General features: G+C 47.2%; 192 protein-coding genes and 4 pseudogenes (1 of these 196 cut by a window edge). 26 read left to right on the top strand and 170 right to left on the bottom strand.

Annotated features, from left to right (window positions below; genetic code table 11):
- Positions 1–2,499 (bottom strand): CotS family spore coat protein (locus ACIFQN_RS11735; RefSeq protein ID WP_429833200.1); only part of this gene is annotated, 2,499 nt, incomplete at its 3' end.
- Between the two features lie 600 nt (positions 2,500–3,099).
- On the opposite strand from ACIFQN_RS11735, the gene ACIFQN_RS11730 reads away from it, so the two are divergent.
- Both ACIFQN_RS11730 and rpmJ read left to right on the top strand, forming a co-directional pair.
- On the top strand, positions 3,100–4,353 hold the full coding sequence (locus tag ACIFQN_RS11730) for an MDR family MFS transporter (RefSeq protein ID WP_429833199.1): 1,254 nt from the start codon (positions 3,100–3,102) through the stop codon (positions 4,351–4,353).
- A gap of 160 nt (positions 4,354–4,513) precedes the next feature.
- The gene (gene rpmJ, locus ACIFQN_RS11725) at positions 4,514–4,627 is read left to right on the top strand and encodes a 50S ribosomal protein L36 (protein WP_429833198.1); all 114 of its coding nucleotides are present in this window, start codon (positions 4,514–4,516) and stop codon (positions 4,625–4,627) included.
- Positions 4,628–4,745: 118 nt separating this feature from the next.
- Here rpmJ and ACIFQN_RS11720 read toward each other — a convergent pair whose 3' ends face one another.
- The 4 genes from ACIFQN_RS11720 to ACIFQN_RS11705 form a co-directional block, all read right to left on the bottom strand.
- Positions 4,746–4,901 (bottom strand): hypothetical protein, encoded by a 156-nt coding sequence (locus ACIFQN_RS11720; RefSeq protein ID WP_429833197.1) that lies wholly within the window; start codon positions 4,899–4,901, stop codon positions 4,746–4,748.
- 135 nt (positions 4,902–5,036) lie between these two features.
- Positions 5,037–6,515 (bottom strand): Lsa family ABC-F type ribosomal protection protein, encoded by a 1,479-nt coding sequence (locus tag ACIFQN_RS11715; protein WP_429833196.1) that lies wholly within the window; start codon positions 6,513–6,515, stop codon positions 5,037–5,039.
- A gap of 382 nt (positions 6,516–6,897) precedes the next feature.
- Positions 6,898–7,551: a pentapeptide repeat-containing protein gene (locus ACIFQN_RS11710; protein WP_429833195.1), complete on the bottom strand. Its 654-nt coding sequence runs from the start codon at positions 7,549–7,551 to the stop codon at positions 6,898–6,900.
- Between the two features lie 122 nt (positions 7,552–7,673).
- Complete coding sequence (locus ACIFQN_RS11705; protein ID WP_429833194.1) at positions 7,674–8,561, bottom strand: LysR family transcriptional regulator; 888 nt, start codon at positions 8,559–8,561, stop codon at positions 7,674–7,676.
- A gap of 112 nt (positions 8,562–8,673) precedes the next feature.
- On the opposite strand from ACIFQN_RS11705, the gene ACIFQN_RS11700 reads away from it, so the two are divergent.
- The gene (locus ACIFQN_RS11700; RefSeq protein WP_429833193.1) at positions 8,674–10,059 is read left to right on the top strand and encodes an MFS transporter; all 1,386 of its coding nucleotides are present in this window, start codon (positions 8,674–8,676) and stop codon (positions 10,057–10,059) included.
- A 181-nt stretch (positions 10,060–10,240) separates the two neighbouring features.
- On the opposite strand, the gene ACIFQN_RS11695 is transcribed toward ACIFQN_RS11700, so the two are convergent.
- The gene (locus ACIFQN_RS11695) at positions 10,241–10,852 is read right to left on the bottom strand and encodes a HutD/Ves family protein (RefSeq protein ID WP_429833192.1); all 612 of its coding nucleotides are present in this window, start codon (positions 10,850–10,852) and stop codon (positions 10,241–10,243) included.
- Between the two features lie 80 nt (positions 10,853–10,932).
- Positions 10,933–11,442, bottom strand: coding sequence for a GNAT family N-acetyltransferase (locus tag ACIFQN_RS11690; RefSeq protein WP_429833191.1), 510 nt, complete (start codon positions 11,440–11,442; stop codon positions 10,933–10,935).
- A gap of 362 nt (positions 11,443–11,804) precedes the next feature.
- On the opposite strand from ACIFQN_RS11690, the gene ACIFQN_RS11685 reads away from it, so the two are divergent.
- Both ACIFQN_RS11685 and ACIFQN_RS11680 read left to right on the top strand, forming a co-directional pair.
- Positions 11,805–12,077 (top strand): HU family DNA-binding protein, encoded by a 273-nt coding sequence (locus ACIFQN_RS11685; protein WP_429833190.1) that lies wholly within the window; start codon positions 11,805–11,807, stop codon positions 12,075–12,077.
- 276 nt (positions 12,078–12,353) lie between these two features.
- Positions 12,354–13,790 carry a PLP-dependent aminotransferase family protein gene (locus ACIFQN_RS11680; protein ID WP_429833189.1) on the top strand — a complete coding sequence of 479 codons (1,437 nt, stop codon included), beginning with the start codon at positions 12,354–12,356 and terminating at the stop codon, positions 13,788–13,790.
- A 91-nt stretch (positions 13,791–13,881) separates the two neighbouring features.
- Here the strand turns inward: ACIFQN_RS11680 and ACIFQN_RS11675 are convergent.
- From ACIFQN_RS11675 to ACIFQN_RS11605, 15 genes and pseudogenes are all read right to left on the bottom strand, one after another.
- Positions 13,882–15,306, bottom strand: a pseudogene (locus ACIFQN_RS11675) (NAD-dependent malic enzyme).
- 68 nt (positions 15,307–15,374) lie between these two features.
- Positions 15,375–15,949: pseudogene (locus tag ACIFQN_RS11670) on the bottom strand (SCO family protein).
- On the bottom strand, positions 15,946–16,179 hold the full coding sequence (locus ACIFQN_RS11665; RefSeq protein WP_429833188.1) for a c-type cytochrome: 234 nt from the start codon (positions 16,177–16,179) through the stop codon (positions 15,946–15,948). Before ACIFQN_RS11665 ends, ACIFQN_RS11670 begins: the two are co-directional and overlap by 4 nt.
- Positions 16,180–16,333: 154 nt before the next feature.
- Complete coding sequence (gene cyoD, locus ACIFQN_RS11660; RefSeq protein WP_429833187.1) at positions 16,334–16,669, bottom strand: cytochrome o ubiquinol oxidase subunit IV; 336 nt, start codon at positions 16,667–16,669, stop codon at positions 16,334–16,336.
- The gene (gene cyoC, locus ACIFQN_RS11655) at positions 16,670–17,296 is read right to left on the bottom strand and encodes a cytochrome o ubiquinol oxidase subunit III (protein WP_429833186.1); all 627 of its coding nucleotides are present in this window, start codon (positions 17,294–17,296) and stop codon (positions 16,670–16,672) included. It abuts the gene before it with no gap.
- A complete protein-coding gene (locus ACIFQN_RS11650; RefSeq protein ID WP_429833185.1) occupies positions 17,296–19,269 on the bottom strand; it encodes a cbb3-type cytochrome c oxidase subunit I in 1,974 nt (657 codons plus the stop codon). The genes cyoC and ACIFQN_RS11650 overlap by 1 nt, the downstream gene beginning before the upstream one ends.
- Before the next feature lie 36 nt (positions 19,270–19,305).
- A complete protein-coding gene (gene cyoA / locus ACIFQN_RS11645; RefSeq protein WP_429833184.1) occupies positions 19,306–20,211 on the bottom strand; it encodes a ubiquinol oxidase subunit II in 906 nt (301 codons plus the stop codon).
- Positions 20,212–20,420: 209 nt separating this feature from the next.
- Entirely contained in the window at positions 20,421–20,672 is a 252-nt protein-coding gene (locus ACIFQN_RS11640) for a hypothetical protein (protein WP_429833183.1), read from the bottom strand.
- Between the two features lie 116 nt (positions 20,673–20,788).
- On the bottom strand, positions 20,789–22,276 hold the full coding sequence (locus ACIFQN_RS11635; RefSeq protein WP_429833182.1) for an aminotransferase class I/II-fold pyridoxal phosphate-dependent enzyme: 1,488 nt from the start codon (positions 22,274–22,276) through the stop codon (positions 20,789–20,791).
- A gap of 247 nt (positions 22,277–22,523) precedes the next feature.
- The gene (fdhD, locus tag ACIFQN_RS11630; RefSeq protein ID WP_429833181.1) at positions 22,524–23,327 is read right to left on the bottom strand and encodes a formate dehydrogenase accessory sulfurtransferase FdhD; all 804 of its coding nucleotides are present in this window, start codon (positions 23,325–23,327) and stop codon (positions 22,524–22,526) included.
- Between the two features lie 15 nt (positions 23,328–23,342).
- A complete protein-coding gene (locus ACIFQN_RS11625) occupies positions 23,343–23,699 on the bottom strand; it encodes a DUF2294 domain-containing protein (RefSeq protein ID WP_429833180.1) in 357 nt (118 codons plus the stop codon).
- A 42-nt stretch (positions 23,700–23,741) separates the two neighbouring features.
- Positions 23,742–24,230, bottom strand: coding sequence for a DUF1641 domain-containing protein (locus tag ACIFQN_RS11620; RefSeq protein ID WP_429833179.1), 489 nt, complete (start codon positions 24,228–24,230; stop codon positions 23,742–23,744).
- Positions 24,230–27,190, bottom strand: coding sequence for a formate dehydrogenase subunit alpha (gene fdhF / locus ACIFQN_RS11615; RefSeq protein WP_429833178.1), 2,961 nt, complete (start codon positions 27,188–27,190; stop codon positions 24,230–24,232). Before fdhF ends, ACIFQN_RS11620 begins: the two co-directional genes overlap by 1 nt.
- Before the next feature lie 261 nt (positions 27,191–27,451).
- On the bottom strand, positions 27,452–28,111 hold the full coding sequence (locus tag ACIFQN_RS11610; RefSeq protein ID WP_429833218.1) for a tetratricopeptide repeat protein: 660 nt from the start codon (positions 28,109–28,111) through the stop codon (positions 27,452–27,454).
- A 135-nt stretch (positions 28,112–28,246) separates the two neighbouring features.
- Entirely contained in the window at positions 28,247–28,663 is a 417-nt protein-coding gene (locus ACIFQN_RS11605; protein WP_429833217.1) for an enoyl-CoA hydratase-related protein, read from the bottom strand.
- 252 nt (positions 28,664–28,915) lie between these two features.
- Between ACIFQN_RS11605 and ACIFQN_RS11600 the strand changes: the two genes are divergently transcribed.
- Together ACIFQN_RS11600 and ACIFQN_RS11595 are read left to right on the top strand one after the other, a co-directional pair.
- Positions 28,916–30,028, top strand: a complete 1,113-nt coding sequence (locus ACIFQN_RS11600; protein WP_429833177.1) for a hypothetical protein — start codon at positions 28,916–28,918, stop codon at positions 30,026–30,028.
- A gap of 94 nt (positions 30,029–30,122) precedes the next feature.
- Positions 30,123–30,647, top strand: a pseudogene (locus tag ACIFQN_RS11595) (DinB family protein).
- Between the two features lie 118 nt (positions 30,648–30,765).
- On the opposite strand, the gene ACIFQN_RS11590 reads toward ACIFQN_RS11595, so the two are convergent.
- Entirely contained in the window at positions 30,766–31,818 is a 1,053-nt protein-coding gene (locus tag ACIFQN_RS11590) for a zinc-dependent alcohol dehydrogenase family protein (protein WP_429833176.1), read from the bottom strand.
- A gap of 41 nt (positions 31,819–31,859) precedes the next feature.
- Positions 31,860–33,362: an aldehyde dehydrogenase family protein gene (locus ACIFQN_RS11585; protein ID WP_429833175.1), complete on the bottom strand. Its 1,503-nt coding sequence runs from the start codon at positions 33,360–33,362 to the stop codon at positions 31,860–31,862.
- A gap of 210 nt (positions 33,363–33,572) precedes the next feature.
- Between ACIFQN_RS11585 and ACIFQN_RS11580 the strand changes: the two genes are divergently transcribed.
- The gene (locus tag ACIFQN_RS11580; RefSeq protein ID WP_429833174.1) at positions 33,573–35,432 is read left to right on the top strand and encodes a sigma-54-dependent Fis family transcriptional regulator; all 1,860 of its coding nucleotides are present in this window, start codon (positions 33,573–33,575) and stop codon (positions 35,430–35,432) included.
- A gap of 68 nt (positions 35,433–35,500) precedes the next feature.
- On the opposite strand, the gene ACIFQN_RS11575 is transcribed toward ACIFQN_RS11580, so the two are convergent.
- From ACIFQN_RS11575 to ACIFQN_RS11500, 16 genes are all read right to left on the bottom strand, one after another.
- Positions 35,501–35,887, bottom strand: a complete 387-nt coding sequence (locus ACIFQN_RS11575; protein WP_429833173.1) for an acyl-CoA thioesterase — start codon at positions 35,885–35,887, stop codon at positions 35,501–35,503.
- 202 nt (positions 35,888–36,089) lie between these two features.
- Complete coding sequence (locus tag ACIFQN_RS11570) at positions 36,090–37,919, bottom strand: UbiD family decarboxylase (RefSeq protein WP_429833172.1); 1,830 nt, start codon at positions 37,917–37,919, stop codon at positions 36,090–36,092.
- Between the two features lie 178 nt (positions 37,920–38,097).
- Positions 38,098–38,343: a hypothetical protein gene (locus ACIFQN_RS11565; RefSeq protein ID WP_429833171.1), complete on the bottom strand. Its 246-nt coding sequence runs from the start codon at positions 38,341–38,343 to the stop codon at positions 38,098–38,100.
- Between the two features lie 132 nt (positions 38,344–38,475).
- Positions 38,476–39,603 (bottom strand): tyrosine-protein phosphatase, encoded by a 1,128-nt coding sequence (locus ACIFQN_RS11560; RefSeq protein ID WP_429833170.1) that lies wholly within the window; start codon positions 39,601–39,603, stop codon positions 38,476–38,478.
- 151 nt (positions 39,604–39,754) lie between these two features.
- A complete protein-coding gene (locus ACIFQN_RS11555; protein ID WP_429833169.1) occupies positions 39,755–40,009 on the bottom strand; it encodes a hypothetical protein in 255 nt (84 codons plus the stop codon).
- Between the two features lie 14 nt (positions 40,010–40,023).
- Positions 40,024–40,167 carry a hypothetical protein gene (locus ACIFQN_RS11550; protein WP_429833168.1) on the bottom strand — a complete coding sequence of 48 codons (144 nt, stop codon included), beginning with the start codon at positions 40,165–40,167 and terminating at the stop codon, positions 40,024–40,026.
- Positions 40,168–40,180: 13 nt separating this feature from the next.
- Positions 40,181–40,897 carry an aspartate/glutamate racemase family protein gene (locus tag ACIFQN_RS11545; RefSeq protein WP_429833167.1) on the bottom strand — a complete coding sequence of 239 codons (717 nt, stop codon included), beginning with the start codon at positions 40,895–40,897 and terminating at the stop codon, positions 40,181–40,183.
- Positions 40,898–40,969: 72 nt separating this feature from the next.
- The gene (locus ACIFQN_RS11540) at positions 40,970–41,698 is read right to left on the bottom strand and encodes an aspartate/glutamate racemase family protein (RefSeq protein ID WP_429833166.1); all 729 of its coding nucleotides are present in this window, start codon (positions 41,696–41,698) and stop codon (positions 40,970–40,972) included.
- A 113-nt stretch (positions 41,699–41,811) separates the two neighbouring features.
- A complete protein-coding gene (locus tag ACIFQN_RS11535) occupies positions 41,812–43,404 on the bottom strand; it encodes a hydantoinase/oxoprolinase N-terminal domain-containing protein (protein WP_429833165.1) in 1,593 nt (530 codons plus the stop codon).
- The gene (locus ACIFQN_RS11530) at positions 43,401–44,498 is read right to left on the bottom strand and encodes a DUF917 domain-containing protein (protein WP_429833164.1); all 1,098 of its coding nucleotides are present in this window, start codon (positions 44,496–44,498) and stop codon (positions 43,401–43,403) included. The genes ACIFQN_RS11535 and ACIFQN_RS11530 overlap by 4 nt, the downstream gene beginning before the upstream one ends.
- Before the next feature lie 26 nt (positions 44,499–44,524).
- The gene (locus ACIFQN_RS11525; protein WP_429833163.1) at positions 44,525–45,850 is read right to left on the bottom strand and encodes a purine-cytosine permease family protein; all 1,326 of its coding nucleotides are present in this window, start codon (positions 45,848–45,850) and stop codon (positions 44,525–44,527) included.
- A gap of 420 nt (positions 45,851–46,270) precedes the next feature.
- On the bottom strand, positions 46,271–47,680 hold the full coding sequence (locus ACIFQN_RS11520; RefSeq protein ID WP_429833162.1) for a hydantoinase/oxoprolinase N-terminal domain-containing protein: 1,410 nt from the start codon (positions 47,678–47,680) through the stop codon (positions 46,271–46,273).
- On the bottom strand, positions 47,649–48,788 hold the full coding sequence (locus ACIFQN_RS11515; RefSeq protein ID WP_429833161.1) for a DUF917 domain-containing protein: 1,140 nt from the start codon (positions 48,786–48,788) through the stop codon (positions 47,649–47,651). The genes ACIFQN_RS11520 and ACIFQN_RS11515 overlap by 32 nt, the downstream gene beginning before the upstream one ends.
- Before the next feature lie 14 nt (positions 48,789–48,802).
- Complete coding sequence (locus ACIFQN_RS11510; protein ID WP_429833160.1) at positions 48,803–50,206, bottom strand: sigma-54 interaction domain-containing protein; 1,404 nt, start codon at positions 50,204–50,206, stop codon at positions 48,803–48,805.
- 197 nt (positions 50,207–50,403) lie between these two features.
- A complete protein-coding gene (locus tag ACIFQN_RS11505) occupies positions 50,404–53,262 on the bottom strand; it encodes a PAS domain S-box protein (RefSeq protein ID WP_429833159.1) in 2,859 nt (952 codons plus the stop codon).
- A 162-nt stretch (positions 53,263–53,424) separates the two neighbouring features.
- Positions 53,425–54,123, bottom strand: coding sequence for a YjjG family noncanonical pyrimidine nucleotidase (locus tag ACIFQN_RS11500; RefSeq protein WP_429833158.1), 699 nt, complete (start codon positions 54,121–54,123; stop codon positions 53,425–53,427).
- Between the two features lie 135 nt (positions 54,124–54,258).
- On the opposite strand from ACIFQN_RS11500, the gene hfq reads away from it, so the two are divergent.
- Entirely contained in the window at positions 54,259–54,576 is a 318-nt protein-coding gene (gene hfq / locus ACIFQN_RS11495; RefSeq protein WP_429833157.1) for an RNA chaperone Hfq, read from the top strand.
- A gap of 67 nt (positions 54,577–54,643) precedes the next feature.
- On the opposite strand, the gene ACIFQN_RS11490 is transcribed toward hfq, so the two are convergent.
- Together ACIFQN_RS11490 and ACIFQN_RS11485 are read right to left on the bottom strand one after the other, a co-directional pair.
- A complete protein-coding gene (locus ACIFQN_RS11490) occupies positions 54,644–55,867 on the bottom strand; it encodes an RtcB family protein (protein WP_429833156.1) in 1,224 nt (407 codons plus the stop codon).
- Positions 55,868–55,895: 28 nt separating this feature from the next.
- On the bottom strand, positions 55,896–56,681 hold the full coding sequence (locus ACIFQN_RS11485; protein ID WP_429833155.1) for a nucleotidyltransferase domain-containing protein: 786 nt from the start codon (positions 56,679–56,681) through the stop codon (positions 55,896–55,898).
- 213 nt (positions 56,682–56,894) lie between these two features.
- Here ACIFQN_RS11485 and ACIFQN_RS11480 point away from each other — a divergent pair, with 213 nt between their 5' ends.
- Positions 56,895–58,211, top strand: a complete 1,317-nt coding sequence (locus ACIFQN_RS11480) for a helix-turn-helix transcriptional regulator (RefSeq protein ID WP_429833154.1) — start codon at positions 56,895–56,897, stop codon at positions 58,209–58,211.
- The gene (locus tag ACIFQN_RS11475; RefSeq protein WP_429833153.1) at positions 58,186–58,992 is read left to right on the top strand and encodes a WYL domain-containing protein; all 807 of its coding nucleotides are present in this window, start codon (positions 58,186–58,188) and stop codon (positions 58,990–58,992) included. Before ACIFQN_RS11480 ends, ACIFQN_RS11475 begins: the two co-directional genes overlap by 26 nt.
- Positions 58,993–59,054: 62 nt before the next feature.
- Here the strand turns inward: ACIFQN_RS11475 and ACIFQN_RS11470 are convergent, their stop codons facing one another.
- From ACIFQN_RS11470 to ACIFQN_RS11395, 16 genes are all read right to left on the bottom strand, one after another.
- A complete protein-coding gene (locus tag ACIFQN_RS11470; RefSeq protein WP_429833152.1) occupies positions 59,055–60,545 on the bottom strand; it encodes an amidase in 1,491 nt (496 codons plus the stop codon).
- A gap of 219 nt (positions 60,546–60,764) precedes the next feature.
- Positions 60,765–61,637: a LysR family transcriptional regulator gene (locus ACIFQN_RS11465; protein ID WP_429833151.1), complete on the bottom strand. Its 873-nt coding sequence runs from the start codon at positions 61,635–61,637 to the stop codon at positions 60,765–60,767.
- A gap of 69 nt (positions 61,638–61,706) precedes the next feature.
- Positions 61,707–61,937: a hypothetical protein gene (locus ACIFQN_RS11460; RefSeq protein ID WP_429833150.1), complete on the bottom strand. Its 231-nt coding sequence runs from the start codon at positions 61,935–61,937 to the stop codon at positions 61,707–61,709.
- A 249-nt stretch (positions 61,938–62,186) separates the two neighbouring features.
- Positions 62,187–62,393 (bottom strand): response regulator, encoded by a 207-nt coding sequence (locus tag ACIFQN_RS11455; protein ID WP_429833149.1) that lies wholly within the window; start codon positions 62,391–62,393, stop codon positions 62,187–62,189.
- Positions 62,394–62,419: 26 nt separating this feature from the next.
- On the bottom strand, positions 62,420–63,706 hold the full coding sequence (kynU, locus tag ACIFQN_RS11450; RefSeq protein ID WP_429833148.1) for a kynureninase: 1,287 nt from the start codon (positions 63,704–63,706) through the stop codon (positions 62,420–62,422).
- 398 nt (positions 63,707–64,104) lie between these two features.
- The gene (locus ACIFQN_RS11445; RefSeq protein WP_429833147.1) at positions 64,105–65,676 is read right to left on the bottom strand and encodes a glutathione ABC transporter substrate-binding protein; all 1,572 of its coding nucleotides are present in this window, start codon (positions 65,674–65,676) and stop codon (positions 64,105–64,107) included.
- Positions 65,677–65,682: 6 nt separating this feature from the next.
- Positions 65,683–66,921, bottom strand: a complete 1,239-nt coding sequence (locus tag ACIFQN_RS11440) for an amidohydrolase (RefSeq protein WP_429833146.1) — start codon at positions 66,919–66,921, stop codon at positions 65,683–65,685.
- Positions 66,922–67,126: 205 nt separating this feature from the next.
- On the bottom strand, positions 67,127–68,068 hold the full coding sequence (locus ACIFQN_RS11435; protein WP_429833145.1) for a carbon-nitrogen hydrolase family protein: 942 nt from the start codon (positions 68,066–68,068) through the stop codon (positions 67,127–67,129).
- 49 nt (positions 68,069–68,117) lie between these two features.
- The gene (locus ACIFQN_RS11430; protein WP_429833144.1) at positions 68,118–68,864 is read right to left on the bottom strand and encodes a creatininase family protein; all 747 of its coding nucleotides are present in this window, start codon (positions 68,862–68,864) and stop codon (positions 68,118–68,120) included.
- A 31-nt stretch (positions 68,865–68,895) separates the two neighbouring features.
- Positions 68,896–69,861, bottom strand: a complete 966-nt coding sequence (locus tag ACIFQN_RS11425; RefSeq protein WP_429833143.1) for an ABC transporter ATP-binding protein — start codon at positions 69,859–69,861, stop codon at positions 68,896–68,898.
- Positions 69,842–70,840, bottom strand: coding sequence for an ABC transporter ATP-binding protein (locus ACIFQN_RS11420; protein WP_429833142.1), 999 nt, complete (start codon positions 70,838–70,840; stop codon positions 69,842–69,844). The genes ACIFQN_RS11425 and ACIFQN_RS11420 overlap by 20 nt, the downstream gene beginning before the upstream one ends.
- Before the next feature lie 16 nt (positions 70,841–70,856).
- Positions 70,857–71,759 (bottom strand): nickel transporter permease, encoded by a 903-nt coding sequence (gene nikC / locus ACIFQN_RS11415; protein WP_429833141.1) that lies wholly within the window; start codon positions 71,757–71,759, stop codon positions 70,857–70,859.
- Positions 71,760–71,778: 19 nt separating this feature from the next.
- Positions 71,779–72,699, bottom strand: a complete 921-nt coding sequence (gene nikB / locus ACIFQN_RS11410; RefSeq protein WP_429833140.1) for a nickel ABC transporter permease — start codon at positions 72,697–72,699, stop codon at positions 71,779–71,781.
- An 18-nt stretch (positions 72,700–72,717) separates the two neighbouring features.
- Positions 72,718–73,536, bottom strand: a complete 819-nt coding sequence (locus ACIFQN_RS11405) for a carbon-nitrogen hydrolase family protein (protein ID WP_429833139.1) — start codon at positions 73,534–73,536, stop codon at positions 72,718–72,720.
- 15 nt (positions 73,537–73,551) lie between these two features.
- Positions 73,552–75,096: a glutathione ABC transporter substrate-binding protein gene (locus tag ACIFQN_RS11400; protein WP_429833138.1), complete on the bottom strand. Its 1,545-nt coding sequence runs from the start codon at positions 75,094–75,096 to the stop codon at positions 73,552–73,554.
- A 41-nt stretch (positions 75,097–75,137) separates the two neighbouring features.
- Positions 75,138–75,773: an RraA family protein gene (locus tag ACIFQN_RS11395; protein WP_429833137.1), complete on the bottom strand. Its 636-nt coding sequence runs from the start codon at positions 75,771–75,773 to the stop codon at positions 75,138–75,140.
- Positions 75,774–75,996: 223 nt separating this feature from the next.
- On the opposite strand from ACIFQN_RS11395, the gene ACIFQN_RS11390 reads away from it, so the two are divergent.
- Positions 75,997–77,940, top strand: a complete 1,944-nt coding sequence (locus ACIFQN_RS11390; RefSeq protein ID WP_429833216.1) for a sigma 54-interacting transcriptional regulator — start codon at positions 75,997–75,999, stop codon at positions 77,938–77,940.
- Between the two features lie 160 nt (positions 77,941–78,100).
- Here ACIFQN_RS11390 and ACIFQN_RS11385 read toward each other — a convergent pair whose 3' ends face one another.
- The 6 genes from ACIFQN_RS11385 to ACIFQN_RS11360 all read right to left on the bottom strand — a co-directional run bounded on the left by ACIFQN_RS11385 (position 78,101) and on the right by ACIFQN_RS11360 (position 85,040).
- Positions 78,101–79,375 carry an MFS transporter gene (locus ACIFQN_RS11385; RefSeq protein ID WP_429833136.1) on the bottom strand — a complete coding sequence of 425 codons (1,275 nt, stop codon included), beginning with the start codon at positions 79,373–79,375 and terminating at the stop codon, positions 78,101–78,103.
- 61 nt (positions 79,376–79,436) lie between these two features.
- Positions 79,437–79,865, bottom strand: a complete 429-nt coding sequence (locus tag ACIFQN_RS11380; protein ID WP_429833135.1) for a MarR family winged helix-turn-helix transcriptional regulator — start codon at positions 79,863–79,865, stop codon at positions 79,437–79,439.
- Positions 79,866–79,971: 106 nt separating this feature from the next.
- Entirely contained in the window at positions 79,972–80,838 is an 867-nt protein-coding gene (locus ACIFQN_RS11375; RefSeq protein WP_429833134.1) for a MurR/RpiR family transcriptional regulator, read from the bottom strand.
- A 33-nt stretch (positions 80,839–80,871) separates the two neighbouring features.
- Positions 80,872–82,092: an amidohydrolase family protein gene (locus tag ACIFQN_RS11370; protein WP_429833133.1), complete on the bottom strand. Its 1,221-nt coding sequence runs from the start codon at positions 82,090–82,092 to the stop codon at positions 80,872–80,874.
- 320 nt (positions 82,093–82,412) lie between these two features.
- The gene (locus ACIFQN_RS11365; protein ID WP_429833132.1) at positions 82,413–83,999 is read right to left on the bottom strand and encodes a glutathione ABC transporter substrate-binding protein; all 1,587 of its coding nucleotides are present in this window, start codon (positions 83,997–83,999) and stop codon (positions 82,413–82,415) included.
- A 141-nt stretch (positions 84,000–84,140) separates the two neighbouring features.
- A complete protein-coding gene (locus ACIFQN_RS11360) occupies positions 84,141–85,040 on the bottom strand; it encodes a DMT family transporter (RefSeq protein ID WP_429833131.1) in 900 nt (299 codons plus the stop codon).
- Positions 85,041–85,199: 159 nt separating this feature from the next.
- Here ACIFQN_RS11360 and ACIFQN_RS11355 point away from each other — a divergent pair, with 159 nt between their 5' ends.
- Positions 85,200–86,072, top strand: a complete 873-nt coding sequence (locus ACIFQN_RS11355; protein ID WP_429833130.1) for a LysR family transcriptional regulator — start codon at positions 85,200–85,202, stop codon at positions 86,070–86,072.
- 113 nt (positions 86,073–86,185) lie between these two features.
- Here the strand turns inward: ACIFQN_RS11355 and ACIFQN_RS11350 are convergent, their stop codons facing one another.
- The 9 genes from ACIFQN_RS11350 to ACIFQN_RS11310 all read right to left on the bottom strand — a co-directional run bounded on the left by ACIFQN_RS11350 (position 86,186) and on the right by ACIFQN_RS11310 (position 94,901).
- The gene (locus ACIFQN_RS11350; RefSeq protein WP_429833129.1) at positions 86,186–87,133 is read right to left on the bottom strand and encodes a DMT family transporter; all 948 of its coding nucleotides are present in this window, start codon (positions 87,131–87,133) and stop codon (positions 86,186–86,188) included.
- 244 nt (positions 87,134–87,377) lie between these two features.
- Positions 87,378–87,566, bottom strand: a complete 189-nt coding sequence (locus tag ACIFQN_RS11345) for a hypothetical protein (RefSeq protein ID WP_429833128.1) — start codon at positions 87,564–87,566, stop codon at positions 87,378–87,380.
- A gap of 178 nt (positions 87,567–87,744) precedes the next feature.
- A complete protein-coding gene (locus ACIFQN_RS11340) occupies positions 87,745–88,089 on the bottom strand; it encodes an SDR family oxidoreductase (protein ID WP_429833127.1) in 345 nt (114 codons plus the stop codon).
- Between the two features lie 47 nt (positions 88,090–88,136).
- Positions 88,137–88,619 carry a MarR family winged helix-turn-helix transcriptional regulator gene (locus tag ACIFQN_RS11335; protein WP_429833126.1) on the bottom strand — a complete coding sequence of 161 codons (483 nt, stop codon included), beginning with the start codon at positions 88,617–88,619 and terminating at the stop codon, positions 88,137–88,139.
- A gap of 262 nt (positions 88,620–88,881) precedes the next feature.
- Positions 88,882–90,198 carry an MFS transporter family glucose-6-phosphate receptor UhpC gene (uhpC, locus tag ACIFQN_RS11330; protein WP_429833125.1) on the bottom strand — a complete coding sequence of 439 codons (1,317 nt, stop codon included), beginning with the start codon at positions 90,196–90,198 and terminating at the stop codon, positions 88,882–88,884.
- A 111-nt stretch (positions 90,199–90,309) separates the two neighbouring features.
- A complete protein-coding gene (locus ACIFQN_RS11325; RefSeq protein WP_429833124.1) occupies positions 90,310–91,122 on the bottom strand; it encodes an inositol monophosphatase family protein in 813 nt (270 codons plus the stop codon).
- Positions 91,123–91,238: 116 nt separating this feature from the next.
- A complete protein-coding gene (locus tag ACIFQN_RS11320; protein ID WP_429833123.1) occupies positions 91,239–92,723 on the bottom strand; it encodes an aldehyde dehydrogenase family protein in 1,485 nt (494 codons plus the stop codon).
- A 75-nt stretch (positions 92,724–92,798) separates the two neighbouring features.
- On the bottom strand, positions 92,799–93,695 hold the full coding sequence (dapA, locus tag ACIFQN_RS11315; protein ID WP_429833122.1) for a 4-hydroxy-tetrahydrodipicolinate synthase: 897 nt from the start codon (positions 93,693–93,695) through the stop codon (positions 92,799–92,801).
- Between the two features lie 30 nt (positions 93,696–93,725).
- Positions 93,726–94,901, bottom strand: coding sequence for an NAD(P)/FAD-dependent oxidoreductase (locus tag ACIFQN_RS11310; protein ID WP_429833121.1), 1,176 nt, complete (start codon positions 94,899–94,901; stop codon positions 93,726–93,728).
- A 297-nt stretch (positions 94,902–95,198) separates the two neighbouring features.
- Here ACIFQN_RS11310 and ACIFQN_RS11305 point away from each other — a divergent pair, with 297 nt between their 5' ends.
- From ACIFQN_RS11305 to ACIFQN_RS11290, 4 genes are all read left to right on the top strand, one after another.
- Entirely contained in the window at positions 95,199–96,872 is a 1,674-nt protein-coding gene (locus ACIFQN_RS11305; protein WP_429833120.1) for a sigma-54 interaction domain-containing protein, read from the top strand.
- A gap of 68 nt (positions 96,873–96,940) precedes the next feature.
- The gene (locus ACIFQN_RS11300) at positions 96,941–97,213 is read left to right on the top strand and encodes a (2Fe-2S)-binding protein (RefSeq protein ID WP_429833119.1); all 273 of its coding nucleotides are present in this window, start codon (positions 96,941–96,943) and stop codon (positions 97,211–97,213) included.
- Positions 97,210–97,542 (top strand): (2Fe-2S)-binding protein, encoded by a 333-nt coding sequence (locus tag ACIFQN_RS11295; protein ID WP_429833118.1) that lies wholly within the window; start codon positions 97,210–97,212, stop codon positions 97,540–97,542. The genes ACIFQN_RS11300 and ACIFQN_RS11295 overlap by 4 nt, the downstream gene beginning before the upstream one ends.
- Positions 97,539–98,783 (top strand): NAD(P)/FAD-dependent oxidoreductase, encoded by a 1,245-nt coding sequence (locus ACIFQN_RS11290; protein WP_429833117.1) that lies wholly within the window; start codon positions 97,539–97,541, stop codon positions 98,781–98,783. Before ACIFQN_RS11295 ends, ACIFQN_RS11290 begins: the two co-directional genes overlap by 4 nt.
- A 151-nt stretch (positions 98,784–98,934) precedes the next feature.
- On the opposite strand, the gene ACIFQN_RS11285 is transcribed toward ACIFQN_RS11290, so the two are convergent.
- The 30 genes from ACIFQN_RS11285 to ACIFQN_RS11140 form a co-directional block, all read right to left on the bottom strand.
- Positions 98,935–100,134, bottom strand: coding sequence for a CaiB/BaiF CoA transferase family protein (locus ACIFQN_RS11285; protein ID WP_429833116.1), 1,200 nt, complete (start codon positions 100,132–100,134; stop codon positions 98,935–98,937).
- A 74-nt stretch (positions 100,135–100,208) separates the two neighbouring features.
- Positions 100,209–101,024: an enoyl-CoA hydratase/isomerase family protein gene (locus ACIFQN_RS11280; RefSeq protein ID WP_429833115.1), complete on the bottom strand. Its 816-nt coding sequence runs from the start codon at positions 101,022–101,024 to the stop codon at positions 100,209–100,211.
- Positions 101,025–101,059: 35 nt separating this feature from the next.
- Positions 101,060–102,133 carry an acyl-CoA dehydrogenase family protein gene (locus ACIFQN_RS11275; protein WP_429833114.1) on the bottom strand — a complete coding sequence of 358 codons (1,074 nt, stop codon included), beginning with the start codon at positions 102,131–102,133 and terminating at the stop codon, positions 101,060–101,062.
- Positions 102,130–103,284, bottom strand: coding sequence for an acyl-CoA dehydrogenase family protein (locus ACIFQN_RS11270; RefSeq protein WP_429833113.1), 1,155 nt, complete (start codon positions 103,282–103,284; stop codon positions 102,130–102,132). Before ACIFQN_RS11270 ends, ACIFQN_RS11275 begins: the two co-directional genes overlap by 4 nt.
- Positions 103,285–103,492: 208 nt before the next feature.
- The gene (locus ACIFQN_RS11265) at positions 103,493–104,263 is read right to left on the bottom strand and encodes an IclR family transcriptional regulator (protein WP_429833112.1); all 771 of its coding nucleotides are present in this window, start codon (positions 104,261–104,263) and stop codon (positions 103,493–103,495) included.
- Between the two features lie 74 nt (positions 104,264–104,337).
- Positions 104,338–105,519: an MFS transporter gene (locus ACIFQN_RS11260; protein WP_429833111.1), complete on the bottom strand. Its 1,182-nt coding sequence runs from the start codon at positions 105,517–105,519 to the stop codon at positions 104,338–104,340.
- A 141-nt stretch (positions 105,520–105,660) separates the two neighbouring features.
- Positions 105,661–105,999, bottom strand: a complete 339-nt coding sequence (locus ACIFQN_RS11255) for a helix-turn-helix domain-containing protein (RefSeq protein ID WP_429833110.1) — start codon at positions 105,997–105,999, stop codon at positions 105,661–105,663.
- A 34-nt stretch (positions 106,000–106,033) separates the two neighbouring features.
- Entirely contained in the window at positions 106,034–106,558 is a 525-nt protein-coding gene (locus tag ACIFQN_RS11250) for a hypothetical protein (protein WP_429833109.1), read from the bottom strand.
- Positions 106,559–106,648: 90 nt separating this feature from the next.
- Positions 106,649–107,623 carry a biotin-dependent carboxyltransferase family protein gene (locus ACIFQN_RS11245; protein WP_429833108.1) on the bottom strand — a complete coding sequence of 325 codons (975 nt, stop codon included), beginning with the start codon at positions 107,621–107,623 and terminating at the stop codon, positions 106,649–106,651.
- 1 nt (position 107,624) lies between these two features.
- Positions 107,625–108,512, bottom strand: coding sequence for a 5-oxoprolinase subunit B family protein (locus tag ACIFQN_RS11240; RefSeq protein WP_429833107.1), 888 nt, complete (start codon positions 108,510–108,512; stop codon positions 107,625–107,627).
- Positions 108,513–108,526: 14 nt separating this feature from the next.
- Positions 108,527–110,599, bottom strand: coding sequence for a sigma 54-interacting transcriptional regulator (locus ACIFQN_RS11235; protein WP_429833106.1), 2,073 nt, complete (start codon positions 110,597–110,599; stop codon positions 108,527–108,529).
- Positions 110,600–110,712: 113 nt separating this feature from the next.
- Entirely contained in the window at positions 110,713–111,471 is a 759-nt protein-coding gene (locus ACIFQN_RS11230) for a LamB/YcsF family protein (RefSeq protein ID WP_429833105.1), read from the bottom strand.
- Positions 111,472–111,488: 17 nt separating this feature from the next.
- The gene (locus ACIFQN_RS11225) at positions 111,489–112,829 is read right to left on the bottom strand and encodes an acetyl-CoA carboxylase biotin carboxylase subunit (RefSeq protein WP_429833104.1); all 1,341 of its coding nucleotides are present in this window, start codon (positions 112,827–112,829) and stop codon (positions 111,489–111,491) included.
- Positions 112,830–112,877: 48 nt separating this feature from the next.
- Positions 112,878–113,120: an acetyl-CoA carboxylase gene (locus ACIFQN_RS11220; RefSeq protein WP_429833103.1), complete on the bottom strand. Its 243-nt coding sequence runs from the start codon at positions 113,118–113,120 to the stop codon at positions 112,878–112,880.
- A gap of 28 nt (positions 113,121–113,148) precedes the next feature.
- Positions 113,149–114,117 carry a biotin-dependent carboxyltransferase family protein gene (locus tag ACIFQN_RS11215; RefSeq protein ID WP_429833102.1) on the bottom strand — a complete coding sequence of 323 codons (969 nt, stop codon included), beginning with the start codon at positions 114,115–114,117 and terminating at the stop codon, positions 113,149–113,151.
- On the bottom strand, positions 114,110–114,994 hold the full coding sequence (locus ACIFQN_RS11210; protein ID WP_429833101.1) for a 5-oxoprolinase subunit B family protein: 885 nt from the start codon (positions 114,992–114,994) through the stop codon (positions 114,110–114,112). The genes ACIFQN_RS11215 and ACIFQN_RS11210 overlap by 8 nt, the downstream gene beginning before the upstream one ends.
- 53 nt (positions 114,995–115,047) lie before the next feature.
- A complete protein-coding gene (locus tag ACIFQN_RS11205; RefSeq protein WP_429833100.1) occupies positions 115,048–115,656 on the bottom strand; it encodes a nucleotidyltransferase family protein in 609 nt (202 codons plus the stop codon).
- Positions 115,657–115,685: 29 nt separating this feature from the next.
- Positions 115,686–116,825 (bottom strand): XdhC family protein, encoded by a 1,140-nt coding sequence (locus ACIFQN_RS11200; protein ID WP_429833099.1) that lies wholly within the window; start codon positions 116,823–116,825, stop codon positions 115,686–115,688.
- A 4-nt stretch (positions 116,826–116,829) separates the two neighbouring features.
- Complete coding sequence (locus ACIFQN_RS11195; protein ID WP_429833098.1) at positions 116,830–118,014, bottom strand: vWA domain-containing protein; 1,185 nt, start codon at positions 118,012–118,014, stop codon at positions 116,830–116,832.
- Complete coding sequence (locus ACIFQN_RS11190; RefSeq protein ID WP_429833097.1) at positions 118,004–118,930, bottom strand: AAA family ATPase; 927 nt, start codon at positions 118,928–118,930, stop codon at positions 118,004–118,006. Before ACIFQN_RS11190 ends, ACIFQN_RS11195 begins: the two co-directional genes overlap by 11 nt.
- Complete coding sequence (locus ACIFQN_RS11185; protein WP_429833096.1) at positions 118,927–119,787, bottom strand: FAD binding domain-containing protein; 861 nt, start codon at positions 119,785–119,787, stop codon at positions 118,927–118,929. Before ACIFQN_RS11185 ends, ACIFQN_RS11190 begins: the two co-directional genes overlap by 4 nt.
- Positions 119,784–122,132: a xanthine dehydrogenase family protein molybdopterin-binding subunit gene (locus ACIFQN_RS11180; RefSeq protein ID WP_429833095.1), complete on the bottom strand. Its 2,349-nt coding sequence runs from the start codon at positions 122,130–122,132 to the stop codon at positions 119,784–119,786. Before ACIFQN_RS11180 ends, ACIFQN_RS11185 begins: the two co-directional genes overlap by 4 nt.
- Before the next feature lie 2 nt (positions 122,133–122,134).
- On the bottom strand, positions 122,135–122,656 hold the full coding sequence (locus ACIFQN_RS11175; protein WP_429833094.1) for a (2Fe-2S)-binding protein: 522 nt from the start codon (positions 122,654–122,656) through the stop codon (positions 122,135–122,137).
- A gap of 1 nt (position 122,657) precedes the next feature.
- Positions 122,658–123,137, bottom strand: a complete 480-nt coding sequence (locus ACIFQN_RS11170; RefSeq protein WP_429833093.1) for a CoxG family protein — start codon at positions 123,135–123,137, stop codon at positions 122,658–122,660.
- A gap of 233 nt (positions 123,138–123,370) precedes the next feature.
- Positions 123,371–123,649, bottom strand: a complete 279-nt coding sequence (locus tag ACIFQN_RS11165; RefSeq protein ID WP_429833092.1) for a hypothetical protein — start codon at positions 123,647–123,649, stop codon at positions 123,371–123,373.
- Positions 123,650–123,670: 21 nt separating this feature from the next.
- Positions 123,671–125,329 carry a hypothetical protein gene (locus tag ACIFQN_RS11160; RefSeq protein ID WP_429833091.1) on the bottom strand — a complete coding sequence of 553 codons (1,659 nt, stop codon included), beginning with the start codon at positions 125,327–125,329 and terminating at the stop codon, positions 123,671–123,673.
- Positions 125,329–128,847, bottom strand: coding sequence for a DUF4132 domain-containing protein (locus ACIFQN_RS11155; RefSeq protein ID WP_429833090.1), 3,519 nt, complete (start codon positions 128,845–128,847; stop codon positions 125,329–125,331). The genes ACIFQN_RS11160 and ACIFQN_RS11155 overlap by 1 nt, the downstream gene beginning before the upstream one ends.
- On the bottom strand, positions 128,823–129,962 hold the full coding sequence (locus ACIFQN_RS11150; RefSeq protein WP_429833089.1) for a VWA domain-containing protein: 1,140 nt from the start codon (positions 129,960–129,962) through the stop codon (positions 128,823–128,825). The genes ACIFQN_RS11155 and ACIFQN_RS11150 overlap by 25 nt, the downstream gene beginning before the upstream one ends.
- The gene (locus ACIFQN_RS11145) at positions 129,947–132,328 is read right to left on the bottom strand and encodes a DUF5682 family protein (RefSeq protein ID WP_429833088.1); all 2,382 of its coding nucleotides are present in this window, start codon (positions 132,326–132,328) and stop codon (positions 129,947–129,949) included. The genes ACIFQN_RS11150 and ACIFQN_RS11145 overlap by 16 nt, the downstream gene beginning before the upstream one ends.
- Positions 132,289–133,389: an ATP-binding protein gene (locus ACIFQN_RS11140; protein ID WP_429833215.1), complete on the bottom strand. Its 1,101-nt coding sequence runs from the start codon at positions 133,387–133,389 to the stop codon at positions 132,289–132,291. The genes ACIFQN_RS11145 and ACIFQN_RS11140 overlap by 40 nt, the downstream gene beginning before the upstream one ends.
- Positions 133,390–133,610: 221 nt before the next feature.
- On the opposite strand from ACIFQN_RS11140, the gene ACIFQN_RS11135 reads away from it, so the two are divergent.
- Positions 133,611–134,471, top strand: coding sequence for a VOC family protein (locus ACIFQN_RS11135; RefSeq protein WP_429833087.1), 861 nt, complete (start codon positions 133,611–133,613; stop codon positions 134,469–134,471).
- Positions 134,472–134,555: 84 nt separating this feature from the next.
- On the opposite strand, the gene kynA is transcribed toward ACIFQN_RS11135, so the two are convergent.
- The 4 genes and pseudogenes from kynA to ACIFQN_RS11115 all read right to left on the bottom strand — a co-directional run bounded on the left by kynA (position 134,556) and on the right by ACIFQN_RS11115 (position 138,745).
- Positions 134,556–135,410, bottom strand: a complete 855-nt coding sequence (gene kynA, locus ACIFQN_RS11130) for a tryptophan 2,3-dioxygenase (protein ID WP_429833086.1) — start codon at positions 135,408–135,410, stop codon at positions 134,556–134,558.
- A 586-nt stretch (positions 135,411–135,996) separates the two neighbouring features.
- A pseudogene (locus ACIFQN_RS11125) lies at positions 135,997–136,348 on the bottom strand (ABC transporter substrate-binding protein); the annotation flags it as partial.
- Between the two features lie 94 nt (positions 136,349–136,442).
- A complete protein-coding gene (locus ACIFQN_RS11120; RefSeq protein ID WP_429833085.1) occupies positions 136,443–137,927 on the bottom strand; it encodes an amidohydrolase family protein in 1,485 nt (494 codons plus the stop codon).
- Positions 137,928–138,133: 206 nt separating this feature from the next.
- Entirely contained in the window at positions 138,134–138,745 is a 612-nt protein-coding gene (locus ACIFQN_RS11115; RefSeq protein WP_429833084.1) for a DedA family protein, read from the bottom strand.
- Positions 138,746–139,021: 276 nt separating this feature from the next.
- Between ACIFQN_RS11115 and ACIFQN_RS11110 the strand changes: the two genes are divergently transcribed.
- From ACIFQN_RS11110 to ACIFQN_RS11100, 3 genes are all read left to right on the top strand, one after another.
- Entirely contained in the window at positions 139,022–139,519 is a 498-nt protein-coding gene (locus ACIFQN_RS11110; RefSeq protein ID WP_213022855.1) for a cation:proton antiporter regulatory subunit, read from the top strand.
- A gap of 1 nt (position 139,520) precedes the next feature.
- Complete coding sequence (locus ACIFQN_RS11105; protein ID WP_429833083.1) at positions 139,521–140,771, top strand: cation:proton antiporter; 1,251 nt, start codon at positions 139,521–139,523, stop codon at positions 140,769–140,771.
- A gap of 315 nt (positions 140,772–141,086) precedes the next feature.
- Positions 141,087–142,328: a cysteine desulfurase-like protein gene (locus ACIFQN_RS11100; protein ID WP_429833082.1), complete on the top strand. Its 1,242-nt coding sequence runs from the start codon at positions 141,087–141,089 to the stop codon at positions 142,326–142,328.
- A gap of 188 nt (positions 142,329–142,516) precedes the next feature.
- Here ACIFQN_RS11100 and ACIFQN_RS11095 read toward each other — a convergent pair whose 3' ends face one another.
- The 8 genes from ACIFQN_RS11095 to ACIFQN_RS11060 all read right to left on the bottom strand — a co-directional run bounded on the left by ACIFQN_RS11095 (position 142,517) and on the right by ACIFQN_RS11060 (position 152,959).
- Positions 142,517–144,127, bottom strand: a complete 1,611-nt coding sequence (locus tag ACIFQN_RS11095) for a SagB family peptide dehydrogenase (RefSeq protein ID WP_429833081.1) — start codon at positions 144,125–144,127, stop codon at positions 142,517–142,519.
- A 22-nt stretch (positions 144,128–144,149) separates the two neighbouring features.
- Positions 144,150–146,090 (bottom strand): TOMM precursor leader peptide-binding protein, encoded by a 1,941-nt coding sequence (locus ACIFQN_RS11090; RefSeq protein WP_429833080.1) that lies wholly within the window; start codon positions 146,088–146,090, stop codon positions 144,150–144,152.
- Entirely contained in the window at positions 146,087–148,051 is a 1,965-nt protein-coding gene (locus ACIFQN_RS11085; protein WP_429833079.1) for a putative thiazole-containing bacteriocin maturation protein, read from the bottom strand. The genes ACIFQN_RS11090 and ACIFQN_RS11085 overlap by 4 nt, the downstream gene beginning before the upstream one ends.
- Before the next feature lie 159 nt (positions 148,052–148,210).
- Entirely contained in the window at positions 148,211–148,477 is a 267-nt protein-coding gene (locus tag ACIFQN_RS11080; RefSeq protein WP_429833078.1) for a heterocycloanthracin/sonorensin family bacteriocin, read from the bottom strand.
- Positions 148,478–148,793: 316 nt separating this feature from the next.
- Complete coding sequence (locus tag ACIFQN_RS11075) at positions 148,794–149,681, bottom strand: cupredoxin domain-containing protein (RefSeq protein ID WP_429833077.1); 888 nt, start codon at positions 149,679–149,681, stop codon at positions 148,794–148,796.
- A gap of 107 nt (positions 149,682–149,788) precedes the next feature.
- On the bottom strand, positions 149,789–150,814 hold the full coding sequence (locus ACIFQN_RS11070; protein WP_429833076.1) for an isocitrate lyase/PEP mutase family protein: 1,026 nt from the start codon (positions 150,812–150,814) through the stop codon (positions 149,789–149,791).
- A gap of 186 nt (positions 150,815–151,000) precedes the next feature.
- Positions 151,001–151,465 carry a flavin reductase family protein gene (locus ACIFQN_RS11065; protein WP_429833075.1) on the bottom strand — a complete coding sequence of 155 codons (465 nt, stop codon included), beginning with the start codon at positions 151,463–151,465 and terminating at the stop codon, positions 151,001–151,003.
- 18 nt (positions 151,466–151,483) lie between these two features.
- Complete coding sequence (locus tag ACIFQN_RS11060; protein WP_429833074.1) at positions 151,484–152,959, bottom strand: 4-hydroxyphenylacetate 3-hydroxylase family protein; 1,476 nt, start codon at positions 152,957–152,959, stop codon at positions 151,484–151,486.
- 236 nt (positions 152,960–153,195) lie between these two features.
- Here ACIFQN_RS11060 and ACIFQN_RS11055 point away from each other — a divergent pair, with 236 nt between their 5' ends.
- Positions 153,196–154,281 (top strand): MarR family winged helix-turn-helix transcriptional regulator, encoded by a 1,086-nt coding sequence (locus tag ACIFQN_RS11055; protein WP_429833073.1) that lies wholly within the window; start codon positions 153,196–153,198, stop codon positions 154,279–154,281.
- An 82-nt stretch (positions 154,282–154,363) separates the two neighbouring features.
- On the opposite strand, the gene ACIFQN_RS11050 is transcribed toward ACIFQN_RS11055, so the two are convergent.
- The 48 genes from ACIFQN_RS11050 to ACIFQN_RS10815 all read right to left on the bottom strand — a co-directional run bounded on the left by ACIFQN_RS11050 (position 154,364) and on the right by ACIFQN_RS10815 (position 210,466).
- Positions 154,364–155,569: an amidohydrolase family protein gene (locus ACIFQN_RS11050; protein WP_429833072.1), complete on the bottom strand. Its 1,206-nt coding sequence runs from the start codon at positions 155,567–155,569 to the stop codon at positions 154,364–154,366.
- A 55-nt stretch (positions 155,570–155,624) separates the two neighbouring features.
- The gene (locus tag ACIFQN_RS11045; RefSeq protein WP_429833071.1) at positions 155,625–155,987 is read right to left on the bottom strand and encodes a Rieske (2Fe-2S) protein; all 363 of its coding nucleotides are present in this window, start codon (positions 155,985–155,987) and stop codon (positions 155,625–155,627) included.
- A gap of 16 nt (positions 155,988–156,003) precedes the next feature.
- A complete protein-coding gene (locus ACIFQN_RS11040) occupies positions 156,004–156,324 on the bottom strand; it encodes a hypothetical protein (RefSeq protein ID WP_429833070.1) in 321 nt (106 codons plus the stop codon).
- A 293-nt stretch (positions 156,325–156,617) separates the two neighbouring features.
- Entirely contained in the window at positions 156,618–157,259 is a 642-nt protein-coding gene (locus ACIFQN_RS11035) for a GntR family transcriptional regulator (protein WP_429833069.1), read from the bottom strand.
- A 200-nt stretch (positions 157,260–157,459) separates the two neighbouring features.
- Positions 157,460–158,113 (bottom strand): 4-carboxy-4-hydroxy-2-oxoadipate aldolase/oxaloacetate decarboxylase, encoded by a 654-nt coding sequence (locus ACIFQN_RS11030; RefSeq protein WP_429833068.1) that lies wholly within the window; start codon positions 158,111–158,113, stop codon positions 157,460–157,462.
- A 28-nt stretch (positions 158,114–158,141) separates the two neighbouring features.
- The gene (locus tag ACIFQN_RS11025; RefSeq protein ID WP_429833067.1) at positions 158,142–158,792 is read right to left on the bottom strand and encodes an RraA family protein; all 651 of its coding nucleotides are present in this window, start codon (positions 158,790–158,792) and stop codon (positions 158,142–158,144) included.
- The gene (locus ACIFQN_RS11020) at positions 158,776–159,465 is read right to left on the bottom strand and encodes an RraA family protein (RefSeq protein ID WP_429833066.1); all 690 of its coding nucleotides are present in this window, start codon (positions 159,463–159,465) and stop codon (positions 158,776–158,778) included. The genes ACIFQN_RS11025 and ACIFQN_RS11020 overlap by 17 nt, the downstream gene beginning before the upstream one ends.
- A 17-nt stretch (positions 159,466–159,482) precedes the next feature.
- Positions 159,483–161,234 (bottom strand): ABC transporter permease, encoded by a 1,752-nt coding sequence (locus ACIFQN_RS11015; RefSeq protein ID WP_429833065.1) that lies wholly within the window; start codon positions 161,232–161,234, stop codon positions 159,483–159,485.
- Complete coding sequence (locus ACIFQN_RS11010; protein WP_429833064.1) at positions 161,222–162,346, bottom strand: ABC transporter ATP-binding protein; 1,125 nt, start codon at positions 162,344–162,346, stop codon at positions 161,222–161,224. Before ACIFQN_RS11010 ends, ACIFQN_RS11015 begins: the two co-directional genes overlap by 13 nt.
- Positions 162,347–162,612: 266 nt before the next feature.
- Positions 162,613–163,593 carry a hypothetical protein gene (locus ACIFQN_RS11005; RefSeq protein WP_429833063.1) on the bottom strand — a complete coding sequence of 327 codons (981 nt, stop codon included), beginning with the start codon at positions 163,591–163,593 and terminating at the stop codon, positions 162,613–162,615.
- A 13-nt stretch (positions 163,594–163,606) separates the two neighbouring features.
- Positions 163,607–164,617: an amidohydrolase family protein gene (locus ACIFQN_RS11000; protein ID WP_429833062.1), complete on the bottom strand. Its 1,011-nt coding sequence runs from the start codon at positions 164,615–164,617 to the stop codon at positions 163,607–163,609.
- Positions 164,618–164,718: 101 nt separating this feature from the next.
- Positions 164,719–165,669: a LysR family transcriptional regulator gene (locus ACIFQN_RS10995; protein WP_429833061.1), complete on the bottom strand. Its 951-nt coding sequence runs from the start codon at positions 165,667–165,669 to the stop codon at positions 164,719–164,721.
- Between the two features lie 158 nt (positions 165,670–165,827).
- Positions 165,828–167,270 carry an aldehyde dehydrogenase family protein gene (locus tag ACIFQN_RS10990; RefSeq protein ID WP_429833060.1) on the bottom strand — a complete coding sequence of 481 codons (1,443 nt, stop codon included), beginning with the start codon at positions 167,268–167,270 and terminating at the stop codon, positions 165,828–165,830.
- 35 nt (positions 167,271–167,305) lie between these two features.
- A complete protein-coding gene (locus ACIFQN_RS10985; RefSeq protein WP_429833059.1) occupies positions 167,306–168,418 on the bottom strand; it encodes a cupin domain-containing protein in 1,113 nt (370 codons plus the stop codon).
- 26 nt (positions 168,419–168,444) lie between these two features.
- Positions 168,445–168,930, bottom strand: a complete 486-nt coding sequence (locus ACIFQN_RS10980; RefSeq protein WP_429833058.1) for a DinB family protein — start codon at positions 168,928–168,930, stop codon at positions 168,445–168,447.
- Positions 168,927–169,877: a fumarylacetoacetate hydrolase family protein gene (locus ACIFQN_RS10975; RefSeq protein ID WP_429833057.1), complete on the bottom strand. Its 951-nt coding sequence runs from the start codon at positions 169,875–169,877 to the stop codon at positions 168,927–168,929. Before ACIFQN_RS10975 ends, ACIFQN_RS10980 begins: the two co-directional genes overlap by 4 nt.
- On the bottom strand, positions 169,852–170,775 hold the full coding sequence (locus ACIFQN_RS10970; protein WP_429833056.1) for a riboflavin kinase: 924 nt from the start codon (positions 170,773–170,775) through the stop codon (positions 169,852–169,854). Before ACIFQN_RS10970 ends, ACIFQN_RS10975 begins: the two co-directional genes overlap by 26 nt.
- A gap of 52 nt (positions 170,776–170,827) precedes the next feature.
- Positions 170,828–172,060 carry an FAD-dependent oxidoreductase gene (locus tag ACIFQN_RS10965; RefSeq protein WP_429833055.1) on the bottom strand — a complete coding sequence of 411 codons (1,233 nt, stop codon included), beginning with the start codon at positions 172,058–172,060 and terminating at the stop codon, positions 170,828–170,830.
- 173 nt (positions 172,061–172,233) lie between these two features.
- Positions 172,234–173,358, bottom strand: coding sequence for an N-acetyldiaminopimelate deacetylase (locus tag ACIFQN_RS10960; protein WP_429833054.1), 1,125 nt, complete (start codon positions 173,356–173,358; stop codon positions 172,234–172,236).
- A 31-nt stretch (positions 173,359–173,389) separates the two neighbouring features.
- On the bottom strand, positions 173,390–174,562 hold the full coding sequence (locus ACIFQN_RS10955) for an ABC transporter substrate-binding protein (protein WP_429833053.1): 1,173 nt from the start codon (positions 174,560–174,562) through the stop codon (positions 173,390–173,392).
- Between the two features lie 42 nt (positions 174,563–174,604).
- On the bottom strand, positions 174,605–175,585 hold the full coding sequence (locus tag ACIFQN_RS10950) for a D-2-hydroxyacid dehydrogenase (protein WP_429833052.1): 981 nt from the start codon (positions 175,583–175,585) through the stop codon (positions 174,605–174,607).
- 4 nt (positions 175,586–175,589) lie between these two features.
- The gene (hisC, locus tag ACIFQN_RS10945) at positions 175,590–176,702 is read right to left on the bottom strand and encodes a histidinol-phosphate transaminase (RefSeq protein ID WP_429833051.1); all 1,113 of its coding nucleotides are present in this window, start codon (positions 176,700–176,702) and stop codon (positions 175,590–175,592) included.
- A gap of 56 nt (positions 176,703–176,758) precedes the next feature.
- Positions 176,759–177,523, bottom strand: a complete 765-nt coding sequence (locus ACIFQN_RS10940) for a class II aldolase/adducin family protein (RefSeq protein WP_429833050.1) — start codon at positions 177,521–177,523, stop codon at positions 176,759–176,761.
- Between the two features lie 308 nt (positions 177,524–177,831).
- Entirely contained in the window at positions 177,832–178,617 is a 786-nt protein-coding gene (locus tag ACIFQN_RS10935) for a GntR family transcriptional regulator (RefSeq protein WP_429833049.1), read from the bottom strand.
- A 3-nt stretch (positions 178,618–178,620) separates the two neighbouring features.
- The gene (locus ACIFQN_RS10930; protein WP_429833048.1) at positions 178,621–180,348 is read right to left on the bottom strand and encodes a thiamine pyrophosphate-requiring protein; all 1,728 of its coding nucleotides are present in this window, start codon (positions 180,346–180,348) and stop codon (positions 178,621–178,623) included.
- Between the two features lie 70 nt (positions 180,349–180,418).
- Positions 180,419–181,543: a mandelate racemase/muconate lactonizing enzyme family protein gene (locus ACIFQN_RS10925; protein ID WP_429833047.1), complete on the bottom strand. Its 1,125-nt coding sequence runs from the start codon at positions 181,541–181,543 to the stop codon at positions 180,419–180,421.
- A gap of 44 nt (positions 181,544–181,587) precedes the next feature.
- Entirely contained in the window at positions 181,588–182,736 is a 1,149-nt protein-coding gene (locus ACIFQN_RS10920) for an ABC transporter substrate-binding protein (protein WP_429833046.1), read from the bottom strand.
- Between the two features lie 316 nt (positions 182,737–183,052).
- On the bottom strand, positions 183,053–184,396 hold the full coding sequence (gene accC, locus ACIFQN_RS10915; protein ID WP_429833045.1) for an acetyl-CoA carboxylase biotin carboxylase subunit: 1,344 nt from the start codon (positions 184,394–184,396) through the stop codon (positions 183,053–183,055).
- Positions 184,397–184,410: 14 nt separating this feature from the next.
- Positions 184,411–184,869, bottom strand: a complete 459-nt coding sequence (locus tag ACIFQN_RS10910; RefSeq protein WP_429833044.1) for an acetyl-CoA carboxylase biotin carboxyl carrier protein — start codon at positions 184,867–184,869, stop codon at positions 184,411–184,413.
- 17 nt (positions 184,870–184,886) lie between these two features.
- Entirely contained in the window at positions 184,887–186,428 is a 1,542-nt protein-coding gene (locus ACIFQN_RS10905) for an acyl-CoA carboxylase subunit beta (RefSeq protein ID WP_429833214.1), read from the bottom strand.
- Between the two features lie 25 nt (positions 186,429–186,453).
- Entirely contained in the window at positions 186,454–187,506 is a 1,053-nt protein-coding gene (meaB, locus tag ACIFQN_RS10900; RefSeq protein WP_429833043.1) for a methylmalonyl Co-A mutase-associated GTPase MeaB, read from the bottom strand.
- Complete coding sequence (gene scpA / locus ACIFQN_RS10895; RefSeq protein ID WP_429833042.1) at positions 187,503–189,692, bottom strand: methylmalonyl-CoA mutase; 2,190 nt, start codon at positions 189,690–189,692, stop codon at positions 187,503–187,505. The genes meaB and scpA overlap by 4 nt, the downstream gene beginning before the upstream one ends.
- Positions 189,689–191,812: a methylmalonyl-CoA mutase family protein gene (locus ACIFQN_RS10890; RefSeq protein ID WP_429833041.1), complete on the bottom strand. Its 2,124-nt coding sequence runs from the start codon at positions 191,810–191,812 to the stop codon at positions 189,689–189,691. Before ACIFQN_RS10890 ends, scpA begins: the two co-directional genes overlap by 4 nt.
- A 66-nt stretch (positions 191,813–191,878) precedes the next feature.
- Positions 191,879–192,403, bottom strand: coding sequence for an acetyl-CoA carboxylase biotin carboxyl carrier protein (gene accB, locus ACIFQN_RS10885; RefSeq protein ID WP_429833040.1), 525 nt, complete (start codon positions 192,401–192,403; stop codon positions 191,879–191,881).
- Positions 192,404–192,643: 240 nt separating this feature from the next.
- Complete coding sequence (locus tag ACIFQN_RS10880; RefSeq protein ID WP_429833039.1) at positions 192,644–193,291, bottom strand: TetR/AcrR family transcriptional regulator; 648 nt, start codon at positions 193,289–193,291, stop codon at positions 192,644–192,646.
- A 143-nt stretch (positions 193,292–193,434) separates the two neighbouring features.
- The gene (locus tag ACIFQN_RS10875) at positions 193,435–194,337 is read right to left on the bottom strand and encodes a D-alanyl-D-alanine carboxypeptidase family protein (RefSeq protein WP_429833038.1); all 903 of its coding nucleotides are present in this window, start codon (positions 194,335–194,337) and stop codon (positions 193,435–193,437) included.
- Positions 194,338–194,502: 165 nt separating this feature from the next.
- Positions 194,503–195,240: a hypothetical protein gene (locus ACIFQN_RS10870; protein WP_429833037.1), complete on the bottom strand. Its 738-nt coding sequence runs from the start codon at positions 195,238–195,240 to the stop codon at positions 194,503–194,505.
- A 129-nt stretch (positions 195,241–195,369) separates the two neighbouring features.
- On the bottom strand, positions 195,370–196,299 hold the full coding sequence (locus ACIFQN_RS10865; RefSeq protein ID WP_429833036.1) for a bile acid:sodium symporter family protein: 930 nt from the start codon (positions 196,297–196,299) through the stop codon (positions 195,370–195,372).
- A gap of 238 nt (positions 196,300–196,537) precedes the next feature.
- On the bottom strand, positions 196,538–198,115 hold the full coding sequence (locus ACIFQN_RS10860) for a glutathione ABC transporter substrate-binding protein (RefSeq protein WP_429833035.1): 1,578 nt from the start codon (positions 198,113–198,115) through the stop codon (positions 196,538–196,540).
- A 124-nt stretch (positions 198,116–198,239) separates the two neighbouring features.
- Positions 198,240–199,220 carry a peptide-methionine (S)-S-oxide reductase MsrA gene (gene msrA / locus ACIFQN_RS10855; RefSeq protein ID WP_429833034.1) on the bottom strand — a complete coding sequence of 327 codons (981 nt, stop codon included), beginning with the start codon at positions 199,218–199,220 and terminating at the stop codon, positions 198,240–198,242.
- Positions 199,221–199,543: 323 nt separating this feature from the next.
- Positions 199,544–200,944, bottom strand: a complete 1,401-nt coding sequence (locus tag ACIFQN_RS10850) for a M20/M25/M40 family metallo-hydrolase (RefSeq protein WP_429833033.1) — start codon at positions 200,942–200,944, stop codon at positions 199,544–199,546.
- A 49-nt stretch (positions 200,945–200,993) separates the two neighbouring features.
- A complete protein-coding gene (locus ACIFQN_RS10845) occupies positions 200,994–203,009 on the bottom strand; it encodes a S9 family peptidase (protein ID WP_429833032.1) in 2,016 nt (671 codons plus the stop codon).
- A 5-nt stretch (positions 203,010–203,014) separates the two neighbouring features.
- Positions 203,015–204,808 (bottom strand): S9 family peptidase, encoded by a 1,794-nt coding sequence (locus ACIFQN_RS10840; RefSeq protein ID WP_429833031.1) that lies wholly within the window; start codon positions 204,806–204,808, stop codon positions 203,015–203,017.
- A 108-nt stretch (positions 204,809–204,916) separates the two neighbouring features.
- Entirely contained in the window at positions 204,917–206,554 is a 1,638-nt protein-coding gene (locus ACIFQN_RS10835) for a peptide ABC transporter substrate-binding protein (protein WP_429833030.1), read from the bottom strand.
- Between the two features lie 34 nt (positions 206,555–206,588).
- Entirely contained in the window at positions 206,589–207,536 is a 948-nt protein-coding gene (locus ACIFQN_RS10830) for an ABC transporter ATP-binding protein (protein ID WP_429833029.1), read from the bottom strand.
- Complete coding sequence (locus ACIFQN_RS10825; RefSeq protein WP_429833028.1) at positions 207,533–208,555, bottom strand: ABC transporter ATP-binding protein; 1,023 nt, start codon at positions 208,553–208,555, stop codon at positions 207,533–207,535. The genes ACIFQN_RS10830 and ACIFQN_RS10825 overlap by 4 nt, the downstream gene beginning before the upstream one ends.
- 30 nt (positions 208,556–208,585) lie before the next feature.
- Entirely contained in the window at positions 208,586–209,530 is a 945-nt protein-coding gene (locus ACIFQN_RS10820) for an ABC transporter permease (protein WP_429833027.1), read from the bottom strand.
- A 3-nt stretch (positions 209,531–209,533) separates the two neighbouring features.
- The gene (locus ACIFQN_RS10815; protein ID WP_429833026.1) at positions 209,534–210,466 is read right to left on the bottom strand and encodes an ABC transporter permease; all 933 of its coding nucleotides are present in this window, start codon (positions 210,464–210,466) and stop codon (positions 209,534–209,536) included.
- Between the two features lie 446 nt (positions 210,467–210,912).
- On the opposite strand from ACIFQN_RS10815, the gene ACIFQN_RS10810 reads away from it, so the two are divergent.
- Complete coding sequence (locus tag ACIFQN_RS10810) at positions 210,913–212,232, top strand: hypothetical protein (protein WP_429833213.1); 1,320 nt, start codon at positions 210,913–210,915, stop codon at positions 212,230–212,232.
- A 107-nt stretch (positions 212,233–212,339) separates the two neighbouring features.
- On the opposite strand, the gene ACIFQN_RS10805 is transcribed toward ACIFQN_RS10810, so the two are convergent.
- Positions 212,340–213,254 carry a DMT family transporter gene (locus ACIFQN_RS10805; protein ID WP_429833025.1) on the bottom strand — a complete coding sequence of 305 codons (915 nt, stop codon included), beginning with the start codon at positions 213,252–213,254 and terminating at the stop codon, positions 212,340–212,342.
- A 381-nt stretch (positions 213,255–213,635) separates the two neighbouring features.
- Entirely contained in the window at positions 213,636–214,262 is a 627-nt protein-coding gene (locus ACIFQN_RS10800) for a TetR/AcrR family transcriptional regulator (protein WP_429833024.1), read from the bottom strand.
- Between the two features lie 130 nt (positions 214,263–214,392).
- Here ACIFQN_RS10800 and cyoE point away from each other — a divergent pair, with 130 nt between their 5' ends.
- The gene (cyoE, locus tag ACIFQN_RS10795) at positions 214,393–215,310 is read left to right on the top strand and encodes a heme o synthase (protein ID WP_429833023.1); all 918 of its coding nucleotides are present in this window, start codon (positions 214,393–214,395) and stop codon (positions 215,308–215,310) included.
- Between the two features lie 106 nt (positions 215,311–215,416).
- Here the strand turns inward: cyoE and ACIFQN_RS10790 are convergent, their stop codons facing one another.
- The 3 genes from ACIFQN_RS10790 to ACIFQN_RS10780 form a co-directional block, all read right to left on the bottom strand.
- Positions 215,417–216,394, bottom strand: coding sequence for a 2-hydroxyacid dehydrogenase (locus ACIFQN_RS10790; protein ID WP_429833022.1), 978 nt, complete (start codon positions 216,392–216,394; stop codon positions 215,417–215,419).
- Positions 216,395–216,450: 56 nt separating this feature from the next.
- On the bottom strand, positions 216,451–218,598 hold the full coding sequence (locus ACIFQN_RS10785) for an acyltransferase family protein (RefSeq protein ID WP_429833021.1): 2,148 nt from the start codon (positions 218,596–218,598) through the stop codon (positions 216,451–216,453).
- Positions 218,599–219,584: 986 nt separating this feature from the next.
- A complete protein-coding gene (locus ACIFQN_RS10780) occupies positions 219,585–221,549 on the bottom strand; it encodes an ATP-dependent DNA helicase (RefSeq protein WP_429833020.1) in 1,965 nt (654 codons plus the stop codon).
- A gap of 212 nt (positions 221,550–221,761) precedes the next feature.
- On the opposite strand from ACIFQN_RS10780, the gene ACIFQN_RS10775 reads away from it, so the two are divergent.
- Positions 221,762–222,121: a Lin0512 family protein gene (locus tag ACIFQN_RS10775; protein WP_429833019.1), complete on the top strand. Its 360-nt coding sequence runs from the start codon at positions 221,762–221,764 to the stop codon at positions 222,119–222,121.
- Positions 222,122–222,167: 46 nt separating this feature from the next.
- Here the strand turns inward: ACIFQN_RS10775 and ACIFQN_RS10770 are convergent, their stop codons facing one another.
- Together ACIFQN_RS10770 and pepF are read right to left on the bottom strand one after the other, a co-directional pair.
- Positions 222,168–222,485 (bottom strand): MGMT family protein, encoded by a 318-nt coding sequence (locus ACIFQN_RS10770; protein WP_429833018.1) that lies wholly within the window; start codon positions 222,483–222,485, stop codon positions 222,168–222,170.
- A gap of 112 nt (positions 222,486–222,597) precedes the next feature.
- Entirely contained in the window at positions 222,598–224,397 is a 1,800-nt protein-coding gene (pepF, locus tag ACIFQN_RS10765) for an oligoendopeptidase F (protein ID WP_429833017.1), read from the bottom strand.
- Between the two features lie 228 nt (positions 224,398–224,625).
- Between pepF and ACIFQN_RS10760 the strand changes: the two genes are divergently transcribed.
- On the top strand, positions 224,626–225,554 hold the 5' portion of the coding sequence (locus ACIFQN_RS10760; RefSeq protein WP_429833016.1) for an aminopeptidase. Its footprint extends 298 nt past the window's final position; the window shows 929 of its 1,227 coding nt (coding positions 1–929); the start codon lies at positions 224,626–224,628; its stop codon lies beyond the right edge, outside the window.

Genomic DNA, 225,554 nt, shown 5'->3' with positions numbered 1-225,554 from the left:
GGATTTTTCTTCAGCAGGAGCAGGGTTTGATTTTGCTGTAACGGGCTTCTCTTCTACGGCAGCTGTCTTAGATTTTACTTTGATGGATTTTTCTTCAGCAGGAGCAGGGTTTTGTGTAGCTATTACGGGCTTCTCTTCTAGGGGTACAGACTTGGATCGAGCTTTAATCTGTTTCTCTTCTACAGATTCTGGCTTTGAACTAGTTTGGGAAGATGCTTTTTTTGGTGCGTTCGTTTTTATTTGAACGGTAAAGGACTTTTCTTTTCCCTTTGCTTGTGTTTTTTGAACCATAGTAAATTTTTCTACTACATCTGATGGTACTTGCTCCACGATACCAGGTTCAAACAAAACCGAAGTTGCCTCCTCAATTACTTCGACAGGCATTTCTTCCAAGGCAAATGAGTGCAACAGAACCACGGGGTCCTCCTCCACCACATCAGCAGGTATTTCTTCCAATACAACCGGATCAAACACAACATTCGCTGTGTCCTCCAACAGCTCTGCAGGCACTTCTTCTAAGATAACGGGTTCAAACGGAACTGCGGCTGTCTCTTCAACCACATCAGCAGGTATTTCTTCCAATACAACCGGATCAAACACAACATTCGTTGTGTCCTCCAACAGCTCTCCAGGTATTTCTTCCAATACAACCGGATCAAACACAACATTCGCTGTGTCCTCCAACAGCTCTGCAGGCACTTCTTCTAAGATAACGGGTTCAAACGGAACTGCGGCTGTCTCTTCAACCACATCAGCAGGTACTTCTTCCAATACAACCGGATCAAACACAACATTCGCTGTGTCCTCCAACAGCTCTGTAGGCACTTCTTCAAAGATAACGGGGTCAAACGGAACTGCGGCTGTCTCCTCAACCACATCTGCAGGCACTTCTTCCAGGACAACGGGGTCAAACAGGACAGCTCCTGTCTCCTCTACCACATCTGCAGGCACTTCTTCCAGGACAACGGGGTCAAACAGGACAGCTCCTGTCTCCGCAACCACATCTGCAGGCACTTCTTCCAATACAACGGGGTCAAAGAGAACTGCGGCTGTCTCCGCAACCACATCTGCAGGCACTTCTTCCAAGACAACGGGGTCAGACAGGACAGCTCCTGTCTCCTCTACTACATCTGCAGGCACTTCTTCCAAAACAACGGGGTCAAAGAGAACTGCGGCTGTCCCTTCAACCACATCTGCAGGCACTTCTTCCAGGACAACGGGGTCAAACAGGACAGCTCCTGTCTCCTCTACCACATCTGCAGGTACTTCTTCCAAGATTGCAGATGTTTTTTGTTCCTGTGCTTGAAGAAGCCAGCTTGTTTGTTCCTCCTTGCTTTCTGAAGCAACACGCTGTATCTGGCGTGCCGCGAGTACCTGCTCATAATTTCCTGACATATATTTCGATTTGTCCTGATTCATCTCAGCGAGTGCTTGCCACTTGGTTTGATCAGTTGCAACAACACGCTGCAAAATGGATCCTGCTTCCGTATTTAAAAAGATGATGGGATCGAAAAACATCTCTTTCAAGTGCTTGTAAAACTCGTTAGGCATGGACATATCGATGAGAAGAATTTCAAATGATTCCAGATCAAGCGGGTTGGCCTGATGGTAAGCATCAATCATTCCTCTCATCCAGCTCACATCCCAAACACCCATATCATCCATGGTGCTTGTTATCAATTTGCGTAAATCTCGAAATGGTAAGTCGTATGCCACCCCGTCAAGGTCAATCACCCACAGACCTCCTGGTCCATTCTGACCATTTGACCAGCCGTAGTCCTGGTGCACAAGTCCCCAGTGCGGCTCCCCCAGCGCAACCATTTTGGAATAAGCCGATTCTTGGAGTCTTTTCAGTGCATTTAAAGCTTGCTGTTCGTATTGATCAACAACAGCCAGAATAGCTTCGCTTGCGATCGTGTCTCTGTAAGAAGACGCCATATCTCGCATCCAGCCAATTTTCTTCGCAATTTTTTGATAGTAATTGGGCCACCGAAATAAGCGAGATGAATTTTTTGCACCAAAGGGCGGAATATAACCTTTTGAATGACGGTGAAACTCACCCAGCCCATAGCACAATTCCTGGGCACCAGCCAAATCAACTTTCGTGGCTGGTTGCAAACTGATCCAGTCCGTGACAATCCACAGCTTTCCACCCATTTCAACGAATAACTTTCCATCTCTCGCCGGGATCAGCTTTGGGACTCTAGCGCCTTGTTTAACGACATACTCTTGAAATCCCACGCTATAAAGGCTTCGTTCGGGACTTCTGTGCAACAATTTCAAGCTGCGGGGACCTTTGTCAGTGTCAATACGCCATATAGCTCCACCCTTGTCAGGTTTGGAGGTAATCAATGTGCGATTGCTCACAGACATGTCGTATTGCCTCATTACTTGTTCCGCAATTTCATCTACTTCCGGAGGCACGTGCATATCCCAGTCGACAGGAGCCGTTTCAGAACTTCTCGAGACGTCCCACGGCTGAATCAGGTACTGTTCCATTCCTTTCCCCCTGTACTCGATTTGCTAATGAATTACTAATCTTATACAAGTATTCACGGTGGGAAGAACATGATACGGACAAACATCTTTAGGGGTTGCACGTCCATTACCGGATGGCTTAGAAAGATGCTGAAAACTAGAGAACAAGCTTGAAAATTGTGATACGTACCATACTCTGTGTTATATGAGTTTATCTTCGTCAAACCGAAGCTTTTTGGTCCTGCTCCTTCCCGACATGGATTTCGAATCATACCCTACCTCATAATCAGATTGCAGTCCAAACTCTTTGAATAACCGAGATCACTGTGGCTCGAGTTATACTGACTTGGAATTAGATTATACGATCGTTTCACACCAAAAAAGACGCTTCCCGTAGGAGCATCTTTACCATTTTAGAACAAATGTTCGATTGTTGGAGCAGTTAAACTAAAGGGGTGTATTTTTGACCTTCATATTATTAGTATAATCCACGCATCATTATAAGTCTATATTTTGTCAGGAGAATGTTCTATTGTTTATTTACCTGGCCGGAAAGCATTTCACCATGTAACTGTTTTTAAACGTTACATGTGTTGTTGTGTCAAAAAGAGGAGGATCTGGATGCAAATACGGTTATGGAATAACAATTTGAAAGTCCGGTTAATCGGGGAAGCACTGTTTAACATGCTTTTTTGGATGTACTTTCCGTTTATAACCGTATACTTTGGTGCTGCATTAGGCAATCATATGGCAGGCATTTTGATGACAGTACCCCCAATATTCAGCCTGATAGGCAGCCTACTCGGAGGTGCTTTAGCGGACCGGTTAGGACGGCGTCCCGTAATGCTACTGGGTGCTTCGCTACAGACCATGATGTTTGCCTTGTTTGCGGTGTCACCTTCCCATTGGGTTGATTATATTGCATTTATGGGTCTTGGGCTGGGTGGTGCCATTTATAGACCAGCAAGCACCGCCATGGTTGCTGACCTTGTTTCCCCACAAAGCCGTCGGCAGATATTCGCAACATTTACGACCGCTAATAACATTGGTGCTGTGCTTGGGCCAGCACTCGGAGCCATTTTCTTCTTCCATTACCGGCAAGAGCTATTGTGGACCTGTGCATTAGTCTTGTTGCTCTATTTTATCGCTATTTATTTTAAGGTGCATGAAACATTGCCACATTCGGCAAAAAGCCCGAAAGGCTCGACTTCGATAACCCAAGTTTTCAAGGAACAATGGAAGGGATATGGCATTATTTTTCGCGATAAGGTGTTCCTTGTTTATACGTTGGCAGGCATCTTTGCCCTGGTACCCATTATGCAACTGGACCTTTACTTGCCGGTTTACGTGATCAATAATGTCCCTGCCCAAGCTCTATTTACATGGAATGGTGAATCCCTCATGCTGTCCAGTACAGAGATATATGGATGGATACTGGGGTTTAACGGTCTATTGTTTGTCCTGTTTATCCTTCCTGTTACAAAATGGTTCTACGATTGGAAAGAGCGAAATGTATTCATTCTTTCATCACTGTTATCCGGTATAGGCACATTCTCTCTGGGACTGAACAGTAATATTTGGTTCTTGTTTGTGATTACCATCATCTTCACTTTTGGTGAGATTGTACGTTCTCCAGTGACACAGAGCTTTATTAGCCGCTATGCCCCGGAGCATGCAAGAGGACAGTACATGGGAGCTGACAGCTTACAGGCAACGATAGGTAAATTTTTGGCGCCGGTAACGGTTTTCTTGTCGAGTTGGGTACCCCCAATGGGAATATTCAGTATCATTTTGTTGTTTGCCTTCATCAGTATCGCGTTCTACATTAAGTTATTTCGCATGTACGTGGAGAAGCCAGAGAAGTCGGGGCTGTAAATCGGCAGGATTGCTAGTAAACTCATTTCCAGTGATTATCAATTGATTATCATTATCATTTTATATATCATGATATATATTGTTTGATATATTTTTTCTATACGCTGTTGTTTCTTGCTTAGCCTATAAGAGAGAAGCTACTGGTAAGGAGGTATTTGTAATGAAAGTTAGCCCATCTGTAAAACATATATGTGAAAAATGCAAAACAATTAGAAGAAAAAGAACGGTCATGGTGATCTGTGAGAATTTGAAACACAAGCAAAGACAAGGTTAATTGAGCCTGTATGGAACACTGTAGCCAAACCTATAGTGTTCTTTTTTTACTGGTCAAGCAATGTTATTATTTTTTTGCCGTAAGCATTTGCATGACCGAAGCGTACACGTTAAAATTCCTATCCAGCATATATATCATTATCTTCAGCCCCATACACTTCTTCTATATCGTCTTGGTCTACGATATCCTCTTGTTCTTCTATCCTTTTTGCTGCTCCTTCGTTATCTTCTGTTTGTTCAAGATATTCTTTGCCTATTCTGGACTGTTTGTTCATATGGTCTCCCTTCGATCACGTTATCTTTATTATTTCCTCTGACCGAATCTTATTACACATAATGAGAATGCCAACGAAAAAAGAGCCGCGCATTTGCTGCTTTGGCTCTTTTTTTCTTCGTGCTGTAGATCGAGATTATAGCTCAATGACTTTTGTAGCGATATTTTTGCAAAACTCACTGTCGTGCTCCACAAAAAGAATGGTTGGGGAGAATTCAAGTAGCAACTCTTCCAGTTGCATACGAGAAATCACATCAATAAAATTAAGCGGTTCATCCCAAATATGCAAATGGACTTTCTCACAAAGACTTTTGGCAATCAGCACTTTCTTCTTTTGACCGCCGCTATAGGCCGAGATATCCTTTTCAAATTGAACCCTTGAAAAATCAAGTTTTCTTAAAATAGATTTAAAAAGGCTCTCATCAATCCCATTATTTCTAGCGTAATTTGTTAAATTACCCTTTAAATGGGAAGTATCCTGTGAAACATAAGATATTTTAAGCTGACTTCCCTTACTGAAAGTCCCCGTATAGTTTAGTTTCTCCCCGCAAATCAGTTTGATAATACTTGATTTTCCGGAGCCGTTTTTACCTGAAAGGGCAATTCGCTCCCCTTGCTCAATCGTAAAACTTATTTCCGTACAAACCATCTTCTCACCGTATAAAATCGAAACCTTTTCAAGTTCAGCAAGTTGGTTTTTATGATACGCAAGCTGGGAAATCTTCAAGCTATCCTGGCTTTCTATATTTTTAAGGAGCTTGCCTCTTTCATCAATTGCAGCTTGCTGTCTTTGCTCAATGGATTTGGAGCGTTTCATCATTTTAGCGGCCTTGTGACCAATATACCCTTTATCAACCTTGGAACCTGAATTTCTTGTACCATTTTTTGTTTTCTCCACCTCGTGAGACCAGTTGCTCGTTCGTTTAGCGGACTCCGACAAGCGCTTCATGTCTTTTTTCAGTTTTTCGTTTTCTGCAAGCTCAAAGTGATCTTGTCTCTTTTTATTCTCCCACCAATCGGAGAAATTCCCTTTTTGAATTTCGATGTTAGTCTTATTGATTGCAAGGATGTGGTCTACGCAGTTATCCAGAAATGATCTGTCATGCGACACCAGAATAAAACCGCTTTTGGTATTAAGGTAATCACTGACGAGTTTTCTGGCATGCATGTCGAGATGATTGGTCGGTTCATCAATTAACAGAAAGCTATTTTCCTTGAGAAACAATCCAGCCAATAGCACTTTCGTTTGTTCCCCGTTGGACAAGGAAGCAAAGGGCCGATAGAGAACATCCTCAGAAACCTCTAGCAATGAAAGTTCACGCATTAATTCCCAGTGAAGATAGTCTGGAATCATGTCGTTGATTATATCCAGGGTATTCTTTTCCTTGTCTTCAACAGCGTAAGGAAAATATTCAAAACCGACATGAGCAGAGATATTTCCGCTGTATTCATATTTACCCAATAGCAAGCCCAGAAATGTTGTCTTGCCTCTACCGTTTCTTCCCGTAAAGCCCAATTTCCAATCCGTATCGATTTGGAAGCTTACATTTTCAAATATGTTATCGAAGCTGCCTTCATAAGCAAACGTCAGGTTTGTAACATTTATTAATGACATGGACATATCCTCCTGTAAAAAAATAGAAAAGCTGCAAGAAAGTTACATTCTTGCAGCTCAAATAAATACAGCAAATCCACCCCATAACAGAGTCAGATTTGGATATATCGTCTGAGTGAAAAGAATTAGTAACTTTCTTGCGTAGTAATAATAAAACAGTCGAAGCCTATCGCTTTTGTTGTTTTATTTTCGCAGCAAGAAAAATTACATTATCCTTTTCAACTCCAGTCATTAAGTTACGTGTATATTACCATACCCTTACTTTTATTTCAACAAATAAACTGTGGATTCATCGGTTTCCCCTCTCATACTAGCCAGCCCATTCGTTATGCAAAAGCTGTCGTAAAGCTGCCAGGAGGCTAATTATGGATTATTTTGTAGATCATTCGTTAACAATAAGTCCAAACAGTTTTGCAAATAGGAAGGCTTGTTCACGAGAAATAATACAACCTTTCAAATCCTCCACTGTCACGCCTAATCCATCAAACTCACAATCACTTAAATCAATTCCGTCTAGCTTCGTACCAGACAATTGAGCTTGATCTATATTGGATTGGTATATTTCAACTTTTTGCAATTTAGAGCTGCTAAAATCTGTTTTGCATAATGAACTATTTTGAATGATAACTTGTTTTGAGTTCGAAAATCTGAATGTTGCATAATCACCTAAACAACTATCAAATAGGACATTTCTTAGGGTTACACCAGTAAAATTTACACCAATCATTTTGCATTCCTCGAACTTTGTTCTATGGATAATAGCATCACGAAAATCCACGTTAGAAAGATCGCATTTTTCAAATATGACATCTGTAATTTCTACTCCGGTTAATGTTGTTTCTGTAAATGTTACATTTTTAAAGATGATTTTTTCAAAAGTAACTTTATTTGCCTCTAGATTTTCAATCACACAGTCTTGCATCATTCCCATTTCTAATAAATCATTGGACTGTATTTCAATTTGTTGGAAGACAGAGAGGTCACTTGGGAATATTTTAGGTTGTTCGATTTTCATAGCTTTTTTCTCTTTATTCATGTGTGCATCCCCTTTGTGTTGCTGCTACAATTTTTCAGCTCTAACATATAGGCCAGTGATTTCTCGTCAGTTACGCCAGTTTTGTTCCGGCCAAAAGCGTCATCATTAATGGTTCAGCATTATTAAATGGTCTGTTTGGAAATCTCCCCAAAATATTCTACAACCACCTCACGAAATTCCAGAGCAGCCCGCGAAATGTACCGACTCCTGTGCCATAATAAAGCTATCTCCCGTACCAATTCGTGATTCTCTACTTGGAGATATTTGATATGTTCCCGCGAATCCCTTGCTGTGCTTGGTATAAAGGCTATACCAATTTCGGCTTCCACAAGAGTGATTAGCCTTGCGGGTTCATCCCCCTCATACACATATTTAGGTACAAATCCAACCGCTTTGCATACAGAGTCCACTAAATCACGTGTACCGTAGCCCCTCTTTACACCAACAAACCATTCGTCCCTTAGTTCTGTCAAGGATACGCTACTTCGGTCTGCCAGTCGATGCCCGTTTGGAACAGCTACAAGGATTGGGTCGATGAACACGATTTGACATTCAATGTCATCCCCTACTATCGGAGGTGAGGACAAGCAGAAATCGACCTCTCCTCTGTGAAGTAGCGTAACCATTTCTTGCGTAGTCAGCATTTTCACATGAAATTGGATATAGGGCCGCTTTTTCCGAAACTCTCGAAGGATATTTGGTAACGTGCTTGCGGTGGTCACCGCCAATTCGAGTGTGCCATATTCCGGGCTGGATAAATCGCTGAGCTCCTGCTTGCCCTGTTCTAATTCAAACAAAGCCCTTTCTGCACGGTGAAGGAATCTGCTTCCGAACTCATTCAATCGCAGCTTCCTCCCTATTCGATCAAATAGGGGGACCCCCAGATCCTGCTCCAATCGTTGAATCGTTTTGCTTAGTGACGATTGTGTCACGTGCAGACTTCTTGCAGCTTCGGTCACATGTTCCAATCGAGCTACCGCGAGAAAATATTGCAGTTGAAGAAGTTCCATTTCGTACCTCCACTCATTCCCTCAAGTCAATGAAATCATAGCATAAAATGCGTTGGAGTAAATATCTGATTTCAAGTACGATGACATCAACAGACTTTTAGGGGGAACAAAAATGAATAGTCGCAGCAGGTGGTTGATGATTTCCGTTGGACTGGGGGTGCTGTTGAACCCATTAAATTCTTCGATGATTTCTATTGCTATTCCAAGGCTTCAACATGTGTACGGCCTTGACTTTACAGTTGTTTCCTGGATTATTTTCTCTTTTTACATTGCAAGTGCTATCGCTCAACCTGTCATGGGCAAGGCTAGTGATTTATTCGGCCGTAGGAAGATATTTCTTGCCGGACTTATTGTATCCTTTGTTTCTTCTTTACTAGCTCCATTATCACCAAATTTTGGATGGCTTATCGTGTCCCGCATTGTGCAATCGATCGGAACAAGTATGATGGTTGCGGTTGGAATGGCTATTGTACGAATTCATATTAAGGAGAGACAAGCGACTGCACTGTCCGTTTTGTCCATATTTTTGTCCGGAGCGGCAGCCATTGGCCCCTTTATTGGCGGGGTTTTAATTCACTGGTGGGATTGGCCTGCTATCTTTGCCGTCAATATCCCATTCGTGGTGGCGAGCTTTCTATTCGCTTGGAGGATGATACCTAAGGACGAAGCGGCAGCATCCGTGCTACATAGCATGTCCTTTCGTAAATGGTTGGATTTGATTGATGCGACAGGGATCGTACTATTTACAGTCGGTCTTGTTGCCCTGCTTGTTGGCCTGCTGTCGGCAAAATCATCTGGCCATGTCTCATTAGGGAATATCATGGTCGGGTTGATCGGCCTCGTGGCGCTGGGGGCTTTCGTACGACATGAGTTAAAAACGACGTCGCCCTTTATTCCTTTGCGCACATTCGCCAAATATCCTGCGATGACATGGGTCAATGTCCAATTCATGATCGTTAACGTACTTTTTTATGCTCTCTTTTTTGGACTTCCGTCTTACTTGCAAATGGTACGTCATGTCAGCGAGTTCCATACAGGGATTCTCATGCTAACCTTGGGCTTGTGCTCGCTTGTTGCTTCTCCAATAGCAGGCCGGTGGATCGATAAATCAGGACCCGGGCCCGCATTGCTGGTATCTGCAATACTGATGACATTTGGGTCCGTGTGGATCGTAACATTGGATCAATCTTCACCGGTTATCAGTGTTTGTTTGGCATTGGCTGCATTCGGCATTAGCAACGGGTTGAACAGTGTCGGGCTGCAAGCGGCCTTGTTCCAAAGTTCGCCAAAAGAAATAATCGGTGTCGCATCCGGAATATTTAATACTTCGAGATACCTGGGAACCATTCTCTCTTCACTGTTGATAGGCATCATAATGGGAGGTACGTTCAGCTTCGGTGGATTTCGACTGCTCGGGGTTTTTCTCACGGTCATTGCATTGCTATTGGTATTCATGAGTTGGGGGCACCGGGAGGCAAGACAATTGGAAGAGTCGTAGTTATAGCAGTTTCGAAATTGGAGGAGCTTTTACCTAGTTTGTATAAGTTTGCAGTACTTCAAGAAAGGGGAATTTGGAAAGTGGAGAGGATTGTTATTGACGATATATGGATCTAATGGCATAAACAAGGCTGCCGAATTTCAACCGGCAGCCGTGATCTTGTATTTTCCGTGTAGCCCTATTAATAAAACAGGGAAGCCCTTATAATCGTCGCTGCCTCGTCACTTTGGTTGGAGATCGCAATGGTCTTGGCCGCGCTGATCTTGCTCATGAGCAGCACATCCCCTGCGGATAACGCTATTGCTTGCTTGTCATCTATGCTGATGGCAATCGAACCGTCAATACAATAAAAAGCTTCATCTACATGAGGATGTGGCTGCTCTCGCTCACCTACTCTTTCATGCTGGATGCCTGGCTGCGCATGAATCGCTTTTAGCCTTCCGCTGCATCCTTTTGCGACCATTAAATTAAAGTCTCTTACCTTGCCCTTGCTTCTGGTTGTCCATCCACCACTAAAAGCATCCTGTTCAAACGGCTGCAAAGAAGCGCTGTGATGCCCCTCATGTTCAATGAACAGCTCTCCTTCCAGGATCATAAGCAATCTCCAAAAGCCGGGAAGAGGGGTAAAAGCGGATTCTTCCACTTCAACTAACGCTGAACTTAGCCGCCACGTAAAGTTACGCTGATTATAGTCTGCATCATCTGGGTAAATAGCCAGTTGGGTCGTCGAACCGCCGGACCAGCGATTTGTGACCTGCTCATCTTTTCTGCTGATTGTGATTAAATCCGTCATCTGCTCGTATCCCTTCACCTGTCATTCTACTGAGCCAGCTGGCCCTGCTCTTTTTTTACTGAATCAGAGAGGTGCCTCAATTAAGGCTTTCTTAACTTCAATTCCATAAATTTTGCGCCTTCAATTGGATTAAAGACATAGGGCTCAATTTCATAAAAACCGAATGAACGATATAAATCCTGTGCCTTTATCATCGCTGGGAGTGTATCTAGTCTCATATAATCGTAAGGTAGTTGTGAAGCTTTTTCAATAATCATCTCAATCAGACGTTTTCCAACCCGAAATCCTCTGTACGCATCACGAACATACAACCTTTTCATTTCACATATCCCTTCCGCAATTTTGCGAAGAGCAATACATCCCGCTGCTTGACCATCAATGAATGCTACGAGTAAAACACCATCCGGAGCTGCATATTTTCCTGGTAATGTATTGAATTCTGTTTCAAAGTCTTGAAAAGCAAGATCTAATTCGAGCGATTGCGTATATTCCAAAAAGAGTTGTTTTACTGTTTCTATCTCATGTATGTCTTGTCCCGTGATAGCCTTGAACTCCATTCTATTTCCCTTGTTATTCCCTATCGTTTTCATATTATTTTGAGCCTCCGAATCTATCTGAATGCTACCTTGCGAAAGTTCCATTTCCCCATTCAAATACTTGCAATTGTTCCTCTAACTGCTCAACTGCATAATAACATTTAATCACTTAGAAAAGACAGTGCTTATGCTTACTGTTCGGTATCTTACCTGCGTGTTATGCTCGTAAACCCGGTCCCGAATCCCGTTTATTTATTTTATTGACAGTTACAATATCCATTCTTTTCCCCCTGTAATTTTCTACGAAAAATTTATTATCCTTTTTAGAGGAAAACAGGCGTTCTCGTAGTACTCTTCCATTATCTTCTGAAAACCAGTATGATGTACCTTATCTTGATTGAAAGGATGTTAAGCCCATGAACAAAACGGAATTGATTACGAAAGTAGCGGAAGTAACCGAACTCACTAAAAAAGATTCGACCAAAGCAGTAGATGCTATTTTGGATACGATTGCTAGTGCTCTTCAAAATGGGGACAAGGTGTCGCTGATCGGATTCGGTAACTTTGAAGTACGGGAACGGGCAGCTCGCAAAGGTCGAAACCCTCAAACCGGTGAAGAAATTGAAATTGCTTCGGCTAAACTCCCTGCCTTTAAGCCAGGAAAAGAATTGAAAGATCGCGTGAAATAAACTGGTTCGCTTGCGTACAAGAATTACGCCCGCTTTGAGGGCGTTTTTTTTATTGGAGTAGAAAATGACAAAAGCTTCGTTTATGAATCGAGGACGTCAAGTGCCCTTTGGTATTACTGTAATTCGTTCGTGTAACCATCCAATTTTCTATTTTTTTGACCATCCATGTTCAACAGATTGGAATTGTTTTTTCCTAAGATCAGCTCACGTGAATGTTATGATGAAATTATTCCTTACCTTATAATCCTTTACTTCATTTTCAAGGTTGTGATTATCATGTGGAAGCTTGATCGCTCAAGCCATCAAACTCTGTATCATCAAATTGCCGACGAAATGGAACGCAGAATTTCTTATGGCGAGTTTCCTTCGGGAAGTTTGTTGCCATCCGAAAGAAAATTAGCAGAGTTACTGGGTGTAAATCGTAGCACTGTCATCCTTGCTTATGAGGAGCTCCGATCACTGGGTATCATCGAAAGCAGGACGGGAAGCGGTACACGCGTAAGCAAATACAAGTGGGGTGCTATACCAAAACACACCCCGAATTGGCACCATTATGTTGAGGGTGGACATTTCCTTCCTAACCTGCCTTTCTTGCGTCGCATCAGAGAAGCGCTTCAACAAGATCGCACTTTAATTGATTTCGCCAGTGGTGAATTGGCTCCAGAGCTTTCTCCGAATGAGGAAATAAGCTCTCTGATAAAGGAAAAAACCTTTTCCGAATACCTGGGATATGACAATCCTCAAGGTTTTAGCCCATTACGCGAACAACTCGTCTCTTATTTATCCCAATATCGAAACATCCAAACAACAGAATCATCGATTCTCATCACATCCGGATCCCAGCAATCGCTGTATTTAATCACACAATGTTTGCTTGCTCCCGGTGATGCAGTTGCCATTGAAGATCCGTCTTATATCTACTCTTTGCCTATGTTTCAATCGGCAGGACTCCGTTTATTCCGTTTGCCCGTCGATGAGAAAGGAATTCGACCGGAGGATATTCGCACGTTGTATCAGAAAAATCGGATCAAGATGATCTTTGTGAACCCGAATTTTCAGAACCCAACCGGTACCTTCCTCGATTCTGAACGCCGTATTCAGTTGCTGCAGGTTGCAAGCGAGTTGGGCCTTCCGATTGTAGAGGACGATCCTTTCAGCCTGACTTCCTACGATGGAATACCTCCTAATCCGCTCAAATCCTCTGATCAACTCGGCTCGGTCCTCTACATCGGTTCCTTTTCCAAAATAGCGGCTTCTGGATTACGTGTTGGCTGGATGGTTGCCCCTCATTCTGTGGTGGAAAGGCTGGCTGATGCGAGGCAACAGATGGATTTTGGGCTAAGTGTTGTTCCCCAGCAAATTGCAGCCCAGTTCTTGAAATCCTCCTATTTCGAGCCTCATTTAGAGCGTTTGCGAATGCAGTTGCTTTATAAAAGAGACCTTCTGATTGAAGCATTGCAAAAGGAACTGCCGGAAGAAGTCACTTTCATGATTCCGCAAGGGGGGTTGCACTTGTGGTGCAGGATTATTCCGAAGGTGAATGACCACAAGCTATTTGAAGAAGGAATACGAAGGGGAATCATTTATGCTCCTGGGAGTGTTTACGGATCAGACTCTGGATACGTTCGCTTTACTTTTGCAAGGACAAAAGCCGAGGACATAGCTCCAGGAATCTCCAAATTTGCAGAGGCTCTTCGCTCAATTCTGTCGTAAAAAGAAAACGTGCATCAGAAACGGACTGACACTAGTCTTCTCATGCACGTTCAAATTTAAAAGTTTGCCATCTTCACCTCCACCTCCACGCTTAGGCTTCAGAAGGGCTCAGGACTCGCCTAGCAACTCCACACTCCATGGCAGAAGTGATCACCGCTTGACTGACTCTATCTACCACGAGCTGATTAAAGACACTCGGAATAATGTATTGCTCATGCAGTTCTTCTTCTGTGATGACCGATGCAATCGCATAGGCAGCACTGACCTTCATCTCTTCTGTAATAGCGGGCGCCCTGCAATCCAGTACACCCCGAAACATACCAGGAAAGCATAGCACGTTATTTATCTGATTCGGATAATCGGAACGACCTGTAGCCATTACGCGTACATATGGCTCGGCCTCTTCTGGAGTAAATTCTGGATTTGGATTTGCCATGGCAAAAACGATCGGGTCAGTTCCCATTTGTTTCAAATCGGCCACCTTCAAGACCCCCGGCCGAGATAGACCGATAAAAACGTCTGCACCTTTGATCACTTCTGAGAGGCTGCCTTCAAGCTTATGTGGATTCGTATGTTCCGCATACCGGTTCCATTCCTCGTGCTCATAAACGGTTCCTCGAACGAGCGCGCCATTCTTGTCCACTCCGATCAGATCAGTCACCCCGGATGCCAACAGGATTTTGGAGCAGGCAATTCCTGCTGCCCTTATTCCACACACGACAATTCTGCATTCGCTCAATGTTTTACCGACTACTTTTAACGCATTGATCAAAGCAGCCAAAATCACAACTGCGGTACCATGCTGATCATCGTGGAAGACGGGGATGTCCAATTCTTTGCTTAATCGCTCTTCTATCTCGAAGCATCGCGGAGATGAAATATCCTCCAGATTAATCCCTCCGAATGACGGGGCAATGGCTTTCACGATTTGTACAATTTCATCGGTGTCTTGTGTATTCAAGCAAATCGGAAAAGCATCTACATCAGCCATCTGTTTGAATAACACCGCCTTTCCTTCCATCACAGGCATTGCTGCTTCCGGTCCAATATTTCCAAGCCCAAGAACTGCCGAACCATCAGAGACTACCGCAACTGTATTACGCTTGATCGTAAGTGTGTGCGCCCGAGCCGGATCATCATGAATGGCCATACAAATACGTGCTTCTCCAGGGTATACACACGGGATAGGTCATCTCTGTTTTTAATAGGTACTTTCGGTTGAGTTTCGATCTTACCACCCAGATGGAGAAGAAATGTCTGGTCCGAAACGTTTATGACTTTAACCCCAGGCAATGTTTCTACATGGGAAATGATGCCGTCCATGTCGCGTTGATCACGTAGATTGATCGTAATGTCATTTACTGTCTTTGTTTTACTCACTCGATTGACATCAATTGCTGCTATGTCTGCACCAAAAATCACTCAATGAAGAAGTGATTGAACTGATGGTAACGAACTCGTGATTGTACTCCAATCTCAAAATGATGGTTGTGCTTATTCCAGATGTCTTAGTCATACGTTCTTTCCTCCTGCTTCCTTAAGTTGCTTGATTCAATCAGTCTCCCTCTCCAACACCCCAGATGCCTATTTTTGCAGCAATTTGATATCGTTGATCATTTCATCATAGGGAGTATCCGTCATCCCATCGTATTTTGCGATGACGGTGCCGGTTTGGTCGACCAAATAAAACGAAGTGCCATGTATCACCTGGTCGGTAGCGGAATCCTTGACGATCGTTGATTTGAACGATTTGAGGATAAATGTTTTGATTTCCTCAAACTCGTAGCCTGTCAGCGCATTCCAATTCGTAAAATCGGCATTGAACTTACTCAAATAGTTTTTTAATGCCTCGGGATCGTCTTTTTCCGGATCAACTGAAAAAGAAACCAGCTCTGCTTCCACGCCCGCACTTTTTAGTTTCTTTTGCAATTGCGCCATATTTGCTGTCATCGTAGGACAAACCGTTGTACAGTACGTAAAAACAAAGTCTGCAATCCATACCTTATCTTCAGGTCGGTTAATGAAACTGTCTTACCGTCTTGGTTGACGTATTCAAATGGTTGCACCTGTATATTGTAGGGGTTTGATTTGCCATTTCCGCATGCTGCTACCAAGATGGTCACAAGGCACAGTATGGAAAAAAATATCACTCTTTTCATGTAAACGACTCCGTCCCCTCTTTCTTTGTTGAGAGCCATTGCGCTAAAGCTTCCAAATCCTCTGGACTCAGTAACTTCTCAAATGACGGCATTCCCTTGGCCCCATCACGAATTTTTTCCATGATCTGCTCCTCTGTCAGCCTCGTGCCAACCTGCTGTAGGCTGGGACCCACCAAGCCACCTAGATCGGCGGCATGGCAGGATAAACACTGTTTCTTGTACAATGTCACAGCTTTCTGCTCTTCTGTTGATGGAGCCGTACGATTCTTCGATGAGTCCACCGAATCTGGGTTGCTACACGCGGATATGACAGTGATGCAAAAAAGGATCAATACTCCCCATCGCGAATCCACATACATGTAAGAACACAGCCTTTCTTACTGCTCATAGAGCAACCATGTTGTACATCATGATCCAGATCGAGCCAATCACAATCAGCAGCACAATAAAAATCCCGAGGATCAACGACATCAAGTTGTAACGAGGCTTATCCTCTTCACGAAGGTGCATGAAATAAACGAGCTGAATGATAAACTGCAGAACCGCTGTCACCAGAAAGACGATTGTACTTCCATTTCCCTCCAGCCAATTGTTAGTGAGTACGACGATTGGAATGATCGTGAGCACAAGAGAGAGTAAAAAGCCGATAACATACGATTTTAGTGAACCATGTGAGTTACCATGGTGCTTTGTCATACCATGTACGGATTGCTTTCCCATTTATTTCACCCCCATCAAATACACGATGGTAAAGACGAAAATCCACACGATATCGAGAAAATGCCAGAACAGGCTGACAATGTTAACTTTTCGCTTCGTCACAGGTGTAATCCCATGCTTCGCAAGTTGAAAGATCAGGACAACCATCCAGACCAGTCCAAATGAAACATGCAATCCATGAGTCCCTACCAACGTGTAAAAGGAAGATAGGAATGCACTCGTGCCAATCGCTGCGCCCTCATGCACCATGTGGAAGAATTCATTGACTTCCAACGTGATAAAAGCCGTTCCGAGTAAGACCGTGATCCCAAGCCAGCCAATCAGTGCGAGACGTCTCCCCTTTTGCATGGCAAGGAGGGCCAGTCCACTCGTAAAGCTGCTCGTAAGCAATATAAACGTACTCGCGTAAATGCCATTCATCTGGAATAATTCTTTTGCCGTCGGGCCACCGTTTGTGTTGTTCTGCAGAACGACATATGTCGCAAACAAGGTGGCAAATAAGATCACATCGGTCATCAGGTAAATCCAAAACGCAAATGTACGCATTTCCTCCTGATCCGGATGACCATGGTGCTCGGCATGGGCTCCATCCGTGTAGTCATGTCCGGGAACATTTATTTTAGCCATTAGTGGTTCACCTTCCTTATTGCTGCTTCTGTGCGTTCTATCTCTTCCACGGAAATATAGTAGTCAGTGTCGTAGTTACACGAATGAACAATCATACTAACCGCTACTCCAAGCAGACCTGGAATCACTAACCACAGCCAGTCAAACACAAATCCGAATCCTGCCAAAAACCAGAAAATGGACATAATGAACGGAATCCCGGAATTCTTCGGCATGTGAATCGGCTCTAGAATCGCCGCCGTCTCAACTATTTGTCCCGCATCCTTGCGCAGCTTTCTCTCCCACCAATCATCTTGGGCGGACACCTGCGGCAGTGTTGCAAAGTTATACAGTGGAGCAGGAGAAGGAATCGACCACTCCAACGTACGAGCGTTCCACGGATCACCTGTTGTATCTTTTTTCATGTGCTTGATGCTGTGTGCGATATCCCAAATTTGGATGATGAAGGCAATTCCCATGATCATCGCACCAATGGTAGAAACCAGATTCATTTCGAACCAGCCTTTGTCCCATCCGTACGTATACACCCGTCTGGTCATACCCATGAGGCCAAGTGCATATTGCGGCATGAAGCATAAGTAAAAACCGATGTTCCACAACCAAAACGCCCATCTGCCGATTCGCTCATTCAGCTTGAAGCCGAAAACTTTCGGCCACCAGTAATACAAGCCAGCAAAGAAACCGAAAACAACACCAGCGATGATGACTTGATGAAAATGGGCGATGAGAAAATAACTGTTGTGATACTGAAAGTCAGCCGGGGCGACTGATAGCAGCACGCCAGTCATTCCCCCAATGACAAAGTTCGGGATAATTCCAATCATCCACAGCATCGGTGTTTCGAACGTAATCTTTCCTCTAAACATCGTAAACAGCCAGTTAAACACTTTGACACCTGTCGGAATGGCGATTAGCATCGTCGTCAGGGCAAAGAAAGCATTGACGTCAGCACCTGATCCCATCGTAAAGAAGTGATGCGCCCACACGAGGAAAGAAAGCACGCTGATGATGATCATGGCAAACACCATTGATTTATAGCCGAACAGCTTTTTCTTGGAAAAGGTAGCGACGATTTCCGAAAAAATACCGAATGCCGGCAGCACGATAATATAAACCTCCGGGTGACCCCACATCCAGATCAGGTTGATGTACATCATCGGATTGCCGCCGCCATCCAGCGTAAAGAAATGCGTACCTACATATCGGTCCATAAACAGCAGCGCAAGTGTCACAGTCAAAATCGGAAACGCAAAGATAATCGCGATGCAGCTGGATAATACCGACCACGAGAACATCGGCATTTTCATCAGGGACATTCCTGGTGCCCGCATTTTCAAAATCGTCACAATGAAATTAATACCGGTCATTAAGCTACCAATTCCGGAAATCTGAATACCCCAGATGTAGAAATCCAATCCTGCTCCGGGATTAAAAGCTTTTCCCGAGTAGGGAGGATATGCTAGCCAGCCTGCATCCGGAGAACCTCCGATGACGAACGAAAGATTGAACAGCATGGCTCCAGCGAAAAAGAGCCAGAAGCTCAGTGCATTTAGAAATGGAAATGCCACATCTCGTGCACCGAGTTGCAACGGTACGATGACATTAAACAAACCGAACATCAGAGGCATCGCCATGAACAAAATCATAATGACGCCATGTGTCGTAAAAATTTGGTTGTAGTGTTCGGCTGGTAAGAACTGCATATCAGGCATGGCGAGCTGAGCCCGCATCAAAAGAGCGTCTACTCCTCCCCGAAATAGCATGAGGATCGAAGCGATAATGTACATGATCCCAATTTTTTTATGGTCGACACTTGTTATCCATTCGCTCCAAAGCCATCCCCATTTTTTGTAGTACGTCAACACGAATACAATCGCCATCATGGTGAGAACAATGCTGACATCCGCACCGTAAATTAATGGATCGCCTGTGACGAAAAATTCCGAGGCGAATTCTTTTATCTGATCCCACATCGCTTTCTCTCTCCTTCCATTTCCAAGCGAAATCCGTTATTTCTCGACCCGGACTTCCTTCATCTCTGTCGTAGATAAGCCGTGATTGTGCGAGGAAGCATACTTGGTAACCGTCATCTCAAACAAGCCTTCTGGAAAAGCTGAGAAAGATTGAACATCGGATGTCCCTTGTTCAGCCAGCTTTTTATAGCCATCCAGTGTTAACACCGGCGCTGAATCTTTTACTTCCTTCACCCACTGATCGAAAGAATCCTGAGATGTCGCTTTAGCCGTAAAATACATCCGGGCAAAATCTTTTCCCGTAAAGTTGGCTCCCGATCCCATGTATTCACCTTGTTCATCTGCCTGTAAATGCAGGACCATCGCCATTCCCGACATCGCATACATTTGACCGCCAAGTTGGGGAATCCAGAATGAATTCATCGGCGCGTCGGACGTAATCTCGAAGCGGACGGGCACATCCTCCGGGAATTGGACATAATTCACTGTGGCAATGCCTTGCTCTGGATATTGGAACAGCCATTTCCAATCTAGATTGGTCACCTGGATCGTAATCGGCTTCACATCTGATTCCAGGGGCTTTGACGGCTCAAGCGAATACGTGGACCGTACAGTAATGACCCCGATGGTAATAATGATAATGATGGGAATCCCCCACCAGATTGCTTCCAAAGTGGTGCTGTGCTCCCAATTTGGCGTGTATGCTGCCTTTCTTCCATTCCTGTCACGATACCGCCATACAATCACGGCAGTAAGAATCAATACAGGGACAATCACGATTAAGCATAAAAGCGTTGAGACAATCATTAAGTCCTTTTGTTGCGCACCAATGGGTCCTTTCGGATCGAGCACAATATATTTTTCTGTGCACCCGGTCGTTATGAACATCAGCAATATCATGTACAAAGATGCCATACAGCGTACTGCTTTGGACGTTCTCATGCTCTCATCTCCTATCACCTAACAGGGGTTCTGTTGTAAACAAGTCTTACTGTAAGGGTGATCTATACGTGTGTCACCAGCCATTGACAAACTGCGCGAGCCAGCCAAGTTCAAGAAATGGAAGCAAATATGACAAGGTTTTGCCACATAAAAAGCCCTTCAACTGAATGAAGAGCATGTTCCGACAGTTCATGTTCAACAGCTATCTTTCAAGCGCTTTTCCCTTCTCCTCTGCTCATTTCATTTTTTCTCGTCGGCTTCCGTTCTATCTTTTTAATGGCTAACACCGCAACAAACATAAATATACACAGAATCAAAGAATCGATCGCCATGGCGGCAAATTCAGGCAATAATATTTCATGGTCATTCATCATAACAGAAGTCATAACCATCCCGATGATAAAAGAAATAGCAATGATGTAGGCAATTATTGTTGTTTTCTTTGACACATTCGTATTCATATTTGTATACTCCCTTCTACTTTTGTTCCTACGAATAAAAAAGGCCACCAAAATGGAGTTGGCAACCTTTCGTTCAACGGCAATTTGTGTGGTTAGCTTTGGGTTATTTGGATTTCCTACTCCTCTTCTTTAATGACGCGAATGGTTTTCAGATCTGAATCTTCTGGGCCTTGAACAGGCAAGCCCGCCTCTATATTTCTCCTGGTATATGCCAAATTTTTTTCAGAGATCACCTCACCGGGAATGAATATGGGAATACCCGGAGGATAGATCATCACAAACTCTGCAATGATTCTGCCAACAGACTCCTCGAATGGAATCACTTCTGTTGGTGCGTAAAAAGCGTCACGTGGAGTTACAGCCAATATCGGAATTTCAGGCAACTGCATCACAGCATGATCTTGCAAGTCTTTTTGGTCTTTGAAAAGATCGGATAGTTCTTCCAAGGCGTACACGAGAATCTGCAAATCTTCTTTTCGATCACTAGGGGTAACGATGCAAAGGATGTTGTAGAGGTCTGACAGCTCCACCTCAATGTTGTATCGTTCTCGGAGCCATTTTTCTACATCGTACCCTGTGATTCCAAGTTCTTTTACTGATATAACGAGCTTTGTCGGATCCAAGGTATACGCGCCATTTGTTCCAATGATTTCGCGTCCTACACAGTACAGATGATCAATTCTATTGATTTGCGCTCGCGCTTCTTCTGCCAGGTTTATCGCATTATCCAAGAGTGCTTTTCCTGCGGTTGCCAAACGTTTTCTTGCTGCATCGATCGAAGCTAGCAACAGGTACGAGGTCGAAGTTGTCGTAAGCATCGTGGAAATAGCTTGAACCCGCTTCCAGGAAACAAGGTTTCCCCGTACATTCAAGATGGAGCTTTGTGTCATCGAGCCGCCTAGCTTGTGCATACTGCTCGCAGCCATATCTGCACCGGCTTGCATGGCAGATAGAGGCAGTCTGGGATGAAAATGAACATGGGAACCATGGGCTTCATCTACTAGGACCGGAATGCCCCGAGAATGGGCAATGGCAACGATTTTTTTCAGATCGCCGGCAATGCCAAAATACGTTGGGTTAATCACCAATACAGCTTTCACTTCTGGATGCTGTTCTAATGCTTGTTCTACAGCTTTCGGGGTTATCCCGTGGGAAATACCAAGAACAGGATCTATCTCCGGATGTAGAAAGATAGGGGTCGCCCCAGATAAAACAATCCCGCTCATGATGGACTTGTGCACATTGCGGGGGACAATGATTTTATCCCCTGGATTACACACGGACATAATCATCGTCATAATAGAGCCACTGGTGCCTTGAACTGAAAAAATGGTGTGATCGGCACCAAAAGCTTCCGCTGCCAAATCTTGTGCCTGCTTGATGATCCCTTTTGGCTGATGCAAATCATCGAGGGGTCCGATGTTTATCAAATCTATCGAAAGTGCATTTTTGCCAATGAACCAACGAAATTCGGGATCCATTCCTTTTCCCTTTTTATGACCTGGAATATGGAATTGAATTGGATTTTTTTTGGCGTGTTTCCTTAGTCCATTAAACAATGGAGTGTCTCCTTGAAAAGACAATGTCCCCACCTCACTATCCATCGAGTTTTGAAGCTTAGGAAATAAGGTGTCCTATCCTTTTTCCTCTAGCAAGCTGATTATAAAGGAAGAGATGACAAACATAATGATCCAATCATTTTGTAAATGACCCATCCAATTGGCTCAGGGCGAGGCCTTCTCGCGGTCACTAAAAAATGAACAAAAAAAAGGAGATCTTCTTTTTTGAGAAGTCTCCTTTTTCTTGCGTATTTGATCTGAAGGAAACAGAACGCGCGCTCCCAACCCTACATTATTTACACGACACTCCAATTCGTTCAGGCCGTGTATATACATTGAACGACTCATTTCGAATAAAACCAACCGTGGTAATTCCCAGTTCGTTCGCGAGACGAAGCGCTAATTCCGTAGGCGCTGATTTGGACAATACGATGTGGCATCCGATCTTCGCTACTTTCAGCAATACCTCTGAAGAAATCCGGCCACTAAAGACCATTATTTTATCGTCAACCGGGATCGAATGCATCAAGCAATAGCCGTATAATTTATCAAGCGCATTGTGCCTCCCGATATCCATTCTCGAAATAACGATCCCGTCCTTATCGCATAGGGCCGCATTATGGACTCCACCTGTATCTTTAAAGAGACTTGCAGATTGCTGCATCAGTTGCATGAATCGAAAACAATCCGAGGACGAGATCATAGGGCCTTCGTTATTCAACTTTTTCACGGTTCTGGCATCATTGTAAAAGTAAAAGCTTTGCCGACTTTTTCCACAGCAGGAAGTTATATATCTTTTGGAGTGAAACTTTTGGTTGTAAACGTTCACTTTCTTCGCTGTTACATGGGCATACCCAGTCGTTTCATCAATGAATAGATCTGTAATATCAGCAAAGGTCTCAATTACCCCTTCCGAAGCCAAAAAGCCTATAACCAGCTCTTCGATGTATTCAGGGCTGCAAACCATGGTCGCGAACTCTTCCTGGTTCAACATGATCGTAATTGGCGCTTCGGTAACGATTGAATCTTCCACTTGGTTCAAGCCGTCATTCTCGTAACGCAAGATATTCAATGGTACACTCACAGGCTGAAGCAAGAGACACACCTCCCTTCACTTGGGATCAAGGGGTTTATCGAAAACAAACACGGTCATGGCAATGTCTTCTTCGATATTAATGTCTGAAAAAATCCGTACAATTTTTGCTTTCGTCAAATCTTCCAATTTCATCAATACTTCTGGATTTGTATAAATTTTTTTCACCAATTTCGTCCGCGCATCATGGACCATTCGTCTGCCGTCATTCGAAGTGATCATAAATTTTTCTACATTCGTCAGATTCCCCTTCATCTCACTGATCGCCCAGGAGTCAACAAAACGAGTAATAATTTCTTTCGGTCCGTTTCCCACATATTCTTTTCGAATTTCCCGGACGAGCATACTAAATTGGTGTTCCAATTGTTTGCTCACAAATTAACCTCCCTCCATTTGTAAATAGATTCAAAGACAACCTCATGATTCCTTTTCTTTTAAGCCTTCCCCTACTCCTTTTAGCAAATTGATGCCAAAACCGATTGCCCGATTAATGTCTGGGTCAGAGAGAGCTTTCATCAAATCGAAAATACTGACCTTCTGCCCTGCACGAAGTCCCTCATCTGCCTTTTGAAGACCCTTCGTAACACCGCTCATCAGCTTTTGCGTCACCTCTGGATTCAGCTCTGAAAGTCCTCCTGCAGCAGCCAGTCCATGGTTAATGATATTCGTAACGGGGGGGCGCACCATCTGCCCCACCACAATTTTCGCAATTTCTTCTTTTGCTCCGACAGCAGCGTTTAGCGCCCCAAGAATCCCGCTATCATGAAGCTCTTGAAGCAATTTGATCGTTTCCTGGATCCCATCTGCATTTTGAGCAAGGGATTGGAGCACACTTTCAACGGCTTGATTTTGTTTTTCATTTTCCGTGACTTGCGATTGGACGATACGAGTAATTGGTCTAGCCATTACTTTTTACCTCCTACGAAATCTCTTGGAACGTTCACGTCTGCAATTGGCTGGTAATCTTCCCTGGCCCATTTGCGCTCCACTTGCACACCGAGCTGAGGGTTGCGCTTGGCGTAGCGAGGGTTGTACATCGGGAGTGGAGATTTTCCTTTTTCTTCGAGAATTTCCATACGCACCTTGACTTGCTTGTAGGCCGGCGTATGCGTCTGAACATCGACAGCCCCACCAGTTAACAAATTCACGGCACTTTCATGGCTTGCCGAGTGCATGGGAACATAAATATCTTTTCCGCTCATCCGATTCGTTACGACCGCACGCAGTTTAATTTTGCCATAAGGAGATATCAGACGTACCAGCGTACCGTCATAAATTCCGCGCTCCTCTGCCAATTCAGGTGACACTTCCACAAAAACTTCAGGAAGCTTGTACTGGATGCCCTCGGATTTATTTGTGAGATTTCCTTCATGGAATTGCTCCAGCAAACGCCCGTTATCCAGTGTCAGATCAAACTCTTCGGGGAATTTCGCTGGTGGTATATAATCAAACAGCGCCAAACGTGCTTTTTTATCAGGGAAATTGAATCCCTTTGTATGCAGAACCGGTGTGTTGGAGCCATCTGGCGAGCCCCAATGGAAGCTGTTCCAACCTTCTAATACTTCATAATTGCATTGCGAGAAAAACGGTGTGAGCGAAGACATCTCTGAGAAGATTTCACTTGGATGACTGTAATTCCAATCAAATCCCAACTTTTTAGCGAGTTGGCTGAAAATCCACCAGTCGGGCTTACTATCGCCTACGGGGTCAAGCGCTTGATAAAGTCGTTGCACACGGCGTTCTGTATTTGTAAATGTACCGTCTTTTTCGAGAGATGGGACCGCTGGCAAAATGACATCGGCGAATTGAGCCGTTTTGCTGAAAAAGACATCTTGTACGACGAGGAAATCAAGCTTCGCAAGCATGTCTTGTGTATGATTGGAGTCCGCATCTACCCATGCCATGTCTTCACCTGCTATATACATCGCCACAAGCTCGCCTCGCTCCACTGCATGCAGCATTTCAATATTGTCCAAACCAGGTTTACCAGGGATTTTCACACCATAAGCTGCTTCAAATTTAGCCCGAATCTCATCGTTTGCAACCGGCTGGTAACCCGGGAAAATATTCGGCATGGTTCCCATGTCAGCGGCACCCTGAACGTTGTTATGCCCACGCAGTGGGAACGCACCTGCACCTGGGCGCATAAAGTTCCCAGTGACGAGGAGCAAATTCGCAATGGCTGTAGAGGTATAAGAGCCGGCCACGTTTTGTGTGACACCCATCCCCCAGCAAACCGCAGTACCATCTGCATCGTGAATCATTTTTGCCACTTCGATCAACGTTTCTTTTGAGATGCCGGTCTCTTGTTCAGCAAATTCCAACGTATATTTTTGAAGCAACTGCAGATATTCCGGATAATAATTCACATGTTCCTCTATGAATGCCGGATTGTGCCAGTTTTGATCAATCATATACTTCGTGACCGCGGATAGCCACACAAAATCGGTTCCTTGCTTTGGACGAATGAACAAATCCGCACGTTCAGCCATTTCATGTTGACGAAGGTCAACCGTAATGAGCTTCTGCCCATTTAATTTCTTCGCTCGCTTGATTCTTGTTGCGAGTACCGGATGTGCTTCGGCAGGTGCACATCCCATCAAGATGACAAGTCCGGCTTTTGCAATATCTTGAATCGTACCAGAATCGCCGCCAATACCTCCCGTGTGCTGTAGGCCCCAAGATGCCGGGGACTGACAATATCGCGAGCAGTTATCAACATTATTGGTCCCAAAAATTTGACGAGCCATTTTTTGCATCAGGTAGTTTTCTTCATTCGTAAACTTGGAAGAAGAAATGAACCCCAACGCATCTGCCCCATGAGTTTCTTTGATGGAGCTAAGTCTATTCGCAACGATGCTCAATGCCTCTTCCCATGAGGCTTCTACGAATTCGTCTCCACGGCGAATGAGCGGTTTCGTTAACCGTTCCTCGCTATTGACGAAATCCCACCCGAATTTCCCCTTCACACACGTCGAAATTCCATTCACAGGCGCATCTGGCGAAGGTTCCACTTTCAAAATTTTCCTATCCTTTGTCCAAACTTCAAATGAGCAGCCTACCCCGCAAAATGTGCATACTGTTTTCGTCTTCTTGGTTCGCGATTCACGCATGGCTGCTTCCACTTCTGAAATCGCCAAAATGCTGCTGTAGCTGGGTTCTACCTTTTTGATCAGATCAATCATCGGATTCAGCAGGTCATTTTCCATACCGCTCATAAAACCGGCTTCACCCAGCATGGATTTTTCCATCAGCGCATTGCACGGACAGACGGTTACACATTGACCGCAAGACACACAGGATGATTCATTAATGGATTTATTATCGTCCCAGATCACGCGCGGAATTTCCCGTTCCCAATCAATGGTGAGCGTTTCATTGACCTGCCAATCCTGGCAAACCTCTGTACATCGCCCACATAGAATACATTGATTCGGATCATAGCGATAAAAGGGATGAGACATATCTACCTCATAGCCTTTTTCACGGTACGGGCGTGTTTGATGCTCTACCTCCAGCAACTCTACCGCATTATGCACGCGGCAGTTTCCGTTGTTATTGTCACAGACTGTACAATAGAGCATGTGGTTTTCGAGAATGCGATCCATCGCTTCCCTCTGTGCCTTTTTTGCCAATTCCGAAGAAGTAAGGATCTGCATTCCGTCTTCGATTTGCGTCGAACAGGCTCGCATGATCTTTCCATCAATTTCACACATACACGTGTCACATGTCTGTATCGGGCCTAATTCAGAAGAGTAGCAAATATGCGGATGTTCGATCTCCTGCTGAAGAAGATATTCAAGGATGTGCGTACCTTCATTTGTCTCGTGCTTCGTTCCATTTAATACAAAATTCACTTGCTTCATCTGCAAGTACCTCCCGTAGTAAAAATAAAACCCCACCATAAAACAACTTGTGCATAAAAAAATAAGCACAAACCGTTTTATGGTGGGGTAATGACTAAGCATCCTATGATACCCGTTATCTATCCCGCCATAAAAAAACGAGGAGATCAGGATGTAACTGGCAAATATCATTACCCTACATCAATGATCCGCTGCAGCTTCATTATATCATCGAATCAGCTGTAAAACCAAGAATATCTATAAACTAACACATCACAGGTCTTATTTTTTCAACCACGCCATCAAGGCCCACCGTCGTTCCGTGCGTCGTTTGTACGAAGGCAATCCACGATAGACTTCAACTGCTTCCAGATAGGACTGCTTGGCTTTCTCTTTTTGGTGTAGCTTGCTATACAGTTCACCGAGTTTGTAGTAAACCTCGCATGACGACATGTGTGTCTTGGCCAGCTCTTCCAGACTTGCCATGGCCTTTTCCATTTGATGATGTTTGGCATATGCCTCTCCCAGTCTGAGGTAAGGCTCTCCATATTTGACCCTTGGATTTTCTCTCAAAGCCTGTTCGATCAAATGCACGCCATCTTCCATTCGATTCAGCTTTAAGAGACAGATGCCTTTGTCGCACAAATATTCCGGCGAGTCCTGCATCAATGAGGAAATTCCCTCCAAAAAGGACAAAGCCTCCGCATATTGCCTTTTCTCCATTAGTAAACGGGCCATCTCCAGTTTAGCGGAGGTATCATGCGGATTTAGGTGAAGCTGGTTCTTCAGAGTGGATATACGCCTCCATCTCCGCAAGGGTCTGGTAATGTCAGGGAGCAATCGGACAAAGCGAAGATCCAGAACGTATAACAGAAGTAGAATGATAATCAGAGCGGCAAAAGGACTGCCTGTCAGCCACCACAAAATAGAGAATATGAGCATTTTTCCCAAAACAATTTTCCCTCGATCCTATGTGTTTTTCCTCCTAACTATAAGAGTAACCTTTATAAATTGTCAAATAATGTTATCTGCACAAACAGGCAAACCCTACAGAAAACGGAAGATAAACCTGGTAGACTACCTTCCTGTAAATGATGGCTTCGTCTTTTCTACAAATGATTTCGTTCCTTCTCTGAAGTCATCTGTGGAGGCAACAAGTCCGAAGTAGTCTGCACCTAGGAGAGCTGACTCTTCTAACGTGAGATTGCTCCCTCGATGAATGGCCTCCCAGGTCAATTTAACAGATATCGGAGCCTGACAAAGAATTTCCTGGACAATAGCTTCTGCCTCAACAAGCAATTTATCAGGGGCAACAATCCTGTTAACTAGTCCGATTCTATAAGCTTCTTCTGCACCGATCACATTTCCGGTAAGCAACAGTTCGGCAGCACGCCCTTTACCTATTAATCTCGGAAGTCTCGTCGTTCCTCCGAACCCAGCAATTGCTCCAATTCTGACTTCAGGATGTCCTAGTATAGCCTGATTGGACGAAATACGGAGTGCGTTCCCATATTGGTTTTAGAGTAGAGAACATTGCTTGACGGCGTTTATTTATGTGTGGCTTTTTTCTAATCTTACCACCGAGTTTTTGTAAAATAAAGGAATTTGGAGACAAGCCTCTTTCATAGAAAGCTTGGCTCTGACCAATTCTTTCCCTTGATTTATTTTTTAATCGATAGCGAATGGAACTTTTTCCCTATCTAGGCGTCTAATACATATGAATCAGCGAACACGATGGAGGTCTCTATGTATAAACGTCTCGTTCTCGTAAACTTCCTTGCATTTGTGATAGCCAGTATATTTCAGACGACCATGTATGCTGAGAGTAAAAATGAACCCACCCTCATTTATCGGTATCATACTGACCGATTGAAACAAGAGCTCGTTGCCAAGCTGCCTCCGTTTCATTTTGCTGCCATGTCCCCAGGCACCTCATTTATTTACCTCGAGCGAATTGGTGCAACCAAAAACGATGCAACCACTTCTTTTCTTTATAACCTGAAAACAAAAAAACTGCTTCCACTGAACGGAGGCAAGGGAAAGTGGTATCCGAAAAGCGACAAACTGTTGTTACAAGAAGCAGGCAATCTCATCAGCTTTGATCCCGTCACGTATCAGAGTAGAATGCTTGTAGCGGCCAGTAAGAATGATCCCATCATCGATTACGCCGTATCGCCAGATGAAACATATATGGTTTTTTTCAAGAAAGATTTGAGTGTTTCCAAACAAGAAACTCTGCTGTACTTACAGCATCTGCCTACTGGTAAAATGAAGGTGAATGACCGTTTTTCTTCTACGGATGAAAAAAATCGCTTCTCGCGCTATTTTCAGTGGTTCCCTAACTCGAAAAAAGTGTTTTATATAGCCGGGACATCCATCAAAGAGCTAGATTTGCCTACAGGACTGAAATTTGTGCATAAGCGAACAGATCTTCCATCCTACTCCGCTGACTTGCAGTATGCGTATGAATCAAATCAAACAGGCGATTATCTAAAAAAATTAGATAATGGGAAAACAACATTGGTAGGAAAATATACGGATAGTATCTATCAAGGTTCTCTGGATAACGTGAAGTGGTCACCAACTGGCCATTCATTTGTTGCAGATGAATTCCTATATGGGTCAAATGCTCAAGATACGTATTCCCGACTTCATTATCAGAACGGAGAAAAAGGCCGTTACTTCCCTGATGTCAGCTATGGCGAGCCAAAATTGTTTTTGCATGAAAATGTCAGATTTATAGGCTGGTCAAAAGATTCAAAATGGATATATACAGCTGATTTACATTCGATCCACTGTAACTCTTACGAGGGCAGATGCGTCCCCTACTCCAACTCGCTTTTAGTTTCTGAGCCATGAGTTGGAAAAATTCTGGACATAGGCTGTCTATGATTTAATATGAATAATTAAAGAAGGTTTCAGGATTTTAATCGTAGAAAGGAGCATCAGTACTATGAATTTTCAGTTGGAAGAAGCCATTGAGGTTTTGGAACGTACACCGCAAACAATGGAGTATTTTTTATCCGGCCTATCTGATAAATGGCTGCAATGTAAGGAAGGGGAAGGCACCTGGAATGTTACAGAAGTGATTGAACACCTCATCGAGTGAGAGCATACGAATTGGATACCACGTTTAGAGATGATTCTGCGGGACGGTGAAACTAAACCATTCCCCCCTTTTGATCGTTATGCTCACTTGCAGGAAAAGTCAGAAAAAACGTTGGAACAAAAGCTGCTTGAATTTAAAACCATCAGAGCGACAAATATAACCAAGCTAAAAAGTCTGATTGATCCCAAGCTGCATCTTGAATGGACGGGTATACACCCTGCCTTTGGTGTTGTAAAAGCAAGAGAATTAATTTCTACGTGGGTTGTTCATGATTTGACACACATGGCACAAATCGTCCGGGTAATGGCTAAAAGATACAGTACCGACGTGGGGCCGTGGACTGAATATTTAGGTATACTGAAAAAGTAATGGATTGAATAAAGGCAGCGGCAGACTCGGACTCTTTTCTAGCGTCCAAGACTACTGCTGCCTTCTTTTCTATGTGATCTGTCTTCAGCTTTATACTTTTCTCAGCTGTTCCCTTTTCCTATCGAAACTTCGTAATGACATTAAACCCGAACGTTTTAAAGTTGGTCATGTCATCGAGAATTCCGGATACGTCGTCGAGAGCAACCTCTTTTGATACAAGTGATTTCGGGTTCAGTTTACCCTGCGCGATCAGCGCGAGCAGCCCACCATACTCTGAGTGCGGATTGCCGATGCTACCCACAATTTCTAGCTCCATCGCAGTTATCGCGTCTATGGGCAGCCCAACCATACCTCCTTCTTCTTTTGTTGTCAGACCGATTTGTACATGCCGCCCTCCTTTTCGCAGGCACAGAACCGAATTAAGAATCGTATCACGAATTCCCAGTGCATCAATGGAGGCATGAGCACCGCCCTTTGTAATTTCCTTAATGGCTTCGACGACGTTTTCTTTCCGAGCATTGATGACAGCGACTGCCCCTTCTTCCTTTGCTTTTGCCAGTTTGGCGTCATCCACGTCAACCGCGATCACCATGGCACCGACAGCATTGCCGACCTGCACAGCTGACAACCCTACGCCCCCTGCACCGTGAATGGCGAGCCAATTTCCCGGCTGTACGTTTCCACGCACAACTCCGTGATAGCCGGTCATATAGCGGCAACCGATCGCTGCTGCTGTCAGTGTATCTACCTCATCCGGCAGACGGATCAGATTAAAATCTCCGTTTGGTACACGGACATACTCCGCATAAGCGCCATCGTAGCTAAAGCCAAAGATCTGCAAATTATCGCAGCGGTTGGAGTGACCGCTCATACAATTCGGGCAATGTGTGCAGCCCTCATGAAACGGTGTCGTCACGCGGTCTCCCGGTCTGAAGTTCTTCACTTCCTTGCCGACTACCTCAATCACACCTCCAAGTTCATGTCCCGGAATGATAGGAAGCTGCGGGCTGAGTCCGATCCAAGCCCAATCTCCCATCCACGCATGCCAGTCACTTCGACACACTCCGCACGCCTCTACCCGGACAATCACATCTTTAGGTCCTGGCGTCGGGTCTGGTACCTCACCGATTCGAAGCGGCATCCTTTGTTCTACGATTTGCGCTGCTCTCATATGAAAATCCCCCTCTTAATAATGGAATTTGACATGTGCATTTACTCAAGGTTGATCCAAACCGATTTCACCTGCGTGTATAAATCCAATGCATAGGAACCCATCTCACGGCCGTATCCGGACTGCTTGTATCCACCGAATGGCACGGCAGCATCCAACGCATTGTAGCAGTTCACCCAAACGGTCCCGGCTTCCAGCGCATGAGCAACCTTATGCGCCTTTCGTATATCCGTCGTCCATACTCCAGCAGCAAGTCCGTATTCTGTATCGTTTGCCCGGCGGATGACATCCGCGATTTGCGCTTCATCGTCAAATGGCATCGCCGCAACAACAGGACCAAAAATTTCTTCTCTAGCAATTGTCATCTGGTCATTCACATCGGCAAAGATAGTTGGCGGGATAAAATAGCCTGTACTGTCTAGTGGCGCCCCGCCTGTCAGTGGAGTCGCCCCCTCTTCAAGTCCTTTCGTCAAATAACCAGAGACGCGCGCAAATTGCTCATTTGATACGAGCGGCCCGATTTCAGTTGACTCATCCAGGCCAGGCCCCTGTTTCATTTTGGATGCGTAGCTGGTCATGTCTGCCAGCACGTTGTCGTACACTTTTTTATGTACAAACAATCGTGAACCGGCGCAGCACACTTGACCTTGGTTAAAGAAAATGCCCATCAGAGCGCCGGGGATCGCCTTGGAAAAATCCGCGTCAGGGAAAATGATATTCGGAGATTTGCCGCCCAACTCTAGTGAAACGCGCTTTAGGTTGCCAGCCGCTTGCTGCATGATCAACTTCCCAACTTCTGTCGAGCCGGTAAACGCCACTTTGCGAATCCGCGGATGATTGGTAATAGCAGCACCAGCAGTAGGACCGTATCCTGTGATAATATTGACCACGCCTTCTGGGAAACCAGCCTGCTGAATTAACTCAGCCAGATAGATGGCCGAAAGCGGAGTTTGCTCCGCGCTTTTTAAAATGACCGCGTTGCCTGTAGCCAGTGCAGCACCTAGTTTCCATGCCGCAAGCAAGAGAGGGAAATTCCATGGGATGATCTGTCCGACTACGCCAATAGGCTCGCGCCGTGTGTACGTCAGCATATTTGTGCCAGCCGAATTGTTGATGACTTCACCGGACAATTTCGTCGACCATCCTGCATAATAGCGGAAATGATCGATGGCAAGAGGTACATCAGCGACACGCGCATGACTGACTGGTTTACCGTTATCAATCGTTTCTAGTTGTGCAAGTGCCTCAGCATGTTCTTCCATGAGATCAGCTAGCTTCCAAAGCATGCGGCCACGCTCGCTGGGCGTTACTTTTGCCCAGGCGCCAGTAAAGGCCCGTTCCGCTGCCTCAACCGCGCGGTCTACATCGGCCGCATCTGCCTCATACACGGATGTAATAGTCTCTCCAGTAGCTGGGTCGATCGTATCAAACATTTTACCGGAAAGGGATTCTACAAAATCCCCACCAATGAACAATTTCTTGGGACCGCTCGCCAAAAATGCTTCCACACGAGGATCCAATGCGACTCTTACCGTCTCTGCCATCTGCTTTCCTCCTGTTCCATTTTGATGTGTTTTCAACGAATGATATTTGCATGAATGATGCCAACGAGAAAACGCTTACAAATACACGGATTTGCTTTTTGATACTGCTTCAAAATGACACATGTGCTCCAACTCACCAGGTACACTTACTCATTTAAAGTAAAAATGTGGTACTATACTATTAGAATATTCCGATTTTTATACCGAGGGGTGAAACGCTTGCTGGAGCCCGCTAGTGCACTATTGAAAAAATCATGGGAACGCAGCCGAATGAATGGAGTAAGCGCCTTAATAGCCAAAGATGCCATCCTGGAAGAAGCTCAGTTCAGGCAGTACCGAGAACAAAAAGAAGAGTTACTAAGAGAAATCAATCCGACAATGGAACATTTGGCCCACTGGCTCAAAACTTCGTACTCGATTGTAGTCATCTGCGATACATCCGGTTATATCCTGGAAAGTAAGGGTGATCCCTCCTTCTTGAAAGATACGGAAAAGATTCAAGTGCACCGTGGAGCTTGTTGGTCTGAGCAAGTGCGGGGTACCAATTCTGCTGGTACCGTTATCGTTGAAAAAAAGCCTCTTGCCGTGGTAGGGAAGGAACATTACCTAGAGGCGAACCACATGCTGTACTGTGCCGCATCCCCCATTTTCGATCCGTACGGCGAATTACTTGCTGTCCTAGATTTAAGCGGACACTCCGAACGGTACCATCCATCCCTCTTAGGCATGGTTGATGCGATGGCTCGTAAAATCGAAGACTGGCTGCTCGTCCATCGGCCCGATCGTCAATTGGTCGTTTCTCTTTCTCCGGAACAAAATGGAAAGCACCGCGCGCTATTAGCAGTAAATCATGACGGTGTTGTCATGGGAGGCAACCGCGAGGCACAGATGCTTATGAAATTGGACAAGCAGCTTCTGGGGAACATTCACCTAAGCGATCTGCTTACGGATATAGAGCCCCTGCTTCACAGACCGGTTGGAGCTGCAGGGGCTGATACCATTCGCCTCCACAGTCGACAGGGCGAATATGGCAGTTGGCTAGCATCCGTATTGTTTGATACACGTCCCTCGTTCACTTCAACACCCCCACGTACAAAGCCAAAAACAAGACAATCAAGAGTGGATGGGGCTATCCTCTATTCATTTGATGACATCTATGGAAAGGACGAACAATTCCAGAATGCAATCCGTCTAGCCAAGCGGGCGGCTGCGACTGATTACACCATCATGCTCACAGGTGAAAGCGGAACAGGCAAAGATATCGTCAGCCAAGCCATTCACCTGGCTAGCACGCGAGCAAGCAAGCCTTTTGTTGCGATCAACTGCGGAGCCATCCCCAAAAGCTTATTGGAAAGTGAACTTTTCGGATATGAGGCGGGAGCTTTTACCGGGGCAAAACAGACGGGACAGCCAGGAAAACTCGAACAAGCTCACGAAGGAACGCTATTTCTTGACGAAATTGCGGAAATGCCCGCTGAAATGCAAGTAGCTTTGTTGCGTGTCTTGCAGGATTTGAGCGTTACCCGAATTGGAGGAACGAAGTCTACTCGCGTAGATGTACGAATCATCACAGCGACTCATACTGATTTGTGGAAAAAAGTGCAAGAAGGCAGCTTTCGAGCTGATTTGTTTTACCGCTTGCAAGGCGTACATATCACACTTCCTCCCCTACGCGAGCGCTCAGACAGGTTAGTGTTGGCACGGCTGTTACTTAAGGGCATCGAAACAGAATTAAACCAGGGTCCACTCTCACTTACAGCGTCCGCTGAGCATTTAATCGAGAGCTATCCCTGGCCAGGTAACGTTAGACAAGCAGTCGCGGCATTACGCGAAGCAGCCTTTTTATCTGAGGGAGGAGTCGTGGATTTCAACTGCTTTCCTCCGTACATTCTCGCAGGCTTTCAACAGGGGAAAGAAGCTGAGTCCGCACTGCAAGAGATCGAAAATAATGCCATTATTGAGATGCTGAAAAAAACAGGCGGAAACGTCTCGCAAACGGCCCGTAATCTAGGGATCGGGCGCAGTACCGTGTACCGCAAAATAAAAAAGCTAGCCGAGCCTGGTCTCTAGAAACACAGCATTCCAATGACCTTCGAATATCGTACGGATATGATGAGCATCGTGCGAAATGGACTCGACTAGCAATTGTCCTGCGCAGTCTGATGTGCGCGTAATTCATCTGGCACGCGAATTTTCATTCCTGTCTCCACATCTATCGACACAAATGTAGCTTCTGCCTCCAACACTACTTCGCTGCGTTGGTTGTTAATCGTCTGTTTTAGGATGAAGCTTGTATTTCCGACATGATGCAGCACGGTATATATACGGAGGCGATCATGTAGAAACCCCTCTTTTTTATAATTCACACGCAAGTGAGCCATGAACGAAACGAATCCCAGGCTCGTAAAGTATTCATACCAAGATTTACGTGCTGCCTCTAAAAACTCCAAATATTTCACATTATTGACGTGGCCGCCTACGACCGCTTCTGGCTGAACTACCATTTCAAAATCCGAAAAAGTCACAAATCTCCCTCCCTTTCATAAGTCAAATATCCGGGTGCCCAATCGCCAAATTCCCAGATTCCCCGTTATGTATTTTAAAGATTCTGTATCATTTGGAAGTGCCCCGATTAACCTGTCATTTATTGAATCATTACGTATGATTTGAGGTTAACAAAACAACGGTCTGTGAAAGAACCGTTGTTTTGTGTATCCTCGCTCGCTATTACAGGATTCCACCTAAGCTGGCACCTTTGGCAAAGAGGCGCTCGATATTTTTCTCCACCATCGGGTCTGCTATTAATGGCGGTGCTTGATGTGGCTTAACTCGGGCATCAATGATCAGGTTGTCACATGCCCAGTGCTTATGTTCGTAATAGCTATTCACGCCATAAATGTCATGGGAAGGATTGCTCCGTGTGAAGGTAGCCCATAGGAAATTATTGAGGCGTTCACTCAAAAATGTGCTGTCGTCACATAAGACGATCATTGGACAAGACGGGATCGGACCCTTTGCTTTTAGGGCGTCACTAAAATCCTGTAGTTCCTGCTGTGCTTTCGCGTAGTCGCTAAATGCAGGACCCTGGATCGCGACTACACCTGGCATGATCAGCCTGGCATTTTCGAACTCTCGGAGTTCTTTCAATGCATCAGGTACCTCTTTGCACAGCTCCCTCTTCGGATCTCCATAGGCGGCAAACACAACTTTACTGCCGCTGTTTAATCCGGTACCGGAATAGTCCAGTGTATCAATGGTCGTATTGGTATAAAAATGGACGTCTCGATTCAGATCCATTCGCTCGAGAATATACGTCATGAAATCAACTTCATCATGCGTTGTTAATGGACGGTCCTCTTCGGCCGTAATGAATAAATATTTGGCCAAGCTTAGTTGTCCAGTGCCTAACATTCGATTGGCAATCGTAAGTATTTCTGTCGGTTGTTTTACTTGTTGATATGGTGTATAGCGCTCGCTTCCAATCGCAAAAAGAAGCGGATGCACACCAGCTGCATCTATAGCATGAACTTCTTTCACGCCAGGGATTTCTTGCTTGATCGCATCCCCTGTCAGTTCGTGAATGAGCTGGCCAAACGAGGTATCTTCTTGCGGCGGACGGCCCACCACGGTAAACGGCCAAATCGCATTCGGCTTGGCGTATACTTTGTGTACCTTCATCACTGGGAACGGATGGATGAGGCTGTAATACCCCAAATGATCACCAAAAGGTCCCTCCGGCTTCGTATCCCCAGGATGAATTTCACCGGTAATCACGAAATCCGCATCATTGCTAATGCAGAAGCCATCGAGGTAGCTGTAGTGAAAACGACGTCCTGCAAGCAAGCCTGCAAAGGTAATTTCACTCAACCCTTCAGGCAATGGCATCACCGCTGACAACGTATGTGCCGGTGGACCTCCCACAAAACAGCTTACTTTTAAAGGGGCTCCGAGCTTGTTCGCTTTGTCTTGATGAACACCGATACCGCGATGAATCTGATAATGCAAGCCGATCTCTTTATTCAGATCATACTCATTGCCATTCAGTTGAACACGGTACATGCCTAAATTGGAATTCATGATTCCAGGTTTGTCCGGATCTTCTGAATAAATTTGCGGCAAGGTGACAAATGCTCCGCCATCCATTGGCCAGCTTTGAATCAGGGGAAGGTCCGAAATTTGAATTTCTTGCGCCGTAACCGGCAGACTTCCGGACGTTTTCAATGGCAGCGCTTTTAAGGCTGCCAGGCCTTTTTCGAAATTTTTAAAGGGATTCTTTAACGCTTTGATCGGATCATTGCGCAGAGCGATTACGTTTTGGGCGGCTTGCCACGTGCTTCGGAAAATGAATTTACTGCGTTCTATTGTGCCAAAAAGGTTGGATACCGCACGAAACTTCGAACCTTTTACATTTTCAAATAACAAGGCGGGACCGCCAGCTTCATATACTTTCAAATGAATCGCGGCCATTTCCAGATAAGGATCTACTTCTTCATGAATCCGGACTAAGTGCCCGTGCTTTTCAAGGTCGATTATGCATTCTTCTAGCGAACTATACATATCACAATGGCTCCAATCTTTTTCATACTCTATTGTTATTCTACCAGTAGTTTGTTTTCTTTCCTACTAAACAGCTGTACCGTACATACAACATTCTTATTTTCATCTTTGCGAATAGGAAAGGGCACAAATAAAAGCCCCGAATTTTTTTATTCGAGGCTGAACACATCGCTACCGCTTATTTGGTAAAATCAATCTCACCGCCTGCTGATACGATTTCCGAGAAGGCAGACATGAAAACAGCAGTAGTTACTACGGGAATGAACGCAGTTCCTTTTTGCAGTTCCTGACGAACTCCACTAGCACTACTTGCTATCGTACCAAGTGGAACATTTTTTTGGCGGGCTACTTCATAAAATTGATTGATTGCTTTCTGCACCTCTGGATGCTCCACCCCTTCTTGTTTATACCCTGTGTTTACCATAGGAACTTGAATCCCTTTGGCACCACGGTCCAATGCTTTTTGAATGCTTGACGGGTCATAGGATACCCGTACGATCGGAACGAGATTGCATTCATAACCAGTCCGTTCTTTCGTCTTATTCTCTAGTTGTTACTACTCAAGAAGCAGGTCTTGCAATTTTTTCTGCTTTTCCTTCGTCAAACCGAGTTCTTGTTCTAAATATTGGGGTATGGACCCATATTTTAGCTTGATCTCATCAAGGGCTGCTTGTAAATACTCCTCTCTGACGTCAAAAATAGCGGCGGCAATATCTAAGCTGTTTTGGTCTTTCATTTTTGGTTTGATACTTGCGATTAATTTTTCGTTCACTTCTTTTGCATACGTTTTGGAAAGCATGTAGTCTGCCAGAACCGTTTTCTCAGGCACGCCGAGGGCAAGCAGGATCATGGCGGAGCCAAAGCCAGTCCGATCTTTCCCAGCGGTGCAGTGTTGTACGAGTGGGAGGTTTTCCGGCATTTGGGCTAGCTCCAAAAGTTTGGAAAAGGCATCGTTGTTTGTGACGTATGCAATGTTTACGATCTTCATGTATTCACCAGGTTTCCCCAATGGTCCCAAATTTCCAGATTCGAATATCGGAGCAGTGTCCAGTTCTTTCGGAACTTCCTTGAAGACGGGGATGTTATCATTGCGAACCCCTTCAATCGCTCGGTCTGGTTTCGGCTGTACTTCATAATCAGTCCGATAGTCACAAACCAGTTTCAGACCGGAATTTTGCAGGTATGAGATATCCTCATCCGTAATCGTATTCAGTGCTTCGGATCGGAACAGCTGCCCCCATTTTACAGCTCTCCCATCCTCTGTTCGATAGCCGCCGAGATCCCGAAAATTATAGGCACCTCTCAATGGGACCCGACGTTCTGCTATGGTTGTGGCAAGACCATCGTTCGCAATAATTCGAAAATAAGGTCTGGCATTTGGACTTGGATCATCAACGGTAATAGTAGAGCCCGAGGAAATCGTCGTGAGAAGCTTTCCTTCTTGTTCGATGTTTTCAGGGGAATTGCTCCAGTAAATTTTGATTTCCCCTAGTTTGTCATCTGCTTTCCATGAAATCTCCAATTGATTGATCTCCAGTCTCTCGACGGCAGCATCGATAGATAAGCCTTCACCCTCAACCTGTGTTGTAGAACTGCTCGCCTGCTGACCAGCACAACCGCTAAACAGCATGGTCAAACTAGTAAGCAGCATTATACTGACACTTTTCCACTGTCTCTTTCTCATGAAAATGACCCCCATTTAGTCTGTTTTATTGATTGGCTGTTAGCGTCTCTATCGGCTCTTACCCAAAAGCACGCGTGACAAAGAGGGCGGAGACACTTTACGTTCCCCGCCATGAAAAAAGTATAGGCAAATATTCGTCGGCTAGATTCCATTATTTCTGGTAAACAGGAGTGACCCAATCCATATAGCCTGCATCCATTCCACGAACAGCACGGTAATAGCGCTCTTGCAACTGTTTGGTAATCGGACCAAGTGATCCGTTCCCGACCTTCCGTCGATCTACAGAGGTAATAGCAGCAATTTGCGCTCCTGTTCCTGCCAGAAACATTTCGTCACAAATATACAACTCAGTTCGATCAATCTGGCGAATTTCGTGCAAGATTCCTAAATCGTCTGCTACCTGCATAATGGCTCGACGCGTTATCCCTTCCAAAATATCTGGGCATGCGTTGAAATATTGATGTTTGCATCCTCAAGCTGCATGATCTGACCTTTGAAGAAACAAAATCCCGTCGTGATTTCCTGTTTCGGAGATGGCCCTTTTGAAGATTCAATCATGTCCACGCTGTCTTCCCCCTTATTTGTACAACTTTTTGGTAGGGGTCATGTAGGTCAAGCCGCTTTGCTTTACGTTCATAGCAATCAAGCCTTCTGTCATTTTCAATGCAGCAAAAGACGGATCAATCACCGGAACATCGTATCCGCGCTCTTTTAGACTTTCCTGGAGACTGGTTGCTACCCCTAACATACCGGTGCAACCTAAAATCAAGGCATGCGCTTGATCTTGCTCGATCGCCAGTATCATTTCTTCGAACAAGGCTTCTTCCATCTTCTTTTTGTCGACCAGTTCCAAAACAGGGATATTCACATACCTGACAGAGGCTAATTTGGAACGGAGCCCGAGCGTTGTACTAATATTTTCAATCATCGGTACGACATTCGGCAGAACAGTGATTACAGAAAATGACTTTGCTAACAGGCTTGCATAGAGCATGGACGCTTCCCCAGCACCTACAACCGGAATATTCAACACCTCACGAGCTGGCTTTACTCCTGGATCTCCAAAGCACAGGCTGATAACCCCATCGCAGCCGTTTTTTTCCCCTTCGATTGCCTTTTCCAACAGGTTCGGTACAGCGAGTGCCTCATCGTATTCGCCTTCCACAGATGCAGGACCGTAGTCCAGATTGCACACCTCGACCTCAACCGAATCCGTAATGTAGTGCTTGAATTCCTGTATGGTTTCTTCCACAAAAACGTCAACAACGGTAGGTAACAAGACTCTGATTTTCATCCAAATACCCTCTTTCAAAAGTTATTTTGGTTCAGAACTCTACGCGCACACTTTAAGATTACAAGCATTTCCTTACCGCTCTCGTTGTTTGTACAATTTTTTCGTGGGAGTCATGTAGGTCAAGCGGCTTTGTTTGATGTTCATGGAAATCAGGCTGTCTAAAAGTTTCGCTGCAGCAAAGGATGGGTCGATCACGGGAACGTCATAGCCACGCTCTTTCAGCTTTTCCTGAAGCGCTGAGGCCACTCCCATCATTCCTGTGCACCCAAGGATCAGCGCGTGAGCTTTATCTTTTTCGATGGCCAGCACCATTTCTTCCAACAAGGAGCTTTCCATTTTTTCTTTATCGACCAATTCTAAAACAGGTATATTCACATAGCGGATGGAGTTCAATTTTGAGCTGACGCCTAGCGTTTTACTCACATTCTCAACCATTGGTACAACATTCGGAAGAACCGTAACGATTGAAAAGGATTTCGCTAACAGGCTGGCGTAAAGCATGGACGCTTCGCCCGCACCAACAATTGGGATATTCAAGACTTCACGTGCGGGCTTTACTGCTGGATCTGCCCCACATAAGCTAATAACCCCGTCGCAACCGTCTTTCTCAGCTTGAATTGCCTTTTCAAGCATGTTGGGAACGCATAACGCTTCGTCGTACTCGCCTTCTACGGAAGCAGGACCGTAGTCCAGATGACATACTTCAATCTCGGTCGAATCAGGAAAATAGTTCTTGAATTCCTGTTTCACTTCTTCATTAAAAATGTCTACAACGATCGGTAATAAGACTCTGATTTTCATCCAAATTCCCTCTTTCACAAGTAATTTAGGTTCAGAAGCCTCTCCCAAGGTGACCGATACATTTTGTCTGCGCTTCTGGCATGATGACGATAAGGTCATTCCTTTTCGCCGGATTACGGATTGCTTACTTGCTCTCGTGCGACTGAAGCATCGGCGGATGCCAGCGTCCCTGCGGCTTTCACCCGGATACGTGTTGCATTGCCAAGATAAGAAAGCGGGATATCTTCGAATTCAACGATTTCAACGGTAGAGGGCTCTGCTCCCGCTGCAATCGCTTCTTCCACTGCAATGCTTTTTGCCAATTCCAGCGTTTTCTCACGTCCCATCTCATCAAGCGAAAATACACGATCGATCTGTCCGCTGATTTGAGAAATGGCTGCTCCAATTGCATTGGCTACACCAAAATTTTCAGGGCGAATGATTTGGGATGCGCCTTTTAATTCGTAAGGTAACAAAATGCTTCCACCGCCGACCAAGATGACAGGTACTGGCTCTGCACTTGTTTTCATCTTGTCAATGGCTTCCTCAGCCATCTCGACAATTCTGTTGTACACTTTCTGTAAAATCCCTTGATCCAAATGAGCAACCTTTTCTGCATCGCCAAGGTCACTCTTTCGTAGCGCAATAAGAACGTCTGTCGTAGTTAGTGTATCGCCGCCAAACGCCAGCCCTTTTTGTGGAAGCTGGTAGCCGACACTGTCAGGACCAATCGTAAAACTGCCATCGTCTTTGAGACGAACAATGGTTCCTCCGCCTAATCCGATTGAAATCAGGTCCGGCATGCGGAAATTCGTGCGTGCTCCCCCAATCTCAACGGCAAGGGACGATTCACGTGGAAACGAATTCACGAGAACACCGATATCGGTCGTGGTTCCTCCTACGTCCACTACGAGGGCGTTTGCTAGCCCTGATAAGTAGGACGCTCCGCGAATACTGTTGGTAGGTCCACAGCCGATAGTGAGAATCGGATACTTCATCGCGTACTCGATACTCATCAACGTCCCGTCATTTTGACCAAAGAAGACTCTAGCCTCCACCTTTTCAGCTTTTAGGGCGTTAATGAAACCAGTCGCTGTCGTCTTTGCGACGTTGACAATCGCTGCATTCAGAATCGTTGCATTTTCCCGCTCCAAGAGACCGACGCTGCCGATTTCATAGGAGAGAGAAATAGGGATGTCCTCTCCCAACACTTCATGCAATATTTCCGCAGCCCGCAGCTCGTGCTCTTTCGATACAGGTGAAAACACGGAGGCAACTGCAACCGAATCTACTTTCCCTTTGATTTCTCCTGCAATCCGATAGAGCTCTGCTTCATCCAGCTTCGTGATTTCCCTGCCATCAAATTCATGTCCACCGGAGATGATGTACACATGCTTGCCGAGATGAGCTCGGAGGTCATCTGGAACCCCGATCAACGGTTTGATCGCGAGAGTAGCGGGCGCTCCGATGCGGATGACCGCAATTTGATTCAAGTGCTTTCGCTCTACGATCGCATTGGTGCAATGAGTCGTGCCCAGCATCGCATACGTAATTTGTTCGCGGGGAACACCCGATTGTGCAATAACCTCACGCATCGCTTCGTAAATACCTGAACTGACATCTTGGGTAGTCGAAGTCTTCGTTTTTGCGAGCACGCGATAGTCTTTGTCCAATAAAACCGCATCTGTGTGTGTGCCGCCTACATCAATCCCGATTCGATAGCTCATTTTACAACGCTCCCTTTCTTTACCAGTTCTTCTACAGGGATGTAGTCCACATCATAACGGAAATAGCGTGGTCCTACTGTTTCAATTCCCTTTGGCGTCCGCCATTTTGGATGACATGGCATTCCGATGACAACGACGCGAGCTCCATAGCGCAGACCTTCTGTCGTGATCGGCAAGCCTGTTTCCGAGTCCACTACCGCGATCAAATCAGGAGTTACACAAAGGAGGCGATCATCTGTTTTAGCAAGCAAATGCTCGTTTTGGAAACTCAGTTCAAGATTCTCGCCTTTGTATTCCAATAGTCCTTCTATTTTTGCGGTACCTCGAGCCCAGCCACCTTCTGTCTTGCGATTGACGTCTACCACTTTACCGATAAACAATTCAAAACCATTTGTCAGCTTCAGAATTTCTTTGACAGGGTCCACATTCGTTTCTTTGGCGAGGCGAATCGTACGACCGATCTCCTCTTCCAGCTTCAAGATGTTGTGAATGCCACTTTCCTTCAAATTTTTACCAGTCATCGGGTAGATCGCGCATGTTGCTGATCCCCCTTTTTGAACAGTTACACTTCGGGCAATCCGTTCTGTCCATGAATTGTCGATGGTATCCATGATGGTCACGTTATTTTTCTCATCAGCCAGAACCATAGGCGTCGCGTTGATACCGTCGAGATAGAAAGTAGTCATCTGCAGCTCAGGAAAAGCTCGCCCCATTCCATCCACGTCCACAACGGGCAATCCGAGTTGTGCTGCCAGAGCCAATGGAAGCATGGAGTTAATTCCACCTGCTTCAATTGGGTACGTCGCAAAAACTTCTTTCCCCATATATTTTTCAAGGCCTTTGAATGCCTTGGATACTTCATGGCCGCTAGGAATTTTCTCGACGAGTACGGTTGGAGCTCCCATTCCGCCAGAGGCTACTACCAGTGCATCATCTGGAATTTCATCCACAGACAGAAGAGTGATTGGTCCAAATTCTTCAAATGCTTGCAGAGCCATCAACTTTCCGATATATGGGTCCCCTCCTCCTCCGGTTCCCAATAACGCGGCACCAACTGCGATATCTTCAATTTCTTGTTTTCCTAGTTGTCTCAATGTGTCCCTCTCCTTTTATCCAAGATTTAGCCTGCCTGGTCCATTTCTACACGTTTCCACTTTTGGTCTAGAGCCTCACCAAACAACCGCATCCCTACGTAGTAGGCTACTCCTGCAACGATGAGAGAATTTAGGGATGGAATGCCCCATTCGAACAGATAGCCGATGCCAAAACCTAGAGCCCAAGCGACGAGTGAAACAGGATTCCAGGTTTCGCAAGATTCTGGCAACGTCCCCTTTTCTCGGCTCTCATCCAGCATTTGTCTGCTTCGTTTCAAGATGAAATAATCCACAACCATGATCCCACCAATAGGAGGTACCCATATTCCAAGAAAAATCAGAAAGTTGACAAACTGATCTAAAATCCCCAGCACAGAAAGTACGGTCCCCACGATTCCAACGATCAGTGTGAGGAGACCACGATTCACATGTTTGCCAAATACACTGTCTAAGATATTGGTAAATCCTAATGATGCCGAGTATAAATTGATATCGTTGATTTTCACGGTAGCAAAAACAACAGTAGCTGCTCCGAGCCAGCCCGACGTCTGGAGCGCAATCGTAACCACGTCACTGCTATTTACTGCATGAGCCATTAATACCGCAATCAGATTAATGCCAATTTCGCCGATTACAACGGAGATTAAGGTAGACCACAGAACGTCCTTGCCATTTCGGCAATAGCGGGTCATATCCGGGGCGAGAATGGCCCCTACCATGAAACTCCCAGCAACGATTGTCGCCGCCGTCCCGATCGAAAGAGCTGGCCCTGGTGCAGCAGACGCAATCAACTCCTTCAAGGAATGACTTTCAAATACATGGTAAATCCCGTAAGCCATAGTGAGAAGAAAGGCAGGAACAGCAATTTTCGCTGTCAGTCCTAGCCATTTGAAACCGAAGATCACAATGATGGTTACAAACATTCCTGTCAACGTGGCAGCCAAAGGAAACCCTAATACACCGCCTACTGCGTCATTCAACCCGTTAGCAAACACGGAGTTCTGAACGCCAAACCATCCAATCGTTCCGACAGCAATGACGAAAGCGATCATGCTGGAGCCGTATTTTCCAAATCCCGTCCATCTGGAGAGCATACTCGTGGACAGACCTTCACGCATGCCGGCAATCCCGATGAAAAAGGTAACGACTTCCAACAAAATAACTCCCAAAAAGCTCGCTAACGCTGCATCCCAAAAGGTCATACCAAATCCGAGAGATGCTCCTAAGATGAATTGACTGAGTGATGTAAAAGCCCCGATTCGAATGACAAGGATTTCCCACATAGGTACACGAGCCTCTTTAGGTACTCTGCTAAGTGAGAAATCATCCGCCATTTTAGAATTACCAGCCATGTTCTCCGCCCTCCTTCATGTCATAATGGTGAGATCAAACCGTTTTTGCGTTGTGTATCCCCCCTTTATTGCGAACATCAAAAAGGTGTCAGCAAATCGGAAAATTTATTACTATCTGAAAATTTAAAGTAGCAAGGATTGTGCCATACTATTTAATGGGATTTTTGTATAAAAGAGGTCGTGATTTGCCTGTTTTACTGCCATTTCTCGAGAATTACGTTTCTCTTATCGTTTAAAATCGAATCGAGCAAGCACGTTGAAAACCCATTAACCGTATATTCTCTCGATATTTCTCATCGTTTCTCCATTTTTATCATTTTGATAATAATGTGATAATTTCGGTGAGAAAAAATAAAACTGGATCCTTTAAGGACATATCGCCCTCTCGGAATCCAGTCATTTCCATCATACATCATTTTACTAGTCCCCATTATCAGAGGACTGTGGCCTGCCAAGTGTGCCAATTGCCTTAACCTTCATGCGCAGTGCTTTTGTTGGCATATAGGAAAGTGGGATCGTCTCTACTGTTTGAACAAATACGGTATCAGGTATGGCCCCGGCATCTACGGCGGAATGGATCGCCTCCAGCTTTGCCAGGTGGATCGTCTCTTCCCGATTCCGATCTTCGAGCCAGTAAATCCGATCCACGCTTCCGCTAACGGGAGCAACACAGGTACCAATCGCACTGACGTTTTGGAAATCGCTTGGATGGAGCACATCTGCCCACGGATACTTAAAAGCTGCTACAAGGGGCGAGCTTTCTTCCCCAACAAATACGATCGGTAGAGGCTCGAAACGTGGTTGATATCGTTGAATCGCGTGATAGATAGCATTGAGCAGTTCATCATCTACATGAGAGCACCCGTTATGCGAGATCTGTGTAATATCCGGCATTTGGAGATTCACGCGAATACCCGCAATTCTTTGGTTCTGGCGTTTCTCTTTTGGAAATCCACCTTCCAATGCCCCTATACAAACGCATGATTGGCTCACGTCTACCACAACGCAGTCGTTTAGCCCGGTCAGGAGCGAGGCCCCTCGAAAGCTATTGGAGATTCGTGATCCAAAAGTACGGATCGGATGACGCAAAACTGACTTGTACGACAGAAGCGAACCATCGTTTTGCGTAAAGTAAATGCTTGCATCTATGCTGTATTTGTTCATTACGTCTCCTAATCCTTTGAGAGACTGGATAATTACCTTTGACAGCGCAGCATTGAGAATAGCAGAGTTTTCTCTTTCCAGAAAACCGATACTTCCAAGCTCATGAGAGGTGGTGATGGGGTAATCCTCGCCGAGAATCTCGCGAATCCACAGAGCGATGCGATTTTCATGTGTATGGTTCACCGGGGAGAACGATCCGGTAATCGCAAAAGCCTCAAACCCCTGGTCGCGAATGGATAATAGATAATTTTCTATTTCTTGTTTGGAAGGTTCCACGAAAGCGGGACTCCCATCTACCTCATGCCCGCCATGTACATGATACGTGGCAAGACTAAGCGCATTTTGGATCAGACTTGATCCGCCAAAAAGAGGTGGGATCGTGCTCTTAGCCTGCCCGATCCGAATCGAACACACCTTGGAAAGGTTTTTCCCTTCTAGCAACGCATTCGCAAAATAATCCGTGCCAATAATCACTTCGCCTATATCTGTGTGTGCGTTACCAGTTTGCTGTAATATCTTTTGCAATATGACGGCGATTCCTTTGAGCAGACCGGGCGAGGTAGGTTCCTTGGCGATGGCTATAATCCTTCCCTGCATGTCCATTGCTACGCCGGTGGTATTTACCCTGTCTACATCAATCCCTAAACGGTACATGATTGTCTCCATTCCCCTCTTCCGCAGCAAGGTGTTCGACAGGAATGTAAGAGTCCGCAATCTCAAAATTCCATGGTCCAACCACATCCATCATTTTCGGATGTCGTACGATGATCGGGCAAGGAATGGCAATGACCCAAACATTCATATGCGTTTCCAGTTCTTCTATCAAAATGGGGAGTCCGCTATCAGAATCAAGCACACAGATGATATCCGGTACAGTAGCTAAGAGTCGTTCTCCTTTTTTAACGGCGAGATATTCACTTTGAAATAGGACTTCGATTTGTTCGCTGTGATGAAATCCCGTTCCTTCTACGAGAAGTTCCCCTCGTAATAAACCGTCTTTCAGATAGCGCTGCAAATCTACTACTTTTCCTTCCATCAGTTTATAGGGACGTCCGTAGATCGAATTTTGCAATTCACGAGATAAATTGGCAAAAACGCGATTGACATCATGCCCAGCCTCCAGGACTCCATCCCCGATTCGTTGGCATAATAAAAAGGTATGGGGAATGCCGACTTCTTGTAAGACTATCGCTTTCATAGGAAATCCGGCTGTCGCTACTGAACCTCCCATTTTCGTCATGGATACGCGCCCTATTTTTTCAACCTCGAAGTTGGATTGACTGATGATTTTCTCAGAATGTCCATTGTTGGCGCAAATGACTAACGGACTCGCCTGTGCTCCGAAAGCATGATAGGTAGTCATTTGTAGCTCGGGAAAGGCTCGTCCCATCCCGTCACAATCCACAAGAGGCAAGCCAGTCATCGCAGCGGTAAGAACAGGAGTAAGAGCATTGAGACCTCCAATTTCTAGGGCAGTGAGCGCTTTGGCCCTGCGTCCCTCTTCTCTCTCAATCTCCCGCAATGCTGTAATCATTTCGTGTCCCGACATCATTTTTTCGTAGTGGATCGCGGGCGAACCCATGAGCGCGACCGTCACGATCCAGTCTTCGTCCAAAAGCTCAAAGGGCGATACGAGACGAACGGGACCGTATTCACGGATTGCTTGTTTCGCCATGATTTGCAATAACGTAGTATCGCCGCCTCCACCTGATCCCAAATACATGGCACCACAAGCCAAGGCATCCACAACCCTATCATCAATCCTTCGTGTCATCAACGTATCTCCTTTTATCCTTTGCGATTCATCTTTTGAAGGCGCCTGTAAAGAGTAGCGACACTTATCCCCAGATATTCGGCTGCTTTTCTTTTTCCTTCGGTACTCTTTCCGAAGCGTTGAATGGCTTCTACGATAAGGTGTTCTGCTGTTTGTTCGAGTGCCCCCTCAGGGACAGATTCCTGATTCTTGGAAGTCTGCACGGACGGTGGGAGGTGCTGTTGCGGAGTGGAGAGGATTTCCTCGTTGCCTTGATTCTCTCGTATCGATGCCGGCAAACTGCTAATGGTAACTAGATCTCCAATTTCCAGATTCACAATATATTCCAATGTATTTTCCAATTCTCGAATATTTCCAGGCCAATGATAATCCATGAAGCATTTCATGGCTTGGGTAGAGAAGCGTTTCGGTTCTTTGCCTAATCGATCCCCAAACCATTTTAAATAAAATTGAATTAAATCGTACAAATCCTCTTTTCTCTTTCGCAAAGGGGGTACAAATAATGGGATTACATGTAAACGGTAAAATAAATCTTCACGAAATTGTCCAGAAGCGATCATGGATTCCAGGTCTTTGTGTGTGGCTGCGATCAACCGAACATCCACCGGGATGCTTTCAGAACCACCAACTCTTTCAATACGACGCTCCTGCAGGACACGCAAAAGCTTTGCTTGCAGGTAATGGGGCATATCACCAATTTCATCCAAAAATAAGGTTCCGTTTAGTGCTAACTCAAACCTTCCTGGCTTCCCGCCTTTTTTGGCTCCGGTAAATGCCCCTTCCTCATACCCAAACAACTCACTCTCCAAAAGTGATTCCGGGATTGCCGCACAGTTGATGGCTACAAACGGTCCGTTTCTTCTATCGCTACTGACATGGATAGCCTGAGCGAGGACTTCCTTTCCCGTACCGCTTTCTCCTCGGATCAGTACTGTCGAATCGCTTTTGGCAATCTTCTTCGCTTGTTCTTTTAATGCAATGATAGCGGGACTATGACCCCGAATGTCTTCAAACGTATATCGCGTCACAAATCTGCGTTTTTTTTCTCGATCGCTTTCCAGTACCTGAATCGTAAATTGCAATATTGCGCCTGCTACGCTGCGGTCTACAAACAGCGGATGCAAGCGGCATAAGTACGGGTGGCGCTTTCCACTGCCATCAGTGAGCTCGACAGAAAAATCGCGCAAAGGCTTCCCTTTCTTCACGAATGCAAGAAGCTTGGGTGTATCAACGAGTGTTTGCAATGTCTGGTTAAGCAGAACTACTTGCGATCGTTGCCATACGTGTTCAGCTGCTGGATTCGCGTGTATGACCTGTCCAGTAGTATCGACAACCAGAATGGGTAAGGTGATTAACGACAGAAGCCCTTCAACCTCTTGCAAAAGCATTTTTCTTTCTTTGATTGTCTGTTCCGTCATGCGCAACCCTCTCATCACAAACTTTATCATCTACGGTACATTATAGCCGAATTTCCCTATAACCAGATAGGCTACCCGGTAAATAAAAGAATTCTATCGACATGTGGACACCATGCGAAAAGCCATGACAGAGGATTCTATACTCCATCATGGCTGCTACTCGGCATGTTTCCTTTTTCAGCATTTTCAAAGGCAAATCAATTAGATGATGGAAAAATGGGTAACATGATTTCGACAGTCGTTCCCTTATTCTTTTGACTGCTGATTTTCATACTTCCGTGATGAGCCTGCACAATTTTATAACTAATCATCAGACCTAATCCGGTGCCTTTTTCTTTTGTTGTATAAAAAGGCTCACCTAACTTTTGGATTCTATCTTCGGCAATACCATCGCCTTGATCAATGATACGAATCAAAACGGATTCTTGCTGCTGCATAAGCTCGATCTTGATTTGACCTCCGTTTGGCATGGCTTCAAACGCATTTTTTAAGATGTTGATGAAAACTTGTTTTACCTGATTCTCTTCGCAGTTTACAAGCGGAATTTTACTGCCGCAATCAATTGCAATTTGGACATTATTCATGATGGCTTCTGTTTGCAGCAAGTCAATCACCTGGTATAACAGTGCTGGTAGATTTCTAGGTGTAAAGTTAATCGCTTGCGGTTTTGCGAGTACTAAAAATTCGTTCACAACGGACTGGATTCGGTCCAACTCGGATAAGATCGTTTGAAAATAAGCATCCTTGTAATTGCCTTCCTTGATAAACTGAATAAAGCCTCTAATCGAAGTTAACGGATTTCTGATTTCATGGGCAACACCTGCTGCTAATTGCCCTACCACAGATAACTTCTCTGATTTTCGCAGTAATTCCTCCGTTCGTTTCAGCTCAGTGATATCCCTGCTAATGACCACGAGACCTTGCCGCCTTCCATCGGGATGGAACAAAGGGACCTTAATGACTTCAAACACCTTGGACTCACCGTCTGGCTGTGGAATGACTTCCTCCAATCGGATGGTAATTCCCTTTTCCCACGCTTGTTTATCCGACTCTTCGCAAAGTAGCAATGCCTTACCGTAATAAGGGTTCATAGCAGCTAATTCAGCGTCTCGTTTCCCGTGGTAAGGAACGTCTTCCAGTTGAAAGATACGCAAGCAACATTCGTTCGCTTCCATCCATCTCCCCTCGCCATCTTTGAAGCAAACAGAGTCAGGCATGGCATTAATCAAGGTACGTAATTGCCTTTCATTTTTTTCGAGTGCTTCTTCCATCCGCTTGCGCTCCGTAATGTCTCGTAAAATAAATACAAAAGCGACTACATTCCCTCTTGTGTCTGAGAGCGGTGAAACAAACTTACTGACATCAAGCAGGCTTCCATCTTTGCGTTGTCTCACCGTCTCATATGACGTAACATGCCTGCTATGGACAATTTCTTGGTGCAATTTGTTGAAATCATCAATCAGATGAACGGGAATCGTAGGCAAGCTCCCTCCGATAACTTCCTGTTCATTCCAACCAAACATCTTTTCAAAGGCCTGGTTTACTTTAATCACTTTGAACTGCATATCCAAGACTACAATGGCATCCACCGTGTTTTTGAGATACAGCTCCAATTGTTCTTTCGTTGATTTTAGATCTTCTTCGATTTGCTTGTGTCTGGTAATGTCTTTAATAATTCCGTAAACCCCAATGATTTCATTCTGAGCAAACATTGGAAAATTATTTATCCGTACATCAACGGAATGCCCATTTTTATGTCTGACAGCGATTTCAAATTCTTGCGGCTTCCCTTTTGTGACATTTGAAAAATGGTGTAACCGTTTTTCTCTATACTCTGGCAGAATAAAAGTCTGTGTGCAACTATTTCGCAGCTCCTCAACCGTATAGCCGAATAATCTCTCTGCAGCCGGATTTGCTTCCATGATATTGCCCGAACAGTCAAAGCAAATAATTGCGGACGGATTGTCTTCAAAAAGCGATTTGAAAAATTCATCACTCTTGATAAATGGTTTCTGATCTTGCAAGGGAATTTTTGGCTCGGAGCCCTTTTCAAAAGTGGTCGCTGGATGATTTCTGTCGATCAAAACAGGCTTTAGGTCGTTTGCAGGAAAAACGTGAACGACAGCACCTATCGGTTTCCCACCATAAATATACGGGATTAGTTCAAAACGCCAAATTCCCCTTCGATGCTCCACTTCCCACTGCATTCGTGATGTTAAAGAGAAAATGATCGACGGCGCACCTACTAAATCGTGATTGGAATGAATCCAGCCTTGCTCATATAACGCGGGTGATGCACTTACTACCTTGCCCCCGCGATCTAAAACTAACAAAGGCGTATTGCTGCCTGTATTTGTTAATTGAGAGTAGTATTCTTTCAATTTGAACCGCTCTTGCTCCAATTGATTGAGTAAATATTTTTCTACAGTCTGAGTTGTTGCCATGACCGCCGACAACGAATGAGGATGATTCACTCTCCATAACCCCGTCAAATCAATAACGCCGAGAATGCTCTTCGTTGCAGGATCCCGGATGGGAGCTGCAGAGCACGTCCACTTTTGAACCTCTTGGCAAAAATGCTCGCCAGCAAAAACCTGGACGGGCGTACCGGTAATGAGCGAAGTGCCGATCGCATTGGTCCCTGCCATATTTTCTGCCCAAGAAGAGCCGACGACAAAGTTCATATCTTCAGCTTTCAGCATTAACGACAAATTGCCATCCAAATAAACGATCTCTCCGGATGCATTACAAAATGTGACCAAATGCCCTGAATCTATGGACGAATCTTTTAATTGCATAAGAAGCGGTTTCAGAATGTGAAACACTGGAACCGATTCTCTATATTCTTCGATCTGTTCTTTGGAAAGGCTTATAGCCGCTCTGCTGTTCACCGGATTGATGTTCTGTTCCAGGCAGCGCTGCCATGATTCATACATCAGTGGACGGATTGCGGGATTTGAATTGACCCCCGTTATAAATTGTTCCCACTCCTGTTCAAGCTTTACTCTTTCTAAAGAAAGACTAGTATACCTATCCAGAGCTATCAGTTGATTCATGATCCCATTCCTCCAGATAAAATAAGTGGGTAATGAATAAATGTGATAACAATATTTCGACAATTGCTTCTCTTTTCCTCTTGGACAAGTGCAGTCACTTTTAGAGGCGATATTTGGAATGAAAAGAACACTGCCAAAAAAAAAAAAAACGGACAGTTGCCTTTATGGCCTGTCCGTCCTGCCTACAATGGTAAGAAGCTCTGAAAGCTCATGTATTTCATATGTAGGAAAAATACCTGTATGGTTATCTTTACGGTCTGGATTGAACCAGCAAGTATCAATCCCAAATTGATTTCCACCTTGTATATCCGAGGTCAATGAATCCCCCACAATCAATACGTTTGCTTTATCGGTAATCTGCAGCTTGGAAAAAGTGTGTTCAAAAATTTCCCGATCAGGTTTTTTGTAGCCAACCTCTTCCGAAATAATGAGTTCCTCAAAAGAATGGCAAAGAGGAGAACCTGCAATTCTCGACGTTTGCACAGAAGAAAATCCATTCGTAATAATGACAAGGCGGCAATCGGTAAGACTATTGCACAACTCTACTGCTCCCGGCATCAAGTGGATTTCTTTCCCTAAATTTTCAAGATAGGTCCTACTGAACGCCTCTGCATTGATGTCTAAATGGACAGTAGCAAATAATCTTCTAAATCTTTCTACTCCAAGTTCTGGTAGAGTGATTCGCCCCTCTTCTAAATCCCTCCATAATACTTTGCTGATCTCTTTATAGGTGGAACCGTACTCTTCCAACCCAGTGAGCATTTCGTGTGCTCGAAAAGTCTTCTGAAGCGCTTTTTCTTCCGTCCGTTTAAAATCAAACAAAGTATCATCCACATCGAACAATATGATTTCGTATTTCATAGCTGCCTCCAAACATGAGAACCAGAATGTTGACGCGTAAATGATAACGGTAGGTCGTCATCTATTTTTTATAGTACCCTTATTTTCTTGAGAAGGAAACAAGCAGTTGGAACAATAGTAGGAGTGTTGACTGACATGCGTCTTTGTATCTCCTATGGTAAAATAAGTATTAAATCCGACGATAGAGAGAAAGGGATGTTTGCAATGGTAAAGGCGATTGTACAGGAAGGGTATTTAAATTATTTGGTTTCAAATGAAATTCCGGTTACATTGATTACCAAAAATGGAGTTCCGATGAATGGGATAATTACGCATAGTGATTCCTTCACCATTCTAATCGAAACACAGAGGAAGCAAAGTCTGCTTTATAAAGCTGCCATTTCAACGATTGTTCCTTCTAAACCTGTCCCTTTATCTACGATGTTTGACCAAGTAACTACAAACAACAAATGACCTGTGAGCCCTGTCAGTTCGCCTGACAGGGCCCAATCTTTCCTGGAACAATCATGGGTTTACCGATTCAGTCTTTATAGGGATCAAACTCATCTGCGCCAGCCATGCATACGCCAACTGGCTTTAAGACATGCAAAACATCTATCGTTTCTTTATGAGCATCAAGTACATCGTGGAGATTCTTATACACGAAAGGACTTTCATCTGTACCCGCTCCGCGTAATTCAACACCGAATTCTTGTATCGCCCCTCTCATTTGTTCCACGGTAATTTTGCCACCTTTTCGGCTCCGTGTCTTCCAATTCATTTTCCCGGCTGCTTCTGTCCGGCTCATGATCCGACCTGCCCCATGAACGGTACTGTAATAAGCGTCTTGATTTTCCCCAGAATCCTTTCCTTGCACGATCACGGAGAATTCACCCATGCTTCCGCCAATGAACCCTAATTGATTGGGAGCTGATGGGGTCGCCCCTTTTCTAACAACCACCACCTCTTTGCCATGATGGATTTCCTTCCAGGCAAAATTGTGATGATTATGAACTTCAAACACGGATTCGGCTCCCATGATCGCCAATACTTGATTGATAACGTAGTCACGTCCCGCATACGCATACTTCCCGGCTAGCGTCATGGCGCGAAAATACATGTCTCCAACTTCACTTTGCAGATCAAGCAGGGTTGGCGCTTGATCCATACTTTCACCTGCTGCTTTATCGGAGAACTTTTTCCCCTGTGCGAGATTCAAAAAACCACTCGCTGTCTTATGTCCGAATCCACGACTACCAAAATGGTTGGCAACCCAAACATCGCCGGTTGCTTCTTCCACGAAAATATCTACAAAATGATTGCCGCTCCCTACCGTTCCCAACTGATTACGTGCCAGTGCTTTGAGGGAATCATGTTCCTGCACGCCAATCTCTTTATACACATGCCAGTTTTCATCATCGAACAGCTCGTGCTCGACCTTTTCGTTATTGGAGCGTCCGATCCCAAAAGAAATTCCTTTCGCGATCGAATCCATGATATTTCTGATGTCGTTTTTGATATCATCGTGCTTCAAATTGGTTTTGACGGCTTTATTTCCACAAGCAATGTCATAGCCAACGCCAGACGGTGAGATTTGCCCATCGTAGACGACTACGCCGCCAACCGGCTGTGAATAGCCTTTATGATGATCGGCCATAAGCAGCACTTGAACGACATTTCCGTGCCGTGCACACGTAACGGCCTGTGATACGGCATTTTCTAAAGGTGTGCCCCATACTTTTACTTGATTGATCGTTTGATACACGTTTTCTCCATCCTCCTGCCCTCAAGCTTTATGTCATCCATACTTCCTCAAGCGAGGATAAGAACAATTCATCCAATTGTTCATCGATATTTACTTGCGAATGCTCGATGGATGCTGTTATCCGCTCAAAATATTCGATTTTTTCCTCAACAAACTGATTGATCTCACGGATTTTCGGTTCATAGTCCAGCTCTTCCCCTGTCTTCTTCCGTGCCAAAAGACTCCTTATCACTTGTTTCAAGTCACTTCCCTCTGGAATGAGTGTATCGACCAAGCAATCAAATTCCACCGGTGGCATGCTGCCCAATTCCTCGATCCAACAGCATGCGAGGATGGGGCGCAGCACATAAAAATACTTTTTGATCTTCACTCGTTCCCCTGTCAAATAATCGCGATAGTTCCCTTTTGCCATGTTCAAATAATGATACATGCACGACTTGGGGGAAAATGTGATTTTAGACAAGGTACGCAAGCGTTCTGCGACTGAGTACTGTTCCTTATATTTCATCGGGGATTCCAACCATTCGAGCAATGGCGGATTTGATTTTCGAAATAATTGAAGTGCTTTTCTAAGGTCCCATCCGTTGATGTCGAGCATGTTGTTTATCTGTCTTTCGATCACATCTCGCTTTTCAAAAATAGATAAGTACCATGATTGTGGCCGGATGTATACAAATCGCACATCATAATCACTATCTTTTGATGGAAACCCCCATGCCCTGCTGCCTGACTCGCAAGCAAAGAGGATACGGATTTGTTCTTCCTGTTCGATCTTCTGCAATTCATCCATAATCAGTTGTTTGTATTCGGACATGGATGTCCCTCCTCTACATCTGGATTGCTTCTACTAGCTCTAGCATAGTTGCATAACCTTGTGTCGCCACACCATCATCATCGCTTATTATTGGCGTATCGAACATGGCATAAGTATTACGACTATAGATTAATTTTCCATTTTCACCTTTCCCTTCCCCCGTTACAATGGCAGAAGGGACCATTACTCTGTACATAAAAGCGAGGAATATAGATGGCAAGAGAAAGCTTTGACAAAGAAATACAGTTCTTGCGCATGCTTGTACTCACCAGCGGCGCCTATAGCCGACAACAATTTGCTGAGCGTTTGGGTATTTCAGTACATACTTTTGATAAAACGATCAGACGTTTGAAGGAGATTATTTACACGATGTCCAAGGAGCTCCCTGAGAGCCAGGGAAAAGAAATCACGGAAATGCTGCGTTACAACTACTACGAATCTTCAGATCCAATGCTCCTGTTTCTTTTCCGCGCCAAATCTTTGAAGGAATCTGAAAGCCTTCGCTTATCCGTCATTCTGGCGGGTATTCAGGAGGATGCGTTGACGGCGGCGGAGCTGATTGATGTCTGTAGTGCCAACATTCCCGTGGACTTCCCTCTTCCAGATGAGAAAACGATTCGCTCTGATATCAAATATTTAGAAGAAGTCGGTGTGATTCGCAGGGAAGCTGGTGGCCGTCCTTACCGCTATCGCCTCCATAACGATCTGGTTGCAGGGTTAACCGACGATGAGCTAACGGATCTCTATGATTTTGTTGATGTGATGGCAAATACTCAAGTCCCTTCCATTCAGGGATACTTGCTCCGAGATAACTTGAAAAAAGCCCGCAAGCACAAAGAAACCGGTACGGAACTTTTTCTGTACAAATATCACTTCTATTCACGGATTTTAGATGAAGCGCATTTGTATACGTTATTTCGCGCCATTCGTCATCGTCGCAAACTATCGTTTTTGTATTTCTCCCCTAAATCACGGAAAAGGTACACTTCGCAAAATACGAACCCTTTATTCGAAAGAGAAACAACCGGGAAGCAAGAAATGGTCCTCCCTTTAAAAGTCATCTTTGACCACCAATATGGCAGGTGGTATTTACTCGCGAACAGCGGCAGATTAGGGATTACAAAGTTCCGTGTGGAAGGACTTACACAGATCCAAGAGGCGGGTAGCGTATCTGAAGAGGAGTTTACCAGAAAACGATGTGAACTCGAAGAAAAAATCCGTTATAGCTGGTTAATCGATACAGGAAAACCGGTAAAAATCAGAGCTCGTTTTTATAATCCTGAGGGCAGCAAAGCTAACTTTATCAAAGAACGCGTCCTTCTACAGGGGCAATGGGGAACGATTACGGAGGAGAACGATCATTCGTTCCTCTATGAAATCACGGTAAATGGAACCGTTGAAATCAGACCTTGGCTCCGCAGCTTCGGTTCAAGCTGCGAAGTAGTAGAACCCCTGTATTTGCGGAGGGAATTTATTGCTGAGTGGAAGGAGATTCAGTCCTACTATGAATCCATTCGAGAAAATATTTAATTATCAGGTATTCACTCGCCTGGATGAGTCTGGTACGATCACGATTACCTCTCATGAACGTACATGGCTGAAAACAATGCTCGCTCATCCCGCAGCGACTGAAGCCTTTACAGAAGAAACAAGAGAAAAGTTACAGAAGATCCTGGAACCTGACGAGACCATTGATTTATCAAACAGTATTTTTGAAAAAGCAAGAAGCCTGGAAAAGCAAGTATACCATCCGCTCTTGCGCAAGCTGCGGCGAATGATTGCAAGAAATCAAGGAATTCGGATTACATACAGGAATAAACATGGGCAGATACGGCGTGAACATTCAGGCTCCCCCTATAAATTGGAATATTCCATGGTAAAAAGAGAATGGTATTTACTCTGGTATCACCTGCAGCAGCAAACCTTCATGGCGACGAGGCTGCAGAATATCCTTTCCGTTGATGAGGAACCGCTCGCCCCAGATAAATCCGAAGCGATACGAACGAGAATCGAAGCCTTTCTTGATACTAGAAAAGAACAGGCTGTCATTGAAGTGCTACGAGCGTATAACAAAGAATTATCGCGAATTCTTTATGCCTTCTCATGTTTTGAAAAGAAAGTAGAGTACTTCGACGAAATAGATACGTACCGCATTATCCTTTCCTATCTGGAGGATGATCGAGAATATATCTTATCGAAAATGCGCTTTCTCGGTAAGCGCATCAAGATTATTGTCGGTCACGAGTTGAAGGAACGTATGCTTGAATCGTCAACAAAAGCTCTCGCTCGCTATGGAATAGACCCCAGCTAGCACGAAAAGCCGCTCCTGCAAGCAAGGAGTGGCTTTTTGTACAGAACCTGCCGTTACCATTGTTAGTTTGTCACAAGTCGATTTGCACAACGCTCATAATGCTGATGCCATGGTCGCAATCTTTCAAACACGGCACTTGCCGTTAGGACGTCTGCATCCGCATATCGTTTCCCAATAATTTGCATGCCCACCGGAAGATGATTATCTGCAAAGCCCGCAGGGATCGAAGCCGCAGGGTGACCTGTAAAGTTCATGAAATAGGTCATGCACCAGCCGATCAGTGGATCTACTTCTTCTCCATTAATCATGCTTGGCCCCATTGTGTTTCCATCCATCGCGTTATCGACAGGCAAGCAGGCCAATGTAGGGGTAATGAGCAAATCGTATTGGTCAAAGACGCCTTGAATCGCATCATGAATATCAGTCCGCATTTCCTGATCACGAAGCACGTCTTGTGCCGTTAAACATGATGCTTTCTCCAGCCACTCCAAGACTTGGGGCGGAAAATCTTCACGATGATCAGCCAGTAAATCCAACCCGCCTTGCTTCATGCTTTCTAGCATCCGTACACTTCCCGGCATGAGTAAACGACACAATAAATCACTCAGCTCGCGATGGGAGTATTTGATTCCGACGCGGACTTCCTCTACGTGCGCGCCAGCTTCTGAGAATGCCCAAACTGCACGTGCCACTACCTCTTTTACTTTTTGGTCGACTGGGAAGATATCAAAATCAGGGCTGTACGCAATTTTCCAGCCCTTGACGGAGCGGGTCAGCGCTTTGGTAAAGTCAATTTCATCGGGCAGGCTAAATGGATCACGCGCGTCATAACCAGATAACACGTTGAGGGAGATGGCGGCATCCTCTACCGTTCTCGTAATTGGTCCTTCATAAAGAAACGGCATCGTACCTCCAAATGCATTAGGACGGCCTGTATGTGGAACACGGCCAAAAGAAGCTTTGTATCCATATACACCGCACCAGGAAGCAGGAATCCGGATGGAACCCCCACCGTCCGTGCCTTCTGCGACAGGAAGTAAACCATCCGCAACTGCTGCAGCACTGCCTCCAGAAGAACCACCACTGTTTTTACTCAGATCAAACGGATTACGCGTGGGACCAAACAAGTAATTGTCGCATGTTCCACGAAACCCGAGCAACGGACTATTGGTCTTCCCTACGATAATGGCTCCTGCCTTTTCCATTCGTTCGGTATACAGGCAGGAAAAATCAACGACGTTTTGTCGAAGCGCTCGAATCCCACCAAATGTCGTGACCCAGCCTGGCTTGAAGTCAAATAAATCTTTAATAGCGGTTGGAACCCCATGTAGTGGGCCAATTTCCTCACCGGACATGAGAGCTTGCTCCGCTACCTTAGCTGCTCGTCTGGCATCATCAAAACCAAAATAAATAAAGGCATTCAGGCTTGCGTTCCTCTCTTCAATTCGCTCAATAAAGGCATTCGTCACGTCAACAGGTGAAAGCTCACGGCGCCGGATACGTGATGCGAGTTCACTGGCAGTCATATAGGCTAATTGATTGGATAGGGACATCTTTACAGCCTCCTAACAGTGGGTACGTAAATGGCATGCTTTATTTATATTCTGAATAATTCGTTTTATCAATCTAATGTCCTGCACTTTATATGTATCTTTCTACCTAAAAATGTTCGAACAGAAAAAAGCGATCCCTCATTTGAGAGTCGCCTTTGTATCTTTAGGTGCAACAACTTGGATCAAATACTGAACACCTCGGCATCCCTCTGGCGAATTTCAAACTTGCCCGATTAGCCCTAAAAAACGTTTGCGAATCTCTGTACCTTCGCCCTTTAAGGTGATGATGTTTGTACGCAAGGAAAGTCTTGCAAGCGAAGGAATGCCAATCGGGACCAACTGATTGTCCCCCACTTCCTTCCGAGCGCATAGATCTAGCAAAAAGCCGATACCCATCCCTTTTGCAATGCATTTCTTGGCTGTCTCATGATTGTCGATGTTCAAATCGATGACAGGTGGGCGCTGCAACGTTTCGAACAAGCTGTGCAGCTTCATCCAGTCAAGCGACCCGCATTCGAAAAAAACGAGCTTTTCTCCACCAATCTCGTCTAGGCTGAGCGGAGGCTGTTCGATGAAGGGATGTCCCTCATGAACATACAGGCGAATGGGGTCTTCATAGAACAAAACAGAGTCGACTAGCGGATGGCTGATATTGCGCACAAGTCCCAGATCGATCTCTTTTTGCAGCACTTTTTCCAAGATGGTTTCGCTTGGCGCTGTCAGTAGCTTGATTTGCATCTCGGGATGGATCTTTTTAAGAAGGGGTAGCAGTTCCGGCAGGATATAAGCGGACACGGAGGCCGTGCAGCCGATCTTCAACTCTTGCAAGTTGGTCTGTTCCTGGCGCAGCTGCTGCTTTCCTTTTCGGTACGATTGAAGAATTTGCTGGGCGTACGGGAGAAACTGCTTTCCTTTCTCCGTCAATGAAAAGTTCTTTCCTTCACGCAAAAACAGTTTCACATCCAATTCCCTTTCCAGTGTTTGAATGCGCGCGGATATAGAGGGCTGTGATAAAAACAAGGCATCTGCCGCTTTATTGAAGCTGTTGAAATGCACCACATAAACAAACGCTTCGAGGTTTTCGATATGCATCCAATCGCCTCCCCTTCATGTAACAGCCATCCTGGAGCATTCGGTCGGATCGGACGGCACAATTTTGTCTTACTCAAAGATCGAGACGTGTTTTCCAAGAGCATTCACTCCCATAAACGTCTTGGCATTAAACGCTTCGATGCACATCACTTCAGAAACATTCAAGGGCTCCTCCCTCACCATCTCTTGAATTTGCTTATCACTGTAAAATTCATATGCATAACGGTGAAGAAACCGAATTCGCCATAAACTCGCCTCTACCTGAAAATCCTGCTGGCAAATCAGACATCTATACTCCATATCCATCCCCCTCACTTTATGTAGGTGAAAATAGAAAAAAGACTCCCTCACTTGCTTGGTACAAGTGATAGGAGCCTTCAATTGACTGATCGGCTACATTACCAATAAGTTTAATCCCATTATTCCTAGCGGTCAAGCAAGTATTGTGATCTCCATCTTTTCTTCATAGTCTTGTGCTACGTTTGTTCCAACAGGATGGGTATCCGAGAAGATTTGCGTACTTCCCTGCATACATTTTCACCGGTCAAATCAGGCAGCATTAGGTCGAGAATCATCAGGGCTTAATGGGTACGCTTCTGCTATCTCTAGCGCTTCCCTCCCTTCAGACGCCGTCAGTACATGATAGCCTTCCTTTTGCAGGTACGATGACAGAATCTCTAAAATTTGTGGCTCATCATCGACGATAAGAATAGAAGGAGAGAGAAAAGAAAAATGGCCACGACAAGTCGGGACCATTTACAAGGCATGCAGAGGTTTCCCCGTTACGCGACGACCCCTCTTTTGTTCTCAAACTGTTTGTACTGCTCTTCTCTCATGATTTTTGCAAGGATTTGGACCGCTTTCCATACTTCTTCGTAGGTGTTGTATAGCGCCATCGGAGCCAGGCGAATTCCGTTTGGAGCCCGGAAGTCGGGGATGATTCCATTTGCTTTCAATGCTTTGCATATTCTGGCGGCTTCCGGGTGCTCCAAGAAAACGTGCCCGCCGCGCCGTTCTTCTTCGAATGGATTTCCTATCGTAAAGCCCATGCCATCCAGCTCATGTCCGATCAGAAACAACATATAGCTGGTGAGTTGTTGTGACTTTTTACGCAAGCGATCGATTCCGGCTTCCGCAAATATTTCGAGCGATCCGATCAAAGGAGCGATACTCAGCAAATGAGGTGTCCCGATCTGAAAAGCGCCGGCCGTCGTAGCTGGTGTGAGTACGTGCTCCATGTCAAACTGCTTTTCCTTATGAGAGCTGAACCACCCCGCAAGACCAGGCACGCGATGAAAATGCCTCCGGTTCACATACAGCGCTCCTACACCGCCTGGACCTGCGTTCAAATATTTATAGTTGCACCAAACAGCAAAATCAACGCCCCACTCATCAAAGAAATGCGGAATCGCCCCAACAGAATGACAGCAATCAAAACCGATCAAAATATCGTGTTTGTGGGCCTCTTCCGTCAGCCTTTTCATATCCAGAATTTGTCCGCTGCGGTATAGGACACTGGGCAGCACGATCAGGGCGATTTCATCCGACATCGCAGCGATGATATCATCTTCTTCAATGAAGCGACCATCACGACTTTTTACTCGAACGAGATGCTCATCAGGATCATAGCCTTTTGCTCTCAATTGGCTTTGCATGGCGTAAATATCGGATGGGAAATTGAGTTCATCTGCGAGGATTTTGGTTTGTTTGCCTGTCGGTTGATAAAAAGTAGAAACGACTTGATGCAAATTAACGGTAGTAGAACCGGTGACGATGACTTCCTCAGGTGACGCTCCCACGAGCGGAGCCATCTTTTCCCCTAATTGCTCGGACAAATAAAACCATGGTTTGGCACCTTCCGTCCAGCCGTCGATGCCGTATTCCTTCCACGAATCCAGCGCATCTAAGAGCGACTGCTCCGCTCTTTTTGAAAGCAGGCCGAGGGAATTGCCGTCCAAATATATCCGATCTGCTTTTATGTAAAACTCACTGCGATACGAAGCCAATTCATCAGCTTGATCCAAAGCGATTGCACAGTCAACAGACGGATCGAATGTGTATGCTTTCATCGTGACCACCCTTTTTTGACTTGATTTACTAATTATATTTAGAATATTCTATAACTGACATCATGTCAATGATATCATGTCAGTTACATTTCCGTCTGCGCCCATGTCAGAATAAGATGATGAATCGAGACAAAAATCACAATGTCATGAAAGGAATCAACATGGATAAATCGCGTGAAAAGCTCCACACGAGAAAACTGCGCTCTCTGCAAACCAGAAAAAAACTGCTCGAAGCCGCTCGTGATCTATTTATCGAGCATGGCTTTCAAAAAGCTACCATTTCTCAAATTATCAAGAAGATAGCAACACTGTGGAAATACGTCTCGCAAAAAAGAAAAAGACAACATCTGAGTGCACCCCCTATGGCATGCCCTTCCAGCTGTTGTCTTTTTACGAGGTCAAGGAGTAATCACAGCTTCGTTCACCTGAATATGCCCGTTTGGACTGATCCATATCCCTTTTGCATGGCTGCTGATCGCTGCCAGGTTTACAGAATTTCGTATCGGAATCATCACAGCGTCTTCCATTTCAAGCTGCTGCGCCTTTGCGTACAATTGCTTCCGTTTCTCCGAAGCTACCTCTGAACGAGCCCCATCGATCAATTGATCTACTTGGGGGTTACTATAGAAGAAGTGATTCCCGGGACTGCCTTGGGAACGGCTATGAAACAGATTATATTGTGTATAGTCTCCATCTGCGCTAGCTCCCCAGTTACTGATGAACATTTCGGTCTCCCCTTTAGATGCAGCTGCCACGTAGGCACCGATTTCCATCACCTGCACTTGTAGATCGATGCCAATTCCTTTCAGCTGGGACTGGATGACTTCCGCCATGCTGATACGTAATTTATTATCACTTGTATAGATCGAAGCCTGAAATCCATCTGGATAGCCAGCTTCTTTTAGCAACAGCCTCGCTTTATTTAGGTCATAGGAGTAAAGCTTTACTTGAGGATCATACCCAAATACGGTTGGCGCCAAGGAAGTATTTGCCGGCGTACCGATTCCATTAAAGATTCCTTGGATGATGGCCCCGGAATCAATGGCGTGACTGATCGCTTGACGAACACGCACATCATCAAACGGCTTTTTTCTAAAATTGAATCCAATGTAGTCAACCCCAAAAGAATCGTAGCTGCCAAGGCCCATTACTTTGGAAGACTGTACACGGTTTATTTCTGATACAGGCAGCTGCTCTGCAACATGCGCTTCCCCTGATTCTACCATGGCAATGCGAGTAGCATCTTCGGGGATGACTTTGAAAACCACTTTATCTACCTTTGCTTGTTCTCCCCAGTATGTCTCATTTCTTACGAGCACGATTTCTTGGCCCGGCAGCCAAGATTGAAAGGTGAACGGTCCTGTTCCTGTGGGATGCTTGGTCAATTCTTTGCCGTATTGCTCCACAGCTTTCGGACTAAGGATACTTCCTTCGCTGCCTGCAAGAACGGTAAAAAAGGGAGCAAACGGCCTTTTCAAAATAAACTGAATGGTAAAATCATCAATAGGCTTCACTTCTTTCACCATTTCAAAAGCCTGAGCCCTTGTTGCACCCACATTTTTATCCAGTATCCTCTCAAATGTTTTCACAACAGCGTCAGCGTTAAAGGGAGAGCCATCGTGAAAGGTTACCCCCTGGCGAAGCTTGAATTCCCAGATTACGTCGCTTAGCTGCTTCCATTCTGTTGCCAACGCAGGTTGATAGGTCATATCTTTGGAGAGTCTGACCAAGCCTTCATAGATTTTGTTATTCACAATCGAACCAGACACGATCGTTGTTAAAAAGTGAGGATCTAGATTATTGGCATCAGCAGATCTGACGACAACCAATGTCCCTCCATTCCCATTCGTCTTCACCTGTTGTTCACTGCCAGTTGTCGATTGCTTTTCACTGGACGAACATCCGGTGACCATAGCAGTAAAGCTCAATGATAAAGCGACCAGAGCATTGAAAACGCACTTTGTTTTCATGGCAACTCATCCTTTCAACAGGTAGGGTTCGATTTTCCCCATCACGTAACCCTTTGCGATGACCGCTTGTGGCTTCGCTCTTCTGGCGACAGTTTCTGCAGAACAGCTTGAATCAACGAAAACCCCGCTTGCTTCATCACCAACCACTGGCCAGATGCGAGTTCCCGTTTCATTTAAAGGAATCTTACCACCAGTAATAAAACCCAGTGCTCTACTCAATGAACGCTCATCACTCCAGCGGAATCGCTCCGCCAAGCGATTTGCTTTCTCTAGTATGTCTGTGCTGCCAAATGGCGACCAGTTCCCTAGCACGCCGTCGTTCCCCAATGATACCAAGACACCTTTTTCATGTAACAAAGGGATGGGAATCGTCAGCCTGTTGATCGGAACCGTTGAAGTAATATCAATACGTAATTGGGCAAGTCTCTCTGCGACCTCACTTACCTCCGACAAGGAAATGTCCCCTAAGCCAAGGGCATGGCTAATCGTAACCCTTCCCTCCCATCCAGCTTCTTCTGTAAGGGCAGCCAGCCTTTTTATCGTAAAAAGTGTAAGGTGTCCGGGATCATGCAAATGCAAATCTACATCCACATTGTTTTCTACGGCCAGCTCCATCATCGTTTGCAATGATTTTTCGACATCGCCGTCCACGCCCGCTGGGTCTACTCCACCAACATGGGTTGCTCCTTGGCGCAAGGCTTCTCTCACACTCTCTTTTGCATTGGTCCGCAACAAACCATAATGCGGAAAGGCCACGATCTCACGGGAGATTCTGCCGGAAAAAGGCTCATATGCACGTTGCAGTGCCTCCAAAAACTTCAGTCCAACCTGTGGATCAACATGACAGTGGTCACGGATACGCATAATCCCGTTTTGGAGCATGAGTTCCAAAACGAGCTCGGCTCGCTCCTGCGATTTCGAGAGAAACATGGGAAGCAGTCCCTTGTCTTCCTCATGACGCTCAAACAGATTCGAAACGGGCGTGCAAGCTTTCCAGGGCCCACCGTGATACGTTTTATCCAAATGAATATGCATTTCCTGAAAAGAAGGAAGCAAAAGCATGTGTTTTCCATCCACGATCGGCAATTCCGTTTGCAGAGGCTCTTGTACAGACAAAATCTGCGCGATCTTGCCTTCTTCTATACGTAAATGACAACTCTCTGTTTTCGTTCCGACAATGCTGTCATTTTCAAAATAATAGCCGCTTTCCAACTTCGTATTTGTCAGCCAGTATGAAGATTTCATGCTACACCATTCCTTTTCTGTATATTCGCGCAATACACGCAATTCAAGTATAGCGATAACAAGCTTGCCACTTTTTTAATATATTTACCTAAATTTATGAGTTCTTTACTATTTTCCCCAGCAGTCGGTTCCGAAGAGAATTGGAAACAAAAAAAGGGGCATTTCTGCTAGAAATGTCCCTCATGTACCTGTATGCAAGCTTCTCTTATTTCGTATTCGTTTTCGCTTTGTCATCAATCCATAATTGAAACACATCAGGCCTGGAATAATGTCCGTTCACATCAAAATCCAATCTACTTTTTACAATATGACTCCTATCCAGATCAGCGAACAAAATTTCTTCCCGACCATACACGGGCTCTGCTACGTAGTTGCCCAACGGTCCAACGATGGCACTCCCACCGCTGCACATGATCTCAGGCTCTGATGCCAATTCGTCGTAGCAGGCCAGATCTGTCGGATACATTTCTTTTGTCACAAACTGGTTGCAAGACAAGATAAAGCATCTGCCTTCCAGCGCGATATGCCGAATCGTCGATTGCCACGCCTCTCTGGAATCTGCTGTCGGCGCCAGATAGAGCTCGACACCTTTGCTATACATCGCCATTCGTGCAAGCGGCATGTAATTTTCCCAGCAAATCAGGCTCCCCATCTTTCCATATGGCGTTTCAAAGACAGGTAATGTGCTCCCGTCTCCTTCACCCCAGACGAGTCGCTCTATTCCAGTTGGCTTTAGTTTCCGATGTTTGCCGAGCAGTGTCCCGTCTGGTCCAAAATGGAGAACGGTGCAATACAGTGTTCCTGTCATACTCTCTTTTTCCGTTATACCTACTACTAGATACACACCGTAATCGCTCGCGATTTTGCCAAGCCTATCGGTTTCAGGGCTTGGCACCAATATGGAGCTTTCCCAGTACCGGTACCAATCTTCCCTACCTTTTTCCGAGCGGCTTCCGATTTTTGAGCCAAAGGTTAACCCCCGTGGGTATGCCGAGATAAAAGCTTCTGGAAAAAGGACGAGTTTTGCCCCTTTTTCGGCCGCATCTGACGTCAGGGAGCGCAGCTTTTCCATCGTTTCAGGCAAATTCATGATAACAGGAGCTGCTTGTACAACGGCTACTCTCACGTGATTTTCTCTTGTCTCCATGCCAAAATCCTCCTATCCTTATTCAGTGAGCCGCTGGCCTTCGTATCGCTCAAGAATGGGGGACCTCCCACGATTCATGGAGAAACTGAACTATCCGATCGACGGAACGCTGGACCAGTACCTCGCCTTTTTTACTCGATGCCAATGTTGGGCAACCGATGGTACCTGAATCGGTTTTCGTCGAGTATCGCGAATATTTAATGATTTCTGGAAACAAGTCTTTTTGCTTGGGCAGCTCATCGACGAACTGGCTTGGATCAACCAGATCTGGATACAAGTACATGAGTACCGAGGTCCCTACTTCACCGGCATGCCCGTGCGCCACTTCGCCTGATTCAACAACATCATGATCCTGTGCTTTGATAAATCGCCAGCAATCGATTTGCGCACAACGGATCTCTGGTTGCTCCCGCAGCGTCTGGGAAACATGATTAATCATGGCTACATTGCCAGCGTGTCCGTTGATGAACAGAATGCGTTTAAAACCCCATTTGATCAAACTCTTCACAACATCTTCAAGATACGACTTGTAGCTATCAGGTCTGATCGTGATCGTGCCAGGAAAATCATCCAGCGCTGATGAATCACCCACCTCAAGCGCTGGACCAATGATTGCATTCACACGCGCGGCTACCCTCTCTGCCAGCTTCGTTGCGACCAACAGATCAGAACCAAGCGGCAGATGCGGACCGTACACTTCACAAGCACCTGTCGGCAGCAGAACCAGATCGGTCTGTTTTACACGTTCGGCGAAGGTCGTCCAGCTCATCTCTTTCATATAGTTCGTTGGCTTCATTCGTACATCCTCCTTAGGTAAGCAGGCTTTTTCACTCGTATAAATGGCAAGCGATAAATCGACCGTTTACTCTTTTGAAGTCAGGCTTCACTGTCTTGCAAATTTCCATGCATTCACTGCACCGTGGGTGAAAGGTGCAGCCTGCCGGAGGATTGGCTGGACTCGGCACGTCTCCACGCAGCACGATCCTCTCTTTTTTCAATAGCGGGTTTGGCGTTGGTACTGCAGACAAGAGAGCTTTTGTGTACGGATGCATGGGGGAATCAAACAACTCACGCTTGTCGGCCAACTCCACGATACGCCCCAAGTACATCACCCCGATTCGATTGCTGATATGCTTCACGACGCTTAAATCATGGGCGATAAATAAATACGTCAAATCAAATTGCTCCTGCAAGTCCTGCATGAGATTGATCACTTGGGATTGGATGGAAACGTCCAAAGCCGATACAGGTTCATCAGCGACAATCAGCTTAGGATTTAGCGCCAAGGCACGTGCGATCCCGATCCGTTGACGCTGTCCGCCGCTGAATTCATGACCGTACCGTTTGGCGTGAGCACTGCCGAGTCCGACGACATGTAACAGCTCATCAATTCGTCTGCTTTTTTCCTTGCCTTGGGCGATACGATGAATTTCGAGCGGCTCCGCGATAATATCCCCAACCGTTAAACGCGGGTCGAGCGAAGCGTACGGATCTTGAAAAACCATTTGCATGTCCCGGCGGAGCTTACTCAAATCGGCTGTTGGCATCCCAACCAAATTTTTGCCTTCGTATCTGACCTCGCCCTCGGTCGGTTCAACTAATTGCAAGATCGCTCTGCCCGTCGTTGATTTCCCGCAACCGCTCTCCCCTACCAATCCGAGCGTCTCCCCTTTTAATATCGTAAAATCCAACCCGTCCACCGCTTTTACGTATCCGATGGTTCTGCTGAAAATCCCTTTTCTAATGGGGAAATACTTTTTCAAGTTGCGTACCTCAATTAGCGGCTGACTCATGACCGCTCCACCTCCCCTCGGATGTATGGAGCCAGCATCTACTAAGATGACCCGAACCGATTTCGATCAGTTCCGGCACCTCGACTCGGCAAATGTCCATTGCGTAATCACAACGAGGAGCAAAACTGCAGCCTTTCCGCAACGCCCCTTGAGCTGGCACACTTCCCTTAATCGCGTACAGCCGTTTTTCTTCGGATTCGAGTGTCGGCATCGACTTCATCAGCCCCCGGGTATACGGGTGCTGCGGATTCGTAAACAGAGTGACGACATCGCTTTCTTCCACCACTTTTCCGTGATACATCACAACTACACGGTCACACATTTCTGCGACGACACCCAGGTCATGTGTAATCAATAGGATCGCTGTCCCATTGGTTGCTTTCAGCTCCCGCATCAAATCCAAAATTTGCGCCTGTATCGTCACATCCAAGGCTGTAGTCGGTTCATCCGCTATGAGCAGCTTCGGATTGCAAGCCATCGCCATGGCAATCATCACCCGTTGCCGCATCCCACCAGATAGACGGTGAGGATACTCATCTACGATCTGTTCGGCTCTTGGTATGCCAACGAGCTTCAGCATTTCGATGGACCGCTCCCGTGCTTGCACCTTGTTGTATTTCATATGAATCCGAACGGCTTCTCCGATCTGATCGCCAATCGTGAACACAGGGTTTAGCGACGTCATCGGCTCCTGGAAAATCATCGCCATTTCGTTGCCGCGAATCTCCCTCATTTCCTCCTCAGACAAATGTAAAATGTCTCTGCCGTTAAAGGAGACTGAGCCTTCGACGACCTTTCCAGGCGTTAATCGCATGGCAGACAAGGAGGTTACGCTTTTCCCGGAGCCAGACTCTCCGACGATTCCGACAGTCTCCCCTCCACGTATCTGGATATCCACGCCATCAACGGCAGGTACGACTCCATCGTCGGTGTAAAAATATGTTTTCAATCCTTTGATCGTAAGTATGGCACGCTCCATTCCTACCCCTCCTCTCTTACAGCTTCATTTTCGGATCGAGTGCATCACGCAGACCATCTCCCAGCATGTTAAAAGCCAGCACCATAAACATGATGGCCAGGCCCGGGATCGTGCTGACATGCGGTGCCGACCGCAAATACTCTCTGCCTGTGCTGAGCATCGCGCCCCATTCCGGGGTAGGCGGTTGTGCTCCCATGCCGAGAAAGCTAAGTCCAGAAGCCGTCAAAATCGCAGTAGCTATGCGCATCGTCGACAACACGATAATCGGAGCAACACTGTTGGGGATGACATGTTTAAAAATGATGCGGGAATGGGTCGCCCCCATCGATTTGGAGGCCTCGATATATTCCTTGTTTTTTACCGAGATGACCGAGCTTCGCGATATGCGCGCAAAGGTAGGGACAGAAAAAATGCCAATGGCAATCATCACGTTTCCCATGCCGGGTCCCAAAACACTGACAATGGCGAGTGCGAGTAAAAAGCTTGGAAATGCCATGAAAATATCCATGATGCGCATGACAAGCATGTCGGTCTTCCCGCCAAAATAGCCGGAGATTGTCCCCAGCCCTACTCCGATCATCACGGATATCAAGACGCCTACGATACCGATCATTAACGAGATTTGAGCGCCGTACAGAATGCGCGAGAAAATATCGCGCCCGTATTCATCCGTTCCGAACCAATGCTGGGCAGAAGGAGGCTGCAGAATCACATTCATGTTTTGTTCGATCGGATCATACGGTGCAATCGTACGAGCAAAGATAGCCAGCCCAACAAAAATGACTACCATCCAAAAACCAACCAATGCTCGCTTGTTCTTTTTAAAACGACGGATCATATAGGCCCACGGCGATCGCCTTTCATAGACAGGCTCCGCCGTCTTATTGGCAACGTGCAGTGTGATCTCGGATTCGCTCATCACGCGTCCCCCCTTCGCATCAATCGTATCGAATTCTTGGATCAACCGAGCCGTAGCATAGATCAACAACGAGATTCACGATGACGAACAGGGCAGCGACAAATAAAATGCTGCCTTGGATGGCCGGATAATCCCGAAACTGGATGGATTGAATGATATAGCGTCCAAGACCGTTCATCGAAAAAACGGTTTCCGTGAGAACAGCTCCACCTAGCAGATGACCAAACTCCAAACCAATGATCGTAATGATCGGAATCAACGCATTTTTCAACGTATGCTTGTAAATGACGAGCTTTTCTCGTACGCCTTTCGCGCGTGCCGTACGAATAAAATCTTGATTTATCACTTCTAAAATGCTGGAACGCGTCAACCGAGCCAGCACCGCAGAAGAGGATAGTCCCAGTGCGAGTGCAGGCAAAATGTAATGCTTGAACTGGGTGCTTCCTCCGGACGGAAGCCATTGCAAATAATAGGAAAACACCAAAATCAGCATGATTCCAGACCAAAAGACTGGCATCGAGATGCCGAACAAAGAAACCATCATTGCGGTGTTATCCTGGATGCTGTTTGGTTTCGTGGCAGAAATCACTCCGGCAAACAGCCCAATGATCACCATGATGACTACGGATAGCAGTGTCAGCATAATCGTATTGGGGAATCGCGACAAGATTTCTTCTACCACCGGCCGGTCAGAACGGAGGGAAGTGCCCAGGTCTCCCTGGAGCAACCCCCATACGTAGCTGCCATATTGTTCATACAACGGACGATCAAGTCCCAATCTCTCCGTGACGATTCGAATCTCCTCGGCTGTGGCATCGACACCTGCAATCAGATGGGCCGGATTGCCCGGAACCGAGTGGATGATGATAAAACAAAGAAGAGACACACCGATCAAGGTTGGAATCATTTGCAGCAGTCGCCGCGCAATATAGCTGAGCAAAGGAATACCTCCTTTTTGTTACGCGTACATTCCTGGCATCCTGTGCAAATGTGAGGGCAGCTTCGCCCGTACTTCCTTCACACGAGCCAGGTCGATCCGACAAGGGATCAGGCATTCCGTCTCAGCACCTTGGGCCAGCACCACCCCCATCGGATCCACAATCAGGCTTTGGCCGATGTAATAATCATTGACCTGATTGCACGCCACCACATAAGCCGTGTTCTCCAATGCACGAACAGATACAAGATTTTCCCAATGCCTTTCTTTCACAGGTCCCTTCACCCACCCAGACGGAACGATCAGGATATCTGCGCCGTGCAGCGCCTGATAACGCGCAATTTCTGGGAAACGCAATTCATAGCAAACGAGCAAACCAATTTTGCCAAAAGGCGTTTCAATCGGCGTGAATAACGAATCACCCGGTTTGATATTTTGCGATTCTTGCGCACCGAAAGCATCGTACAAATGTGTCTTTCGGTACGTACTCACGATTGTGCCTTGTGAATCTACGAGGACAACAGAGTTGTATACGCGATCATCCTCGTCATCCTCGTCATCCTCGGTCCGCTCGCGCATTCCAAAGATGACCCACACGTCGTACTTTTGAGCAAGTGCGCACATCCTGCTGACAAATGGACCCTGAATCGTCTCAGCATCGTTTAGCTTCACTTCTCTTGGCGTACCCACTAGAAAGTAGCTCATATACGCCTCTGGAAACACGACCAGGTCTGCGCGATGGATATCCTTTGCCTCCTGCAGCGCTTTTTCTGCTTTTTGCAGATTCACTTGCTTGTCATCCGTCGAACCCAACTGCGCCATCACGATTTGAAAAGACATTCCTCTCACTCCTTTTTATTTTTTGACTACTTTCCGCAGGTCCCAAATATAGGTCGGCTGAAGCTCGACACCCTCCACATTTTTTCGCACGCCTACGTATCCCACGTCCTCATGCAGAGAGATCCACGGAGCCTCTTCCTTGATCAGCTGCAATGCTTCTGCATAAGATTTCTGGCGATCTTCCGGCTTGACCTGCGCTGCCCCCGCTTTTATCAGCCTATCTGCCTCTGGATTGGAATAACGGGAGTAATTCGTTGCATTCGTCGATAACAATCCATCGCTTAAGACAGAATCAGCATCCCCTGTATTGGCTGAAGCTCCTCGTACGAACAGGTCATAGCTGTTTGGATCTTTTAACGATTCCAAATACGCTCCTAATTCAAGTATTTTCAAATCCACATCCAGACCCAGCTTTTGAAGATGGTTCTGGACAAATTCGGCTGCCGGCCGATCTTGAATGACGTTTGCCGCCAAGATTAATCTCAGCTTCGTCCCTTCCTTTACTCCCGCTTCCCCCAGCAATTGCTTTGCTTTTTCCACATCGTACAGATAGGCTCCGACATCGCTGTAGCCAAAGGTTTGCGCCGCCACGGCAGCCGTCGCCATTTTGACTCGTCCTTCGTACAGCTTGTTGACCAGCGTCTCCCGATCGATTGCATAGTTCAATGCCTGGCGTACCTTGATCTGATCTAATGGGGCTTTTGTTGTATTGATTCCGACGTACAGCACACGATTCGTCGCTCTGGATATGATCTGCAAGTCATCCTTGCTCTTCAATTGTTCAATTTCTGATGCCGGCACCTTTTCAATGACGTCTGCCTCACCTGTTTCCAGCATAATGACTCGCGCGGCATTTTCCGGAACCGGCTTAAACGTGACGGACTTCACGCCTGGTTTGCCACCCCAGTATTTCGGATTGGCTTCCAGTACCAACGCATCGCCCGGCGTCCATTCCTTGAAGATGAAAGGACCTGTTCCAACTGGATTTTTAGCAATCCCCTGTTCGTTTTCCTGGATTGACTTGGGACTTAGGATACCGCTTGCCGTAATCGCTAAATTGTTCAGAAACGGTCCCTGTGGCGTGTTCAGGTGGAACACCACTTCTGAATCGTTACTTGTGGTAATATGATCAATAAATTGTCCTACCAATGCACGGCGACTCAGTTTCTTTTCTTTATTCGCTACCCGTTCAAAACTGATTTTCACCGCTTCGGCATTAAAGGGAGTCCCATCATGAAAAGTCACACCTTGGCGCAGCTTGAATGTCCATGTTTTTCCATCCTCGGAAGCCGTCCAGCTTTCGGCAAGTCGCGGTACGATCTCCATTTTTTCGTTGAACGCGACCAACGTGTCCAGGATTTGATAATTGATCAGGCTGGAGATCGTGTCAGTCGCATTGTGCGGGTCCAAGCTCACAGGATCCCCAGTCAAGGCAACGATTAAATCCTTTGCTTCCACTTCTCCGTCTGCCGACGTTGCGGACGAGCCGCAGGCAGATACGAGCAATGTCAACGATAGCAGCAAAAGTCCAGCCGCCTTCCGTACTCGGTTCCATCTCATTCCCGCCATCCCCCTTGGTTTATATCTTTTACCGTCTATCCTTACGACTGCTTCGCTCGGGACACAAAAAGCTGATCGTAACCGCGCTCTTCTCGCAACTGCTTTTCCTTCTGCTGTTTTTCCAGTGCTTTTATGGCGAACTCTTTGGCATGGGCAGGATTCACGACAAAAACCCCATCATCGTCCGCAACCACCAAATCTCCTGGATTGATCCCGACACCACTAATACTGACTGTCGTATTCACTTCTCCTTCCAGATTTAAAGCACGGGTAGTGAGAGCACTTATCCCGCGTGAAAAAATAGGAAAGCCAAGCTCCATAATCGGGCGAACATCCGTCACGCAGCCCGAAACGATGGCTCCGGCTACCTTTTTGGTGACAGCTGCATACGTGATAAACTCGCCCCAGCAGGCGCGCTGTTCGTCGCCAGACATATCTACCACCATTACATCGCCTGGCTCCACCAGTCCAATGGCGTGGCGGATTGCTGTCGCATCGATATGTGGGATGCGTACGGTAACTGCATTGCCAACAAACCGAATCGGACGAAACAGAGGCTGCAAACCTGTCAGAAAACCAAAATCAGTAAGATGGCCAATCGTTGATGGACTCACGGTTTCGTACAGATCGAGCAGCTCTTGTGTAACTCCTTGGACCCTTGGTTTAATCGTAAACACGATAAGCACCCCTTTCCTATATGCATGGGTATTAATGCATGACTTGTGCCAATAGTCAGAACATTCGTTTTACCGTGTTTCTGCGCATCATTCGAGGACAAGCTATCCCATAAGTGGAACAAACGTACCAAAAAAGGAACATAAGAACCATTCTAGAATTATCATTAAATAGAGTGGTTTACTAGAGTATGTCATTTTCCCTAGTCAGGAGAGAGCAGCCTTGATGACGAATATTTCGATACTGGGGCAAGGAGATTTCATCCATTTAGCTACAAGGATCACGGCCATGCTCGGAAGCAAAATGAATGTGAACATCCAAGTATTCGAATCTCATCCGGAAGATTCTGATGACCTGATCCATACATTATTGCCACGTGTGGAAAGAACGGGAACCGATATTATCATTACGGGCCGATTTACCAAGGGACTCTTGGAAAGCAAGACACATATTCCAGTCATCCATTTACACCTCACTCCGTCTGACATTCTTTCTGCTGTAAAAAAATCCATTCCGTACTCCACTCGTATTGCCATCGCCATGTTTGACATTGCTGACCTGAGGTACGACTACTCGGCCCTGCAAGATCTACTAAACATCGAGCTGGAGTACATCACTTATCACACCCCGGAGGAATTGCGGGTAAAAATCAAAGATTTTTCCAAAACAAAAGGCGCTGTCATCGGTACAGGCTTTGCTGTTACCTTTGCCAAACAACACGGCCTTCAGGGCACACTCATTTACACGGAAAAAAGCATCCTCGAGTCAATCGAACGCGCTATCGAAATCATCCATTTTAAAAGAGAAGAAGAAAAAAACAATCAGGAGTTCAAAGCAATCATTAACTCCGTTCGAGATGGAATCATCGCAACAAATGGACACGACAAAATAACCATTGTCAATGATTCGGCCCGTGAGCTGCTTCATCTCTCACCTGAAAGCTTGCTAGGAAAAGAATTGTCGCAAGCCGTTTCACACGATTCTTTTCAGGAACTTGCGAATCATGACCATTTTCAAGATAAAATCATCTCGTTTGCGCACTCGCGTTTAAATACAAACAAGACAGTCATCTACCAACAAGGGAGAAAGATCGGGAACGTATTGACCTTTCAAGACATTACCGACATCCAAAAAATCGAGCAAAAGTACCGACTGGAAAATGAAGCAAAAGGACAGGTTGCCAAAGCGACATTTGAAGACATCATTTGCGAGAATGCCGAAATGAAACGGACTATCGAGCGGGCAAAAAAGTTCTCGTTAACTGACTCAACCGTCCTCATCATTGGGGAGACAGGTACCGGAAAAGAACTCCTTGCCCAAAGCATCCACAATCACAGCAAGAGAAAATCGCATCCGTTTGTCGCCATCAATTGCGCCGCCCTGCCCGAAACGCTCTTGGAAAGTCAGCTTTTCGGGTACGAGGACGGAGCATTTACAGGGGCATCAAAAAATGGGAAAAAGGGTTTGTTTGAGGTGGCGCATAATGGCACTGTATTTCTGGATGAAATCAATTCGATTTCGCTTCATTTTCAAGCCAGATTACTGCGCGTTTTGCAGGAAAAGGAAGTTGTGCGCGTCGGAGGTAACAAGGTCATCCCTATTGATATTCGCGTGCTGGCTGCGGCCAACGAAGATCTGATTCATCTCGTGAAAAACCAGACATTCCGCGCAGATCTTTACTACCGGCTGAATGTGCTAAAAGTGAAGGTTCCACCCTTGCGCAATCGATTGGAGGATATCCCGCTTCTTACCAAGCAATTCCTCAAAAATCAGAGCAAAGAACTTTATCGGCAAATTGAGCCATTTGCAGGGAACCTGTATCACGAATTGAAAAAATACCATTATCCGGGGAACATTCGTGAGCTGCACAATATTTTGGAGCGTTTCTCCATTCTGATGGATCCGGATGAGAGACATACCCCCGAATCGATCAAACAAATCGTTGTGGAATGCATGGACGATCGCTCTACCGAATGGCCGGGCGATGAGGAAAAAATTGAGATAGGGATAAAAGAAAGCTACAGGGAAAGCATGCTGGAGGCGGAGCGGGTCATTATCAAAAAATATCTGGAGTCGTACCATGGGGATAAATCGACTCTCGCCTCAAAGCTTGGGATGGGGAGAACTACTTTTTATCGAAAGCTAAAAGAGTTGGATATTACGCTCTAACACGTGGTAATCCTCTAGGGATGCCCGTTCGCTGCTCTTTTGGCAAAGCTTTGCATCCTTTTTTCGCCAATATACTTCTGCTATACCACGACAATAAAAAACAGCCAGACCTTTTTCTTTCAGGTCCTGGCTGTTTTTTTGTCGTGCATATTCACGCTGTTTAATTCTGAAGCTCTCCAACAGACATACTTGTCTGTTTGGCAATACGCATCGCCATTAATGCTGCGAGCAAACAGACGAGTCCAGCAACGATAAACGGAACGGAATAACTGCCGAGCCATTCCCGCATCACGCCTGCTCCGTAGGCGGCAACCGATGCTCCGACCTGATGAGCCACAACGATCCACCCGAAAATCATGCCTACGCTCTCTTTCCCAAATTCTTGCGCCGCGAGCTTCACAGTAGGCGGAACTGTGGCAATCCAGTCGAGTCCATAGAAAATGGAGAAAATGAGAAGTGTTGTGGGACCGGATTCTAGGGCATAAGGCAAAAACATCAGCGACAGACCGCGAAGGCCATAGTAAATAAACAACAGCTTGCGACTATCAAAGCGATCTGACAGCCACCCTGACAGCGTCGTTCCGATCAGGTCGAACAGCCCCATCAATGCAAGTAGACCTGCCGCGGTCACCTCCGGAATGCCAAAGTCCCCACAAGCTGGGATAAGGTGCGCGCCTATTAAACCATTCGTAGAAAAGCCGCAAAAAAAGAAAGTGCCTGAAAGCAGCCAGAACGTAGTGTTCTTAAGTGCAGAGCGCAGGGCAAGTAATGGCGCCAAAAAGATATTACCGGTAAACGGAGCGGGCGGTGCAACCTCATCACCCCCATATGGAGCAAGCCCTACATCATACGGATGGTTACGAAACCAAATGGCGACAACAATCAGTACGATTACCAGGGCCGCTACAGAAGTAAAAATCGCATAACGCCAACCTGCCTCTACTGTAATTTTTGCCAGTAGCGGCAAAAACAGCAATTGTCCTGTAGCTGCACTGGCGGTAAGCAGGCCAACGACGAGGCCTCTGCGATGTACGAACCATTGATTACTTACGGTAACACCAAGCACATTTGCCATCATTCCAGTGGCAAGTCCCGAAACCAAGCCCCACAAAATATCAAATTGCCACAGTGCAGTCATCAAGGGCGTAAGCGACAAACTGATGGCCAATACGGCCAGAGATATCACGACTACTCTGCGTATTCCGAATTTTTGCAGCAAGGCTGCCGAGAAAGGTCCCGTCAAACCATATAAGAAAATTCCGACAGAAATCACGCTGGAGATGCCTCCTCTGCTCCAGCCAAATTCATTTTCAAACGGCAGCATGAGGATGCTCGGCATGGAACGGATTCCGGCAGATACGAGCAATGTAACAAATGTAATGAAGACAACAATCCAGCCATAATAGATACCTGGAGCTTTCTCTCTCATGTTCATGACAGGTTTCCTCCACCTTTTTATGTTGTTGTTTGTACATACAAGTAAGGTTGAAAAAAATCTACTCTTTCTCAAGCTGCTCGCTCATTATCTCCATTTCTTTGGCGATTTGAATGGATGGATCTACGCCGAGAATCCGTTGGTAGCGGTTGTAAAAGTTTTTGGAAGCTAGGCGAATGGTGCCTTCTAGCTCTCTTCCCTTCTCGGTAGGGTATAGAAATACGTTTTTTCCCTGCACCTGTCGCTCCACTAATTGCTTACGCTCCAATTTATCGACAAATCGAGTAAGCGTCGATGGGGAGATATACAATTTTTCCGCAAGCTCTTTATGCGGAATGCCTGGATTTCCAATGACCAGTCGAATGAGATAGCCATACATAGGGGTCAGTCCTGTCATCGCAAATTCTTCCTCTGCCATCTTGGTTATGGCACGGCTCAAACGGTTCGTCGTAAAAAACAAACAGTTGTGCAAGAAACTTTCGTCAGCCATGTTCCTTCAACTCCGTTTTGTTGTATGTACAACAAATATAGTAGATCGCTTTTTTCCTGTCAACGCAAAAAACCACTGACAAGTGCAACGTCAGTAGTTCTTTCGCCTATTCGATAAATACACCTTGCTTGTGATAAATTTGCTCCAACTGTTTTAGACGTGTCTTTACTTGTTCTTGCCCCTTTTCAATGACGCCAAGTGCAAGCAAATGGAGCAAGGAGATTACCGAAGACATCGATGCTGCTCCCGACTCCACATCGGTGTTGATTTCTGTAGTAAGCGTGATGTCTGCCAAACGGCCAACTGGCGACAGCAACCGATCCGTTACAGCAATGATTGTACTGCCCAAGTTTTTGGCTGTCTCCGCGAGATGAACCGAATCCCTGGAATACCGTGGAAACGAAATGACCAACACGACGGAATTAGAAGGAGTGATAAACAGTTTTTCATAAGATTGCCCACCTGAAGGACATAGATGAACATTCTCACGCATCATCCCAAGCATAAAGGAGATCCAGCTCGCTGCTGAATAAGAGCCACGATGCCCAATGATCAGAACATGCTCTGCATCGTAGAGCGTGTCGACTGCTCTGTGCAGCTCTGCTTCGTTTAGGTTAGCCAGCGTTCTTTGCAAAATGGAGATCTCCTGCTCCAAAGCCCTGACGAACGGGTTCGTATGTGTAGAAGGTTGCTGGATGTCGATGTCCTGCTGGGTGGAGCCAATATTGGTACCTTGCAAAAAATGCTCCCGGATCATTTGCTGCATGTCAGAGAATCCGCTGAATCCGAGTGCATACGACAAGCGGATCACCGTAGTTTCACTGACTTCTGCCTCTCGTGCGATTTGGACAGCGGTTTGGAATGCCGACCTTTCGAGATACTCTATGACATATTGGGCTACCTTTTTCTGAGCAATAGACAATCCGTTGAACTTTTCTTTTAGTAGCTGTTCAAAATCTGTATGTTTTTGCATCTTTTCGCTCTCCCGGCAATCCTGTCTGTTCGTTTACATGGCAGGTGTGTTTATAAAGACAGATTTCCCTTCTAAAAAAACTTCTCGTACGTTCTTTAGATCCCCAATCGTAACCACCGGATTTCCTTGTACGATGAGTATGTCTGCTACATAACCAGGTGCCAACGTGCCAAATCTGTGACCTTGATCGAGGACCTCTGCAGCCGTTTGTGTTGCTGCTTGAATCGCTCGAAGTGGCTCCATTCCCAGCTCGACCATTAATGCGATCTCGTCAGCAACAGGCGTTATTGGTTGTTTGTCTAGGACAATATCGGTACCTGTCGCGATTTTCACACCAGTTTCCAGCAGTTTCGCAAAGTTCTCGCGATAAGCCTTTTCCGATTCGATATAGAAAGACTCGTACAGCTCAAGTGATTCATCTAGCATTCCGTTGCTGTCCGCCAGTTTTTTCAGTCGGCTGTGCGATTGTTCGGCGAGCTGGAAAAAAGTGACCATTGTTGGTACCCATACCAAGCCCTTTTCTTTCATTTGCCTTGCTTGTTCTACAGTCATAAACGTCGCGTGCTCAATCGTATCGAACCCAGCATCGATCGCCATTTGAATAGCTGGTTGCATTGATGCGTGGACACAGCATTTCTTCCCAAGTCGGTGTGCTTCACCTACCGCAGCATCCAGCTCTTCCTGCGTGAATTCCGGAGAGTGAGTGCGATGGCTGGTCATCAATTTGATCCATTCTGCACCAGCCCTTACTTGTTCACGAACGGCTGTGCGAACCTCCCAAGGTCCATTCGCTTCACGCAGAGACCCTTTTAGCTGCCATCCATGCCCTCCAGTCATAATGATGCCTTGATTTACTTCATAGATCCGAGGAGAACTGATGAGTTTTTGCTTACTTGCATATTTCAAGGTGCGACAGAGCCCGTCCTCGGAAGCAACATCTCGAATTGTTGTCACACCTAATGAAAGTGCGCTTCTCAGGTTCGAAGCTGCGAGCAATGTCATCAGCATGTCGTTGTACTCCATAAAGTCGGGTTTGCTGTACCAATAACCAATGTGCACATGCAAGTCAATTAAGCCCGGCAACAATGTACAGCCATGGTAATGAGTGATTTCGAATTCAGGATAACGTGCTGACAATTCGTTCTCCGTACCCACATCAACAATGACTCCCCGACCATCTATGCATATCGCACCCTGGTCGATTACCCGTTCACCGTCACCCGAAATCAAACGATCTACGGCCAAAAGTCTCATCCGAACACACTCCCCAGATTCATTTTTAGTCTCCGGTAAACGCCTGTTGTCTAGACTTTGCAACTGTTGATCAGTAAAAGAAGAAACTCCTTCTTTACTTACTCTATCAGAATGAAATACTTCTCTAGAAATTTATACCACATACAAGTACGGGACGGAATGTTTTTTTAAAAAATAAATGTAATATTCGAAAATTTACACCTGATTTTATTTTCTTTAAAAATGCCCTCTTTTCTTGGACTCATTTTTCCTTGCTTCCCGTACAAAAACGCCGCCGACTCCTTTCGCCGGCAGCGTTTTTCCATTACGTAACTCAATGATTATTCAATGGTGATGTCGTCAATTTCAATGTGGCCAGCAGGACTGATCCAGACTCCTTGTACATTTTTCTGAATCGCGGCGAGGTTCTCCGAATAACGGAACGGGATAAGTGGTGTTTCGTTCATCTCGATTTGTTGTGCTTTCTCATAAATTTGCTTTCGTTTTTCCGGATCTTTTTCACGACGTCCTTCGTCAATCAGCTTGTCCACTTCCGGATTGCTGTAGAACGAGTGGTTGCCAGGTGCACCGTGCGCTTTTGTATGGAATAAGTTCGCCTGGTTATAGTCGGCATCCCCCGTTGCATTTCCCCAACCGCTAATGAACAAATCTGTTTCACCTTTCGAAGCAGCGTCAATATACGCTCCGAATTCCATTACGTTAAGCTGCAAATCAATTCCGATTTGCTTTAGTTGCTGTTGCAAAACTTCTGCCACGCTGATGCGTGCTTTGCTGTCATTTAGCGCAATCGTTGCTTTGAAGCCATTCGGATAACCGGCTTCAGCAAGTAATTGCTTCGCTTTTTCCATGCTATACTCGATATCTTTTACGTTTGGACTGTATCCCACCATTGCCGGTGTAACCGAGGAGTGCGCAGGCGTTCCAACGTTGTTATACACACCTTCGATGATCGTTTTTTTGTCAATGGCAGAAGCTATCGCCTGACGCACACGCACATCGTCAAAAGGCTTTTTCTTTGTATTGATTCCGATGTGGTCCGAAGTAAATGCAGCATATCGACCCAATGTCAATGAAGTTGAATTTTGTACACGCTCTACGTCTGTCACTGGCAAGTTTTCGGCAATTTGCGCTTCGCCAGTCTCTACCATTGAAATCCGGGTCGTGTCTTCCGGAATGGTTTTAAATACGACTTTATCCAGTTTCGGTTGGTTTCCATAATAGGACTCGTTCTTGACCAGGACCACTTCTTGACCTGGTGTCCATGATTCAAATTTGTATGGCCCGGTACCTGTTGGATGTTTGCTCAACTCTTTTCCATACTGTTCGATGGCTTTCGGACTAATGATGCTTCCTTCCGCACTCGCCAGGACGGACAAGAGCGGTGCGTACGGGTAATTGAGAATGAACTGTACCGTATGTTCGTCTACTACCTTTACTTCCTTGATCGCTTCAAACATATTAACTCGGCTGGAACCAACAGCAGGGTCCTGGACGCGAGCAATTGTCTTTTTGACCGCTTCAGCATTGAAAGGAGCTCCATCGTGAAATGTGACTCCCTGTTTCAGCTTGAATTCCCACGTCAAATCATCCAGCTGCTTCCACTCGCTAGCAAGTGAGGGTACATATTGGCTGTTTTTATCCATACGGACGAGACCCTCATAGACTTTGTGGTGAACGATCGCTGCTGCCGGGATCTGGGTCAAGAAATGCGGGTCCAGGTTATTGGCATCTGACAGCCGAGCGATGACAAGTGTCCCTCCCGTCTTTGCAGCCCCGGCTGCTTCTGTGGAATTACCAGTCGGATTGGTTCCAGGTGCCGCCTCCTGCCCGGATGAACAGCCAGCCAACGCTGCCGACACCGCGAGCGTCATCGCGATCAGCGTCTGATAAAAGCTTTTCTTTTTCACGGAATCTCCCCCTGTTTCATTTTGCTAAAATATTTTTACCATTCGAACATGTTTCATTTTATCTACGATTCCGGTTTCCGTTTTACATTCTGTTTACTATAATTTTCATTTTCTTTACAACTTTTTCTATTTAACAAAAAATCAGATTGTCTCGCGAGCTCCTACTCCTGTCTTTACGAGCATCGGGGCTGTACTTTTTCGCTCCCAATTGACGAGGAATATGCCAATACAAATCAGGGCTCCCCCGGCTACTACGTACCACTGCACTTGTTCCCCAAGCAACCACCAGCTGCTGAGGACTCCGAAAAATGGGACGAGAAACAGAAAAGAGCTTGTTTTGGCGGCATCCCCATTTTTTAGCAAATAAAACCAAAGAGAGAACTGCAAGATCGAGCAAACGATCACGAGTACTAGCAAAATAAAGATAGAATTCGTGTTTATATCAAATATGGGCTGCTCGGTAAACAAGCTCAAAAGCGAGAGTGTCACTCCGCCAGCCACCATCTGATAGGCGGCGAGCACCATCGTATCGAATGCACTCCCCCACTTTTTGATGAGCAGTGTAGCGGTAGAAAAGGAGAGGGCGGCCGCAAACGCGAGAAGGGTTCCCTGCTGAAATTGCAGTTGAAACCCTAAAGTAAAGACAACACCCATGAAACCGACTGCTACACCCAACCATTGATAGCCACGGTAAGCCTTGCCCATGAAAAGCGTTCCCAGCACGATGACGATTAGCGGATTCACAAAGGTGATGATCGCCGATTCGCTCGAAGTGATCCAGTTCATGCTGTAATAACCACAGCCCATGACACCTGCCGATTGGAAAAGGCCAATCACAGCCGCCTGGAGCCATTGCTTCCTACCGCGAGGCTGCTGCTTTTTGGAAACAATCAGAGCCAGTACTCCACCTGCTAACAAATAGCGGATCCCCATGAGCAAGAACGGCGGTGCATAATCCATACCGATTTTGCCGATTGGGAACGCGATCCCCATCATACATGTAGTGAGAATAATGAGGCTGAAATAGAACCATTTGTTCATGACGATGTCCTCCGATACGAATGAGATGATTTCTTATTGTAAGGGAGGAAGATCATCATGCATAATGATTAGTAAAGATGCCAGCTATCTATAATTATGATACCAGAAACAAATCTCCACTACTTCGTTACCCTACATGGAACTACAGGAGGGTCATATATGGAAAGTAATGAATTACGCGTGTTTCAAATGGTAGCCAGAGAAGGCTCGATTACAAAAGCCTCGGTACGGTTAGGGTATGTCCAATCCAATGTGACAGCCAAAATCCAGCAATTGGAGGCAGAACTTAACACCGTGCTGTTTTTTCGCCATAATCGGGGAATGACTCTGACTTCCAGTGGAAAAATGCTGCTCGATTACACCAATAAGATCGTCGGTTTGCTCGATGAGGCGACGAGAGCGCTCTCCTCTTCTAGTGAACCAAGCGGACCGCTCATGATTGGCTCGACACAAACAGCAGCGGCTGTCCGTTTACCAACGATACTTGCCTCCTATTACTCGAAGTTTCCCAATGTACGTCTATCGCTAGCTACCGGACATACACAGCATTTGATGGATCAGGTGCTCCGTTATGAGCTGGATGGCGCCTTTATCGGTTGTGAGTGTGATCACCCCGAGCTCGCGTCCATACCCGCTTTTGAAGAAGAATTGGTCATTGCCTCTGCACCAGCTATTACAGACCTGGATGAAGCAGCGAGGAAGCCGATTCTCGTCTTTAATACTGGCTGCTCCTACCGTGCTGTTTTGGAGCAGTGGATTCGGATGATGGGATTGGAACAACCGATTATGATGGAGCTTGGAACACTAGAGGCGATCATCGGTGGTGTTGCGGCAGGTCTAGGTATTTCATTGTTGCCTATTACGGTAATCTGTAAGCTTGAAAAAGAAGGAATGATCGCTACACATCCCATTCCTGCTTCCATGCGGATGATGAAAACGGAATTCGTCACCCGAAAGGATTCTTTTGTAACCAGTGCGCTCCAGGCGTTTATAAATCAGCTGCCCAAAAAAGAAGCAAATGCCTCCTCTTAGAAATGGGGACGAAACGAAGAACCTCCGTCGTTTACCCAAAAGAAAAAGATGACTCTGCTGATATCAGGAGTCATCTTTTGGCCGTTCAAGCTATCGGTTTCCGAACTATAGCCCTACTCCTGAAATTTCCTGCCCAAGAGAATCCCAGTGATGATGCACAACCCTCCGAACAACTGCCAGATAGAGAGATGCTCGCCTACGATCAGGATCGAAAAGATGGCGGCAAACATGGGCTCGCTGCTCATCAACAGTGCCACCCGAGAGGGAGACGTTCGGCGGATCATCACCAACTGAACGTAGTAGGCAATCATGGTTCCAAACACCACCAAGTACCCGGTAGCAAGCCAAAAGGATGGCGTCAGATTGCTCCAGGCAAAGGGTTGGGAAAGAGAAAGCAAACCTGATATAATCGCAACGGTGGAAAATTGGATGACGGTCAACGAACGGGAATCCATGGTCTTTCCGGCTGTCAATTTCTTAGCCATAATCATCTGGATCGCATACCCGAATGCGGCGGCCAACACCAACACATCCCCGAATTTCGGATCAAAACTGTCCTTCATCGTCAAAAGGGTTGTCCCTGTGATGGAGAGAAGTAAAATACCCGCCAAAGAAATCTTCAACAACCTACCTTGAATCAAATTGTCAATGACGGGAACCAAGACGACATACAGGCCGATAATGAAACCGGCATTGGAAGCCGAGGTTGATGTCAAACCAAACGTCTCCAGCAAATAGGTCGCGACCATAATCAGCCCGAGAATAAGGCCGCTGGTCCACGTGGAACGGTCCGCATGGCGCAACACTTTGAAGGTAAAAGGAAGCATGATGATAGCTGTTAGCGTGAACCGAATAAATAACATCTGGAAGACAGGGACAGTTTCTACGACGCTTTTGATGACAATGTAATTGGAACCCCATATCATCGCGATGAGCAGCAGGGAAATGTCCGCCGTCCAATGGGAATTCCATATCCTTTGGACGAGTCTTCTCCACTTATTGACGTTATTTTCAAATGCGTTTTGAGATTTCAGGTAGTTTTGCACCAACAGATTAGACATCCCGTTCATCCTTTCGTCGAAATTTCCGATTTATTTAGTATAAAGTCCTCCTTCTTATTCTTACCACAAAAAAATCCTGGATCAGTAGGCCTAGGGGATTGATAGCACAATAAAAGCAGCGGCAGTCTAAGACTTTATGATCAAGTCCTAGCTCAGCCGCTGTTTCTTTTTTTCAGTCAGTCTATTACTAATGAGGACTATTTCCAAACTTCTTTATAAACCCTCATACTGTTTTTCCCCGTGATCAGATCAGTTTAATTGCTTCATCTTTATACCCTCTCTTGGCAAGAGCGCGCACTATCTCTGGCATCTTGGAGTGTCCTTTGACAACGTCAAAATCGGGGCGAGACATCTTGGCCAGATATTCCGGGGAATCGTACTTCATGAACGGCTCGATCATATCAAGACCCAGTCCGATGTTTGAGTTACACATCAGCGGCTCGAACCGGTTTAAGCGAAAAATTGGTAAGGGGATCGTGCAATTAGGCAAAGCTACGAATAATCGGAAGGCTGTCCCTTTCAGTAGATTTTTGGGGACAGCCTTTCTACCAAATTCTCTATTTGTGATAGGGTACCCGCCTGATCAACATACCAGGACTTGGCATGCTGCGTTATTGTTCAGCTCTAATCACCTGTCCATTGATCCCATTCTCCGGCAAGGTTGCCAAATACACCAGTTTATCGACAACCGATGCTGAGTCCCCCACTCCATAAGGGTTTTGTTCTGTTTTCAAATTGCCCGGATCGAACAGGTTTACCAAAATTCCATTTGCTACTTCCTCAATCGCCACTGTCTTCATTAATCCTTCCAATCCCGCTTTTGCTGCCGAATACGCCCCCAATCCTTCATAGACGAGATTAGCCATTGCTGAAGTAATGGAAATAATCCGGCCATATTGTTGGTTTCTCATTGTCGGGAGAAAGGCGTTGGTTACCAGTACTACGCGATTCGTCAATGTACCGATGTTTACCCTACCCTCCTAGATTTTTTTTTTGCATCCCTTCAACTAGCCTCATGTAGCAAGTGAATCAACTGCTGGCTGTGACTTTGTTCTAGTATTTCGGAATGCCGCAAATAAATGTTTTCCAAGCTATCATAGATTTGCTGGCACAACACTTTTCCTGCTTCCGTCAAATACATCAACATGTGCTTGCCTTCCGGCTTTCGTTCTATATAGTTGCTTTTTACTAGCTTATCAATGAATCTCGTGCTTGTTGAAGGAGCAATGCTGAGCTTCTTGCATAACTCTTTTTGCGAAATGCCAGGATGATCCTTGATCGTAATAATCAGATAAGCGTAAGAAGGCGGGATGTCTAGGGATGCAAATGCCTCCTCAGCCAGCTTATCCATCTGCCTGGCAAACCTGGCAACAGTAAAATAAAGGCAGTGACTCAGCAAATAATCGGAACTGGGCACCTCTCCCTGACCATAGGCATCTTTCCTGTTATACGTAAAATAAGCACCTTTAGCATTTTCTTCTTTCAAGGAATCCTTTCTCCTTTAATACATCGCGATTTGAAAGGCTGGTCCGCATTCATTTGTATTTACAAACATTGCTAACGGCTTACATTTTACTTATTTATTTCCATTTTGTAAATAGTCAGTCTTTAGCTAATTCGCTACTCGTGATGGGCAGTCTTGTTCGAGGCAATAAAAATAGCCCCGCTAGGAACGAGGCGAGCTGTCATTTATGCTTTTTGGCAAAACGATTTGGTATCTACGAGATCATTATTGAGCCTTCTCGCCATCACGCAGACATTTTCTTTTTCTTTAATAACGGCAGCAATAAGATGGCAGAAAGTAAGGTAGACACGATCATTGTAATAAAGAAACCATTCCATCCGGTCCCTTCAATGACCAGAGCAAGCGGATACCCAGACAAAGCTGCACCCATATAACCAAACAATCCGACGAATCCTGTTGCCGCTCCAGCAGCATCTTTATGAGCTGATTCTGCCGCCGCCATCCCAATTAACATTTGCGGACCAAAGATAAAGAAACCAATTGCAAAGAAACAAACGGCGATCAATCCGTAGCCAAAGCCGGGAAAAATCCATAATAAAGCTGCGGCAACTCCGATCCCAACCATGAAGATAATATTCATTGGGGTGCGATTCCCTTTGAACAGAATATCAGATCCCCAGCCCGCAACGATTGTTCCGAAAAATCCGCCAACTTCCAGCCAGGAAAGGGCCGAGTTGGCCTTCACCAAATCGTAACCGTATTCTCGGACCAAATACAGGTTTGTCCAATCATTCAGTCCAATGCGAACGATATAGACCAAAACATACGAGATGGACAATAACCAAATATATTTGTTCGTGATAATATAGCGGACGAGAATCTGCATCATCGGCATTTTTTTGCTCTCTCGTTCTTGCTCCAACTCTAATGAATCATTGCGCCATTCTCCAACCGTAGGCAAACCCATTGAGGCAGGACGGTCACGTAAGCGCCAGCAAACAAATAATCCCGCCACAATTGCAATCACCCCTGGCACAAACATCCCATAGCGCCAACCATAATGAACCGTCAAGCCGCCGGCAAGCAAAGGAATCAGAGCACCACCTACATTGTGTGAAGTGTTGCAAAGCGCCCACCAGAAGCCACGCTCATTCCGAGAATACCAAACGGTCAATGACTTAGAGGCTGGCGGCCACCCCCACCCCTGGAAAAAGGCATTCAGAATCCACAGACAAGTAAAAACAACAAGGGAAGAGCTAAGTCCAAAGAAGATATTGATGATGCCTGTTAGGATTAAACCCACTCCCATAAAATATCTGGGGTTCGCTTTATCGCTCATAATACCGGAGACAAACCGTGATGTCCCATACACAAAATAGAAAGCTGTACTCAACATGCCAACATCTGTGACAGCCCAGCCAAGATCTTTCAACATTTCAGGCATTACATATTTAAAACTGTTTCGAGTGAAATAATAAATGGAATAGCCAACATATAGGGCAATCAAAATATGAATTCGCCAATAGCGGTAGGCTTGGTTAATTTCTTCCTTTGTTTTGGTTACAGGCTGATCAGGCAGTGACTTAAACCAGTTAATCATATTGGTTGTGCTCCTCTCATGGGGTAGAGTCTACTGCGCAAAGTCAAATGGGCTTTGGAGCTCTCCCGCTTATCCAGGCTAAGCGGGAGTCGCTTTTAGCGCATGTATGTCTCACTTGCGATTTTCCACTTTGTGCCAGTACTGCAGGATTGCCAATGCTTGTGCATGCAGATCGGCATCGCCCGCAGCGACAACAGTCGTACCGGAATGAATGGTCAATGGCTTTCCATCCCAGTCTGTAATGACACCGCCAGCCCCTTCAATCACTGGCACTAAGGCACAATAGTCCACCTCGCGCATCCCGCCGCTGTCTACACTTACATCGATCTTTCCAGTAGCAAGACACGCATAGGCGTAGCATGCGGCACCATAGACGCGAAACTTAGTTGCCTCGATCAATTTTTCATAACCTTTCCGGTGTTCAGATAATACAGGCTCTGTATTGCTGGAAGACATCAGTGCTTCAGATAATTGTTTGCAGACCCGAGTCGAGACCGGCCGACCATTTAATGTGGTCTGTTTTCCTTTCACGCCGATCCAGCGCTCTGCAACAGACGGAATGTCAATTACACCCAAAACGGGTACACCGTGGTGACATAAAGCAATCAAGGTGCCGTAAACGGGTACACCCGTAATAAACTGCCTTGTTCCGTCAATCGGATCGATCACCCAAACAAATTCGGATTGGATGGCCTCAGCCCCATATTCTTCTCCCAATATTCCATGGTCGGGGCAATGCTGCTGAATCATCTCGCGCAGTTGTCGCTCCACTTTTTGATCGATTTCTGTCACCGGGCTGGCGTCAGCTTTGGTTTCAAAATCAAAGTTGCCATACAGGTAATTTTTGCGATGCTGATCGAGAGTCAACCTTGACATATCTGCTGCCTTCTCAGCAACGGCGATAAACTTTGTGTAGTCTTCCATAGTAGCCTCCTCAAATGAAGTTACGATTTTTAGTTAATGACCTAAACCATTTCCGTATGAGCATCGTATAGGAAGGAGCCAAGCTTTTTCAATAACAAGGAACCAGCAAAGTTTTTTTATTTCAAGTTTATCCAAATGCTTTTCACTTCTGTGTAATTGTCAAGGGCATATGAACCCATTTCGCGTCCGATGCCTGATTGCTTATAACCACCGAATGGGGCTGCAGGATCTTCGAGATTGTAATCATTAATCCAGACTGTGCCTGCTTTCAAGCGATTTGCGACCTGGTGTGCGGTTTTCACGTTTTCGGTCCATACCCCTGCGGCAAGCCCATATGGCGTGTTATTTGCCCTCTCAATGACCTCTTCCACCGTATCAAATGGCAGAACCGCAACTACTGGACCAAATATTTCTTCTTTCGCGATTGTCATGTCATCTGTAACATCAGCAAAAATCGTTGGCTGAACGAAGTACCCTTTTTCAAATGCCTTTGCGCCACCTGCTGCGATTCGCGCGCCTTCCACTTTTCCTTTTTCAATGTAATAGAGCACGCGCTCTTGCTGTTTTTTCGAGACAAGCGGGCCCATTTCCGTTCCGTTGTCCATTCCTGCTCCCAACTTGACGTTGTTCGCCATCCTCGCCAGCTCTTCTACCACTTTATCGTAGTGTTTTCTATGGACGAACACCCGGGAGCCAGCACTGCAATTTTGCCCATGGTTGTACATGATCCCGCTGAAGGCACCGATGATGGCACCTGGTAGATTCGCATCTTCCAAAATAATATTGGGTGATTTTCCGCCGAGTTCTAGGGTCACATGCTTGATCGTTTCTGCTGCTTGGCGCATGATATACTTCCCTGTGTCTGTGGAGCCTGTAAAAGCCACTTTTTCGATATCCGGATGATTCACAATGGCTGCACCTGCCGTATGGCCAAATCCAGGAACGAAATTCACAACCCCATCCGGGAATCCCGCTTCTTTAAACAGCTGAGCCGTATATAAAAGAGAGAGCGGAGTTTGTTCGGCAGGCTTTAATACAATCGTGCAACCGGTTGCGAGAGCTGCCCCCATTTTCCATGCAGACATGACTAACGGATAGTTCCATGGAATAATTTGACCGACAACTCCTATCGGTTCATGACGGGTATAGTTGACATAGTCTTTTGAAATTGGTGTCGTTTGACCCAGAATCTTCGTTGCCCAGCCAGCGTAATAGCGGTAATGCTCCACTGTTGCTGGAATATCGTCATGCAATGCGACTACATATGGTTTTCCGTTATCCAACGCTTCCAGCTGAGCGAGCTCTTCTTTATGTTCGTCAATTAAATCCGCCAGTTTGTAAATGAGATGTGCTCGCTCTGCCGCGCTTAGTTCAGGCCAAGGTCCGTTCTCAAACGCCCGTCGAGCGGCTTTCACTGCTGTATCGACATCTTCTTCCTGCGCTTCACTAACGACAGCAAGAACTTCTTCTGTCGCCGGATTGAACGTTTCAAATGTATTCCCACTGACAGACGGTACGAATTTTCCGTCGATAAAAAGCTCAATGCTTCCTTCTAAAAACGCTTTCACCTTTGGCTTTCGTTGTTCTTGCGCTGCCCTCATGTTCATTCCCCCCTGAATTTCTTTCCTTCTATAGGTGAACTCTCCCCTGCCCAACTCACTCACTTCTTTTGTTTTTTATAAAAGTGTCACGGCGGTCAAGCTTGATAAAATCTCTTGTAGCTTTTGATCTTCTTCACGTGTCAATCCTAAACGGGGGTAACGGGAAGGTCCCCCTGCTTGTCCATTCAATTCCATGGCACGCTTGACAATTTGCACATATTTTCCGGAGCCCTCAAGGAACGCACAAAGCGGCAAAATGCTGTCATTGATCGCCCAGGCTTCTTTTTGCTCGCCTTTTTGGAAATGGTCAAACATTTGCGTGACAAGCTTCGGTACGATATTCCCTGCAACCGAGATCCAGCCCGTTGCTCCGACTAAATAGGACTCCATCACCAACTCTTCTGAGCCGCAAAAAACTTCAATTTCCCCCTGGCTTAATCTGACGAGGTCTCTCGCTTTGCGAATATCTCCACTTGATTCTTTAATATGTGTAATTCTTTCGCATTCTTTGCCAATCCGCAGCATCAGCTCTGTACTCATGTCGACACCGGATGTAAAAGGATTGTTGTACAGCATGATGGGGACATTCACCGCATTCGATACTGCTTTATAATGAAAGTAAATTTCCTCCTCTTTTGGTTTGCAATAGTAGGAGTTAATGATCAGCCCGCAGTCCGCACCGTGGTCTTCCGCCTGCTTCGTGTATTCAATCGTTTCTTTCGTCGTTTCAGCAGCAGTACCTACGATAACCGGAAGACGGCCATTTACTTCTTTCATGACAATCTCTACCATTTGGAATTTCTCTTCTTTGGATAGACTTACAAATTCACCGGTGCTTCCATTGATGACAATACCTGCGACACCTTGATCCACGAAGTAGTTCACATTATTTTTTACACCACCCCAATCAATCTCCTGATCCTCATTCATGGGTGTAATCAATACAGGATAAGCTCCTCTGATCGTTGTCATATGATTTCCTCCTCCATTTTTCTCTTATGCTCAACTGCTCAATACTCTTTCTTTAAACCGGTGAAAGCTGAGTGGTTTGACGGGGATAGAAGTGTCTTTTTCGTTAATAAGCTCTTCTACTATTTTCCCGGTTACCGCTGCGAGACTGATTCCGTCGCCTTCATGTCCTGCCGCAATATAATAGCCCGGAACGTGGTCCACTCGTGATACGATTGGCAAATGGTCTTCTGTCCACGGGCGCAGCCCCGCGTATGAACGAATCACCATCATATCGGCCATTTTGGGATAAAAACGGATGGCCCGGTTGGCGATCGCTTTCATGACCTCATTGTTGACTTTGGTATCGAAACCAACGAATTCCCTGCTGCTTCCAATTAAGAAGTTTTGACTTTCCGTTGGCTCAAAGACAAGCGCGATCCCGTATTTTTCCGTCAGGGAATCGACGCGACGCTCCCCACCAAACTTGGAAATCAAGTATCCAAACTCCATTACCTTTCGCGACCCCACATGCTGCTGTCTGGAAGCAACAATAATTTGTCCTTTTCTCGGTTGAATCGGGATAGTTAGATCAAGCATCTCTCCTATTCGCGGAGCCCATACTCCTGCAGCATTAACGACATAACTTGCGGTAAAAACGCCGTTTGTCGTTTCTACCTTATATAAGCCGTTCGCTTCTTTTTTCATGCCCGTTACTTCGGTTTGCCTCAAAGCTTTTGCCCCTCGTTTTTTTGCTTCATCCAGAAGGGTAAAAGCCAGGAGATAGGGATTGACAGTGGAATCCGTAGCACATTCCAATCCGCCTAACAGGTCATCTGCAAAATAGGGCGATTCCTGCCGAATATCCTGCCGATCAAGCATGCGGAACGGCAACCCAGCAGCTTTTTGGCGATCGACCCATTTTTGCGCCGCTTCCATCTCCTCGTCCGACTCGCAAACAAGAATACTGCCGGGTGCACGATATTCAAATGTCTGCTCCAAGTCTCGGCTTAATTCATCCACTAGTTTCTGACTGAATAATGACATCTGACTATCAAAACCCGGATCTTTATCAATGGCCAAAATATTGCCGTCACATCGAGAAGACGTGCCACTGACAAATTCCCCTTTTTCAATCACCGTTACATCCCTTCCGTATTTCGATACATAATAGGCAATCGAGCAGCCAATGATTCCCCCACCAATGACTAACACGTCACAATGCTTCACATACTATTCCTCCTCTAGTTGAACTGGCTTCGGCCTACTATTTTGCAATTGGTGTGCCAACCCAAATGAAACTGCCAAAATCGTATGTAGAGATGTAGCGTTTTTTAGTCTTTATTTCTATAATCAAGTATCAGACTGTCACTTTTTGACGAAATTTCCCTCCTGAACAAAAATTCAGATTGTCCCTTTCTTTTGAAGGCAGGGGAAGCTTCAGTGTAAAAAAATTTTAAATATTCGACAAATGAGTGTATATTTCTTTTTACATTGTTCATAATTTTTTACATCAGGGAGGGGTTTATGGTGTTTTCATTACCTTCGGTGAAAGAGCTAATTGCACTTCTTCTAATGGATTCACCGCTTGATAAGCAATGCATAGTAGAGAAAAACGGAACGTTCTATTATCGCTCAACGGGAGAAACATCTGAGGTTCCGTGCCAGATCTTATACGAAGATGATCCGTTTGTTTCCTTGATTCAGGCGTTTCGTTCTCATTCCATCGCTGTCATTCTGGATACAAACCAGCAACCTCTGGGCTATATCACTGCCGAACAAATGATTCATTTTCTCCATAATGCTTATCACCAATTACAAGCATTTTATGAAACGGTGATTCAAACGACGGACGCCTCCATCACGGTCATTGACGATAACAAGCGCGTCCGTACATGGACAGAAGGAGCCGAAAAAATCTTCTCATTCAAGCATCAGGATATCATCGATCAACGCATTACCGATTTTTTTGACCCTCAAAAGCTCGTCATCTTGCAATCCCTAGAAGAAGGGAAAAGTATCGTTGGCCAGCACCATCAACCCAGATCTGACCTCTTTGTCTTAATTAATTCAACCCCCGTCTATTTTCATAATCAGATCATCGGTGCTGTCGTTTCCGAAACGGATATCACGAATCAAGTCGTACTCAATGAAAAATTATTTAACATGTCCAACGAGGTGCACCGTTTAGAACAAGAAGTAGCGAAGTATAAGGACTCATCTGATCCCTTTCATCTGATTAAAGGAAAAAGCGCTGCCCTGCAAGAAACCGTGCAGCTGGCAAGAAAAGTGTGTTCTGTTAAATCAACGGTTCTCATTCTTGGGGAAAGCGGAGTCGGGAAAGAAGTATTCGCGAAAACGATTCACGAAGCAAGCGAAGGGCCGAATGCACCTTTTATCTCTATAAACTGTGGTGCGATCCCAGCTTCATTATTTGAAAGCGAATTATTCGGGTATGAACGGGGGGCCTTCTCCGGCGCGGACACCAAAGGAAAAAAGGGGAAAATAGAGCTGGCACGAGGAGGCACGCTCTTTCTTGATGAAGTAGGTGAAATGCCGCTAGAGATGCAGGTAAAGCTGCTGCGCGTGCTGCAGGAGCGGAAATATTATCGTGTCGGTGGAGAAAAAGAAATCGACATCGAATTCCGTCTCATCGCAGCCACCAATCGTGATTTGCAAGAATTGATGAAGGAAGGAAAGTTTCGGGAAGATTTATACTATCGCCTGAACGTTGTCAGCCTTCACATCCCTCCTCTGCGAGAGCGAAAAGAAGATATTATCGAACTGACCCACTTTTTTTTACACGATTTTTCCTTGAACTACCAGCGGCCGATTCATGAATTTTCTCCAGACGTCATCCATGAACTGCTTCGCTATGATTGGCCAGGCAATATTCGCGAGCTTCGCAATGTCGTTGAACGGCTCATCGTATTTGCGACAGATGGCGTGATCAAACGAGAATACCTGCCCTTTCATACAAACAGGATCAGCTTTCAAAACACTTCAGGAAAAGAACCTTTTGAATCTATCGAAAGGGACTACACCATTGCTTTGCTCCAAGAAGAAATGGACAAACATGAGAAAAAGGTCATTGAAAGAGCGCTGCAACTAGTAGATGGAAATAAATTAGAATGCGCGAAACAGCTTGGCATAACGAGGGCGACTCTATACAACCGGCTTAAGCGGCTTGGCTTAAATTAATCCTTCTCCCCTCTATGTTGGCATCTATATTGCATAGTAACTTCCTGAAAAATAGAGGAGGAATGCACATGGATACCAAGGCGTGCATGGTTATTTGCCGTTGCGAGGAAGTCACTTATGGACAACTTCAATCAACAGCAACGGAATATAAATGTACAGCAAGGGAATTAAAGCTGAGAACGAGAGCAGGAATGGGCTTTTGCGGAGGCCGTACATGCAGACCAGCAGTAGACAGGATTATCGAAAGCATCATTCCTGCTTTATCACCGGGTGAAAGTCCCTTAAAATATCAGCCCCCTATTCGTCCCGTGACATTTGGAACAGTAGGTGAAAATCAATGACCAGAATTTTGAATCACCCGGTTTTAGGGAGCTTAGCTGGCAGAGAGCGTATATCCTTTCAATATGACGGAACAAATTATGAAGCATATGAAAACGAAACGGTTGCCGCTGCTCTTTTAGCAAACGGAATAAGAAAGCTGCGTGTTCACGAAGATAGCGGGACACCTAGAGGAATTTATTGCAACATCGGTCACTGCCTGGAATGTCGCGTAACGGTCAATGGACAAGCGAATGTAAGAGCCTGCTTAACCGTTGTAGAAAAAGAAATGGTGGTTGAAAGCGGCAAACAACATCCGAATCTCGTGAGAAGGATGGTGGAAAAACGATGATGGATGTCATTGTGATTGGTGCGGGGCCAGCAGGATTAGCAGGAGCCATTGCCTGCGCAAGCGTGGGTCTTGGCGTGACCGTTATTGATGAATTTATAAAGCCAGGCGGCCGATTGCTCGGACAGCTTCATCAGGAGCCTTCTGGTCAGTGGTGGAATGGAATCAAAGAATCAGAGCGCCTTTTTCAGGAAGCAACGAACCGATCCGTCGATATTCGCTGCGGTGTGTCCGTTTACAACCTGGAAAAATCAGATCAGCTTTGGCATGTTCATACGAATGCCGGTACGCTGGAAGCTCCATTTGTCCTAGTGGCCACCGGAGCAGCCGAATATCCTATTCCCCTGCCCGGTTGGACCCTTCCCGGAGTCATGTCAATTGGAGCAGCTCAAGTCATGACGAATGTTCATCGCGTCCAAGTCGGCAAAAAGGGAATCATTATCGGAGCGAATATTTTAGCCTTTGCTATATTAAATGAATTGCAGCTTGCGGGCATAAAGGTCGATCGCATTGTCCTCCCAGAAAAAAGGGAGCTCAGCCAAAAGGCGGGGGAACCTGAGGAGGTCATGAAATCGCTCGTAAATGCTGCTCATCTGGCCCCATCTCCTCTCTTGCGTTTTGGGGGCCGTTTCATGAAGCATGACTGGATCAGAAAAATCGGCATGAACCTTTATCCCAAAAAGGGAATGAAAGTGAACGGCACCTCTCTCCAGCTTCGCAGGGCAGCGCTCGAAATTATCGGGAAAGATCAGGTCGAAGGAGTTCGGATCGCCGATATCGATGCGAATGGCACGATTGTGGCCGGATCGGAAACGATTTATGAAGCAGATTTCGTGTGTATCGCAGGCGGCTTGTATCCTCTGGCAGAGCTTGCCGCTGTCGCCGGTTGTCCCTTTCAATACATCCCTGAACTTGGGGGCCATGTCCCCCATCACTCAGAAACGATGGAGACCCCACTTGCCGGTCTGTTTGTAGCCGGTAATATCACCGGAATCGAAAGTGGCAAAATTGCCATGGCCCAAGGAACAACAGCAGGCCTATCCATCGTCAAGCAAGCGGGAAAAGGCTCCCAAACCATTGATTGGCAACTACAGGAAGCGATACAAAATGTACGAAGCGTGCGGCAACAAGCTTCTATCCAGTTCAATCCGGAGATCGAGATTGGCAGAAGCAAAATGTACGATCTTTGGGAGCAGCTCTATTCAACTGACAGCACGGGGAAAACTGTGAATAAGATTGTATAGGGCCCATGGCTGCAAGCTGACGTCAGCACACCAAACGAGACGTCAGCTTTTTTTCGGGCAAAGGCTGACTGCCTCCCTGCCCTCATCTCTACCTGAAACAACTGAATGTACAGTAATGAAAATCCATTTGAAACAATACCGAGGCTTCGAGTCACACGGGTCTGGCTCCGATTACCTTTTTTGTTCTCCACACTTCAATCTGATCCGGCGTATAGCCGAGTTCACCCAGAACCTCGTCGGTGTGCTCCCCTAATAAAGGCGGGTAGCGATTGGCTTTGGCAGGTGTAGCCGACAGCTTGACAGGAAAGCCGGGAACTTTCAGATTTTTGACGATCGGATGCTCCATCTCAAGAATCATTTCTCGCTCTCGTACATGTGGATGATGAAGCACCTCGTCGATGGAATGGATCGGTCCACAAGGCACTCCTGCCGCGTCGAGGAGTTCGTACACGACCTCACTGTTCAAGCGAGACAAGCGGCCTTGGATCAGGTCGATCAGCTCGCTGCGGTGGGCAACCCTGTCAGCGTTCATCACAAATCGGTCGTCACCGGCGAGATCCTCCCAGCCCAATGCCTGACATGCCTTTTTCCATAATCCGTCGTTGGCAATCGCAAGAATAATCTGACCATCGCAGGTGGAAAAGGCCTGGTACGGAACAAGTGAAGGATGCGCTGTTCCCATCCGTCCTGCTGGTTTCCCCGTTGCAAAATAACTCGTCGCCAAATAATTGAGCAGGACCACCTGCCCATCCAGCAAGCTGACGTCGATGAACTGTCCGAGCCCCGTCTTTTCGCGTGCAATGAGCGCAGTCAAAATACCGTAAACCGCAAACATGCCGGCATTCATATCGACGATGGAAGTGCCCACCTTGGCAGGTGTCCCGTCTGCCTCTCCTGTAATGCTCATCAATCCGCCGAAGCCTTGAAGGAGCAGATCGTAACCAGCCCGGTTCCTCTCCGGTCCAGTTCGACCAAAACCAGATACTGAGCAATAGATGAGGCGCGGGTTGATTGCCTGCAGCTCGTCATAGCCAAACCCGAGCTTTTCCATGGTGCCGGTCCGGAAATTTTCAACGAAAACATCCGTATTTTTGACGAGTGAGTAGATAATTTCCTTCCCTTCGTCGCTTTTCAAATCTATGGTCATGCTTCGCTTGTTGCGATTGGAAGCAAGGTAGTAACTGCTAATCCCATCCCAAGTAGGCGGTGTAAATCTTCTCGTTTCGTCTCCCAATTCCGGCTGCTCTACCTTGATAATATCTGCTCCCATATCTCCCAGGAGCATCGTACAAAACGGGCCTGCCAGCGTCCTCGACAGGTCAAGCACTCGAATGCCATCTAATGCTTGCAAATCGTCTTCCTCCTCCACTCGTCCCTCGAAGATTCGGCGGTTTTATGGAAACAACGGAGCTACTCCACCATTTTTCATGTAAAGTTCGGCTGTCGTTTTTCGGCAATCGCTCGAACACCTTCCTGATAATCTGGGAGTTCTGTAACTAGTCCCATGGCGGACGAAATCATATCAAGCGAGGTACGCAGGTCGATCGATTGGCTCTGATACACAGCGCGTTTCATAAAGCGAATGACTTCCTGGGGGCCTTTGACGAGTCGCTGCACATAGTTTTCTACGAAATCGTGCAAGTCTTCATCTGGCACCACATGCGTGATCAGCCCCATCTGTTTCGCCTCTTCTGCTGTGTATGTATCACCTGTCCAGAGCATTTCCAATGCTTTATCCACCCCTACGATTCGAGGTAAAAAGTAAGCTGCCCCGTCTCCAGGGACAATGCCGGCCTTGATATAGCCTTCTGACATCTTTGCACTCTGGGCGGCAATCCGGATATCACACATCAGTGCCATGTCCAGTCCCGCGCCCAATGCGATTCCGTTCATCATCGCAATCACCGGTTTATCGATTTCTGCAAGGAGCAATGGTACTCGTTGCACGCGCTTCCACAGACTGTGCTTGCGGGCTAAACCTGTAGATGCCAGATCTTCGGAATGCGCAGTGGAATGGAGGAAGCCCTCCCCCCGCATCATGGATTTAATGTCTCCGCCACTGCAAAAAGCCCTGCCATTGCCTGTCAAAACTACAGCCCGAATTTGATCATCGTCGCGAATCATCTCAAGTGCCCTGATCCACAGCTCAATCATTTCCGTACTAAAGGCATTCAAGGATTCTGGTCGATTCAAGGTGATGCGGCCAACCCCATTTTCTACGTGAAAAAGCAAATCGCTCATCGGTTCATACCCCTTTCGGCTCCATTCCACTATCATTAGGTTGATTTCGCTGTAATGAATGACCATAATTTATTATGGTCAACTTTCGTGAGCAGAGCTGCCAGTCGTTCGCTCCATTCGGTTTCCGTACCAAACTCTTCCCGCCATGACCAGACACGGCGCGTACTCTGGTGCAAAATATGTTCATGGGTGAAGCCGATTGCTCCATGTACTTGATGGGCAATCGGTGCTCCTGCACTTACAGCCTCGTTGATGCGAATTTTCGCCATGCCTATTTCCTTTGATCGTTGCCCACTCTGGTAGGCGTCAACTGCATAATTCGCTGCCGTATCCGCTGCAGCCGCTTCGCCCGCCAGCAAAGCCAATTGATGCTGAATGGCTTGAAAGCGATGGAGCGGCTTTCCGAATTGCGTACGTTCTGATGTATAGGTCACTGTAAGCTCCATGATTCGTTCTAAAGCGCCCGCCATCATGACACTTCGCATAAGTGCGCCTGTGTGCCAAATCCACTCCTTTACCCGATTCTCATCAACCGGGATGAGCTGGCAGCTTGTGCTATCGAATCTGCTCTCATGGAAGACAATCGTGTCACGAGCCTCTCCTGCCATGTTTTCTCCATGCTCGATCTGACCTCGAGCGGGATCGATTATGGCGAGCACAGACTCGAAGCCCAGCTTCCCTAAGACAAGCATTCGTTTGCAATGTCGTGCCCATGGGACAGCATCTGCTTTGCCGGACACAATCCAGCCATCCCTGTCACTCCTAAAGGTAAAAGGTTTGCTATATTTCCATGCAATCGTTAAGGGATCGCTTGTCACCTTCTGCCCTGCATCTGCCAACAGCCAATTGGTGAGAAAGGTTTCTGCGAGAGGGACAGGGGCAGAATATTTTGCAGCCAACCGCAGGATATGAAATGCGTCCACAAAGCTGCCACCTGTTCCATCCAGCTCTTCTGGAACCACTACGGTTACCATCCCTGACTCAGCCAAAGTCTCCCACAATTCAGATGCCCAGAGCCCTTTTTCTGCCTCATTGACCAATTCTTTTGTACTGAGGTCTTTCATGATTTTCGTAGTGGACTGGATGAGCATTTTCGTGATGTCATTCACTTACTGACGACCCCCTTGGCAACAATTCCCCGAAGGATTTCTGTTGTCCCTCCGCGTAGCGTAAATCCGGGCGCATGCAAGATAGATTCAGCCATGAAATGATCCAAAAGCAACGCCCCACGGATAGAGGGAGAGGTCGGGATCAACAGTCTAGCCACTTCTGCCACCTGCTGCTCAAACTTGGTACCCATGTCCTTCACCAAGGCAGCCATGACATCTGGTGTTTCTCCTTTTTCCAGCATTTGTGCTACCCCGATTGACATCAGGCGCAGGGTCCACAGCCGGGAGACCAGCTTGCTCAATTGTCCCATCAGATGTTTGTCGCCCGTCATTTTCACCTGATTCGTTAGCTCCTGCAGCAGCGGGAAGGTACTCAAAAAGCGTTCCGGACCGCTGCGCTCATAAGCCAGCTCCGTCATCCCCTGCTTCCAGCCGTTCCCCTCCTGTCCAATCAGACAATCGTCAGGGATAAAAACATCCTCAAAGAAAACTTCATTGAAGTGATGCTCACCTGTCATGAGTAAAATCGGCCGTACAGTCACACCGGGAGCAGACAAATCTACGAGAAGCTGGCTCATCCCATCATGCCTTTTTTCCGGATTGTAAGCGGACGTACGGCAAAGTGTAATCATGTAGTGGGCATGGTGGGCGCCGCTGGTCCATGTCTTGCTTCCGTTCAAAAGCCAACCTCCTTCTACTTTCACTGCTCTTGACTGTACAGCTGCCAAATCTGACCCAGCGTTGGGCTCGCTAAGACCAATGGCAAAGTAGCATTCGCCGCGTGCAATCTTTGGCAAAAAGAGGCTCCGCTGTTCTTCTGTTCCGTAGCGAAGAAGCAACGGACCGGTCTGCCGATCGGCAATCCAATGCGCAGCAACTGGTGCTCCTGCGGAAAGCAATTCTTCTGTCACGACATACCGCTCTAAAGCTGATCGCTCATGCCCGCCATAGCGCTTGGGCCACGTCATCCCAATCCAGCCCCGTTCTCCCAGTTTGCGGCTAAATGACGGGGAACAGCCGCTAAGCCACGTATCGCATTTGGGTTGAAACGTCCCGTTCTCCTGTTCGACTCGCAGGAATTCATGTATTTCTGCACGGATAAGTTCAGTCTCTTCTGACAATTCGGCAACTGGCAACTGCAGGCTTGCCATCTACTCCACCCCTTCTACTCTCTGTACGATCTGCCGAGCTTCAATTATACCGTTTAACGGTACGTTATACCTTTAAATGAAATCATATACCAATGTTTTGGCATTTTCAAGAGAGATTCGTTTTAATTATCTAATTATTTCGCTTCCTAGAAAAAAAGATGTGCAAAAGGCCCTGCTTACGAGGGATTCCTTTGCACATCGAAATGAGCTAAACCAAGAACTTGAATTCATTTGAAATCTGTCGGGCTGTCTCTTTGATCGTCTCTATGAACTTACGAAAAGTCTCGTCATTTACACGAATCATTGGAGCAGAAATGGATACGCCTGCTATTGTTTCTCCCCACCGATTTACGATGGGAGCACTGACAGAGCACACCCCGATGACTCGTTCTCCATAACTGCTGGCATAGCCATTCGCTCGTATGGTGGCCAGTTCTTTTTGCAAAGCCGCCTTGTCCGTAACGGTCGCGTCTGTAATTGCCTTCAGTTCAATATCTTGTAAATATTGTGTCATTTCCTCTTCTGGGAGATGAGCGAGCAACAGTTTTGCCGAGGCACCTGCATACAGCGGGGACGTTTGACCGATATAGGAAATCGTCATCAAATCATGCTTGCCTTCTTCAAAAGCGATACATTTTCGCTGATCATTCTCAATGATGTTGAGATATACGCTTTCACCAAATCGATCGCGAACCGTTTTCAAATACGGCTTGGTCGTCGTCAAAAGGTGCGAGTGCTCCTCTACCAGCTTCCCTAAATAATAGAGCTCATTGCCTAATCGGTAGGTTTTCTTTTTATCATCCTTTTCCAAAAACCCATAATTCACCAGTGTATTGAGAATTCGCTGGAGACTGGATTTGGAAAGTCCAAGCTTATGATGAAACTGTGCTAAGGATAGTTCTTTTTCATCCTTGGAGAAAGATCGCAGGATTTGGACCGTACGACTAATTGTCTGCATTGAGTTATCTGCGCTCACCATTGATCACTTCCCATTGTCCATAATGAATCAATGGTACCATCTTTCTATCTGTAGATAAAGTTTCTTTGCAGGAGCTACGAGACACCCACGGTCTGTCCAGCTCTGCGCATGGCAAAGACTCTCAGGCCAAACCCGAGCAGCAGTACCGCGCAAACCACGTACGGGATCGACAAGTGCAGCGAGTATAGGAAGGTTCCTGACAAGGGTCCAACGAACGATCCCACTCCTTGGGCCGCAGCGGTATAGGACGCGACCGTCGATTGTTCGTTTGGCTGTACGGCCAATGATGCAGCCGTGATATACCCGGGCAGCGTGCAGCCAATCCCGATCCCAAACAGGATGAAAACCGAAATATACGATGCCGGAACAAACAGAAACAGGGTAAAAGCGGCAAACAGGGAAGTCAGTCCGATCCTTAGCAAGCGAGCCGGCGGCCATTTAAGAAAGCGCCCGATCAGCAGTTGAACTACGACCACAATAACCCCTGCCACCGAAAGACCAATCCCGATCATTTTAGCTGCATCTGTAGCGGATAGCGAAAGCTGGTCCTGGATGTAAATCCCGCAGGCAACCTGCAAAATGATCATGACCGTCGATAACAGAAGCCCTATCCCTACATAGAGTCGTATCCGCGAATCCATAGCCGACAGCTTTCCACCCGCTGGTTTTTCCCACTTTTCCTGCTTGGCTGGAATGGTGATTCCGAACCAAATGGCAACGATGACGAGTAAAGCGGCTGAAACGTACATGGGCGCCGTAAAGCCAACTGACGTCAAAGCTGCACCCAGCGCTGGCCCGAGAACAAAACCCAAGCCGTTTGCACCTCCTAACAAAGCCATCCCAGAGGCTCGGTTCTGGGCCGTCGTCCACTCCATCAAATAACCCTGCGCCATCGTCGGGATAGCACCGAAGAAAAAGCCCCCGACTGCTCTAAGCACAAATAATTGCCAGTAAAGGCTGGTCGGATTCACCGAGACGCCTTGCGCATGGTCCGCCAAATAGGCAAACGTAGCCAGCGTCGATAAATAGCCTGAAATTGCAATGACCATCACTCTTTTGCGTTTGGTACGTGCCCATTTCTCCCAAAGAAAGCTGCCGATAATCCATAACAAGCCTGTAATGGTGACCAAACTGCCCGTCTGAATCTCCGTAAAACCCAAATTGCGGGCAAGTAATCCCAAAATCGGATTAAAGGTGGCAATGGATATCATAGCGACAAGGACTGTGACAAATATCATCAGAAAGTGTTTTTTCAAGCTGCTTCTCTCCCCTCTGATAATCATTTTCACATACCATCATTATGGCTTTCTACCTGTATCGGGAGTATTTCTCCCTGTAGCGGGAGCAAACAAAAAAGCGTAAAAAAACAACCCTGCAAAAGGCAAGGCTGCTTTTCATTACGATAAATGCTGCTTTACATATTCGCTTGGATTGCAGCCGTAATGCTTTCGAAAGGCAGCGGTGAAATTGCTGGCATTGCTATAGCCAACAGAGGCTGCTGTCTGCCCGATGTTCAGCTGCTCCGTTTCCATGAGCCATACGGCCTTTTCCATTCTCGCTTTACGCACCAATTCAAAGATTGTCATGCCGTACATTTCTCGAAAGCCCTGCTTTAATTTGCACTCATTCATCCCTACTTGTCTCGAAAGCTGACGAATGGAGAAAGGGTTTTCCAAATGGCCCAGAATGATTTCTCTCACCTGCTTGATAGTTTCTCGATCTTGCTTCCGCCACATGCCTTTGACCCCGGACACCTGATTCTGGTGACTGTTATTGCACGCACTTTTGAATGGCAGGTGTCACCTCATAGGCATCAATGCTTCCTGTATGCCGCTTTAAGAAGCCTTCAAAGATGGCCCTGTCATCCAAATTGTCCGTGTAGCCAAAAAAATGTTCGGGACTCATCCGAATTTCGAGAAATTGGTTCCGTATGTGGGCTTTTCGCTCCACATAGATTTGACTGTCTTCTAAAAAGATGACGTTGCCTTCTTGGCTGCTAATGTGGCGCTCCCGACCATTCCATGCACAATAGGTATCTCCATGCAGGCTGTAGTTTAGCTCGAGAAGACGGCAATTCTCTGTGATGTTCAGCTTTAAATCCTCTTCTAGCTGCATATCGGTGATGACGATTTCCATGCCCGGCCGTATCCGCAAGCGAGTAATTGCCCCTGTCCCCATATGTGGTGGGATCTGTGCCTGCTGCTCCCACGTTCGATCCTGCATAGTCCCTTGCATGGATTCCAGAAAAAACGGAAAGTAATCATGAATGTCTGAAATCTGCATATGGAGTTCCATTGTCGTCTCCCTCTCCGTACTGATTCGATCCAGTTCCTGTAACGTATTGTACCATGCGCGGTTCGCGTACGGTCAACGGTTCGGTGCTGCTTACCTAAGCAGACTCTGCAGCGTGGAAAGCTTCTTTTTCTTCTGCATCCGTGCTTCTATCGCCTGATCCACGGTTACGGCAATGAAGCGGGTTTTTGCATGCGGGCGGGATTGGGCTACTACGTCCATATCAGCATTAATGGTCGTGCCAATCGTTACAAAACCGCCCCCTGTCGTAGCATCACGTAAAAGCAGGATCAGCTCTTCTTCATTGGGTACCATAATCGCCCCAATCGGGTATACAATATCGACCGTATTGGATGCGTTGTTGCCGGCACCAAATGGCGGGTCAATCGACTTAAATGAGGCTGTCGCACCCGAATAACGATAGGCAATATTGTTGGACTCTAGCCCTACTTGCCACTCTGAATTCAAAAAGGTTTTGATTCCTTCATCACTTACTCGGTAGCTGGAGATGCCCATTACCATGCGAATATCGACAGACGAAGAAAATTTGGGAAGATACTCGTCAGGAATTCTCATCCCAATATGATGAAACACACCTGGCAACGGCTCCCCTAACGTTACCTCATCCCCTGCCTGCAGCTTCCGGCCATGAAAGCCTCCCAATTGACTAAGTGTGTACGTGGATCGTGAGCCAAGCACATGGGGAACCTGAATCCCCCCAGAGACACACAAATAGGATTTTACCCCTTTTTGTGCAGAGCGCAGAGTGAGAATATCCCCTTCCTGCACGCAGATCGTTTCCCACATCGGTGCCGGGTTTCCGTTCAGTTTTACTTCTAGTGGCGCTCCTGTTATGGCGATCACCGTTTTTTTGCGCACCTCGATTTTGGGGCCAAGCAACGTAATTTCCAGAGCAGCATAATCAACAGGATTACCCAGTAAAATGTTCCCAAGGCTATACGAATATCGGTCGGCGGCGCCGGAAGGAGGAACCCCCAGGTGATAGTAATCCTTGCGTCCCATATCTTGTACCAAGGTTTGCAGTCCGCCGTCCAGGATATAAAACATGCTAGAATCCCTCCATCAACCGCATCAAATACTCTTTTTTATCCGCAAAATACTCCTCCGCCTGAAAATCGACGTTTTTGATCCGGTATCGGTATGTACCGTCTGCCACCTGCTGCAAGATCGCATTGTATTCAGATTCGTCGACAGGACGATGCTTCCAAATATCGCCCGGACGCGCCAAAAAGAAGGTATCCTGTAGATCAGACAGCCGCAGGGATTGATCAAAAATAGGCACCGCACACATCCCGATCAATTGATAGCTGCCTGGCGCATGCAACGGATAGATCACAGTAAACGCTCCCCCCAGTCCCACAGCCCGACTCGGCGTATCCGTTCGCGGGCTGCTGTATTTTGGCGTTTGGATGATTTGACTTTTTTCCAGTCCCAACGGATACTCCCACGCCGTCCCCGGAATGAAGCCCATCATGGTGATCAAGTAAGGACTGGATGAATGCGCCTCGATAAATTTCTCCTTATCCGTATAGCCGTTCAGCTTCATGACGAGCTCAAAATCACTGTTGGCATCATGCGAAATATTTCGCTCGGAAAAGCGTCTACTGTACTCCAAGCTCAGGGGATCATCATACCAGATCGGAATCTCTACGATACGCACCTGCATGTTTAGCTCAGAAGGATTGCTTTTAGTAATGTCGATTTCTTTCAGGTACTCTAGCAGATCCACCGCAGAGATCGCTTCCGGGTCAAAACGAATGATATACGAAGTATTAGAAGGACAAATGTCATGGACGCCGGGAATCTGCCTTTTGCGCAGTTCATTTGTAACGGCAAGAGCCTTGAAATTGCTTTCTTCACTCATGTCTCTGGAGATTTCCGCATAAATGTATTCGTCTCCGCCAAAGTCAAAACGGGTTTCTGGCAAGGTAAACATCCGACCTCTCCTCTCTACTGCAATCGTCTCTGCATTCGTCTGCTTACGGTTGCGGGACTTACACCTAATATTTTCGCTACTCTTGCAGCCGTGCCGTATTTTTTCAAGGCGAGGGCAATCAGCTGGTTCTCGACTTCCTCTACCGCTTCTTTTAACGGCATAATATCAAGCACGACCGTTTTATTTTCTCGACTGAGCGGTTCTTCCTTGAAAAGATTGGGAAGAACATCCTGTGTACCGATGCTGTCCTCGCGTGTTTTCACGACCAGCCGTTCGATCACGTTTTGCAGTTCTCTTACATTGCCAGGCCACGAATATCCCTCAAGCATATGCAGCGCTTCTCTGCTCACATTTTTTTCCAATCCATATAGCCTGTTGAATTGCTTTAAAAAATGAATCGCTAACGGAATGATATCCGGCACACGTTTTCTGAGCGGCGGGATTTCGATCGGGATGACATACAAACGATAATAGAGATCTTCCCGAAACCTCTGATCTTTTACCAGTTCCTTCATATCTTGATTTGTTGCCACGATCACGCGCACATCCACGGGTATAGTACGTGTTCCACCGACTCGCATAATCTCCTTTTCCTGTAAGACTCGGAGTAGCTTCACCTGCATGTTGTAAGGCAGCTCTGTAATCTCATCGAGAAAAATACTGCCCTTGTTTGCCATTTCGAACATGCCTGGCTTCCCTTTTTGATCCGCTCCCGTAAACGCCCCTTTTTCATAACCGAACAACTCGCTCTCAATGAGGCTTTCAGGCAGCGCTCCACAGTTTACCCTTATAAAGGGTTCGTCTTTTCTCAGGCTGAACTCGTGAACGGCTTGGGCAAACACTTCTTTTCCAACTCCGGACTCTCCCATTAATAAAACGGTCGAATCAACCTTGGCAATATGCTTTATATCCTCCACCAAGCTCTTCATGATTTGCGACCGGTAAACCAGCTTTTTATGATTGACCTGCTTCGTGAGGAGTTCGTCCATTTCGTGTTCGTTCTCTTTTGATTTCGCTGGGGGTAGCTCCAGATCAGAACGCAAGACGTGAATTCCTGTAATATCGCGCGACAGGATGACCACCTTTTCCAGCTTGTCCCCATGAAAGACAGGCGTCGCTACCGACCATACCATTCTGCCGCTTTTGGACTCCTGAATCATGGATAGCTTTTTCTTTTGCGTCATACATAAATCGGCGATGTTGGGATAAAAAACACCGGACTTCTCCAACTGATAGACATCTGCCTCGATAAGCTGCTCAGGTAAATTGACCTGCCAAAATTCCTGCAAAAAAGTACCCGCGATGCGCACAATTTTCCCAGCGTGATTGACAACCACAATCTGTTCGTTTTCAGAGGAATAAATCGCTTGCAGGTCATCGCTTATATTTCGGACGAATTCCAACTCGTTAACCGCTTCTCCTAAACGCTCCCGGTGAGAAAAAATATGAACGATTCCAATGATCTTGCCATTTTCGTATAAAGGAGAAAAATTACCGCTCGTTCGCTTGAAATTGATCGAGCTCTCTACACTGAGTAATTGTTTTCCTGAAAGCACTTCTTCCAGGTCCTTCTCAATCGTGAGGAGCGTTTTATAATTGCGGTATTGAAGAACACTTTTCGGCAGACCGAGAATTTGTTCCGCCGTCTCATTCATAAAGGTGATTTCAAAATGGGAGTCAGTCGTAATCATGCCGATCCCTGAACTATTGAAGATGTGATTCATCTGTTCCAGCTTGTACCTGCTTAAATGATCTCTCGCATCACTCGCACTCGTATAGCCCTCGATATTTCCCGACTTGTCGATTCCAAGTACTACAGAAATGTTGTGGAAAAAAACAATGGGACTGTCTACTGGCACCTTCACCATATCTTTCCGATATTCGACCTGTTCAGAGAGATTACCGGAACGATGGATTTGCTCCAGAAGAGAAAAGCGATCAATGTAGCCGACAATATCTTGTATTTGATCCCCAACGAGCAGCCGATCCAAACTGCTTGCCTCTAATAGGTCCAGCGCTTCCTTTAATGTGCTTTCTTTCGGTAATTGGATTGAAACCGGCTGCAAAATATCTTTCCAAACCAGCAAGCTATCCCCTCCGAAGGTTGAATGTTATGAAAAATCTGTCACCTATAGCATACCAATCTTTCCGCATGAATAGGAAGTATTTTACGTAAAAGAAGCTGACCGCTTAGGAGCGATCAGCCTGCTTTTATCGGTGCTACGGTTATGTCTGCCTCGCGAAAGGCTTCGTAAATGTGTTTGATGAGAACTGGCGCTCCCGGCGTATCGCCATGAATACATACCGTTTCAGCGTGTACCCTCGCTTCTTCTCCGTCTGGAGTAAGAACGATCCCTTCCTTTACCATTCGCACCACGCGTTTGGCCATTTCCTCATAGTTTTGAATCGCCTTCCCCGTCCTGGTAAGCACGATTGAGCCATCTATTGTATGTTCACGGTCGGCATATACCTCTCTCGCAACGCGGATGCCCAACTGCTTCCCGACTTCTTCCACAGCCGAATTTTGCAAGGCGAACACGATCATTTTGTCTGACACTCGTGCCAGCCCTTCCAGTATCGCTCTCGCTAATTTCTCATCGTCCATCGCCATCATAAACAGAGCTCCGTGTGGCTTGCAATGCTGCAGCTCCATCTGATAGTAGGCCGCGAATTCTCGCAGAGCACCTACTTGATACAAAATATAATCTCGGATCTCATCTGGTGTACATGTCATGTAGCGCCGACCAAAGCCCATCATATCGGGAAACCCCGGATGAGCGCCGATCGCAACATCATACTCTTTGGCCAATTGCACCGTCTTTCGCATGACATGCGGATCGCCGGCATGATACCCGCATGCAATGTTGGCAGAGGAAATGTATTTGATCATCTCCTCGTCATTGCCCAGCTGGTAGAGACCGAAGCTCTCGCCCATGTCGCAATTCAGATCCACCTTCACTCGTTTCCCCCCTGACTCTACCCTTTGAGCAGCGTCTCTACGAATTTGGTCGTATAGATGCCAGCTTGGAAGGCTGAATCGTCCATAATGGATTCCAATAAAGGCAGGTTGTTCTTAATCCCGCTTACTTGGCACTGCTTCAATGCTTCTTTCATTTTCTGAATGGCATCCTGTCGATCCGTACCATGAGTGATCACCTTTCCAATCATCGGATCATAAAACGGGGTTACCTGATCGCCTTCAGCGACGGCAAATTCCAGTCGTACCCCAACAGGCAAGGTCAGTGTATCTATTTTTCCTGGCGAGGGCATAAATGTGCGTGGGTCCTCTGCGTATACACGACATTCAATGGCATGCCCCAAAGGATTGGATGGCAGCACCTCCTGATCTAGCGGCTTGCCGGAAGCAATGTTGAGCTGCCATTCGACCAAGTCAATCCCGGTGATTTCTTCCGTGACCGGGTGCTCGACTTGTATGCGTGTGTTCATTTCCAAAAAGTAATAATTCCCTTGTTCATCCACGATGAACTCCATTGTACCCACGCTTGTATATCCGATGCTCGCTGCTCCCTTCACCGCCGCCGCACATAATGCCTCGCGGGCCGCCGGATCAAGAAACGGCGATGGCGCTTCCTCGATAATTTTTTGATTGCGCCGCTGGATCGAGCATTCCCGTTCCCACAGATGAACGATGTTACCAAACTCATCACCGGCCAATTGCACCTCGATATGGCGTGGGGAGGAAATGTACTTTTCCAAAAACAATGTATCGTCACCGAAGTAGGATCCGGCACGCTGAGCGGTACTCTCAAACGCCTTTTCCAGCTCCTGGTCGTTGTACACAATCTGCATACCGATTCCACCGCCACCCGCACTCGCCTTAAGCATGATCGGATAGCCGATTTCACCCGCGACCTTTTTCGCTTCATCAATGGAAGTGAGTGCACCACAAGCTCCAGGGACGATTGCGATGCCCGCCGCTTTCATCTGTTTGCGAGCTTCTATTTTGTCACCCATCAAGCGAATCACTGCGGCTTTGGGACCGATAAAGGTAATGCCTTCTTGGGTGCAGCGTTCGGCAAATGTGCTGTTTTCCGCCAAAAATCCATAGCCGGGATGAATAGCATCTGCCCCTGTATCCTTGGCAGCCGCGATGATGCTGTCTATATCGAGATAGCTTTTTTTGACTGGCGCAGGGCCGATGAGAACAGCTTCATTCGCTTCCTTTACAAATAAAGCACTTGCATCCGCTTCTGAATAGACTGCAACGGTAGGAATCGACAAACGCTTGCATGTACGGATAATACGACGGGCAATTTCTCCTCTGTTGGCAATTAACACTTTTTTGAAATCGCTCATGAAGTCCTCCATTTATATCGCACCCAATGATTTGGTTAAGAACTGGCGTTATTTCAAGGTGACGAGCTCCTGATCCACATCCACAATGCTTTCATTCTGAACAGCGAAGCGGTCTATCACGCCGTCTTCTTCCACTTTTACTTCATAGAAATTTTTCATGACTTCAATCAGCCCAACGATATCTCCTGATTTGACGCTATCGCCTTCCTGCACATAGTCCGGTTGGTCCGGACTCGGCTTGCGATAAAAAACACCGGGAAGGGGTGAGAGAATTACTTTTTTGTCACTCATGCATGTTCCTCCTGTTTACTTTGGTCACTTATAGTGCAGCGGCGATACGCGTCAATTTTGCCTGTGTGTCTCTTCTTGCTTGCAACGCTTCTTCCAACGACACGGCGACGAAGCGTACTTTGTCGTTTGTTTTGATTTGTCCCATCCGATTCAAATCACTGCTGATGACCGTAGCGATCGTAGCGTATCCGCCGCCTGTCACCGCATCGTGTAACAGAACGATAGGCTCGACCCCATCCGGCACCTGAATCGATCCGATCGGATAGCCGAGATCGGTCACATTCGAAGGATTGCTGCCTGCGCCAAAAGGCTGCTTGCGCTCGACAAATTGCAATCGCTCCCCGCGGTGCCTGTACCCGATACGATTCGCTTCTGGCGTCACTGTCCATTCGGTATCGAAAAACGTCTGTTTGCTCTCCTCCGTGAGCCGGTAGCTGCACAATCCAACAATGACCCTGATCTCATGGGATTTGCTGAAGACGGGGATGTCAGCATCTGAAATTCTGCTCCCGACAGGCACGTCCCGCTCTTTCATATCAGCCGTATGGAGGACGTCACCTGCTGCAAGCGGTCGTCCCTGAAAGCCTCCGATGCCAATCAATGTATAGGTTGAACGGGAATTCATGATGACGGGTACATCTATGCCGCCTTCCACAGCCATATATACCCTTGCGCCTGATTTGACGAAATCGAATGACAACACATCACCGGCTTTGATCGCAAGCGTTTCCCACATCGGCACTGCTTCACCGTTGATCCTGGGCGGAATATTGCCACCAGTCAAACTGATGCGCGTGTCCTCTTCAAATTCCAGCTCAGGACCAAGATAGGTGATTTCCAAAGCAGCGGCATCACGGGCGTTTCCTACCAAGAGATTGGCTACCGTATATGAATATTGATCCATAGCCCCAGAAGGCGGCATACCGATTTCATAAAAGCCGATCCTGCCCTTGTCTTGCACTGTGGTCTGCAGACCCGCTTTGATCACTCTAATCATGGTATAACCTCCTCATGACGTTCTCCGAGAATGACTCCAGGTCTGCAAGAACCTCTTTCGGGGTAAACGTAAAGTCTTTTTTCTGATAGGTAAACGTACCATTCTCAACTTGCTGCCGGATCTCATCATATTCCCCGCGGGAGATGCTGCGGTAACGGAAAATATCACCTTGCTGCGGGAATACCATCGAGTCTTTAAAATCAGGCAGGGTCTGTTCTTTTTGATAAATGGGGGCCGGTGCAATCCCGTAGAGCTGATAACCCCCTGCACCTTGGACTGGATAAATAACGGAAAATGCCCCACCAAAACCGAATGCCCGCTCTGGCGTAAACGTACGGGGACGTACATACTTGGGTACCTCAATCTGCTTCTCACGTCGCACCATCTGGAAGCACCACGGTAGACCGGGAACGAATCCGATCATCGACACGAGAAACGGTGCGCTCGTGATCGCTGCGATAAAATCGTCCGTATTGTCGTACCCGTTTATACGAGCCGAGTACTGGAGATCTGTAGCCTCAGGGTCCTGATGTCGATCTCGAAAGCGCATCAACGCTTCATGGGTCCATGGATCTTCAAACAAAACAGGGACATCGACCAATCGGGAGGAAATCGTCACATCAAACGGGTCAGTCATTTTTTCAATTTGTTTTAATTCATCCATTAAAAACGCTGGATCGACGATATCGGGATTGAAGCGGATCATATAAGAAGCGTTGGATGGACAAATATCCAGAATGCCGTCAATCCTCTTCTCCTTCAATTTTCGAGTGATGGCCATGCCCGTAAAGTTGGACTCTAGACTCATCTCTTCTGATAGCTGGACGAAAATGAACTCGTCACCGCCGTATTCGTATAAGGTTTTCATCGTACTCATGAACCGTCACCTCCGTAGTGGGTGTCTCATGAGAATGCATACTCGCGACATGCTCATGATATGTGCTCAGCTTGTTCAAAATCTTCACGGGTATCTATGTCGAGGTGGATGCCTGGGTCGTCAACCGGAAGAAACATCCGTGGCTGCATGTCGGCAATAATCGGCTTTGCTCCCTGATCTCCTTCCAAGCGAGCAAACTGCTCCTTGCAGATGTTTCCAAAAAAAACGGGATGCCCCGGTTTCTCCTGATAGATTGGCTGGATAACGAACGGTTCTTGCAGCTCTTGCATTTTCCTTTTTGCGAAAGACCAGAGCGAATGCACCGTCTGGCTTTGAATAAAAGGCTGATCCCCGAGAAACACCATGACCGATGAGTGGAATTCCAGTGCCTTTGCAATTCCGGCCTTGAAGGAAGTGCTCTGACCAAGCTCATAAAGGGGATTGATATGCCAAAGAAAACGCGGGTCGTCGATCTGGATAGACTGCACAATCCGCTCCGCTTCATGACCAATCACAACGATTACATGAGTAAAATCCTCCACCAGTGCCAGCTTTATGACATGTTCGAGCATGCAGCTCCCTTTTAAAGGAAGGAGTTGTTTGGCTGAGCCCATCCTGGCCGCCATTCCTGCAGCCAAAATGACCGCGCATCCATCGTGCATGTGGGACTTCCCCTCCTCAAGGAACAGCGTTACAGCGCAATTACCGTACTTTGATGGATCTGTTTTTTATCACGAAGCAGTCCTCCCTCGTGACCTGTGCGCCTTGCGATGATCTCCGCCAGGATGCTTACGGCGATTTCTTCCGCGGTGTCTGCTCCGATATCGAGTCCAATCGGGTTGCATAGACGTGCCAGCTGTCGCTCGTGAAAGGTTGCTCCAGCTTTTCCGAGTGCTTCCATTATCCGCTCACGACGCGAACGGGGTCCTAAGAGCCCGACATATGGTGCCTCGGACAACAAAGCGAATTTCAATGCTTCCTGGTCTCTTTCCAGGTGATGGTTCATGATCACTACGTAGGTTCTCTTGCCAATAACGAGCTCCTGTTGATAGGCGCCAGAATCTATCAAAAGGCGCGCCGCCCCTGGAAAACGCTCTGCAGTATTGTAACCTGGACGCGGATCGACTACTGTCGTGGGTAACCCGAGATTCGCACTGAGCTCGGCAACAGGAATGGCGTCGTGTCCGGCTCCAAAAATCATGACCATTGGAAGTGGCACCGCTACGTCGAGAAAAACATTTACGGAAGTTCCGTCATCAAGGTCGATCGAACGACTAGAAGATCTAGGGCTTGGCTCTTGGAAAAGCTCCTTGGCCCATTGCTCCACGTAATGGTTTAAACCCGTATGGCCAAGACTCCCTGTGGCGTATCCTTCTTCTGGAATAACGAGCCGTCGGTCTACTGTGGGTCCATCTTTATCGCTGCTTTTGATGACCGTACAAAGTGCTGCAGCATTTCCTTTTTGTATACTTTGCGACCAGGTTGCCAATGCAGAATGCTGATCTTTGTCTGCACGTATCGGTTCAATGAAAATGTCAACGGTTCCCGGACAGCCAAGCCCCAGCCCCCAGACGAGATTTTCGTCCAGCTCGTACCGCTTCAAGATTATCTGGTTTTCTTGCATGACCGTTTTGGCCACCTCTGCCACATCCGCCTCAAGGCATCCACCTGAGATAAGTCCGACATAATTGCCTGTCTCGTCAATGAACATTTTTGCGCCTTCCCGTCGATAGGCAGATCCCTTGACCTTTACAACAGTAGCTAGGGCTCCTTTTTTCCCCGCCTTTCTCGTTTCCTCCAGTGCTTGAAGGACTGCCTCATTCTCCCGCATCCAATCACCTCCGACATGTAAAGGCAGCAGCCATTTTTTTGAATGAAACGGGGTCGTTTGCTCCCGAAAACAAATCAATGTACGTAAGGGCAGTGTGCATACCCCGAGCTGTCGGTTCATAACCCGGGATTGCCAACAGCGGATTGAGCCAAACTACGCTCGCGCTGCGAGCATAGATCGTTTTCATGGCTTGTTGCATTGTTTCTACCGACCCTGTCTCGAGCCCGTCACTTGCAATGATGACAACCGTCTTCCTCCCGAGCATACGCCCCCCGTACTGCTGAATAAAAGTTTCTAATGATTCGCCAATTCGCGTGCCGCCGCCCCATTCGGCTCCCAAAACGGACAAGGCAGACAGTCCCTGCCGCTTCGTTTGATACAGCTTCTCTGTCACTCTTTTCACACGGGTGGAAAACAGGAATACTTCGACATATCTGGAGCAGCAGGTCAATGCGTAGGCAAATTGCAAAAAACGCTCTGCAAAGCCTGTCATTGACCGGCTGCCATCACAGAAGAGAACAAATCGGACTTTTTGCGGCTTGGGACTTTTCCACGCCAGTTTGAAGATTTCGCCTCCTACCGGCATGTTGATCCTCATCGTTCTGCGAAAATCTAGGTGTCCGCCTCTTTGGCCGGCTGCTTTTTTTCTACCTTTTTGTCGTTTAACTCGATTCACCAGAATTCTTGCTGCAGCGATAGTCTCGTTCAAATTCTCCACAGGGATCTGCGCACGGGTAGGTGCATTCTTTTGCAGAAGCGATGTAAGGAACGAACGTCCTCTCGTATTTGGCTCCGAATTAGCCAGACTCGGCTCGACGGGGTCATCGCAGCTAATGGGATTATGCTGTGACTCTTTTTTTTCGTCTTTCGGACCGCTTTCACTCGTTTGGTTCGATAACCTCATCTGGACCATAGCTCGATCAAGAGCGCTCAGGTTCGTAGAACGAAAAAATGCTTTATAGATGGCATCAAAGTGTTCCTGTTCCCAAGGACTCGAGCATAGCACCAAGCGAAGGGCTTCTCTTACCTGCGATTCTGCCTCTACGCCTACGATTTCGATGGCTCGCAGTGCGTCTATCGTTTGCCCAGGGCCAATCCGAAAGCCACGCTTACGTAAAAACTTGCAAAACAACGCAATGTGTTCAACGAGGTTGCCAGCATGCGAGATGGCTGGATTGTCACTTCTCATCGTTCCCTTTTCCCCATTCACTGATGTCTGTCAGCAAATCTCCTTGCTCTAAATGGTGGATGACCCGCTCCCAGTCTTCTTGGTCTTTCAAAATGCAGCCTAGCGTTTCTCTTATCGACTCTTTATCCAGAATACCTCGATGCAACGTGATCAATGCGAGGGCCCAGTCCAGGCTTTCCGCCATTCCAGGTGTTTTAATCAGCGGCATGCGGCGTATTTGTTCCATCAAATTGGCAATTTGTCTCGCCAAAGCATCGTTCATTCCTGGTATTCGTGTGCGCAGAATATTCATTTCTTTTTCGTAATCAGGGTAAGGTATCCACTGATAAAGGCAACGGCGACGGAGTGCATCACTTAATTCACGGGTCCGATTTGAGGTCAAAATCATGTACGGGCGATGAACGGCCTGAATCGTCCCCAGCTCTGGAATCGTCACTTGAAACTCGGCCAACGTCTCCAGGAGATAGGCCTCAAAAGCCTCATCGGCACGATCAATCTCGTCGATCAACAAAACGGGAGAAGCCTCCTCGTCTGTCAAGGCTTCCAGAAGAGGTCTGCGCATCAAATAGGATAGATCAAACAGATCTGCCTCCTTCTCCTGTAGGCTTCGCCCGTCATTCTCACGCAGCTTGAGATGAAGCAATTGCTTTTGGTAGTTCCATTCATACAAGGCCGAATGTACGTCCAATCCCTCATAGCATTGCAAGCGGATCAAGCGTGTTTTTAAAACCTGCGCGAGTACCTTGGCGAGCTCAGTCTTTCCTACCCCAGCTGGTCCTTCCACCAACAGCGGCTTTTGCAGGGAAATCATCAGTTGCAGAGCTGTCACCGAAGCGCGGTCCGTTACATACCCGTTTTCCCCGAATGCTTCTTTGATGTCCTGCAGGAGCAGGGTATGATCATGCGCGCGATTCATTGCAGGAGAATATGGGCCAATGCACGCTCTGTGTAAACCGCGGCAATGTTGCGCCGATACTCATCAGAAGCAAAGAGGTCATTTCCGATCTCTCCTTCATTGGACGCGAGCGCAGCTGCCCTCTTAATTGTCTCTTCTGTCGGCAATTCCCCCAGCAAGGCCTTTTCGACGGAGGTAGCCCGATAAGCGACATCCGCTACTCCGTTTATACCGACCCGTGCAAAATCAATCCGCCCATCTTCTCCTATTCCCACAATTGCACACACTCCGACTACAGCATATCCAGAGGCAGGATGCGCATATTTCATATAAACGCTCTTCGTATGGGTCGGAGGGATGAGGAAGGAAATCGAAGTAAGCACGCTTGTCTCCGGCAAAGCCGTCACCAACGGACCGAGAAAGAATCCGTCAATGTCGATTACTTCTTTTCCGTCTTCTCCCTGTACTTCCAGGAGGGCTTCGAGCGCCAGCGCCACGCCAGGCAAATCAGCAGCAGAATCGGCATGCGCGAGATTGCCACCTACTGTACCCCGATTGCGAATTTGCATGTCGCCAATCGTCCGGGCCGTCTCTGCCAATACCGAAATGTTCTCGGTAACCAGAGCATCCTGATACAATTGCTTGTGTGTGGTCAGCGCTCCGACGATCAGCCGGTTTCCGTCTTTTCGGATCCCTTTCAGCTCCTGGATGCGACTGATATCGATCAATTTTCCAGGATTGGTTAAACGGAATTTCATCAATGGAACGAGACTGTGACCACCCGCCAAAAACTTCCCTTCTCCCTCGCTTTCCTGCATCAGTTGAATGGCTTCCTCGATCGAATTCGCCTGAACGTAATCGAATGCATTTGGTATCATGAGCTCTCCCCCCTAGTTTGCATGGCTCTCCATACTTTTTCCGGCGTCAGCGGCATATCCAAATCCTTGATCCCAAACGGACTGAGTGCATCCATGACCGCATTCACAACGGCTGGCGGTGCTCCGGTCGTTCCTGTTTCACCTACGCCTTTTGCACCGAGAGGGTTGACAGGCGACGGTGTTTCTACAAAGTGAGATTCAATGGTCGGGAAGAAACGAGCTTTTGGCATCGTATAGTCCATGAACGTACCGGATAAAAGCTGTCCATTGTCGCTATACACGGCTCCCTCCCACAATGCTTGCCCAATCCCTTGGGCCACACCGCCATGAACCTGACCTTCAGCAAGCAGCGGATTAATCACTCGACCGATGTCATCTACGGCTACATAGCGTTTCAATTCGATTTCCCCAGTTTGGGCATCTACTTCCACCACGCAAATATGGGCACCAAACGGATAGACGAAATTAGGCGGGTCAAAGAAGGATTGCCCTTCGAGTGAAGGCTCTACACCATCCGGGAGGTTCCAGGCAAAGTTGGCGGATTTCGCAATATCTTTGAACGCACGGGTTTGTCCAGGTACGCCTTTTACGTGGAAAACGCCATCTGAAAATTCCAAATCTTCCCCAGACACTTCCAACTCATGGGCGGCAATTTTCTTTGCCTTTTCGATGACTCGGTCTGCAGCAATCGCAACGGCTGCACCGCCAACTGCCGTATTTCGCGAGCCATAGGTGCCCCATCCCATGGAGACGCTGCGTGTGTCACCGGAAATAAGCTCGATATCGTCAATGGAAATGCCTAGCTTCTCACCTACGACCTGAGCAAAAGTAGTGGCTGTTCCCTGCCCATGAGGAGACGTTCCCGTAAAAACCGCTACCTTGCCGCTGGGATGAACACGTACTGTACTGTTCTCCCAGACACCGCCCTGAAATCCGATCGCTCCTGCTACTTTCGAAGGGCCAAATCCGCAAAGCTCCACATACGTAGAGATACCGATTCCGAGCAGTTTGCCCTGACCGCGCAGTTTTTCCTGCTCTGCACGGAGCGAAGCATAATCTGCAACGTCAAGTGCCCGATCAAGGGTATGATGGTAGTTGCCGCTGTCGTAGCTCACACCCATGGCAGTGCTGTACGGGAATGCTTCTTTCGGGATCAGGTTTTTTTGTCTGATCTCCACTGGGTCCATCCCGATCTCCTGGGCAAACAAATCAACGATTCTCTCTATCTGGAACGCGGCTTCCGGCTTGCCTGCTCCTCGATAGGCATCCGTCGGTGTTGTATTGGTATAGACGCCATACGTAACGACTGCTGCTTTTGGGATCGTATAGGCTCCTGTCACCATCAAGCCAAAATCAATCGTTGGACACCCAGCGCCAAAGGTGGACAAATACGCTCCCAGGTTCGCTGTATTTTTAACGCGTAAGGCAGTGAAAGTCCCGTCTCGCTTTCCAGCCAGCTCCACTTCAATGACTTCATCACGAGCGTGAGTGGTCGCCATAAAATGTTCCTTGCGATCCTCAATCCATTTTACCGGTCGTTTCAAGTCGCGGGCGGCATGTCCAATTACAGCTTCCTCATTGTAGGTGGCGATTTTGGAACCAAACCCTCCTCCGACATCGGGAGCCACGATGTGCAATCTGGATTCCGGAATATCCAGTACTTCTGCATAAACCATGCGATGAATATGCGGGTTTTGCGAAGTGCACCAGATGGTCAACTCTCCACTTCCCGGATTGTACTGGGCAACTGCACCCCGCGTTTCAATCGGATTCGGAATCACACGCTGGTTGTAGAGCCGCTGCCGAACGACGACTTCGGCGTTTTGAAATTCTTCCTCTGGTATTTCGCCCGCTTTCCATAGAAGCGCGAGGTTGTTTTCCACATCCTCATGAACGAGCGGCGCTCCCTCAAGCAGAGCTGCTTCCTGATGAACGACAGCAGGCAGATCCTCATAATCCACCTCGATCAAATCGAGAGCATCCCTCGCAATATAGCGGTTTTCTGCTACGACCAGCGCCACACATTCACCCGCATAGCGAGTCTTGTCAATCGCAAGCGCACTTCGATCTTTGGGTTTCAGATCCGCACCTGGCAGCAGCCACATGGTCGGTACTGCTTTTACTTTTCCTACGAGATCTGCACCTGTATAAACGGCTACCACACCCGGGAGTGCCAGTGCCTTGGAAATATCGATCCCCACGATCCTCGCATGGGCATGAGGGCTTCGCACAAAGGCACCGTGAAGCATACCAGGCAATTTGATATCATCCGTGAAATTGCCATTGCCCGTGATGAGCTTTGGATCTTCCTTTCGCTTCTGTGGCGTTCCGATTAATTTCCCCATCGCTAACGTCCCTCCCCTGCACTCGAAATCGTTTCTTTCGCCTGATTCCCCTCGGCTATCAATTGGGCAGCATGCTGGACGGCGCTAACGATAAATTGATAACCGGTGCACCGACAGATAACTCCTTCAAGCGCATCGCGAATCTCTGCCTCAGATGGATTCGGATTTTCTTTGAGAAGTCCCACCATCGAAATCATCACACCAGGCGTGCAGAAACCACATTGCAGTCCGTGCTTCTCCCAAAAGCCTTGTTGGATTGGATGCAGCTGCTGCATATCACCCAAGCCTTCAACCGTAGTGATTTGCGACCCGTCCGCTTGCACCGCGAGCATCGTACAGGATTTTACGACTTCTCCATTAACCATAACGGTACAGGCCCCGCACTGACTGGTATCGCAGCCGATATGAGTACCGGTCAGATCAAGCTCATCACGCAGCAAATGGGCCAAGAGCAATCGCGGCTCCACCTCAGCCTGTCGCACCACACCGTTCACCGAAACGGATAGCTTTTTTTTGATCGTCATCTCAGAGCACCTCCCCTTCGATTTTCACGTCCGTATGTTCTTCTAGCTGTTTCATCTCTTTGTCCACCGTTTTGAAAAATTGCCCTAACACCATCTTGGCAACACCACCCATTACCCGTTGGCCAACAGAGGCAAGGACTCCTGTCACCTGAACTTCCGTGGAACAAGTAAGCTGCGTGCCTTGTTCTGCTTCGTCCAAATGCATGTCAGCCACTGCATCAATTTCCCCAGGCAACCCTTTTCCCCGAACCAGCAAGCGATAAAAAGCAGGTTCCTGCTGATCGACCTGTTGTACCTGCCCAGTAAACACCCCTTTTACCGGACCCACGCTCACCCCCATTTCGGCGTGATATGTACCATCCTCCATTCGTGAAAATGATTTACATCCTGGGATCGACTTCTTCAAAACCTCTTCGTTCTGAATCAGCTTCCATACGACTTCTCTCGGAATAGCAAAGGTGTATGTATGCTCGAGCTTCACGATTCTCACTCCCCGCTGTCGATTTTCTGCTTTTTCTGAATTGTAGATTTAATAAAACCGTTACCCCCATAAAAAGCAACTTCTGTGCCATGCTTTTATTCGAGTTTATTCGTAGGAAGTCAGACCCATTCTTTCATTTTTGAAATTTATCGTTTCATAATTGAAAGATTCACGATTAAAAAAGAGTCTTATCCCCTTCCACCGTCAAGGGATAAGACTCCAGTTGAATTTGTTTATGCACTTTGTTTCATCATATGAACGTATTGTGCTACATAAAGGTAGCGAACGATCAACGGTTCCATTTCAGCTTGCGCGGCACGTGTGTAGCTTTTTCCGTGAATGGCCAGCTCTGCCAGCAGTTGAGCGAGGAAGCTCATTTCATAGCCAAGAGCAGACTCCTGTAATGACTCCAGCTCCTCCATATCTTTCGTATCGATTTTATTGATTCCTTTGAGTAGGATTCGTTCCAGCCAATCCGTCAGTTTATCTGTATAGGATTGAATATGCTCCATTGGGTTCACACTCCAGACGCCTTATAAATCCAGCTTCAAGCTTGTAAGCGAGGTTCCTTGCAAGAAACTGATTGGGTACAGCGCTTCCCCATATTTCTGAACGAGTACATACACATCACGAAGCTCGAACAGCCGCTTGTTTCGCTCCAGGAACTGAATATGGCGGGCGAATTGTCCCTGATACGTCATCGTCAAGTCGAGCGAATATCCTGTTGCATCCTCGATCGTGATCAGCAGTTGCTGGGCAGCCTCGTCAAAGTCCACCTTTTCAATCTTGTTTGCTCGCAGAAAGAATATGTTCTCACCTGATTGCTCGAACATTTCGCCCGGGTTCATCCCACCCAGCTTCGACCAGTCATTGATCAGCGTTTGCCCGAGGTCAACCTCTTCGATGTTTACACGCTTCTGCATCGTCAGCTTTGTTTCTTCACTTGACGACAGTCGCTGTTCCCGATTCGTTTTGGCCTGGGTCAACGTAACCTGCGACCCGGCCAGCTCTTCCATCGTGATGAGGTCGCTCCAAGGCGATTTTCCTTTATAGCTGTTTGTAAACGAAAACGAAGTACCTTCATAGTAAACGGGCCGCGCTTCCGTATACGTATAAATGCGCCGGTCGTCAAACGCGAAGAAGTAGTAGGTGATCCCTTTATACCCTGATCGCGTTTCCCATGGATTTGCACCGAGCGCGTACAGACGCAGCTGTGGGATCGTATGGTATTTGCTCTTGAAGCTCCCCAAAAGCTGCTTTTTCTGTTCGCTGCGCTCAACTTTTTCTAGAGCGAGCAGGCCCAGATAGACCCGAGTCAGCCTTTCGAGCAGCCCTTCTTTGGAAAATTGGACATGGCGCTGGAAAAAAAGAGAAAGATCGCCGCCCAGCCCGCGAATATCTTTTTCCACATTTGGCAGGTTGCCGTTATGCGCGGCGATTGCGAGCAGCTCAAGCCTCGTGCAAATCGTATTTGGCAGCTTTGCCAAGCCTATCCCCAGCACCTCGCCAATCAGTTCTTTTACCTCGCGGACGACTTGGTGGTCATAGCTGACATCCGTGCTCGACTCTTGCAGTTCTGTATGGTCATGAATCTCATTGACCTTTCGGTACCGCAGCAGCGCTTCCAGCTTGTGGATGCAATTTCCTTTCGCCTTGCAGCTGCACATGCTTTTGGCGATTTCCGAGTCAGGCTCAAAGGTGACCATGACTTTTTGAGTGAGCAAGGTCACGGTAAGAAAGGATGTTTCTGCGCTCTCTATTTCCTCCGGGTATTCCAGGCGAAAGAGGACTTCCTCGATCTGCGAGGCAGTGAATGTCTTTGTGATCTGCTCAGAAGTCAGGCGCAGCAACCAGCCGAAGTCAGGTTTGTACACCTCTGCTGCCTCACCTGCTGGATCTGATGTGAAAAGATGTTGTCCGTAGTACACGATCGCGATAATCACATGCTTACATATTTTATCTGATGGACATGAGCACGAAAACCGCGTGATATCAGCATGAAGTCGGCACACGCTGTCATCTGACAGCGTACACTCGACATAATCATCCCCAAACTCATAAGAAACCGTGAGTCCTTTTTCCATTTCCTTGAGCGAACGATTGTAAATGCCCTTGTTCGCGTATTGAATGAGATACTCTTCATTGCAGAGCGCGATGAAACGATGGAAATCTGTCTTGAAGTCAGCCATCATTACTTTCCTGCTGCCCGCGTCACATCATAGACGGTTTCACTGAACACACGAGCTGGAATATCTGCCAGCTTTATGCGCTCGGTTGGTTGGAAGTAGTGATATTTATACTGGTTATCCTTTGCAGAGTAGAAAGCGAGCGCCTCCAGCTGGATATCGTCCATACCATCGTAGTATGAAATACTCGCACCATTGATTCTCAGCTCAGCGACGACCTCCCCATACACTTTATGAAACTCATAATAGAATCCGGCATCTTGAGGGGTGCCTTTGGTCCAACCGAATTTTTCCATCGTTTTCGCAAATGTCGTCGGGCTGTACGAATCCTCAGGCAAACGCAGGATTTCATTTGCTTTTAACTCTTCTTCTGTTGGGAGGAACGATTCGCGATCCAACTGTTCAAACGGCTGCGTAATTTCGTAATCTTCCAGCTGAGTGCGCCAGCCAGAAAGTGTATCTGCGTCCAGCTCCAACGGATGAATCAAGCCGATGAGCTGATCGTCTGCCAATTCGTATTCGTCTTCTTCCACTGTATTGAACGTGCCATCATCCATGTAGCGGAAGGTATCAACGAGCTTTCCATCCTCATAAACACCCCAGATGAGGCCAATTGCGAATTTTTGCATCAACACGTTTTCGACAAAAAGCTGCTTCCACGCTGCAGTCGACCAGTAGCGTGCCTTCGAAAGGAACTCCTCCAGGCGAAGCGATTGGATTTTCACCAGGTTTTTCAAGTCTTTTTTCAATAGAGAAAATGCCGCTCGTGCCTTTTCCGCCAGCTCTTGATCGTCACTTGCTGACGGAGCAGGAAGATTTTTAACTGCCTTCCCCGTACTGTCGTTGATAACCTCCAGTTCCAGCTCGTTGTTTACTTTGACGGTGAACGTACGATCCCCGTAATCAAATACCTGCTTGCCGGAAGCATCAAAGCCGAGCTGCGTCACCAGACGATCCTCCAGCTCCTCGGTCGAGATGTTCTGATTAGCTGCTGCCATGTTCAGCGCTTCCTCCGCAGCATTTTTCACCTGCTTGTTCTTGATCGTTCGCTTGATATGGTCGATCAGGCGCAAGGCAGCCAGGTCTTCGGAAAAAGATAGCGCACGCACACCATCTGCCGCCAATGCCCCGCGTGAATGATCGGTCCACTCTTTGATCATATGTCCAATTGTATCGACGCTGCGTCGGTCACCGAGTGCGATGCAAAGCGGCATAACCCATTTTTCTTTTGCAACAGCCCCATTATCCAGCCATGTGCGCAGAACCTCTGTCACAAAATCAGTCAGAGATGCCGCCGACAGATGCGCCTTCAATTCAAGCACGCGCGGGTTTGGCGCTGTAGGCGCTTCGATAGAACTCGTAAGGATGTACTCCATTACTTCTCTTTCCAACTCGTTGCCTTCCAGGTCAAGAAGCGCTGGTAGGATCTGAAGCGGCAGCCATTTGATCCGTGTCAATTTCCGTTTATCTACCAGATTCCCGAGATTGGAGAGGCTCGCATCCGGTCCGCTGCTTTCCGCTTCCAAAAAGGCTTGCAGCAATGTCTTGAACTTGCTGTTTTTCTCTCTCTCCAGAAGCTCCTGGAAAATTTCCTTGCTGTCGTCCAGCCCTCGGATGGCATCCAAAGCAAGCTCCTTGACTTTTGCTTTTTTCTCTGTGGTATAGACGTGCAGATACAGTTCCTTGTCTTTTTGCAGAATGAACTCTGCGCCTGCGATCGCCGACACCTTCTTGGAGGTATCTGCCATCCCGAGCAATATCGCTTGATTTCGCAGTTCTAGCGGCAAGGATTCCTTTTGCGAGAGTACGGTTTCCAGGACGAACATCCGGACTTCGGTTTCAAACTGTCCAAATGATGCGAGGCACATCGCCGGATTTTTCGTGATCAAGGATACATAGTTCCCGTCCTTGACCTCTGTGTAGTAATACTGTGTGGTCTTGCACTCCAATAGCTGAAAGACAAACTTCTGCATGTCGATGCTCTCATCTGCCTGGTACAGCTCAACGAGGCTGGTCAGACGGTCCTGGAACGAATGGGCGAAGGAAAGAAGACCAACCCTGCGAGAAGACTTATCGACATAGCTGCACAAAAATTGCATCAGCCGTGGGATAAATGGATGATCACTAGGCAAAAAGCTGAGTAGCTGCATCTGCTGTCTCACACGCTGCGCGTCCTCCAGGTGGCAGGACTCCAAAGCCTCGGCAAGCGTGCATTTGTCTTGCAGGAAGCTGGCGAGCTTGAGTGTCCCCTTCACCCGGCGCAGCGCATCCAAACTGATCATTTCAAGAGACAGCTCCTGATCCGACAAATCGCAGCCTTGCGCTTCCAGTGCCTTGTACAAATAGCCTTTGAGGACCGGAAGTGAAGTCAGGTTGAGAGCCCGTCTCGTCTTTTCTGTGTTCTCCGAGGTCATCGCTTCCATCTCCCCCCAGGGGACTGGTGCGGAATTCAGGTGATTTCTTAGCTGCAGGAGCAAAAGATAGGGCTCATCTGTTTGTACAAGCTCTGCCAATCTCGCATCTTGTGATAATAAATCAATCGGAAATAAATCAAAAAGGATCGTTGTGACACGAAGCAGCTCGCGGTCCTTCTCATCCGGCTGTGTCAGAAAGGCATGGATCCCGCCCGCGACGTGTACGCGATAATAGACCAGGCTGAGGATCGTCTCCAGGAAACGTTTCATGTGCCTATGATTGAGAACAGAGCCTTCGTTTATCACGGCATCGGGAAAATAAGTTTCGCGTATCAGCGCTTTTTTCTCTTTAATAAATGCCGGAGACAACAACTCATGCGAAATTGAATGACTGCTGCTGATTTGCAGCATCGTGATGTCCCCTGCGATCTTCCACAATTCGGAAGTGTACGCTTCTTCTGCTCCCGTCACGAGGTAATAGTAGATCGGCTCCAGTTTTTCCTTTGCTTCTTCCAGAAGCGTTGGCGAGATCTCGTAGGCATACGCGATGAGCAGCAAATAATTGGCTCGCTCAAAGACAGAAGTGTAATCTCGATTAATACTGGCTCGGTAATCCTCCGCGGCCTTTTGCATAAACTCACGAAATACCGGGAATCCGAAATACTCGACTGTTTTTTTCATCGCTGCGAAGGCTTGCTCTTCCTTAGAAGCCTGCCGACTGGTATTGTCGTTCATATCCCGAAGCTTGATTGCGTCCCAGAAGCATTTATCCATAACGTTTTTCTTTTCGTAAAAGCGATGGCTGGCCTTGTAGACTAGCTCTGCTGCACGGAAAAAAGCCTGCTCTTCCCCGCGTTTTTTCAGCTTGTCTAAATCGGACATCAGTGAATATCCGTAAAATCGCTGATCGGACTCGATGGGTGGGCATACATCCGTTTCCCCGGTTATGTAGTCTGCAATCTGATCTTGCATTTGTCTGTTTATATGTCCCGACGCGATAAAGCCTTCTACAAATCGCTTCGTAACTGGGTCCAAGTCTGTCTTTCGCAGTACCAATTCAATCTCCTCCTCTATCTTCTCTAGCTCTATTTGATGATCTTTCCAATCCATTCGGCAAGCTCGCCTGGCGTAATCGCCGCTACATTCGCGCCCATATCTGCCAGGACGCGAGCCGCATTTTTGTTATAGGTGGCGTTTCCATTGAAATCGAGCGCGGTCAGCACCAAAAACTTGCATCCGGCGTCGATGATCTCTTTGCTCTGGCGATACATTTCCTTGATTGGATAGCCTTCTTCCAAATCGCTGACCAGGATGAAGATCGTCTTGGCCGGATTTTCGAGAAGCGACTTTCCGTATTTGAGTGCTTGTGCGATATGAGTCCCCCCACCCAACTGCACACTCATCAGCAAATCAACCGGATCATCTAGTCGGTCGCTCAGATCCACTACCTTTGTATCAAAAATGACGAGATGGGTCTTCAAAGCGACCAGCTTGTAAAAAATACTCGCCATCACTGCACTGTAAATGACCGAATCCATCATACTGCCGCTCTCATCCACGACGATGACGACGTTCCACTTGTTGTGATGCTGGTTATTGCTGTGAAAATAGAGCTCATCAATAACAAACCGATTTTTCTTTCGATCGTAATTTTTCAAGTTTTTCCGAATCGTCTTGTGTACATCCAGATTGCGCATCGTTTTGACATATCCGCGTCGATGGCGATTTCGCTTCCCCACGATACTCGTCTGGACATCCGTTTCCAGCTTGCGGCGCAGGTCCTCCACGACTTTGCGGACGATTTCCTTGGCGCTTTTGACGACCTCGCCTTTCATTCTGCCCTTGAATTGCAGGATGTTTTTTAAGAGCGTCATATTGGGCTCCAGCTTTTCCAACACTTTTTTATCGGTCAAAAGCTCCTTCATGTCGTATCGCTCGAGCGCCTGCTTCTCCAAAATTTCTACTGTAGTCTTCGGAAAAAGCTTCCTGACCTTATGCAACCAGGTAGGGACAGACAACTCTGAGTCGCCTCTCCCCCCCTCTTTTCGGTATCCCTGGTCTTCTCCATACTCTCTGCTGTAAAGAAAATCGAGGATCGAATCGAGCTCCCGATACGTAAATTCAGAAGAGACAAAGCCTCCAGAGCCTTCGAGCGGCTCCTCTGCATGTGATCCCAACAAGAGACGCCAGCGGTTCAAGGCTTCGCGGCTCAGATGAGGTTCCATTTGGCAAATTCCTCCTTGATTCCCATATCGAGCATGCGCGCCTGGCGCAAAGTCGGTTCGTCAACAGCAGGAAAGGTAAGCTCCACGACATCGGTCTGGAACAAGGCGGCTACTTTTTCGGAAAGCATCGTGATTTCCATCGGGCTAAAGTACGTAAACGCCAATCGAAGCTCGGGCACGATCTGTATGAAATCATCATAGCTCAAGCCGGCAATCATTTGATTCAGATCGTCCAACAGCTCATCCTCGTAAAAGAGATAATCACGCGCGACGAGAAATACTCCGTGCAGGTAGGCTGCCGTATGCAATCTCTGGTCCGGCGAGCCAAACATGTACGCTCTGGCTCTACGAGAAACCTCTTCGCGCTCCCGAACATCCATATTGCACAGGATTGCGGTAACGACGCCCTCCAGCTTGGCTGGGACCTTGGCGCTTCGCAGCAGCTCCTGAAGTTGATCGCTGAAAATCTCGCTGGATGCGTCTGATTTCTTCTGCCTACTTACCATGTACAGAAATTTGAGCTGTTCTGCGATCTCGCCAAGTTCATCTGGATTCGGATTGTTTTGCTCCGCGATTTTGGTGATTGCCTGGTAGTAAACCTCATCGATCAGCCTCTGAATGCGAACTGTTTCCTGTAATCCAAACAAGCGTTTTTGCTCATGTAAAATCGTCAAGATCTTGAGTGTATGGCAAAGCGAAAGGAAATGGCCATCTTGTTTGACGGATTGCTCCACGAGCTCGAAAAGTCTGGTCCCAAGCTCCTCCAAGCCCATAACGACAGCCTGCAGCAGCCACTTCGCCAGTTCATGACTTTGATGCTGGGGCAGTTCTTTTACCATCCCCTCCAGCTTTTTTGCTGCAGCTTCTTGCACAGTTCCCCCGTAGATGGAGTTTTCGATCAAACGTGCCTCCACATAGGAGGAATACCCGTATCGCCATGTTTCCCGTACGAGATTGACATGCTTGTAATTCATCCAATCAGGCCCTGCTTCTTTCGCGCAAAATTCGGTGCCGAGGAACAGCATGCAATGAAAAAATTGACTTGCCGTTCGATGGGACTTTTTCGCATAGAGCTCCAGTATCTTCTGGTTTCGCCCCGTAGTCGAGATTTGCAGTTTCAGCCCTTTGCACTTTTCTTTGCAATCACGCACAATCGGCACATCGAGGTCGTTTTTGGCTACCTGTCCGATGCCATCTCCGGTCATGAGTTCCCGCAATGTATCGATTGGCCCAGACGTAGCGATAGAGCGCTCGCCTTTTGTAAAAGCAGAGAGGACAGAATCGACCAGCTCATATGCGCCAGCTTCTGACTTGTCACGCATGACGGCAAGCCCGCTCATCAGGCTGTAGGCTTCGATGGCATCCGCAGTAGAAGTGCTTTCTCCTTGATCACGGAGCTTGCGAAGCAATTGAGGCAAATAGACGAGAGCGCTTTTGGTAAAGGGGGTGCTCTCCTTCTTTTCCAATGCCCGCCATACATTCTCATAGTAGTGGACAAAGGGCATGCCACTGGCATATCCATTCAATTGATCTGCTTCTTGATAGGTGTAGACCATCGGATACACTTTTTCTTCCTTCGCCTTTTTCACGGTGCAATTGGCAGTGCGATCCTCGAGCAGTCCATATGTATGAAAACCCCCGGTGACAACGAGGATTCTGGCATGCTGCTTTCTTGCTTCCGCGATTTTTTTCCGCATGTGCGCTTCGCGGATCAGATCCCCTTCTGATTCCAGCGTAGCGTCGTCATAGCATTTGCGCGACAGATAACAGTAGGCAAAGACGTCTTTGACGAACTCCGCTGTCGGCTTGCGGATGCCTCCTATTTCGAATACTTTTTCCCACAGCTCGTCGAAGTTGCGGCATTTTAGCGTCGTGCACAAGCGCTGGATGAAAACAGACCCCGCGAGCATTCGCTCATCGTGGTAAGACAGCTTTTCGTTGTGCTTTTTCAGGTCATGACCGTCCTCTGTGCTCTCCAGCCGGCTGCCGTAGCCCAGATCGATAAAAGCTGCCGGAATTCCGCGCTTCCCCGCTTCGACCAGCGCCACATATTCCGGTGAATAAGACAGGAACGGGAAATAACAAACGTATTTTTGCTCATCTGTCGTGTAGGCGTAATATATGCTAACTGGGGGCTTGGTCTGTTCATTCGCCAAAATCGGGATGATGTGATTGCTGTTATCCGGACCTTCGATCAGAATGATTTCCGGCTGATAGGCTTCGATCGTTTTCTTCAGATGAAAAGAACACGCGGGACTGTGATGCCTGATTGGGAAATAGACGACTTGTTTCCTGAGGTCATAGACTTCTTCCTCTGCCAGCCTGTTTATCTGATCCATTTCTTCTCGTTGTAATAAGCTCCCCATAGCCCCTCTTCCTTTGCCCGTTCTTTGACCACCTTGGTAAAGTACGTTTTTAGGATGTTTGCGTCCTTCTGGTTTTCTTTGACGACAGCGCCAAGCATGTTCTGAACCAGACGCTCCAAGGAAATCGGCTTGTTTTCATAGTAATGCGAGGTCATGGCACTCTGGACATAGACAGATACCGCCTCGGCTGTGCTCATGACAGATTGCGGCGTATCAATCTTGTAGCCTTCCTTGGTTTCGCCGGTGCGCAGCTCCATAAAGGTGGTTGCCAAAATCTCGACGACATCACGATCGATTTCGATATCAACGCCACTTTGCTGCAGGAGCATTTTTGCCTGCGCTTCAATGATTTGCGCTTCCATTTTGACGTGATTAATGGGGGCAATCGTCTCGAAATTAAAACGCCGCTTCAACGCACTGCTCATCTCATTGACACCCTTGTCGCGCAGATTGGCGGTAGCGATAATATTGAAGCCCGGCTTCGCAAACAATATTCCGTCTTCCATTTCAGGGATGTTCATGACCTTGTCGCTCAAAATACTGATCAGCACATCCTGCACCTCGAAAGGGCAGCGCGTGATCTCTTCAAAGCGCGTAATGATCCCTTTATTCATCCCATTATAGAGGGGGGAAGGCACTAATGCCTGCAAAGAAGGACCTTTGTCCAGCAGCATGGCGTAGTTCCATGAGTATTTGATCATATCCTCCGTGGTGCCTGCGGTTCCTTGGATGGTGTTTGTGCTCGTACCGGATATTGCAGCAGACAAAAGCTCGCTGAGCATTGTTTTGGCTGTTCCCGGCTCTCCGACCAGCATCAAGCCACGGTTACCGGCCAAAGTGACAATGGCTCTTTCAATCAGAACATCGTCCCCGTAAAACTTCTTGGTTATTTCAACCCGCTCTCCCTCATGAGTAAGCGGTTTTTCTGTTCCCAAAATAAAGTCGCGAACTGCTTTCGGCGACATCAGCCAGTTAGGAGGTTTGACTCCCGTATCGTTGGATCGCAGCGCATTTAGCTGTGCTGCATACAAAACTTCCATTGGCGGCTTCATCGTTTCCATCCAAATGCCCACTCCGTTTCCACTTTTGCTAAATAATCGGCCATCTCAAAAATAATAAACACACGTCGTTTGGGAAATAAAGGGCAATTGTACCCAATATTAGGTAAAATATGTGAAATTATGAGGATTGAGTACTACTTGCAAACGATCTATCTTCCCTTTACGCTTACATCAACATCATCTTTTCCCATGAAAATTGATCCAGAAAAGAGCTGATCGAAATGACACCCCATATCCATGATGAAACCAAGATTGGACAGGTTACATTGAAAGTGAGTTCGCTAGCTCGATCACTGCGTTTTTATCGCGAAGTCATCGGATTTCAGGTACTGCGCGAGGAAAACAGTACGGCTGAGCTGACTGTAGATGGTATTCATCCTCTCGTCTTACTAGAAGAAGTTACAGATGCCATGATTCCAGAGCGGAGAACGGTGGCAGGCCTTTACCATTTTGCTATCTTGCTGCCGAATCGAAAGAGCTTGGGACTTTCACTGCGACAACTGATCGCAAGTGGAATACACATCGGTCATTCCGATCATCTGGTGAGTGAAGCACTCTATATCAGTGACCCGGATCATAATGGAATTGAAATTTACGCAGATCGTCCTCGCGACACTTGGAAGAGAGACGAAAACGGGGAGTACATCATGACACTCGACCCAATCGACTGGGACGGACTCCTGGAAGAAGCAAAAGATGAAGTGTGGAAAGGGTTACCGATCGGGACCACAATTGGTCATATTCACCTGCATGTCAGCGATCTTGCGAAAACAAAGGAATTCTACACAGGTGTATTGGGCTTTGAACAGACAGCACATATGTCAGACAGCGCCTTGTTTGTCTCGGCAGGAGGTTATCATCATCATATTGGGCTGAATACGTGGGCGGGCATCGGTGCGAAGATGCCACCTCCTCGTTCGACAGGTCTGGATTATTTTACGATTGTGGTACCCAATGAACCCCAGCTCCATGCTGTATACACTCGATTGCAAGAGGCCCAGCATCCTGTTTCCCAGGAGGAAGAGACTCTCTTTTTTAATGACCCGTCCGGGATCAGCATTCGCGTGCAAGTAGCGAAATAAGCCTCCATAACTTGGCAACACAAAGAGACCAGTCCAAACATGAACGAAAATGTTTGGACTGGTCTTCCTTTTTTCCTTCCATCATTACAACTGTGTGCGCAAGCTCCATAGCTCCGGGAAAAAGCGGTGATCCAAGGCTCTGCGCAAATACATTACCCCTGATGAACCACCCGTCCCCTGTTTTTGTCCGATGATACGCTCCACAGTCGTCATGTGGTTAAAACGCCACTGCTGCTGCTGACTTGCGATATCCACCAGCTTTTCTGCCAGCTCGTATAAATCCCAGTATTGATTGACGTTACGGTATACGGTTAACCACGCCTGCTCGACACTCTCATTCGGCTGATATGGCTGTGACCAGTCGCGATCCAAGCATTCTGGGTCAATCGGCAAACCGCGCGCTGCCATCGCCATAATGGCAGCATCATAAATGCTCGGCGCCTGTAATGCATTATTCATTTGGGCATGCAGCTCTGGTTGGTGCTGGTAAACCGCGAGAACATGACTGTTTTTGAAACCGAGTGTAAATTCGATCAATCTGTTCTGATACGATTGGAATCCAGAAGAATGACCTAGCTTGTCTCTAAACTGCATGTAATCAGCTGGTGTCAGAGTAGAAAGGACATCCCATGATTTAATGAGCTGTTGTTGGATTCGCGATACACGCGAGAACATTTTGAAAGCAGGCTCCAAATCCTGATTGCGAATACACTCCATAGCCGCAGTGAGCTCATGCAGGATCTGCTTCATCCAAAGCTCGCTGACCTGGTGAATGATGATAAACAGCATTTCGTCGTGATGCGTCGATTGCCTGATCTGACTGGACAAAACCTTGTCCAATTGCAGGTAATCGCCGTAGGTCATCTCCTTTTGAAAGTCCGTATGAATGTCTTTTTCCAATGTGGACTTGGACTCTCCCTTGTTCTCTTGTGAGTGCATATCTCGTGTTGACCTCCCCTTATTAGGTATGTGAATGGTAGTTAAACAAAGTGAGCAATCGATCAGATTTTGTCCGTACGATCTCTTCTTTTGTCACCACTTTTACTATTCCTTATGGGATGCAGAAGTTCCTGTCTCTTCCATACACAAATTCACAAAACTGTCTGAACAGTAGCACTGCTTTTTGTACCTTCTCTGCTAGGGATGCTCGTCATCATTGAAAAGCATCCCGCCTCACTTCATTGATGGTCGAGATGCTTTTCGTTATTCTGCTTCGATTCAGATCATTATTTTACCGTCACTTCATTAAAAATGAAAAATCCGACGGGATTCATCCACAGACCTTCCGAATTTTTGCTCGTGATGGCGAGGGGACTGATCGTCCGAATCGGAATGAGTACGACCTCTTCTAGCTCAATCGCTTGCGCTTTTGCGTATATTTCCTTTCGTTTTTCCTGGTCCCTTTCACGCCGTCCCTCTTCGATGAGCTTGTCAGTCTTTGGATTGCCGTAAAATGAATAATTGCCGATCTCCCCTATGGCACTAGTGTGGAATACATTGAATTGGTTGTAGTCAGCATCTCCTATGGCCCTGTCCCCACTGCTTTTTTCGCTATGTCCTTCCCCAGCGCTTTTATCGCTTTGGGACTTATTATGCTGCCTTCACTGCTATCCAGTATCGAGAGTAGCGCAGCAAAAGGATATTTGAGAATGATGTGAACCGTGGCGTCGTCAACTACTTTTGTTTCCTGAACCATTGAGAATACAGTCGCTCGTGGCGATGCCGTTTCCTTATCGAGGAGCCTGTCAAACGTTGCTTTTACAGCCTGCGCAGTAAATGGCTCTCCGTCGTGAAAGGTCACGCCCTGACGCAGCTTGAATTCCCAAAGTAACATCGTCTAACTGCTTCCATTCCGTAGCAAGAGCCGGTTGATATTGAAGTCATCATCAATGCAATAGCCAATACGGTACCCCACAAACGGTGTCTCTTCATCAATAATCCTCCTTTGCCAGACGGAATGGATGAGCGTATTTACGATTGGGTCGGAACGTAGCGTCTTTCGTCTAAATAAGCGCGGGCATGACCCCAAAAATATTTACTTGGCTGCATATAAATTTCAAGACCTGCTCGTTCAATCGTTCGCTTCGCTTCTTCATTCGCTTCCTTTAAAATCTGCTTTTCATCCACTGTGAGGACCTGCCGCTCATCCATGACCAGTTGCCCATCTACAATAACGTGGTTTACATCGCCGCCGACAGCCTGATAAACCAGACGATGGACATACATGTTTTCCGGATTTAGATGAGGCTGCTCCATGTTTACCGTAATGATATCCGCCTTTTTGCCATTCTCCAGCGAGCCAAGCTCATCATCCCAGCCCACGCAACGCGCGGCATCAATCGTCACCATCTCCAAGAGCTTGCCTGGGGGCAGGTAGAAATAATCGCGCAGAGCTGCTTGCTGTAATAGCTGCATTCTGCGCATCGCCTGGAACATGTCAAAAGGAGTCATCGGAGAAGTCCCATCCGTCGTAATAGCAACAGTAGCTCCCATTTCTAGCAGCTCTGTAACGGGGGTACGTGCGTTGATTTGCCCAAATCCTGGTGAAGCACTTACATTTGTCCCTGTCTCAGCTAAAATCTTGGCTTCATCAAAAGAGATCCCCCGACAGTGCTGCAAATGGACATCCGGTCCGAGCAAGGCGTACTCTTTATCTTGGAAAGCCAAATGAACCATGCCTCCGAAAGCGTCTGAGTGAATCCGGGTCTTGTATTTCTTCGCCATTTCGCGAATTTTTCTCGCTTGATAACGATCAAACTCAGTTAAGCCAAATAACTGATCGACTGGAGTGGGCGCGGAAGGGTTGACGGAAGTCACGATGACAAATGGTGTTATATAGGCTCTAGTCTTATCGCCATTGGCATGGTGTAGGGCTTCGATGACGGCCTCGGCTCCAGCAAGGACTTCTTCGTAGGTGACTTCTCGTGTAACTTTTTTACCGTCGATCCATCGACTGAAGGGATGCGGCCATGGGGGATTGCACGGACCAGTGCAAACAATTTCCCGCACGCCGACTTCGTTGTACGCCTTTGCGTGATTCAGTGCAAAGATCGGATCGTCTGAGCGTGGCATAGAGCCTATCACACTTACGCCCGTCGTAACCCCAGCCTTCAGCCTCTCGAGAGCGGACAGCTTTCCTTCGTAGTACCAGAACTCATCCGTAACGTAATGCTTGTAAGTATTTGTAATAATTGGCATCCAGTCGTTAATATTCTCGGTGGCGATCGTCTTGAACAGCGAGTGACCTCCATGTCCATGAGCGTCGATGAATCCTGGAAGAATGCAGTGGTGATTGCAGTCAATGACCCTTTTTGCCTCATACGTCCTTTGAAGCGCAGCAGTCGGCCCCACCTCCACGATTCTTCCTTTGTCAATGGCTACCGCACCATCCGGAAGTACGCGTCGCTCCTTGTCCATTGTTACAACAACCCCATTTGCTAGCAATAAGTCGATCAACCTCACATCGCCTCCCACATAAAGAAGTAAAGGTGTTCCATTTTACGAGCGAGACATCCCTCCCCTTACAAGATAACGGAAAGTGTCTTTTGTTATTTGCAAGAAAATTACTCCTTTTTATAATATTTTTACTTATTTTCTCTACGCAAAAAAACACCCCTTCCGCGTTGAAAGAGGTGGATAGCGTCATCGTTACCTTTGCGGTATTAGGAGCTGGATTTGCGTTTGGCAAAAAAAACGGACAAAGAGATAATGACGCCAAGCCCGATAACAGCGTAGGAAATCGTAGAGTAAACATCCATAAAGTATAAAATATCATGCCAGGATTGCCCCAGTATGGCCCCAATCCAGACAAGCGCAATATTCCAGATAAACGTCCCGATCGTGGAAAACAACAAAAACAGCCACAGGTTCATTTTGGTCATCCCTGCCGGGAGCGAAATCAGGCTTCTCACCAATGGAATCATTCGGCAAATCAGGATTGTCCAATAGCCGTATTTATCGAACCATACATTCGCTTTATGGATATCTGTTTTTTTGATTCGTAAAAGATGTCCCCAACGATCAACTATCTTTTCTATTTTGTGTATGTCTACATAATACCCAATGCCATAAAGTAAGATCGCCCCTACGATTGATCCCGCCGTTGCCGAAATGATTACACCGGGAATGGTAAGTGCCGACTGCGTCGTCATGAACCCGCCAAATGTCAGGATGACCTCTGATGGGATAGGGGGAAAAATATTTTCTAGGGCCATCATCAAAAAGATACCCAAATAACTGTATTGTTCAATAAAATCGGTTATCCAATTTTGCATGCTATCCCTCACAGTTATCATTCAATGCTTATCTCTCAAGTATAGAGATCAACGATCCACAGCACAACGTAAAGAGAATGAAATTTGCTATCAAATGCGCAGAACAAAGGAAATTAAGTCAATTTTATTAAATTATGTGTCAAAGTATTTTCGGATTCGTTTCAGCAGGTAGACTTTTTGACACAGTTATGTGTAAAATTATATATAAACGAATACTTATTTGTTTTCGTTTGTTCATACACAAAAAATGGTGAGATGAAGTTAGGAGGCGTTTACATGTTCAACATCAGGGAATCTGACTTGCCGGGAATTGGACGAAAGTATCAGATTGAAACCAGAGCAGGAGATAAGCTGATCATCGTTATCCATGATGACGGTCGACGGGAGATCTATCATTTTGATAAAGATGATTGGGATGAAAGTATCTCCATGATCACACTGGATGATGAAGAAGCACGGCAAATGGCTGGCATTGTCGGCGGGATGACTTATATGCCAAAAGCTCTGGAAACAATTGAAATGGCTTTGGATGAATTAGTCATTGAATGGTACAAGATAGAACCAGGATCCGTTTGCATCGGTAAGACGATCGGGGAACTGGATATTCGTCAAAAAACAGGGGCAACCGTAATTGCCATTATTGAAAAAGACCAGAAGCAAAAGGTAAGTCCTGGGCCAGACAGCGTGATTGCTGCCGGGGTAACACTTGTGGTTGCAGGAGAAAGAAAGCAGGTGAAAGCGTTAAAAGCGACGCTCATTAAAGGGGGGGCTTGATTTGGAGCACATTGTATTCGAAGTTGGTCTAGCCATTGGTCTAATTGCACTAGCAGGCTTTATCTCCACCAAACTCAAATTTTCCATTGTTCCGTTTTACATCCTCATCGGTATGGCCGTGGGGCCGCATGCAGCTTCACTCGGTTTAATCGATTTTCGCTTTATCGAGAGTGAACCGCTCATCAATTTCATGGGAAGAATGGGTGTCTTGTTCCTCCTCTTCTACGTAGGTCTGGAGTTTTCTGTAGGTCGCTTGATTAAAGCCGGTCGTTCCATTGCGATTGGCGGTTCCATTTACATCGCCATCAACTTTACGATGGGACTTCTCTTTGGATATTTCGCAGGTGTTCCTTTTAAAGAAATTTTGATTATCGGGGGAATTACCACCATTTCCTCCACCGCTATCGTTGCAAAAGTACTCGTGGACCTCAAGCGTACAGCAAATCCGGAAACCGAAATGATCCTCGGAATGATCATGTTCGACGACCTGTTCCTCGCCGTCTATCTTTCCATCATGTCTGGCCTCGTGTTAAGTGGCGCTACTTCTGTAATCGGAGTTGCTACTTCCGCGCTCATCGCACTCGGCTATATGCTGCTGTTTATCATTATCGGACGCAAACTCGTTCCGCTCTTGAACCGCGGACTTAATATCAAATCAAATGAGTTGTTCATGCTCACTGTCTTTGCCGGACTGTTCTTGGTTGCGGGCTTCTCGGAAACCATCCACGTAGCTGAAGCCATCGGTGCCCTGCTCGTCGGTTTAGTTCTTGCGGAAACGGTTCATATGAAACGAATCGAACAAATGATTCTTCCTTTCCGTGATTTTTTCGGCGCTATGTTCTTCTTCAGCTTCGGCTTATCGATTGACCCCTTAGCATTAGGCGGTGCGGTCTGGCTCTCGCTTGGAGCTGTTGCCATTACTTTAATTGGCAACTATACGGCTGGTCTGTTGGCTGGTCGCAGTGCTGGCCTCTCTCCACGTGCTTCTTCTAACATTGGTCTGACCATTACTGCCCGGGGAGAATTCTCCATCCTGATTGCGAATTTAGGCAAAGCTGGCGGTCTTTTAGAAATTCTGCAGCCTTTCACGGCACTGTACGTGTTGATTCTGGCTATTCTGGGCCCGGTGTTAACAAAGGAATCGAAGCATATCCACAACCTTCTCAGCAGGGTGCTGCCACTGGATAGAATTGTCCTAGGCAAAAATGCACAAAAATCTCCAAAACCGAACACAGAAAAACAACAGGTATGATTTAGGAAATAATGAGGTATGTCGGTCTCTGTTTGAATAAGACCGCGCTGCCGTTCACCGTATAAAAAAGTACCAAGACAACTCACGCAAGCGACATCAATTACGATTTACGGGATCTGTGTAATAAGAATGGATAGGGTCTTCAGATATTCTCTGAATCTCTATCCATTTTTACTAACGGTTCACACCCAACACTTGATGTCAGGAAAAACACTATTCCCCACTCGCTTGGGCGTTGATAATTCTGAATCATTCGATAATAATAAGAGCAGGAAGACTGCTTCTCGAATTGATATATAAAGGAGACGTGGCGTGATGACCAAGATGACCGAGCACTTTCCCATCGAGGCTGTTCGCGAACAATTCCCTGCACTGAAACGGATGTATAAAGGTAAGCCTGTGGTTTATCTGGATGGGCCCGGCGGTTCACAAGTGGTCAAATCCTCGATGGATGCGATCTACGCCTACATGGCAAACGGCGGAGCCAATTTACACGGGCCTTTTCCTTCCAGCCGTGAAACCGAAGCCATGATTGCAGATGCGAAACACGCTGTAGCAGAGCTCTTCCAGGTGGAACCCGATGAAGTCGCATTTGGTGCGAACATGACGACACTTACGTTTGCCATTGCCCGTGCACTCAGCCGTCATTGGCAAGAGGGTGACGAAATCGTCGTGTCTGAGCTGGATCATCGTGCCAATGTTGACTCGTGGTTGGCAGTTGCAGCAGATCGAGGCATGACCGTTCGTTGGCTAAAAGTCAATCCGAGTACACTTACCTTGCAGGTAGACGAGCTGGATTCTCTCCTCACTTCCAAAACAAAGCTGATAGCGGTTGGACTTTCCTCCAACGCCGTCGGGACAATCAATGACCTCTCCTTCATTTCGCAAAAAGCACAGGAAAAAAGCATTCTAGTAGCAGTAGATGCTGTCCATGCCACGCCCCATTTTGCGATTGACCGGAATGAAATCGGCGCCGATCTTTTACTCTGCTCCTCCTATAAATTTTTTGGTCCGCACGTCGGAATTGCTGTCATTCGCAAAAAGCTTTTTGAAGCTCTCGAAGTGTACAAACTGGCTCCTGCCCCTACCTTTATCCCCGACAAACTGGAAACAGGGACGCAAAACCATGAAGGGATTGCGGGCATTCGACCAGCAATTGCATTCATTGCCGGATGTGGCACTGGTGACACGTTACATGAAAAGTTACGTTCCGGTTATGCGGTCATTGAAGACTATGAACATCGGCTAGCGGAAAAATTGCGAAACGAGCTTGGTAAAATCGAGGGCGTCACGCTCTATCAAGCAGATCCGAACGTACCCAAAACACCGACAATCGCATTTCGAATAGCTGGTTATGAACCTGAGGATATATGTGTACGGCTCTGTGAGGAGCATAGCATCTTTATCGCCTCTGGCGACTTTTACGCTTCTACCTTGGCCGAGAAGCTGGGGATCAACACGAGCGGGGGGTGGATTCGCGCGGGACTTGCTCCCTATAATACGGAGGAAGAAGCTGAGCGTTTGATCGTGGGAATCAAAGAAATACTAGGCGTTTGAGTATACGCGAAACCAAATCGGAACAAAAAAGACCCGAGGTGCGATTTCTCGGGTCTTCCCCTGTTACCTTTATATGCCTTGACACTGTTCTTTGACGAGATCAAGAATGCCGCTCTTGTCCACTAGTTCAGTAGGCGCCAGGAATGTGACAAGATCTGTGAAGTAAATCTGGTCTGCTATGGATCCTGTTATCCATGCAGACCACCTTGCAATCTGGTACGCGGACGATAATGCCCTACAGGTATTTGAATCAGGCATGTTTTTCCCTCTTTTTCTATCTGATAAATCTCGTCACAATGGCGTACATCATATCCAAGCAGCGGATGTCCCCCCATTCCACATGTGAAAGCGGTCATCAGCAGTCGCTGCACGAACATGCCTGCTCCCATCTGTTGAATACGATAGCCCCGATGGCCCCATTTATGAGCCAAGTGATCGCGTGTGCCCACCACATGAAAACAAAGCGGCACCTGGTGCAAATTCACATTTTCCAAGGTCATCCCCGCCTGCAATCTGAGGCGATGATCACCGTATTGTATTGGGAGGAGTTCGTGATTTATCGGTTCATAACGGTATGCGCCATCTGGTATGCCGTCGACATGGTTCAGGCATACATACAAATCAAGTTTTATCTCGTCCCTTCTCGTCCCTAAATCATGACGAAAGAAAAATGCTCCAATGCCCTCATACAACAATCGCGAAACCTGAGTAAGGCTAACCTTTTTCATGACAAAATCCGTGTCAGGCGAAAAGCGCTTGCGACAATACTCTGCAAAATCACTGTCTGAGTTTTCTTCAACAGGCAGCGCGATCCCTGAGCACGTTCCTGGTTCTTGCCATCGCTTCGCTTTTGTGTCGATAGCGCTGTGAATAAACGAACGGGTGCTTTCAATCATAGAAGCTTCATTCATCCTTTGGAGCAGCGGATAATCCTTCACCCGTTTCGACCGGACAAAGTGGGAAGGTGAAATTTTTGGGATCTCAGATGTCAATTGCTCAGCTGTCATGTGGCTCTGTCGCTGTTCCAACGACTGTTCTTCTTTAGAACCCCATGCGGATCCGGGTTGCAGCGAAAGCGGAATGACCGCATAAGTGTTCTCCTCTTGTTCGGCTATTCCGATAAGATGGTTAATCGCTCGATCCACATACTGGAATTTGATACTTGCGGAAATCCCCAAGCATGCTGTCGCTCCCAGCCATTGTCCAAGCAAGACGCCCGCATCCAGCCCCTGCAAACGATATGAAAAGTAGTGATATTTATAGAAATTTTTCCAAAAATAAGTAGTTACAAAAGCAGCTCCGAAGCAGGCAGTTACATGACAGTCATCTCCTAGAGCACGAGTGAGATAATCATCGAAGTTACCCTCACGCAGCAATACCAACCGATGGTGCGCGACATCATAGTGGTAAATTCCTTGAGTCAGGGTCGAAAGCTTTAGATAGAGATACAATTCGCTCGGATACAACGCTCCGCCGGAAGGGAGAAACCGCCGATTGGACTGAAGTGGAAGCATCTCATCATCTTCTGAAGAGACAGGTATTACAGTCTGACTTACCTGCGTGACGCCAAATGTATACCAAAGCATCGCTCCCACCTGTGACAGGGATGGTTCATGTTGATTGCTTTGTACTTTGTAATTTCTCAACGTCAATGGTATGTCAGAAGGTAACGGATAGACAGGTAAACCGCGGTACAGCTTGTAAGGTAGTGGAGCGTCCTCCCAATCCACATCCAGATCGGGGGGTCTGACCTTATCGGTGTCAAAATGAAGGTGGTGGATAAACGCTTCCAGGCTCATCCTGCTCCCTCCCGCCTGAGATTTATGGAAATGGATGAGGATGTGGATTCAACTGACCAAATCGAAGTGGTTCCTTGGCATACCCAAGGGTGACGGGTACCTGTAATACTCTTTCCAAACCGTTTAATCGGGTGAGATGGTGTCCAAAAGTCATTGGCAGCATCCCCGGTATAAGTACACGAACACAGGAAAGCCCATTACGGCTGACCTCAGGTGTCGTCTGATCGACAACGATTACGTCCAGATTCAGTTCCCGAAATACCTGGAGAACATCCCGCAAGTCATCTGTGAGGTCACTGTGCCGGTTTTTCCAAGCGAATTCTTCAGCAAATGACCGTATCGGCCGTGACTCATCGAGTAAAAATGCGAGACGTTCCTCAGCTTCAGGCAAGCTGTATAGCATAGCATGATCATCCATTTTTTTCACGAGCGAGGGATCATGAAACATGCGCTTGTATTTTTCTCGATTCGCCTCGAACTTGTCATTTAACGAAAACAGCATAGCAGCAGTCTCATGGATCGAGCCTTTGACCGCTCGTATCGGATCGAGATGCGCTCCGCCCGCACATACGATGTGAAGACCTTTTTGCTTGCGGTTTTTGGCGATCGTCCACACACTCGGGATACCGTTCTCCATCGTGGCATTGTAGAAAAATAAATCATAGTCAGTTACTATCTGGAGTCGATCAATCATCAGTTGCAATTCTGGATCGTCAGCTGAATTCGGGTCCAATCGCGGCAGGGGCAATTGTGCGTACCAAGTCAGCAAGAAAGCATCGCGTTCTACGACCTCCATGATGCCGTAAAAAATGGCCTCCTCCAAACTACCGCCTAACGCACAGCCGTTGGAGGTTTCAAACACGAATCCTTCCCCGAAGCCCAAGCTGTAATAGGCCAGCAATTCAGGAACGAGGATCGGTCTCTCTTGTAAAAAGGAATGGCCCCATACCCAGTTCATAGGTCGTGTAGGTTCAAACTCGCGAAACGGATATCCGGGCTGCACATACTGCTCCTTTGTATGCGTTCCCACCAAGGTCGGATCAAGCGCGTGTTCTGCCAGATTGGCGTAGCAATCGTGAACCGTCGTCCTCTTGCCCCGAGGTGTCATGCCACAATACCGCTCCAGCCCCTCCAAGATGGCTGTCAGTTCGCTGTCTGCATAGGAATTCGTCCGCCCAGCCGTCGCTTCATCATGCGGGAACAAAGGCAAGTTGACGCTAACATCAGCAAAAACAGAGACGAGATCTCTCATCTTGCCGTTTAAAAAGCCCGTTCGCGCATCTAAGTAATCCGATTTCAAGCTCTTTTTTAAATCGTCCATCGTCTTCGTACGATAACTGCGAGGATCCGGTTTCACCCTCGGCTTTAATGTAATTCGTGCTCGCTCCGCTGTGTCATCAGGCACAGGACTGCATACCGAGCACAACGGATCGGGTAAGAACAAGTGGCGTGTGCTGGTCAGCGTCTTTAAATCAATCACCTGTATATGCTCGGAAAAAGAGGCTTGCCTTCCCTCCAGAACCCGATGTACCTCTGCTATCACGTACTGCGCGACATGCAGCAGACCCGTCCTCGATACCCAAGCGTCTCGTTGCACACCTTCTTCTTCACTTAGTCGTACCTGCATTTCCCACATTTCTTTGCGATTGCGTCCCGCCATCAGACGCCTGATATCCGCGCACTGGGAACAACCTGGAACACCTGGACGAACCAATGGCCCCACGATGGCCTCTCCAAAAGAAACGAAGCCGCGCAACCAAGGTACTTGGCTTTGTTGAAATCTTTTTTCCGCTTGGAGATGGAGAGACGGATGCCAGGCATCATTGAGCACAAGAACGAAGTCGGCTTGCGGGATCTCTATCGTCCAATTCGGTTGGCGCACGAGCCGATACTTATCGAGTAACCCCTCAGATACTGTCTCTGCCAAAATGCCATCTCCCATAACAAGTATGTCAGCGCTCAATTCCCCTCCTCCTCCCGCAAAAACAGAGCGAATACACCTGCGAGGTCTTCTTGCAAAAAGGGCTCAACTGCTGCCGAAAGCACCAAAACTCTTTGGTGATTTTGCTTCAATACTTCTTGGGCCAGATCCCATACGGTTGTTTCAGTTTCGGCTTCGAATACAGGAATCGTTATTTGCCTATCGCTCTCACGCAATTCAACAGATGTGGCTATTATGGTGTGCATTGTTTGAAACGATGCTTGATTTTGCGATTTCATCAAGGCATGCAGTAAGGCTCTGCGTAAAGCCTGTGTCTCATATAGACCAACACTGCCATACCAGCCTTCACTCGTCCCTACCCAAAAGACAGGGAAACCACATACGTCCTCCCCTTTTCCGATATGCGGCTTTTCACCTATCGTCAGTAACGACCGCATATAAAATTGGCACTGCTCGTCTTCCACTGCTGTTACCTTCACGCGTGTAGCTTTGGGAACTTTTGTTGTTTGCTGATCAGCGAATACCTGCGACAAATAGTGGAATAATGCCCTGCAGAGTCCCTCTGCAACAGACTCTCCCGCCCCAATTCCGATCGTTTCGTCATTCCCGATCCGACTAGCATGGACGTGATTGGAATCAAACGCTTTCTTTTGCATAAGCGTATCAACGATCCGGGATACATACATCTCCGCTCCGAGCAACCCGGCTTCTCTTCGCGCGTCATCATGGGTAAAACCAGCACAAACAATAGCAGGCAAAAGTTCTGCTGGACCCTCTGACAACGGATCAACCGACTGCACCTGGCACTGTGCAAGAGGTAATTGCTTTAAGTCCCCCTCGTCCCATATATGGAATATCCCTACATCAGTTGAGGTCCACGTTTGAAAATGGGAAAACAATCCGTCCGTTTCTTTTTGCGCATTCAAGCTTTGCTCGAGTAGCTCACTTGCCTCTACCCATTCGAGTCTCACCTGATCGTCAATCATCGGATGAGGTAAGAAGGTATGCCAGCCGCCCTCCAACGTCTCCAGATTGAGCAAATACAGTTTGTTCTGCGCTTCAGAAGCTGAGACATCTGTTACGTGCTTGAACCATTCAAATACAACGACATTGGCGAGAATGGCAGCTGCCGTAAAAGAAAAAGTGTGTATCTGGGGGTCTTCACACAACGAGCTACGATGCAAGCGACGCCAAGCAGATTCAAAGCTTGCCTCTGACGACGAATGGATCAGTGGCCCCGCAATCCCTTTTTGATACGCAAAAATGGCTGGAACAAACACTTTACCAGTTTCCAGGCAGAGTGAATGAAGTGCCAACAGTTCTTCCCTGTCGCCATAATCAGATACGTACAAAACAGCCGAGAACTCGGTTATGGCTTCCTTCCAGTCCTCTCTCGTGCACTTGGTCAAAGATAGCTCTGTCAGCTCCACCTCAGGGTCCTTTTGCCGTGTAAAGGCGATTAGGTCTTCCAGTCGCTTACGGTTCGTGTGTTCATCATCCGTAATCCAATAGTGAAAGCGAGGTATTCCTGATTCCAGTAATGCTGAAACCAATGCCAGGAAAAACGGTCCTGACCCCACAGCTAAAGCTTTTTCTTGGCGATACGTTTGAAACCGGTATCCTCCAGAACCGCCGAACTGGTCCAAAAATTCCATTTGCGATAGATACGTATCCACGATGTGAGGTGCCAATTGATGTGTTCGATCTTTGCTTACATCATGGACGAATCCGTTTTGAAAGAGGCTCTCCGCAATTTTCTTAATCTGGTTCTGGTACTCTGTTGGCAAATCCTCTGTTAGCTCTTGTAGCGTGTGCTCACCATTAAACATGGGCAGCAATTGCTCGACCCATTGATCAATCATTTCTCCTTCCATTTGAAACGTCCCGACATTATTGCGGAAAAACACACTGCCATCTGAATTGGGTAAAAAAAACGTGTCCCGCTTCACTTTTAGACGCATAGATGGATTCACATTTGCCATTGTGCCCCTCCTTACCGAGAGCTTTTTACCACTTGCCACTTCAGTGTGTCACGTTCATTTTATGTATCGCTCTTTGTCCGTCATTCCTGAAAAGAAAAGAGGAAAGCCCCTGCCTGTTTACTGCTTGGCAGGAGCTTTCTATTTGCGTGCTGACACTGACTAAAAGCAGCGAGCGCATGAGATGCACGGGAAAACGCAAAAGAAACAAGTAACACAGCTGCAGGAACAACTGCAAGAGCAAGAGCAAGAGCAACTGCAAGAACAACTGCATGAACAACTGCAACGTGCACATCGGCCGCATCTGTGACCACAGCGCCCTTGAACCAACATGGCTTCATTTGTTTTTTGTTTATCCCAAGGCTTAACTTGTTCAGCTTTGAATTCAGCAGGCTTTAATTTTTTCAGCTCTTTTTTATAATCATCCATTCGTATCACCTCCGCCACTCATGTAGCTACTCTACATTTATGACGAAGTACTGGGTATTCGTTCCAGCGGTATGAGCCCATTTTTTAAGTAACGTTGTCTGAAAAATTTGGGAAGCACTAGGGATCTGTCAACAAAACACAGAATTTTTATGTTAATTACAGTAAGATCAAGAGAGGATCGTTTTTCCCTATTTAGACAAAATCCCCTCTTTTCTATCAATCAGAAACGAGTTTACCCATATAGGAGGACAACACATGCAAGACTTACGAGGCAAGGTAGTATTAATAACAGGGGCAAGTTCAATTCACCCAGCGTTTATTTGACGATCAAGCTGCCGACCATCCCCTTTTCTTTGTGACCGGGGACCATGCAGTAAAACGAATAGACGCCCTCTGCCCTCGCACGTATCACATAGGATGCAGATTCACCGGGCTGCGCGTACAAATGGAGTTCGCCCGTCGACTTCGTTTCGTGGGAGTGATTGTGATGCGCAGCGTTCGGTATGACTTCTATATTTCCATTTGACATGATCTCCACGACATGCTCCATCTTCCCCTGGTTGTGATAAGTCACCTTTACCTCTTCCCCTTTTTTCATCACGATTTGCTGTGGGTGATAGAAAAAATCGGAGGCGACGAGATCGACACTCTGTTTTGTTTCGTGAGCCGTCGAATTGCTTTGCGCAGGGAATGATTGAAACCAGAGAAACACACCAATGAGCACCATCGCCCCAGCAAGAGGATGATGAAATCCAATTCGCTTCCCTGACGTACCCGACCCCTCTGCAGTTTTTCCAACCAGTCTTGTCAAAAGCATGATGCAAAAGGTATAGAGCATTACGAACAAAAACAACAACGGTTCCACTTGCTCATAGGGCACCATCTCCCCTAGCATGGCTCCCATCATTCCCGCCATCATTCCGGAGAGAGTCCCTTCGATCATCGTCAGGACAGACAAAGGAATACCAAATATCAATCCGGCAAATGCGCCTGCCGCAATGCTCAGCATCGTGGAATAAGAGAGGTCCCCTTTAAACAAGACACCAAATAACAGTCCGGCGATCAGCCCAACCATCATGCCGACTGTCATTCCGCTCACCATGCCCTGCATCGGTTCGACTTGTTTTCTTCTTTTCCAGACAAACCAGGTGAACCAGACATACGATATGGATACGAAGGCTAAGACCTGGATTACGGCACCCATGATACCACCTCTACGTATATTCCTCCTTACACCGTATGTCCACCAGGCATGAAACAGGACAAAAACAAGCCGCAGAAAACAGAAGCTTGCTTGAATCCACCATGATGTTATGACGAGTTGCTTTCGTGATGTGTCTTTTGTAACTCCTGCAAGACTGAGGCCAGCATATCCTTGTGTCCCCAAGTGCTTTCATAATTTCGCTTTACGCTTTCGGGCAAGTATAATTCCTCTAACTCTCTTACCTCGGCAGCTCCTGTCAAATGATCAAGATGTGCGCGACCAAAAGGGCTATTCTCGATACTTTGCCCCCACTTCAATAGAGCCTCGGTACCTCTCGATCTGAAATCGTGCAGGACATGCCATGCGGCCTGAAGACCGCTTGAAGCGGCGAGTGTAGGATACAAAGCGATGCGGACTCCTAATTGCTCATATTCCTCTAACGTAGGAGCTGGTTGCGCTCCTCCCCAGATCGTCAGCACGGGTGCAGGGATTTCTTTGCATGCCCGAGCTAGTTGCTCCCGCGTTTGTACAGAATTCAACCAAATGAAGTCGACTCCTCCTTCTTGCACATACGCGATGCAGCGATCTAGCGCCTCTTCAAAACTACTATTTTCCGCACCCAGTGCATCCGTGCGTGCACAAATAACAAAACTCGGATCAAGTGCGTCCCTAGCAGAGATTGCAGCACGATACTTGCCTACAGCTTCTTCTATCGTGATGCACCTGCGCCCTGAGCTGATTCCTGATTTTTTGGGGGATTCCTGATCCTCTATCTGCACTCCGGCTACTCCTGCATGGATGCATTCGGTTACGGCATAATGGACATTTACTGCATTTCCAAAACCGGTGTCGGCATCTATAAAAATGGGAATATTGGTGCGTGCTGCCATGTGGCGCGCGTGGTCAACCAAGTCACGTAGACCGATGATCCCTGAATCTGGTACCCCGTATAGAAAAGCGGAAAGCTGAGAACCAGCGAGGAAAAACGTCTCGAAACCGGCTTCCTCGGCAACACGCGCATATAGGGGACTGAATCCGCCAGGCATGACGGTCAGGCTTTTTCTCTGTAGCAGCTCTCTCAACAGCCATCTTTTTTCTGTTGCGCTTCGTCGTTTCTTTTCCCCTGGTATCATCTGCTCTATTCCTTTCCTGCCACCGAGGCTATTCGTACTTGTTTTGTTTCTTTGCCACGATCGTACTGCAAAAACACTTCGTACGTCCAAACTAAACTTTTCATATATAGATCGAATATATCGATAGCACATGAAAAAAGAGCGAACATTTGTCGTCCGCTCTGCTTCTGTTTATTTGAGGTGGTGTCAGGATGGCGTCGCTACCTCGTGGAATTTGCCGCTGAAAAATCCAAGTGCATCCCCTTGGCGATACAAGAAGGAAACTACCTTTCCGACAATGAGTGTATGGTCGCCCCCATCATACGCGTTCCACGGCTCGCATTCGAAGTTGGCAAGCGTTCCCGCCAAACGTGGCCCGATCGTCGAATGCTCCCAATCGATCTGCAGATCAAGCTGCGGCCTGCCTGCAAATTGCCAAGCCAGTGCTTCTTGCCCCGCGGCCAGTACGTTCACGATGAACGGTTTATTCAAGAGTCCTTCATGAGAACGCGCTTTTTTGTCGATGGACACCAATAAAAGAGGTGGATCAATGGAGACTGAGGTGAACGAATTGACCGTGATCCCCGCGATCTGGGTACCGTCCATAAAACTTACGATTGTGACCCCCGTTGCGAATTTACCAAAAGCATTGCGCAAAGCTCGTACGTCCATTTTCCTCTCGCCTCCTGATTACTTGACCTGCGTGGAGAATACTGCTCTCCCCTCATTCAAAAGCTCATCCGTTAACGACATCCACTCCTTGATATTCGCGCGATTCGAGTATCCGGCAGCATAAAACATCGGGTCCCCAATATAGAACCGTTCATAATGCAGCAGACGTTGTGTTGCAGCATCCCCGAAAAAGTCCCACGCCATTTTGGCAATCTGAACGCGATGGAAACCGTCGCTGTTTGCCCCGCTGAAATAGTATTGGAAGTTTTCACTTTCCGGGCCGAAGAAGTCGTGTCCAGAAGGTGTCAGCATCAAGCCTGCGGCCCCCATTTGCTTGAGTAAATCGACGATCGCTTCATTGTTTTTGGCATACAGAATGTTTTGGGCCTCCAAGTAGTCCTTGTTTGGTCTCCAATTACCGTTTTCGTTGAATTCACCACACTGTTCAGCTGCATATAGTGCCGATTCATGGGACTTCAGCATGGCGATGATGATACCCACCCTCTCAGCTACTTGCGGAAAGACATTCGTTTTGACCGAGTCTGTCAATTTGCTGGCGATTGCTGCTGCCATTCCGAATTTCACTAATTTTCTGACCGTTGCCTGGTGAGTCGCATGAATGGAAACGTCTGCGTTAAATCTCATCGTATTGGCGGCTTCCACATTGTTGTAAAAAAAGACGCGCTCCCATGGCACCAGTACATCGTCAAACACTACCATTGCATCATTTTCTTCAAATCGGCTGCTGAACGGATGGTCGTAGACGTTTCGGTCGTCTTGGGGAACGAAAGGTTGTCTGCACAGCATTTTCAAACCAGGCGTGGAGACCGGGATCGCAAAAGCCATGCAGTAGCGTTCATCCCCTTCCTTGAACGACCGCCCGTTAGGAAAGACCAGAAGCTCATCAGTAATTGGACCCATGGTGGCAAGCTGTTTTGCTCCTCTGACAATGATGCCTTCCTGCGTCTCTTCCTTCACTCCCAGGTGCAGAAACAGGTCCCGTTGTTCATGAGATGCCTTGGAACGGTCGATTTGAGGGGTTCCGAGCGCATGCGTCAAAAAAAGGTCATTCTCTCTTACGTACTCGAAATAACGGTGCATGTTCTGTTCAAATTGCTCTCCCCACTTTCCGAAGAAGCGGGCACTCTCCGCGATGCCCATAATGTGCGCATTCATGAATTCGGGCGATCGCCCCATTACCCCATAGGTGGATTTGGCATATAGCTTGTAGGCTTCCGTTTTCTTTCCGAGTTCATTTGCATTTTTTGGCGGCATAAAACAAATGTCGCACAGATCTTTGGTTGTCGGTGAGGAAAAGGTAAGAGCAGCTTGGTAGCGAGCGTCGTGCTTCATGTCATACAGGTTGGCAATTGCTTCAATCGGGCGACGAAAGGCCGGGTACTGTGTAACATCCGTTACCTTCTCACCGTTGATGTAGACCTCTCGTGGCGAACGTAATCCTTCCTTGTACTGTTTTCCAGTCCGAATCCCCATTGCAACTCCTCCATATTCCCATGATAATAAGAAAATTATTTTAATGAATGAGTTAATAGTAAACACGTTTACTAATTTAATTCCATCTTAACCAATCCCATTTGTCGTGTCAATAAGCCTTTGATGGATTATTCAGAAATTTCATCTTTCCGAATTGTCCCTTGACTCCCTCCTGTGTTACGATGTCGATACAGATAATAAACCTGTTTACAATTCAAACAAAGGTAGGACGTTGTATGAATCAAATGGCTCATGACGATCTTCAAACTCAGATCAAGGCATTGGAGCAAAAGATGAAGGCTCACATGGATACGTATCAGTCGTTTTCTCCAGGCATCCATCGGACACAGGCCGCCCTGCCTATTTTTATTTCGCGGTGTCATCATTTGACGATCACCTTGTTGAACAAGCATACTCTCTCGTTTGGACTGACACATGTCAAATTTTCCACGATGCTTCTTTTGTTTCGCTCCAAGAACAAGCATCTGACCATGACAGACATCAGCCAGCAAAAGCATGTGACCCGGACTAATATCACAAACCTCATCGACGCGTTGGAAAAGGACGGATACGTAGAGAGGCAAAAAGATCCAGCTGACCGCAGAAGCGCCATCATTCACCTTACGGAAAGAGGCAGCGCGGTGGTTTACGATCAGCTTCAATCCTATTGGGATAGGCAAAAATGGATTTTTGACGGGCTGGACCAAAACGAGCAAGAGGATATGCTATCACTCATCTGTTTGTTGATTGCCACCCTTCAGCAAAAATCGGAAGCCGCTGTTTATTCCTTGGATGCCAGTAAAGAACAGGCAAGACTTGTGTCAAGCATGATGTCTGACATTCTTGATTCGTACCATGCCGTCACACCCGACATCCATCGCTCATCGGCAGCGTTATCCATTCTGCTCGCCCGCGTCTACAATCTGACTATTTTTCAACTTAACAAACACACTATGGAACTGGGATTAAGCCATGCCAAATTCTCAACGTTGCTCCTTCTTTTCCGCTCTGATGGACAAAATCTCACGATGACAGACATCAGCCAACAGAAAAACGTCACCAAGACGAACGTGACCAAATTGATCGACGGACTGGAGCAGGACGGCTTGGTACAGCGAATGAAGGACCCTGCGGATCGGCGAAGCTCGATTATCGTGCTGACGGAAAAATCCAAGGCATTCATTCCACAACACCTGCAAGACTATTGGGACAAACAAAAGTGGGTTTTTAACGGTTTGGATGAAACTCAGCTGACTCGGTTACTTCAGCTTCTACTGAAGCTTTTGGCGACGCTTCGCCTCAAAGAACAGACGGACTTCTAATTCGTACTCCCATAATAAACAGGCCCCCAATCGCGAGGGCCTGTTTTGCATGTTGTCATCGGTTCCGTCAAATTATATCGTATTATGTTCTGGAGGCCTCAGCCAGCGATTCTTCTCGACGGATTTTTGCATGCAGGACAGGTTCCGTGATGTTGAAGAATTTCAAAGCATTTCCCCCCAAAATTTTCCGTTTGGCCGACTGGCTGAGGAAGGGTAAATCGTAGATGGATGCAGGGGTGTCAAAATCTTGATGAGGATAGTCGGACGCATAGAGAAGCTGATTCTCCGCATCAAACATTGAAAAGATTTCCTTCATCATATTCACGTTGTCTGTGTATTCCAGAGGCTGCGATGTAAAGTAGAAATTTTTCATGTATTCACTCGGTTTTTTTGTCAGGAAAGGTGCATCTGATTGACGGTACAGATAATCCGTATCCAACCTCATCATGAGGAACGGAATCCAGGAAACGCCCGCTTCAATGAAAATAAACTTCAGATCCGGGAAGCGTTCGGGAATACCGTTAATAATCAGGTTCGTCGCCTGAATCATGTTGTACAGAGGAAAACCGAGGGCATGTGCCGAGAGAAATCGATTCAACTGCTGGAACGGCCGCTCCATCCAGTGTGAAACCGTGTGGAAAGCAAGTGGCTGCCCCATATCCTCTAGCAGCTTGTACAGAGGCATATATGAATTGTGATGGACAGGCTGGTAACGCAGGCTGGTTACGAGGAAACCGACCACTCCTCTTTTTCCGCCAAATTCCTTGACGATTTTCACACATGCTTCAGGATTGGAAAACGGCAAGTACAGCATCGTCTTGATCGCATCGTTCTGAGGTAAAACTTCCTCCGTCATCCAGCGGGCAAATCCAAAAGCGATCGCCACCTCTATCTCTGAATCAGGATGCACCCCCAGGGTCAGTAAATCGGTAGGAAAGACGATATTGTAATCAATAGCCATCTTCATGCTGCTTTTCAGGAGCGGGTAGATTTCTTTCGGCATCATTTCGCCTTCAGGCTGCTTGTTTTTCACGAACAGCGGAATGCTTTTCATCCGCCCTGCCATTGTACGGTCACCCAAATCGACATAAATGTGCTTCGAGCCATTGCTATGGACCCGTAACCGGCTCCGGTACGGCTCTTCCACATACTCGGCAATTACATTCATAGGAGTCCCCATGTAGTGACAGTCGGCATCTACAATCGGAATATCATATAAGCCACGGGCTAACGCCTGCCTCTCGGCGTTGTCCAAAAAGTTTTTTTCCAAACTCAATTCAATCTTCACTCGCTTTTCCCTCCTATTTGTTATCTTTGGTATTTTTCTGATGCAAAAAAATTGATTAGATCGTGATGTAAACCTTGCCATCTTTTACATGAGGTTGGAACTTGCGCAATGTGAAACGTGGATCGGCGATGCATTTTCCCGAATCGATATCGAATTCAAATCCGTGCCAGGGACAGACGATATTCACCTCGTCACTGGAATGGTAGTCCCCGCCGCTCATCTTATTCTCGTCCAGCCTCATGCGTACACGCTCCGAGACGTTACCCAGACACACCGGCCCTTCAAAGTGCGGGCATGTATTTTTTATCGCATGGATCTGGTTCTTTACCAGAATGACCCCGATCTCCATTCCTTCGAGCGAAACATAGTACATTTTTCTTTGCTCCAATTCCGCCTTCTCACAAACGTAATGTTCCATTGTTATCCCCTCTTTTTTAGAAATTTTTGAACATTTGAAGTTCGAAAAGCTCGATATGCTTGCCCTCCATCAATCCATTGATAAACATCATTGCTTCCGTATCCGGCACTGTAGTGTGCTTCGGTAACGGCATGAATGGCTGGGCGTTTTGTTCAGTCGTCAGCAGGTGCTCAACCCGGCGACCGTACATGTGAATGACCAGCTCACAAAGGGCTTGCAAATCCGAAATGTCCACCTGCTCCCACAGACCGCTTCTCTGCCCGTCACTCAGTAGTTGGACTAGCTGCTTTACAGGCATAAAATCACTCTTTCCTGCTTGATTCCCTGCATCGATCATGGCCATACCCCCCCAATTCTTTTGCAGTGCGTACAAACGAAAAATCACTATGGCGGTCAGTCATCCCTTTTTAACGTTGTACACAACCTCGTGTCGTTCAGTTTTATTAGACAATATTGTTGAACAATATTGTTGTTATTTCTGATTATATCGCCCGCTCCTTTACCTGTCAATGAAATTGTTTACACAATTTTGAATTATGTGATTAGTAGATCCACTTCCTTGCACGCAAAAAAACGCAGACAGCATCGAACTGTTTGCGTTCTATAAAAATAACTTCATTTCTGCCTTCCTTACAGGAGAAGAAGATAGTTTTGCACAAAGCTTTCCCGCACCATAGACAAATCGGAACGGATCGCGACCTCTACGCCCTTTTCATCTCTTTTTTTCAGGGCATCAAAAATCTTGCGATGCTCCTTGATCGAGTTTTCCTTAATTCCAGGTAGCAGCATCGTTCTTAACTGATAGCGGCGCAGTGGCGTCCTGATTCCACGGATCAACTCTACTGCTTTTTGATTTTTTGCGACGCGGTAGATGATCTCGCGAAATCTCATACTGAGCGACGTGTATTCATCAAACTGATTTTGCTGCTGGCACTTCTCCATTTCTATAACTGTACCTTCTAGCTCGTCCAGCTCCACCTCAGTAATGTGACAGGTCGCGTTTTTTACTACCAGGCTTTCCAATACCTCTAGAATTTCCAGATAATAAATGATTTCATCCAACGAATATGCTTTGATCGTCGCCCCTTTGTTGGACTCAATCTCGACCAGATTTTCCTGTTCCAGCCTAAGAAGCGCTTTTTGGATCGTGTTTCGGCTGACTCCGATCATTTCTGCCAGCTGGCTCTCAATCAACTTCTGCGAAGGACGGAATGTGCCATCAAATATCTTCTCTTTAATTGTTTGATAGGCCGTCTCTGATTGTCTGCTCACCTCGCTACTACCCCATCTCTACAAGTTTTAATTGTTTAACAATATCGTCTAACAAAAATGTACTTCGATTTCACTGAAAAGTCAAACAAAAAACTTTTTACCAGCACTCTCCCTCTTGACAGATGACACCTTATACAACCAAAAAACGAAAAGCCTGTGATGACGTTCCTCACAGGCTGGCGCTGATTGTTTTTTAAGAATCAGGATGAAAGCTGCGACTTCCACCCGTATATTTCCATCGTTGTCTTGCCTTGCTTGAGCTGCTCTCGAACTCTCTGCTCTTCCTCTTCTCGCTGCTGTGCTTTTTGCAAAATGGAATGGATCTCGGATCTTGGGATAATCACAACCCCATCACTATCGCCGAACACGATATCTCCAGGGTGAATGTGGACGTCGCCAATTTGAATCGGGTGATTGATTGTTCCACCACCCGCTTTTCCTGTCCCTTGGATGCAGAGGCCGCGTGAGAAGACAGGAAAACCCATTTCCCGGACGTCATTGCCATCCCTTGTGCAGCCATCAATGACAAGGCCGCTGATTCCTTTCTGGATGGCAGCATAGGTCATGATATCTCCCCAATAGCCCGCTTCGTATTCACCTGCTACCTCAACGACTAGAATATCACCAGGACGCGCGACTATCATTGCCTCATGCAGCATGAGATTATCTCGTGGCGGCGAACTAACGGTGATGGCAGGTCCGCATACTTTCATGGAAGTCGAAAGCGGCTTGATTCCTGACGGCAGCGCTCCCTTTTTTCCCGCTGCCTCCAGCAAAGTCGCCGAAGAAAAGCCAGCTACGCTTTGAATGACGCCAGACTCCGGACGCTCAATCTGTTTGATAATGCTGGACATCTTACCCACCTTCCTCGATGTGATATGCTCAGATCTTTTTGGACTGCAGCTCGTGATAGCCGTATTTGGCACGCGCTTCCTTGAGAGGGGTCCCTTTCAGCACCTCTGCGCGGATTCCTTCTTCTTTTTCCTCGATCATTTGCGCTACAACCAAAATCTCCTCTTCCCTTTCCTGCGGGATAACCAGCATACCATCGTCTGTGCCATATAAAATATCGCCTGGACGCACCTTAACGTCCCCGAGTGAGATCGGGACAGAGAAAGCAACGGCATCGACGCGGTCTTTCCCAGTACGCATGAATTTGCCGCGGGAAAAAATCGGGTACTTCAATTCCAGAGAGCACGCGACATCCCGGCACACCCCGTGAATCACCGTGCCTGCGATCCCTTTTCTATGCGCGACTGACGTTAGAATGTCGCCCCAGACAGTACAGTCGATTCGGCCTTCGTTATCTAAAACAACCACGCTACCTGCCGGCACATCGTCAATGTAATCTCCCACCGTTCCTTTTTGCACGGAGACTGGCAAATACTTGACCGTGTATGCTCGCCCGACCATCTGATATCCGTAGTTAACCGGAGTGATTCCAATACACGTTCCATGAATACCCAAACTGTCCATGGCATCAGAGACGGCAGCAATCGAAATCGCCTTGAATGATTCAATGATTTTTTCCATGCTCGGCTTCCTCTCCTGACACATTCATCGTCTCGTACTGCATACTCTCCATCACCTCGACAACTGATCGTCCTTTCCCGATCTCCTCGGCCATCCGCCTCTCGCGAAGGGCGATGGCTTCTGCCGCTGTGATTACGGCTTCTGCTCTCTTCAAAGGAACGAGTACGACTCCGCTCGCGTCTGCGATCACCAAATCACCTGCCAGCACACTGACCCCGGCGACTTGTATTTCTTCATTAAATGATTCCTGCATAATTCGACCACGGGCAGTGACAGGAACAGCCGACCTTGCATATACCGGGAATTCCAGCTCCTTGCTCTCATCCAGATCGCGACAGGCCCCATCGATGACAACACCAGCTATGCCTTTTACTTTTGCAGCGTAAGTCAAGATTCCTCCCCACGTCGCAACGTCTGTCCTGCCTGCGTTATCGATCACCAAAATGTCACCAGCTTGTGCAGCTTCAATTGCTGGAGTGCATAGATGCTGGGTTGGGCGTACCAGTCCCACCGGCTTGATTTTGATCGTGACCGCTCTACCGACAATGCGGGGACAAGACCACATCGGACGAATACCCAAGACAGCCCCTTTTAACCCAACCTTTTCCATGGCGTCCGAGACCGCGCAGGTGTCCAACTGGCCTAACCGTTTCAACCATGATTGTTCAGTCATGTTTCCTTCTCCCTTCGTCATTTGCCTACCCCCAGCTTCAATCCGAAAATTCGTGCTACCAGAGCCACTCCGATCGTCAGGAACAGAATAATCACGCCGACCACGGAGGCTGCCTCATAGCTGCCATCCCCCATATAGCTCAACTGCAAAACAGATAGAGGCCGAGTCTCGCTTGTAGATAAGAGAACGACAATACTCGTAGATCTGGCTGCTACCGAAAACCCGAAGATTCCTACAACCGCCATAGCAGGTGCAATCAATGGCAAAATAATTCTCCTGTATGTATACCACCAGGAGGCTCCATGCACCCAAGAAGCTTCCTCCAGCTCATTTCCCAGCTGGGTCAGATTCGATTTCAATACTTGCGTGCCCGTTGTAACTGCCGCCAGAACAATCGCCAAAATCAAAATGAATATCGTTCCGTAGAGTGGCTGGAACAATGGAAAGCTCAAAAACAGCCACAACATCCCCAGGCTTACAACGATCCCAGGAAGCGTCGAAGGCAACCATACCGTAAAATCCAAAAGTCCTCGCCCCCTGTACTTGGTGCGAACGATGATGTAGGCGATGATAGAGTACAGCAGCATCGCTAGAATTGCTGTGCAGAAGCAGAGCACAAGTGTATTACCCAGCCCTTGCAGCAAATCAGGACGCGTCAGTACCAATTTCCAGTGGTTCAGCGTCCAGGGATCCGGAATGGAGAAGAACCCAAATAATTTCATGAATGTTCCGACTAATAGTGCCGAGAGCGGCAATACGGTCATCATCAATTCCATCAAGATCACGATGGCAAAAATCGGCCAGCGAAACTTGCCCAATCGGTATGGCTGTGATTTGAATTTGCCGCTGACGGTCGCATAGGTACCTTTTTGTGTAACCCATTGCTGGAACAAAATGAGTGGGAGCAAAAGGACCAGAACCGACGAACCGAGTGCTGTCGCTGCCCCGTACTCAGGAGTCGACTGGCTGAGCAACCGGTATATTTTGGTGCTGAAAACATCAATATGCTGCGGGCCGCCGAGAATCAACTCTACCTCAAAGGCTTCTAGTGAGCGAATAATCCCCATCAGGAGCACGACGAGAATCGCTGGTGCCATAATGGGTGCGACAATTCTCATCAAGGTTGTGAAGTTGGTGCCACCATGTACCCGTGAAGCCTCTTCGAGTGAGCTGTCCATGTTTCGGAAAGCGGGTGTCAGGAGCATGACTTTGATCGCAACTGTTGTAGTTACCAGATGAACCCAGACAATCCCCCACCAGCTAAAAATGTCCATCTTGATCCAGCTGAGGAGAGGAATCGACGCAAACAAATGGTTGATCAAACCTCTGTCCGGATCGAGCAACAAAATCCAGGCCTGGGTCATGGGAAGCGTAGGGATGAAGAACGTTACCCAAAAACCAAACTCCACCCAATCCCGCCCCGGCAGATCAGTCCGTGCGATCAGCCATGCCAATAAGATTCCAACGATAATCGCAATGGCCTGTTGAACTCCTGTAAGGCTGAGTGTGTTCACCATGGCGGAGAGCAAATCAGGCTCGGACAAAGCGAGTCTCCAGTTTGCCAGCCCCCACCCGGTCTCCTGACCGAATGCGCCTTCCTTGAAGCTGTTGATGAAGAGGAGGAGCACGGGATATAAAACAACGAATACCACACTGAGTGTAACGATGGTATAAATCAGGTTCTTCCCTTTGAAAAAAGCCCACCATAAAGGATTGTGCTTCGTTTTCACCCTCTCCCTTACGACAGGGGCAGGCTCTACTCTGGCCATACACTCACCTCCCGATTAAAGCGGAGTATAATCGCCTGACCTTCTTGCCAGTGGTGTGTTTTTGGAATAAAAAGGTGCAGCTGTTCGCCATCGTCGAGCGTAATTAACGCTTCATACTGGTCACCGATAAACAGCAGTGTCTCGATAGATCCGCAAAAGCGCAATTCCTGCTCATGCCCGCTTTCTGCTTCTGCCAGCTCCAGTGGCACTACTCTGATTTGCTCGGATCGGACGGCAATCAGGCATCTTTCGCCCAAGCGTGGCAAAGGGAAGTAATGATTGAAAGTTGTAAGCGTTACCGGGTTTTTGCCGTCTTTGACAACGCTGATTTGGCCGTTCTGGTGCACGTCAGCAATTTTTGCCTCCAACATGATCGTCTTGCCCATGAAATCCCTGACAAACGGCGTCCGCGGTCGTTCGTATATCTCCTGAGGAGTTCCTTCCTGCTCTACGTTCCCTTTGGACATCATGATGATCCGATCTGCCAGACTTAGGGCTTCCACCTGATCATGAGTTACAAAAATGACCGTAATACCAAGACGTTTCTGCAGCAACTTCACTTCAATCCGCATTTGCTCGCGCAGCTTCGCGTCCAGATTGCTAAAAGGTTCATCTAGAAGCAGGATTTTGGGATGAAAGACAAGGCTTCGTGCCAATGCCACACGCTGCTGCTGACCTCCACTCAATTGCGTGGCCTGCCGATCCGCCATTTCTTTCAATCCGACAATGGCCAGGATGTTCTCTACTTCTAGTTTGATCTTGTCTTTTGGCATACGTCGCAGCTTGAGCGGATAGGCAACATTCTCATACACCGTCATATGCGGCCAAATCGCGTAGGATTGAAAAACCATGCCCATCCCGCGTTTATCTGGCGGAACAAACACGCCTCTTTCAGGAGAATCAATTACTTCTCCCTGATAAATGATCTGGCCTCCGTTACAGGGCTCCAACCCAGCTATCATCCGCAGACTTGTAGTTTTCCCGCAGCCACTCGGGCCCAAAATGGCAACGAATTCTCCATCTTTGATTTCAATCGACAAGTCTTTTACGATTTGTGTTTCCCCATACGATTTGCTGACATGTTCAAACCTGAGCAGAGAAGCGGCTGTCATCGTCGATTTCCTCCATACCTGTTTATTTGTCAAAATTCTTTTGTTCGTGTCGAATCCTTCTACCAGGATTGAAGCTTTTGGCATCGCTTACATTTCGTTTTAGAACACTCTCCCCTTAAAATTGAAGATAAATGATTACTATAAAATTAATTCAGATTTATATAAAAGTCTAATTGATATTTTAGATATGCCCATTTACCCTCTCGATAGTGTTGAACGTGGTTTCAGTAAAAACGACGGACTTCCAAAGAGGTCCGTCGTCTACGTTATTCCCACCAGGCAAAAGCCATTCCGCAACCGGTTCCCGCTTCCGTCCGATACGCCGGGATATAGTCGAGCAGCTTCATCTCCATATGCTGCAATGCCCCAGCCGCTGCAACCCAGTTTTTGATCTCAGACGTACCGGATGTCAGCTGATTTTCAGGAATGGAAGCCAAGAGCTCCTCGTCCCGATTCATGAGACCTTGCAAAGCGAGGCGATCCAGCTCCTCATCTACCACAAAGTGACTGAGCCCTCCTGAAGCGATGATCGCGATCCCCTTGTCGCTTTCCCATGATTGAATCGCCTTGCCCAAAGCTTTCCCAAACGAGTAGCAGCGTCCAGTCGTTGGCTGATTCGGCGGGAAATACGTATTAATCATGATGGGAACGATCGGAACATTCAGATCATCCGCCATCAATCGGTGCTTGGTAAAAATAAAGGAGTGACCGATTCCTCTTCCTTCCGCCTGACGGGTCAACTGGGCGACATCAAAGCCTTCTACCATCATTTGCTCTACAATGTGCCTGCCCAATCGAGGTTCAGTTTGGTACGTTTCCACTTGTTCGCCAAAATTGGACCATCGCGCTGCTTCCAAGGAAGGGTGCAGTCCCTCATGGGGAATGACCTGTACTTGATCTCCCCAAAATACGGAGAAGGTGGGCATGCCATCATCCAAAAACAACTCTCTTTGATCATCCCCAATCACTATCAGAATATCTGGTTGAACGTCAAGTAGCTTTTTGCGCACTTCCACCATTCGCTGCTCCCATTGTTCATAGCGTTCAAGCCATTTCCCCCCACTCACTTCCGCGCTTAGGCCTTCCAATTTTCTATGTTCATAAAGCTCTTGATAACTGTATACACTTCCACGGAAATGCAGGTCTTTTTTCATCTGATCCCGATCCGCATGCAGATGCCACTGATCAGTCGGGGTACTGAGTTGGGGGCTGTGTGAAGTTGCGAGACCTAGCACAATCTTTGCCATGGGTGAGTCCTCCTCATCTCAATTGTAGATTATAGACTTTGATGGCCGTTTCACTGAAAATCTTTTTCTTATCCTCCTGTGTCAGCCATTCAATACTTTCGATCACAGGTCTCGTGTTGTCCATGTACATGCCGGTATTCGGATTAATCGCTGATCCTGTCCCCGGATTTTCAGTCCCAAACATGCATCGATCGACGCCGACTGTCTTGAACAAAAGCTCCAAAGAATCCTTGGTGTACAGGCATGTATCAAAATACAGCTTGCGAATACTTTGTTCAAACGGTTCCGAATTGGTTCGATAACGTCCTGCCATGAAGCGCCCGATTTGATAAGGGACTGCTCCGCCAGCATGAGAGATCACGATTTTCAACGTTGGGAACATTTCGAATACTTTTGAATTTAAGAGGGAGATGACAGCGATTGTCTCCTCGTTTATAAAATGCAGGCTGTAGCTCTCTCGATGTGACTGACAACTTGCCGAGTGTATCAATATTGGAATATCCAGCTCCACTGCTTTTTCGTAGACGGGGTACCAGTATTCATCCCCAAGCCCTGGTGGCGGTGTGCCGATTCCTTCGTTCGGATCTGGATTGAGCATCACCCCGACGAAGCCTAGCTCTTTTATGCATCGCTCCATTTCTACGAGTACATTCACGGGACTCACATCCGCATTTTGAGGCAGACCGGCAATCCCCAGAAAACGATTCGGGAATAATTTGCATACACGAGCGATCAGGTTGTTCGCCTCTTCGGTATACCAGTGGACGATCTTCTCCGGTTTCGCAGCGTGCATGGCATGAAAAGGGCGTGGAGATATGAATTGAATATCAGTCCCAACCTCATTTAATAATTCGATGTGCGTCTTTTTCTCACCTTGACGACTGCCCCAGATCGCATTCATTAACTTCTCGTCGCTTACATTGACTTTTCCTCTGCCATGAGCTCCTCGGCTAGCCATAAGTGAAGACTGGTACGCATACAACTCTGGGGGAGCAACGACATGACCATGAATATCGATTATCATTTTCCCTAGCCCTCCTACAATCTTGATACTTCCAAACTACTGGATAAAAGGAGAACCGTCCAATTGCTAGTTTAAATATAGCCATCGAGGTTTTCGATATTTCAGGCAAGCCGTTCCGCGAACAACCTGCACGGGTGCCCCAGTTCTGTAATTGTGCGCGCGAGACTCTCCTGGATAATCTTCAACAGATGCGGCTCGATTTCGTCATGCTGACATGCAAGATACGTGACCAATGGAGGGGCGGGTTGCCGCATCGGAATTTCTACGAGATCTCTATTCTCTAGGTCCCCTCTTACGATCAACCGCGGGAACATGCTTACCATATCCGTCTGTTTGAGCATCTCCTTGATACCCGGAATACTGTTAATCTCTAACTTGTCTTGCTGTTTCATCTGCTGTTGCTCGAAGTAGCGAAGCATATGTTTGGAAATGGAAGTCTTTTGACCCATAAACAATAAAGGATAGGGCTTTATATCTGCTGTGGACACCCGGTCTCTTCCTGTCAGCGGATGATTGGGCCGGGCTACGAGAACAAAATCATCCTCGTACAACGGAATCAGGCAAACAGCGCTTTCCTCGGAATATACTCCAGGCTCGTGAGGATTATTGATAAAGGCAAGATGAATCTGGGAGTCCATGACCATTTTGTACATTTCGTCCGAATATCCCGTATTTCGCAGTACCTGGATGCTGATCTCCGGTACAAGGGTATGTAAAGCAGCCAAGATGGGAGGAAGAAAAATCCCGGCAAACGGATTGGCTGCGCTGATAGTCAAGCGTCTGGTCTGATCTGATTTTTGCTCTTCGATTTTTTTCATGCCCTTTTGCATAGCCTGAATACTCTGCAAGGCGTAGGGCAAAAGGGTCTCGCCATACTTGCTAAGTCGAATGGACTTGCCGAGCCGAATGAACAGAGGGACTCCCAGCTCTTGCTCCAGCTTTTGAATACGTGCACTCATGGTTGATTGCGTGATATGCAGTTTATCTGCTGCCTTGGAAAAATTGAGTAATCTCGCCACTTCGACAAATGATGCCAACTGTTGAAATTCCAACTGATATCACTTCCCCTTCTTTGCGCCTGGCTCCTATATAAACGAACAATCTCTTTATTTATAAAGTTATGATTTGAATTTTGTCAACATTGTGTCCGATGTAGACAATGCCCAGTACCGCGGTGGCACTGGGCTTGCTGTCGCAACCTGAAAAATCATTACTTATGAAGCGTAATTCCGTGGAAATGAACGAATTCCATCAAGCCTGCTGCTGCCTTTTCCCAGCCCATACCGCTTCTCTTGACACCGCCAAACGGCACGTATTTTTGTCCAAGTGAGGAATGAACCCGGCCATTGATCCCCGTCATCCCGACCTCCAGTTGGCGTGCCACCCGCAAGCCTCTCTCTTCATCAGACGTCCAGACAGATGAACCAAGTCCGTATTCTGTTTGGTTGGCAAACTGGATCACCTGTTCTTCGGAATCATACGCGACTAATGGAATGACAGGGCCGAATTGCTCGCAGACAACGACCTCCTGACCCGGATCGGCATTAATGACGACGGCAGGCTGCAAATAGTAGCCGTTCTCCCAGTTTTCCGGCTCCAGCTTCGTACCCAGCTCCAACACTTCAGCCGCGCTGTTTTTCGCTCTTTCTACCAAGTCTTTCACGTACTGATATTGTCCCTGGTTGTTTACAGGTCCGAACGTAGCCTCGGGGTTCAGGCCATGACCGATTTTATAGGATTGCACATGGCTGATAAAGAGATCGCACGCATCCCGATAGAGGCTCCTTGGAATATACACCCGTTTTGTCGCCACACATACTTGCCCTGAACGCACAAAGCTTCCTTCCGCTATTTTTGGAATTACCTGCTCGAGATTGGTGTCATCCAAAACAATCGCAGGATCGTTTCCCCCCAGTTCAAAATGGATGCGTTTCAACGATTCGGCCGCAGACTTCATGACGGCAGTTGCTGTCTTCCCTCCGCCCGTCAACGTAATTTTGCGGACAAGCGGATGAGTCGTCAACGCAACACCGACGTCAGAGAGTCCGTGAACTACGTTGATGACACCTGGTGGAAACAAGGCAGCCATTTTTTTCAATGCCATTGTCACAGCCAGGCACGAATACGGAGAAGGCTTGACGACAATCGTATTGCCTGTGACCAAGATGGGAGCCAGCTTATTCATAGTGATCGTCATTGGGACATTCCATGGCGTAAGGGCGGCAATGACCCCTAGAGGTCTCTTTTCCACACTGACCCATGTCCTGGCGTCGCTCACCTGCTCGGGCCTAAAAAAAGCTTCTGCAAGCTCAACCGTTATTCGAATGGCTTCAGCTGCCGCAGGAATCTCCATTCGATAGTTGGATAGGATCATCCCCGATTCTCTCGTCAAAAGCGGCGCAAGGGTAGCTGCCTCCTGCTGCAGCACGTCAGCAACCTGTAACAACAGCGCACAACGCTCTTCCAAACTGACGTTTCGCCACGACAAGAAAGCGTGGTGGGCAGCCTGAACTGCTTTGTCAACCAGTTCGGCATTTCCTTGGGCAACGGAACCGACAATCTCCGTCAACCGTCCGGGATCCCTGATATCTGTATAGTTCTTTGTACCTACATCCTCCTGGTTGATTAGTAAATTGATCCGGTAGGTCGTCATTTAGCCATCCCCTCGTTCTTAAAAAATCCGCTCCTTTAAACTGCAACAAATTCCTTCGTGACTTCCTGGTGCCCTTGATTGCTCGTGTAGCTCTCTTCGCGCTGCACCTCAAATTTTTCCATGATCGGTCTATCACTTACAGAGAATAGGTACGCTTCTTCGGTCGAGGTTACGACATGCTCATGCCATGCCCAATTCGGAATCACGAAATAATCTCCCTTTTCCCAGTGGAACTGGACGCCATTAATAACGGAATAGCCCGAGCCTCTGAATACATGGTAAATCGTAGAACTCGTATGGCGATGAGCCTTGGACCGGAATCCGGCAGGGAAAAGCTGCATCCAGGCCGCAATCGTTGGATTGGCTGTCTTTCCTGTAGATGGATTAAGATATTCCACGGCATACCCGTCAAACGGATCCGGCTCGAATTGACTTAAGCTGTCCAAAGCATTTTTTGTCTGCTGCCATTTGAACGAACCAAGAGGTGCAACCTTGGGAACACGGTCAGCAATCGGTCGCACCATTCCTCCTGCATATCGTTTGGACGAATAATCATCAGGTAAGGATGGTTGCTCGATTCTTTCCGGATAGGTTTCAAAGAAAGTGCCACCTATGGCATAAATAGACGGAATATCCAGACAATCCATCCAAATCATTGGCCCATCGCCCAAATGTCCATGACCATGCCACAAGCCTTTCGGGGTCGTGAGGAAATCGCCTTTTTCCATAAAGATGCGCTCTCCCTGCACGATCGAGTACGCCCCGCTTCCTTCCATAATAAAACGTAGCGCGCTCTGGGTATGACGATGCGAGGGGGCTGTTTCGCCTGGCAATATCAACTGGACCGCCGCATACATCGTTTGAGTGGTAGAGCCCCATCCCCATGGCTGACGGTTGAGTAGACCGGGATTTTGTAAATAGATGGCGCGACGTTCTCCTCCCCGATCCGGTGTGAAAATCTCCTTGGCCTCCATCAGAACTTTTTGCAGCGTTTCCCATTTCCAGATGTAAGGAATCGCTTCCGGAGTCGGCTCCTTGTGCATCAAATCCGGAATTGCATTCCACAATGGTCCCAGATGGTATTTTGCGAGAACCTGGTTGAAATCCTGCACCTCTTTACTTTTGAAAAAGTCGTTTTTTTCGGCCATTCACTTCTCTCTCCTCTCGATCCGAGCTAACTGTATTGGTCAATGTTTCGCCTAACCTGCCGGATATGCGATTCGATATGCTCGACGACAAAATGATCGAGAATAAATCGCAACGGCTTGATACCGAACTTGGGATTTCGCGAAGGTGCCTCTAGCTCCAATTCTTCTTCCTTTATAGATTGAAGCTCCTGACGAATCGCGGTTTTCGCCTTTTGGAGCCTGCTCAATAAATCTGGGGTTGAAATGTCATGTGCACGTGCAACCGCGGCAAGCCGCGTCGGATCCTGCATGGTCCGCCCCCACTCCTTTTGCCTTCCGCTCGTAATATTTTCCATTTCGTTAACCCAATAGGGGATTGCTTCCTCTACGTGACTGAGCACCTCTTGTATCGACCATGCCTCATTTGCTGGCTTCCAGTGCAGGACTTCGCTCGATAGTCCACTCGCAAGCCCAATCAATTCATCCAAGCTTTTCTCAATCTGCTCCAGGTAGGAGGGAACCGTCATCCTCATGTAAAAGCTCCTTCGCTTTGTCTTTTCACCCGATTTTCCAGGGCGCCAATACTGGAAATCTCGATCCTGACAACATCTCCGTCTTGTAGGTAGGTCGGCGGCTGCATGGCATCGCCAACGCCTCCCGGGGTTCCCGTGCAGATGACATCCCCAGTCTCAAGGGTCATCAAGCCGGACAGGTACTCCACAAGGAACGGTACAGTAAAAACGAGATTACGGGTATTTGATCGCTGGCGCTCTTCCCCGTTTACCGTAAGTACGACTTCTAGCCCCGCCGGGTCAGGAATTTCGTCTTTGCTAACGAGCCACGGTCCCATCGGCGCAGTCCCCTCGACTGTTTTTCCTTGCAGCCATTGCAGTGTGCGGCACTGTATGTCCCGATACGTAACATCATTGACGATCGTATAGCCAGCGACGTAATCGAGCGCGTCTTGTGAAGTCACATTTCGTGCCCGCTTCCCGATCACGAAAGCGAATTCCGCTTCATAATCCAGTTGCTCCGAGATCGGCCAATACGGTATCTCCTTCTGAGGACCGATAATGGTATTACTGAATTTGGCAAACACCACCGGATAAGCCGGAATCTCCCGTTTCATCTCTAAAATGTGCTCTCGATAATTGTGACCTACGCAAATTATTTTGCCTGGCGCAAGTACCGGAGCCTCCAACTGTACGTCTTCGAGGGGCAGGATGATTCTTTTTCCGAATACCTGGCTTTCTGTTCGGGCATAGGCTACAGCTTCCTTCGCCATGCCAAAGCTCTCCTTGTCGCCTTGCAAAAAGCCAATCATATCAGACGGAATGAAAGCCTCAGCAATTTGCTTCGCTCGCAGCCTGCCCTTCGATTCCAGCAAACATTGATAGGCCTGATTCAAGTCGATGACATACCCGTCTTCTACTGCTCCAAGCCTGACATTCCCGTCATAGCGATAATTTACGAAGCGCATATTTGTCTCCTTCTTGATCCTTCGATCGTTTGATCTCCCGGTTATCTTTGTCCAAAATGTATTCCATCCAGCGTACCTTCACAGCTTTGCCGTGTAAATTTTCCGAGCAGCCAAGCAGTTGTACATCCAAGTTTTTCTCCTCAGCTTCCTGCCCCGACTGTGCCTTTACCAGGCAAATACCATCGTACCAGCGTTCCTCCACCTTTGTCTGAACCTTGTAGACGCCATGCTTTGGCAGCAAGCATTCTCCCTCTGTGACAATCCTGACTTTGCGGTAGCTTAGCTGAATCCGAGGCACGGTCGCAATAATCACTCCCCGCGTTTCATAATAATCGCCCAAAAATTCGGGGATCTGCCGAACCTCTCCTGCCCCGAGTAAGTTCCGGATGACGGTAGAACTGATCTTTTGGTTGGCATGCGCCATTTTGTCGAGAGCGGTAACAGCGAATAAACCCAGACTCAGTTCCCTTAGGCGCTCCATATTTCCCGCTCCTTTGTAACCAAAAGTAAAATCAAATCCTGCAACTACATGAATGACTCTTAGCCCCAACATATAACGGTCTACGAACGCCTTCGGAGAAAGAGCAGAAAATGCTTTTGTGAATTTGACGATGAACAGGGTATCTACTCCCTGTTTTTCAAAAGCTTCCACCCTCGCTTGTAGCGAAGATAGGTAAGGAAAAGGGGATGGTCTGGATTGAAGGACTTCTTCGGGATGTGGATCGAATGTCATCACCGCAAGCTTGCATTTATTCAGAGCTGCGATTGCTCGCGCGGTACATAAGATACGTTGGTGTCCCAAATGCATCCCGTCGAAAAAGCCGAGAGCAAGCACAAAGGACTCGCCTTGAAATGTAGTGGGAAAGTGAAGTTCGTGCTCCAGATGGACGATATCCAAGCAAATCACCCCACACTTATGAATAAATCCGCATTCCATCTGTATAAGTCGGTCATGGCTGCGAGCGTGTCGTCGTTGATTCGGGGTGTTCTCCTATGCCTTGCTCTCGAACGCTTGCGATCATCCCGGACCGAAGCAGCCAGGAGCGAGCACGTATCGGGTCTTGAGCCATCTCGGCGTAATCCCGCTGCAATTGGATCCGACGTTCGGGATCTTTTTCCGTCAGGACACTCGTATTTTTTTCGGTAATACTCTTTACATAGTCGATGGCGACCTTGCGCCGTACCTGCGAATAGGTTGCCAGCTCTGCTTCGGGATCGGTCTGTCCCCACATGATGCGCACCATCCGCCTGCCCAAATCAACCGCATCATGAATGCCACTGTTTAATCCTAGCCCTCCCATCGGACTGTTGATATGAGCAGCATCCCCCAAGAGGACTGCCCGACCCTGATAAAAACGATTCGCTACCCGCTGGTGCACGCGATAGATCATTCGCTCGATGATAGGAAAACGATCAGTTGTCTGCAAAGCACGTTGCAAGCTGTTTTGAATCCTCTCGTCATGTAATGCCTCCTCATCCGTGACAGATGGTGGAATCGGGTAAAGCAAACGCCAAGCCTCTGGAACCTTCAAAATGAACAGGAATTCCTGCGGATCGGCAATGTAGTTCACCAGACTGATATCTGGCAAGTACTGATCAAATGCGGCTGGCGTGCCTACCAAGAGAAAGCGCTCTTCTAATGTATAGCCTTCAAAAGACAGTCCAAGCAGTTTGCGGATGGTGCTTCGAGCCCCATCTGCTCCGAGCAGATATGGCGTGCGAAGCTTCTCGAGACCTTCGTCTGTTTTTACCGTCACGGTTATCCCTGCCTCATCTTGTACGAGCCCGGTAACCTCGGTACCATAGCGAAGCTCAGCCAGATCGGATTGTTGCAGTCGCTCATGAATCATCTGTACGTAAGTGGATTGTGGCAATTGCAAACGAAAAGGATACTTTGTCTCGTCCTTGAGCAGGCCATAATCGAATTCGGCGTATAATCCTGTCGTCCGATCCCGATACTGAACCTTGTCAGCAACGATCCCTCGACACAAGAGTTCATCCGCTAGACCGGTGGACTCGAGCAATTCCATCGTCCCAGCATGAAAAGTCGAAGCTCGCCACTCTTTACTCGGCTCTGTGCTTTTTTCCAGAACCATGACTCGTATGCCTTGCTGAGTCAAAATTTCTGCTGCGGTCAAACCAACCGGACCGGCACCTGAAATAATAATGGGATCTTGAACCACCGCAATCACTCCTAGCTTGGAATCTACACTTTAAAAGTAGTGGAAATATTCCCAATTGTAAAATCGCAAGTTTGGATATATCGATCGAGTATTTCAATAAGCACATCGGCGTTACGAAAAGGAAGCAATAGGACACCCGAACAGCTAGTGCCATATTGCCCAAACGAAACAACCTATTGGTTTGTCGATTTCCAAGCGATGTAGCGGGTCATGAGGGAGATCGCATGCTCAATCGACGCCTCCTCTGGATTGAGTCTGGAATGGTGGAGAGCATAGGGCGAATCGACGCCAAGCCAAAACATAAAGCCAGGGATCTCACGAAGGAAAAACCCAAAGTCCTCTCCGCCCATCGTCCCCTCGCAAGGCACCACGTTGGCTGCCTGATTACTTTTCATCCATTCGATAAATTGTGTCGTGAGCGCGTGGTCATTCACCACAGAGCAGTATCCAGGACGAAGCTCAAGCTCGACCTTGCATGCAAAGCTCGTCTCGATACCAGAAGCGATAGCTCGTATTCGATTGTTTACCTTACCCATCGTGTCATCGCGGAACGTTCGGATTGTTCCTGTCAGTGAGGCTCTCTCGGCGATGATGTTTGAACGCGAGCCGCTTTCGATTTTACCAATGGAGATCACAGCCGTATCCAGCGGGTTGACATTTCTGGATACGACTGAGTGGATTTGCGTGATAAAATGGGCAGCAGCCACGATCATATCATTCGTCTGATGTGGCATGGCGCCATGGCCGCCTTTGCCGATCAACTCTACACGTAATACAGAGGATTGGGCAAACATCGTCCCGGGGCGTACCGAGACGGTCCCCACCGGATACTCAGGTGCTACATGCAGGGCGAAAATCAAATCTGGGCGCATTGCAGCAAACTCAGGGCTTGCCATCATCGGTTTAGCCCCTCCCGGCCCTTCCTCTGCCGGCTGGAAAATCAGGACAAGGTCATCCTCTATTGGCTGATAAACGAAGTGAGTAAGAATTCCGAGAGCAATCGAGGTATGCATATCATGTCCACAGGCATGCATATACCCCGGATGCGTGGAGCTGTACGGCAAACCAGTCTCTTCCTCAATCGGCAACCCGTCAATATCCGCGCGATAACCGATCTTTTTGCCAGGATTCGTACCTTTGACCTTGACAATCACACCTGTTCGCCAAGTCTTGATTTCTACGCGATTTGTCGGCATCCCCTGTACATATTCAAGAATCAGCGACTGCGTTTTAAACTCCTGGAAACCGGTCTCGGGAATTTGGTGCAGCTTCCGTCTCATTTCGATTATCGACTGCATCCATCTATCCTCCTTTTGAATCACCTCTGTCCTACTTTATTTGTAGGGCTTTTTTTCCAAGTTCGATCATGTGTGGGCGGTTTTCCAACGGTTCTTTTTCAAATGATGAATGTTTGTAGTCGATCAGATTCCAAGAACGGATGTCTTCATAGGGTGATTTCGGCGCATCCGTGCGGCGGCTGATAAACTCTTTGACGTAATTGACGTAGTGCGTTTGCCCTTCCTTGCTTAAAAACCAGTTCATAAACACCTTTGCTGCATTTGGATGAGGGGGATTTTTGACGATCGCAGTTGTGAACGAGAGCAGATAAGGACTTTTTTCCGGCTGCAGCTTGGTCACTTTGGATACGACTCCCTGTGTACGATAATTTCGGAGGTACTCATTGTTGATTCCGATCCCAATCGGGTATTTTCCAACCGCAAACATCTCTGTTGCCATCCGGCTGTCCGTCATGGTCGTCAGCTCCTGCTGCTCAACCAATTTGTCAACGAAGTCTTGGCCGAGTGTAAACGCCATCGCGTTCAGCATCTCCATGGTCGATGAGACGTACGAGAAATCGCCCGCAATAATCTTGCCCTTCCATTTGGGATCGAGCAGATCCTCCAGACTCTTCAGCTCGCCTTCCGGGATTTGGTCGTTGTTAATGTAGACATAGGGGTAAGCAATCGCGGAAAAGGCATACTGGCCTTTGTATTCCCCTTGTGCCATCTTGTACCCCGCTTCATACCCATAATTCCAGTTCTTCTCATCCTTCACTTCGGGCAGAATAATCTGATCGGCTATGTTTTCAGATGGGACAGCAGCGTTTTCCAGTGTGATATCGACTAAATATTTGTTTTGTTGCTGCTCAGCCAAAATTTTGGTTGTCATCTGAGTCGGATTCATCCCGGAATACTTGACCTTGATACCAGGAAACACTTTCTCAAATTCTGCCATGACGCCTTCCCTGTTGGTCGGCAGACCGAAAATTACGACTTCTCCTTCTTTTTTCGCAGCTTCTACGGTTTTCTCCCATTCGATTTGCCAAGCTTCCTTGTTTTCTGTTGTTCCCGCCGAAGCGGCTGGTACGTCTGTCTTTCGTGGTTCGGCCGACGGTTGTGCCGAATTGGGTGCGGGTGCGGACGCGCACGCCGCCAAGCTCGTCACCATCAGGCAAGACATGACCAACCTTGCTACTTTCCCTTGGAACGCCTTTTTCATCATCGATCCTTCTCCCTTTGTCATAAGAGTTTGATGATTCGTTCTTCAGTAGCCCTTCTCTTTGTTCACAACATTCTGCAGAGGTTTACCCTGGATGAAGCGAAGAAGGTTGTCACAAAACAAGGTAGAAATTCTGTCCATATTTTTCGGTGAGGCAAACGAATTATGGGGAGTAATAAACAAATTGTCGATCGACCAAAATGGATGATCTGTCGGCAGCGGTTCCTGGATGAAGACATCGAGATAAGCTCCCGCGATGGTCTTATCGGCCAATGCGTTTAAAACGGCCTGTTCGCTGACTGTCTCCCCCCTGCCAATATTGATGAAAAGCGCACTTCGCTTCATGGCTGAGAATGCTAATTCATTGAAAAAGCCTTTGTTCTCCGGAATGCTGGGAAGACAGTTCACGACAAAGTCGGATTCCGCCAGCAGCTCGGACAATTGCTCGGGAATGACGAATCGATCAACAGGCTCGGCATGGTCTGCCTTAATCGTCCGTCGACAAGCCATTACCTGCATCCCGAGCGCCTTGGCTCGTAAGGCGATTTCTTTGCCGATAGCCCCATAACCAACGATACCCAGAATGCTGCCACCTACCTCGATAGCCGGAACTCGCTTCCAGATTTTTTGTTCCTGCTGTTTGGCAAAGTGATGCAGGCCTTTGCTCCAGGACAAGATCACTGCTAGCGTATACTCGGCGATAGAAGCCGAATTGCAACCGCGTGAGTTGGTAATGGTGATTGGGGCTTGCCGGATATGCTCAGTAAGTAAATTGTCAATGCCTACACTAAATGAGTGCACCCATTTTAGCTTACGAGCATGGTTTAGGTACGAAAAATCATCGAGCGTACCGTTTCCAAACAATACATCGATATCTTCCAGGACATCCATCGGAACCTCTTCGTCTAGCAACGAATAAGACACCCGATCGGCCAATTCCCTGATCTGTCCCAGATAGCGTTCAGGAATCGTGGGGCCAGTCGGGACTCGGCCTGTTCGTATCAACACATGGCAGCTCTTTCTCATCGAATCACCCTTTGCTCTCCTGAATGCTCAGTGTGATCGCTGCCAGCGCCTCGAGCAGTTCCTGATTTTGCTGTGCAGTACCGATGGTAATGCGCAGATGCTGCGGCAGTCCCCAGGCGGCGCACGGCCGGACGAGAATCCCTTCCTTCATCAGCCCTTGATAGATCAAAGCGGCATCGCGCTTCGTGTCGATGAACAAAAAGTTTGTATGTGACGCTTTAACGTGGAATCCCAGCTCGCACAGTTCATTTACGAGATAATCCATTTGGGCTCGATTTTCCCGCAGTGTCATCTCGCGGAACTCCATATCATCCAGCGCGGCCAGAGCCCCTGACACCGCGATCCGATTGACGGCGAAATGTTCCCGGACTGCCCCGACTGGCATGAGATATTCCTTTGGAGCCATAGCATAGCCGACCCGCAATCCCGCCAGGCCGTACAGCTTGGAAAAAGTCCGAATCGTGATCAGCCGAAAACCCTCCCGGAGGTAATCCAGCCCGTTTTTATAAGGCGCGGATTGGACAAATTCTATGTAAGCTTCGTCTAGTACCACGATGACATGCCCTGGAACCTGCTTCAGGAAGGCATGGAGCTGGGCCTCATCGACGATGGTTCCGGTCGGATTATTCGGATTGCAGATAAAGATCATTTTGGTCTTGTCATTGATGGTCAATCGGATCGCGTCCAAATCAAACGTATCGTTTTTCGTCGGAATTTCTACAGGGATTCCTTCCATCAGCAACACGGCAGACCGATAGGTGGCAAAAGTCGGCGTGCAGTAGATAACCTCGTCCCCCGGATTGATATAAGCAGCTGCGATCAGCTTGATCATATGATCCGCTCCATTCGCCACCAGAACCTGATCCGCACTTATCCCGTGCTCATCCGCCAGCTTTTCCCTCAGTTCACCACAGGTTCCTTCCGGGTAAAGATAGCCTTCTTCAACGGCTTTCTGCATAGCAGTGATTGCTTTTGGTGAGACGCCGAACGGATTTTCATTCGATGCGAGTCGCGTAATCTTCTCCAATCCTAGTTCATTTTTCACCTCTTCAATCGGCTTTCCAGGGACGTACGGTTTTAATTGCTTGACGCTGTTTCTCCATAAGTAATTGGACATCTGGCTAACCCTCCCATTTGCTCAATGCTATTACTGTAATCCTCCTCGCCAATAATTTAGTCGAGGACGGGCTCCAGTCTGGAAAGTCTGTTCCAGATCGTATAAAAGCTGTTATGACCAACAGCTTCTCTGCCAATCTGGTTGCGGGTCAACCTGGCTTGTTCATGCTCGACAGGCTGAATCGTTCCGGCTGCACCAGCCAACAGCTGAATTTGGCACGCCTCCTCCATTTGGACAAACCACCATACTGCTGACTCGACGCTCTGGCCAACCGTCATGATGCCATGATTTTTGAGGATGATCGCCTTTTTCTCACCCAATGCCGCTGCAATCCGCTGCCCTTCCGAGTTGTCTTTGACCACTCCGCGAAAGTCATTGAACAAAGCGTGATCCTCGTAGAAAGCGCAATCATTTTGTGTTGTCGGTTGAAGCAGCTTTCCTAGAGTAGACCAAGCCATCCCGTAGCGGCTGTGAGAGTGAGCAGCAGCGACAACATCCGGCCTGGCTTCATGCACTTCGTTGTGAATGGCAAATGCAGCTATGTTGATCCGGTCATATTTGCCCTCTACAATTTCGTTTTTGTTATTGACCAGCACAAGATCAGACACGGTCATATCGCTGAAATGGATGCCCAACGGATTAACCCAGAAACAATCTTTGTACTGCGGGTCTCTCGCACTTATATGACCTGCGTTGCCATTGCTGAAGCCGAATCTCCCAAAAATCCGAAAGCCAGCTGTTAGCATTTCTTTACGGTACTTGCGCTCCTCTGCAACATCGGAAAACGTGCGCTGTGTAACAAATACATTTGTTTTTTCCATGGAACTCCCTCCGTGTCTGATTGATTTAGGATCAGAAAGCGTACTACTAGTCGTAATTTTCAGTCTTTTGAAAATGAACGACATCACCTCGTTATCAAACCAAAAAATAGACCATTAAAATTGTAATACATTTTTGTTACTCATGATTGTATAACATCTTGCTGCGATTATAACTTGCAAAACTTTCCACTGTCAATACAGGAAAATTTAGAAAGCTTGACTTTACCACATGCTTATCGTGAAGGAAAAGGCCAACCCTTACACAAAAAAGGCAGACAATTGTCCGCCTTTTTCCCAAGGAAATCATATTAAAATAGCAACGAGTAATTATTCTCTATGATCTTTCTGATATTGCTCATTTCTCGGCGTATAGCACGCTCGGCCTCTTCGGGCTGTCGTAGCCGCAGTGCAGAAAATATCGTTTTCATCTCGAGGATGGATTCATCTTTTCTTCCCGGGAGCAGCAGGCTGCGGAAGTGATACCTCCACAATGGTGTCCGCACCGAGTGGATTAATGCCACAGCGGTTTGATTCTTCGCCACTTCATAAATGACTTCGTAAAAGCGGTTGGTCAGCTGGACCAGCTTATCGATTTCATTTCTCTGATTAGACTCGTCCATTTGGGTCATGATATCTTCCAGTTCTTTTATTTGCTCATCCCTGATGTTGTGCGTAGCACTTTTCGCGATCAGCCCGTCGAGGACCTCGATGATTTCGAGATGTGCTACCACCTCCTCCAACGTGAACGCCTTGACAGTTGCTCCCTTATTTTCCTCGATGACAACTAAATGATCCTGCTGTAGTCTGATCAGAGCCTTTTTAACCGTATTTCGATTGACGCCGATGCTCTCGGCAAGATGTGTCTCAATGAGTTTCTGTGCAGGCCGATACGTACCATCCAATATCTTTTGTTTGACAAATTGATAGGTCACTTCTGTTTGATTTTTCAACAGATACAACTCCAGCGAAAAGGCTTTAATATTTTGATTATCCAAAAATATACACCTTTGCTTGCCAAGTGTCAATTTCAACGAAAACAGGACGTCTCCTTGTTCAAGATACGTCCGCTTCATGCCTGTTCCATTTACAAACAACCATTAGTCTCTTTGCTTGGAAATGGCCGGAAGGTGCACGTCGATGACAGAGGATCTGCCATCCTGCACAGCATCTAGCCCCCTGCGCAAAGCATCCTTCAGCTGAGACGGTTCTGTGACTGTCTCCGCAAATGCGCCACCTGCCGCCTCAGCAATCTTTGCCAGATCGGCTGGCTGATCAAAGTGAACCCAGTAGCTGTCCAGCATACTTGCCTTACCGTCCGGATACAGCCTGTCGACATTGTGCTTGGTTGCCTTCCAGCCTTGATTATTGTAGATGACCGTCATAAACGGAGCCTTGTATTTGCGGGCAACCCAATGAACCGAGGAAGGAATGCTGAAAAAATAGCTGCCATCCCCGGTCAATACGATTACGTTTTTATCGGGCGAAGCCAACTTGACTCCGATGGCAGCCCCGCCGTTCCACCCTAAAGAGGTGCCTCCGCTCCCGTAAAAGCTGCCTGGGATATTGCGCGGCAAATGCTGACCGACTACCTTGGCATTCGTAATGGTTTCATTCAATATGATCGTCTCGTCGTCGATCAGCTCCCGAAGGCATGCTGTCAGCCATTCCGGCGTAATCTCTTGTCCCTCGGACCGTTGCTCATTCAGCCTCCACTCTTCGCGTTGACGTGTGTGTACACCGAAAAGACGGGCAGCCCTATCCTGGATGGGCTGGGAATTGATCGGGAGGCTCGACAAATAATTGTTCAACTGCCGTAGCCCTTCTTCTGTATCAGCCTTGTAATAGCGCTCCGAAGGAAACCCCCACAATGGCAGGCCTTCCTTTAGTGGGTCGACATCGATGTAATATATCCTGCACTCCTTTTTGGGCTTTTTGATCGAAGGAATCCACGGAACATCTGAATCCAGCACCACGATTACGTCTGCTTGGTCAACGTAGCCTTCTACCGAATATCCGAGATGAAAGGGATGCGTTGCAGGAAAGTTCATATAAGAGCTGTAATGTTCGATAACAGGAATGGCCAAAAGTTCACAGAAGCGGACTAGCTCCTGTACAGCCGCCGGATTGCGCCCAAGATAGGAGGTGATAACCAGCGGCTGTTTCGCTTCCAGGAGAGCACAAGTGATTTCCTCTACACCCGACGCCGGCAATGCAGATGGCTGCAAGTCCGACCACTTATTGCCCGTACTCTCAGCCGATTCCCCCTCCTCTTCAAGCACCTCTCTGGCACCTGTCAGGTAGACGGGTCCTTTGGGCTCACTATGCGCCATTTGCAGAGCCCGATTCGTCAGCTGTTTGATATTGCTCCCTGTCCGTATGCTGTAGCTCCATTTCACATAAGGCCGGACAATCCCATGTTGATCGTAGGTATCCTGCAAAAAGTTGGCTGGAGATTTTCGCATTCCCCGTCTTTCTTCTATTGTATATGGTGTTTCTCCAGCGAAAATAAAAACAGGCACTCTGGCTCGCGCGGCATTGTGGACGGCACCACCCAGGTTTTGTGTCCCCACATCGCAATGGACAATCACCCCCTGTGCCTGCCCCGTCACCTGGGCATATCCATGCGCTGCGCAAAGAGCCACGTGCTCATGTGGACACATCACCACATTTGGTAATGCACGTCCCTCGGCTTTTGCTTTGGACAATCCTTCAATAATGGAGGGATGGTCGCTCCCAAAATTAGCAAAGAGGTAGGATACCCCCCCATCCTGTAATGCTTGTAGCATCGCATCGGCAGCTGTATAGTGGTGAAGCGTCTTTGTCATATTTTCGTCCCTCTTCTCATGACAATGGTTTGATTTAGTTTTCACAAGCTATCATTTCCCGGTTTCGTTCCTACTCTGCAACTATCGTACTCTCTGCTACTTTTTCATCCAAAACGAGACCAAGTCCAGGTCCTTCTGGCGCCAACAAGTAAATCCCGTCCGACTCCCTGATTTCCCGCATCCCCGGTCCCTTAAACAACCGATTCGTCAGGTCGTTGCGATCTTCAGTGAAGTATTCGATCCATTTTACCCCCGCCAAGCCAGCTCCCAAATGCGAGTGAATTTGCTGCAGATTCCACGGCGATACGATAATTCCGGACGCCAACGCAAAATGATATATTTTGAGCCAATCTGTTATTCCGCCCGTCGCCAGTGCATTCGGCTGGAGGATGTCAATCGCTCCTTTTTCAATAAGCTGGGAACATTCAAGTAAGCCCGCATGCTGCTCGCCGCCTGCAATGAATGTCCTGCCAGCATGTTTTCGTACACGAATATAGCCAGCAAGATCTTCAGGGGGAACAGGCTCCTCCAACCAGTACAAATCATAGCGATCCCAAGCGCGTAATTGTCCAATTGCTGTTTCTGCGTCCCACGTCCCGTTGGCATCAACCATCAGCTTTGCATCTATTCCGATCGCTTCGCGGACGGCCGCGACTCTCATTGTCGCTTCCTTCAAGGTAACAGCAGAGCGACCTACTCGAATTTTCACTGCACTGTGACCTTTATTCACATACTCGGCAGCTTTTTGCGCCAATTGATCATGGGGAAGCTGTTGTCCAAGATTTGCGTAGGTGGGGATACGCTCCCGATGATTCCCGAGCAAAGCAGTCACCGGCACACCAAAAAGCTTTCCTTTCAAATCCCAGAGAGCAAAATCAATCGCTGCCATGCATTGCCGAACGATGCCCCTTCTCCCCAGACGAGCTGCTACTTGATCATACATTCGCTGCCACGCTTTGTCGTGGTAAAGCGGATTCTCGCCGAGTACCGAAGCTTTTAGATCTCGCCGGAGTAAATTGGCACTGATGTCGCCATTACTGCTTGCTTCAGACACGACGATTGATAAAAAACCTCGCCCCGATACGCCAGCATCCGTGAGGACGTCGACGACCTGCACTTCCTTGCCCGCAGCATGGCGCGAATCAGGTGCACTCATCTCCCTGTAACGGGTCACTCGTACATCCGTTATAATCATCCTGCCTTCCTACCCCCTCACTTGAGGAAAGATACTCCCATTGGCTATTTTTTCGGTGTCGTAAATGCCTTTTTGCCAAGCTCTGTCACCCACTTCATCACTTCATCTGCTTCTTTGCTTTGCAGTGACTTTTTATAGTCGATCGTAGCCCACCTTCTGATTGTCGGGTCGGGGCTCTCTTCTACATCCTTTCGACGGCTTTGATACTGGGTAGTAATTTGGACAAAGGCAGTTTGACCTTCTTTGCTGAGGAACCAGTTCACGAACAGCTTCGCGGCATTAGGATGGGGCGGATTCTTCAAAACTCCTATCGCCAATGGATGCAGCACCGTGCTGATCTTTGGCTGAAGTTTCCCCACCTTCTGGATAACGCCTTGCTTCACGAACGTATTCAAGGTGGTTGTATCCACACCAACGCCAATTGGGAATTTGCCCATCGCAAACCATTCCACCATCTGCCGGGCATCATCGACAATCATCGGTTCCTGCTTCATCAGCTTCTCGATAAACTCCTGTCCCTCGGACAAATACAGCGCCGTCATGGCCGTATTCCCCTGGGCGTGCCGTGCGAAATTGTGAATGATGATCTTTCCCTTCCATTTGGGATCGAGCATATCTTGAGGCTGCTTCAAAGCTCCAGGCTCAATTACGTCGTTATTGACGTAAACGCGCGGATAATCCATTACACCATAGACGTATTGACCCGTGTTTTCAGCCATTTGGTAACCTGTTTCATAACCGTTGTACCAAGTGTCGTCCTTGGTAATATCCGTGGAAGGCAAAATATAATTGCGGATGTCCTCTGAAGCGCCATTAGGGTATAGCTGGAGGGCAAGCTGTTGGGTTGCTTCCATCATGATGTCGGTCAAATACTTACCTTGCTGCTGTTCCGCCAAAATTTTCGGTGTCGCCTCACTTGGGCGCATCCCGGTATATTTCACTTTGATCCCGTACGTTTTCTCGAATTCCTTCACCATTTCTTCCCGGTTGGTCTGGGCTTGGCCGACGATGGTCACTTCTCCCTCTTTTTTCGCCAGTTCGATAAGGGTATCCAGCTCCTTGTTTCCAGTGGCGGCATTCTGGGTGACTGCTGTTCCACCGTTCTTCGCGTTATTGGCTGGCGGTGTACCACAAGCAGTAACAGTTGACATAACCAGACAACAGCCAATCAGAAAAAACCTCTTCAGTCTCATGCTTTTGTCTCCCCTTTGTTTGGCCCATATTATTTCCAGAAAATTACTAAACACATTTATTGTTAATAGGTTCACTACTTAAAACCATGATACAAACTGCCGCCAATATTGTCAATATTCTGATAACAAACAAAAAAGCGCGAGACCTGTTCATATCAGACTGATCTGAAATAAAAAGCAGCGGCACCCTTGGACATAAAAATAAGTCCTAGACTGCCACTGCCTATCTTCAAGCAGTAACGATTCCATCTGCATCCGAGAAATCACATCAACAAAATGAAGCAGTTCATTCCAAACATGCAAACATAATACATTCTCACACCAGCGTATGCTTCTCCAAGAAATTCGTAGCAAAATTCCCTTCTACAAAGTCAGGATGCTCCAACAATTTTTCATGGAAGGGAACGGTCGTATGAACGCCTTCAATCACAAACTCTCCCAGTGCTCGCTTCATACGTGCAATTGCTTCCTCACGATCGGTACCCCATACGATCAGCTTAGCGACCATAGAGTCGTAGAACGGAGAAATCTCATAACCCGGATATACGGCGCTATCTACACGCACACCGTAACCACCTGGTGGCAAATAGTTTGTAACCTTCCCAGGTGATGGCATGAAATTCTTAGCAGGATTTTCCGCATTGATGCGGCACTCAATCGCCCATCCGTTTATTTTCACGTCATCCTGAGAAAAGGAGAGTGGTTGGCCAGCTGCGACAGAAATCTGTTCTTTGATCAGATCAATTCCTGTAATCATTTCTGTTACGGGATGCTCCACCTGAATGCGTGTATTCATTTCCATAAAGTAAAACTGCCCGTGTTTATCCAGCAAAAATTCAACGGTTCCTGCACCATGATACTGAACCGCTTTTGCAGCAGCGACCGCAGCTTGCCCCATTTTTTCACGAAGGGATTGATCGAGTGCTGGAGATGGTGCTTCCTCCACGAGCTTTTGATGGCGGCGCTGGATGGAGCAATCGCGCTCCCCTAAGTAGACGGCATTGCCGTGCTTGTCTCCCATGATCTGGATTTCGACGTGGCGAGGCTCCTCCACGTATTTCTCCAAATAAACCCCCGCATTGCCGAACGCCGTCTCCGCTTCTTTTTGCGCCTGACGAATGGATTTTTCCAGTTCTTCTACGTCAAACGCGACACGCATTCCTCTTCCGCCACCACCTGCTGTTGCCTTGACGATCACTGGATACCCGATTTCTTTCGCAACCGCAAGAGCTTCTTCGATATCATCAATTAACCCTTCTGTTCCTGGCACCAACGGGACGTTTGCCATGCTCATCGTTGTTTTAGCAACCGATTTATCTCCCATTTTGGAAATGGACTCCGGATCTGGACCGATAAAGGTGATGGAGCAATCCTGGCAGAGCTGTGCAAAAGATGCGTTTTCAGCCAAAAAACCGTACCCGGGGTGGATCGCGTCCGCTTTCGTATGCAAAGCAACCGTCATGATCCTCGCCATATTCAGATAGCTGTCTTTGGAAGCGGTAGGACCAATGCAATACGCTTCATCTGCTAGCTGCACGTGCAGCGCTTCGCGGTCCGCCTCCGAAAAAACAGCGACCGTAGCAATTCCCAATTCTCGGCAAGCACGAATGATTCTGACCGCAATTTCACCGCGGTTGGCAATCAAAACTTTTGTAAACATTTTCTTGCTCCTCCCTAGAGTAGTGGTTTGACAGCCAGCAGTGCTTTCCCGTAGTCAACGAACTGGCCATCCATTACAAGAATTTCTGCGATTTCTCCATCAATTGGAGCAAAAATGTCGGAGGTAAGCTGCAAAGCATCAACCGTACAACTCCCTACTCGTTCCCCTGTTTTTATTGACTGTCCGATGGTCACATCCGTGTGGAAAATTCCAACTCCTGGGGATACGACGAGCTGTGTCTCCTGAACGGGCACTGTTTGTTCTTGTTTCACTTCAGTTGATTCTGTGGTAGCCGCTGCCTCCTGGTAGCCACTCCCTACTTCACTCGCCTGAACGGGGAGCTCTGCCGAAATGACTGTCACAGGCGCACCTTTTTTAATCACAATACTGGTTTTGCCATCTTCCCATTCTAGCTCTTCAATGGATGACTGGTTCACCAATTTAATAAATTCACGTAGATCATGCAGCTTCATAGCCGTTTCTCCCCTCTTTACAATGGGATGTTCCCATGCTTTTTATATGGACGATCTTCTTTTTTATTGCGCAGCATTTCCAGCGCTTCGGCTACTTTCTTCCGAGTCTCCCGCGGGTCAATGACATCATCAACCATTCCGAGACTTGCCGCTACATAAGGATTGGCAAACTTGTCGCGGTAGAGGGCGATTTTCTCTGCACGCGTAGCCACAGGGTCTTCGCTTTGTTCAATTTCTTTGGCAAAAATAATATTGGCTGCACCCTCTGGTCCCATGACGGCAATCTCCGCATTTGGCCATGCGTAAACGACATCGGCACCAATAGACTTGGAGTTGAGCGCTACATAAGCGCCACCGTAAGCCTTGCGTAAAATCACGGTGATTTTTGGCACAGTCGCCTCCGAGTATGCGTACAAGATTTTCGCGCCGTGACGAATGATGCCGCCGTGTTCTTGGTTGATGCCGGGGAAAAAGCCGGATACATCTTCAAAAGTCAACAGCGGGATGTTGAAGCAATCGCAGAAACGGATAAAACGGGCCAGCTTATCCGATGAATGAATATCCAGACCACCTGCCATCACTTTTGGCTGGTTGGCGATGATCCCTACACTATGTCCATCAATTCTAGCCAGACCGATCACGATGTTGCGAGCAAAGTTGGGCTGTACCTCCATGAAGTCTCCATGATCCACGATTTTTTCGATAACTTTGCGGACATCGTAGACTTTGGTGCTCTCGGCAGGCACCAGTTCGATGAGTTCCTCCTGCCAATCCTCGCATGCTCCTGTCTCGACAACCGGCGCACGATCCTGGTTGTTTTGCGGCAGGAAGCTGAGCAGTCTGCGAACGCCTTCGAGCACTTCTTGCTCCGTTTCGGCAGTGAAGTGGGCGTTTCCGCTTACCGACGAGTGAACTTTGGCACCGCCCAAGTCTTCGGCAGAAATTTTCTCACCTGTCACGGTTTCAATTACTTTTGGCCCGGTGATGAACATCTGGCTCGTTTTTTCGACCATGAATACAAAATCCGTAATCGCGGGAGAATAGACCGCTCCACCCGCACACGGTCCTAGAATAACGGAAATTTGCGGGATGACTCCAGAGTAGATAGCATTTCGGTAAAAAATCGTCCCATATCCATCCAAGGAGCTGACCCCTTCTTGGATACGCGCGCCGCCCGAATCATTCAGCCCGATAAAAGGCGCTCCGTTTTTAGCCGCGAGGTCCATCACCTTCGCAATTTTCATGGCGTGCATTTCACCCAGCGCACCGCCGAAAACCGTGAAGTCCTGGGCGAACAGATAGACTGGACGGCCATTGATTTTTCCGTAACCTGTCACGACGCCTTCGCCTGGCGCCTCCATTTGATCCAGACCAAAATGGGTCGCACGGTGCTCAACAAACGGATTCAGCTCCATGAATGTGTCCGGGTCAAGCAAAAGCTCAATCCGTTCACGGGCAGTCAGCTTACCACGGTTATGCTGGGCATCAATCCGCGCATCTCCGCCGCCCAGTTGAATTTTATATTTTCGTTCCATCAGCTCGTCAATTTTTTCATACATATTGCTCACAAGTCCGACCTTCTCTCTATCCCTTTTTTGCCATTGCACTTTCAAAAATAGTTACCAGCTGCTGTACAGCGCTAGTCGGCGACAGTTGACCACTGGCGACAGCCCCTTCCATTTGCGGCAGGATCTCGGCAATCTTAGGATGACTGAAAAACATCGCTCGCAAATAATCCTGTGTCATACTGTGCATCCAATCCAATGACTGCGCCTTGCGACGAGCCTCGAAGCCACCCGTCTGAGTCGTCGCAGAGCGAAACTGGTTCACGACATTCCAAATATCCTCGATGCCATCTCCCGTCAAGGCCGAACACATATATGCCTTGGTCTCCCAACCAACCGTGGCCGGTTGCAAATAGTGCAATGCGCGGTTGTATTCCCCTTTTGCAACCAGTGCCCGTGTGCGGTTCTCTCCGTCTGCTTTGTTGATCAAGAGCGCGTCTGCGATTTCGATGACACCCTTCTTGATCCCTTGCAGCTCATCTCCAGCTCCTGTCAGCATCAGCAGCAAAAAGAAATCGACCATCGACCGTACCGTCGTTTCACTTTGCCCCACACCAACTGTCTCTATTAAGATCACATCGTATCCGGCTGCTTCACAAATCAGCATCGTCTCACGCGTTTTTCGATTGACTCCGCCTAATGTCCCGCCAGTAGCCGAAGGTCGAATAAACGCACGCGGATTACGTGACAGCAGCTCCATACGTGTTTTGTCACCGAGAATACTGCCTCGTGTAACGGTACTGCTCGGATCAACAGCCAAGACGGCTACCTGATGTCCTTTTTCACACAGCATGGTGCCGAACGCTTCGATGAACGTGCTCTTTCCAGCACCGGGAACCCCTGTAATTCCGATTCGAATGGATTTTCCGGTATGAGCGAGAAGCTGTTTGATCACTTCCTGCGCCACTTCCATATGAACGGGGGAATTACTCTCGACCAGTGTGATCGCCTGCGCAAGAATCGTGCGGTTGTTTTCAAGCACGCCTTGGACGTACTGATCGACACTTAGTCGGGGCAGACGGACTTTCGAAGAAAAGGTCAAGGAAGTTTTGTCGTTCCCACCATCACTCATAGACTCCCCGCCTCCAGGCGACGGACAACCTCTTGCAATACATTCTGGGCTGCAACGGGAATCACGGTTCCCGGACCAAAAATAGCGGCGGCCCCATGTTCTTTTAAGAAGGCATAATCTTGTGCCGGGATGACTCCGCCGATCACAACCACAATATCGTCACGACCGAGCTTTTTCAGTTCATCGACAAGCTGTGGCAAGAGCGTTTTATGTCCAGCGGCAAGAGAGCTGAAGCCGATGACGTGAACATCGTTTTCCACGGCCTGCTTTGCCGTTTCCTCCGGTGTCTGAAAAAGTGGACCGATATCTACATCAAAGCCCAGGTCGGCAAAGGCGGTTGCAATGACCTTGGCACCTCTGTCATGTCCATCCTGACCCATTTTCGCGATCATGATACGAGGACGTCTGCCTTCCCATTGTTCAAATTCATCTGCCATCTTGCGTACAACTGCGACCTCGTCGGCATCGGCGTATTCGGAGCCGTAAACACCGCTAATGGAACGGATGACAGCCTTATGACGACCAACTACTTTTTCATAGGCGTCTGAAATCTCACCTAGAGAAGCTCTTGCCCGTGCGGCTTCGATCGCCAGTTCCAGCAGATTGCCTTCACCAGTCTGCGCGCATGTCGTAATCGCCTGCAGTGCCGCCTGAACTCTTGCTTCGTCTCTGTTTGCCCGCAGCTCCTGCAATCGTTTGATCTGGGCATCGCGTACGGCTGTATTATCGACTTCGAGAATTTCCAGCGGATCTTCTTTATCGAGTCGGTATTTGTTGACGCCAATGATCGCTTCTTTTCCCGAATCAATATGGGCTTGGCGACGGGCGGCTGCCTCTTCGATCTTCATTTTTGGCAGTCCGGTTTCAATTGCTTTCGCCATGCCGCCGAGTGCCTCAATCTCTTCGATATGCGCCCACGCTCTCTCCACCAATTGCTTTGTCAGCGACTCGACATAATAGGAGCCTGCCCATGGATCGACGACTTTGGTAATCTGCGTCTCGTCTTGTAAAAACAGCTGTGTATTACGCGCGATGCCGGCCGAAAAGTCGGTCGGCAACGCAATCGCTTCATCCAATGCATTCGTATGCAGGGACTGGGTATGCCCCAAGGCTGCTGCCATCGCTTCCACGCACGTACGGACAACATTGTTAAACGGATCTTGTTCAGTCAAGCTCCAGCCAGATGTCTGGGAATGCGTGCGCAGTGCCATCGACTTTTCATTCTTCGGATTGAACTGACGGATGAGATTGGCCCAAATCAGACGTCCCGCTCTCATTTTTGCAATCTCCATGAAATAGTTCATTCCAATCGCCCAGAAGAAAGACAGACGCGGCGCGAAAGCATCAATGTCAATTCCCGCTTTTAATCCGGTCCGGACATATTCCAGTCCATCTGCAAGCGTGTAGGCCAACTCGATATCTGCCGTCGCGCCCGCTTCTTGCATGTGGTACCCGGAAATACTGATGCTGTTGAATTTGGGCATATGTCTGGAAGTATAGGCGAAAATGTCAGAAATAATCTTCATGGACGCTTCTGGGGGATAAATATACGTATTGCGAACCATGTATTCCTTGAGAATGTCATTTTGAATCGTTCCGGCCAGCTCTGCCTGGGAAACGCCCTGTTCCTCTGCTGCGACGATGTAAAAAGCCAGAATCGGGAGCACGGCTCCGTTCATCGTCATAGAAACGGACATTTTATCCAGCGGGATCCCGTCAAACAAGATTTTCATGTCCAGGATGGAATCAACCGCCACACCGGCTTTCCCTACGTCTCCCACCACGCGTGGATGATCGGAATCGTAACCCCTGTGCGTCGCCAAGTCAAAAGCGATCGACAAGCCTTTTTGTCCGGCAGCCAAATTGCGGCGGTAAAAGGCGTTGCTTTCCTCTGCTGTCGAAAATCCGGCGTACTGCCGAACTGTCCATGGCTGTGCCACATACATCGTCGGATAAGGCCCTCGGAAAAACGGCGGAAGGCCGGGCATGTAGCCTAGATGTTCCATCCCCTCGATGTCTTCCTTTGTATAGAGAGGCTTTACGGGAATTTGCTCCATTGTCTGCCAGATTTGCTCATCGAGTAATTTTTTGGCTTCATCGCTGAGTGGTTGGCTGTTCGGGAACAAATCGGATATGTCCCGTTTGGAGCAATATGGCACTTTTGAAAAATCCGGCCTCATCTTCATGAGATCACCCCTGTTCGTTCCTGGAGTTGGCGCAGCATTTGGTAGCAATTCGTGCGCACATGAATACAATCGTCTACCCCTACCGCCTGAAAGCTCGCCAACAGTTCCGGCTCAGGCAAGCCAGCTACGAGAACCACCATCTGCGGATTCGCATGTTTGAGTGCGCGTGCCAAAGGTGGTACCAGCTCCGGGTAGGTCGCATCACCTGCGCAGATCACGGTAATCGCCGCACCCGATGCGCTAGCGACCTGCGCTGCTTCTTCGGCGCTTGCAAACTGATGCTCTCGCAACACCTCAAAACCGCCTACCGCAAAAAACTCGGCAGCGAAGTCTGCTCTGGCCTTGTGCTTGGATACTGGCCCCAGATTGGCGAGGAAAACAGCTGGTCTGGATCCCGTTTTTTCTAGATAGGCATCAGAGTTTTTTCGCAGTGATTCAAATGCATCCGCTGCACGGTGCAGCCTCAGCGGCTTGAGTGTCATCTCTTTCAGGTCCGATTGGGTCAGTGCTTTTGTAATATCTCCAATCGTCGCTCCTACGAGGGCAGCCTGCACTGCGGCTCCCACCTGATGATCTGCTTCTACTGCAGCTTGCTGCAATGCTAGGGTAAAGGAGCTGTCTTCCTTGGATGCACGATGTGTACCCAATGCCGCTATCCGTTCCTGATGAATTTCAGGCAGTGTTTCATGTTGTGCAGGCTGTTCTGATACATTCGCGTACATGTTTGTACCTACGACTCTTGCTTTTCGCTTCGCTATATTTTCAGCCTTGTTTGCCGCTATTTGTTCAATCACTTGCTGCGGAATGTTCGCTTCCAGAGAGGATAGCAGACCGCCCTGTTTTTCTGTCTGCAAGAACAGCTCCCACGCTTTTTCTGCGAGTGCATCTGTCAGCCATTCCACATACCATGACCCGCCCGCGGGATCAGCCACTTTTGCCAGGTGTGCTTCCTGCTCTAAAATAATTTGCGTATTTCGCGCGATCCGTCTGGAAAATTCATTTGCAGGGCGAATCGCTTCATCAAAAGCGGAGACATGCAGGCTGTCTACCCCGCCCAGCACAGCTGAAAACGCTTCCGTAGTGGAGCGAAGCAAGTTGACATTTGGATCGAGAACCGTCTTTGTCCACGCCGAGGTTCTTGCATGGATCGTCATTTTTTGAGAATCCGGCGAACCACCATAGGATGCTACAATAGATGACCAGAGCATTTTGGCAGCTCTCAGCTTAGCAATTTCCATAAACACGTCTGATCCGATCGCATACACGAATTGCATTCTTGGGGCAATCTCGTCGATAGAAAGCCCTCGCTCAAGCAATGCCTGAATATATTCGACACCGGCAGCAAGAGAAAAAGCAAGCTCTGTAACCGCATTGCCTCCGCCGTTATGATACGGTTCGGCACTGACGAGGATTGTTTTCAGCTCAGGTGCATTCATGCTCACCCAGCGAGTGGTCTGCAACATCGCTTCAAAAGCAGTAGCTAACGAAAAAGGCAGTCTCCCTTCAGTCAACAGTGTCGCAACCGGATCTTGGCCAATACACCCGCGGAGCTTGCCAATGTCTCTACCGTTTGCTTCTAGATGAGCGATGATCATCGAAAGCACAGGGACCCCTAGTGCACCTGATTGGAGAAAAATCGGCACTTCCTCCAAATTGATTCCCTGAAAGGCCGTATCAACATCTTCTCTACAGAAGAGGGATAGTCCTTTGTCGCCGACTTCATCTGGAGCAGCCTCGTCCGGGTCTAGTCCATGTACCGATGCTCGGTCCAAAACCACATTCAACATCGTTTGCCCACGCGCTAAATCGTGTAATGCGGCTTGATTAAATGCTTCTGCTGTATTCGCCAGAATCTCCTGACATACTTGCCAGCTCCGGCCCCCTTGCTCTGCGAGTGATCTCGTTCCCCGCACATAGGGCGCAGCACCCGGCATGTCATCTGTGAGAGGTATCTTTTCGATATCTTCTTTGCGGTAAATGGGCTGTAATGTGATTCCTTCATACGTTTTGGTCAAGAGCTTGGCGTCAAATGAGGCACCTTTCAGTGATTTCTCCGCTGCTGCTCTCCATTGTTCATAGGTTGGAACGGAGAATTCTTTAAACAATGTTTCTTTGTTCACAAATCCTTACCTCCCCCGGTTCACTCACTTATCACTTCTGTTCGTACAGCCTGTTAGCCTGCTGTATTATGCCCTTCTTACCAGGAACAACGGCTGACCCTGATCGACCAGTTGACCATTTTCCACTAAGATTTGGACGATTTCACCTTTGACTTCCGCTTCAATCTCATTAAAAAGCTTCATAGCTTCGACAATACAAACGATTGTTGATTGTTCGACGCGATCGTGTACGGATACGTATGGAGCCGCATCTACGGCAGGAGCTGCGTAAAAGGTGCCGACCATCGGCGATGTAATCTTGTGCAGATTTTCTGTATCCTCCATTTGCTTTGCTGGTTGCGGCGTACTTTCAACAGGAGCAGGTGCCTCGACGATTGCTGCTGGTTTTGGAGTGGGAATAGCTGGAGCAGCGGATACGGGCGGTACTATGGCAAGCTTTGCTGGTGCAACGGTGCTTTGGATGACTGTACCCTCTCCACCAAGTCTTCTCTTAATAAATAAACGAGCATCTTCCTTTTTAACCTCAAACGATTCCACATCGGTTTGTTCCAATAGCTTTACAAGCTCTCTCAGTTCATAAATGCTAAGCACAATGATTCCTCCTATGGTCCAAGTCAGTATGATCTATTTTACAAACCGACTAGTTGGTTTCGTAAATATCGTGTAGGACCGACCAGTTGGTCTTTGAATCATTATACCAAATGTCTGAATAATAGTACAGACCAACTAGTTGGTCTGGTTAGCTCATTTTTCAACAAGGCTGTCTAGCGACTAGGACACTGCTGTTATACAAAGCTGAGCATAGCCGCTGGTTCCTTGGATTTAATCCCTTTACAACGTTTTAAAAGGGAAGTCTGGGGATTGCAAGAAAAAACGATTGAAATCCGGGTTTTCCATCGCTTCGCGTTTCAGTACAGAATGCAAAACCATGTCCGCATAAATATCGGCAATTTGCTCGATAGAATATGTACCTGTCTTTTGATACCACTTGTAAATCCAGTTCACCATTCCGAAAATAGCCATAGAAACGATCGGTACAGGGAGTTCCGGGCGGAATTCGCCTGTTTCAATGCCCTCCTGGATAACCGTAAACATCATTTTTTTATAGCGATCCCGCTTGACCTCGATATCCGTAAAGTACTCTGGAGTCAAGAACAAGCTTTCCTGATAAAAAATCGTAACCTGCGATCGGTACAAATCAATCATCATGACGAAGGATTTAACGATTGCCTGCAGCCGCTCCGTCGGTGTATCCCATTGCTCGTAGGCTTCCTCCGCTTTTTCCAAAACATAGGTAATAAATTGATCATGAATGATATAGAGGAGTTCATCCTTTGACTTGAAGTTGTGATAAAATCCCCCTTTTGACGTACCGCTTTCTTTTACAATCTGATCAACGGTCACCCGATGATAGCCATTCGCTTCAAACAAGCGCATGGATGTTTCAATAATTCGTTCTCTAATTGATTTTTCGCTCATTATCTTCACCCGTGATCATTATAGCATAGATTTGCGAAAACCAGACTGCGCCGAGCTTGAGTGGAACATGCGGCTTGCCACCTGCCCGATGATAAAACAAAGAGCCGGTTTAGCCAGCTCTTTGCGTTCCCTCTTTGAACGATTTATTTCTTTTCCGTTGTGACTGGGACAGCCCCAAAGTATTCTTCCAGCGTAGTACCCTTTTCGCTTATTTCTTTTGCCACTTCGACGCCAACATAGCGTATATGCCACGGCTCATACATATAGCCTGTAATAGCATCCTTGCCTTCAGGATAGCGGATGATGAAGCCATATTCCGCTGAGTGCACTGCGAGCCATTCTGCTTCTTTCGTACCGCCAAAACAGCTCTCTGCCGCACACTTGCCATTGATACCGGAAACGTCGATCGACAGACCTGTTTCGTGCTCGCTAGTGCCAGGTACGGCACTATAGGTGCGTGCTTTTTCTAATCCATCTTTTTGTACGTAGCGGTTAAAAAGCGCTTTTTGGTATGCGTGAGAGCGATACGCAGATACTCCTGCTAACGAAACCCCGTCTTCTTTAGCGGCAGCGAATAGCTGCTCAAGGGCACCCGACGCTTCCTTGCGCATTTGCCGTTTCTCGCTTTTTTCCGGGAGCAAAAAAGGAACATTGGGAAAGACCAAATCAGTAGGGGTATAGTTTTCCGGCAATTTCTGCTGCTTGTTGACCAGTACGGTCATGCTTTGAGGCTCAGCTATGACCTCCAAATCAGGCATCTCAATAGAGTCCACTGGTTTTTTCGCTGGTTCCTGCTTGGCCGGTTTGGTTTCAGGTGGCTTTTCTTGCTGGGCCGAAGTCTCTTTAACTGGTTCAGCGACAGACGAATTCGGTTCTGTCGGTTTTGATTCCGCCGGCCTGGACGGCTCCGGTTTTACGCTAGGAGCCTCTGGTGATGCCGTGTCTGTTTGGCCAGGGGCTGCCAAGCTGCTACAGCCAGCGAGCAATACGATGGCAGATGTTACAAGAGCGAGGTGGTACTTTTTTCGGTTATGTAGAATTCTCATTGTGACGTTCCTTTCGCTTGGGCTAGGTGAAGCGAAGAGCCCTTTACAGATAATGGATCCCTACCTCAAGCAGAGTACCTACTATTATGACATAATTTGGCCCGTTTTCGTCACAAAAACCTTGCATGTTTCAAGGATTGAGAATATTAGTTTTATGAAAAGCACTCACTCGGGCTTATACGCAAATACATGGGGAGCGGGAATTTCATGGTAATCGTCGTCGCCTTCAAATAGGATGGACACCATGGCTAGCGGTTGACAGCCATTTTCAATAAATGCTGTTCCCTCCCTTTCTTTGCCCTGCTGGTTATATGTAAATTCAAAGGTTCCAAAACCGTCCTTGGTGATATGAACATCCTTGGCACCCGGCAAATATTTTTGAACAGCAGCCTTAAAAGAGTCATGCGTTATAAGACCTACGATTCGATTTTGCACTACGTCGTAATCGTAAAGAATCGTACCATGATTCCCTTCGACACGGGCAAGAAGCGTCGTACAGTCCCCCCACGGGCCTCCATTGAATTCATACGTGTTTATTTCACCTGGGTACACTTTTGTAAGCAGAGGCAGAGCCGCTTGTTCACCTGCAAGTCTTCTACGCGTTTCCTCCTGATCAATTCTCTCTTCCTGAGCTTTTAGTTCCGCCTGTCGATAGATATCCATGCTTGGCAAGATAACCATGAGGGAAAGGAGGACAACCCCCAGTACGCTCCACTTTCTGCTGGATAGGAAAAAAACCAAGAATGGTCCGCTCAATAAAGCAGGAAAAAAGAAGTTCATATTCCGGTTACTAACAGCGAATAAAGAAAACTCGAATACATGGTTATGAAACAGCAGGTTTACGTATAAGCAAGACAAGAAAATGCCCAACACTAGTTTTCCGATTACCCAAACAATCTGCATGAAGCAAAATCCCCCCAGACCACTCCCTTATTTTACAAATTCCCACTATTCCACGAACGTAAACGATCCTGTCAAAACAAAACCCTCGCAAAAATCAAGGTTTTTCTTGATTCTCACGAGGGCTTCTATTTACTTCTCTTCTTTTTTGGCAAACCAGGTAGCAAGAACAGACCCGGAAATATTGTGCCACACACTAAAAATGGCACTTGGAACAGCAGCAAGCGGGTTGAAGTGAGCTGCAGCCAAGGCAGCGCCAAGTCCGGAGTTTTGCATCCCTGTCTCTAATGTAATAGCCTTTCGCTTCGCTAAATTCAGTCCGAACAGCTTGGCAAAAAAGTATCCCAATAGATAGCCCAATACATTATGGAGGATAACAACTGCAAAAATAATCAATCCTGTTTCCACGATCTTTCCTTTATTAATAGCAACGACAATCGCTACGATCATGACGATGGCGATGGTAGATACGAGCGGTAAAGCCTTCGCGCTCGCTTCAGCATGTTTGCTAAACAGCGCTTTGACAATGACGCCCAGCACGATCGGCACAATGACAACCATGACGATATCCATAAACAGCGATTGCGTATTAATCTCCATCCAATGACCGGCAAGAAGGGAAATGAGTGCAGGTGTTGCAATCGGTGCGATCAGAGTGGATACAGCTACGACGGATACGCCGAGTGCCACATCCCCTTTTGAAAGATATGTCATAACATTCGAAGCGGTTCCGCTCGGACAACAGCCTACCAAGATGACCCCAACGGCAATATCCGGTGGTAGATTTAATGCTACAGCTAAGACATAAGCAAGTGACGGCATGATCAGGTAATGTCCGACTACTCCGATGAGGACATCAACTGGACGCCGAAAGACCTCACGAAAATCCGCTGATGAAAGCGTCAAGCCCATCCCAAACATGATAACGCCAAGCAAAAGGGAAATATACCCTTTTCCCCCGATGAAAGCTTCTGGTGCAAAAAATCCTAAAATGGCAAACAGGATAACCCAAACTGAAAACGTGCCTCCTACAAATTTGCTGATTCTCTCCACGGTATTCACTTTGTCTCTCTCCTACTCTATGTTTGTCTGTGTTAAAAATATTTTTCATTATACTGCACAACTTTTCACTATTCTACACATTATCATTATTCTGTTTATACTTATAAACTATGTGCCTATAGTTTTCAGTACAAAGAAAAAGACACTCCGTGATTCTCAGAGCGCCTCAGTATCCGATTATGGGGATGGTAACCCTCTTGCCTAATTTCTTGTATTTTTTCGGAAAATGGAATTCCAATCATTTCTGAATCGTAACCTGGTTTAACATGAGGTACCCGGCTGGACTCATGGAAAAACCTTCAACGCTGTTATGGATGACTGCTAAATTTTCCATGTTGCGAATGGGAACGAGTAAGGCATCTTGCAATTCCATTTCTTGTGCTTTTGCATAGATACTCCATCTTTTTTGATGATCCGTTTCCATTCGTCCCGCTTCAATGAGCTGATCTAATTCGGCGTTACTGTACATAAAACTGTTTCCCTTGCCTCCCCCGATGGTATGAAAGAGGTTGTACTGGTTGTAGTCGGCATCTCCAGTCGCATTTCCCCACCCGCTAACAAAAATATCATGCTCCTTTGTTTTTTCGATGGCATCCACGAACTCATCATAGTCAACTATCTTTAATTCAGCTTCAATTCCAATCCCTTTCAATTGAGAGCGAATGACCTTGGCAACATTCACACGATCGGTTCTATCATACGTAATGATGGTTGTGGCAAAACCATTTGGATAACCCGCTTGCTCGAGCAGATCTCTCGCTTTGTTCAAATCGTATGTATAATTTTTTACTGCTGGATAATAGCCGAACACCTTTGGACCTAACGGGGATTTCGCTTTCGTGCCGACGTTGTTATAGACTCCTTTAATGATAGCGCCTGTTTCAATTGCGTAACTAATGGCTTGTCGTACACGCACATCGTTCAACGGCTTCTTGGAAACGTTGAACCCGATAAATTCTGTTCCGAGAGCTTCGCTACGGTAGATTCGCATCTGCTGCGAGCTTTGGATCCTATCAATCGCTGTGACGGGGATAGATTCGGCAATTTGGGCCTCCCCACTTTCGACCATGGCGATGCGTTCGTTATCGTCAGGAATGATGCGAAAAACGACCTGATCGACCTTTGGCGGACGCCCCCAATATTTCTGGTTCTTTTTCAATACAATTTCCTGTGCAGGAGTCCATGACTGAAAAGTAAACGGACCTGTTCCAACTGGATGCTTGGACAGCTCTTTTCCATATTGGGCAATCGCTTTCGGACTCAGGATACTTCCCTCATGGCTCGCCAGAATGGACAGAAGTGGAGCAAAAGGGGAGCGCAAACGAATCTGTACGGTAGAGTCGTCTACGATCTTCACTTCCTTGATCTTGTCGAACATGGATGCACGCGTTGAAGCGACCTGGGGATCTAGCACGCGATCAAAGGTTTTCTTTACCGCATCTGCACGAAAAGGAGTTCCATCATGAAAAAAAACGCCTTGACGCAGTTTGAACTCCCATGTAACTTCGTCGATCTGTTTCCACGATGTAGCAAGCTGAGGCGAAATCCCCATATTCACATCCCGGGTAACCAAACCCTCGTAGACCTTTTGATAAACAACACTTGCTGCATGGATCGTCGAGATAAAATGAGGATCCAGATTCCCTGCATCAAATTTGCGAGCAATGACGAGCGTCCCCCCCTCGGTGATCGTTTTCTTGGGTGGCTGCTTGTTTTCAGCAGCTGGCTTTTGGCTGAGCGAACAGCCTGTTAGGGAAATGGCTACCATCAGTAACAATCCGACCAGGCAGATATAATGATTCAGCTTCGTATTCATGGCCCCTCCTAGCTGTTAATACGATTACGATCAACTGGAATCCTTATTTTGTGCAAAAAGACCGCCCTTCTCCCAGTAGTTTGAGAGTGGCGGTCAAAACGGTTATCGCTCACCTTAGTTACGATTATTCGCTCCGTCCTTTTTCGAACAGGTACTTGTATGCTCCAAAGCCTTCGGCGTCCAAACGATCTCTGGGGATAAATCGGAGGGCAGCTGAATTAATGCAGTAGCGGAGCCCATTTTCACCAGGACCATCCTCAAACACATGGCCCAGATGAGAATCAGCTTGTTTACTCCGAACTTCCGTTCGAACCATGTTGTGGGTCAAATCCACTTGCTCCGTTACATTTTCTTCGTGAATCGGGTTCGTGAAGGATGGCCAACCGCAGCCAGAATCGAATTTATCCAAGGAACTGAACAGTGGCTCGTTCGAGACGATATCCACATAGATTCCTTCTTCCTTGTGATCCCAAAACTCATTGGAAAAAGGACGCTCTGTCCCCCCGTTTTGAGTGACCTCGTATTGCAAAGGGGTCAGCTTTTGTTTCAATACCGCTTGCTTCTCATGGTCTTTCCATGCCTCTTTGGTAAATTGCGCTCTTCCAGAGGCAGCTCGATAATATTGGTAGCGAAGCGGATTCTTTTGATAATAATCTTGATGATAGTCTTCTGCTGGATAAAACGGCTTCGCTGGTAAAATCAATGTCTGAATGGCTTTTGGGAAGCGGCCGCTTTCCTCAAGAGCTTGTCTGGACTGCAAAGCCAACCGCTCTTGCTCTTCGTCATGAAAAAAAATCGCGGGAGCATAGGATTGACCTCGATCACCAAACTGCCCACCTGCATCAGTCGGATCAATCTGTCGCCAAAAAATTTGCAAGAGCTCTTCATACGAGATAACGGCAGGGTCAAATGTAATTTGCACAGCTTCATAGTGTCCAGTTGTATCGGAACATACTTGTTCATACGTCGGATTTTCGACATGACCGCCCGTGTAGCCTGAGATTACTTTCATGATACCTGGCATTTTGTCAAAAGGACTTACCATACACCAAAAGCATCCGCCCGCAAAGGTTGCGATTTCGAATCGGGAGTTTTCACTGTTCACGCTCTTCGCCTCCTGAAGTTGTTCCCATGCTTATTATGATGATTGTACATGGTTTGCAAAAAGAAAGTCCACTCTGTAACTGCTCGTTACATTATGAAATGGAGCCTGCTCGAGGTGGAGCGACCGCGTTTTAGCGGAAGGTTTTACCGAAGTAATGCTGGATGTGGACGCTGAGGCACTTTGTTATGCGTTCCAGAAAGTTTAAGCCGTGTTGCTTTCGTACGGTGAAGCACTTAAACTTTCTTACACGTAAAAAAAGACCTCGCTCCATCACAGAAGCAAGGTCTTTTGCACGAATCAGCATCTCAAAGGTCCCTTACAATCTAGGCTTGCGCGCCTTCTTTTTCTGTTGATAATGCAGCAGCAAACCCTGACAACATGAGAACCATGTGAGCAACACCCTGCTCAAAATCATCCAGTCGAATCGACTCGTTCGGCGCATGCACTTTGGAGCCAATCCAGCCTACACCCGTACTTACGATCGGTAGTTGCAGCGCTTCACCAAATGCAAACATAGGACCAGTCCCAGCGGAATTGGGAGCAAGCACAGGCTCCTTATCGTATACGAGACGTGCTGTATCCAGCACATGAGCAACAAACGGATGGTGGTAGTCGGACCGATACGCCCTTTGACCATTGATCATCGTTGCCTGAATGTCTGTAAATCCATGATCATTCAAATGCTTCTGAATGCAGGCCAAAATATGATGGGGGTCTTGACCAGGAACCAAGCGGCAGTCCATTTTTGCCTTTGCATTTTTGGGCAGAACGGTTTTCGCACCCTCTCCAATGTATCCGCTCACCAGGCCGCAAATGGTCATGGTCGGATGGAACACCATCGCATCTCGTGGATCGATGCCTTTTGCTTTGGTGATCAGAGGACGCTTCAAGCCATACAACTCTTCGATGGCGCCCTCGTCGAACGGCAGCTGGGATACGACTTCTTTTTCCCCGTCCGTCGGCTCTTCAATCCCGTCGAAGAAGCCTGCCACGAGAATCTCGTTTTGCTCGTTTTTCATGGTCGCCAACGCTTGAACCAATCGCCACGCAGCATTGTCTACATACGCCCCAACCGAGGAATGCATGTCGATCTCTGCCCCAACGCATGTCAGCTCCATATAAGCCATGCCTTTAATACCCGCAACCATGCTGATTCTTTCCGCCTCATCCTTGGAACCAAATTCCCAGATGCACGCATCCGCCGCAAAGAGGTCTTTGTACTCGCGAAGATATGGCTCCAGATTTGGACTGCCGATTTCTTCTTCCCCTTCAATCATGAACTTGATATTGCATGGCAATCCGCCCTCAGCTTGCTGCAAAATTTGGATGGCGGTCAGACGCGCTACCAAATCTCCCTTGTTATCTGCCACCCCTCGAGCGAAAAGCTTTCCGTCCACGATGGTAGGCTCGAACGGCTCGGTATGCCACTCATCAAATGGCTCAGGCGGCTGAACATCATAATGATTGTAAAAAAGCAGAGTCTTGCTTGCATCCCCCTTGCTGCCTGCCGAAAAGAAGCCATATACGACAGGGTTGCCTCCGAGATCGCCGAGTACTTTGGTCTCTCCGCCAATGTCTTCAATCATTTTCACTACGTAGTCTACGGTTTCCGGAATTGCTTTATGTTGTGCTGATACGGTAGGGAAGCGCAAATATTCCTTCAATTTTTCAATGGCATCTGGCATGCTTTCCTTGACAAACCCATGTACTTTTTCTTTTTCCATTACGCTACTCCTCCTCTACATTCTATCTCTATTATCATTTCGATATGGCTTACACCGAAGCCTTCTCTGCTGCGAAAAGATAGCTATCAAACCAATCAGCCGTATACTGCAGCCTGAGGACACGTTGCTCTGGATCCCCGCTTCGCGACAACTCGTGGCTCGCTCCTGGGAAACGGATAAAGGACACAGGTGCCTTGCCCTGATGCTTGAGTGTAATGAATAGCTGCTCTGCCTGCTCGATCGGGCAGCGATGGTCCTGTTCACCATGCATGATCAGAAGCGGTGTTTCGATGTTAGCAACAAGGCGGATCGGCGAATGCTGCCACATCTTTTCCGGATTGGTAAAAGGATTTGCCTGAATCTCTTCAGCCGTAAAATAATAGCCAATATCGCTCACGCCGTAAAAGCTCGTCCAGTTGCAAATACTGCGATCAGTGACTGCTGCTTTGAAGTGATTTGTTTGTCCCACAATCCAGTTGGTCATGAATCCGCCGTAGCTGCCACCAGCAACGCCAAGACGGCTCTCGTCGACAAAATCAAAATGCTCGCATGCATACTGTACGGCGCTCATTAAATCACGGTAATCGTTTCCTCCGTAATCACCGCAGCACGCTTGAACAAATCGCTCGCCATAGCCAAAGCTACCGCGTGGATTTGTGTAGAGAACCGCATACCCTTTCGCCGCAAGCAGTTGGAATTCGTGAAAGAACGTATTCCCGTACATCGAGTGTGGTCCACCGTGAATTTGCAGAACCATCGGATATTTTTCACCCTGCTGATACCCGACTGGCCTTAGCATCCAGCCATGCAGTTTCCAGCCATCCTCCGCTTCGAACTCAATTTCCTCCGGTGTAGGGAGTTCAAGCTCCGCGAGCAATTCTTGATTGACATCTGTCAGGCGTCGTTCTTCTTTTGTGCCCAGATTCAGTTCAAACAAATCACCTGGAATGAACGGATCACTAACAGCCATGATCAGCTTCTGTTCTTTTTCATGAAAGGAAAAGCCATATACGTTACGCTCGCCACCCGATATCTGTGTTACTTTCCCATCCAGAGTCGTATAGTAAATGCCAGAATTTCCACGTTCACTCGCGATGAAATACATGCCTTTTCCATCTTCCGTCCAAACTGCTCCCGGATTAGGATGTCCTGGCGAGCGTAAATCGCCGATTGTCGAGTCTCCTACCTGTACGTCCCAGTCAGCCGTAATGCATGTTTGTTCGCCCTTTTCCAAATCGTACACCCATACTCTCTTCTGGGCTGCATGCAAGTGAGTCGGTGATTCACTGCCGATAAAGGCAAGCTTTTTTCCATCTGATGACCAGCTTGGAAAGAAAAAAGTCCCTTTGCTTTGCGTTACCTTTTTCCATTCTCCTCCAGAAACTGGAATCAGAAAAACATCGATACTGTGCTGGCGGTCAGGATTTTCCGCTCTGTTTGCTGTGACCGCCAGCCATTTGCCATCAGGGGACCATGCTCCAACAGTATGATTGTACTGTCCATCGCTTAGTGCAGTGATTTCTCCCGTTTCTACGTGTACCACGGCAAGCTGCCTGCATTTATCATAAATATAGCCATGATCGTCAGACTTGTATTTCATTTTGTTTACCATAATAACTTTATGGTCTTCTTTTTTATTTTCGCCTTCTACATCGGTAAACGACTCGCACGGAGACAACATCGAAGAAAAGACGATGTGCGTACCATCTGGAGACCAAATCGGATTCGAAACACCCGACTTGCAGCGAGTGAGCTGTCTGGCCTCTCCTCCTTTTGCATCAAGGAGCCAAATCTGTGCGGTTCCCGAGCGATTGGAGACAAAACTGATCGTGCTTCCATCTGGAGACCAGCGCGGGAACGTGTCCCGCACCGCTCCTGTAGTCAAGGAAGTAAGGCTTAGGGAATCCAAAGATTGCAAATATAGATGGTTCCGGTATTTTCGCTCTTCGTCAACCATCGTCTGCACATAGGCTACGGTCTTTCCATCTGGAGAAAGCTGAGGATCACTCGTATAACGAATTTGGTACAGGTCTTCCGCCGTTATTCCACGTTTTTGGATTGTCAAGCCAATCACTCCTTTTCTGTATTGGGTGTGACTAAATGATGCATAAAGAACTGCGTAATTTTTTGATTCAGGGTAATATGGTTGTCCAGTTTTTCCGTGAAGTGGCCCTCATCCTCGAAAATGTGCAGATCAACCTCTTGACCTCTACCCTGCATATCTGCCACCAATTGCTCCGCTTCGCTAACGGGAACACGCGTATCGTTTCTGCCATGGAAAACCAAAAGGGGTGCCTGAATTTTTCCGGAATGGTTCAATGGAGCGATTTCTTCAAAGAAATCACTGTCGTGCTCAAGCGAGCCGTACTCCACCTCTCGGAGCTTGCGACGCCATTCTCCTGTGTTCTCCAGGAAGGTACGGAAGTGGGATATTCCTACGATATCGACACCAGCAGCCCATAAATCCGGATAGTGAGTAAGCGCTGCCAATACCATAAAGCCACCGTAGCTCCTGCCCATAATGCCAATCGCATGCGGATTTACCGTGTCTTGCTTGGACAAATCCTTTACTAACCAGGCCAGATCGGCAACAGAGTCCATTCGTTTGCGTACATCATCCAATTTGACGTATGCACGGCCGTACCCCATACTTCCCCGGACATTGGGGGCTACTACTGTAAAGCCTTGGTTCGCCAGGTACTGAAAAACCGGATGGTATTCTGCCCGGATTTGATTTTCGGGCCCTCCGTGGACGTACACAACCACCGGGCTATTTTTTTTCCGTTCCTTTGCGTAGAGAAAATAGGGAACTTCCAAACCGTCAAACGATTGAAAGGTGCGTAATTCCGGCTCGATCAGTGTCGCTTCGATCGCTTCTGATCGTCCAATCTTTGTCACCTGTTTGCTCCCTTCAGAAGAAATCGTATACGTCCAAACATCACCTAGCAGCGTAGGGCTTTTTAACACAAAGGCAACCTGATCTTCCGACAGCCATGAAACTGAAGTGATGACGCCATCCGGCACGTTTCCGGCCTTGGACCACTGCCGGTCATTTAATGCGTACAGGGCAAGAGCCGACCTTCCACCTTCATTGATGGTAAATGCCAGTGACTGTTCATCGGCAGACAGCTTGACTTCTTCAATGTCCCATTTAGACACATGGACGAGCTTGTCCAGTTGGTCGCTATCCAACGAAAAGCGACATAGCGCCATCGTATTTTCATCCCGATCCGTTACGAGATAACCATGCTGACCGTTTTTTGTCAGTTGAAGCGAATGATACCTGGCTTGATGCGTGCAGATCGGCAGCTTTTTGGCTTCCCTTGTCTGCAGATCAAGGACATAGAAAGAATTGTCGATATTGGTTTCCTGTACACTAAAAATCAGGCCGCGTCCATCTGGCAGCCAGCATACTGGATCACAGCGTCCGTCATACCGAAAAACTTCTTCATACTCGCCACTGTCTACATGTTGAACGAAAATATCGAAGCAACGTGGGTGCCGACGGTTGCTAGACCAAGCAATTTTTTCTCCGCATGGAGACCAGCCGCCAAAGTAATGGAAGTAAGCCGGCGCCTCCGTCAATGGTTTCACCGTAGCTCCTTTATCTTTCAACAAAAAGAACTGCTGTCGTTCATCCCCTTTGCAGTCCATCCCCACCACAGTTTTGGTTCCGCACGGCGAATGGTCGACCTCAACAACCCGATCAGGCAGAAACGTCATCTGTTCAGGTGCTTGGCCCTCTTCATTCCAGCAATACAATTGAGCGATTCCTGTCAGTTTGCTGAGGAAGGTCAGCTCTCGCTTTTTAGGTACCACCTTCAATTGATATGCTGATTTCACTTGTAAATAGTCCAAAATCATGGGAAATCATCCTCTCATGTCGGTGTAAGTATGTAATGGTGTGAGTAAATCAGGCTTTAAGACTTCAAGGTATAAAGAGAAAAAAGAGGAGAATCTCCTCTTTTTTTTCTATTTTTTCGTTGCCCAACGTGCACTTGGGAATGCATTGACAGGGTAAGTCAGACCTTCGAGGCCTGGTTTCACCAGATAGTTTTGTTGGTAGTGATAGACCGGGATAAATGGCATATCATCCATCAAAACTTCTTCTGCCTTGTGCAGCAATTCCATACGTTTGTTCGGATCTTGTTCTACTTTTGCAGCCATATTCAGTGCATCGTATTCTTTGTTCACCCAGCCAGTACGGTTGTTCGGACTGTCACCTAGGTAGTAATCGAGGTTGAAAGCTGGATCGCTGATTTGACCTACCCAACCCATACGGCCCATTTGATAGTTCTTTTGTCTGGTTGTATCCAAGTATACTTTCCACTCTTGGTTGGTCATTTTCACATCAACACCGAGGTTTTTCTTGAACATTTCTTGAATCGCTTGGGCAATTTTCTTGTGGCTCTCATCAGTGTTATACATGAGGGTTACTTCTGGAAGGGTAGACCAACCTTCTTCCTGCATCCCTTCTGCGAGTAGCTTCTTCGCCTCTGCTGCATCTTCCTTGAAGTAGTCGCCGCCTTCTTCACGGAAGTCTTTTCCGGACGGTGTGATCGCTCCGCGTGGAACCATCGAGTACGCTGGCGTCTCGCCACCTTGGCTAACCATCTCGGTCAAAGCTTTACGATCAAGTGCCATCGCAAACGCACGACGAACCTTCTTGTTGGTAAACGGTTCCTTGGTTACATTGAACATGTACATGTACGTGCCATAGTAAGGAACGGATTTATAGTCTGGGCCCGATTTTGCTTGGGCTAGGATGTCAGATGACATTTCTTTGTTAAAATCAAGCTCACCGCTCTTATACATTTGATAAGAGGTAGTAGCATCGTTCACCATTTTCCAGGTGATTTTCTCCATTTTTACATCGTCTTTGTTCCAATAATTTTCGTTCTTTTCGATGACCAGCTCGGAGTCATGCTTCCAAGAAACAAGCTTGTATGCTCCGTTGGAAATGTAGCTGTCCGCATTCGCTGCCCATTTTGGGTTTGCTTCCGCAGCTTTTTTGTTGATTGGATGCCAGTAACGAGTAGCCAGCATTTTGTCAAAATAGGAGGTTGGTGCAACCAGCTCGATTTCCAGCGTTTTCTCATCGACTGCTTTGATGCCTACATCTTCTGCTTTACCAGTACCTTTGTTATACGCCTCGGCACCCTTGATATAATATAGCAGATACGCAGTCGTAGAAGCTGTTGCTGGATCAATATGCTTCATGAAGGTGAATGCGAAATCTTCAGCGGTTACTGGCTCTCCGTTGGTCCACTTTGCATCATCACGCAGGATGAACGTGTATTTCAGCTTGTCATCGGAAAGCTTCACTTCTTTGGCAGTACCCAAAATCGGATTGCCTTCCTTGTCTTTCGTGTACAGTCCTTCACCCAGGTGGTCCATAATCCAGAACGATGTCGTGTCAGTGGACGTAAGTGGGTTCAAATCAGGTGGCTCAGATTTGGCATTGAATACGACTTCTTGTTTGACCGCCGCTCCAGGTGTACTCGCGGAACCTTCTCCACCGGCTGGCGCTGTACTGCCGCTACCACCGCAACCAGCAAGAGCTGGAATGACAAGCGATAGTGACAAAGCGAATGCAGCAAATTTCTTCACAATGTTTCCCCCTGTATATTAAGATAAAATCGAACTACTGATAGAGATGACAAGCTACCCAGTGGTTAGACCCTACTTCCCTCCACTCGGGCACTTCTGCCGCGCATTGAGGTGTAGCCTTTGGGCAGCGTGTTCGAAATACGCATCCGCTAGGCGCATTGGCAGGACTCGGCAAATCGCCTTGCAAGATGATTCTCTCCCGCTTGATCGTTGGATCAGGTATCGGGATGGACGACAAGAGCGCCTGTGTATAGGGATGGAGCGGTTCAGCGTAAAGCTCAAAGCTGCTCGCCATTTCCACCATTTTTCCTAAATACATCACGCCGATTCGCGTCGAGATGTGCTTTACCATCGACAAATCGTGGGCGATGAATAAATAAGTAAGACCTCTATCCTGTTGCAAGTCTTCGAGAAGATTGACGACCTGCGCCTGAATGGACACATCTAGGGCAGAGATTGGCTCGTCCGCGATGATGAACTCTGGCTCCACTGCGAGAGCACGGGCAATCCCTATCCGTTGCCTTTGACCGCCACTGAATTCATGTGGGAATCTGCTGGCATGGGCTTTCGAAAGACCAACCAACTCGAGCAGTTCTTTTACTCGGTCTGCCCGAGCCCCCCGGGACAAACCGTGAATATCCAGTCCCTCTGCAATAATGTCCATGACGGTCATCCGCGGATTGAGACTCGCCTGCGGATCTTGAAAGATCATCTGCACATCGCGATGAAACTTAGCAGCGTCTTTTCCTTTCAGCTGATGCGCATTCTTTCCTTTAAAGAGAACCTCGCCGTCTGTATTTTCATAGAGGCGAATCATCGTCCTCCCCAGCGTCGACTTGCCGCATCCGCTCTCTCCCACGAGGCCCAAGGTCTCGCCGCGATTAATGGTAAACGAAACACCGTCTACTGCCTTCAGCTGGACTCCATTGCCAATTTCGAAATGCTTTTTTAGATTTTTTACTTCAACCAACGCTTCGCTCATCCCGTCTGCCTCCCTGCTGCCACCAGTTCTTCGATCTTGGGTGCCCGTGAATCATGCAGCCAGCATACGGCTTGATGTCCCTGTGAAAAGTCGGTAACTGGAGGCATCTGCTGTTCGCAAATTTCCATCGCAAACTGGCAGCGTGCCGCGAACGGGCATCCTTTTGGCGGATCAAACAAATCAGGTGGCGAACCGTTGATGGGTACCAGCCGCTCTTTTTCAATCCCATCAATGCGCGGTAAGGAGCGCATCAAGCCCCATGTGTACGGATGCTTCGGATTGGCGAAAATATCTTCGACTTTCCCTGTTTCCACCACGATCCCGGCATACATGACCACGGCACGATGCGCAATTTCTGCGACGACCCCAAGATCGTGGGTAATGATTACGATGGAAAGTTGCTGCTTCTCTTGAAGCTCTTTTAATAAATCGAGAATTTGCGCTTGAATCGTAACATCCAGTGCTGTCGTCGGTTCATCCGCAATGACGAGCTTGGGTGTATTTGCCAGTGCAATGGCAATCACCACGCGCTGTCTCATCCCACCAGAAAATTCATGTGGGTATTGGTCAATCCGTTTTTCCGGGTCTGGAATCCCTACCAGCCGCAGCATTTCTACAGCCTTTTTGCGCGCATCCTCCTTGCTCACACTATGTGTTCGCACAAACCCTTCTACAATCTGAGCGCCGACCTTCATCGTCGGATTAAGCGCTGTCATCGGGTCTTGAAAGACCATCCCGATCTCTGCCCCGCGGACAGAGAGCAGTTCCTTTTTGGACATCCCGGTGATGGACTTACCGTCGAAATGAATGGTACCGTCAACGATTCGCCCGGGAGGATTCGGGATCAGCCCCATGATGGCTTGAGCAGTCACGCTTTTCCCACAACCACTCTCACCAACAACTGCTACGGTTTCACCGCGATCCACATGAAATGTTACCCCTCTAACCGCCTGCACTTCTCCCCCGTAGGTCTTAAAATGCACCCGGAGGTTCTCTACTTGCAGCAAATGCTCTGTCATGTCTGACTCCTCCTATCCTTTACGCGAGGATTATTCACGTATCCGCGGGTCTAGCGCATCCTGCAGCCCATCCCCGAATACGTTAAAAGCGAACATCGTAAGCGAGATCATCAAGGCCGGGAAGAATAATCTCCACCAATCCCCTGTTAAAATGACCCCTAACGCATCGTTCGTCATCGTACCCCAGCTAGCGATTGGAGCTTGTACACCCAAGCCTAGGAAACTGAGAAAGGATTCTGCGAAGATCGCCGACGGAATCGTAAAGGTCAGGTTCACGATGATAACTCCAATCGTGTTTGGTATTAAATGACGGAGTAAAATCCGCGGAAACTTTGCTCCAAGTACTTGTGCAGCAAGAATAAATTCTTGGTTTTTCAATTGCAGGATTTGGCCCCGAACCAAGCGAGCCATTCCCGTCCATCCTGTTGCGGACAGAGCGATAATAATCGTGAGAATACCGGGTTCCATCACGACCATCAGCATGATCACCACGAGCAAATACGGCAAACCGTACAAGATTTCAATGATCCGCATGATAATCGTGTCGATTCGATCTCCCTTTTTTCCACGTCCCGCCATATATCCGGCGATTCCACCAACGGTCACTCCGATCACCAAGTCGATCAATGCTGCCGTAATTCCAATGAGAAGAGAGATACGTGCCCCAAACCAAGTGCGTGAAAACATATCGCGCCCCAGCTCATCTGTCCCAAACCAATGCTCGCCGGAGATTTCCTGATTGGCATTTAACAGACTCTGATCCGAGTAGCTGTATGGCACCAGATACGGACCTACAAGCGCCATCGCCACCAGCGTAATGATGAGGATAAAGCCTAGCATGGCAAGCTTGTTTCTGATCAATTTGCGAGTAACCTGTTGAAAATGAGTGAGGCTAGGCCGCATCTTGACGACCTGTCCATCTGTTTTTTGAACTTTTGGTCGAAATAGCTCATTCACCGATTGATCCATCGCCATAGATTACCTCCCCCTACTCGACAATTTGATTCGCGGATCAATAAACAGATAGGCGATATCAATCAAGAAAATAATAAGCACCAGGATGGCGCTGTAAAAAACAGTCGTTCCCAAAATAACGGGATAATCTCGATTGAAAATGCCATCTACGAAGTATTTACCGATGCCGGGAACCGCGAAGATTTTTTCGACGACAAACGTTCCGGTTAACAAGCCTGCCACAAGCGGTCCTAAAAAGGTGACAACCGGTAAAATGGCGTTGCGGATACCGTGCTTGATCACGATTAAAAAGGTTGGAATTCCTTTTGCTTCCGCTGTTTTTATGTAGTTCTGATTCATTACATCAATCATGCTTGTCCGCATATAACGAGTAATAATTGCTAAAGGCCCAAAGGCAAGTGCTAGCGATGGCAGAACCGAGTGCTTCCAGCTAGCAAGTGTGGCGACGGGAAACAAGGGCAACTTGATCGCCAAATAGTTGATCAAGAGCGGTGCCATAATAAAGCTCGGGACTGCAATACCCAGGACAGCCATTACCATTGCTGCATAGTCAATCCATGTATTGCGGTTTAGTGCGGCAATTGTCCCAAAAAGGAGTCCGAAAAACAATGCGACAACAATCGCCTGCAATCCGATCAGTGCTGAAGCTCCAAAGCCGTCTTGGATCATATCGTTAACACCACGTGTCTCTGATTTGATCGAAGGTCCCAAATCAAGCATTGCCAAACTTTTCAGATAAGAGAGATACTGCATCGGAAGCGGCTCGTCCAGATGATACTTGGCACGAAGGTTCAGTAATATCTGCTCGGGCAACTGATCTGATTCAGATGCAAAAGGATCACCCGGAATCAAGTGCATCAGTGTAAACGTCAACGTCACAATAATCCACAAGGTGAGCACCATCATTAGAATTCTCTTTAGCAAATAACGCGACATCTACAAGCCCCCTATCCAAACATGCAAAACAGTAACGACCATTTTGCTGACCGCCTAACGGTCACATCCACCTTTTAGGAAAAAGGAATTAACGACTTTACCCACACCCCCTTAACGGAAATACACCTAAAACACTCCTTAATTCAACAATATACGTGGTGTCCGTATTTCGTGTCAATTCTGAATTTCATTTTTTCTTGAAATTTTATAGAATTTCGGAAATAATGACTACATAAGCAAGGTAAATAAACGATTTTTTCTCTATTCAAGCCTTTATTCTCTAAAAATTTTTGCACTCTTCTATCCACCATGCCCTTTAAACTGAATGGAGGTATACTGCATTTGCATATGAACACAAAACGTACTATGATGCCGAAAAGAGGATCAATACACGGTGTGACGAATAGAGTAATCGGTAGTTTATCGTTTGTTTGGAGGAAATGATGATCATTAGAGTCGGCTTAATAGGTCCTAAAGATTCAGTCGAAATGATGGTAAGTGTCGGTCAAGAGTTTTCTGATCAGCTCGTACTCGTTCCATACACTTATCACCGCGCTGAAGAAGCGGAAGCCATCGTTTCGGAGAATAACCAGGAGGTAGACGTCTGGTTTTTCTCTGGAATTGGCCCCTACTCAATGGCACGGGAGCATCTCCAGAAACAAAAAGCTTTTTATCCACAAATAAATGCAAGTGTTCTGACAAAAGTTCTTTTGGAATTGGTTTACCGTGACGGATTGTCGCTTGACCGAGTCAGTTTTGATACCGTTTCCGAAGCGCATTTTCGCGAAACGCTTGAAGAATTGGGACTCTTCTGTGAAAAGCCCTATTTAAATCCGTATGTCGAATTTAAACTTACCAATCATTGGGTCAACTATCATTCATCCCTGTTCAGTGAGGGTAAAGTCGATGCTTGCGTGACTGGGATGCTCTCTGCTGCGGAAGAATTAAAGCGCAAAGGCATCAAAGTGTACCGGATGGGATTTACGCGACTGACTTTTCGTGAAATTTATAAACAAATCGTGCAAGAAGGAGAAACCTTGCACTTTAAACGTTCGCAAATCGCTGTCCAATTAATCGAAGTTTCAGATCTGGAAAGGCTCGCAAATGAGCCAACAAATGCATACGATCTGCGGCGCCTCGATCTCAAGCTTCAGGAAATCATTCTCGATTACACCGAGGCGATTTCGGGCAGCTTCGTGGCATTAGGGAACTATAAGTTCATTATTTTCTCCACTCGCGGTTCCTTAGACGATCATCCTGCGTTTCATCCGACAATTATTCTAGAAAAAATCATGCTTCTGACGAATTCAACGGCCAACATGGGAATCGGCTTTGGAGTGACAGCTCTATCGGCTGAGCGAAATGCCCAACTGGCGCTAGTTCACGCCAAAAAACATACGAAAGCCGCCATTTTGGTTGATTCAGACGGCTCGATCGAAGGTCCACTTCAACAAACGAAGAGCATCAGCTATGGCTATTGGACCGAAGATAAAGAAATTAGCGAGAGCCTAAAAAAAGCAGGTGTGAGCATTACCACTTTAAACAAGATCATCTCTGTGCAAAAAGCTTTGGGCCAAAATTATATCAGCTCTACCGATATGGCTGAGTGGATGGGTATGACGCAGCGAAATGCACGAAGGATATTAAGTGACTTGGCTGAACACAACATTATCGAACAAATCGGTGAAGAAACCCCTACCAATCGGGGCAGACCTCGCAAAATCTATCGTGTACTCCCCTCGCCTGTTGAAAATGGCACTCTGTAGTTTGTTCGCTGATAAAGAAAAAAGCGTAAACAAAGAAAAAAGAGGGAATTTGCTCCCTCTTTTTCTTGTTTACGCTTTATTTTGCTCTTTTTTGTAAATCCAAAAGATTAGACCGATTTTGCCCGTTTTGGCAATACTGGTGTTTTTGTCGGATGAGACGCTTTCTTAGAGCGAACAGATGCTACGATCACCCCGGCAACAATCAAAAGAGAACCACCGACTTGAACAGAGGTAACCTCGGACCCTAAAAGCAAAAACCCAACGAGCATGGCGACAAATGGCTGCAAATTGAGGAAAATGGCTGCTTTTCCCGTACCTACAATTTGCAATTGTTGGTTCCATACAATCCCGCATACTCCTTGCATCAGGATAGCTGTTAAAATCAGCAGCAGCCATGCCCACCCCTCATGACTGATCTTGGCAGTCGGATCGAGTGTCAGCAATGCGGCAGGCGTCAAAAAAAGTGTACCCATTGTCGTCGAATACACGGTGGAAATAAACGGGTGCATCGTCTGCGTCAGCTTGCGGATAATGATCATCGAGGATGAGAAGGTAATCATCGCGATCACGATGAGCAGAACCCCTTTGGAGATGGATAATCCGGCACCAATCCCCACGACAAAAAAGGTTCCTACGAGCGCCAGTCCAGAACCGATCTTCATACGCAAAGTAAATTGTTCCTTCAAAAACAACGAAGCGAGTACTGCCGTCACGATGGGAGCCATGGATAAAATCAGAGAAGCCGTAGTGGCATCAGTCGTAAGCAAACCGTTGAAATAGGCGGTTTGATTCGCCAATGTCCCAACCAGCCCAAGCAAAATCAAAAGTCCCAGCTCTCGAGGCCTGATTTTCACGAACTTTTTGGTCAACCAGGCGTAGCCAAGCAAAAACATGGAGGTGAATAACAACCTGACATCTGCCAGAAAAAGCGGAGGAAACTCTTTCACGAGAATGCTCCCAAACACAAAATTACTGCCCCACAGCGTTACGCAAAACAGCAACAGCAAGTACGACCGAATCATGGTTTAAGCCTTCTTTCAACCGTCTCATTATTCTTATCGTAGCAATCGTACATGAGAAGCAAAGAAAAGTCCATGAGTTTAACTGCTATACTTTATTACAAATTATGTTCTTTTAGACACAATTGCACCGGGGCAAACATGGAATCGGCTAATAGCTATTCCGTAAAATGGTAGATCGCTTCATACCGATCCATTCAATAAGCTGCGAAACCGCACCGTGTTTTTGGATCAAGCGATATTACAGCTTCAGACTTTTATTTTTTTGTGATTGAATTGGAGAAAAATGGTTTTGCTCATAACAATCCACTCCTCAGGCAAAATAACAAGGGAAAAAAGACACCTTCAACTGATGGTGTCTTTTGCAGCTCCAGAAAAAACAGTTCACCGATTTTTCAAATCTTCTAGGCTTGGCGGATCAAGCAATTTATGTAATGCTTTTCCATAGAGGTGAGAGGGGACATTGTCTTCGTCCATATAATAAAAGATTGCCATGCCATTTTCTAATGAAAGGATAGTCCAAGCGAGCTCTACCGTGGAAAGTCGCGCTCCTTGCGTTTGCTTTGCCTTCAATTTCTCGATCGCTTTGGAGATTTGTTCGATTGATTCCGCTATCATGGCAGACCATTTATGGCGTACCGATTCTTCACGCATCGCGTAGAGCAGAAATTCCATATGGAGCATGCTCCATGTTCGATTTTTTTGCCTCACGGAATCAAAGTATTCATCCATCGATTCAATAAAATGCGATAATGAATGATGCTGGTCTATTGCTTGCTGAATGTTGTGGACATGAAGGTGCATTTGCTGTTCCATGATTGCCAGAAAGAGCACTTCTTTGGAACTAAAATGAGCATACACCGCCCCTTTACTGAATCCAGCGCACTCTGCAATTTTATCAACCGAAGCCCCATGAAAGCCTAAATGAGCAAAGGTCCGAGCGGCCGATTCTAAAAGCAATTGCCTTGTCGCCTTTTTTCTCTCCTCCTGGGTTACTCTTCGTCTGACCATTCTTCCTTCTCCCTCTCTTGACAACCATTCCAGACAGCATTAATATACCACATAGTATATAAATTTGTATTAGTATGTAAATAGCAGGACGAAATTTCTATATAGGTACAATAAATGGAGGTGGGTAATAATGCGAGAGGAAGCTAGCTTAACAACGTCAAAACAATCCATACTATCCATTTTGGCGCAAACCGTTAAGACCGGAATTATTAAATCAAACCTGATTCCAATGTTTGCTGGATTGACATTGGCATTATATACATATCACATCAGCCTGATTGAGAAGCTTCCAGAAATACTCTTTGCTCTGATCGGTTCGAGCTTGGTAATGGGTGCCGCTGGAGCTTTTAACAATTTGTATGATCGAGATATTGATTCAATCATGGAGAGAACCAAAAAGAGACCAACTGTAACTGGTGAAATAAAGCCAAAAACAGTACTGTGGCTTGCAATATGCATGACCATCGTGGGATTGGCAACTCTTGCTTTCACAACTACTCTAGCAGCTTTCCTAGGGTTTCTAGGATTGTTTTTTTATGTTGTCCCCTACACGATGTGGAGTAAAAGAAGGACCATTTATAACACGGAGATTGGAAGCATTTCCGGAGCTATGCCGCCTCTTATCGGGTGGGCTTCGATCTATCCAGACATTACACATCCCGCCATTCTCGGACTCTTTGTGATTACCGTCATTTGGCAGATGCCTCATTTCTATGCGATTGCTATTCGTAAGCACGACGAGTATAAAGCTGCAAAAGTCCCGATGCTTCCAGTAGTCAAGGGCGTAAAGAGAACATATGTCCAGACGAATGTTTATTTGGTGGTCCTGATTGCTGTCAGTTTTCTTTTCGGTACTTTAAGTACGGGTTTGATGTTAGTAGCCCTGCTCCTGAGCATTTCCTGGCTCATTTTAAGCATGTTTGGTTATAAAAAAATGGATTCAGAGAAATGGGCAAAATCCATGTTTATCTTTTCCCTTCTTCATATGACGATTCTTTTTTCGACAGTCATCATCTACTCCCTGATGGGAATTATTTTTGAATTGTAAAGTGCTAGGGTAAATAGATGATAGCAAAATGAAAAGCCAAATTTCCCGTGGATTCGCCGGAGAAATTTGGCTTTTCTTGTGTTGGGCGGTAGAGTTAGGTGCCGTATTAACGATTGGAAGGATCCTGGGTCAGTAGAGCCGGAGGTTTTTTACCCTGTAAACCAAGAACCAGATTTTCTGCTGCGAACTGAGCCATCCCTATCCTCGTCTCTGACGTAGCAGAACCAATGTGTGGCAGGGTCACTACATTCGGCATAGAAAGGAGTGGATGATCGTGACGTACGGGTTCTTCTACAAACACATCCAAGCCCGCTGCCAAAATCTGTCCATTTTGCAACGCCCCGACTAATGCCTCCTCATCAACAGTAGCACCCCGTGAGCCATTTACGAATATAGCCGTATTCTTCATGAGAGCGAACTCTGTTTCTCCAATGAGGTTCTTCGTCTCTGGAGTCAAGGGTACCATAAGGCAGATGAAATCTGCTTCCTGACACAATTCTTCCAGCGTACGGTGGGTCGCCATGTATGTCCGTTCTACTTCTTCGTTGCGTGTCCGGTTGTGGTACAAAATATTCATACCAAAGCCGAAATGAGCTCTCTTGGCAATGGCTGCACCTATGCGCCCCATTCCAATAATCCCTAATGTCTTGTGGTGCATATCCACCCCAAAATGCGTAGGCGTAAGGTGAGAAGTCCACTTTCCTGACTTCACATAATGGTCGAGTTCAGGTATTCTTCTCGCTGCTGCGAGCAAAAGTCCGATCATCGTATCCGCCACTGTTTCATTCAAGACATTTGGCGTATTTGTCGCCATGATCCCTCTGCGATTCAGCTCGGAAATATCGAGATTGTCGTAGCCCACTGAAATATTGCTAACGATCTTTAAATGCGGTGCCTTTTCCAGCAGTTCATGATCTACTTTTAATCCTGAGCCCAAGAGTCCCTCGGCATTCTTCAGCTCTTCATAAAATGCAGCCGCTGTATTTTCATCTATTTTTTCAAAATATACAACTTCGCAAGCCTCCTGCACATATTCCAGCACGACAGGCTCTAGTTTTTTATAAACGATCACTTTTGGCTTCATATCAAGCTCATCCCCTTTTCGCAAAAATGAAAAGACCTGTGGTAGAAGGAAAGTGGTTACTTGCCCACTGATCCTTCATCATTTGCTTCCTGTACTGTCGGATTGTCACCTTCGGCAGCAGGTTGTTTCTCCATGTGCGGGGAGTGGGCTGCTTTGGCTAACAGTGCCGCATACACTTTGGAGCCCTCTGGATTGAGGTGTACGCCGTCCTTATAGAAGTATGAGCTTTTGCCACTACTTGCCGCGTACCAGTCGATCAGGCTTGTGTGCGGATACGAGGCAGCTACTTCTGCCAAGGTTGTGTTCACTACATTCTCCCATGGCTTCGGAACCCTGGTGTTCACTAAAATGATATGCTCGACCCCGTCCAAAGAGTGAAGCAGCTTCTCTAGCTGAGTCTTGCTAAAAGACCCATTCGTCCCTAACTCAATAATCACTCGATTTCCAATCAATCCCTTTTCCTTGAGCTTTGCCACGAGATCAGGTGCTTGTGACATCTGTCTGCCAATTTTGGCATCAATGACAATTCCAGGCAAGAGCTTTTCCAGATGAGGAGCAACATCGAGCATGACCGAGTCACCCAAAGCTGTGATGCCATTCCCCGAACCAACTACCAGTTCTTCGGGTACAGTCGCTTGATCCTGCTCGCCCGAAGCCGGCGTTTCATCTGGCTTCTCGGCTGCATCGGTATCATCAGGCTTCGCGGCTTTTGATGTGTCATTTTGTTTTTCGGGCCCTACATTCTCTTTATTTGGCGGATTCGTTACTTTCGGTGGTTTAGATGTATCATTAGTCTTCGCAGCAGCATTCGGCCTGGCCTCTGTGGAGGGCTTGCTGGAACTACTCGGAGCAGTCAAAGTGACAGGATCGGTGTTCGAATGAAGCTGGCTATCGCCCATCCCTTGCTCTTCCGGCAATTGTGCCGATCCAGTGGATTGTGACGAGTCTGCCATTTCTGTATCCGAACTCGGTTTACTTGCTGTTGCATCAGATGTAAGGGAAGCAACTCCGAAATAGGTCACGCACAATACGATAGCGCATGTCGATGCGATCCAGCGCGTGTACCTTTTTGACGGCTGCCCTGGTTGCCCGGTACGCAGCCTAGACCAAATTCTGCCCAACGCTCCGCGGCGAATCGGTTCTTCGATGAATTTCCAGGACAAGGCTGCCAGGACAATGGTTGCTGTCACTTGCAGGATCGCGCGGGGAATTACGCTCCAATCGTTCTGTTCTACGGTCGGACTGGTCAAAACGATGATCGGATAATGCCACAAATAAATCGCGTACGACCTTACGCCTAACCAGCGCAAAGGCTTGCAGCCCATCCATTTGCCTAAACGACTCGCCGGATGTGCCAGGACTGCAACTACGACAGCACTGACCACAGACAACAAGACAAGTCCGCCACGATACAAAAAGTCGTCATACTGATTGGTATTCCAAATGCTATAAAGCAGGATGGCAAGACCTAGCCCTCCGCTTACATCGAGTGCAGCGCGGGCCTTGCGGGATATATGGAGAGAAAGCTTCCGACTCGGCCAGGCCATCGCGAGTACAGCCCCAATCAAGAGGGCAAATACCCGTGTATCCGTCCCGTAATACACCCGGCTGGGATCAAGACCTGGTTCATATAAAAGGGCCATGGCCAGTGCAGAAACAGTGGCAGCTGCCAAGGTGAGGAAAATGAGCCGACCTCGACGTCTGACAATCTTCAATCCAAAAGCAAGCAGGAGTGGCCAGATTAAATAAAATTGCTCCTCCACCGCAAGCGACCACAAATGCCCCAATGGAGATGGAGGACCAAACTTTTCAAAATAAGAGACCTGTTGAAATATCAGCCACCAGTTACTTACATACAAAATAGCAGCTGGTACGTCCCCGCGCACAGTGGACATCTGCGACGGCGAAAAAAAAGCTACCCAAGCGACCACCACGATGAGTAGCAGTAATAAAGCAGGGAGTAATCGTCTTGCCCTGCGTATCCAGAAATCCTTCATATCGAGTCGACCATGACGAGTCCACTGGGCAATGAGCAAATCGGTAATCAGGTAACCGGAGAGGACGAAAAAGATGCCGACTCCTAACAGTCCTCCTGGCGCCCAATTGTAATTCAGGTGATACACAATCACTGCAAGTACAGCCAGAGCTCTCAGTCCGTCTATGCCGGCCATGTATCGGCTGGTGCCTTTGATCGGTTCAGGCATCGTGACGGCCTCCTCTGCTCATTTGCCTACGAGTCTGCATTACGTCGTTTTGTTTGCTTCCTCCATGATGTACATGTTCCCATGTGTTCATGATTTGTTTGATTACCGTTCTCGCCATGCAGCTCATCTGCATACTCCCCTTTTAATCTGTTCTGTTTTCCTTACGCAAGTGGACGGGGGCAGCCAATACACATCGGGAAATGCGTGCCAAATGAATGCAAAAACCCCAGATTTCTAATAAGAGGAAGAAAACGGGGTTGGTCTCGTTCATAATCTTTATGGATGATGAATTATTCCAATCATCGTTGCCCGTATTCAGGATGTGAAAAACTACACACTGTCAATTGACTTTCTTTCTCCTTCTTACTTATGTATGCTGCATCGCCTCGATCCTTCCCGGCAATTCAATGAAATTACCCGGACGTCCACAAGGTTCTCTCTTGCAAGAGGGAATCTTGCGTATCCTGATTATAAGACGGCACTCAGGCAAAACGCGTTACAAATTGTTAACAATGTAAAGCGGATTTTTCCCGGTAAATCGCACTAAAAAAAAGAAGGAGCTGCCGGCCATAATTTCTGCCAGCAGCTCACTCGAAAATCAGCTACAAATGGATTATTGCAAACAAAAAAATCAGTACAACAGAATCATTAAATGTGATGGGTAAACAAATAATTCAAGAAAAATGCACCACTGATTACGGCTATGAGCATGCATACGACGCCACTCTTCACACGTTGAGATACTAATCGCATGAAGCCTAGACAAAAGAAAACACCCGTTACCAAAAAATAGGTGATCCCTACCCAGAACAAACTCCATGGCAAGCTGGCAAAATCGACGTTACCCAATCATGAACACCTTCCCCGTAACATTCTACTTTTCATTCTTTCTCGTATGAATCTCTATTATAACATTCGTACGCCCTTTAGATTCCAGATTGGGTCGAACGTAACAGAAGTGTCATACCTATCCATCTCGCCTGTTCTTACGGCCGTAAATTCGGATGTAACTCATTCCACTCCACGCCTTGCGGGAAAATGTTCTTCACGTGCTGCCGCAGTTTTTCATTATGGTGTAATTCTTCACTACAGATCGTTACGATCCCGCGATCCTCACTCGAACGAATCAATCTGCCGATACCCTGGCGAAGACGGAGCAGCATGTAAGGCAAGTCCACTTCATCAAAGGCAGATTCCGCGCCTTTTCTCTTCGCTGTAAATACGGGATCATTGGGTGGGAAAGGGAGAGACCAGATCAGCACGTTCGACAGCGATGGCCCTGGTATATCAAGTCCTTCCCACAAAGAGACCGCACAGAGGCTGCTATGCTCGTCATTTTGAAAACTGGAGATCAGATGACTAATTTCTTGATCGCCTTCATAGAAGAACTGCAGATGAGCACACTCAGGGTAGGACACAATCGCCTGTTTAAACTGTTTCATTTCTTCCATCGACGTAAACAAAAGCAATGCCCGGCCTTCTGTCTTGCTTATTTGCTGAATCGCCGCACTCATCTTCTCAGCGAAGATATCACCACCAGTCAATGTTGGCACAAACACCTGCATCTGCTCCTCGTAATGATACGGGGAAGGAACAGAAAAAGAGAGATATTTTTCAATTCCTAAACTGTCTGCTACAAATTGAAAAGACCCATCTACTGAGAGCGTAGCCGACGAGAAGATAATCGGCATATTTTGAGAGAAGACACGCTCGCGAAGCACTTCCTGTACCATTTTTGGCATCACGATCAATGTCGGACCTGTTACTTCTTCGGTCATCCATGAAATGACATGGTCTGGGTCTTGAAACAATTGAAGTGCCAACTGCATCATTTCCAAATGCTCCCCCACGATCCGAAGCTGAAACTCATCCAATGTGTAGAGACCGCTTTCCAGTGCCAGTTCTTCTTCGATCCAATCCACTAAACCGGTGAACCGGTGGATCGCTTGAAGCACCTCGGGGTGAAAGTGAATTTCCTTCCGATTCGACCCAACGACTGCCTTGCTCTCTTCATCCAATCGCGTAAACAATTCCTCACTTTGGGCAATGGCCTCTTCGACGGCTACCGCCAGCGATTCCCTGATTTCTCCCTTGAGTAGACGCGTGATGATATCTTCAAAAACAGTATGGTTCAGCTTGTAGGTCAGTGCCTTTTGTGCTGCAGGCTCCAGCAGATGACCTTCATCAAAAATGACGGAGCTGTGATTGGGAAGCAGAGGGAGCTGACCGCCCCGTTTTCTGGCTTCATACGTCCACACGTGCTCCATATAAAAGTCATGGGAACAAATGATTAATTCCGCTGACTGGCGGTAGTGGTTTCTGGATAACGTTTGTCCACACCGATGCTGTTTTTCACAGGCAAAACAATCTTGAAAGGTATCCCAATTTATCTTTGCCCATTGTTCATCGTCCAGGTCTGGATAGGTACTTCGATCTCCATATGGATAAAAGGATTGCAGGGCTTCGTGTGTGTGCACAAAAGAGGGCAATTCCACGTAAATCTGCGCAAAGGCCTCTCCCTCTTCCGGCTGGTATCTGGCCTCATCTAGCTTGCGTAGGCAAACATACTGATCAGGGGATTTTCCCAGGCGGGCATCAATCGACAGGTTCAAATGCTGTGCCAGTTTGGCAATGTCCCCTTCGGGTTTGACCAGTTGCTCGATCAATGACTCATTTGCACAGGCGATGATCGCAGGTTTTCTCGTATAGCGAGCATAGCAGATCGCGTATAGCAAATAAGCGAGTGTCTTTCCTGTACCTACCCCTGCTTCGGCAAAAATGGTTTGTTTTTCGGCAAAGGCACGTTCCAGCTGAAACGCCATGTAAATTTGCTCGTCTCGCACTTCAAATCCTGCTTCTGGCAAAATGTCATAAAATACGTCCGCTACCCACTCGCTCACCTGCGAGATAAATGGTTGTGACGGATCGTACGTAAAAGGATACCGTTCCACTTCTGTCCTGCCTCCAATAATGAAAAGAATCGTCAACTGCGTTGTTACCAACAAGTAATGATGACATGTCCAGGCAATAAATACAATACGGTGTGTCTAAAAAACAGTTTTCTCAAGTGTTTATGGAAGGGGAAGCTTTCCCTATCAAACATGGTAAGATAAAGAGGAACAAAACAAATAATAGAAGACTCTGATGAGGAGTGATTGCAGCAATGGATAAAGTCATGTTTATTGAAATCGGGATGGGTATTGATCTGCATGGACAAAACATTACCAAAGCAGCTATTCGTGCTGTTCAAAATGCCATTCACCATAATTCGATGCCTGGTCTTCGCTCTGTCCTTCCTGACAACGACATCCATAACATGAAAGTAAACGTTCGATTGGCCGTTCCAGCAGACAAAGACAAGCTGGATCTAGAGACGGTGAGGGCAGAATTGCCGTATGGGACCGTTTCTTTTGAAGTCATCGACGGTGGGATGCTGACTAGCAGCGGGGTCGTCATCGCTGAAAAAGAAGATAAGAATGATCTCGCTTACGTGGTGATCGCCTCGGTTGAAGTTGGCTATTAATATTTGATGAGCAAAAGAAAAAGGCGTGCATTAGCATGCCTTTTCGTTATTCTTCCCCAATGGGATGATGTTGATAGAGAGAAAGCTCTATTTCCCCCGCCTCTGACACAACTACCCCTTCACTTTGTAGGTACATCTTTTGCAAGGTGAATGATTCCTCCTCTTGAAGTCCGATTTTACCTTTTACATTGATCACTCGATGCCATGGAAGCTTGTACTTTTTGCTCATGGAATGGAGAATGCGCACAATCTGCCTGGCTCCCCTAGGGCTCCCCGCCAAGGCTGCGATTTGTCCGTAGGTCATGACTCGCCCCTCGGGAATATTCGTAATAATGGTTATAGCTCTTTCCGTAAAGGCTCTCATCTGTCGTTCTCCTGCCCACCCTTCAAAAATTCGTTTCGGATGCTGCGTTCGCAGTAAAAAAAGCTTGTGACGCTTTCGCAATCACAAGCCCCGCATTTTTTTCTTCCTTATTTTAAAACAGTTTTTCCAACTCGTCTACGAGACTGCCTACATAGGCTACAGCATTACGAATCGGCTTGGGATCAGACATGTCGACGCCCGCAAGCTTCATCAGTTCCAGCGGTCTCTTCGTTCCGCCTGCTTTCAGCACCTCCAGCCAGCGATCAACGGCAGGCTGTCCTTCATCCTTGATGCTTGCTGCCATCGCTGTAGATGCTGTCAAACCGGCTGCATACGTGTACGGGTACAAGCCCATGTAGTAATGGGGCTGGCGCATCCAGGTAAGGCTCGCCGCTTCGTCCAGATCAACGGCATCACCCCAGAAATCGGAAAGCACTTGACCCTTCCATTCTGACAGCTTTTTCGCGGTCAACGGTACGTCCTGCCCCGCTGCTTCGTACACTTTCCGTTGCATCTGACCTTCCAGCAAGTGGGTCACAAAATTGTGGTAGTACGTATTCATCAACTGCAAAATGACCCAGCGCTTCAGACGCTGATCATCCGATTGCTCCATGATGTGTTGCGCCAACAAAAGCTCGTTGATCGTCGATGGTGCTTCAATAAAATACATTGAAGGACGGGCATTGGTATAGCTCTGATTCTCATTTGCTAAAACAAAGTGACCGCAGTGTCCCAGCTCATGGGCAAGTGTGAACGCACTGCGCATATTTCCCGACCACGTAATTAAGATGTAGGAATGGTTGCTGTATGGCGTTGAACAGAATGCGCCTGTTGATTTCCCTACGTTGTCCACGTAGTCGATCCATCTTTCGTTCAGCGCTTTTTCCATGATAGCGGCATATTCAGGTCCCATTACTTGCAGCGCTGCCTTGATGGTCCGTCCTGCCTCTTCAACCGTAATTGGCGGGCTGAACTCTGGATCAAGCGGCGCTTTCAAATCGCAGAACGAGAGCTTTTCCAATCCCAGTTCTTTGGCTTTCAGCTTTGCAAACCGGCGCATATGTGGCGCTAGCTCTGTACCGATGATATCGAGAATGTTGTGGTACATTGAAAGTGATACCTGCTGTGGATGCAAAAGCATCTCCGTGACGGACTCATATCCGCGCAAACGGGACATAACGGTTTGTTTTTTGACTTCGGTGGCATACACAGCCGCAAAGGAATTTTGATACGATGCCAGCGTATGCGAGAAGGACTCGTAAGCGGCTCTGCGCAGTGTGGTATCGGAAGACATCTCATAATCCGATTCAAATAGCGCAAATGATACCGGGTGCTCTACTCCCTCAGCATCTGTAACGGAATCAAATGACATGTCGGATAATTTTCCGCGCTGATAAATCGTATACGGTGCAGCAAATACTTCGCCCAGTGCAGCTAATGTTGCTTCCGTTTCTGCCGATAGACGATGCGGCTTTGTTTCCAGTAAATCAGAAAGATGCTTACTGAATGGCTCCAAACCAGGCTCTTCCTGCAGGAATCGTTCGATTTCTCCATCCGGCAAAGCCAAGATCTCAGACGGAATAAAGGAAAGGGCTGCGTTTAGCTTCGACACCACATCTCCTACGCGCGCGGAATTTGCCTGATTTTGCGGATTCGTCCCGTCCTCGGAGCTCCGCAGGCTTGCATAGCTTGCCAGGAGCTGAGCCCGCACCGTAATCGCTTCTCTTGCTTCGAGGCAAGCCAGCAAATTTTTAGCACTTGTATGTAACTGACCTTGAAACACAGTAACGTCGGGCAGGTGATTCAAAATATCTGCCAGTTCCTTTTCCCACGTTTCCTGACTCTCAAACAAATCGTTCAGGTTCCAAGTAAGTGATGCATCTACCTGTTCACGCGTCTGTCTTATTTTCACTGTTTTTGCCTCCCTCGGTAGTTCAATAAAATGTTTTCTATTATTAAAGTTTGATTCTCTTTCGAATTTTCCTCTAATTCTCAAAAATAAACAAGATCGAAATGTTACACAATATGTCTGTTTCTGCGCTTTCCTAGGAAATCGAAAAATAAATAGCAGGTATTTCCAGTTTGGAAGGTATAATAGAAAGGAAGCAGCTTTTTGGAATGGTAAAGGAGGTATACTTTCATGACATTTGATCTTTTGTTTAATCGCTATGCGGAATTGGCTGTAAAAGTGGGAGTGAATGTACAGCCCATGCAAACTCTAGTCGTAAACGCCCCAATTTCTTCTGCTCCGTTTGTGCGAGCCGTAGCCAGGAAAGCATATGAAGCAGGAGCAAAACACGTACATATTGACTGGACAGACGATGAGCTGACCAGGATGAAATTCGATCTGGCACCAGATGAAGCGTTTCATGAATATCCCCAGTGGAAAGCGAAAGGCCTGGAAGAAATGGCTGAGAATGGCGCCGCATTCTTGTACATAACTGCTTCCAATCCCGATCTGTTAAAAGGGGTGAGCCTGGATAGAATCTCTGCTGCGAATAAAACGGCAGGTCATGCCTTGTCTACATTCCGGAACTACTCCATGTCGGACAAAGTAAGCTGGTGTGTCCTCGCTGTACCTTCCCCGGAGTGGGCCGCGATGGTGTTTCCAGATCTCCCGACCGAAGAACAGGAAGGTGCATTGTGGGATGCCATCTTCCGGGCAACCCGTGCTGATACGAACGACCCTGTGCATGCATGGCATGATCATCACACTGCTCTCAATAGCAAGGTGGACTATTTAAACGCAAAACAGTATCGCCTCTTGCATTATGAAGCTCCCGGGACATCGTTATCCATCGAACTGCCCCCTAACCATATCTGGATCGGGGGAGGAAGCATGAATGAGAAAGGCGTTTCTTTTATGGCCAATATGCCGACAGAAGAAGTATTCACCGCCCCACTCAGAGAAGGTGTAAACGGAACCGTTACCAGCACGAAACCATTAAGCTATCACGGCAACTTGATTGAAAACTTTACACTGACATTTAAAAACGGGAGAATCGTCGAAGCGTCTGCAGCGAAGGGTGAAGAGTCTCTCAAACAGCTAATTGAAACCGACGAAGGCTC

It is taken from the genome of Brevibacillus sp. NRS-1366 (genome assembly GCF_050467985.1).
This window is presented reverse-complemented; position numbering and strand designations above follow the sequence as displayed.

Coding starts and splice junctions, on each gene's coding strand:
- ACIFQN_RS11730 (WP_429833199.1), top strand. CDS start 3,100: ATGCAAATACGGTTATGGAATAACAATTTGAAAGTCCGGTTAATCGGG.
- rpmJ (WP_429833198.1), top strand. CDS start 4,514: ATGAAAGTTAGCCCATCTGTAAAACATATATGTGAAAAATGCAAAACA.
- ACIFQN_RS11720 (WP_429833197.1), bottom strand. CDS start 4,901: ATGAACAAACAGTCCAGAATAGGCAAAGAATATCTTGAACAAACAGAA.
- ACIFQN_RS11715 (WP_429833196.1), bottom strand. CDS start 6,515: ATGTCATTAATAAATGTTACAAACCTGACGTTTGCTTATGAAGGCAGC.
- ACIFQN_RS11710 (WP_429833195.1), bottom strand. CDS start 7,551: ATGAATAAAGAGAAAAAAGCTATGAAAATCGAACAACCTAAAATATTC.
- ACIFQN_RS11705 (WP_429833194.1), bottom strand. CDS start 8,561: ATGGAACTTCTTCAACTGCAATATTTTCTCGCGGTAGCTCGATTGGAA.
- ACIFQN_RS11700 (WP_429833193.1), top strand. CDS start 8,674: ATGAATAGTCGCAGCAGGTGGTTGATGATTTCCGTTGGACTGGGGGTG.
- ACIFQN_RS11695 (WP_429833192.1), bottom strand. CDS start 10,852: ATGACGGATTTAATCACAATCAGCAGAAAAGATGAGCAGGTCACAAAT.
- ACIFQN_RS11690 (WP_429833191.1), bottom strand. CDS start 11,442: ATGAAAACGATAGGGAATAACAAGGGAAATAGAATGGAGTTCAAGGCT.
- ACIFQN_RS11685 (WP_429833190.1), top strand. CDS start 11,805: ATGAACAAAACGGAATTGATTACGAAAGTAGCGGAAGTAACCGAACTC.
- ACIFQN_RS11680 (WP_429833189.1), top strand. CDS start 12,354: ATGTGGAAGCTTGATCGCTCAAGCCATCAAACTCTGTATCATCAAATT.
- cyoD (WP_429833187.1), bottom strand. CDS start 16,669: ATGGGAAAGCAATCCGTACATGGTATGACAAAGCACCATGGTAACTCA.
- cyoC (WP_429833186.1), bottom strand. CDS start 17,296: ATGGCTAAAATAAATGTTCCCGGACATGACTACACGGATGGAGCCCAT.
- ACIFQN_RS11650 (WP_429833185.1), bottom strand. CDS start 19,269: ATGTGGGATCAGATAAAAGAATTCGCCTCGGAATTTTTCGTCACAGGC.
- cyoA (WP_429833184.1), bottom strand. CDS start 20,211: ATGAGAACGTCCAAAGCAGTACGCTGTATGGCATCTTTGTACATGATA.
- ACIFQN_RS11640 (WP_429833183.1), bottom strand. CDS start 20,672: ATGAATACGAATGTGTCAAAGAAAACAACAATAATTGCCTACATCATT.
- ACIFQN_RS11635 (WP_429833182.1), bottom strand. CDS start 22,276: ATGGATAGTGAGGTGGGGACATTGTCTTTTCAAGGAGACACTCCATTG.
- ACIFQN_RS11620 (WP_429833179.1), bottom strand. CDS start 24,230: ATGGCTAGACCAATTACTCGTATCGTCCAATCGCAAGTCACGGAAAAT.
- fdhF (WP_429833178.1), bottom strand. CDS start 27,190: ATGAAGCAAGTGAATTTTGTATTAAATGGAACGAAGCACGAGACAAAT.
- ACIFQN_RS11610 (WP_429833218.1), bottom strand. CDS start 28,111: ATGCTCATATTCTCTATTTTGTGGTGGCTGACAGGCAGTCCTTTTGCC.
- ACIFQN_RS11600 (WP_429833177.1), top strand. CDS start 28,916: ATGTATAAACGTCTCGTTCTCGTAAACTTCCTTGCATTTGTGATAGCC.
- ACIFQN_RS11590 (WP_429833176.1), bottom strand. CDS start 31,818: ATGAGAGCAGCGCAAATCGTAGAACAAAGGATGCCGCTTCGAATCGGT.
- ACIFQN_RS11585 (WP_429833175.1), bottom strand. CDS start 33,362: ATGGCAGAGACGGTAAGAGTCGCATTGGATCCTCGTGTGGAAGCATTT.
- ACIFQN_RS11570 (WP_429833172.1), bottom strand. CDS start 37,919: ATGTATAGTTCGCTAGAAGAATGCATAATCGACCTTGAAAAGCACGGG.
- ACIFQN_RS11565 (WP_429833171.1), bottom strand. CDS start 38,343: ATGGTAAACACAGGGTATAAACAAGAAGGGGTGGAGCATCCAGAGGTG.
- ACIFQN_RS11560 (WP_429833170.1), bottom strand. CDS start 39,603: ATGAGAAAGAGACAGTGGAAAAGTGTCAGTATAATGCTGCTTACTAGT.
- ACIFQN_RS11555 (WP_429833169.1), bottom strand. CDS start 40,009: ATGCAGGTAGCAGACGATTTAGGAATCTTGCACGAAATTCGCCAGATT.
- ACIFQN_RS11545 (WP_429833167.1), bottom strand. CDS start 40,897: ATGAAAATCAGAGTCTTGTTACCTACCGTTGTTGACGTTTTTGTGGAA.
- ACIFQN_RS11540 (WP_429833166.1), bottom strand. CDS start 41,698: ATGAAAATCAGAGTCTTATTACCGATCGTTGTAGACATTTTTAATGAA.
- ACIFQN_RS11535 (WP_429833165.1), bottom strand. CDS start 43,404: ATGAGCTATCGAATCGGGATTGATGTAGGCGGCACACACACAGATGCG.
- ACIFQN_RS11525 (WP_429833163.1), bottom strand. CDS start 45,850: ATGGCTGGTAATTCTAAAATGGCGGATGATTTCTCACTTAGCAGAGTA.
- ACIFQN_RS11520 (WP_429833162.1), bottom strand. CDS start 47,680: ATGGAGACAATCATGTACCGTTTAGGGATTGATGTAGACAGGGTAAAT.
- ACIFQN_RS11515 (WP_429833161.1), bottom strand. CDS start 48,788: ATGACACGAAGGATTGATGATAGGGTTGTGGATGCCTTGGCTTGTGGT.
- ACIFQN_RS11510 (WP_429833160.1), bottom strand. CDS start 50,206: ATGACGGAACAGACAATCAAAGAAAGAAAAATGCTTTTGCAAGAGGTT.
- ACIFQN_RS11505 (WP_429833159.1), bottom strand. CDS start 53,262: ATGAATCAACTGATAGCTCTGGATAGGTATACTAGTCTTTCTTTAGAA.
- ACIFQN_RS11500 (WP_429833158.1), bottom strand. CDS start 54,123: ATGAAATACGAAATCATATTGTTCGATGTGGATGATACTTTGTTTGAT.
- hfq (WP_429833157.1), top strand. CDS start 54,259: ATGCGTCTTTGTATCTCCTATGGTAAAATAAGTATTAAATCCGACGAT.
- ACIFQN_RS11485 (WP_429833155.1), bottom strand. CDS start 56,681: ATGTCCGAATACAAACAACTGATTATGGATGAATTGCAGAAGATCGAA.
- ACIFQN_RS11480 (WP_429833154.1), top strand. CDS start 56,895: ATGGCAAGAGAAAGCTTTGACAAAGAAATACAGTTCTTGCGCATGCTT.
- ACIFQN_RS11475 (WP_429833153.1), top strand. CDS start 58,186: ATGAATCCATTCGAGAAAATATTTAATTATCAGGTATTCACTCGCCTG.
- ACIFQN_RS11470 (WP_429833152.1), bottom strand. CDS start 60,545: ATGTCCCTATCCAATCAATTAGCCTATATGACTGCCAGTGAACTCGCA.
- ACIFQN_RS11465 (WP_429833151.1), bottom strand. CDS start 61,637: ATGCATATCGAAAACCTCGAAGCGTTTGTTTATGTGGTGCATTTCAAC.
- ACIFQN_RS11460 (WP_429833150.1), bottom strand. CDS start 61,937: ATGGAGTATAGATGTCTGATTTGCCAGCAGGATTTTCAGGTAGAGGCG.
- ACIFQN_RS11455 (WP_429833149.1), bottom strand. CDS start 62,393: ATGGTCCCGACTTGTCGTGGCCATTTTTCTTTTCTCTCTCCTTCTATT.
- kynU (WP_429833148.1), bottom strand. CDS start 63,706: ATGAAAGCATACACATTCGATCCGTCTGTTGACTGTGCAATCGCTTTG.
- ACIFQN_RS11445 (WP_429833147.1), bottom strand. CDS start 65,676: ATGAAAACAAAGTGCGTTTTCAATGCTCTGGTCGCTTTATCATTGAGC.
- ACIFQN_RS11440 (WP_429833146.1), bottom strand. CDS start 66,921: ATGAAATCTTCATACTGGCTGACAAATACGAAGTTGGAAAGCGGCTAT.
- ACIFQN_RS11435 (WP_429833145.1), bottom strand. CDS start 68,068: ATGGAGACAAGAGAAAATCACGTGAGAGTAGCCGTTGTACAAGCAGCT.
- ACIFQN_RS11430 (WP_429833144.1), bottom strand. CDS start 68,864: ATGAAGCCAACGAACTATATGAAAGAGATGAGCTGGACGACCTTCGCC.
- ACIFQN_RS11425 (WP_429833143.1), bottom strand. CDS start 69,861: ATGAGTCAGCCGCTAATTGAGGTACGCAACTTGAAAAAGTATTTCCCC.
- ACIFQN_RS11420 (WP_429833142.1), bottom strand. CDS start 70,840: ATGGAGCGTGCCATACTTACGATCAAAGGATTGAAAACATATTTTTAC.
- nikC (WP_429833141.1), bottom strand. CDS start 71,759: ATGAGCGAATCCGAGATCACACTGCACGTTGCCAATAAGACGGCGGAG.
- ACIFQN_RS11405 (WP_429833139.1), bottom strand. CDS start 73,536: ATGTCTTTTCAAATCGTGATGGCGCAGTTGGGTTCGACGGATGACAAG.
- ACIFQN_RS11400 (WP_429833138.1), bottom strand. CDS start 75,096: ATGAGATGGAACCGAGTACGGAAGGCGGCTGGACTTTTGCTGCTATCG.
- ACIFQN_RS11390 (WP_429833216.1), top strand. CDS start 75,997: ATGACGAATATTTCGATACTGGGGCAAGGAGATTTCATCCATTTAGCT.
- ACIFQN_RS11385 (WP_429833136.1), bottom strand. CDS start 79,375: ATGAACATGAGAGAGAAAGCTCCAGGTATCTATTATGGCTGGATTGTT.
- ACIFQN_RS11380 (WP_429833135.1), bottom strand. CDS start 79,865: ATGGCTGACGAAAGTTTCTTGCACAACTGTTTGTTTTTTACGACGAAC.
- ACIFQN_RS11375 (WP_429833134.1), bottom strand. CDS start 80,838: ATGCAAAAACATACAGATTTTGAACAGCTACTAAAAGAAAAGTTCAAC.
- ACIFQN_RS11370 (WP_429833133.1), bottom strand. CDS start 82,092: ATGAGACTTTTGGCCGTAGATCGTTTGATTTCGGGTGACGGTGAACGG.
- ACIFQN_RS11360 (WP_429833131.1), bottom strand. CDS start 85,040: ATGAACAAATGGTTCTATTTCAGCCTCATTATTCTCACTACATGTATG.
- ACIFQN_RS11355 (WP_429833130.1), top strand. CDS start 85,200: ATGGAAAGTAATGAATTACGCGTGTTTCAAATGGTAGCCAGAGAAGGC.
- ACIFQN_RS11350 (WP_429833129.1), bottom strand. CDS start 87,133: ATGTCTAATCTGTTGGTGCAAAACTACCTGAAATCTCAAAACGCATTT.
- ACIFQN_RS11345 (WP_429833128.1), bottom strand. CDS start 87,566: ATGTGTAACTCAAACATCGGACTGGGTCTTGATATGATCGAGCCGTTC.
- uhpC (WP_429833125.1), bottom strand. CDS start 90,198: ATGATTAACTGGTTTAAGTCACTGCCTGATCAGCCTGTAACCAAAACA.
- ACIFQN_RS11325 (WP_429833124.1), bottom strand. CDS start 91,122: ATGGAAGACTACACAAAGTTTATCGCCGTTGCTGAGAAGGCAGCAGAT.
- ACIFQN_RS11320 (WP_429833123.1), bottom strand. CDS start 92,723: ATGAGGGCAGCGCAAGAACAACGAAAGCCAAAGGTGAAAGCGTTTTTA.
- dapA (WP_429833122.1), bottom strand. CDS start 93,695: ATGACAACGATCAGAGGAGCTTATCCTGTATTGATTACACCCATGAAT.
- ACIFQN_RS11305 (WP_429833120.1), top strand. CDS start 95,199: ATGGTGTTTTCATTACCTTCGGTGAAAGAGCTAATTGCACTTCTTCTA.
- ACIFQN_RS11300 (WP_429833119.1), top strand. CDS start 96,941: ATGGATACCAAGGCGTGCATGGTTATTTGCCGTTGCGAGGAAGTCACT.
- ACIFQN_RS11295 (WP_429833118.1), top strand. CDS start 97,210: ATGACCAGAATTTTGAATCACCCGGTTTTAGGGAGCTTAGCTGGCAGA.
- ACIFQN_RS11290 (WP_429833117.1), top strand. CDS start 97,539: ATGATGGATGTCATTGTGATTGGTGCGGGGCCAGCAGGATTAGCAGGA.
- ACIFQN_RS11280 (WP_429833115.1), bottom strand. CDS start 101,024: ATGAGCGATTTGCTTTTTCACGTAGAAAATGGGGTTGGCCGCATCACC.
- ACIFQN_RS11270 (WP_429833113.1), bottom strand. CDS start 103,284: ATGGCAAGCCTGCAGTTGCCAGTTGCCGAATTGTCAGAAGAGACTGAA.
- ACIFQN_RS11265 (WP_429833112.1), bottom strand. CDS start 104,263: ATGGTGAGCGCAGATAACTCAATGCAGACAATTAGTCGTACGGTCCAA.
- ACIFQN_RS11255 (WP_429833110.1), bottom strand. CDS start 105,999: ATGTGGCGGAAGCAAGATCGAGAAACTATCAAGCAGGTGAGAGAAATC.
- ACIFQN_RS11250 (WP_429833109.1), bottom strand. CDS start 106,558: ATGGAACTCCATATGCAGATTTCAGACATTCATGATTACTTTCCGTTT.
- ACIFQN_RS11245 (WP_429833108.1), bottom strand. CDS start 107,623: ATGTTTTATATCCTGGACGGCGGACTGCAAACCTTGGTACAAGATATG.
- ACIFQN_RS11240 (WP_429833107.1), bottom strand. CDS start 108,512: ATGTTTACCTTGCCAGAAACCCGTTTTGACTTTGGCGGAGACGAATAC.
- ACIFQN_RS11225 (WP_429833104.1), bottom strand. CDS start 112,829: ATGAGCGATTTCAAAAAAGTGTTAATTGCCAACAGAGGAGAAATTGCC.
- ACIFQN_RS11220 (WP_429833103.1), bottom strand. CDS start 113,120: ATGAGTGACAAAAAAGTAATTCTCTCACCCCTTCCCGGTGTTTTTTAT.
- ACIFQN_RS11215 (WP_429833102.1), bottom strand. CDS start 114,117: ATGATTAGAGTGATCAAAGCGGGTCTGCAGACCACAGTGCAAGACAAG.
- ACIFQN_RS11210 (WP_429833101.1), bottom strand. CDS start 114,994: ATGAGTACGATGAAAACCTTATACGAATACGGCGGTGACGAGTTCATT.
- ACIFQN_RS11205 (WP_429833100.1), bottom strand. CDS start 115,656: ATGCACGATGGATGCGCGGTCATTTTGGCTGCAGGAATGGCGGCCAGG.
- ACIFQN_RS11200 (WP_429833099.1), bottom strand. CDS start 116,825: ATGCGGGAGAATGAGGCAGTCCTTCAAGCACTGGAGGAAACGAGAAAG.
- ACIFQN_RS11195 (WP_429833098.1), bottom strand. CDS start 118,014: ATGAGAAGTGACAATCCAGCCATCTCGCATGCTGGCAACCTCGTTGAA.
- ACIFQN_RS11190 (WP_429833097.1), bottom strand. CDS start 118,930: ATGAATCGCGCGCATGATCATACCCTGCTCCTGCAGGACATCAAAGAA.
- ACIFQN_RS11185 (WP_429833096.1), bottom strand. CDS start 119,787: ATGATACCAAATGCATTCGATTACGTTCAGGCGAATTCGATCGAGGAA.
- ACIFQN_RS11180 (WP_429833095.1), bottom strand. CDS start 122,132: ATGGGGAAATTAATCGGAACGCCACAGAAGCGAAAGGAAGATCCAAAG.
- ACIFQN_RS11175 (WP_429833094.1), bottom strand. CDS start 122,656: ATGACGATCAAAAAAAAGCTATCCGTTTCGGTGAACGGTGTGGTGCGA.
- ACIFQN_RS11165 (WP_429833092.1), bottom strand. CDS start 123,649: ATGGAGCATATTCAATCCTATACAGATAAACTGACGGATTGGCTGGAA.
- ACIFQN_RS11160 (WP_429833091.1), bottom strand. CDS start 125,329: ATGATGGCTGACTTCAAGACAGATTTCCATCGTTTCATCGCGCTCTGC.
- ACIFQN_RS11155 (WP_429833090.1), bottom strand. CDS start 128,847: ATGGATTGGAAAGATCATCAAATAGAGCTAGAGAAGATAGAGGAGGAG.
- ACIFQN_RS11150 (WP_429833089.1), bottom strand. CDS start 129,962: ATGGAACCTCATCTGAGCCGCGAAGCCTTGAACCGCTGGCGTCTCTTG.
- ACIFQN_RS11145 (WP_429833088.1), bottom strand. CDS start 132,328: ATGGGGAGCTTATTACAACGAGAAGAAATGGATCAGATAAACAGGCTG.
- ACIFQN_RS11140 (WP_429833215.1), bottom strand. CDS start 133,389: ATGGAAACGATGAAGCCGCCAATGGAAGTTTTGTATGCAGCACAGCTA.
- ACIFQN_RS11135 (WP_429833087.1), top strand. CDS start 133,611: ATGACACCCCATATCCATGATGAAACCAAGATTGGACAGGTTACATTG.
- kynA (WP_429833086.1), bottom strand. CDS start 135,410: ATGCACTCACAAGAGAACAAGGGAGAGTCCAAGTCCACATTGGAAAAA.
- ACIFQN_RS11115 (WP_429833084.1), bottom strand. CDS start 138,745: ATGCAAAATTGGATAACCGATTTTATTGAACAATACAGTTATTTGGGT.
- ACIFQN_RS11110 (WP_213022855.1), top strand. CDS start 139,022: ATGTTCAACATCAGGGAATCTGACTTGCCGGGAATTGGACGAAAGTAT.
- ACIFQN_RS11100 (WP_429833082.1), top strand. CDS start 141,087: ATGACCAAGATGACCGAGCACTTTCCCATCGAGGCTGTTCGCGAACAA.
- ACIFQN_RS11095 (WP_429833081.1), bottom strand. CDS start 144,127: ATGAGCCTGGAAGCGTTTATCCACCACCTTCATTTTGACACCGATAAG.
- ACIFQN_RS11085 (WP_429833079.1), bottom strand. CDS start 148,051: ATGGCAAATGTGAATCCATCTATGCGTCTAAAAGTGAAGCGGGACACG.
- ACIFQN_RS11080 (WP_429833078.1), bottom strand. CDS start 148,477: ATGGATGATTATAAAAAAGAGCTGAAAAAATTAAAGCCTGCTGAATTC.
- ACIFQN_RS11075 (WP_429833077.1), bottom strand. CDS start 149,681: ATGGGTGCCGTAATCCAGGTCTTAGCCTTCGTATCCATATCGTATGTC.
- ACIFQN_RS11070 (WP_429833076.1), bottom strand. CDS start 150,814: ATGATACCAGGGGAAAAGAAACGACGAAGCGCAACAGAAAAAAGATGG.
- ACIFQN_RS11065 (WP_429833075.1), bottom strand. CDS start 151,465: ATGGACGTACGAGCTTTGCGCAATGCTTTTGGTAAATTCGCAACGGGG.
- ACIFQN_RS11060 (WP_429833074.1), bottom strand. CDS start 152,959: ATGGGGATTCGGACTGGAAAACAGTACAAGGAAGGATTACGTTCGCCA.
- ACIFQN_RS11055 (WP_429833073.1), top strand. CDS start 153,196: ATGAATCAAATGGCTCATGACGATCTTCAAACTCAGATCAAGGCATTG.
- ACIFQN_RS11045 (WP_429833071.1), bottom strand. CDS start 155,987: ATGGAACATTACGTTTGTGAGAAGGCGGAATTGGAGCAAAGAAAAATG.
- ACIFQN_RS11040 (WP_429833070.1), bottom strand. CDS start 156,324: ATGATCGATGCAGGGAATCAAGCAGGAAAGAGTGATTTTATGCCTGTA.
- ACIFQN_RS11030 (WP_429833068.1), bottom strand. CDS start 158,113: ATGTCCAGCATTATCAAACAGATTGAGCGTCCGGAGTCTGGCGTCATT.
- ACIFQN_RS11025 (WP_429833067.1), bottom strand. CDS start 158,792: ATGGAAAAAATCATTGAATCATTCAAGGCGATTTCGATTGCTGCCGTC.
- ACIFQN_RS11020 (WP_429833066.1), bottom strand. CDS start 159,465: ATGACTGAACAATCATGGTTGAAACGGTTAGGCCAGTTGGACACCTGC.
- ACIFQN_RS11015 (WP_429833065.1), bottom strand. CDS start 161,234: ATGGCCAGAGTAGAGCCTGCCCCTGTCGTAAGGGAGAGGGTGAAAACG.
- ACIFQN_RS11010 (WP_429833064.1), bottom strand. CDS start 162,346: ATGACAGCCGCTTCTCTGCTCAGGTTTGAACATGTCAGCAAATCGTAT.
- ACIFQN_RS11005 (WP_429833063.1), bottom strand. CDS start 163,593: ATGGCAAAGATTGTGCTAGGTCTCGCAACTTCACACAGCCCCCAACTC.
- ACIFQN_RS11000 (WP_429833062.1), bottom strand. CDS start 164,617: ATGATAATCGATATTCATGGTCATGTCGTTGCTCCCCCAGAGTTGTAT.
- ACIFQN_RS10990 (WP_429833060.1), bottom strand. CDS start 167,270: ATGACGACCTACCGGATCAATTTACTAATCAACCAGGAGGATGTAGGT.
- ACIFQN_RS10985 (WP_429833059.1), bottom strand. CDS start 168,418: ATGGCCGAAAAAAACGACTTTTTCAAAAGTAAAGAGGTGCAGGATTTC.
- ACIFQN_RS10980 (WP_429833058.1), bottom strand. CDS start 168,930: ATGAGGATGACGGTTCCCTCCTACCTGGAGCAGATTGAGAAAAGCTTG.
- ACIFQN_RS10975 (WP_429833057.1), bottom strand. CDS start 169,877: ATGCGCTTCGTAAATTATCGCTATGACGGGAATGTCAGGCTTGGAGCA.
- ACIFQN_RS10960 (WP_429833054.1), bottom strand. CDS start 173,358: ATGCAGTCGATAATCGAAATGAGACGGAAGCTGCACCAAATTCCCGAG.
- ACIFQN_RS10955 (WP_429833053.1), bottom strand. CDS start 174,562: ATGATGAAAAAGGCGTTCCAAGGGAAAGTAGCAAGGTTGGTCATGTCT.
- ACIFQN_RS10950 (WP_429833052.1), bottom strand. CDS start 175,585: ATGAGAAAGAGCTGCCATGTGTTGATACGAACAGGCCGAGTCCCGACT.
- hisC (WP_429833051.1), bottom strand. CDS start 176,702: ATGTCCAATTACTTATGGAGAAACAGCGTCAAGCAATTAAAACCGTAC.
- ACIFQN_RS10940 (WP_429833050.1), bottom strand. CDS start 177,523: ATGGAAAAAACAAATGTATTTGTTACACAGCGCACGTTTTCCGATGTT.
- ACIFQN_RS10930 (WP_429833048.1), bottom strand. CDS start 180,348: ATGACAAAGACGCTTCACCACTATACAGCTGCCGATGCGATGCTACAA.
- ACIFQN_RS10925 (WP_429833047.1), bottom strand. CDS start 181,543: ATGATTATAACGGATGTACGAGTGACCCGTTACAGGGAGATGAGTGCA.
- ACIFQN_RS10920 (WP_429833046.1), bottom strand. CDS start 182,736: ATGAGACTGAAGAGGTTTTTTCTGATTGGCTGTTGTCTGGTTATGTCA.
- accC (WP_429833045.1), bottom strand. CDS start 184,396: ATGTTTACAAAAGTTTTGATTGCCAACCGCGGTGAAATTGCGGTCAGA.
- ACIFQN_RS10910 (WP_429833044.1), bottom strand. CDS start 184,869: ATGAAGCTGCATGATCTACGTGAATTTATTAAATTGGTGAACCAGTCA.
- ACIFQN_RS10905 (WP_429833214.1), bottom strand. CDS start 186,428: ATGTATGAAAAAATTGACGAGCTGATGGAACGAAAATATAAAATTCAA.
- meaB (WP_429833043.1), bottom strand. CDS start 187,506: ATGAGTGATGGTGGGAACGACAAAACTTCCTTGACCTTTTCTTCGAAA.
- scpA (WP_429833042.1), bottom strand. CDS start 189,692: ATGAAGATGAGGCCGGATTTTTCAAAAGTGCCATATTGCTCCAAACGG.
- ACIFQN_RS10880 (WP_429833039.1), bottom strand. CDS start 193,291: ATGAGCGAAAAATCAATTAGAGAACGAATTATTGAAACATCCATGCGC.
- ACIFQN_RS10875 (WP_429833038.1), bottom strand. CDS start 194,337: ATGAGAATTCTACATAACCGAAAAAAGTACCACCTCGCTCTTGTAACA.
- ACIFQN_RS10870 (WP_429833037.1), bottom strand. CDS start 195,240: ATGCAGATTGTTTGGGTAATCGGAAAACTAGTGTTGGGCATTTTCTTG.
- ACIFQN_RS10860 (WP_429833035.1), bottom strand. CDS start 198,115: ATGAATACGAAGCTGAATCATTATATCTGCCTGGTCGGATTGTTACTG.
- ACIFQN_RS10850 (WP_429833033.1), bottom strand. CDS start 200,944: ATGGAAAAAGAAAAAGTACATGGGTTTGTCAAGGAAAGCATGCCAGAT.
- ACIFQN_RS10840 (WP_429833031.1), bottom strand. CDS start 204,808: ATGATTTTGGACTATTTACAAGTGAAATCAGCATATCAATTGAAGGTG.
- ACIFQN_RS10830 (WP_429833029.1), bottom strand. CDS start 207,536: ATGAGCGAAGCGTTGGTTGAAGTAAAAAATCTAAAAAAGCATTTCGAA.
- ACIFQN_RS10825 (WP_429833028.1), bottom strand. CDS start 208,555: ATGACAGAGCATTTGCTGCAAGTAGAGAACCTCCGGGTGCATTTTAAG.
- ACIFQN_RS10820 (WP_429833027.1), bottom strand. CDS start 209,530: ATGGCGATGGATCAATCGGTGAATGAGCTATTTCGACCAAAAGTTCAA.
- ACIFQN_RS10815 (WP_429833026.1), bottom strand. CDS start 210,466: ATGTCGCGTTATTTGCTAAAGAGAATTCTAATGATGGTGCTCACCTTG.
- ACIFQN_RS10805 (WP_429833025.1), bottom strand. CDS start 213,254: ATGATTCGGTCGTACTTGCTGTTGCTGTTTTGCGTAACGCTGTGGGGC.
- ACIFQN_RS10800 (WP_429833024.1), bottom strand. CDS start 214,262: ATGGTCAGACGAAGAGTAACCCAGGAGGAGAGAAAAAAGGCGACAAGG.
- cyoE (WP_429833023.1), top strand. CDS start 214,393: ATGCGAGAGGAAGCTAGCTTAACAACGTCAAAACAATCCATACTATCC.
- ACIFQN_RS10790 (WP_429833022.1), bottom strand. CDS start 216,394: ATGAAGCCAAAAGTGATCGTTTATAAAAAACTAGAGCCTGTCGTGCTG.
- ACIFQN_RS10785 (WP_429833021.1), bottom strand. CDS start 218,598: ATGCCTGAACCGATCAAAGGCACCAGCCGATACATGGCCGGCATAGAC.
- ACIFQN_RS10775 (WP_429833019.1), top strand. CDS start 221,762: ATGGATAAAGTCATGTTTATTGAAATCGGGATGGGTATTGATCTGCAT.
- ACIFQN_RS10770 (WP_429833018.1), bottom strand. CDS start 222,485: ATGAGAGCCTTTACGGAAAGAGCTATAACCATTATTACGAATATTCCC.